Annotated in this window: 202 protein-coding genes, 1 tRNA gene and 2 pseudogenes (2 of these 205 running past the window's edge); 139 read left to right on the top strand and 66 right to left on the bottom strand. The window is 65.5% G+C overall.

The window, feature by feature from the left end; translation table 11 throughout:
• Together FAZ11_RS01290 and FAZ11_RS01285 are read left to right on the top strand one after the other, a co-directional pair.
• A protein-coding gene (locus tag FAZ11_RS01290; RefSeq protein ID WP_058773405.1) for a SulP family inorganic anion transporter crosses the window boundary here: on the top strand, positions 1-1,025 show its 3' portion. 460 nt of this gene lie to the left of the window's left edge; the window shows 1,025 of its 1,485 coding nt (coding positions 461-1,485); its start codon lies beyond the left edge, outside the window; the stop codon is at positions 1,023-1,025.
• Positions 1,026-1,039: 14 nt separating this feature from the next.
• Positions 1,040-1,891, top strand: coding sequence for a universal stress protein (locus FAZ11_RS01285; protein ID WP_058773404.1), 852 nt, complete (start codon positions 1,040-1,042; stop codon positions 1,889-1,891).
• A 325-nt stretch (positions 1,892-2,216) separates the two neighbouring features.
• Here FAZ11_RS01285 and FAZ11_RS01280 read toward each other — a convergent pair whose 3' ends face one another.
• The 3 genes from FAZ11_RS01280 to FAZ11_RS25140 all read right to left on the bottom strand — a co-directional run bounded on the left by FAZ11_RS01280 (position 2,217) and on the right by FAZ11_RS25140 (position 3,365).
• The gene (locus FAZ11_RS01280; RefSeq protein WP_058773403.1) at positions 2,217-2,438 is read right to left on the bottom strand and encodes a hypothetical protein; all 222 of its coding nucleotides are present in this window, start codon (positions 2,436-2,438) and stop codon (positions 2,217-2,219) included.
• 82 nt (positions 2,439-2,520) lie between these two features.
• Positions 2,521-3,231, bottom strand: coding sequence for an LrgB family protein (locus FAZ11_RS01275; protein WP_081320036.1), 711 nt, complete (start codon positions 3,229-3,231; stop codon positions 2,521-2,523).
• A gap of 11 nt (positions 3,232-3,242) precedes the next feature.
• Entirely contained in the window at positions 3,243-3,365 is a 123-nt protein-coding gene (locus FAZ11_RS25140) for a hypothetical protein (RefSeq protein WP_275078143.1), read from the bottom strand.
• A gap of 129 nt (positions 3,366-3,494) precedes the next feature.
• On the opposite strand from FAZ11_RS25140, the gene FAZ11_RS01270 reads away from it, so the two are divergent.
• Both FAZ11_RS01270 and FAZ11_RS01265 read left to right on the top strand, forming a co-directional pair.
• The gene (locus FAZ11_RS01270; protein ID WP_058763903.1) at positions 3,495-3,749 is read left to right on the top strand and encodes a DUF2790 domain-containing protein; all 255 of its coding nucleotides are present in this window, start codon (positions 3,495-3,497) and stop codon (positions 3,747-3,749) included.
• 248 nt (positions 3,750-3,997) lie between these two features.
• The gene (locus tag FAZ11_RS01265) at positions 3,998-6,466 is read left to right on the top strand and encodes a PAS domain S-box protein (RefSeq protein WP_081320035.1); all 2,469 of its coding nucleotides are present in this window, start codon (positions 3,998-4,000) and stop codon (positions 6,464-6,466) included.
• Between the two features lie 47 nt (positions 6,467-6,513).
• On the opposite strand, the gene FAZ11_RS01260 is transcribed toward FAZ11_RS01265, so the two are convergent.
• On the bottom strand, positions 6,514-6,780 hold the full coding sequence (locus tag FAZ11_RS01260) for a hypothetical protein (protein ID WP_237141917.1): 267 nt from the start codon (positions 6,778-6,780) through the stop codon (positions 6,514-6,516).
• Between the two features lie 260 nt (positions 6,781-7,040).
• On the opposite strand from FAZ11_RS01260, the gene cydP reads away from it, so the two are divergent.
• The 6 genes from cydP to FAZ11_RS01235 all read left to right on the top strand — a co-directional run bounded on the left by cydP (position 7,041) and on the right by FAZ11_RS01235 (position 12,598).
• A complete protein-coding gene (gene cydP / locus FAZ11_RS24740) occupies positions 7,041-7,184 on the top strand; it encodes a cytochrome oxidase putative small subunit CydP (RefSeq protein WP_167371441.1) in 144 nt (47 codons plus the stop codon).
• 33 nt (positions 7,185-7,217) lie between these two features.
• Positions 7,218-8,831 (top strand): cytochrome ubiquinol oxidase subunit I, encoded by a 1,614-nt coding sequence (locus tag FAZ11_RS01255; RefSeq protein WP_058773402.1) that lies wholly within the window; start codon positions 7,218-7,220, stop codon positions 8,829-8,831.
• 10 nt (positions 8,832-8,841) lie between these two features.
• Positions 8,842-9,981, top strand: coding sequence for a cytochrome d ubiquinol oxidase subunit II (gene cydB / locus FAZ11_RS01250; protein ID WP_058773401.1), 1,140 nt, complete (start codon positions 8,842-8,844; stop codon positions 9,979-9,981).
• A gap of 26 nt (positions 9,982-10,007) precedes the next feature.
• Positions 10,008-10,124 carry a cytochrome bd-I oxidase subunit CydX gene (gene cydX / locus FAZ11_RS01245; protein ID WP_007158843.1) on the top strand — a complete coding sequence of 39 codons (117 nt, stop codon included), beginning with the start codon at positions 10,008-10,010 and terminating at the stop codon, positions 10,122-10,124.
• Positions 10,105-10,407 carry a cyd operon YbgE family protein gene (locus FAZ11_RS01240; RefSeq protein ID WP_058763912.1) on the top strand — a complete coding sequence of 101 codons (303 nt, stop codon included), beginning with the start codon at positions 10,105-10,107 and terminating at the stop codon, positions 10,405-10,407. Before cydX ends, FAZ11_RS01240 begins: the two co-directional genes overlap by 20 nt.
• A 229-nt stretch (positions 10,408-10,636) precedes the next feature.
• A complete protein-coding gene (locus tag FAZ11_RS01235) occupies positions 10,637-12,598 on the top strand; it encodes a methyl-accepting chemotaxis protein (protein ID WP_058773400.1) in 1,962 nt (653 codons plus the stop codon).
• Positions 12,599-12,887: 289 nt separating this feature from the next.
• On the opposite strand, the gene FAZ11_RS01230 is transcribed toward FAZ11_RS01235, so the two are convergent.
• Positions 12,888-13,535, bottom strand: coding sequence for a TetR/AcrR family transcriptional regulator (locus FAZ11_RS01230; protein WP_058773399.1), 648 nt, complete (start codon positions 13,533-13,535; stop codon positions 12,888-12,890).
• 144 nt (positions 13,536-13,679) lie between these two features.
• On the opposite strand from FAZ11_RS01230, the gene FAZ11_RS01225 reads away from it, so the two are divergent.
• The 8 genes from FAZ11_RS01225 (at position 13,680) to FAZ11_RS01190 (ending at position 22,143) form a co-directional block, all read left to right on the top strand.
• Positions 13,680-14,099: a DUF2147 domain-containing protein gene (locus tag FAZ11_RS01225; RefSeq protein ID WP_058763918.1), complete on the top strand. Its 420-nt coding sequence runs from the start codon at positions 13,680-13,682 to the stop codon at positions 14,097-14,099.
• A 21-nt stretch (positions 14,100-14,120) separates the two neighbouring features.
• Positions 14,121-15,005, top strand: a complete 885-nt coding sequence (locus tag FAZ11_RS01220; RefSeq protein WP_058763920.1) for a TorF family putative porin — start codon at positions 14,121-14,123, stop codon at positions 15,003-15,005.
• Positions 15,006-15,015: 10 nt separating this feature from the next.
• Positions 15,016-16,650, top strand: coding sequence for a xylulokinase (locus FAZ11_RS01215; RefSeq protein WP_058773398.1), 1,635 nt, complete (start codon positions 15,016-15,018; stop codon positions 16,648-16,650).
• On the top strand, positions 16,647-17,303 hold the full coding sequence (locus FAZ11_RS01210; protein ID WP_058763926.1) for a class II aldolase/adducin family protein: 657 nt from the start codon (positions 16,647-16,649) through the stop codon (positions 17,301-17,303). Before FAZ11_RS01215 ends, FAZ11_RS01210 begins: the two co-directional genes overlap by 4 nt.
• 8 nt (positions 17,304-17,311) lie before the next feature.
• Positions 17,312-18,790, top strand: coding sequence for an aspartate aminotransferase family protein (locus FAZ11_RS01205; protein ID WP_058763928.1), 1,479 nt, complete (start codon positions 17,312-17,314; stop codon positions 18,788-18,790).
• Positions 18,791-18,801: 11 nt separating this feature from the next.
• On the top strand, positions 18,802-19,422 hold the full coding sequence (locus tag FAZ11_RS01200) for a class II aldolase/adducin family protein (protein WP_058763930.1): 621 nt from the start codon (positions 18,802-18,804) through the stop codon (positions 19,420-19,422).
• A gap of 22 nt (positions 19,423-19,444) precedes the next feature.
• Positions 19,445-20,632, top strand: coding sequence for a hypothetical protein (locus FAZ11_RS01195; protein WP_058763932.1), 1,188 nt, complete (start codon positions 19,445-19,447; stop codon positions 20,630-20,632).
• 65 nt (positions 20,633-20,697) lie between these two features.
• A complete protein-coding gene (locus FAZ11_RS01190) occupies positions 20,698-22,143 on the top strand; it encodes an aldehyde dehydrogenase family protein (protein WP_058773397.1) in 1,446 nt (481 codons plus the stop codon).
• A gap of 9 nt (positions 22,144-22,152) precedes the next feature.
• On the opposite strand, the gene FAZ11_RS01185 is transcribed toward FAZ11_RS01190, so the two are convergent.
• Positions 22,153-22,794 carry a TetR/AcrR family transcriptional regulator gene (locus FAZ11_RS01185; protein WP_058763934.1) on the bottom strand — a complete coding sequence of 214 codons (642 nt, stop codon included), beginning with the start codon at positions 22,792-22,794 and terminating at the stop codon, positions 22,153-22,155.
• A 126-nt stretch (positions 22,795-22,920) separates the two neighbouring features.
• Here FAZ11_RS01185 and FAZ11_RS01180 point away from each other — a divergent pair, with 126 nt between their 5' ends.
• The 7 genes from FAZ11_RS01180 (at position 22,921) to FAZ11_RS01150 (ending at position 30,394) form a co-directional block, all read left to right on the top strand.
• Positions 22,921-24,957 carry an NADH:flavin oxidoreductase gene (locus FAZ11_RS01180; RefSeq protein ID WP_058767453.1) on the top strand — a complete coding sequence of 679 codons (2,037 nt, stop codon included), beginning with the start codon at positions 22,921-22,923 and terminating at the stop codon, positions 24,955-24,957.
• 104 nt (positions 24,958-25,061) lie between these two features.
• Positions 25,062-26,369 (top strand): M24 family metallopeptidase, encoded by a 1,308-nt coding sequence (locus tag FAZ11_RS01175; RefSeq protein WP_058767454.1) that lies wholly within the window; start codon positions 25,062-25,064, stop codon positions 26,367-26,369.
• Positions 26,370-26,420: 51 nt separating this feature from the next.
• Positions 26,421-27,218, top strand: coding sequence for an amino acid ABC transporter ATP-binding protein (locus tag FAZ11_RS01170; protein WP_420849658.1), 798 nt, complete (start codon positions 26,421-26,423; stop codon positions 27,216-27,218).
• A complete protein-coding gene (locus FAZ11_RS01165) occupies positions 27,218-27,859 on the top strand; it encodes an amino acid ABC transporter permease (protein ID WP_058773396.1) in 642 nt (213 codons plus the stop codon). Before FAZ11_RS01170 ends, FAZ11_RS01165 begins: the two co-directional genes overlap by 1 nt.
• Positions 27,856-28,515 carry an amino acid ABC transporter permease gene (locus FAZ11_RS01160; protein WP_058763944.1) on the top strand — a complete coding sequence of 220 codons (660 nt, stop codon included), beginning with the start codon at positions 27,856-27,858 and terminating at the stop codon, positions 28,513-28,515. The genes FAZ11_RS01165 and FAZ11_RS01160 overlap by 4 nt, the downstream gene beginning before the upstream one ends.
• Before the next feature lie 38 nt (positions 28,516-28,553).
• Complete coding sequence (locus FAZ11_RS01155; RefSeq protein ID WP_058767457.1) at positions 28,554-29,387, top strand: substrate-binding periplasmic protein; 834 nt, start codon at positions 28,554-28,556, stop codon at positions 29,385-29,387.
• Positions 29,384-30,394: an Ldh family oxidoreductase gene (locus FAZ11_RS01150; RefSeq protein ID WP_058767458.1), complete on the top strand. Its 1,011-nt coding sequence runs from the start codon at positions 29,384-29,386 to the stop codon at positions 30,392-30,394. Before FAZ11_RS01155 ends, FAZ11_RS01150 begins: the two co-directional genes overlap by 4 nt.
• Before the next feature lie 43 nt (positions 30,395-30,437).
• Here FAZ11_RS01150 and FAZ11_RS01145 read toward each other — a convergent pair whose 3' ends face one another.
• Positions 30,438-32,972 (bottom strand): bifunctional diguanylate cyclase/phosphodiesterase, encoded by a 2,535-nt coding sequence (locus tag FAZ11_RS01145; RefSeq protein ID WP_058773395.1) that lies wholly within the window; start codon positions 32,970-32,972, stop codon positions 30,438-30,440.
• A 375-nt stretch (positions 32,973-33,347) separates the two neighbouring features.
• Positions 33,348-35,882 carry a bifunctional diguanylate cyclase/phosphodiesterase gene (locus FAZ11_RS01140; protein WP_058767460.1) on the bottom strand — a complete coding sequence of 845 codons (2,535 nt, stop codon included), beginning with the start codon at positions 35,880-35,882 and terminating at the stop codon, positions 33,348-33,350.
• A 314-nt stretch (positions 35,883-36,196) separates the two neighbouring features.
• Here FAZ11_RS01140 and xdhA point away from each other — a divergent pair, with 314 nt between their 5' ends.
• The 6 genes from xdhA to FAZ11_RS01110 all read left to right on the top strand — a co-directional run bounded on the left by xdhA (position 36,197) and on the right by FAZ11_RS01110 (position 44,712).
• Positions 36,197-37,636, top strand: a complete 1,440-nt coding sequence (gene xdhA, locus FAZ11_RS01135; protein ID WP_058767461.1) for a xanthine dehydrogenase small subunit — start codon at positions 36,197-36,199, stop codon at positions 37,634-37,636.
• Positions 37,629-40,028, top strand: a complete 2,400-nt coding sequence (gene xdhB, locus FAZ11_RS01130) for a xanthine dehydrogenase molybdopterin binding subunit (RefSeq protein WP_058773394.1) — start codon at positions 37,629-37,631, stop codon at positions 40,026-40,028. Before xdhA ends, xdhB begins: the two co-directional genes overlap by 8 nt.
• Positions 40,025-40,852, top strand: a complete 828-nt coding sequence (gene xdhC / locus FAZ11_RS01125) for a xanthine dehydrogenase accessory protein XdhC (RefSeq protein WP_058773393.1) — start codon at positions 40,025-40,027, stop codon at positions 40,850-40,852. Before xdhB ends, xdhC begins: the two co-directional genes overlap by 4 nt.
• Before the next feature lie 38 nt (positions 40,853-40,890).
• Positions 40,891-42,195, top strand: a complete 1,305-nt coding sequence (gene guaD, locus FAZ11_RS01120) for a guanine deaminase (RefSeq protein ID WP_420849657.1) — start codon at positions 40,891-40,893, stop codon at positions 42,193-42,195.
• 133 nt (positions 42,196-42,328) lie between these two features.
• A complete protein-coding gene (locus tag FAZ11_RS01115) occupies positions 42,329-43,666 on the top strand; it encodes a YjgN family protein (RefSeq protein WP_058773392.1) in 1,338 nt (445 codons plus the stop codon).
• Positions 43,666-44,712 (top strand): M48 family metallopeptidase, encoded by a 1,047-nt coding sequence (locus FAZ11_RS01110; protein WP_058773391.1) that lies wholly within the window; start codon positions 43,666-43,668, stop codon positions 44,710-44,712. The genes FAZ11_RS01115 and FAZ11_RS01110 overlap by 1 nt, the downstream gene beginning before the upstream one ends.
• A 52-nt stretch (positions 44,713-44,764) precedes the next feature.
• On the opposite strand, the gene FAZ11_RS01105 is transcribed toward FAZ11_RS01110, so the two are convergent.
• Positions 44,765-45,862, bottom strand: a complete 1,098-nt coding sequence (locus FAZ11_RS01105) for an NADH:flavin oxidoreductase/NADH oxidase (protein WP_137279343.1) — start codon at positions 45,860-45,862, stop codon at positions 44,765-44,767.
• 92 nt (positions 45,863-45,954) lie between these two features.
• On the opposite strand from FAZ11_RS01105, the gene FAZ11_RS01100 reads away from it, so the two are divergent.
• Positions 45,955-46,278: an ArsR/SmtB family transcription factor gene (locus FAZ11_RS01100; RefSeq protein WP_058763966.1), complete on the top strand. Its 324-nt coding sequence runs from the start codon at positions 45,955-45,957 to the stop codon at positions 46,276-46,278.
• Between the two features lie 430 nt (positions 46,279-46,708).
• Positions 46,709-47,704, top strand: coding sequence for an SGNH/GDSL hydrolase family protein (locus FAZ11_RS01095; RefSeq protein WP_193557161.1), 996 nt, complete (start codon positions 46,709-46,711; stop codon positions 47,702-47,704).
• Positions 47,705-47,758: 54 nt separating this feature from the next.
• Here the strand turns inward: FAZ11_RS01095 and uraH are convergent, their stop codons facing one another.
• Positions 47,759-48,130 carry a hydroxyisourate hydrolase gene (gene uraH, locus FAZ11_RS01090; RefSeq protein WP_058773388.1) on the bottom strand — a complete coding sequence of 124 codons (372 nt, stop codon included), beginning with the start codon at positions 48,128-48,130 and terminating at the stop codon, positions 47,759-47,761.
• Positions 48,131-48,348: 218 nt separating this feature from the next.
• Here uraH and puuE point away from each other — a divergent pair, with 218 nt between their 5' ends.
• The 4 genes from puuE to FAZ11_RS01070 are packed head-to-tail and all read left to right on the top strand — an operon-like array spanning position 48,349 to position 51,294.
• Positions 48,349-49,257 carry an allantoinase PuuE gene (gene puuE / locus FAZ11_RS01085; RefSeq protein WP_058773387.1) on the top strand — a complete coding sequence of 303 codons (909 nt, stop codon included), beginning with the start codon at positions 48,349-48,351 and terminating at the stop codon, positions 49,255-49,257.
• Entirely contained in the window at positions 49,254-49,766 is a 513-nt protein-coding gene (uraD, locus tag FAZ11_RS01080; RefSeq protein WP_058773386.1) for a 2-oxo-4-hydroxy-4-carboxy-5-ureidoimidazoline decarboxylase, read from the top strand. The genes puuE and uraD overlap by 4 nt, the downstream gene beginning before the upstream one ends.
• Before the next feature lie 23 nt (positions 49,767-49,789).
• Entirely contained in the window at positions 49,790-50,797 is a 1,008-nt protein-coding gene (gene alc, locus FAZ11_RS01075) for an allantoicase (protein ID WP_058773385.1), read from the top strand.
• On the top strand, positions 50,794-51,294 hold the full coding sequence (locus FAZ11_RS01070) for an ureidoglycolate lyase (RefSeq protein WP_058773384.1): 501 nt from the start codon (positions 50,794-50,796) through the stop codon (positions 51,292-51,294). Before alc ends, FAZ11_RS01070 begins: the two co-directional genes overlap by 4 nt.
• On the opposite strand, the gene rarD is transcribed toward FAZ11_RS01070, so the two are convergent.
• From rarD to FAZ11_RS01055, 3 genes are all read right to left on the bottom strand, one after another.
• Positions 51,291-52,199: an EamA family transporter RarD gene (gene rarD / locus FAZ11_RS01065; protein ID WP_058763981.1), complete on the bottom strand. Its 909-nt coding sequence runs from the start codon at positions 52,197-52,199 to the stop codon at positions 51,291-51,293. The two genes, FAZ11_RS01070 and rarD, sit on opposite strands and share 4 nt — an antisense overlap.
• The gene (locus tag FAZ11_RS01060; protein ID WP_058767474.1) at positions 52,196-53,047 is read right to left on the bottom strand and encodes an EamA family transporter; all 852 of its coding nucleotides are present in this window, start codon (positions 53,045-53,047) and stop codon (positions 52,196-52,198) included. Before FAZ11_RS01060 ends, rarD begins: the two co-directional genes overlap by 4 nt.
• A gap of 74 nt (positions 53,048-53,121) precedes the next feature.
• Positions 53,122-53,715 (bottom strand): DUF3060 domain-containing protein, encoded by a 594-nt coding sequence (locus FAZ11_RS01055; RefSeq protein WP_058773383.1) that lies wholly within the window; start codon positions 53,713-53,715, stop codon positions 53,122-53,124.
• Between the two features lie 171 nt (positions 53,716-53,886).
• Between FAZ11_RS01055 and FAZ11_RS01050 the strand changes: the two genes are divergently transcribed.
• From FAZ11_RS01050 to FAZ11_RS01040, 3 genes are all read left to right on the top strand, one after another.
• Positions 53,887-54,777: a LysR family transcriptional regulator gene (locus FAZ11_RS01050; protein ID WP_058763987.1), complete on the top strand. Its 891-nt coding sequence runs from the start codon at positions 53,887-53,889 to the stop codon at positions 54,775-54,777.
• 66 nt (positions 54,778-54,843) lie between these two features.
• On the top strand, positions 54,844-55,395 hold the full coding sequence (locus FAZ11_RS01045; protein WP_058767477.1) for a peptidylprolyl isomerase: 552 nt from the start codon (positions 54,844-54,846) through the stop codon (positions 55,393-55,395).
• A 105-nt stretch (positions 55,396-55,500) separates the two neighbouring features.
• Positions 55,501-57,372 carry an ABC transporter ATP-binding protein gene (locus FAZ11_RS01040; RefSeq protein WP_058763991.1) on the top strand — a complete coding sequence of 624 codons (1,872 nt, stop codon included), beginning with the start codon at positions 55,501-55,503 and terminating at the stop codon, positions 57,370-57,372.
• On the opposite strand, the gene FAZ11_RS01035 is transcribed toward FAZ11_RS01040, so the two are convergent.
• Positions 57,327-57,944, bottom strand: a complete 618-nt coding sequence (locus FAZ11_RS01035) for a hypothetical protein (protein WP_058767479.1) — start codon at positions 57,942-57,944, stop codon at positions 57,327-57,329. The two genes, FAZ11_RS01040 and FAZ11_RS01035, sit on opposite strands and share 46 nt — an antisense overlap.
• A gap of 115 nt (positions 57,945-58,059) precedes the next feature.
• On the opposite strand from FAZ11_RS01035, the gene FAZ11_RS01030 reads away from it, so the two are divergent.
• The 4 genes from FAZ11_RS01030 (at position 58,060) to FAZ11_RS01015 (ending at position 60,796) form a co-directional block, all read left to right on the top strand.
• Complete coding sequence (locus FAZ11_RS01030) at positions 58,060-58,317, top strand: hypothetical protein (RefSeq protein WP_058773382.1); 258 nt, start codon at positions 58,060-58,062, stop codon at positions 58,315-58,317.
• Positions 58,318-58,422: 105 nt separating this feature from the next.
• Positions 58,423-58,779: a 6-carboxytetrahydropterin synthase QueD gene (queD, locus tag FAZ11_RS01025; RefSeq protein ID WP_081320034.1), complete on the top strand. Its 357-nt coding sequence runs from the start codon at positions 58,423-58,425 to the stop codon at positions 58,777-58,779.
• Positions 58,780-59,006: 227 nt separating this feature from the next.
• A complete protein-coding gene (locus FAZ11_RS01020) occupies positions 59,007-60,473 on the top strand; it encodes an inorganic phosphate transporter (protein ID WP_058764000.1) in 1,467 nt (488 codons plus the stop codon).
• 140 nt (positions 60,474-60,613) lie between these two features.
• Positions 60,614-60,796 carry a hypothetical protein gene (locus tag FAZ11_RS01015; protein WP_058764003.1) on the top strand — a complete coding sequence of 61 codons (183 nt, stop codon included), beginning with the start codon at positions 60,614-60,616 and terminating at the stop codon, positions 60,794-60,796.
• Positions 60,797-60,909: 113 nt separating this feature from the next.
• On the opposite strand, the gene FAZ11_RS01010 is transcribed toward FAZ11_RS01015, so the two are convergent.
• Complete coding sequence (locus FAZ11_RS01010; RefSeq protein WP_058764005.1) at positions 60,910-61,119, bottom strand: hypothetical protein; 210 nt, start codon at positions 61,117-61,119, stop codon at positions 60,910-60,912.
• Between the two features lie 432 nt (positions 61,120-61,551).
• Here FAZ11_RS01010 and FAZ11_RS01005 point away from each other — a divergent pair, with 432 nt between their 5' ends.
• From FAZ11_RS01005 to FAZ11_RS00775, 46 genes are all read left to right on the top strand, one after another.
• Entirely contained in the window at positions 61,552-63,783 is a 2,232-nt protein-coding gene (locus FAZ11_RS01005; RefSeq protein WP_058773380.1) for an NADP-dependent isocitrate dehydrogenase, read from the top strand.
• 128 nt (positions 63,784-63,911) lie between these two features.
• Positions 63,912-64,364 carry an NUDIX hydrolase gene (locus FAZ11_RS01000; protein WP_058764008.1) on the top strand — a complete coding sequence of 151 codons (453 nt, stop codon included), beginning with the start codon at positions 63,912-63,914 and terminating at the stop codon, positions 64,362-64,364.
• Between the two features lies 1 nt (position 64,365).
• Complete coding sequence (mnmA, locus tag FAZ11_RS00995) at positions 64,366-65,475, top strand: tRNA 2-thiouridine(34) synthase MnmA (RefSeq protein ID WP_137279342.1); 1,110 nt, start codon at positions 64,366-64,368, stop codon at positions 65,473-65,475.
• Positions 65,472-66,092 (top strand): high frequency lysogenization protein HflD, encoded by a 621-nt coding sequence (hflD, locus tag FAZ11_RS00990; RefSeq protein ID WP_058764011.1) that lies wholly within the window; start codon positions 65,472-65,474, stop codon positions 66,090-66,092. The genes mnmA and hflD overlap by 4 nt, the downstream gene beginning before the upstream one ends.
• A gap of 87 nt (positions 66,093-66,179) precedes the next feature.
• The gene (gene purB, locus FAZ11_RS00985; protein WP_058767482.1) at positions 66,180-67,550 is read left to right on the top strand and encodes an adenylosuccinate lyase; all 1,371 of its coding nucleotides are present in this window, start codon (positions 66,180-66,182) and stop codon (positions 67,548-67,550) included.
• 58 nt (positions 67,551-67,608) lie between these two features.
• Complete coding sequence (locus FAZ11_RS00980; RefSeq protein ID WP_058764016.1) at positions 67,609-68,784, top strand: ribosomal protein uL16 3-hydroxylase; 1,176 nt, start codon at positions 67,609-67,611, stop codon at positions 68,782-68,784.
• Positions 68,785-68,798: 14 nt separating this feature from the next.
• A complete protein-coding gene (locus FAZ11_RS00975) occupies positions 68,799-69,329 on the top strand; it encodes a DUF7931 domain-containing protein (RefSeq protein WP_058764019.1) in 531 nt (176 codons plus the stop codon).
• Positions 69,326-70,087 carry a secretin N-terminal domain-containing protein gene (locus FAZ11_RS00970; protein ID WP_058767483.1) on the top strand — a complete coding sequence of 254 codons (762 nt, stop codon included), beginning with the start codon at positions 69,326-69,328 and terminating at the stop codon, positions 70,085-70,087. The genes FAZ11_RS00975 and FAZ11_RS00970 overlap by 4 nt, the downstream gene beginning before the upstream one ends.
• 258 nt (positions 70,088-70,345) lie before the next feature.
• Positions 70,346-70,759: an NADH-quinone oxidoreductase subunit A gene (locus FAZ11_RS00965; RefSeq protein ID WP_058764023.1), complete on the top strand. Its 414-nt coding sequence runs from the start codon at positions 70,346-70,348 to the stop codon at positions 70,757-70,759.
• A gap of 10 nt (positions 70,760-70,769) precedes the next feature.
• Entirely contained in the window at positions 70,770-71,444 is a 675-nt protein-coding gene (locus FAZ11_RS00960) for a NuoB/complex I 20 kDa subunit family protein (RefSeq protein ID WP_058764025.1), read from the top strand.
• A gap of 51 nt (positions 71,445-71,495) precedes the next feature.
• Positions 71,496-73,280, top strand: coding sequence for an NADH-quinone oxidoreductase subunit C/D (gene nuoC / locus FAZ11_RS00955; RefSeq protein WP_058767484.1), 1,785 nt, complete (start codon positions 71,496-71,498; stop codon positions 73,278-73,280).
• 2 nt (positions 73,281-73,282) lie between these two features.
• Complete coding sequence (nuoE, locus tag FAZ11_RS00950; RefSeq protein WP_137279341.1) at positions 73,283-73,783, top strand: NADH-quinone oxidoreductase subunit NuoE; 501 nt, start codon at positions 73,283-73,285, stop codon at positions 73,781-73,783.
• Positions 73,780-75,129, top strand: coding sequence for an NADH-quinone oxidoreductase subunit NuoF (nuoF, locus tag FAZ11_RS00945; RefSeq protein WP_137279340.1), 1,350 nt, complete (start codon positions 73,780-73,782; stop codon positions 75,127-75,129). Before nuoE ends, nuoF begins: the two co-directional genes overlap by 4 nt.
• A gap of 140 nt (positions 75,130-75,269) precedes the next feature.
• On the top strand, positions 75,270-77,987 hold the full coding sequence (gene nuoG, locus FAZ11_RS00940) for an NADH-quinone oxidoreductase subunit NuoG (RefSeq protein WP_058773374.1): 2,718 nt from the start codon (positions 75,270-75,272) through the stop codon (positions 77,985-77,987).
• Entirely contained in the window at positions 77,984-78,994 is a 1,011-nt protein-coding gene (gene nuoH / locus FAZ11_RS00935) for an NADH-quinone oxidoreductase subunit NuoH (protein ID WP_137279339.1), read from the top strand. The genes nuoG and nuoH overlap by 4 nt, the downstream gene beginning before the upstream one ends.
• A 10-nt stretch (positions 78,995-79,004) precedes the next feature.
• Positions 79,005-79,553, top strand: coding sequence for an NADH-quinone oxidoreductase subunit NuoI (nuoI, locus tag FAZ11_RS00930; RefSeq protein WP_058764039.1), 549 nt, complete (start codon positions 79,005-79,007; stop codon positions 79,551-79,553).
• Between the two features lie 9 nt (positions 79,554-79,562).
• Entirely contained in the window at positions 79,563-80,075 is a 513-nt protein-coding gene (gene nuoJ / locus FAZ11_RS00925; protein WP_058764040.1) for an NADH-quinone oxidoreductase subunit J, read from the top strand.
• 25 nt (positions 80,076-80,100) lie between these two features.
• A complete protein-coding gene (gene nuoK / locus FAZ11_RS00920) occupies positions 80,101-80,409 on the top strand; it encodes an NADH-quinone oxidoreductase subunit NuoK (protein ID WP_007158894.1) in 309 nt (102 codons plus the stop codon).
• Positions 80,406-82,253 carry an NADH-quinone oxidoreductase subunit L gene (gene nuoL, locus FAZ11_RS00915; protein WP_058764042.1) on the top strand — a complete coding sequence of 616 codons (1,848 nt, stop codon included), beginning with the start codon at positions 80,406-80,408 and terminating at the stop codon, positions 82,251-82,253. The genes nuoK and nuoL overlap by 4 nt, the downstream gene beginning before the upstream one ends.
• A gap of 27 nt (positions 82,254-82,280) precedes the next feature.
• Positions 82,281-83,813, top strand: a complete 1,533-nt coding sequence (gene nuoM / locus FAZ11_RS00910) for an NADH-quinone oxidoreductase subunit M (protein WP_058764044.1) — start codon at positions 82,281-82,283, stop codon at positions 83,811-83,813.
• A 7-nt stretch (positions 83,814-83,820) separates the two neighbouring features.
• Complete coding sequence (nuoN, locus tag FAZ11_RS00905; protein WP_058764046.1) at positions 83,821-85,272, top strand: NADH-quinone oxidoreductase subunit NuoN; 1,452 nt, start codon at positions 83,821-83,823, stop codon at positions 85,270-85,272.
• 150 nt (positions 85,273-85,422) lie between these two features.
• On the top strand, positions 85,423-87,456 hold the full coding sequence (locus FAZ11_RS00900; protein WP_240043597.1) for a M13 family metallopeptidase: 2,034 nt from the start codon (positions 85,423-85,425) through the stop codon (positions 87,454-87,456).
• Positions 87,457-87,529: 73 nt separating this feature from the next.
• The gene (locus FAZ11_RS00895) at positions 87,530-89,200 is read left to right on the top strand and encodes a bifunctional protein-serine/threonine kinase/phosphatase (protein ID WP_058773373.1); all 1,671 of its coding nucleotides are present in this window, start codon (positions 87,530-87,532) and stop codon (positions 89,198-89,200) included.
• 280 nt (positions 89,201-89,480) lie between these two features.
• Positions 89,481-90,725, top strand: coding sequence for a nitrate regulatory protein (locus FAZ11_RS00885; RefSeq protein ID WP_058774391.1), 1,245 nt, complete (start codon positions 89,481-89,483; stop codon positions 90,723-90,725).
• Between the two features lie 238 nt (positions 90,726-90,963).
• Positions 90,964-92,289 (top strand): CmpA/NrtA family ABC transporter substrate-binding protein, encoded by a 1,326-nt coding sequence (locus FAZ11_RS00880; protein ID WP_058774390.1) that lies wholly within the window; start codon positions 90,964-90,966, stop codon positions 92,287-92,289.
• A 29-nt stretch (positions 92,290-92,318) separates the two neighbouring features.
• Complete coding sequence (ntrB, locus tag FAZ11_RS00875) at positions 92,319-93,164, top strand: nitrate ABC transporter permease (protein WP_058774389.1); 846 nt, start codon at positions 92,319-92,321, stop codon at positions 93,162-93,164.
• A gap of 11 nt (positions 93,165-93,175) precedes the next feature.
• Positions 93,176-93,976: an ABC transporter ATP-binding protein gene (locus tag FAZ11_RS00870; RefSeq protein ID WP_058764056.1), complete on the top strand. Its 801-nt coding sequence runs from the start codon at positions 93,176-93,178 to the stop codon at positions 93,974-93,976.
• Between the two features lie 239 nt (positions 93,977-94,215).
• The gene (gene cobA, locus FAZ11_RS00865; RefSeq protein ID WP_058774388.1) at positions 94,216-94,968 is read left to right on the top strand and encodes a uroporphyrinogen-III C-methyltransferase; all 753 of its coding nucleotides are present in this window, start codon (positions 94,216-94,218) and stop codon (positions 94,966-94,968) included.
• Between the two features lie 637 nt (positions 94,969-95,605).
• A complete protein-coding gene (locus FAZ11_RS00860; protein WP_058782269.1) occupies positions 95,606-96,658 on the top strand; it encodes an NAD-dependent epimerase in 1,053 nt (350 codons plus the stop codon).
• A gap of 2 nt (positions 96,659-96,660) precedes the next feature.
• Positions 96,661-97,425 carry a sugar transferase gene (locus tag FAZ11_RS00855; protein ID WP_081323388.1) on the top strand — a complete coding sequence of 255 codons (765 nt, stop codon included), beginning with the start codon at positions 96,661-96,663 and terminating at the stop codon, positions 97,423-97,425.
• Between the two features lies 1 nt (position 97,426).
• Entirely contained in the window at positions 97,427-98,056 is a 630-nt protein-coding gene (locus FAZ11_RS00850; protein WP_058782268.1) for a CpsD/CapB family tyrosine-protein kinase, read from the top strand.
• Between the two features lie 17 nt (positions 98,057-98,073).
• Positions 98,074-99,138 carry a polysaccharide biosynthesis/export family protein gene (locus tag FAZ11_RS00845; RefSeq protein ID WP_058782267.1) on the top strand — a complete coding sequence of 355 codons (1,065 nt, stop codon included), beginning with the start codon at positions 98,074-98,076 and terminating at the stop codon, positions 99,136-99,138.
• Between the two features lie 10 nt (positions 99,139-99,148).
• The gene (locus FAZ11_RS00840; protein WP_058782266.1) at positions 99,149-100,741 is read left to right on the top strand and encodes a GumC family protein; all 1,593 of its coding nucleotides are present in this window, start codon (positions 99,149-99,151) and stop codon (positions 100,739-100,741) included.
• The gene (locus tag FAZ11_RS00835; protein ID WP_058774382.1) at positions 100,738-101,808 is read left to right on the top strand and encodes a glycosyltransferase family 4 protein; all 1,071 of its coding nucleotides are present in this window, start codon (positions 100,738-100,740) and stop codon (positions 101,806-101,808) included. The genes FAZ11_RS00840 and FAZ11_RS00835 overlap by 4 nt, the downstream gene beginning before the upstream one ends.
• Positions 101,805-103,175 carry an O-antigen ligase family protein gene (locus tag FAZ11_RS00830; RefSeq protein ID WP_420849655.1) on the top strand — a complete coding sequence of 457 codons (1,371 nt, stop codon included), beginning with the start codon at positions 101,805-101,807 and terminating at the stop codon, positions 103,173-103,175. The genes FAZ11_RS00835 and FAZ11_RS00830 overlap by 4 nt, the downstream gene beginning before the upstream one ends.
• Positions 103,172-104,119 carry a glycosyltransferase family 2 protein gene (locus tag FAZ11_RS00825; RefSeq protein WP_058774381.1) on the top strand — a complete coding sequence of 316 codons (948 nt, stop codon included), beginning with the start codon at positions 103,172-103,174 and terminating at the stop codon, positions 104,117-104,119. The genes FAZ11_RS00830 and FAZ11_RS00825 overlap by 4 nt, the downstream gene beginning before the upstream one ends.
• Complete coding sequence (locus FAZ11_RS00820) at positions 104,112-105,245, top strand: glycosyltransferase (protein WP_058774380.1); 1,134 nt, start codon at positions 104,112-104,114, stop codon at positions 105,243-105,245. Before FAZ11_RS00825 ends, FAZ11_RS00820 begins: the two co-directional genes overlap by 8 nt.
• Position 105,246: 1 nt before the next feature.
• Entirely contained in the window at positions 105,247-106,242 is a 996-nt protein-coding gene (locus tag FAZ11_RS00815; protein WP_058774379.1) for a polysaccharide deacetylase family protein, read from the top strand.
• The gene (locus tag FAZ11_RS00810; RefSeq protein ID WP_058767502.1) at positions 106,239-107,540 is read left to right on the top strand and encodes a lipopolysaccharide biosynthesis protein; all 1,302 of its coding nucleotides are present in this window, start codon (positions 106,239-106,241) and stop codon (positions 107,538-107,540) included. Before FAZ11_RS00815 ends, FAZ11_RS00810 begins: the two co-directional genes overlap by 4 nt.
• The gene (locus tag FAZ11_RS00805; protein WP_058767503.1) at positions 107,537-109,447 is read left to right on the top strand and encodes a hypothetical protein; all 1,911 of its coding nucleotides are present in this window, start codon (positions 107,537-107,539) and stop codon (positions 109,445-109,447) included. The genes FAZ11_RS00810 and FAZ11_RS00805 overlap by 4 nt, the downstream gene beginning before the upstream one ends.
• Positions 109,444-110,124 (top strand): GNAT family N-acetyltransferase, encoded by a 681-nt coding sequence (locus FAZ11_RS00800; protein WP_058767504.1) that lies wholly within the window; start codon positions 109,444-109,446, stop codon positions 110,122-110,124. Before FAZ11_RS00805 ends, FAZ11_RS00800 begins: the two co-directional genes overlap by 4 nt.
• A complete protein-coding gene (locus FAZ11_RS00795; RefSeq protein ID WP_058767505.1) occupies positions 110,121-111,236 on the top strand; it encodes a GNAT family N-acetyltransferase in 1,116 nt (371 codons plus the stop codon). Before FAZ11_RS00800 ends, FAZ11_RS00795 begins: the two co-directional genes overlap by 4 nt.
• Positions 111,237-112,007, top strand: a complete 771-nt coding sequence (locus FAZ11_RS00790; RefSeq protein WP_058774378.1) for a carbohydrate deacetylase — start codon at positions 111,237-111,239, stop codon at positions 112,005-112,007.
• Positions 112,008-112,069: 62 nt separating this feature from the next.
• Positions 112,070-113,089: a ligase-associated DNA damage response exonuclease gene (locus tag FAZ11_RS00785; RefSeq protein ID WP_137279338.1), complete on the top strand. Its 1,020-nt coding sequence runs from the start codon at positions 112,070-112,072 to the stop codon at positions 113,087-113,089.
• Positions 113,086-114,807, top strand: coding sequence for an ATP-dependent DNA ligase (locus FAZ11_RS00780; RefSeq protein WP_058774377.1), 1,722 nt, complete (start codon positions 113,086-113,088; stop codon positions 114,805-114,807). Before FAZ11_RS00785 ends, FAZ11_RS00780 begins: the two co-directional genes overlap by 4 nt.
• 3 nt (positions 114,808-114,810) lie before the next feature.
• On the top strand, positions 114,811-115,911 hold the full coding sequence (locus tag FAZ11_RS00775) for an FUSC family protein (RefSeq protein ID WP_058774376.1): 1,101 nt from the start codon (positions 114,811-114,813) through the stop codon (positions 115,909-115,911).
• On the opposite strand, the gene FAZ11_RS00770 is transcribed toward FAZ11_RS00775, so the two are convergent.
• Together FAZ11_RS00770 and FAZ11_RS00765 are read right to left on the bottom strand one after the other, a co-directional pair.
• Positions 115,854-116,351 (bottom strand): hypothetical protein, encoded by a 498-nt coding sequence (locus FAZ11_RS00770; RefSeq protein WP_058774375.1) that lies wholly within the window; start codon positions 116,349-116,351, stop codon positions 115,854-115,856. The genes FAZ11_RS00775 and FAZ11_RS00770 overlap by 58 nt on opposite strands.
• On the bottom strand, positions 116,348-116,794 hold the full coding sequence (locus FAZ11_RS00765) for a GNAT family N-acetyltransferase (RefSeq protein ID WP_081049568.1): 447 nt from the start codon (positions 116,792-116,794) through the stop codon (positions 116,348-116,350). The genes FAZ11_RS00770 and FAZ11_RS00765 overlap by 4 nt, the downstream gene beginning before the upstream one ends.
• A gap of 351 nt (positions 116,795-117,145) precedes the next feature.
• Between FAZ11_RS00765 and FAZ11_RS00760 the strand changes: the two genes are divergently transcribed.
• The 5 genes from FAZ11_RS00760 (at position 117,146) to FAZ11_RS00740 (ending at position 121,424) form a co-directional block, all read left to right on the top strand.
• Positions 117,146-117,925: a transporter substrate-binding domain-containing protein gene (locus FAZ11_RS00760; RefSeq protein WP_058764090.1), complete on the top strand. Its 780-nt coding sequence runs from the start codon at positions 117,146-117,148 to the stop codon at positions 117,923-117,925.
• Between the two features lie 102 nt (positions 117,926-118,027).
• Complete coding sequence (locus FAZ11_RS00755) at positions 118,028-118,768, top strand: ABC transporter permease (RefSeq protein WP_058764092.1); 741 nt, start codon at positions 118,028-118,030, stop codon at positions 118,766-118,768.
• Positions 118,765-119,475 (top strand): ABC transporter permease, encoded by a 711-nt coding sequence (locus FAZ11_RS00750; protein WP_058774373.1) that lies wholly within the window; start codon positions 118,765-118,767, stop codon positions 119,473-119,475. Before FAZ11_RS00755 ends, FAZ11_RS00750 begins: the two co-directional genes overlap by 4 nt.
• 37 nt (positions 119,476-119,512) lie before the next feature.
• The gene (locus FAZ11_RS00745; protein ID WP_058774372.1) at positions 119,513-120,625 is read left to right on the top strand and encodes a succinylglutamate desuccinylase/aspartoacylase family protein; all 1,113 of its coding nucleotides are present in this window, start codon (positions 119,513-119,515) and stop codon (positions 120,623-120,625) included.
• A 34-nt stretch (positions 120,626-120,659) separates the two neighbouring features.
• Complete coding sequence (locus tag FAZ11_RS00740) at positions 120,660-121,424, top strand: ABC transporter ATP-binding protein (RefSeq protein ID WP_058764099.1); 765 nt, start codon at positions 120,660-120,662, stop codon at positions 121,422-121,424.
• A 76-nt stretch (positions 121,425-121,500) separates the two neighbouring features.
• Here the strand turns inward: FAZ11_RS00740 and FAZ11_RS25135 are convergent, their stop codons facing one another.
• Positions 121,501-121,629, bottom strand: coding sequence for a hypothetical protein (locus FAZ11_RS25135; protein WP_257787172.1), 129 nt, complete (start codon positions 121,627-121,629; stop codon positions 121,501-121,503).
• Positions 121,630-122,087: 458 nt separating this feature from the next.
• Here FAZ11_RS25135 and FAZ11_RS00735 point away from each other — a divergent pair, with 458 nt between their 5' ends.
• Positions 122,088-122,813 carry a TorF family putative porin gene (locus FAZ11_RS00735; protein WP_058764102.1) on the top strand — a complete coding sequence of 242 codons (726 nt, stop codon included), beginning with the start codon at positions 122,088-122,090 and terminating at the stop codon, positions 122,811-122,813.
• 159 nt (positions 122,814-122,972) lie between these two features.
• Here the strand turns inward: FAZ11_RS00735 and FAZ11_RS00730 are convergent, their stop codons facing one another.
• Together FAZ11_RS00730 and FAZ11_RS00725 are read right to left on the bottom strand one after the other, a co-directional pair.
• The gene (locus FAZ11_RS00730) at positions 122,973-127,316 is read right to left on the bottom strand and encodes a DEAD/DEAH box helicase (RefSeq protein WP_137279337.1); all 4,344 of its coding nucleotides are present in this window, start codon (positions 127,314-127,316) and stop codon (positions 122,973-122,975) included.
• Between the two features lie 56 nt (positions 127,317-127,372).
• Positions 127,373-128,317 carry an NAD(P)-dependent oxidoreductase gene (locus FAZ11_RS00725; RefSeq protein ID WP_137279336.1) on the bottom strand — a complete coding sequence of 315 codons (945 nt, stop codon included), beginning with the start codon at positions 128,315-128,317 and terminating at the stop codon, positions 127,373-127,375.
• Between the two features lie 202 nt (positions 128,318-128,519).
• On the opposite strand from FAZ11_RS00725, the gene FAZ11_RS00720 reads away from it, so the two are divergent.
• The 4 genes from FAZ11_RS00720 to FAZ11_RS00705 all read left to right on the top strand — a co-directional run bounded on the left by FAZ11_RS00720 (position 128,520) and on the right by FAZ11_RS00705 (position 134,038).
• The gene (locus tag FAZ11_RS00720) at positions 128,520-129,749 is read left to right on the top strand and encodes a maltoporin (RefSeq protein WP_137279335.1); all 1,230 of its coding nucleotides are present in this window, start codon (positions 128,520-128,522) and stop codon (positions 129,747-129,749) included.
• Between the two features lie 100 nt (positions 129,750-129,849).
• Positions 129,850-131,133, top strand: coding sequence for an ergothioneine biosynthesis protein EgtB (gene egtB, locus FAZ11_RS00715; protein WP_058764109.1), 1,284 nt, complete (start codon positions 129,850-129,852; stop codon positions 131,131-131,133).
• Between the two features lie 3 nt (positions 131,134-131,136).
• Complete coding sequence (egtD, locus tag FAZ11_RS00710; protein ID WP_137279334.1) at positions 131,137-132,099, top strand: L-histidine N(alpha)-methyltransferase; 963 nt, start codon at positions 131,137-131,139, stop codon at positions 132,097-132,099.
• A gap of 106 nt (positions 132,100-132,205) precedes the next feature.
• On the top strand, positions 132,206-134,038 hold the full coding sequence (locus FAZ11_RS00705; protein ID WP_137279333.1) for a putative bifunctional diguanylate cyclase/phosphodiesterase: 1,833 nt from the start codon (positions 132,206-132,208) through the stop codon (positions 134,036-134,038).
• 57 nt (positions 134,039-134,095) lie between these two features.
• Here the strand turns inward: FAZ11_RS00705 and FAZ11_RS00700 are convergent, their stop codons facing one another.
• Entirely contained in the window at positions 134,096-135,409 is a 1,314-nt protein-coding gene (locus tag FAZ11_RS00700; protein WP_058767521.1) for a DEAD/DEAH box helicase, read from the bottom strand.
• 49 nt (positions 135,410-135,458) lie between these two features.
• Positions 135,459-136,373: a 50S ribosomal protein L3 N(5)-glutamine methyltransferase gene (gene prmB, locus FAZ11_RS00695; RefSeq protein WP_058774365.1), complete on the bottom strand. Its 915-nt coding sequence runs from the start codon at positions 136,371-136,373 to the stop codon at positions 135,459-135,461.
• A 255-nt stretch (positions 136,374-136,628) separates the two neighbouring features.
• Between prmB and FAZ11_RS00685 the strand changes: the two genes are divergently transcribed.
• Together FAZ11_RS00685 and FAZ11_RS00680 are read left to right on the top strand one after the other, a co-directional pair.
• A complete protein-coding gene (locus FAZ11_RS00685) occupies positions 136,629-138,395 on the top strand; it encodes a thiamine pyrophosphate-requiring protein (RefSeq protein WP_058782816.1) in 1,767 nt (588 codons plus the stop codon).
• 74 nt (positions 138,396-138,469) lie between these two features.
• Entirely contained in the window at positions 138,470-138,787 is a 318-nt protein-coding gene (locus FAZ11_RS00680; RefSeq protein ID WP_240043596.1) for a hypothetical protein, read from the top strand.
• Here FAZ11_RS00680 and FAZ11_RS00675 read toward each other — a convergent pair whose 3' ends face one another.
• The 3 genes from FAZ11_RS00675 to FAZ11_RS00665 are packed head-to-tail and all read right to left on the bottom strand — an operon-like array spanning position 138,788 to position 141,497.
• Positions 138,788-139,657, bottom strand: a complete 870-nt coding sequence (locus FAZ11_RS00675; protein ID WP_058782817.1) for a rhomboid family intramembrane serine protease — start codon at positions 139,655-139,657, stop codon at positions 138,788-138,790.
• The gene (locus tag FAZ11_RS00670; protein ID WP_074528075.1) at positions 139,654-140,613 is read right to left on the bottom strand and encodes a metallophosphoesterase; all 960 of its coding nucleotides are present in this window, start codon (positions 140,611-140,613) and stop codon (positions 139,654-139,656) included. The genes FAZ11_RS00675 and FAZ11_RS00670 overlap by 4 nt, the downstream gene beginning before the upstream one ends.
• Entirely contained in the window at positions 140,613-141,497 is an 885-nt protein-coding gene (locus tag FAZ11_RS00665) for an NAD(+) kinase (protein ID WP_137279332.1), read from the bottom strand. The genes FAZ11_RS00670 and FAZ11_RS00665 overlap by 1 nt, the downstream gene beginning before the upstream one ends.
• A gap of 118 nt (positions 141,498-141,615) precedes the next feature.
• Between FAZ11_RS00665 and FAZ11_RS00660 the strand changes: the two genes are divergently transcribed.
• On the top strand, positions 141,616-142,518 hold the full coding sequence (locus tag FAZ11_RS00660; protein WP_240043595.1) for a DUF1853 family protein: 903 nt from the start codon (positions 141,616-141,618) through the stop codon (positions 142,516-142,518).
• Here the strand turns inward: FAZ11_RS00660 and FAZ11_RS00655 are convergent.
• From FAZ11_RS00655 to FAZ11_RS00645, 3 genes are all read right to left on the bottom strand, one after another.
• Positions 142,491-143,414, bottom strand: a complete 924-nt coding sequence (locus FAZ11_RS00655) for a 1-aminocyclopropane-1-carboxylate deaminase/D-cysteine desulfhydrase (RefSeq protein ID WP_137279331.1) — start codon at positions 143,412-143,414, stop codon at positions 142,491-142,493. The two genes, FAZ11_RS00660 and FAZ11_RS00655, sit on opposite strands and share 28 nt — an antisense overlap.
• A 21-nt stretch (positions 143,415-143,435) precedes the next feature.
• Positions 143,436-144,740: a chromosome partitioning protein ParA gene (locus FAZ11_RS00650; RefSeq protein WP_193557160.1), complete on the bottom strand. Its 1,305-nt coding sequence runs from the start codon at positions 144,738-144,740 to the stop codon at positions 143,436-143,438.
• A gap of 327 nt (positions 144,741-145,067) precedes the next feature.
• Entirely contained in the window at positions 145,068-147,122 is a 2,055-nt protein-coding gene (locus FAZ11_RS00645; RefSeq protein ID WP_137279330.1) for an NADPH-dependent 2,4-dienoyl-CoA reductase, read from the bottom strand.
• Between the two features lie 196 nt (positions 147,123-147,318).
• Here FAZ11_RS00645 and FAZ11_RS00640 point away from each other — a divergent pair, with 196 nt between their 5' ends.
• The 4 genes from FAZ11_RS00640 to FAZ11_RS00625 are packed head-to-tail and all read left to right on the top strand — an operon-like array spanning position 147,319 to position 152,707.
• A complete protein-coding gene (locus FAZ11_RS00640) occupies positions 147,319-148,341 on the top strand; it encodes a carbon-nitrogen hydrolase family protein (protein ID WP_137279329.1) in 1,023 nt (340 codons plus the stop codon).
• Positions 148,338-149,381 (top strand): AraC family transcriptional regulator, encoded by a 1,044-nt coding sequence (locus FAZ11_RS00635; protein ID WP_058764135.1) that lies wholly within the window; start codon positions 148,338-148,340, stop codon positions 149,379-149,381. Before FAZ11_RS00640 ends, FAZ11_RS00635 begins: the two co-directional genes overlap by 4 nt.
• 48 nt (positions 149,382-149,429) lie before the next feature.
• A complete protein-coding gene (locus FAZ11_RS00630) occupies positions 149,430-151,961 on the top strand; it encodes a mechanosensitive ion channel family protein (protein WP_240043594.1) in 2,532 nt (843 codons plus the stop codon).
• A 5-nt stretch (positions 151,962-151,966) separates the two neighbouring features.
• Entirely contained in the window at positions 151,967-152,707 is a 741-nt protein-coding gene (locus FAZ11_RS00625; protein WP_074528080.1) for an NUDIX domain-containing protein, read from the top strand.
• On the opposite strand, the gene cysE is transcribed toward FAZ11_RS00625, so the two are convergent.
• The 3 genes from cysE to FAZ11_RS00610 all read right to left on the bottom strand — a co-directional run bounded on the left by cysE (position 152,689) and on the right by FAZ11_RS00610 (position 154,715).
• Entirely contained in the window at positions 152,689-153,477 is a 789-nt protein-coding gene (gene cysE / locus FAZ11_RS00620) for a serine O-acetyltransferase (protein WP_137279328.1), read from the bottom strand. The genes FAZ11_RS00625 and cysE overlap by 19 nt on opposite strands.
• 158 nt (positions 153,478-153,635) lie before the next feature.
• Positions 153,636-154,160, bottom strand: coding sequence for a GNAT family N-acetyltransferase (locus tag FAZ11_RS00615; RefSeq protein ID WP_137279327.1), 525 nt, complete (start codon positions 154,158-154,160; stop codon positions 153,636-153,638).
• Positions 154,161-154,172: 12 nt separating this feature from the next.
• The gene (locus tag FAZ11_RS00610) at positions 154,173-154,715 is read right to left on the bottom strand and encodes a helix-turn-helix domain-containing protein (protein ID WP_058785577.1); all 543 of its coding nucleotides are present in this window, start codon (positions 154,713-154,715) and stop codon (positions 154,173-154,175) included.
• A gap of 739 nt (positions 154,716-155,454) precedes the next feature.
• Between FAZ11_RS00610 and FAZ11_RS00605 the strand changes: the two are divergent.
• The 8 genes and pseudogenes from FAZ11_RS00605 to FAZ11_RS00570 form a co-directional block, all read left to right on the top strand.
• A pseudogene (locus FAZ11_RS00605) lies at positions 155,455-155,631 on the top strand (con-10 family general stress protein); the annotation flags it as partial.
• Positions 155,632-155,839: 208 nt separating this feature from the next.
• Positions 155,840-157,645, top strand: coding sequence for a methyl-accepting chemotaxis protein (locus FAZ11_RS00600; RefSeq protein ID WP_058788520.1), 1,806 nt, complete (start codon positions 155,840-155,842; stop codon positions 157,643-157,645).
• Positions 157,646-157,647: 2 nt separating this feature from the next.
• A complete protein-coding gene (locus FAZ11_RS00595; RefSeq protein ID WP_058778472.1) occupies positions 157,648-158,109 on the top strand; it encodes a chemotaxis protein CheW in 462 nt (153 codons plus the stop codon).
• On the top strand, positions 158,106-159,353 hold the full coding sequence (locus tag FAZ11_RS00590) for a CheR family methyltransferase (protein ID WP_137279326.1): 1,248 nt from the start codon (positions 158,106-158,108) through the stop codon (positions 159,351-159,353). The genes FAZ11_RS00595 and FAZ11_RS00590 overlap by 4 nt, the downstream gene beginning before the upstream one ends.
• A complete protein-coding gene (locus FAZ11_RS00585) occupies positions 159,350-159,877 on the top strand; it encodes a chemotaxis protein CheW (protein WP_058789294.1) in 528 nt (175 codons plus the stop codon). Before FAZ11_RS00590 ends, FAZ11_RS00585 begins: the two co-directional genes overlap by 4 nt.
• A complete protein-coding gene (locus FAZ11_RS00580) occupies positions 159,874-162,063 on the top strand; it encodes a hybrid sensor histidine kinase/response regulator (protein WP_137279325.1) in 2,190 nt (729 codons plus the stop codon). The genes FAZ11_RS00585 and FAZ11_RS00580 overlap by 4 nt, the downstream gene beginning before the upstream one ends.
• A complete protein-coding gene (cheB, locus tag FAZ11_RS00575; protein WP_058767543.1) occupies positions 162,060-163,091 on the top strand; it encodes a chemotaxis-specific protein-glutamate methyltransferase CheB in 1,032 nt (343 codons plus the stop codon). Before FAZ11_RS00580 ends, cheB begins: the two co-directional genes overlap by 4 nt.
• 109 nt (positions 163,092-163,200) lie before the next feature.
• Positions 163,201-164,223, top strand: coding sequence for a diguanylate cyclase (locus FAZ11_RS00570; RefSeq protein ID WP_058767544.1), 1,023 nt, complete (start codon positions 163,201-163,203; stop codon positions 164,221-164,223).
• 15 nt (positions 164,224-164,238) lie between these two features.
• Here the strand turns inward: FAZ11_RS00570 and FAZ11_RS00565 are convergent, their stop codons facing one another.
• Positions 164,239-165,153: a diguanylate cyclase domain-containing protein gene (locus FAZ11_RS00565; RefSeq protein WP_058776978.1), complete on the bottom strand. Its 915-nt coding sequence runs from the start codon at positions 165,151-165,153 to the stop codon at positions 164,239-164,241.
• 6 nt (positions 165,154-165,159) lie between these two features.
• The gene (locus tag FAZ11_RS00560; RefSeq protein ID WP_240043593.1) at positions 165,160-171,732 is read right to left on the bottom strand and encodes a response regulator; all 6,573 of its coding nucleotides are present in this window, start codon (positions 171,730-171,732) and stop codon (positions 165,160-165,162) included.
• A 280-nt stretch (positions 171,733-172,012) separates the two neighbouring features.
• Between FAZ11_RS00560 and FAZ11_RS00555 the strand changes: the two genes are divergently transcribed.
• A complete protein-coding gene (locus FAZ11_RS00555; RefSeq protein WP_137279323.1) occupies positions 172,013-174,121 on the top strand; it encodes an NAD(P)/FAD-dependent oxidoreductase in 2,109 nt (702 codons plus the stop codon).
• Here the strand turns inward: FAZ11_RS00555 and FAZ11_RS00550 are convergent.
• The 10 genes from FAZ11_RS00550 to ccmA are packed head-to-tail and all read right to left on the bottom strand — an operon-like array spanning position 174,047 to position 181,751.
• The gene (locus tag FAZ11_RS00550; protein WP_058783179.1) at positions 174,047-174,943 is read right to left on the bottom strand and encodes a hypothetical protein; all 897 of its coding nucleotides are present in this window, start codon (positions 174,941-174,943) and stop codon (positions 174,047-174,049) included. The two genes, FAZ11_RS00555 and FAZ11_RS00550, sit on opposite strands and share 75 nt — an antisense overlap.
• A 30-nt stretch (positions 174,944-174,973) precedes the next feature.
• Complete coding sequence (gene ccmI, locus FAZ11_RS00545; protein WP_058783178.1) at positions 174,974-176,155, bottom strand: c-type cytochrome biogenesis protein CcmI; 1,182 nt, start codon at positions 176,153-176,155, stop codon at positions 174,974-174,976.
• On the bottom strand, positions 176,155-176,607 hold the full coding sequence (locus FAZ11_RS00540; protein WP_058783177.1) for a cytochrome c-type biogenesis protein: 453 nt from the start codon (positions 176,605-176,607) through the stop codon (positions 176,155-176,157). The genes ccmI and FAZ11_RS00540 overlap by 1 nt, the downstream gene beginning before the upstream one ends.
• Positions 176,604-177,137 carry a DsbE family thiol:disulfide interchange protein gene (locus FAZ11_RS00535; protein WP_058783176.1) on the bottom strand — a complete coding sequence of 178 codons (534 nt, stop codon included), beginning with the start codon at positions 177,135-177,137 and terminating at the stop codon, positions 176,604-176,606. Before FAZ11_RS00535 ends, FAZ11_RS00540 begins: the two co-directional genes overlap by 4 nt.
• Positions 177,138-179,099 (bottom strand): heme lyase CcmF/NrfE family subunit, encoded by a 1,962-nt coding sequence (locus tag FAZ11_RS00530; protein ID WP_058783175.1) that lies wholly within the window; start codon positions 179,097-179,099, stop codon positions 177,138-177,140.
• Positions 179,096-179,551, bottom strand: coding sequence for a cytochrome c maturation protein CcmE (gene ccmE, locus FAZ11_RS00525; RefSeq protein WP_058772678.1), 456 nt, complete (start codon positions 179,549-179,551; stop codon positions 179,096-179,098). The genes FAZ11_RS00530 and ccmE overlap by 4 nt, the downstream gene beginning before the upstream one ends.
• Positions 179,548-179,724, bottom strand: coding sequence for a heme exporter protein CcmD (gene ccmD / locus FAZ11_RS00520; protein WP_074528093.1), 177 nt, complete (start codon positions 179,722-179,724; stop codon positions 179,548-179,550). Before ccmD ends, ccmE begins: the two co-directional genes overlap by 4 nt.
• Positions 179,721-180,467 carry a heme ABC transporter permease gene (locus tag FAZ11_RS00515; RefSeq protein ID WP_058776986.1) on the bottom strand — a complete coding sequence of 249 codons (747 nt, stop codon included), beginning with the start codon at positions 180,465-180,467 and terminating at the stop codon, positions 179,721-179,723. Before FAZ11_RS00515 ends, ccmD begins: the two co-directional genes overlap by 4 nt.
• Before the next feature lie 10 nt (positions 180,468-180,477).
• Positions 180,478-181,149 carry a heme exporter protein CcmB gene (ccmB, locus tag FAZ11_RS00510; protein ID WP_058785282.1) on the bottom strand — a complete coding sequence of 224 codons (672 nt, stop codon included), beginning with the start codon at positions 181,147-181,149 and terminating at the stop codon, positions 180,478-180,480.
• Positions 181,146-181,751, bottom strand: coding sequence for a cytochrome c biogenesis heme-transporting ATPase CcmA (gene ccmA, locus FAZ11_RS00505; RefSeq protein WP_058776988.1), 606 nt, complete (start codon positions 181,749-181,751; stop codon positions 181,146-181,148). The genes ccmB and ccmA overlap by 4 nt, the downstream gene beginning before the upstream one ends.
• A gap of 264 nt (positions 181,752-182,015) precedes the next feature.
• Here ccmA and fliK point away from each other — a divergent pair, with 264 nt between their 5' ends.
• Positions 182,016-183,593 carry a flagellar hook-length control protein FliK gene (fliK, locus tag FAZ11_RS00500; RefSeq protein WP_058785281.1) on the top strand — a complete coding sequence of 526 codons (1,578 nt, stop codon included), beginning with the start codon at positions 182,016-182,018 and terminating at the stop codon, positions 183,591-183,593.
• On the top strand, positions 183,590-183,904 hold the full coding sequence (locus FAZ11_RS00495) for an EscU/YscU/HrcU family type III secretion system export apparatus switch protein (protein WP_058785280.1): 315 nt from the start codon (positions 183,590-183,592) through the stop codon (positions 183,902-183,904). Before fliK ends, FAZ11_RS00495 begins: the two co-directional genes overlap by 4 nt.
• A 114-nt stretch (positions 183,905-184,018) precedes the next feature.
• Here the strand turns inward: FAZ11_RS00495 and mazG are convergent, their stop codons facing one another.
• The 5 genes from mazG to FAZ11_RS00470 all read right to left on the bottom strand — a co-directional run bounded on the left by mazG (position 184,019) and on the right by FAZ11_RS00470 (position 190,454).
• Positions 184,019-184,864 (bottom strand): nucleoside triphosphate pyrophosphohydrolase, encoded by an 846-nt coding sequence (mazG, locus tag FAZ11_RS00490; protein WP_058785279.1) that lies wholly within the window; start codon positions 184,862-184,864, stop codon positions 184,019-184,021.
• Positions 184,865-184,932: 68 nt separating this feature from the next.
• Complete coding sequence (relA, locus tag FAZ11_RS00485; protein ID WP_058772672.1) at positions 184,933-187,173, bottom strand: GTP diphosphokinase; 2,241 nt, start codon at positions 187,171-187,173, stop codon at positions 184,933-184,935.
• A gap of 62 nt (positions 187,174-187,235) precedes the next feature.
• Positions 187,236-188,597 carry a 23S rRNA (uracil(1939)-C(5))-methyltransferase RlmD gene (gene rlmD / locus FAZ11_RS00480; RefSeq protein ID WP_137279322.1) on the bottom strand — a complete coding sequence of 454 codons (1,362 nt, stop codon included), beginning with the start codon at positions 188,595-188,597 and terminating at the stop codon, positions 187,236-187,238.
• Positions 188,584-189,483: a cysteine synthase CysM gene (cysM, locus tag FAZ11_RS00475; RefSeq protein ID WP_058761122.1), complete on the bottom strand. Its 900-nt coding sequence runs from the start codon at positions 189,481-189,483 to the stop codon at positions 188,584-188,586. Before cysM ends, rlmD begins: the two co-directional genes overlap by 14 nt.
• 80 nt (positions 189,484-189,563) lie before the next feature.
• Positions 189,564-190,454 carry an alpha/beta hydrolase gene (locus FAZ11_RS00470; protein WP_193557159.1) on the bottom strand — a complete coding sequence of 297 codons (891 nt, stop codon included), beginning with the start codon at positions 190,452-190,454 and terminating at the stop codon, positions 189,564-189,566.
• A gap of 210 nt (positions 190,455-190,664) precedes the next feature.
• Here FAZ11_RS00470 and FAZ11_RS00465 point away from each other — a divergent pair, with 210 nt between their 5' ends.
• A complete protein-coding gene (locus tag FAZ11_RS00465) occupies positions 190,665-193,433 on the top strand; it encodes an ATP-binding protein (protein ID WP_058761123.1) in 2,769 nt (922 codons plus the stop codon).
• A gap of 6 nt (positions 193,434-193,439) precedes the next feature.
• Here FAZ11_RS00465 and dinB read toward each other — a convergent pair whose 3' ends face one another.
• From dinB to FAZ11_RS00450, 3 genes are all read right to left on the bottom strand, one after another.
• Positions 193,440-194,537, bottom strand: a complete 1,098-nt coding sequence (dinB, locus tag FAZ11_RS00460) for a DNA polymerase IV (protein ID WP_058776993.1) — start codon at positions 194,535-194,537, stop codon at positions 193,440-193,442.
• A gap of 93 nt (positions 194,538-194,630) precedes the next feature.
• Entirely contained in the window at positions 194,631-194,864 is a 234-nt protein-coding gene (locus FAZ11_RS00455; RefSeq protein ID WP_058761329.1) for a hypothetical protein, read from the bottom strand.
• A gap of 24 nt (positions 194,865-194,888) precedes the next feature.
• A complete protein-coding gene (locus FAZ11_RS00450) occupies positions 194,889-195,215 on the bottom strand; it encodes a hypothetical protein (protein WP_058761330.1) in 327 nt (108 codons plus the stop codon).
• Between the two features lie 170 nt (positions 195,216-195,385).
• On the opposite strand from FAZ11_RS00450, the gene FAZ11_RS24735 reads away from it, so the two are divergent.
• From FAZ11_RS24735 to FAZ11_RS00430, 5 genes are all read left to right on the top strand, one after another.
• Entirely contained in the window at positions 195,386-195,532 is a 147-nt protein-coding gene (locus FAZ11_RS24735; protein WP_167371442.1) for a hypothetical protein, read from the top strand.
• A 90-nt stretch (positions 195,533-195,622) separates the two neighbouring features.
• A tRNA-Met gene (locus FAZ11_RS00445) sits at positions 195,623-195,699 on the top strand.
• Between the two features lie 193 nt (positions 195,700-195,892).
• Complete coding sequence (mprF, locus tag FAZ11_RS00440; RefSeq protein ID WP_058772668.1) at positions 195,893-198,550, top strand: bifunctional lysylphosphatidylglycerol flippase/synthetase MprF; 2,658 nt, start codon at positions 195,893-195,895, stop codon at positions 198,548-198,550.
• Between the two features lie 7 nt (positions 198,551-198,557).
• The gene (locus FAZ11_RS00435) at positions 198,558-199,832 is read left to right on the top strand and encodes a virulence factor family protein (protein ID WP_058772667.1); all 1,275 of its coding nucleotides are present in this window, start codon (positions 198,558-198,560) and stop codon (positions 199,830-199,832) included.
• 96 nt (positions 199,833-199,928) lie between these two features.
• On the top strand, positions 199,929-200,234 hold the full coding sequence (locus FAZ11_RS00430) for a hypothetical protein (RefSeq protein ID WP_058761127.1): 306 nt from the start codon (positions 199,929-199,931) through the stop codon (positions 200,232-200,234).
• Positions 200,235-200,239: 5 nt separating this feature from the next.
• On the opposite strand, the gene FAZ11_RS00425 is transcribed toward FAZ11_RS00430, so the two are convergent.
• Complete coding sequence (locus FAZ11_RS00425; protein ID WP_058761128.1) at positions 200,240-202,081, bottom strand: potassium transporter Kup; 1,842 nt, start codon at positions 202,079-202,081, stop codon at positions 200,240-200,242.
• A 464-nt stretch (positions 202,082-202,545) separates the two neighbouring features.
• On the opposite strand from FAZ11_RS00425, the gene FAZ11_RS00420 reads away from it, so the two are divergent.
• Together FAZ11_RS00420 and FAZ11_RS00415 are read left to right on the top strand one after the other, a co-directional pair.
• Positions 202,546-203,667, top strand: coding sequence for a helix-turn-helix domain-containing protein (locus FAZ11_RS00420; protein ID WP_137279321.1), 1,122 nt, complete (start codon positions 202,546-202,548; stop codon positions 203,665-203,667).
• Positions 203,667-204,230 (top strand): DNA-binding protein, encoded by a 564-nt coding sequence (locus tag FAZ11_RS00415; protein WP_137279320.1) that lies wholly within the window; start codon positions 203,667-203,669, stop codon positions 204,228-204,230. Before FAZ11_RS00420 ends, FAZ11_RS00415 begins: the two co-directional genes overlap by 1 nt.
• Before the next feature lie 47 nt (positions 204,231-204,277).
• Here FAZ11_RS00415 and FAZ11_RS00410 read toward each other — a convergent pair whose 3' ends face one another.
• Positions 204,278-204,577 (bottom strand): lysis system i-spanin subunit Rz, encoded by a 300-nt coding sequence (locus FAZ11_RS00410; RefSeq protein ID WP_204957098.1) that lies wholly within the window; start codon positions 204,575-204,577, stop codon positions 204,278-204,280.
• Between the two features lie 113 nt (positions 204,578-204,690).
• Between FAZ11_RS00410 and FAZ11_RS24900 the strand changes: the two are divergent.
• Positions 204,691-205,305: pseudogene (locus tag FAZ11_RS24900) on the top strand (3'-5' exonuclease).
• Complete coding sequence (locus FAZ11_RS00395) at positions 205,302-205,616, top strand: hypothetical protein (protein ID WP_193557158.1); 315 nt, start codon at positions 205,302-205,304, stop codon at positions 205,614-205,616. The pseudogene FAZ11_RS24900 and the gene FAZ11_RS00395 overlap by 4 nt, the downstream one beginning before the upstream one ends.
• Positions 205,617-205,619: 3 nt before the next feature.
• On the opposite strand, the gene FAZ11_RS00390 is transcribed toward FAZ11_RS00395, so the two are convergent.
• From FAZ11_RS00390 to FAZ11_RS00375, 4 genes are all read right to left on the bottom strand, one after another.
• The gene (locus FAZ11_RS00390) at positions 205,620-206,477 is read right to left on the bottom strand and encodes a hypothetical protein (RefSeq protein WP_137279317.1); all 858 of its coding nucleotides are present in this window, start codon (positions 206,475-206,477) and stop codon (positions 205,620-205,622) included.
• A 30-nt stretch (positions 206,478-206,507) separates the two neighbouring features.
• Positions 206,508-208,118, bottom strand: coding sequence for a recombinase family protein (locus tag FAZ11_RS00385; RefSeq protein WP_137279316.1), 1,611 nt, complete (start codon positions 208,116-208,118; stop codon positions 206,508-206,510).
• Positions 208,119-208,240: 122 nt separating this feature from the next.
• Entirely contained in the window at positions 208,241-208,774 is a 534-nt protein-coding gene (locus tag FAZ11_RS00380) for a hypothetical protein (RefSeq protein ID WP_137279315.1), read from the bottom strand.
• Positions 208,771-209,322 carry a hypothetical protein gene (locus FAZ11_RS00375; RefSeq protein ID WP_137279314.1) on the bottom strand — a complete coding sequence of 184 codons (552 nt, stop codon included), beginning with the start codon at positions 209,320-209,322 and terminating at the stop codon, positions 208,771-208,773. The genes FAZ11_RS00380 and FAZ11_RS00375 overlap by 4 nt, the downstream gene beginning before the upstream one ends.
• A 260-nt stretch (positions 209,323-209,582) precedes the next feature.
• Here FAZ11_RS00375 and rimO point away from each other — a divergent pair, with 260 nt between their 5' ends.
• Positions 209,583-210,920: a 30S ribosomal protein S12 methylthiotransferase RimO gene (rimO, locus tag FAZ11_RS00370; RefSeq protein WP_137279313.1), complete on the top strand. Its 1,338-nt coding sequence runs from the start codon at positions 209,583-209,585 to the stop codon at positions 210,918-210,920.
• On the opposite strand, the gene cadR is transcribed toward rimO, so the two are convergent.
• The 3 genes from cadR to FAZ11_RS00355 all read right to left on the bottom strand — a co-directional run bounded on the left by cadR (position 210,917) and on the right by FAZ11_RS00355 (position 213,318).
• Complete coding sequence (cadR, locus tag FAZ11_RS00365) at positions 210,917-211,387, bottom strand: Cd(II)/Pb(II)-responsive transcriptional regulator (protein ID WP_058761130.1); 471 nt, start codon at positions 211,385-211,387, stop codon at positions 210,917-210,919. The two genes, rimO and cadR, sit on opposite strands and share 4 nt — an antisense overlap.
• Positions 211,388-211,570: 183 nt before the next feature.
• Complete coding sequence (locus FAZ11_RS00360; protein WP_193557157.1) at positions 211,571-211,735, bottom strand: hypothetical protein; 165 nt, start codon at positions 211,733-211,735, stop codon at positions 211,571-211,573.
• A 176-nt stretch (positions 211,736-211,911) separates the two neighbouring features.
• The gene (locus FAZ11_RS00355; RefSeq protein WP_058786310.1) at positions 211,912-213,318 is read right to left on the bottom strand and encodes a hypothetical protein; all 1,407 of its coding nucleotides are present in this window, start codon (positions 213,316-213,318) and stop codon (positions 211,912-211,914) included.
• Positions 213,319-213,455: 137 nt separating this feature from the next.
• On the opposite strand from FAZ11_RS00355, the gene FAZ11_RS00350 reads away from it, so the two are divergent.
• On the top strand, positions 213,456-213,707 hold the full coding sequence (locus FAZ11_RS00350; protein ID WP_058761133.1) for a CsbD family protein: 252 nt from the start codon (positions 213,456-213,458) through the stop codon (positions 213,705-213,707).
• Positions 213,708-213,793: 86 nt separating this feature from the next.
• On the opposite strand, the gene FAZ11_RS00345 is transcribed toward FAZ11_RS00350, so the two are convergent.
• From FAZ11_RS00345 to tesB, 3 genes are all read right to left on the bottom strand, one after another.
• Positions 213,794-214,153, bottom strand: coding sequence for a response regulator (locus FAZ11_RS00345; RefSeq protein WP_058761134.1), 360 nt, complete (start codon positions 214,151-214,153; stop codon positions 213,794-213,796).
• 25 nt (positions 214,154-214,178) lie between these two features.
• A complete protein-coding gene (locus FAZ11_RS00340) occupies positions 214,179-215,627 on the bottom strand; it encodes an ATPase domain-containing protein (RefSeq protein ID WP_137279311.1) in 1,449 nt (482 codons plus the stop codon).
• A gap of 115 nt (positions 215,628-215,742) precedes the next feature.
• Positions 215,743-216,603 carry an acyl-CoA thioesterase II gene (gene tesB / locus FAZ11_RS00335; protein WP_058761136.1) on the bottom strand — a complete coding sequence of 287 codons (861 nt, stop codon included), beginning with the start codon at positions 216,601-216,603 and terminating at the stop codon, positions 215,743-215,745.
• 169 nt (positions 216,604-216,772) lie between these two features.
• On the opposite strand from tesB, the gene FAZ11_RS00330 reads away from it, so the two are divergent.
• The 6 genes from FAZ11_RS00330 (at position 216,773) to FAZ11_RS00305 (ending at position 223,406) form a co-directional block, all read left to right on the top strand.
• A complete protein-coding gene (locus tag FAZ11_RS00330) occupies positions 216,773-218,392 on the top strand; it encodes a histidine kinase famiy protein (protein WP_058773713.1) in 1,620 nt (539 codons plus the stop codon).
• Positions 218,389-219,021: an exopolysaccharide biosynthesis protein gene (locus tag FAZ11_RS00325; RefSeq protein WP_058761138.1), complete on the top strand. Its 633-nt coding sequence runs from the start codon at positions 218,389-218,391 to the stop codon at positions 219,019-219,021. The genes FAZ11_RS00330 and FAZ11_RS00325 overlap by 4 nt, the downstream gene beginning before the upstream one ends.
• Positions 219,018-219,944: a histone deacetylase family protein gene (locus FAZ11_RS00320; protein ID WP_058779351.1), complete on the top strand. Its 927-nt coding sequence runs from the start codon at positions 219,018-219,020 to the stop codon at positions 219,942-219,944. The genes FAZ11_RS00325 and FAZ11_RS00320 overlap by 4 nt, the downstream gene beginning before the upstream one ends.
• Before the next feature lie 12 nt (positions 219,945-219,956).
• Positions 219,957-220,733, top strand: coding sequence for an NYN domain-containing protein (locus FAZ11_RS00315; RefSeq protein ID WP_058779350.1), 777 nt, complete (start codon positions 219,957-219,959; stop codon positions 220,731-220,733).
• Positions 220,734-220,887: 154 nt separating this feature from the next.
• Entirely contained in the window at positions 220,888-222,129 is a 1,242-nt protein-coding gene (locus FAZ11_RS00310; protein WP_058779349.1) for a zinc-dependent alcohol dehydrogenase, read from the top strand.
• A 47-nt stretch (positions 222,130-222,176) separates the two neighbouring features.
• Entirely contained in the window at positions 222,177-223,406 is a 1,230-nt protein-coding gene (locus tag FAZ11_RS00305; protein WP_058779348.1) for a TIGR03862 family flavoprotein, read from the top strand.
• Here FAZ11_RS00305 and FAZ11_RS00300 read toward each other — a convergent pair.
• Positions 223,403-225,292 carry a metallophosphoesterase family protein gene (locus FAZ11_RS00300; RefSeq protein WP_058779347.1) on the bottom strand — a complete coding sequence of 630 codons (1,890 nt, stop codon included), beginning with the start codon at positions 225,290-225,292 and terminating at the stop codon, positions 223,403-223,405. The two genes, FAZ11_RS00305 and FAZ11_RS00300, sit on opposite strands and share 4 nt — an antisense overlap.
• A 138-nt stretch (positions 225,293-225,430) precedes the next feature.
• Between FAZ11_RS00300 and FAZ11_RS00295 the strand changes: the two genes are divergently transcribed.
• Entirely contained in the window at positions 225,431-226,741 is a 1,311-nt protein-coding gene (locus tag FAZ11_RS00295) for an RNA helicase RhlE1 (protein WP_058779346.1), read from the top strand.
• Positions 226,742-226,929: 188 nt separating this feature from the next.
• Here the strand turns inward: FAZ11_RS00295 and cysS are convergent, their stop codons facing one another.
• Together cysS and FAZ11_RS00285 are read right to left on the bottom strand one after the other, a co-directional pair.
• Positions 226,930-228,315 (bottom strand): cysteine--tRNA ligase, encoded by a 1,386-nt coding sequence (gene cysS / locus FAZ11_RS00290; RefSeq protein WP_058766798.1) that lies wholly within the window; start codon positions 228,313-228,315, stop codon positions 226,930-226,932.
• Positions 228,315-230,003, bottom strand: coding sequence for a glutamine--tRNA ligase/YqeY domain fusion protein (locus FAZ11_RS00285; RefSeq protein WP_137279310.1), 1,689 nt, complete (start codon positions 230,001-230,003; stop codon positions 228,315-228,317). Before FAZ11_RS00285 ends, cysS begins: the two co-directional genes overlap by 1 nt.
• A gap of 147 nt (positions 230,004-230,150) precedes the next feature.
• Between FAZ11_RS00285 and FAZ11_RS00280 the strand changes: the two genes are divergently transcribed.
• Together FAZ11_RS00280 and lpxH are read left to right on the top strand one after the other, a co-directional pair.
• Positions 230,151-230,651, top strand: coding sequence for a peptidylprolyl isomerase (locus FAZ11_RS00280; RefSeq protein ID WP_058766796.1), 501 nt, complete (start codon positions 230,151-230,153; stop codon positions 230,649-230,651).
• A gap of 1 nt (position 230,652) precedes the next feature.
• On the top strand, positions 230,653-230,686 hold the beginning of the coding sequence (lpxH, locus tag FAZ11_RS00275) for a UDP-2,3-diacylglucosamine diphosphatase (protein ID WP_058773719.1). Its footprint extends 698 nt past the window's final position; 34 of the gene's 732 nt are visible here — the first part of the coding sequence; it begins with the start codon at positions 230,653-230,655; the stop codon falls past the right edge of the window.

Raw genomic sequence — 230,686 nt, 5'->3', positions numbered from 1 at the left:
TGGGCATCATCTATCTGTTCCCCTTGTTGCCGGTGGTGGGCCGGATGCTACCGTCGCCGCTGGTCTGCATCCTGGTGCTGACCGCGGTCTCCCTCGGGCTGGGCCTGGACATCCGCACGGTGGGTGACATGGGCCAGCTGCCCGATACCCTGCCGGTACTGCTCTGGCCGCAGGTGCCCCTGACCCTCGACACCCTGCTGATCATCCTGCCCTATTCCCTGGCGCTGGCCGTGGTCGGGCTGTTGGAGTCGCTGATGACAGCCACCATCGTCGATGACATCACCGACACCCCCAGCGACAAGAATCGCGAATGCAAGGGCCAGGGAATCGCCAACATCGCCGCCGGCCTGCTGGGCGGCATGGCGGGCTGCGCCATGATCGGCCAGTCGGTGATCAACATGAAATCCGGTGGCCGCACGCGGCTGTCCACTCTCTGTGCGGGGGTCTTCCTGCTGCTGATGGTGGTCTTTCTTGGCGACTGGCTCGCCCGGATCCCGATGGCGGCGTTGGTCGCGGTGATGATCATGGTGTCCATCGGCACCTTCAGCTGGGATTCGATCCGCAATCTGCGGCGCCACCCGCTCTCCACCAATCTGGTGATGGTGGCCACCGTGGTGGTCGTGGTCGCCACCCACAACCTGGCGCTCGGCGTACTGGTCGGGGTGCTGCTGGCCTCGCTGTTCTTTGCCAACAAGGTCGGGCATCAGCTGACGATTACCTCCCGCCTGGAAGCGCCCGGCGTGCGCCGCTACGAGGTACAGGGTCAGGTGTTCTTCTCGTCCACCGCGGCCTTCCTTGCCGCCTTCGATTTCAAGGAGGTGCTGGATGAGGTTCGCATCGATCTCAAGGCGGCCCAGTTCTGGGATATCACCGCCGTCGCCGCGCTGGACAAGGTCGTGCTCAGGTATCGCCGGGAAGGCGTGACCGTGCAGGTGCTCGACCTGGACCACGCCAGCGCGACCCTGGTCGATCGCTTCGGTATCCACGACAAGCCCGGGGCCAGCAGTGAACTGCTGGGCCACTGAGGAGGAGGACATCCATGAGCAAGATCATCGCCTGCATCGACGGCTCGCCCCTGGCGGGCAGCGTCTGCGACCACAGCGCCTGGCTGGCCCACCGCCTGGCGCTGCCCATCACCCTGCTGCACGTCCTGGAGCGCAGCCTCTACCCGACCTCTCCCGATACCAGCGGCGCCATTGGCCTCGGCTCGCGCGAACACCTGCTCGAAGAACTGGCCCGGCTGGACGAGCAGCGTGCTCGCCTGGCGCGGGCCGACGGCGAGGCCTTGCTCAGCGGGGCCCTGCAGCGATTGCAGGAGCGCGGCGTGGCGACAGCACCGACGACGCTCCAGCGCCATGACTATCTGGCGGATACCCTGCGCGAGCTGGAAGCGGAAATGGGCGTGCTGGTGATCGGCAAGCGCGGCGAGCACTCCGCTAGTCGCGGCATTGGCAGTCAGCTGGAGACGGTGGTGCGGATGCTGCACAAACCCATCCTGGTCTGCGCGGCCGACTTCATCGAGCCCCGGCGCTTTCTGGTCGCCTACGATGGCAGCGAGGCCACCCATCAGGGCCTGTTGCGGGTCGCCAAGAACCTGCTGCTGTCCGGACTCGAGGGCGAGATCCTGCAGGTCGGCGAGGCGACTCCCGCCCGCGTGGCCGGACTGGAGGCCGCCGCGGACCTCTTGAGGTCCTGTGGCAGTGCGGTGACGACGCACCTGGTTGCCGGGCATCCGGAAGAGGTGATTCCCGACCGGGTCCATGCCACCCAGGCCGACCTGCTGGTGATGGGTGCCTACAGTCATTCCGCCGCCAGACGCTTCCTGCTGGGCAGCCAGACCTCGCACATGCTGGGCCACACCGACATCACCACCCTGGTCCTGCGCGGCTGACGCAGCGCCACCCGGCGCGACGACAGCGCTTCACCGCATCCGCTGTTTCGGATCGGCGGAGCGCTACCGTGCTCGACACCACGGCGAAGGGTAGAGCCTTGGCCTTGTCCGAACGACGGGCCTGGTGCTGACGCCGCCCTGGTGGACGTCGACAGGACTGCCGATGGCCAGCCAAGAGCGGCGTGGGCGACGGTACCGCTCACTCCGGACCCAGCAACCGGCTCGAAACGGAGCTCCGCGAATACCCGGCTGGGCAAGGGCGCCAAGGCGTAGCGCAGGACCGGGACAGGCGCTCGCGCTCGAGCCCGACGGCGTCGACGGCCGCCTAGCTGGCGGGGTCGCTAGCCGCCTGCCGCTGGCAGGTTCGCGCCCATTCGAGCAGGGCATTTTCTTCGTCGGTGCGATCGTCCACACCGCATTCTTCGAGCACCGCCACCAGTCGATCCATGAAGCTTCGATCACCGCGTGTCTGGTCTAGGCTGCTGTCCAGCTTCAGCTGACCGAGCTGCTGGAGGGATGTCTGAATGTCGTTGTCTTCGCTGCCCATGATCTCGCCCTATAGGCACGGCTGCCGACCGTCGACTGGCCTAGTGCCATCATCTTCCGCACGGTCTTCTCGCTGGCAACGGTTATCGCATGAAGTGTCGAGAATGATGACTGGGCGGCAGCTGAAGTCGGGTCTGGCCGATTGGCGTGGGGCCAACCCCGGGTTTATCCATGACAGGCAGCTGCTGGCGCGCCTGCCCGGCTCGCCAGGCCATTGCCGCTCGGCCGCCCTGTACCAGGGGGAGAAGGAGCGCGGTGACGATCCCGAGCAGGATCATGCCCAGCGCCGAAAAGGCTGCCGTTTCCGCGCTTTCGTGCAAGGCGCGGGCCGTTCCGATGGCATGGCCATTCATGCCCGGGGTCAGGCCACGGGCCGCCGGATCCTCGACCTTGAACACCTTGAGCAGCGGCAGCGCCAGGGTCGTGCTGATCACTGCGGTCAGCATCACGATCACGGCGGTCAAGGGTGCGATGCCGCCGAAATGATCCGACAGCGGCAAGGCGATGGGCATGGTGACCGACTTGGGTACCAGACTCATCAACGGGATGTCGGACAGGCCAAACAGCCAGCCCAGGGAGAGGGTCAGGGAGACGCCGACGACGCCTCCTACCAGCAGGATTATCAGCAGCGGCGTGCGGAGCGCCGTCACGCGCTGAAAATTCTTGTAGAGCGGTACAGCCAGGCCCACGGTGGTAGGTCCTAGCAGCAGCGAGCGCTTGCCACTGGCGCCGCGATACTGCTCGTAGGGAATTCCTCCGCTCCACAGCACGCTGGCGACGCCAAGATCAGACATGATCCTTGCTTCTACCGATCAGCTACTGCAGCAGCCAGCCGCACTGCGGTGCGCACCTTGGCGGCATGGGCGTCGCGATCCATCCGGTCGGGGGGTGCCAGGCGTAGCTGTCGCACCTCCAGGTCAGAACGCAACGGGCGCTCCGCCTCGGGTCAAACGGCGTCCATGACCGATTTGTCATCGCCCGGTCAGCCTGTGGTCCCCCCTGCCCTCCTAAGGTGGCCGGTAAGCACCCTCCTTACCCAGCACCCAGAGGACTCACCATGAAAGCGCTTATGCTCGCCATCTTCGGACTGCTCGCCACCGGCTCCGCCCTGGCCGCTGACCGCGATCCCGTGCTGATTCACGACCAGCCCGGCTTCTTCGTCCACCTCGACGTCGCCAAGGTCATCAGCCAGACCGATCTGACCAGCCGCTGCGGTATCGTCCCGGCTCGTCTCGATTACCTGGATCACCAGGGCCAGGAGCACGTGATGGACTATCTCGTGTATGGCTATGGTTGCTACGACGACAACTGAAACCGCTATCCATGGCTGCTCCCGTCTGGAGGCTTGCCAACGACGGCGTGATCCGTCCGGGACCGTTCGTCGTATTTGCCGACGGCTCTCCTTACTGCAACAGCATGTTCGACCGCGCCGCTTGGGTGACCGGTATACTGGCCGGGCACGGCCTGTGACGAGCGCCTCTAGCGCGGCAACCTAGAGACGTCACCCTGTCGCTCGCTACCCACCCTACTGCCCGGCCCGGGCAACGTACGAGCGGCCCGATGAGCACCCTGATTCCAACTCCAGTCCCTGCGTACAGCCTCGACGAAGATGTCGACCTGGTCGGGGAAATCGCTGCGGTTCCCAAGATCCTGGAAGTGGTGTGCCGAATGACGGGCATGGGCTTCGCCGCCGTCGCCCGGGTGACCGATGACCGCTGGATCGCCTGCCGCACGCTCGACCATATCGGCTTCGGCCTGGAGCGTGGTGGAGAGCTGGTGGTCGAGTCGACGATTTGCGATGAGATTCGCGGCCATCGACAGCCGGTGGTAATCGATGACGTGGAGCAGGACGCCCTCTACCGCGACCATCACACACCCAGGCAGTACGGCTTACGCAGCTATATTTCCGTGCCCATCGTGCTGGACGATGGCAGCTTCTTCGGCACTCTTTGCGCCATAGATCCCCAGCCGGCCCGCCCCAGCAGCCCCGAGATTCTGCCTGCCTTCGAGCTGTTCGCCGGCATGATCGCGCTGGAGATCGGCGCCCAACGGCGCTTCAACGCCGCCCGCAACGTGCTGCACAGCGAGGCCTTTTCGCGCAGCCTGCTCAAGGCCAGCCTGGATTGCGTGAAAGTCCTCTCCGCCGAGGGGCATATCGAATTCATGAACATCCAGGGCCTGGAGCTGAATCAGTTGCAGTCCGTGGATCAGGTCATGGGAGTCGAATACGCCTCGCTCTGGCCGGAAGAAGAAGGCAAGAAGATCAGGCAGGCCGTAGAGCGAGCAGGCCGGGGCCAGACCACGCGAGTCGAGGGCTTCTGTCCCACGGCTCGAGGCGAGCCACGCTGGTGGGAAGTCTCCTGTTCGCCCTTCGAGGTTGCCGGCACCGACCAGTCGAAGATCGTCTGCATCTCGCGCGATATCAGCGCTCGCGTCCTTGCCCAGCGGGAGCAGCAGGCCAGGGCCGAGGCGATCGCGACGCTCAACGACGACCTGGAACGCCAGGTCTCGGCGCGCACCGCCGAGCGGGATCAGATCTGGAAATGCTCGAACGACCCGCTGTGCGTGGCGAGCCTCGAGGGCTTCTTCCTCAGCCTGAACCCGGCCTGGGTGATGACGCTGGGTTGGACGATCGAGGAACTCAAGGCCCAGCCGTTCATGGCTTTCGTCCACAGCGATGACCTGGTCGCCACCCGCCAGGCGCTGGCCGATCTCCAGCAGGGGGAGCCGGTGATCAGTTTCGAGAACCGCTACCGCCACCGCGATGGTTCCTACCGGTGGTTGTCCTGGAATGCCGTGCGTAACGCCGATCTGATCTACGCCACGGTCCGCGATGTGTCCCAGCAACGGCAGCAGGCACAGGACCTGGCGACGGCCGAGGATGCCTTGCGCCAGGCGCAGAAGATGGAGGCGATCGGTCAGCTTACCGGTGGCGTGGCCCACGATTTCAATAACCTGCTGACGGTCATCAAGTCATCCTGCGACCTGCTCAAGCGCCCGAAGCTGAACGAGGAACGCCGCGAACTCTATATCGGCGCCATTTCCACCACGGTCGATCGGGCGGCGAAGCTGACGGGCCAGTTGCTGGCCTTCGCCCGACGCCAGGCGCTCACACCCGAGGTGTTTTCGGCGAGCGCCAACGTCCGCGCCTTGCACGACATGCTGGGGACGCTGCTGGGATCACGCATCACTATCACCCTCGACCTCTGCGAGCAGCCCTGCCTGGTCTACGCCGATCCGGGCCAATTCGATACCGCGCTGGTCAACATGGTGGTCAATGCAAGAGACGCCATGGAGGGGAGCGGAACCCTGACCATCAGCGTCAAGACCGTGAGCGACCTGCCCACCAGCGCTGTCCCGTGCGCGGTCGCCACCCCCTCGGTGGTGGTTTCCATCGCGGATGATGGCAGCGGTATCGCCCCGGAGCATCTCACGCAGATCTTCGAACCCTTCTTCACCACCAAGCGCGTGGGCAAGGGCACGGGGCTCGGGCTGAGCCAGGTGTTCGGCTTCATCAAGCAATCGGGTGGGGAGATCCGGGTCGCGAGCGAGGTCGGCCGGGGTACGACCTTCCACCTTTATCTACCGCAGGCGAGCGGCGAGGCCGCGCCTCTGCTCGTGAGCGAAACCCTGGCGGTAGCCGATGGCCATGGCGCGCGTGTGCTGGTGGTCGAAGACAACGTCCAAGTCGGCAACTTCGCCGTCGATTCGCTGCGGGATCTGGGCTATCACCCGGTGCTGGCCACGACCGCCGACCAGGCCCTGGCCCTGCTCGTCGAGCAGCCGAACCACTACGACGTGGTCTTTTCGGATGTCGTCATGCCGGGCATGAGCGGCCTCGAACTCGCCATCGAAATCCGCCGGCTGTATCGCAGCCTCCCCATCCTGCTGACCTCCGGCTACAGCCACGTCCTCGCCACCAATGGCACCCAGGGCTTCGAGCTGATCCACAAGCCCTATTCCGTCGACGAGTTGTCACGCCGACTGCAGCAGATTCTGGAGGAAGCCTCCACGCACCTGACGGCCTAGGCTCAGCCGCGATCCGCGGGAGACGCGGACCGCGTGGCAGAAGTTCGTTAGCCGAGCACGGCGCTACGCAAGACGTCCGGACTCACGGCACGGGCCTGGTAACGCACCGAGACCGGGCCGTAGGCTTTGGAATCGAGCACGCGATCCCAGCCGACGGGAGTCACCTGCTGGACCGGTGCGATATCCGCCTCCGCCACCTTCGACTGCGGCATGACCTGGTTACGCCGCTCGTTGAGTTCGCTGGCCATGGCGGCATAGCTGGCGGTGCTGAGCATGGCGAGGGCGGCCATCTTGTTGAAGACGTTCATGGACATGATGATTCCTCCTGTCGAAGACTCGGGCCTGGCGTCGCCACAAGGAAGCGGTCTGGCGTCAGTGACGGCTTCACTGTGCGCCCCGCTGTCTTAACACCGTCTTAACCCCTCTGAACCCCACCTGAACGACTGCGACAACCTGCCCCAGGTGCTGGCCACTGGCCAATTGACCTGGATCAGTTTTGCCCAGGGCCAGCAGGCGCATCCTGCATGCAACCGCCACTCCGTCCTGGAGCGGCGCCACGGCTCGCGAGGTCACCATGAACGGACGCCTGGTCAAGGAATTGCTGGTCATCCTGCTCTTCAAGCTGGCGCTGCTGCTGGTGATCAAGAGCCTCTGGTTCAGCGCCCCCACGGTGCCGCCCGACGCCGCCCGGGCGGTCAGCGCCCACCTGCTGGACTAGCACCCCTTTCTTTTAGTTGAGGAGATTGCCGGGATGATCTCGGAATCCGTCGTGGACCTGTCACGCCTGCAATTCGGCATGACCGCGCTGTATCACTTCATCTTCGTGCCCCTGACCCTGGGGCTGGTGGTGATCCTGGGGATCATGGAGTCGGTCTATGTGATGACCGGCAAACAGGTCTACAAGGACATGACCCAGTTCTGGGGCAAGTTGTTCGGCATCAACTTCGCCCTGGGCGTCACCACCGGCCTGACCATGGAGTTCCAGTTCGGCACCAACTGGGCCTATTACTCCCACTACGTCGGCGACATCTTCGGCGCGCCCCTGGCCATCGAGGGCCTGATGGCCTTCTTCCTGGAATCGACGCTGATCGGCCTGTTCTTCTTCGGCTGGGATCGGCTCTCCAAGGGCCAGCATCTCTTGGTGACCTGGCTGGTGGCCCTGGGCTCGAATCTCTCCGCCCTGTGGATCCTGGTGGCCAATGGCTGGATGCAGAATCCGGTGGGCGCCGAATTCAACTACCTGACCATGCGCATGGAGCTCACGGACTTCGGTGCCCTGCTGCTCAACCCTGTCGCCCAGGTTAAGTTCGTCCACACCGTGGCCTCGGGCTATGTCACCGGCGCCATCTTCGTGCTGGCCATCTCCAGCTACTACCTGCTCAAGGGTCGCGACATCGGCTTCGCCCGGCGTTCCTTCGCCGTGGCCGCCGCCTTCGGCATGGCCGCGGTGCTTTCGGTCATCGTACTGGGCGACGAATCCGGCTATCGCGTGGGCGAGGTGCAGAAGGTCAAGCTGGCCGCCATCGAGGCCGAGTGGAACACCGAGGAAGCCCCCGCCTCCTTCACCCTGTTCGGCATTCCCAACCAGCAGGAGATGCGCACCGACTATGCGGTGAAGATCCCCTACCTGATGGGCCTGATCGCCACCCGCTCCACCACCGAACCGGTCACCGGCATCAAGGATCTGGTCAAGCAATACGAGGCGCGCATCCGCAACGGCGCCCTGGCCTATGCGCTGCTGGAGCAGCTACGCGCCGGTAACGATACGGCCACCACTCGCGCCGCCTTCGACGCCCGCAAGCACGACCTTGGCTATGGCCTGCTGCTGAAGAAGTACGTGAACGATCCCACCACGGCCACGCCCGAACAGGTACGCCAGGCCGCCCTGGACACCATTCCCGGCGTCGCCAGCCTGTTCTGGACCTTCCGCCTCATGGTCGCCTGTGGCGTGCTGATGCTGGCGCTGTTCGTCTGCGCCTTCTGGGCCTCGACCCGCCGCAACGAACTCCAGAAGCCCTGGCTGCTGAAGTGGGCGCTAGTCAGCCTGCCCTTGCCCTGGATCGCTACCCAGACCGGCTGGTGGGTCGCCGAGCACGGTCGCCAGCCCTGGACCATCAGCGAGGTGCTGCCCACGCATCTGTCGGCCTCGACCCTGGCTGCGGGCGACCTGCTGGGCTCCATCGGCGCCCTGGTGGCCTTCTACACCCTGCTGTTGATCGTCGAGCTCTACCTGATGATCCGTTTCGCCCGCCGCGGCCCGAGCAGCCTGCATACCGGCCGCTACTTCCACGAACGCGCCGCCCAGGTGGGCGACGCCCTGCGCCAGGCCGCCGTGGCCAAACCCGCTACCCCGGCCAACGTCTGAGGAGACCGCCATGTTCGACTACGAAGTGCTCAAGCTCAGCTGGTGGGTACTGATCGGGGTGCTGCTGATCGGCTTCGCCCTCACCGACGGCTTCGACATGGGCGCCATGATCCTGATGCCGCTGATCGGCAAGACCGACAAGGAACGCCGCGCCGCCATCAACAGCATCGCGCCGCACTGGGATGGCAACCAGGTGTGGTTCATCACCGCGGGCGGCGCCCTCTTCGCCGCCTGGCCGCTGGTCTATGCCACCGCCTTCTCCGGGCTCTACTGGGCCTTGCTGCTGGTGCTCTTCGCGCTGTTCCTGCGGCCGGTCGGCTTCGACTACCGCAGCAAGCTGGACGACGCCCGCTGGCGCAACGCCTGGGACTGGGGCCTGTTCGCTGGCAGCCTGGTCCCGGCGCTGGTGTTCGGGGTTGCCTTCGGCAACCTGTTCCAGGGGGTGCCCTTCCAACTCGACGACACCCTGAGATCCAGCTATCACGGCAGCTTCTTCGCCCTGCTCAATCCCTTCGCCCTGCTCTGCGGGCTGGTCAGTCTGGCCATGCTCTGCGCCCATGGCGGCGCCTGGCTGATGCTGCGCACTCATGAGGCCCTGGGCGAGCGCGCCCGCCGCGCCACCGGCCTCTGCGCCCTGCTGCACCTGGCCACCTTCGGCCTGGCCGGGGTCTGGCTGGCCTATGGCTTCGAGGGCTACCTGCTGGTCAGCCAGGGCGATCCGGCCAGCGCCCTGAATCCGCTGCACAAGGTGGTGACCGCCGGCAATCCGGGTTGGCTGGCCAACTATCAGGCCCAGCCGTTGACGCTGATCGCCCCGGTCGTGGCCGTATTGGGCAGCGTCCTGGCGCTGCTCGGCAGCAGTTGGCGCCAGGCAGGCCTCGCCTTCTCCGGCACCGCCCTGGGCATCGTCGGTACGCTGGCCACCGCCGGCTGCGCGCTGTTCCCCTTCGTGCTGCCGTCGAGCCTGGACCCGGCGTCGAGCCTTACCGTCTGGGACGCCGTTTCCAGCCAGCGCACCTTAAGCATCATGTTCGTCGCCGCGGCGATCTTCGTGCCCATCATCCTGGCCTACACCCTGTGGAGCTACCGGCGGATGTGGGGCAAGGTCGACGACCGCTACATCGACGCCAACCCCCACGGCCTCTACTGATCGAGCCACCTGCAAGGAGATTCGCCATGTGGTACTTCACCTGGATTCTCGGTGTCCTGCTCGCCGCGAGCTTCGGCATCATCAACGCCCTCTGGCTGGAAAGCACCCGGGAGCTGGACGTCCATGACGACGCCGAATGCTGAAGCCCTACCCCGCGTCCACCCGCTGGGGCGGACGCTGTCCCTGCTGCTGGCGGGCCCCCTGGCGCTGCTGCTCTTGATCCACCCAGGGCTGATGCTCGACGCCAGCGGCCACTACAGCCATCCGCTGCTGATGGCGGTGATGCTCGGTGTCTCCGCCGGGCTGGTCCACGGCGTCGGCTTCGTGCCCCGGCTGTGGCTGTGGCGGCTGCTGTTCGGGCCGGTGGTGGGGTGGCCGTTGCTGGTGCTGGGCTATGCCCTGCTGTTCAAGGCACAACTGGGCTGATTTAGACCGACGCTCAACGTCGGGCACGCCAATGGACTCGCGCCGCCGTACTAGATACGGCGCCGCCTGCGAGCCGCCGTGCCGCCGATCCCGCTAGTCATCCCACAGACTAGCTTGACTATTAAGCTTCTCCGCCACCTGCCGACACCCCGGAAAGGCCAGCGCACTGCCTGGCCGCCCACCGCCTTCATGCCCGCCGCGCGACCGTTCGAAGCCAGAGAATCGACCCATGCTCAGGAATGCCCCGCTCAGCACCAAACTCCTGTTGATCCTGCTCTTGCCGTTGGCGGGTTTCCTGGTGATTTCCAGTTTCTATACCGCCGAGCGCTATCGGACGCTCAAGGAGATGGAACACACCGTGACCGCCAGCGCCGCCGCCCAGCGCATCAGCGCCGTGGTCACCCGTCTGCAGCGCGAACGCGGCGCCAGTGGGGTGTTCCTCGGCAGCGGCGGCAAGACGATGCAGGACAAGCTCAAGAGCTTCCGCCAGGACAGCGACCAGGCCCAAAGCGACCTGCGGGCCATGGCCAGCGGCGATGATGCCGCGCTCCAGAGCGTACTGCGGACCCTGGATGGCCTGCCTGAGCTAAGGACCAAGGTCGATGGCCTGGGACTCACCACCACCCAGTCCGGTACCGCCTATACCGACCTCATCAAGGCGTTGATCGGCTACACCCACGCCCTCGAAGCCGGGGTCGAGGACCCGGCCATCCTCCGTGCGCTGGGTGCCCTGAACCTGTTCGTCGAGATGAAGGAACGAGCGGGCCGCGAGCGGGTACTCCTGGGCCTGGCGTTCAACCAGAATCGCTTCGACGCAGGTTTGCTGTCGCGCTTCGCGCGCAATCTGGGCGAGTTCTCCGCCTATGCCGACGCCTTCCAGCGCAAGGCCACACCGGAATTCATCCAGCAGCTCGACGCCGCCTTCAAGCAACCGAGCGCCTTGGAAGTCAGCCGCCTGCAGCAGCTGGCCTTCGACGTGCCCCTGGGCGAAGCCCTGGGCGTCAAGCCCGAGGAGTGGTTCAACCTGGCCACCCAGCGCATCGATTTGATGGTCAAGGTGGAGGGCGACCTGAGCGCCAGCATCGCCGCCCTGGCCGAACAGGCGCGAGCCGGCGCCAGCCGCGATCTCTGGACCACCCTCGGCCTGGTGCTGGTGGTCCTGGTGGCCGTCTCGGCGCTGGCCTGGGTGATCATCCGCAACATCAAGCAGGCGGTCGAGCAGGTCAACGGCACCCTCACCCGCCTGGCCGCCCGTGACCTCACCGCCCGTTGCGCCTACCAGGGCAAGGACGAATTCGGCACCATCACCGGCAACCTCAACCAGATGAGCCAGGAGCTCGGCCAGGTGATCCAGGAGATCGGCGCGGCCACCGTGCAGGTCGCCACCGCGGCCGAAGAAGCCTCGGCGGTCGCCGTCCAGACCAGTCAGAACGTCGCCCAGCAGCGCCAGGGGACCGACCAGGTGGCCACCGCCATCGCCGAGATGAGCGCGACCGTGAAGGACGTCGCCCGCAGCACCACCGAGGCCGCCGAAGGCTCGCGGCAGGTCGAGGGCAATACCAGCCAGGGTCGCCGCGAATTGCAGGCCACCATCGACCTGGTGCAGGGACTGTCGGTACAGGCCGAGCGCACCTCGGCGATCATCGCCGAGCTCAAGCAGGAGAGCGATTCCATCTCCTCGGTGCTGGACGTGATCCGCGGTATCGCCGAACAGACCAACCTGCTGGCACTCAACGCTGCCATCGAGGCCGCTCGCGCCGGCGAGGCGGGCCGCGGCTTCGCCGTGGTGGCCGACGAGGTGCGCGCCCTGGCGCAAAAGACCCAGCAGTCCACCGGCAACATCCAACAGATGATCAGCCATTTGCAGGCCGGCTCCGACCGCGCCACCCAGGCCATGCAGGAAACCCTGAGCCAGGTGCAGACCGGCGCCAGCAACGTGGTGCGGGCCGGCGAGTTGCTCGGCGAGATCGCCGAGGGCGTGACCCTGATCAACGACCGTACCATCCAGGTGGCCTCCGCTGCCGAGCAGCAGAGCCAGGTCGCCGAAGAGATCAGCCGCAACGTCAACGACATCAACGACCTGGTGATCCAGGTCAGCGCCGGCGCCGAGCAGACCGCCGTCACCAGCCGCGAGCTGGCCCGCCTGGCCGAGCAACAGCAGGCGCTGGTGGGGCGCTTCCGCGTGGCCTGATGACGCCGTCGCCCCTTGGAAGGCCCGCAGCTCAAGTGGGCCTAGCGTCATCCAGTCCCGCGCCAGCCGGGAATTCAGCATGAGACAGGCTGACGGTCTGGGAAGCCTATTGATCCCCCTCTTTCATGTGCTGTTCGCGGGCATTGCCTGCATCGCCCATGCCGTTCGCTGGCTGTTCGAGCTCTGGCTTTGGCTGGAAAAAAGGCGTGGAGACGACGCCTGGAAGGGTCACCCTCTCGGGTAAGCCAGCGAGATCGCAGCGGAAATCAACGCTCGCCCTTGGGTGTATTCATCCACCCCGTAGCCGCTGCAGGTGGCCGGTCAGCATGGCCGACACCGTGCGGCAGGTGCTCTGCGCCGGCAGTTCCTCGTCGAACAGCAGTTCCACGGTGGAGTGGATTAGCTCCACCACGATGCGCGAAACCTGCGCGATTTCCTCCGCCGGCACGGTCGGCAGGATCACCCGGAGCAATTCGGCCTGCTGCGCCGCTACCCGGCGGTGCGAATCGAGCCGCACGTGCTCGAGCGATGGCACGGCCCTTAGCGCCTTGAGAATCCACATCCCGCCCGGCGTTTCCGCGGTGACGCGGTAAGTGTCCAGCAACAGACCCGTCAGGGCCTCCTCCACCGGCTCCAGGGGCCCGGCCAGCAGCGCCGGGTCGATCCAGGGGGCGATCTGCGCGTTCTGCTTCTCCAGCAGGCGGCGACCCAGCTCCTCCAGCAGCGCGTATTTGTTGGGGAAATAGCGATACAGCGCGGGCGGCGTCAGACCAGCGCACTCGCAGACCAGATTGGTCGACAGGCGCTCGATACCGACCTCGCACAGCACCTCGGCAGCCGCGGCGAGGATGCGCTCGTAGGTTTCCGCCGCGCGCTGCTGACTGGGGCGAGCCTTGGGCGTGGCGCGAGACGATGACGCGGAATCTTTGGCAGCCATGAACGCTTCCTGATGAGAAGAAAAACCCCTTGCGAGGCGCAAAAATGATAGTTATAACTATCGTGTAGCGATGACTATCATAACAGCTAAAAAGACCTTGAACTGCCTCCAGCCACAACCACAACAATCAGCGGGAGTCTCACCATGAAACCGTCCTTCGCGCTTGCAGCTTTCCTTCTCGCCGTTCAGCTCCCCCTCGCCCAGGCGGCGAGCCCCGCGCCGGTCCAGGGCCTGTGGCTCACGGCCGATCAGGGCGCGGCGGTGCGCGTGGAGCCCTGCGCGGACAACGCCGCGGCCCTGTGCGGCACCATCGTCTGGGACAAGGACGCCGGCAATGCCCACGATACCTGCGGCACGCGCATCCTGCAGATGACCCGTAACGACGAGGGTACCTGGCGCGACGGCTGGGTGTTCGATCCCCGTGATGGCAAGAAGTACAAAGGCTACGTCCGCCGCAAGGGCGACGACCTCAACATCCGGGCCTACGTCGGCACCGAGGTACTCGGCAAGACCGAACAGTTGACCCCCTTGAGCGCCCTGCCCACCACCCCTCGCTGCAGCTAAGCCACCGCCAGGAGCGACCCCATGAACCGGATTCTTCACCGCACCCAGGCGGCGGCCCTCGCATGCCTGGCATTCGCCAGCGCAGCGGTCCAGGCCGACGATGACCTGGCCAGCTATTCCCTCACCGTGACCCCGCGGCTGCTCTCGGATGTCCGCACCCGCGGCATCTCCGACTCGCTCAATCGGCCGGGCGCCAAGGTCACCCTGGAGCTGGCCCACGAAAGCGGCCTGATCGGGCTGGCCGAATTCGGCACCGTGAGCAAGAAGCAGTTTCTCGACGGCGACGGCGCCAGCGTGCTGCTGGCCGGCGGCTATAGATTCGGCGACCCGGAGGCCTGGCACTTCGGCGTGGGCCTGGCCGGCGAATTCTTTCCCGGTGCCCACTTCAAGGCGCCCAGTCGCATCGATCCGGAGACCGGCGAGCCAGGGGGCGTCCACAGCACCAACTACAACAGCCAGTTCGCCGTGCTGGAAATCGGCTATGGGGCGCTGCAAGGGCGCATCCTCAACGTGCTCTCGGAAAACTACCGCGGCGCCAATACGGCCGGGGTCTGCGGCGCCCAGCTGCAATTCAACGCCGATCCCACCAAGGGCCTGGAGTGCTATGCCAAGGGCGAGCACAACTCTCGCGGCAGCCTGCTCTACGACCTGGACTATCGCTACGAGCTGACGCCGCGCACCAGTCTCAAGCTGCACGCCGGCTACCAGCAGATCCGTAATTTCTCCGAGGCCAACTTCAGCGACTACGGGGTCGGGCTGGTGCATCGCCACTGGGGCTTCGATTTCGGCCTGGACTACCTCAGCCCCCATACCCGGGCGCGCGAACTCTACCTCGCCGAAGACGGTGACCATCAGCGCGCCACGGACGAGGCCCGCTGGGTGCTGTCCGTGGCCCGCCCCTTCTGAGTCGGCACCCATGAAACCTCACGTCTTCGCCACCCCACCCGCGCCGGCCCAGGCCACCGCCCTCGACGGCCTGGTGCTGGTGGTGGACCTGGGTACCTCCGGCTGCAAGAGCGCCCTGGTCACCCTGGGCGGCGAGGTGGTCGCCTGGACCTTCCATGGCGTCGCCCTGCACGTCGAGGGGCACAGCGCCGAACAGGAACCGGAGGACTGGTGGCAGGCCTTCCTGCGTGGCGCCGGCGAATTGCTGGCCGCCGATCCGGCGCGGCGGCGGCGGGTGGTGGCGGTGTGCTGCTCCACCCAGACCGAAGGCACCGTTTGCGTCGATGCGAATGGTCAGGCCCTGGGTCGCGCCCTGCTCTGGCTGGACATGCGCGGCGCCGAGTCGGTGGCGCGCCGCGTCGGTGGGGGTCGGCTAAAGGTGGCCGGCTACTCACCCTTCAAGCTGTGGCGCTGGATTCGCCTGACCGGCGGCGCGCCCTCGCTCTCCGGCAAGGACTCCGCCGGGCACATCGCCTATCTGCAGGACCACCAGCCGGAACGCTACGAGCGCACGGTGAAGTTTCTCAACGTCCTCGACTTCATGAATCTGCGCCTGACCGGTCGCTGCTGTGCCACCGCGGACTCCATCTGCACCGCCTGGATCACCGACAACCGCGATTCGCGCCAGGTGAAGTACGACGCCGGGCTGATCCGCACCCTGGGCTTCGACCGCGACAAGCTGCCCGACCTGGTGGATTCGGCGGAGGTGATCGGCACCCTGACCGGCGCGGTGGCCGACCAGCTCGGCCTGCCGCGCAGCACCCCGGTGGTGGCCGGCTCGGTGGACACCTCGGCGGTGGCGGTGGGCTCGGCGGTGGCAGACTTCGCTCCGCACCTCTACCTGGGCACCTCCTCCTGGCTGGGCGCCCATGTGCCCTTCAAGAAGTCCGATGTGCTGCGCCACATGGCCGCCGTGCCCAGTGCGGTCAAGGGCCGCTACCTGGCCATGGCGCTGCAGACCGCGGCCGGCGCCAACCTGTCGTTCCTGCGCGACAAGGTGCTCTACCACCCGGACGAATTGCTCAGCGACGAACAGCACCCGGATCTCTATGCCCTGCTCGACCGCATCGCCGCCCGGGTGCCGGCTGGCGCCCGTGGGCTGCTCTACACCCCCTGGCTGTATGGCGAGCGCAGCCCGGTGGACGATCCCAGCCTGCGCGCGGCCCTGATCAACCTGTCGCTGGAGCACACCCGCGAAGACATCATCCGCGCCTTCCTCGAAGGGGTGGCGCTCAACACCCGCTGGATGCTGGAGCCCTTCGGCCGCTTTCTCGGCCGCCGCCCGGAGCGCATCACCGCGGTGGGCGGCGGCGCCCAGTCCAATCTCTGGTGCCAGATCATGGCCGACGTCACCGGCCAGGTGATCGCCCAGCCCGACGCGCCCATCCAGGCCAATGCCCGCGGCTCGGCCTATATCGCCGCCGCCGGCATCGGCGCCCTCGCCTTCAGTGACGTGCCCGACCTGCAACGGGCGCCCCGTCTCTACCAGCCCTGTCCCCAGGCACGCGCACGCTACGACGACAGCTACGCCACCTTCCTCGAAGTCCGCCGCCGCCTGGCACCGCTGTACCGCCGCCTCAACCCCAACCAGGGAGCCCGACCATGAGCGATACCCTCGAATTGCGCGAGCAGGTAGTGGACCTCTGCCTGCACCTGGTGCGCCGCGGCTTCTTCGCCGCCACCGGCGGCAACCTGGCGTTGCGGGTGGACGCCCAGCGCATCGCGGTCACCCCGTCCGCCCTCGATTACTACGAGATGCGTCCGCACGACGTCTGCATCCTACGGCTGGCCGACCTGCACCAGCTCGAAGGCGACCGCGCGCCCTCGGTGGAAACCGGGCTGCATGCCCGGGTGCTGCGGCGCTTTCCCGCCGCCGGGTGCAGCCTGCATACCCACCAGCCGCTGGCCAGTGCCTGCACCCTGCTGGGCGAAGCCCTGACCGTCGACGACCCAGAGCGCTGGCCTGCGCTGGGCCGCCGGCTGCCGCTGGTGGGCTATGCCCCCTCCGGCACCGGCTGGCTGGCCAAGCGCCTGGATCACGCCCTCACCGCCAAGAGTCCGGCCTATCTGCTGCGCAACCACGGGGTGCTCTGCTACGGCGCCAACGCCCACCAGACCCTGGCGGTGCTGGAGCAGCTGGAAGCCTTCTGCGCGCACTACCTCGTCCGGCGCATCGCCAATCGCCCCGGTCTCTGTGCCGCCGACAGCCTGGCGCGCCAGCGCCTGCTGACCACCTTCACCGCCTCCTCCCCGTCATGAGGTCCGCCATGAACCAGCCCCTGACCACGCCACCCCTGCTACCCAGCCCGCCCGCGCTCACCGCCTGGCCGGATACCGACACCCTCTATCGCCGCTTCGCCGAACTGGTCAAGCAACCCATGCGCCCACTGCGCCGCGACGCCCTGGCCAAGGTCATGGGCTATTTCGACGAGCGCTGCCAGGGCTCCCGGCGCCTGGCCGAGCGCGCCAAGCAATTCATTCCGGGGGGCGTGCAGCACAACCTGGCCTTCAACCATCCCTTTCCCCTGGCCATCGCCCAGGCCGAGGGTGCCCATCTCACCGACGTGGACGGCAACAGCTACATCGACTTCCTGCAGGCGGGCGGCCCCACCCTGCTCGGCTCCAACCATGCCGGCGTCCGCGAGCAGGTGCAGCGCATCCTCGCCGAATGCGGACCGGTCACCGGGCTGCTGCACGAGTATGAGGTCAAGCTCGCCGAACTGGTCTGCCAGAGCGTGCCCGGCATCGACCAGGTACGGCTGCTGGGCTCGGGTACCGAGGCGGCCATGGCCGCGGTGCGCCTGGCGCGGGCCTACACCGGCCGCCGCTGGCTCATCAAGATCGGGGGTGCCTACCACGGCTGGAGCGACCAGTTGGTGTACGGCATGCGCCTGCCCGGCACCGGGCGGATGGAGGCCCTCGGCATTCCCCGTGGCGCCACCGCCCACACCCAGGAGAGCCCGCCCAACGACCTCGACGCCCTGCGCCGCCGCCTGCAATTCAATCGCCTGCGCGGCGGCACCGCGGCGGTACTGGTGGAGCCCTTCGGGCCGGAAAGCGGCACCCGCCCGGTGCATCCGCACTTCAACCGCGAAGTGCGCAAGCTCTGCGACGAATTCGGCGCCTTGCTGATCTTCGACGAGGTGGTGACCGGTTTTCGCGCTGGCATGGGCGGTGCCCAGGCCTACTTCAAGGTACTGCCCGACCTCACCGTGCTGGGCAAATGCCTCACCGGCGGCTATCCCATGGCCGGTGCCCTGGGTGGCAAGGCAGAGGTCATGCAACTGCTGGTGGGCGGTATCGGCACCTCGTCGAAGCGGGCCTTCGTAGGGGGGACCCTGTCGGCCAACCCGCTCTGCTGCGTGGCTGGCTACTACGCCCTCAAGGAAATCCAGCGCCTCGACGCCGCCGGCCAGGCCGGCCGCGCTGGCGATCGGCTACGCCAGGGGCTGGAAGAGATCATCCAGCGGCGCAACCTGCCCTACGTGGCCTACAACCTGGGCTCCATCGTGCACCTGCAGACCTCCGGGGTGCTGCTGCTCGACACCAGCAATCCGCTCAAGCTGCTGCGGGTGCGCAACGAAGCCAAGGCGCGCAAGCACATGATGGAAGAGATGGGCGCCGCCTACACCGCCCACGGGCTGATCACCCTGGCCGGCAGCCGTATCTACACCAGCCTGGCCGACACCGATGCCGTGATCGATGACGCCCTGGAACGCTTCGACCGCGTCTTCCAGCTGGTATGAGGCCCCTATCCATGCGCCTCGCCCTCCATCAGCAGTGGCTCGACCTGCAGCAGCGCCTGGTACGCCGCGGCGAGCTCCCGGCGGTTGCGCTATCGCTGCGCGTACCGGCTACCGGCACCTTCTGGTACGGCACCCTGGCGGATGCCGAGCCGACGGAGACATCGCTCGGCCAGACTTTTCTGGATGCCGCTGACCATGCGGTCGTCTACCGCGCGCGCCCGGACGTCGGCGCGATCATCCAGGGCGCGGGCAGCTACGGGCCGCTCGTGGCATCGTTCGGCGGCTGCCTGCCCATGCTGTTCGACGAGCAGGCGCGCCATCTGGGCCGCATGGCCGCGGGGGTGAGCGATGCCCGCCGCTTGCCGGAGGCCCTCGGCGGCGGCGGCAACGTCCTGCTACTGGCGGAGCGGCCGCTGTGCCTGGGTACCACCGCCAGTCGCGCGGCGCTCAACGCGGAATTGTTCGAGAAATGCGCCAAGGCCTACACCCTGGCCCAGGCGACCGGTGCCACGCTCACTCGCCTGCCGTGGTGGGTGGTGCTGATCGCCACGCGCCGCCTCGCCCGCGACCAGCGCAATGCCGCCCTGGCCTTCGCCAGCGGCGAGCTGCCGGCCGAAAGCCGCGGCTACTGACCGAGACCCGGAGGGAAGTCCCATGACCGCCACGCCACACTCGCCGCCGCTACAGGTCGCCGCTGCCCTGCTGCTTGGCTCCCTGGCCCTGCTCATCCTGGGCCTGCAACCGCTGCTACTCGGTGAACTCTTCACCAGCGGCCGGGCGAGTCTGGACGGCCTGGGCCTGGTGGCGATGGGCGAGATCGTCGCCCTCGGCCTGGGCGTGATGCTCGGCGAGGTCCTGGGCCTGCGCCTGGATCTGCCGCGACTGCTGCTGCCGGCGATCCTGCTGGCGATCGGCACCGACCTCTTCAGCGCCTATGCCGTCGGTGATCTGCCCTTGCTCGGCCTGCGCGCCCTCGCCGGGCTAGGCGAAGGCCTGCTGCTCTGGGCGGCGGTGGCACTGATGGTGCGCCAACCCCGGGCCGAATGGCTCTCCGGCCTGTTCATGGCCTTGCAGACCGGCTGCCAGGGACTGCTGGCGGCGGTACTGGCGCTCTGGGTACTGCCCAACGCCGGCATCCTTGGCGGCTTCCTGCTCCTGGCAGCGGTCACGGCGCTCGCCCTGCCGCTGCTGGCCGCGCTACCGCGGCGCCTGGCGCCGGTCGCACGCCAGACGGCCAACCCGTCCAGCTCCGGCTGGACACTGCCCCGCAGCCTGCTGCTGGCCTGCGTCGGGGCCCAGCTGGCCGCCATCGGCGCGCTCTGGGCCTATCTGGAGCCCTATGGCGAAGCCCTGGGCCTGCAGCCCGGCCAGGCCCAGTCACTGATCGCCCTGAGCCTGGGCGCCCAACTGCTCGGCGGCCTGGCCGGTGCCGGACTGGTGAACCGGCTACCGGCGCTGGGCACCTTGCTGCTGACGACCCTGCTGCTGGGTACGCTCGCCATCCTCATCCATGGTCTGCCGATGGGCGCGCACCTGGCCTTCGTCGGCCTCTGCCTGCTGTTCACCTTCCTCTGGCAGACCCTGACCCCGTTCCAGATCGGCCTGGCGCTGAGCCTCGATCCCGGGGGGCGCACCGCCACCCTGGTGCCGTCGCTACAACTGCTCGGCTGCGCGGCCGGGCCAGCATTGGCGTCGCTCTGGCTGGATGGCGCCGAGGTAAGGCCCGCCGCCCTCGCCAGCGCCCTGCTGAGCCTGCTCGCCCTGAGCCTGCTGGCCCTGCTCGGCCTCAGCGAAAGAACCGGCCGCCTGCCCAGCCGCGGACGCCTGCGCCGCTCCGGCTGAGAGCGACGCGCACGCCCGGCTCCACTACCCTTACCCAGCCTCTCGACTCCAGTGCGGACCCCACCATGCCTGCCCCCCTGCTCGATCCTGTCCTACCCACCTCGGCGGTCACCACGCCACAACAGCTGTTCCGCGACCAGGCCACACGGGCGCTGGCCCTGCGCAGCTCGACCGCCGAGGAGCGCCGCGCCCTGCTGGACAGCCTGCACCAGGCCCTGGTGGCCCGGCGCGAGGCCCTTTACGTCGCCTTCCGTGCGGACTTCGGCAAGCCCCAGGTAGAGGTGGAGCTGTCCGAGATCATGCCGGTGCTGGAAGAGATCCAGCATGCGCGCCGCCACCTGCGCCGCTGGATGAAGCCACGCCGGGTCGGCGCCACCCTGACCTCGCTGGGTTGTCCGGCCGAGGTCCACTGCCAGCCACGCGGCCGCTGCCTGATCATCGGGCCCTGGAATTACCCGGTGTCGACGCTGCTCGGCCCCCTGGTATCCGCCCTAGCCGCGGGCAATACCGTGGTGCTCAAGCCGTCGGAATTCACCCCGGCGATCAACGCCGTGCTGCGGGAGATGGTCGCCGAAGCCTTCACTCCCGACACCGTGGCCCTCTGCGAGGGCGGCGTGGAGACCGCCCAGGCGCTGCTGGCGCTGCCCTTCGATCACTTCTTCTTCACCGGCTCGACGGCGGTCGGGCGCCTGGTCATGCAGGCCGCCGCCCAGCACATGGCGTCGGTCACCCTGGAACTGGGCGGCAAGTCGCCGGCCATCGTCGAGGCCAGCGCCGACCTGGACGCCGCCGTGGAGCTGCTGCTCTGGGGCAAATTCCTCAATGCCGGGCAATCCTGCATCGCGCCGGATCATGTCTTCGTCCATCGCAGCCTGCTGGACGCCTTCAACGAAGGCTGCCGCAGCCTGCTGGCCCGGCGCTATGGCAGCGATCCCGCCGCCAGCCCGGACCTCGCCCGGCTCATCCACGAGCGGCACGCGGCCGGCCTCGCCGAGCTGCTGCAAAGTGCCCAGGCCGCTGGTGCCCGGCTGATCTGCGGTGGCGACCACGACGTGGCCCGGCGCTACCTGGCGCCGACCCTGCTGGATTGCTCGGCCATCGCCAGCCCCCTCGATCAGGTGGAGATCTTCGGGCCGCTGCTGCCGGTGATCGCCTACGACGAGCTGGACGACGTCCTGCAGCGCATCGATGCCGGTCCCAAGCCCCTGGCGCTCTATCTCTGGAGCCGTGACCGGCAGGTGCAGCGACAGGTGCTGGCGCGCACCCGTTCCGGCAGCCTCGGCCTCAACCTGTGCATGCAGCAGTACACCCAGGTCAACCTGCCGTTCGGCGGCGTGAATCACTCGGGCAGCGGCAGCGCCCATGGTCTGGCAGGCTTTCGCACCTTCTCCCACGAACGCAGCGTGCTGCGCGCCGGTCCCTGGCTGGCGGTCAGGCTGCTGTTCCCGCCCTACTCCAAGGCCAAGCTGCGCCTGGCGCAATGGGTCTCACGCCTGGTCGGGCGCGGCTGAGTTGACTCCTCAAGCCGTGGGAGCGACCAGCCGATGACGGCTGAAGAACCGCTCCAGCTCGCGCGGCTCCGGCTCCAGGCCGGTGAAGATCTTCAGGTACTCGGGGATGAACTTGAGGCGGTACTCCAGCGGCTCGACGGTCTTCATGCTGATGTAGCCGATTTGGGTCAGGTAGATGGAACGGGCGCGGGTCTCGGCGGCGCGGTCCTCGAAGCCGAAGCGGTCGAACATGGCCTTGAGCGCGGCGATGCGCAAGGCATCCGCCTCGGCGATGTCCTGCGCCACCTCGGCCGATTGCAGCGCCCAGCTGCGCATGGCGAATTCGAACTGGGAATCGAACAGCCGGGCATCCAGCCAGCAGTCGAAGACATTGAGGATGGCCTCGGTGATGGACTCGGCATAGGCCTCGGTGCGGGCCACCAGGTTGCCGGTGTTCTTGTTCTTCCACTGGTCGATCAGCGCCTGCAGCAGCGCCTCCCGATCCTCGAAGAACCAGTAGAAGCTGGTGCGCGACAACTTGAGTTTCTTGGCCAGCGGCTGGATGCGCACGGCATCCACGCCCGCGTCCTTGAGGCTCTCGTAGGCCGCATTGAGCCAGCTCTCCAGGGAGCCGCGCGAGGGTTCGATAACAGCGGGGGCAGGTGCGTTCATGGCGTGATGGTACCGCGCCCCTGAACGTCCGCCAAGGGAAAATGTTCACCTGTGTCAGGCCAGTTGACACCTGTGTACAGAGGGTTTTAAGGTCTCTCCACCTGATGAGCGCTGGTGGACCCGGACATGAAGAACGATCCTCTGCTGCAGCCGTATCAACTCAAGCACCTGACGCTGCGCAACCGCGTCATCATCACCTCCCACGAACCCGCCTACCCCGAAGAGGGCATGCCCAAGCAGCTCTACCGCGCCTATCACGTGGAACGGGCCAAGGCCGGCGTGGCCATGACCATGACCGCCGGCTCGGCAGCCATCTCGCGCGACAGTCCTCCAGTGTTCAACAACGTGCTGGCCTACAAGGACGAGGTGGTGGGCTGGCTCAAGGACCTCACCGACGAATGCCACGAACATGGCGCGGCGGTGATGATCCAGCTGACCCACCTGGGCCGCCGCACCCGCTGGGACAAGGGCGACTGGCTGCCGGTGGTGTCCTCCTCCCACAGTCGCGAGCCGGCCCACCGCGCCTTCCCCAAGCGCCTGGAAAGCTGGGACATCGAGCGCATCGTCAAGGACTACGCCGACGCCGCCGAGCGCATGGTAGCCGCCGGCATGGATGGCATCGAGCTGCAAGCCTACGGCCACCTGATGGACCAGTTCTGGTCGCCGCTGACCAATGACCTGGACGAGCCCTACGGCGGTTCGCTGAGCAATCGCCTGCACTTCACCTTCGAGGTGCTCAAGGCCATTCGCACCCGGGTCGGCGAGCGCTTCATCGTCGGCATCCGCTACACCGCCGACGAGGTGGCCAAGGGCGGGCTGACCAAGGAGGAAGGCCTGACCATCACCCAGCTGCTCAAGGACAGCGGGATGATCGACTTCCTCAACGTCATCCGCGGCAACATCGCCACCGACGCCGCCCTCACCGACATCATCCCGGTGCAGGGCATGCGCAACGCCCCGCACCTGGACTTCGCCGGCGAGATCCGCTCGCGCACCGGCTTCCCCACCTTCCATGCGGCGAAGATCCCCGACGTCGCCACCGCCCGCCACGCCATCGCCGCCGGCCTGGTGGACATGGTCGGCATGACCCGCGCGCACATGACCGATCCGCACCTGGTGCGCAAGCTGATCGAGGGCCGCGAAGACGATATCCGTCCCTGCGTCGGTGCCAACTACTGCCTGGACCGCATCTACAACGCCGGCGCGGCCTATTGCATCCACAACGCCGCCACCGGGCGCGAAACCAGCATGCCCCACACCATCCCCAAGGCCGCGACCCGCCGCAAGGTGGTGGTGGTCGGCGCCGGTCCCGGCGGGCTGGAGGCGGCCCGGGTAGCCGGCGAGCGGGGTCACCAGGTGGTGGTGCTGGAGCTGGCCGAGCAGGCCGGCGGCCAGGTGCGGCTCACCGCCCAGTCGGAGCGCCGCAAGGAGATGCAGAGCATCATCGACTGGCGCCTGGCCCAGTGCGATCGCCTCGGCGTGCAGTTCCACTTCAACACCTGGGCGGACACCGAGCGGGTGCTGGCGGAAGACCCCGAGGTGGTGATCGTCGCCACCGGCGGCCTGCCCCACACCGAGGTACTCGAACGCGGCAATGACCTGGTGGTGTCCAGCTGGGACATCATCGCCGGCGACGTCAAGCCGGGGCGCAACGTGCTGGTCTACGACGACGCCGGCGACCACGCCGGGCTACAGGCGGCCGAGTTCATCGCCCGTAGCGGCGCCCGTACCGAGATCATGACGCCCGACCGCAGCTTCGCCCCCGAGGTCATGGGCATGAACCTGGTGCCCTACATGAGATCCCTGCAGGGGCTCGATACCCATTTCACCGTGACCTACCGCCTGAAGGCCGTGGAGCGTGACGGTGATCAGCTCAAGGCCATCGTCGGCACCGACTACAGCGACCTGGAAAGGGTCTGCCACTACGACCAGGTGGTGGTCAACCACGGCACCCTGCCCCTGGACGAGCTCTACTTCGACCTCAAGCCGCTGGCCAGCAACGAAGGCGCGGTGGAATATCAGGACCTGATCGTCGGCCGACCGCAGCAGCTCGCCACCAATCCCGCGGGGCGCTTCCAACTGTTCCGCATCGGCGACGCGGTCTCTTCGCGCAATACCCACGCGGCCATCTACGACGCGCTGCGCCTGGTGAAAGACCTCTGAGAAGGTCGGCTCGTCCTGCGGCGAGCTTGTTGCACCCCTTTGCTTACTGCCTCTTCGACGTCTCACAAGAACATGCCGGCCCAGGCTGGCCAGACGAGGTCCTTATGCAGCATCCGGAATCCCTTGCCGGCTTCGACCCGGTCGCCGACGCGCGCCTCAGCTTTCGCCAGGACAGCCGCGTCAGCGAGCATCACCTCGCCCCGCTCGACGAAGGCCTGCTGCGCGCCCACGCCGCCATCGACCGTCGTGCCCTGCGCCGCTATCGCCTGGAGCGCATCCGCGCGCAGCTGGTGGAGCATGACTACGCCGGCGTGCTGCTGGCCGATCCGATCAACATCCGCTACGCCACCGACACCAACAACCTGGGGCTGTGGGTCATGCATTCCCCCAGTCGCTACGTGCTGGTGACCACCAACGGTCCGGTGATCCTGTTCGACTTCACCAGCAGCAAGCACAACAGCGAACACATCGAGACCATCGACGAGATCCGTCCGGCCACGCCCTGGCTGTATTTCCTGGCCGGCCCGCGGGTCGAGGAAAAGGCGACCTCCTGGGCCCACGAGGTCGCCGAACTGGTGCTGCATCATGGCAGCGGCAACCGGCGCCTGGCGGTGGACCGCTGCGACCCCTGGGGCGCCACCAAGCTGGCGGACCTGGGTGTGAGCCTGCACGATGCCCAGCCGCTGATGGAGCAGGCGCGGCTGATCAAGTCGGCCGAGGAGCTGGCCAGCCATCGCGTCTCCATGGGCGTCTGCGACCTGGCCATCGCGCGGATGCGCGCCAGTCTGCAGCCGGGCATCACCGAAAACCAGCTGTGGAGCATCCTGCACGGCACCAACGTCGCCCACGGCGGCGAATGGGCCGAAAGCCGCCTGCTCAGCTCCGGCCAGCGCACCAATCCCTGGTTCCAGGACGCCACCGACAAGCCCATCCAGGCCGGGGAACTGGTCTGCTTCGATACCGACATGGTCGGTCCCGGCGGCTACCTGTCGGACATCTCCCGCAGCTTCGTCTGCCCCGGCCAGCCGGCCACCACGCGCCAGCGCGACCTCTTGCAGACGGCAGCCGAGCAATTGACGCAGAACATCAATCTGCTGCGCCCGGGCCTGGGCTTCCGCGAATTCGCCGAGCGCTGCTGGCCGGTGCCGGAAAAGTACCGGCATAACCGCTACATGATGATGCTGCACGGCGTCGGCCTGGTGGACGAGTACCCCAGCGTGGCCTACGCCACCGACTTCGCCGACTGGGGTTACGACGGCACCTTCGCCGAGAACATGGTGGTCTCGGTGGAGAGCTTCATCGGCGAACAGGGCGGCCCCGAGGGGGTGAAGCTGGAAGAACAGGTGGTGATCACGGCGGCGGGGGCGGTGAAGCTGTCGCGCACGCCGTTGCTGGATCCCGACCTGCACTGATGGCCCCGCCTCCGCTATGGAGGCGTCTTCGAGGAGAGCGAGATGAGCGCCATGAGTATCGTCAGAACCCCCGTGTCGTCGGCGCCGGAGCAGCCCGAAGAGCGCCCGGCGTTCCTGCGCCTGGAAGGCATCGGCAAGCGTTTCGGGCCCTATGAGGTCTTGCACGACGTGTCCCTGGACATGGCCAAGGGCGAAGTGCTGGCCATCATCGGCCCCAGCGGCTCGGGCAAGAGCACCCTGCTGCGCTGCATCAACCAGCTGGAACCGCCCACCAGCGGCAGCGTGACCCTGGAAGGCCTGAGCCTGCAGGCCGGCCAGGTCTCTCGCCAGCAACTGGTGGCCTTGCGGCGGCGCATCGGCATGGTGTTCCAGTCCTTCAACCTCTTTCCGCACCTGACCGTGCTGCAGAACGTCAGCCTCGCCCAGGTGCGCAGCCTGGGGCGCAGTCGCCAGGAAGCGGATCGCCGTTCAATGCTGTTACTCGAACGCGTCGGCCTGGCCGCCAAGGCCAAGGCCTATCCCAGCCAGTGTTCCGGCGGTCAGCAGCAGCGTGTGGCCATTGCCCGTGCCCTGGCTCTGGACCCGGAGCTGATGCTGTTCGACGAGCCCACCTCGGCGCTGGACCCGGAGCTGGGCATGGAGGTGCTCAAGGTGATGCAGGAGCTGGCCCAGGAAGGCATGTCGATGATCATGGTCACCCACGAGATGCACTTCGCCGAGACCGTCTCCGACCGCGTGGTGGTCATGGCCGACGGGCGCATCATCGAACAGGGGCCGAGCGCCCAGGTCATGCGCCATCCGCAACACGAGCGGGTCCAGCGCTTCCTGGCCGCGGTGAGGAATCGCTGATGGGCGCCATCCTGCTCGCCCTGCTGCAGGGCATTCCCTGGACCCTGGCGGTGACCGCGACCGCCTTCGCCATCGGCCTGGTGCTGGGCTTTCCGCTCTGTGGCCTGCGGGTGTGCCGACTCAAGCCTCTGCGCCTCCTCGCCTTTACGGTAATCCTCACCCTGCGCGCCATTCCGCCCATCGTCTGGTTGTTCTTCATCTTCTTCGGCCTGGGCGGCGGCTGGTTGACCCTGTCGCCCTTCGCCGCGGCCACCCTCGGCCTGGGGCTGATCACCGCCGCGCATATGGCCGAGGTCTACCGGGGTGCCCTCAGCGGCATCCCCGCCGGCCAGTACGAAGCGGCGCTGGTGCTCAACCTCAGCGCCCGGCAGCGCTTCTTCGACGTCATCCTGCCGCAACTGGTGCGCATCGCCATCCCGGCCGCCGCCACCTATGCCATCGGCCTGCTCAAGGACTCGGCCATCGCCTCGACCCTGGGCGTCACCGACATCAGCGCCGCTGCCTACCAGCAGACCCAGCAGACCTTCCAGGGCCTGCCGGTGTACAGCCTGGCCGCCCTGCTCTACATCGCCCTGAGCGTACCGGTGGCCTTGTTCGCCCGGCGCCTGGGCGACCACCTCGGCCGGAGGATCCAGCGATGACCGAACTCCTCGCCAACTGGGTCGAATGGTTTCCGGATCTGTGGCACGGCCTGCTGCTCTCGTTGCAGGTGACCGCCCTGGCCCTGCTGGTCGGCATTCCGCTGGGGCTGCTGTTCGCCCTGGGCGTGTCCAGCCGCAGGCTGCCGCTGCGTTGGCTGACCGTGGTGGTGGTGGAACTGGGACGGGGCGCCCCGGCGCTGATCCTGCTGCAGTACTTCTATTTCGGCCTGCCCTCCGCGCACATCACCCTCAGTGCCTACAGCGCCGCCGCCCTGGCCCTGGCCTACTGCACCGGCGCCTACACCAGCGAGATCCTCAGGGGCGGCCTGGACGCCGTCGCCCAGGGCCAGCGCGAGGCGGCGGACGTGATCGGCCTCACCCCGCTCGACGCCCTACGCTTTGTCATCCTGCCCCAGGCCCTGCGTATCGCCATCCCGGCGCTGCTGGGCTTCTCCATCATGATTTTCCAGGCCTCGTCGCTGTGCTTCACCATCGCCCTGCCGGAATTGGTGAGCCGCGCCTCGATGATCGGCTCCAGCACCTTCCAATACATGCCCGTGCTGGTCCTGGCGGGTGTGATGTACGCGGCCCTGTGCATTCCCGCAGCCCTGCTGGTGGGAAACCTGGAACGCCGCCTGGCCCCGGAACGGGCCTGACCTTCGCCCTGCCGATCAGCATACCGAGGACCACCGCCATGACCGATGCAGCTACCCTCTTCAAGCGTCTCACCCTCGCCACTCTGCTGCTATGCGGCAGCGCCGCCGCCCTGGCCGACTGCAAGCCCGCGCATACCTTCGACACCCTGGAAAAAGGCGTGCTCAAGGTCGCGACCTACGTCTTCCCGCCCTATGCCATCCCCGGCCCCGACGGCCAGATCGGCGGTGTGGAGGGCGATATCCTCAACGGCTTCGCCGCCCAGGAGTGCCTGACCGTGCGCGCCACCACCGTGGACACCGCCGCGGTGGTGCAATCGGTGATCACCCGGCGGGCCGACGTCGGCATCGGCGACTGGTATCGCACCGCCGAGCGGGCCAAGGTGCTGGGTCTTTCCGCCCCCACCTTCCTCGACGTCATGGGGATCATCTCCAAGGACAACCTGAGCCGCATCGATCAGCTCGAAGGCAAGCGCGTCGGCACCGTACAAGGCTATCTCTGGGTCGCCGACTTGAAGAAGGTGCTGGGCGACAACCTGGTGCTCTACCCCAACCCCGTGGCCATGGCCCAGGACCTGGCCTCGGGGCGCCTCGACGTCGCCACCGACAGCTTCGCCGTGGCCAAGACCGCCCAGCAGAAAGGCGCCTATCCGGGTGCCAGCATCAACGTCGCCGCCGGCGATCCCAGGGTCAAGGCCTCGCAACAACCCGGCCAGGCGGCCATTCTCTTCGCCAAGCAGAACGCAGCCCTGGGCCAGGCGCTGTCGGCCTACATCGAGCAACTGCACCAGGACGGTGGCCTGCGCAAGATCGTTGCCCACTACGGCCTCGACGAGCAGATCACCGACGTCGGCGCTCCCCGGTTGATCGAATGAGCCGGGAGGCCGATGGGGCGCCGATCAGGCTGACTCAGCCTGAAGCCGAAACCCTGGCGCGGGCCTGCTGCCTGCGCCAAGGGGCCAGCCAGGCGGTCGCCACCGCCCTGACCGCCGCGACGCTGACCGCCGAATACCGCGGCCTGCCCGCCCTCGGCTTCGCCCACCTGCTGGATTATCTCGACGGCTTCCGCCAGGGGCGTATCGACCCCCGCGCCGAACCGCAGCTCAGTCGGCCGGCGCCGGCGTTGGTCCAGAGCGATGCGCGCCGCGGCATCGCCCAGCTGGGTTTCGAGCGGGCCTTCGAGGATCTCTGTACAACGGCCAACGGCTTCGGCCTGGCCCTGTTCGCCCAGCGAGAGGCCTTCACCTGCGGCGAACTGGGCTACTACCCGCGCCGCCTTGCCGAACGCGGCCTGGTGGCCCTGGCCTTCACCAACGGCCCGCCGCTAATGGCTCCCCAGGGCAGTAGCCGGGCGCTCTACTCGACCAATCCACTGGCGTTCGCCGCCCAGGCCGCCGATGGCCGCCTGCTGGCAATCGACCAGGCCTGCAGCGCCACGGCCTTCGTCAACCTGCTGCGCGCGGCCGAGACCGATGTGCCCATCCCCGAGGGCTGGGCGCTGGATGAGAACGGCCTACCCACCCGCAATGCCCGTGACGCGGTGCGCGGTACCCTGCTGGCCTTTGGCGGCGCGCGCGGCGCCAACGTCGCCCTGATGGTGGAGGTCCTGGCCGCCGGGCTCACCGGGGCGAACTGGTCGCTGGATGCCGGCGACTTTCGCCAGGGATCGCGCAGTCCCGGTGCCGGCCTGCTGGTAGTGGCCATCGCTCCGCGCTTGCTGGACGACCGCTTTCCCGAGCGCCTCGGCGCGCAGCTGACGCGCCTCGCCGCACAGGGCGTCCACCTGCCCGGCATCACCCGGACACGGGCTCGGCCAGGGGACACCGCGGCCCTCATCACCCTACCCGCCAGCCTCTACGACCAGCTAAGGGCGCTGGCCTGAACCGCCAGCCCCTCGCCCGCCCTCAACGTTCAGGCGTTCGCTGCTAGGCCTCGTCGAGCACCAGCGCCTGCTGGCGCAGCGCGGCGAAACGCGCCTGGGACAGCGGGCGCTGCAGGTGGAAACCCTGGGCCTGATCGCACTTGAGATCGGCGATGAGTGCCAGCTGCCCGGCCGTCTCGATGCCCTCGGCGACCACCGTCAGCGACAGGGCCCGGCCCATGCTGACGATGGCCTCGACGATGGCGGCATTGCTTTCGCTCGCCTCGATGTTGGCGACGAAACTACGATCGATCTTCAGGCAATCGAAGGGATAGGTACGCAGATAGCTGAGCGAGGAATAGCCGGTGCCGAAGTCGTCCATCGACAGGCGCACCCCGAGGGCCTTGAGTCGTTGCATCAACTCCAATGCGCCGGACGCATCATCCAGCAGGACGTTTTCGGTCAGCTCCAACTCGACGCGGGCCGGATCTATACCGGTGCGTTCGAGCACGCCGCGGACCCGCGCCACCAGATCGTCACGCTGGAATTCCAGGGGCGACAGGTTGATCGACACGATCAACTCCGGCTCCCAGGTCACCGCCTGGCTGCAGGCCTCCTGCAGGACCCAGTCACTGAGCCCCAGGATCAATCCGGTCTCCTCCGCCAGCGCGATGAACTCGGCGGGTGCCAGGCGACCGCGAACGGGATGATTCCAGCGCACCAGGGCCTCGGCGCCCAGCAGGCGCTGGCTGCCGGCATCGAAGCGCGGCTGGAATTCCAGCACCAGCTCCCCACGCTGCAAGCCCTGGCGCAATTCCGTCTCCAGCTGCCGCCGCTCGAGGATGCGCTGGTTCATGGTCGGTTCGTAGAACCTCAGGGTGTTGCGGCCTGCGGCCTTGGCCTCGTACAGGGCGATATCGGCATAGCGCAGCAGGTCCTCGGCGTTGTGGCCATCCTGCGGTGCCCGGGCGATGCCGAGGCTCGCCCCCAGGGTGATGTCGTGCTCGCCGACGCGGATGGGGCAGCCGATGGCATCCAGAATGCGGCCGCACTGGCTGGTCAGTTGCTCGACGCTCAGGCTGCCGCTCAGCGCGATGACGAATTCGTCTCCGCCGATCCGCGCGACCAGATCACCCTCGCGCAGGCTGGCACGTAACTCCCGCGCGACCTGACACAACACCTGGTCGCCCGCCGCATGCCCCAGGGAATCGTTGACCGGCTTGAAGCGGTCCAGATCGAGGGCCAACAGATGCAGGGGCTGGCTGGCGCTGACCCCCTCGGCGAAGCGCTGCGCCAGATGGCGATGCAACTGATGACGGTTGGCCAGGCCAGTGAGGGCATCGTGCTGGCTGAGGTGTTCGATGCGCGCCTTGGCTTCGATCTCCTCGGTGACGTCGCACACGGTGCCGCGAAAGCCGGCCAGGCGCCCATCGGTCACGATGGGCTGGGCCGAGAGCTGGCAAAATCTCGGTTTGGTCTGGGCATCGCGCATCTCGCAACGCAGCGGTCGTCGCACCCGGCTAGCGGTGGCAGGCGCCCGGGCGACCTCGTCGAGCAGGGACGGCTCGTAGTCGAGCAATTCATACAACGGCTGGCCCAGCCACTCCTCCTGGCCAAAGCCGGTGACATCGACGAAGCGCTCCGACAGATAGATCAGGCGCTGCTCGGCATCGGTCTCCCAGATCCAGTCGGACGAGGCCTCGGACACCATCCGAAAGCGCTGCTCGCTATGCCGCAGGGCATCCTCGACCCTTTCGGTCTGGTGCGCAGCCAGAGCGATGCGCCGCCGCAGGTACCAGACCAACAGCAATGCCAGGACGCACATGCCGGCCAACAACGGCAGAAACTGCATCAGCAGTCGATGTCCCAGGGCCTGGATAGTCCAGTGAAAGGTCACCGCGATACCAGGCGTCGAGCTCACCACCAGCGTCGGCTGCCCGGCTAAGGGGAGCGCCCCTGGCTGGGCCGTCAGGCCGTGCAACTCGAACACCTGCCCGAGCTCGGCGAGCTTGTCCGGCGTCAGCACATCGACGAACACCATGTAGGAGAGCCCCTTGAAATCCTGGTAGCTTGCATCCGGCCGGATGACGGCGGCCATCACGCTGGCCGGCTTGCCATCGACGAGGAAATAGCCCTGGGCATAGCCATCCTCGGGCGAGCGCTCCCGCGCCTGGGCAAGCAGCACCGCCTGGTCGGCTTTGAGCCAGCTGTCCAGCCGTAGCTGGCTGAGTTCGCCGCCCACCACGGCATAGCGCGTCGTGCCATCGGGCGCCAGGATGAAGGCACCATTCACCCCATAGCTCTTGTAGAGCGACGGCCCGACGTTGTTCTGATCGTAGGCCCAGTCCACATCGACCTGCTGCTCGGTCCGCGCATAGGCCTCGATCCAGAACGAATAGTCGGTCAATACCCGACCCAGCTTGTCCTGCCGCGTTTCCAGCGCCCGCTCGGCGTCCGCCTCGCTGTGGCGACGTTGCTGCTCGTCGATGCGCTTGCACAGGTCGAACAGCATCAGTCCCGCGAGGGCAAAGATCAGCGCGACCAGGACGAAGAAGCCAAGGGAGGCCCGACGGGCGACACGATTGAGTTGGGTAGGCACAGCAGTGACCTGTTGGAGCAGGATGAATAGGGGTAGGACCGTACGACGGCGCGGCCCGAATCGTATGCCTTTATATCGACCTAGGCGATAACGACTTGATGCCCTTTGCAGAGATATTCCGCCAGGGCCCGGACTAGACGGCAGCATACGAATCGGGCTCTCGCCCAGCGGCCCGACGCCTGCGGGTCCTGGCCATCCCGACTGATGGCATCCCGCCGAACAGTTCACCCGGCATCACCCGAGCGTGGGAGCGGCCAGGGGGCACCGAGGCCGTCGTCACCCTACCCGCCAGCCTCCACGACCCGCTCAGCGCGCTGGCCTGAATAGGCGGCAAGGACAGCTCTTCGCCGATCCTGAGCTTTCAGTTGCTCGTGGCTAGGCTTCGTCGAGCGCCATCGAGTGCTCTCGCAACGCGGCGAAACGCTCCCGGGACAGGGGTCGCTGCAGATGAAAACCCTGGGCTTGATCGCACTTGAGATCGGCGATGCGCGCCAGCTGGCCGGCGGTCTCGATCCCCTCGGCGACCACCGTCAGCGACAGCGCCTGGCCCAGGCTGACGATGGCCTTGACGATGGCTGCGTTGCTCTCGCTCACCTCGATATCGGCGACGAAGCTGCGGTCGATCTTCAGGCAATCGAAGGGATAGGTGCGCAGATAGCTGAGCGATGAGTAACCGCTGCCGAAGTCGTCCATCGACAGGCGCACCCCCATTGCCTTGAGCCGCTGCATCAACTCCAGCGCGCCCACTGCATCATCCAGCAGCACGTTTTCGGTCAGCTCCAATTCGACGCGGCTCGGCGCTATGCCGGTGCGTTCGAGTACCCCTCGGACTCGCGCCACCAAGTCGTCACGCTGGAACTCCAGCGGTGACAGATTGATGGACACGATCAGCTCCGGCTCCCATAGCACCGCCTGGCTGCAGGCCTCCTGCAGGACCCAGTCGCTGAGCCCCAGGATCAGCCCGGTCTCCTCCGCCATCGCGATGAACTCGGCGGGCGCCAGGCGACCGCGGACGGGATGATTCCAGCGCACCAGGGCCTCGGCGCCCAGCAGGCGCTGACTGCTGGCATCGAAGCGCGGCTGGAAGTCCAGCTCCAGCTCCCCGCGCTGCAAGCCCAGGCGCAATTCGGTCTCCAGCTGACGACGCTCGATAATCCGCTGGTTCATAGTGGGCTCATAGAACCTCAGGGTATTGCGCCCCGCGGCCTTGGCCTCGTACAGGGCGATGTCGGCGTAGCGCAGCAGATCCTCGGCAGTGTCGCCGTCCTGCGGCGCCTGGGCGACGCCGAGACTCGCCCCCAGGGTGATGTCGTGCTCACCGACGCGGATGGTACGGCCGACGGCGTCCAGAATGCGGCTGCACTGGCCGGTCAGCTGCTCGCCGCTCAGGCTGCCACTCAGCGCGATGACGAACTCGTCACCCCCGACTCGCGCGACCAGATCACCGTCGCGCGCGGTGGCACGCAACTCGCGGGCGATCTGGCACAACACCTGATCGCCCGCCGCATGTCCGAGGGAATCATTGACCGGCTTGAAACGATCCAGATCGATGGCCAGCAGATGCAAGGGGTGAGAGGTATCAACGCCTTCGGCGAAGCGCTGCGCCAGGTGGCGATGCAAGTGGTGACGATTGGCCAAACCGGTGAGGGCATCGTGCTGGCTGAGATGTTCGACCCGCGCCTTGGCTTCGACCTCGTCAGTGACGTCACACACGGTGCCGCGGAAGCCAGCCAGTTGCCCACCGCTGACGATCGGCTGGGCCGAGAGCTGAGAAAACCTCGGCCGCGCCTGGGCATCGCGCATCTCACAACGCAGCGATCGTCGCATCCGGAGCGCGGTGGCAGGCGCCTGGGCGACCTCGTCGAGCTGGCATGGCTCGTAGTCGAGCAATTCATACAAGGGTCGACCCAGCCACTCCTCATGCCGAAAGCCGGTGACAGCGACGAAGCGCTCCGAGAGATAGACCAGGCGCTGCTCGGCGTCGGCCTCCCAGATCCAGTCGGACGTGGCCTCGGACACTGTCCGAAAGCGTTGCTCGCTGTGCTTCAACGCATCCTCGGCCAGTTCCGTCTGGCGCGCGGCCAAGGCAATGCGCCGCCGCAGGTACCAGACCAACAGCAATGCCAGGACGCACATGCCGGCCAACAACGGCAGGAAGTGCGTCAGCAGCCGCTTCCCAAAGGCCTGGATGCTCCACCGGAAGGTCACCGCGATACCCGGAGTGGAGCTCACCACCAGCATCGGCCGTTGGTCGGCGGGCAATGCACCCGGATGGGCCGTCAGGCCGTGCAACTCGAACCGCTGCCCGAGCGCGGCCAGCTTGTCCGGCGTCAGCACATCGACGAACACCAGATAGGAGAGCTCCTTGAAATCCTGGTAGCTGGCATCCGGCCGAATGACCGCGGCCGTCACGCTGGCCGGCTTGCCATCGACGAGGAAATAGCCCTGGGCATAGCTATTCTTGGCCGAGCGCGCCCGCGCCTGGGCCAACAGCGCCGCCTGGTCAGCGCCGAGCCAGCTGTCCAGCTGCATCCTGCTGCGTGCGCCATTCACCATGGCATAGCGCGTCGAGCCCTCGGGCCCGAGGATGAAGGCCCCGTTCACGCCGTAGACGCTATAGAGGGATGGCCCCACGTTGTCTTCGTCGTAGGCCCAATGTGCATCTACCTTCTTGAAGGTTCGCTCATAGGCCTCCTGCCAGAACGAATAGTCGCCCAGGACTCGACCCAGCCTATCCTGCCGCGAGTCCAGCGCCCGCTGGGCATCCACCTCACTATGCTGACGTTGCTGCTCATCGATGCGCAGACACAGGTCTACCAACATCCCTCCCGCCAGGGCGAAGATAAGGATGACCAGCGCGAAAAAGCCCAGCGAGGTCTGCTGGGCGACACGATTGAGCGGGGTAGGCACGACGATGACCTGTTGAACCAGAGGTAGGAACTTCCGCCGGCGGGACGGAACCGTATGCTTTTATATCGGCACGGGCAATGACGATTTGATGCCATCCCATCGCCATTCTGCCACGGCACAGGCCGGGGCTTCTTTTTGCACCGTAAGCGGGCACAGGCAGCATCGACGCGCCAGGAAGGCGCAGCCCTACCGTCGTCTGTCCGACACCCATGTCCAAAAACGACAAAGCCCCTCCATTCGCCAGGACAAATGTTGACCTATCGGTCAACTTTACTCACCATCGATTCATCCATGACCCCAAGCGGAGAGCGGCCTTGATCAGGTTTCTACTCGACCAGGAGCTGCGCGTCGAAGAGCAGCTCGACCCTAATCTCACCGTCCTCCAATACCTGCGCGAGCGCTGCGGCAAGACCGGCACCAAGGAAGGCTGCGCCTCCGGCGACTGCGGGGCCTGCACCGTGGTGCTCGCCGAGCCGGATGGCGACCGCTTGCGCTATCGCACCGTCAACAGCTGCCTGACCTTCGTCGCGGCGCTGGACGGCAAACAACTGATCAGCGTGGAAGACCTCAAGCACCAGGGCCGCCTGCATGGCGTGCAGCAGGCCATGGTCGACTGCCATGGCTCCCAGTGCGGCTACTGCACCCCGGGCTTCGTGATGTCGCTGTTCGCCCTGCAGAAGAACGTCGCCGCGCCGGACGGCGCTGCCACCCACGAGGCCTTGGCCGGCAATCTTTGCCGCTGCACCGGCTACCGGCCGATCCTGGCCGCCGCCGAGCAGGCCTGCGCCAGCCGTCAGCCGGACCAGTTCGATGCCCGCGAGCAGCAGACCCTGGAGCGGCTGAGAGCCCTGGCCCCCGCGCCCGCGACCCGTCTCGAAGGCGCGGGCAGCCGCAGTCATAGCCCCACTACCCTCGCCGAACTGGCCACCCTCTACCAGGCCCATCCCGAGGCCCGGCTGTTGGCTGGCGGCACCGACCTGGCCCTGGAAGTCACCCAGAATCATCGCCGCCTGGAGACCCTGATCTACCTGGGCAACCTACCTGAGCTACGCGGCGTGACCGTCACCGACGACAGCATCGAGATCGGTGCCGCCACGCCCCTTTCCGACTGCGCCGCCGCCCTGGCGGCCGACTATCCGGACTTCGGCGCCCTGCTGCAGAGATTCGCCTCCCTGCAGATCCGCAACCAGGGCACCCTGGGCGGCAACATCGGCAATGCCTCGCCTATCGGCGACAGCCCGCCCTTGCTGCTGGCGCTCGGTGCCAGCCTGCTGCTGCGCCAGGGTGAACGCCTGCGCGAGCTGGCCTTGGATGACTTCTTCCTCGACTACCGCAAGACCGCCCTGGAGCCCGGCGAATTCATCCAGGCCGTGCGAGTGCCCCGGACGCGTGAGGGCCTCATCTTCCGCGCCTTCAAGGTGTCCAAGCGCCTCGACGACGACATCTCCGCGGTCTGCGCCGCCTTCGCCCTGGAACTCGACGAGGGCCGGGTCGCGGCCGTGCGCATCGCCTATGGTGGCATGGCGGCCACGCCCAAGCGCGCTGCCCACTGCGAGCAGGCGCTGCTGGGCCAGCCCTGGACGTCCGCCGCCATCGAACGCGCCGCCCAGGCGCTGGCCAACGACTTCGCCCCGCTGTCGGATTTTCGCGCCAGTCGCGAATACCGCCTGCTGACGGCGCAGAACCTGCTGCGCAAATGTCATCTGGAGACCACCCAGCCCACGCTCGCCACGAGGGTCACCGCCCATGTCTAGCAGCCTCCCCGTCCGTACCCCCGAGGAGATGGCCGCCGCCTTCGCCGCGGGCCTGGCCGCCGGTGTCGGCAAGCCGCTCAAGCACGAGAGCGCCGACAAGCATGTGAGCGGCGAAGCCCTCTACATCGACGACCGCCTGGAATTCCCCAACCAGTTGCACGTCTATGCGCGGATGAGCGAGCACGCCCATGCGCGGATAAAGCACATCGATCTATCACCCTGCTATGGGATACCCGGCGTGGCCCTGGCCATCACCGCCGCCGACGTACCCGGTCAGCTGGACATCGGCGCCGTGCTGCCCGGCGATCCGCTGCTGGCCGATGGCGAGGTGCAGTACCTCGGCCAGCCGGTCCTGGCGGTCGCCGCCAGCAGCCTGGACGCCGCCCGCCGTGCGGCCCAGGCGGCCATCGTCGAATACGAGCCGCTGGAAGCCATCATCGACGTCAAGGAAGCGCTCAAACGCGAGCATTTCATCTCGCCGAGCCATAGCCACCACATCGGCGATGCGGCCGCCGCCCTGGCTACCGCGCCTCACCGTCTGCAGGGCGAACTGGCCATCGGCGGCCAGGAGCACTTCTATCTGGAAACCCAGGTGGCTTCGGTCATGCCCACCGAAGACGGCGGCATGCTGGTCTATTCCTCCACCCAGAATCCCACCGAGGTGCAGAAGCAGGTGGCCGAGGTGCTGGGGGTGTCGATGAACAGGGTCACCGTCGACATGAGGCGCATGGGTGGCGGCTTCGGCGGCAAGGAGAGTCAGGCCGGCATGCCGGCGGCGCTCTGCGCGGTGTTCGCGCGCCTCACCGGACGCCCGGTGAAGATGCGCCTGCCGCGCTGCGAAGACATGCACATGACCGGCAAGCGCCATCCCTTCCATGTCGAATACGACGTCGGCTTCGACGATGACGGTCGCCTGCTGGGCATCCGCTTCGAACTGGCGGGCAACTGCGGCTATTCGCCGGACCTGTCCAACGCCATCATCGACCGCGCCATGTTCCATGCCGACAACGCCTACTTCCTCGGCAACGCCCAGGTTACCGGCCATAGATGCAAGACCCACCTGGCCTCCAACACCGCCTATCGCGGTTTCGGCGGGCCTCAGGGCATGCTGGCCATCGAGAACGTCATGGACGCCATCGCCCGCCACCGCGGCCTCGATCCGCTGGAGGTGCGTCGGCGCAACTACTACGGCAAGGAGACGCGCAACGTCACCCACTACCACCAGGTGGTGGAAGACAACCTGCTCGACGAGATGACTGCGGACCTGGCGGCCAGCAGCGACTACCAGGCGCGCCGCGCGGCCATCCGTGCCTTCAACCAGAGCAGCCCGGTGCTGAAGAAGGGCCTGGCGCTGACCCCGGTGAAATTCGGCATCTCCTTCACCTCCTCCTTCCTCAACCAGGGCGGCGCCCTGGTCAACGTCTACACCGACGGCAGCATCCACCTGAACCACGGCGGCACCGAGATGGGCCAGGGGCTGAACACCAAGGTCGCCCAGGTGGTGGCCGAGGTCTTCCAGGTCGACATCGGCCGCATCCAGATCACCGCCACCAACACCGACAAGGTGCCCAACACCTCGCCCACCGCCGCCTCCAGCGGCACCGATCTCAACGGCAAGGCCGCGCAGAACGCCGCCCAGACCATCAAGGATCGCCTGATCGACTTCGCCAGCCGGCACTTCCACGTCGGGGCCGAGGAGGTCGACTTCCGCAATGGCCACGTCAAGGTGCGTGACCGCTTGCTCACCTTCGAGGAGCTGATCCAGCTGGCCTACGTCGGCCAGGTGTCGCTCTCCAGCACCGGCTACTACCGCACGCCCAAGATCCACTACGACCGCGACCAGGCGCGCGGCCGGCCCTTCTACTATTACGCCTTCGGCGCCGCCTGCTCCGAGGTGCTGATCGACACCCTCACCGGCGAGTACCGGCTGCTGCGCACCGACATCCTCCACGACGTCGGCGCCTCCCTGAATCCGGCCATCGACATCGGCCAGGTCGAGGGTGGCTTCGTCCAGGGCCTGGGCTGGTTGACCATGGAAGAACTGGTGTGGAACGACGCCGGCAAGCTGCTCACCGCCGGCCCCTCCACCTACAAGATCCCGGCGGTGAGCGATGTGCCGCCGGACCTGCGGGTGCGGCTGGTGGAAAATCGCAAGAATCCCGAAGCCACGGTGTTCCATTCCAAGGCCGTGGGCGAGCCGCCCTTCATGCTCGGCATCTCGGTGTGGTGCGCCCTGCAGGACGCCGTGGCCAGCGTGGCGGACTACCGCTTCCACCCGGCTCTGGACGCCCCGGCCACCCCCGAGCGGGTGCTCTGGGGCGTGGAGCGGATGCGCCGCCTGGCCGCCGAGACTCAGGCCGTACCTTTGACCGCCACGGAGGAACCGGCATGACCCCGAAACGCGGCTGGCTGGCGTTGTTGGCGGACTTCGAGGCGCGCGGCGAACCCTGCGTGCTGGTTACCGTGGCCAATGAACAGGGCTCCACGCCCCGCGATGCCGGCACCAAGATGCTGGTGGGTCGAACCGAGCAGCACCTGACCATCGGCGGCGGCCACCTGGAATACCGCGCCGTGGAGATCGCCCGGGAACTGCTCGCGGCCGGCAGCCGCCAGCCGCGCCTGGAGCGTTTTTCCCTGGCCGCCAGCCTCGGCCAGTGCTGCGGCGGCGTCACCACCCTGCTGTTCGAGCCGCTGCTGGCCCAGGAGGTACCGGTGGTGGTGTTCGGCGCCGGCCATGTCGCCCGCGCCCTGGTGCCGCTGCTGGCCGGTCTGCCCTGCGCGGTGCGCTGGGTCGATTCACGGCCCCAGGAGTTTCCCGATCCGCTGCCCGCGGGCGTCGAAAAGATCGTCACCGACGAGCCGGTCGACGAGATCGCCCGGATGCCGGCCGGTGCCTACTACATCGTCATGACCCATAACCACCCCCTGGACCTGGAGCTGACCGATGCCATCCTCGCCCGCGGCGACCATGGCTACTTCGGGCTGATCGGCTCCAAGACCAAGTGGGCCAAGTTCCGCCACCGCCTCACGGCCCGTGGCCACGGCGCCGAGCGCCTCGCCGCGGTACGCTGCCCGCTGGGCCTGCCCGAGGTGCAGGGCAAGCTGCCGCTGGAAATCGCCATCGCCGTGGCCGGCGAAGTCATTGCCCACTACGGCCGCCAGGCCCAACAGGCGGACACCCCGCTGCGCCTGGTCAATGCCGTCGCGCCCAACTGATTCCCCCTGTTTCCCCGCTTCGCCTATCCGAGATCGTTATGACCGCCATCGCCCATCGCGCCGCCCTGCTCCACAGCCTCGCCGACCCGGCCGAGTTGGGGCTGGACGCCTCCTACGAATACCACGCCGACGGCCTGCTGCTGGTCGAGGACGGCCGCATCCAGGCCATGGGCCCGGCCGCCGAGCTGCTGCCCACCCTGCCCGCTGGCACCCAGGTGATCGAGCATCGCGATGCCCTGATCACCCCCGGCTTCATCGACACCCATATCCACTACCCGCAGACCGGCATGATCGCCAGCTACGCCGAGCAACTGCTGGACTGGCTGGACACCTACACCTTCCCCACCGAGCGCGCCTTCGCCGATCCGGCCAAGGCCGCCGAGGTGGCCGAGGTCTTCGTCGGCGAACTACTGCGTAACGGCACCACCACCGCCTTGGTGTTCGGCAGCGTCCATCCGCAATCGGTGGATGCCTTCTTCGAGGTGGCCGAGCGCCTCGACCTGCGCATGATCGCCGGCAAGGTGCTGATGGACCGCAACGCCCCGGATTATCTGCAGGACACGGCCGAATCCGCCTATGCCGACAGCAAGGCGCTGATCCAGCGCTGGCACGGCAAGGGCCGACTGCACTACGCCGTCACCCCGCGTTTCGCCCCCACCAGCACGCCGGAACAACTCGAAGCCGCCGGGCGCCTGCTGGCCGAGTTCCCGGACGTCTACCTGCACACCCACCTCTCCGAGAACCTCAAGGAGATCGACTGGGTGAAGGCGCTATTCCCGGAGCGGAGCCATTACCTGGACGTCTACGACCACTTCCAGTTGCTCGGCCCGCGCTCGGTGTTCGCTCACGGCATCCACCTCTGCGACGCCGAGTGCCAGCGCCTGCACGACACCGGCTCGGCGGTGGCCCACTGCCCCACCTCCAACCTCTTCCTCGGCAGCGGCCTGTTCGACCTCCAGCGAATGGAAGCCTTCAAGGTCAACGTCGGCCTGGGCACCGATGTCGGCGCCGGCACCAGCTTCTCGCTGCTGCAAACCCTCGGCGAGGCCTACAAGGTGCAGCAACTGCGCGGCAACCGCCTGCATCCCTTCAAGTCGCTCTATCTCGCCACCCTCGGCGGCGCTCGCGCCCTGCGCCTGGACGACCGCATCGGCAGCCTGGCCCCCGGCCACGATGCCGACTTCGTGGTGCTCGACCTCAAGGCCACCCCGCTGCTGGACTACCGCCTGCAGCAATCCAAGAGCCTGGAGGAAACCCTGTTCGTCCTCACCACCCTCGCCGACGACCGCGTGGTGCGCGAAACCCATGCAGCGGGGCGCCGGGTGCATAGCCGCGATACCTGATCATCCTGGCGCGGACGGCCAGGGGATGGCCGTCCGGTAATTCTCTACGACCGCATATCCTCCACGAATACCGCTTCGCTTGGGCACCTTAGCTATAGTCTCGGCACTGAATCCCCTACGAAAGGATGCGTAGATGCCCAGTCCAACCTATAGCGTGGTTTTTTCCGGTCAGATCGTCGAAGGCTTCGAGCTGGAGCAGGTCAAGCGGCGATTCATCGACGTCTACGGCGTCAGCAGCGAACGTCTGGAGCAGTTGTTCAGCACCAAGCGTGTCATCATCAAGCGCGGCATCGCACGCGAGGAAGCCGAAGGCTACATCCAGCGTTTGGGCAAGATAGGCGCCCTGGCTCGCCTGGAAAGCTCCGCGGACGAAGCCAAGGAGGCTCTCGCGAGTCATCTATCGGTGGCCAATCCGGCGGCACCTCTGACATTCGCCCCCCAGCAACCGCCTGCAGTGCCGATCCAGGCCAGCCCCCAGGCACGAGACGACGAGCCCCGCCGCCTCCCCCTTGAATTCCACGGCCAGGGTGGCGAGTTCTTCCGCATCTGGATCGTAAACCTGGTCCTCAGCGTCCTGACCCTGGGCATCTACTCTGCCTGGGCCAAGGTCCGCACCCTGAGATACTTTTACGGCAACACCCGCCTCGACGGTAACGCCTTCGAATACCTGGCGGACCCGCGCGCCATCCTCAAGGGCCGTCTGCTGATGGTCGCCGTATTGGCCGGCTACTACATCACCAGCCTTTACCTCCCCATGATCAAGCTGTTCGCGGGCCTGCTCTTGCTGGTCGCCACCCCCTGGATCGTAGTTCGCGCCCTCAGCTTCCATCATCACAATTCTGCCTGGCGGGGCGTCCGCTTCGGCTTCGAGGCGCGCCTGGGCGAAGCCATCAAGGTCTTCGCCGGTTGGCCACTGCTCGCCGTCCTGACCCTTGGCATCCTCTACCCGGTCGCACTCCAGCGGCAGCAGGCATTCGTCGCCAGTCACAGCCGCTTCGGCACCCAGGGCTTCAGCTTCCAAGCCGGCGTCCGTCGCTACTACAAAATCGCTCTGGTCATCATCGCCCTGGCGGTAGGCGGCCTGGCCGCCAATATCGCCTTCACACTGGCCGGCTCGCACATTGCGTCGGTCCTGGTGATGCTGCTGACTTACCAGTTGATCTTCGTCTATATGAAGGTCGCCATGACCAATCTGTACTATCGCAGCGCCCGGCTCGGCGTGGTCCGGCTGAGCGCCCACTATGGCCTGGCCTCCTACAGCCTGCTGGTGCTGACCAACCTGATCGGCCTGCTGCTGACCCTGGGCCTGTTCTACCCCTGGGCTAGGGTGCGCACCGCCCGCTATGCCGCCGAGCACATCACCCTGGATGCCAAGGGCGATGTCGAGGCCTTCATTGCCGATCAAAGTGGCAGCGCCTCGGCGACCGGTGGCGAAGCCGCTGAGCTCTTCGGTGTGGATCTGGGTCTGTGATGTCCGAGCTGACGGGCTGGTTCTTCGATGGCGGTACCTCCCGGCGCGTCCCAGCACACCTGGAGGTGGACGCAGACCAGTGGTCGGTGAACGCAGAAGACGGGCAAGTTCTAGCGGGTCCCTGTCCAGTGGCGGTGATCAAGCTGTCATCCCGCCTGGGCAACACGCCACGCTTCCTCGACTTTCCCGGCGCCGGCCGCTTCGAGACCGCACATAACGATGCGATCGATACCCTGTTGCGCGGCACCGAAGGGCATCGAGGGCTGGTCCATCGTCTGGAGTCGAGCTGGCGCTTCGTCATCCTGGCGCTCGTCCTGGCGGTCATCTTCACCGGGGGCGGTATCCGCTACGGCATCCCGGCGCTAGCCAAAACGCTCGCCTTCAGGCTGCCCGCCAGCGTGGGCACCCATCTGGGCGACGGTACCCTAGCCCTGCTCGACCAAGGCGCACTCAAGCCTTCTACCCTGTCCCCGGCCCGCCAACAGGCCCTGCGCTCGCGCTTCCTGGCCTTCGCCCAGGCGACGGATCCCAACCTGCACGTGGACATCCATTTTCGCGACGCCGCCCGCAGCCTGGGCGCCAACGCCCTGGCCTTGCCGTCGGGGACGCTGATCTTCACGGATCAACTAGTGAAGCTCGCCGAACACGACGACGAACTGCTCGCCGTACTGGCCCACGAACTTGGCCACTTGGCGCGTCGCCATGCCTTGCGCCATGTCCTGCAGAGTTCCAGCCTTGGGCTAGTCATCATGGTAGTCACCGGCGATGTGTCCTCGGTCAGCGCCAGCGTCTCGGCCATTCCCATCGTACTCACCGAGCTGGGCTATTCCCGCGCCTTCGAATACGAAGCGGATCGCTACGCGGCCCAGGCGCTGGCCGCCCAGGGCATCCCGGCCAGTAGGCTGACCACCCTGCTCGAGCGTCTGGAACGTGCCAACGGTTGTAAGTCTAGCGAGGAATGCCCCGACGCCTCGCCAGATGGTCGCTGGGCCAGCTATCTCTCCACCCACCCCAGCACCGCCGAACGCCAGCAAGCCTTGCAATGACCCAAGCAAAAGCCGCCCCGAAGGGCGGCTTTCATTCCAGGCAAAGACTGACTCAGCTGCTGCGATAGCGCTCCAGCCAGTGGGCATAGGGCGCCGGCAGCACCCAGGACGGCTTGTCCACGCCCAGGGCCTTGGCCGCGTAATAGGGCCAGTGCGGATCGGCCAGGTGAGCACGGCCCACCATCACCAGATCGAGTTGCTCGTCGGCCACCACCTGGTTGGCCAGGGCCGGGGTGTCGATGTTCCAGGCCGAGGCAACCTTCAGGCCGGTGGCCTTGCGCACCTGCTCGGTGATGGGCGCCAGCAGGCCCGAGCCCCAGGGGATGTTGGCGGTCGGGGTGGAGAAGCCGATGCTGACGCTGAGCAGGTCGAGGCCTTCGCGCTTGAAGCCCTGGGCCAGCTCGATGGATTCGGACAGGGTCTCCTCATCACGACCATCGTACTCGATGACGCCGAAACGGGCGGTCAGCGGCAGGTGCTCCGGCCAGACCTTGCGGACCTCGGCCAGGGTTTCCAGCAGGAAGCGACTGCGGCCGGCCAGATCGCCACCGTACTGGTCGTCACGCTGGTTGGAGTGCACCGAGAAGAAGCTCTGCGCCAGGTAGCCGTGGGCGAAGTGCAGCTCCAGCCACTCGAAACCGGCCTCGTAGGCGCGCTTGGCGGCGTCGACGAAGTCCTGGCGGACCCGGGCGATGTCCTCGAGGGTCATGGCCTTGGGTACCTTGGGGAGGTTGGCGCCAAAGGCCACGGCGGACGGGGCGATGGTGTCCCAACCGCGGCTGTCGTCGGCGGCGATATGGTCGTCACCTTCCCAGGGACGATTGGCGCTGGCCTTGCGGCCGGCATGGGCGATCTGGATACCCGGCACCGAACCGGCGGCCTTGATCGCCTGCACCACCGGCACGAAAGCCTGGGCATGGGCATCGGACCAGATACAGGCGCAGCCGGGGGTGATCCGACCTTCCGGCGACACGGCCGTGGCCTCGACGATGACCACGCCGGCACCGCCGCGCGCCAGACCCGCGTAATGCACCTGATGCCAGTCGTTGATCACGCCGTCGACGGCGCTGTATTGACACATGGGCGGAATGGCGATGCGGTTGCGCAGCGTCACGTCCTTGAGGGTAAAGGGTTGGAACAATGCGGACATCTGAGCGGTCTCCCTTGAGGCGACTGTTGTTTCGTTATTTCGATATTAATCGAACATAGCATGATCGCCAACCCCCGGTGTATGATTGGCTCATGCGCCCTTTCAAACATCCCAGTCCTGACGAATTCTCCCTCGAGCGCCTGTTCCACGCGCTCAGCGATCCGGTGCGCCTGGATATCGTCCGCTACCTGGCGCGGGTCGCCGAGGCTACCTGCGGCGAGCTGGACGGCGGCCGGCCCAAGTCCAGCATGTCGCACCACTTCCGCGTCCTGCGTGACGCCGGTCTGGTGCACACCCGTAACGCCGGCACCACACATATGAACCAGCTGCGTCGCGAAGACCTGGATCTGCGCTTTCCCGGGCTGATGGCGGCGATCCTGGCGCAGTCGCCCGTTACGACCACCGAATCGGCCTGACCCGGCGCACGCAAGTGCTCTGCGGCTTTCCACGTCAGCGCCTACGAGGTGACAGGGGAAGCCGTCCGTCGTGACCTGCGAATCGGCGCTTCCGTGCTTGCAACCTCCTTACATCCCGGTACTCCGCCAGGGCGCCGTCGCGTTTCCCCGGCATCACCCCACCAAGCTCCTCCGGATCGGGCGGTAGATCTCAGGCTCCGCTTTACGACGGCTGCTGCCTATCCCGCGACAACCTCCCAGGAGGCGCTTGTCATCACTTGGAAACTGCTCTATTAGAACGCTAGGGGAACTCTTGGCGGCTTTTCCCCCTCTCCCGGTATGAAGGTTGCAAAAGATGGTGGCGGCACGCAAAAGAAGTGCTGTCGGGAGGTCGACCATGGGCAAGAATTGGGCATTGGCCAGCGCTCTCGCAGGGGTCGCGACGCTGCTCGTGCTAGTTCCCAGTCCGGAACCGGTAGCGGAGTCCAGGGGCATCCAGCGGGTGATCGCCTTCGGTGACAGCCTCATGGACTGCGGCACCTTCGGCCATATCTACGCCACCAACCCCGGCCGCACCTACCCCCAGGAAATCGCCGAAGCCTACGGCATAGAACTCGGTCCCAATCGGCAGGTTGAAGGCTATGGCCACGATGGCCCGGCGGATCCCGATGGGCTCTGCTACGCCGAAGGCGGCGCCGTGACCGGCAGCTTCACCGAGCCCGGTTTCGACCACAACGAAGCGCCACTGGCCTTCTCTCAGCAAATCCGTAACTTCGAGATGCAGCATGGTCGTTTCCACCAGCAGGATCTGGTGCTGGTGCAGATCGGTGGCAATGACATCATCGGCCCCTTCTACGACAAGAAGCTCAAGGCCGCGTTGATGGCCGACGTCCCTCTCCCCCCGGATGTCCGCGAGCAGATCGACGCGCGGATTCGCCATGCAGCCATGAACGAGGTCAAGCTGCTGCGCTATCTCCTGAGCCTGGGCGCCCAGCGACTGGTGGTTCTCAACAACACGGACTACGGCAAGGCCCCCTACCTCGAACCCTGGACACCCGAACTCGCGGAGCGCAACCACGAGCTGGTACGCCTCTATAACGACACCCTACAGGCCAATCTTCCGGCCGGTGATCGCCTGCTGCTGGTGGACGCCTATCGGGTGATGGAAGAGATCTATGCGCACTACGGCAACTATGGCTTCACCCATGCCGACGGCGATGCCTGCCTACCCGGCCGCGAATTCTGCGAACCGGACAGCTACGTAGAACCCGGCGCCGATCAAGCCTACATCTTCGGCGCTCGTGGACACTTCGCCAGTCGCACCCACAGCATGCTGGCGCAGGTGGTACTGGAACGTATCGCCCAGACTTGGCCGGGCAGCGCCGTCCACTCCAAGCCCCAGCTCATGACTGCGGCGAGAGCCACGGCAGAGCCGATCTATCACTAACGCCCTACCCTAGTGCCGACCCTGGCAGAACGCACCGCATCGGGGCAGGAATGACTAGCTGCCACGATAGGTCGAGTAGCCGTAAGGCGATACCAACAGGGGGACGTGATAGTGGGCCGCCTCATCGGCGATACCGAAACGCAAGATCACCGTATCGAGAAAGGCAGGCTCGTCCAACGTCACGCCTAGTTGCCGATAGTAGTCCCCCACCTCGAATTCCAGCTCATAGACGCCCTGCTGGAAGGCCTCGCCTTGCAGCAGCGGCGTATCGCCCCGGCCATCGGCGTTGGTCCGCCACTCGCCGAGGGCTTGCCGCGCCCCGTCCGCCAGGCGGTACAGGCGCACGGCGATCGCTGCGCCAGGACGGCCTCCCGCGGTGTCTAGGACGTGAGTGGTCAGGTATCCAGCAGAAGTCGAAGCGGACATGGCGTATTTCCTGAAAGAGGTCGGGCCAGGCTAACAGTTTTTGACCTTTGGATTGTATACAACACTGCCTTCAGCCCGCACGCTCTGGCATAAGTGCCTACAGAAGCGCTTTTTGCGCTCAGACCGGTCTGACCAGTTAGGCAAGATTCTTGCTGGGACTCGGCAAAGGTCTTCAAACATTGTATACAAAACCTTTCGACTGCCAGGATGCCCCCTCCATGACCTATCCCCGCGATCTTATCGGCTACGGCGCCCAGCCACCCCATCCCCGCTGGCCGGGCGATGCCCGTATCGCCCTGTCCTTCGTGCTCAACTACGAAGAAGGCGGTGAGCGCAACATCCTGCACGGCGACAAGGAGTCCGAAGCCTTCCTTTCCGAGATGGTCGCCGCCCAGCCGCTGCAGGGCGTGCGCAACATGTCCATGGAGTCACTGTACGAATACGGCAGCCGCGCCGGCGTCTGGCGCATCCTCGAGCTGTTCGCCAAGCACCAGGTCCCGCTCACCATCTTTGCCGTGGCCATGGCCGCCGAGCGCCATCCCGAGGTCATCCGCGCCATGGTCCAGGCTGGCCATGAAATCTGCAGCCACGGCTATCGCTGGATCGACTACCAGTACCTGGACGAAGCCGAGGAGCGCGCCCATCTGCAGCGCGCCATCGAAATCCTCACCGAACTAACCGGAGAGCGTCCCCTGGGCTGGTACACCGGCCGCACCGGCCCCAATACCCGGCGCCTGGTGATGGAGGAAGGCGGCTTCCTCTACGACAGCGACACCTACGACGACGACCTGCCCTACTGGGAGCCCAACACCCCCACCGGCAAGCCGCACCTGGTGATCCCCTACACCCTGGACACCAACGACATGAGATTCACCCAGGTACAGGGCTTCCATACCGCCGAGCAATTCTTCCAGTACCTCAAGGACGCCTTCGACACCCTGTACGAAGAAGGTGCCACCGCGCCGAAGATGCTCTCCATCGGCCTGCACTGCCGGCTGATCGGCCGCCCCGGCCGCCTGGTAGGCCTCAAGCGCTTCCTGGAATACGCCCAGAGCCACGAGCGCGTCTGGTTCGCCCGCCGGGTGGACATCGCCCGCCACTGGCACAAGGAGCATCCGCCGGCATGAGCACCTTCCAGACCCTGACCCCGAGCCAACTGGACCGCGCCGCCTTCGTCACGACCTTCGGCGGCATCTACGAGCACTCCGCCTGGGTCGCCGAGCGCGCCTTCGATGAAGGCCAGCCCCTGCCGGATACCGTAGACGCCCTGCACCAGCGGCTGTCCGCCCAGGTCGCCCGGGCCAGCCACGCGGAGCAACTGGCGCTGATCCAGGCCCACCCGGATCTCGCCGGCCGCGCCGCCCTGGCCGGCGAGCTGACCGCTGCCAGCACCAGCGAACAGGCCGGCGCCGGCCTGGACCAGTGCACACCGGACGAGCTGGCCCGCTTCACCGGCTACAACGACGCCTACCGCGAGAAATTCGGCTTCCCCTTCATCATGGCGGTGAAGGGCAGCAACCGACACCTGATCCTCGCGGCCTTCGAGGAGCGCCTGCCCAACACCCCGGAGCAGGAATTCCAGCGCGCCCTCGCCGAGATCGACCGCATCGCCCTCTTCCGTCTGCAGACCCTCTGACCTCATCCCCACAAGAGCACCCCATGAAACGCACCTACGCCGCGCCCTTCGAGAAGTATCTCAACCTCGCCGACGCCCGCCTCGGCACCCGCGTCATCAGCGTTACCGACGACTGGTTCGCCGCCGCCGACCGCATGCTCCAGCCCCATGAGCCGGAGTGGAAGGAAGGCGTCTACGACGACAACGGCAAGTGGATGGATGGCTGGGAGTCGCGCCGCAAGCGCTTCGAGGGCTATGACCATGCGGTGATCCGCCTGGGCGTACCCGGCTCGATCAAGGGCGTCGACATCGATACCCGCTGGTTCACTGGTAACTACCCGCCCTCCGCCTCCCTGGAAGCCTGCTTCTGCGCCGAGGGTGATCCGGCCGCCGACGCCGCCTGGACCGAGGTACTGCCAGCCATCGAGATGCAGGGCAACAGCCATCACTACCACGCCATCAGCGATGATCGCCCCTGGACCCACCTGCGCCTGAACATCTATCCCGACGGTGGCGTGGCCCGCCTGCGCGTCTATGGCATTCCCCACCGTGACTGGTCGGCCCAGGCCGAAGACGAGGTGCTGGATCTCGCCGCCGCCCTCAATGGCGGTCGCGCCCTGGCCTGCAACGACGAGCACTACGGACGCATGAGCAACATCCTCAATCCGGGCCGCGCCAGCAGCATGGCCGATGGCTGGGAAACCGCCCGCCGTCGTACCCCCGGCAACGACTGGGTGATCATCGCCCTGGGCCACGCCGGTATCGTCGAGGAAATCCTGGTCGACACCCTGCACTTCAAGGGCAACTACCCGGATAGCTGCCAGATCCAGGGCGCCTATGTGCGTGGCGGCACCGACGGCCAGATCGAGACCCAGAGCCTGTATTGGAAGGAATTGCTGCCCTCGCAGAAGCTGCAGATGCACCAGGAACACAGCTTCCGCGAGCAGGTGCGCGATCTCGGCCCCATCACCCACGTCCGCCTGAACATCTTCCCCGACGGCGGCGTCAGCCGCTTGCGGCTGTTCGGCAAGGTGGCGCGAGGCCAGGCATGAGCCGCCAACTCGTCATCGAACCCCTGACCGCCGAGGGCTTCGCGCCCTTCGGCGACGTCATCGAGACCGAGGGGCGCGACTGGTTTCCCATCAACAACGGCTCGACCCAGAGATTCCACGCCCTGGCCCGGGTCGAGACCGGGCCGGCCGATGGCGCGGCCATCATCAGCATCTTCCGCGCCCGGCGCCTGGAATACCCACTGACCATCACCATGCTCGAACGCCATCCCCATGGCAGCCAAGCCTTCGTGCCCCTGTGCGGCGAGCCCTTCCTGGTGGTGGTGGCGCCCCCGGCGCCGCAGCCGGATGCCCAGGCCATCCGCGTCTTCCGCACCGATGGCCGCCAAGGCATCAACTACCATGCGGGGGTCTGGCACCACCCGGTCCTAGCCCTGCACGACGAGGATGACTTCCTCATCGTCGACCGCAGTGGCGAGCTCCCCAACTGCGACGAGCACTTTTTCGCCGCGGACGAGACCCCGACTCTGGCGCTTTAAGGGTTGGCCGGTGCGCGCCTCAACTGCTTGCGCAGCAGGCGCGCACTGTCCAGGCAGACCCAGGCCACCGCCAGCCAGATCGGGCCGTAGGTCCAGATCGCTCCGGCAGGCAGTTGCTCACCGAGGATATAGAGCGCCACGAACACCAGCAGCGCCGGTTCCACATAGCTGAGGATGCCGAACAGACTCAGCGGCAGCAGTCGGCTGGACGCCAACATGGCGGCGAAGGCGATGGCGCTGAGCAGCCCCAGGCCCGGCAACAGCACCCACAACCAGGGCGCCTGCTGCAAGGCCAAGCTCGGCGAGAACCAGTGCAGGGCTAGCAGGGCGAACGGCAGCAGGCAGCATATCTCCAACACGAAGCCGGAGAGCGCATCCACCGCCATCCAGCGGCGCAGCACGAAGTATGGCGGATAGCCCACCACCGGCAGCAGGCTGACCCAGGACAGTGCCCCAGTCACCCAGACCTCGTTGATCACGCCCAGCAGCGCACAGGCCACCGCCAGGCGTTGCAAGGGCCTTAGGCGTTCGCCATAGACCAGCCGTCCAGTCAGCACGATCGCCAGGGGCAGCAGGAAATAGCCCAGCGACATGGCCATGGCTTCGCCGTTCATGGTCGCCCAGACGAAACCCCACCATTGAATGCCCATCAGTAGCGCCGCTACTGGTATGGCTAGGCACAGTCGGGGCTCGCGGACCAGCCGCTTGAGCGTTGCCCGCAGCGCCGCCCCTTCCCGGAGCAACACCACCAGCAGCAGCACCATCGGCAGTGACCAGATCACCCGCAGCACCACCACCTGCAGACCATCCAAGGGTGCCAGCCAGGTGAAATACACTGGCATCAGCGCGAACAGCACCGACGACAGCACGGAAAGGCCCAGCCCTTTGCCCGACAGCACGCTCATGCCTTGCGCCCCTGGCGATTGATGAACAGCGACAGCAGGATGATTCCGCCGCCCAGCAATAGCCTAGGCAGGTCGGCCGGGTGCTGCCAGATCAGCAGGCTGACCAGCAGCCCCGCCGGCACATGGGCCTCGTTCATGATCGCCAGAGTGCCGCCGTTGACCCGCAGCGAGCCGAGAGTCCACCAGTAGAGACCGAGCGCCGTGGCGAACACGCCCATCCAGACCAGCACGCCCCACTGCAGCAGGGTACTGGGCAGGCGTGCCGGATTGCCGAACAGCAGGAACGACACCCCCGCCACCAGCAGGGCACCGAGGAAGAACAAGCCGAAATAACGATGCAAGGGCCCCTGTCCGGCATAGGCATGGCCCAGGTGCTTGCATAGGACCTGGCCGGCAGCGAAGGTCAGGTTGGCCACCTGCAGCAGCAGGAAGCCCAGTAGGTAGTCACCCGTCAGCGCCTGGAAACGGATCAGCGCCGCGCCACCCACCGCCACGACCGCAGCCAGCAGCGACCAGAAACGGAAACGACGCTGCCAGGCGTCGTCCAGCAGCGTCACATAAATGGGCGTGAGCACCGTGAACAGCAGCACCTCGGGCACCGTCAACACGGCGAAGCTGCGATACAGGCAAAGATAGGTGATGCCGAATTGCAAGGCGCCCGCCGCCATCAGGCCCAGCGCGAAGCGCCCCGGCACCCCACGCCAGCGGGTGAAGGGCAGGAACAGCACGAAGGCAATGGCCACGCGGGCCAGCACGGCGAAATCGCTGTCGACCCGACCGGCGAGATACTCACCGATCAGGCTGAAGGAAAACGCCCAGATAAGGGTGACGAGCAAGAGATAAGGCATGGCGACGGCGCACGAAAAAGGTGCGCGACCTTAACGCGCCCGTCGCTGGAGGAAAAGCCCCGTGGCGGACTGGCTCAGCGCGTGGCATTCATCCCGGACGCATCACCACCGGTGATCGACGCCACCGACTGATTGGCCTGCAGGACATTATCGGCACCTGAAACCAGCGTCTTGGGTTCGGCCACGCCGGCCGCTCGCGACCAGTACACCTGCTGATTGGAACCACCTACGGCGATATCGGCCTGGCTCAGCAGCGTCAGCCGCGCCCTGGCGCCGTAGCCATAGGCGTCGACCTTGGCCAGGCCCTCGCTGCCGCCCCGGACATTGGCCTGTACCTGCTGGTAACCGCCGCCGATGCTCAGCTGGGCCACCGCGCCCTTGACCGTGGTGACGCTGCCCAGGCCATGGATGCTCAGAGATCGAACGCTGTCGACGATAAGCCGATGATGACTGCCATAGACGGTGACTTCGCCACACTGGCCTTTCAGCGTCAGGGTATTGCCCTCACCGGAAAGCGACACGTCCCGGCCCTGGCAGTCGAGAGTACGGGTCAGATTCAGCCCTTCGATCTCGATGGGCTCACCGGCCGCGGCCACCGACTCTTCGGCCTGGACCAGCAGCGGAGCGACGAGCAGCCAGCAACCCAGCAATGCCTTGGATGACGACATGGTGACTCCTTGTCCTGCCTAAAGGGGAAACTCATCGGCTAGCTTGGAAAGCAACCTCGGCAGCGCGTTTGGCCCGGCACCCCACTTTTTTTCATCCCGTGAAATACGCCGCGTTTTCCCATTGGCTCGCCAGGCTCTAACATGCGCCCTTTCGCGTTCACGAAGCGTTCAATGAAGACTCCTCGCGTTTCCCTCGATCAATGGCGAACACTGCAGGCGGTGGTGGACCATGGCGGCTATGCCCAGGCAGCCGAAGTGCTGCATCGCTCCCAGTCATCGGTCAGCTATACCGTGGCGCGCATGCAGGAGCAGCTCGGCGTGCCCCTGCTCCGCCTGGAAGGACGGCGCGCCGTACTGACCGATGCTGGCGCCGTGCTGCTGCGGCGCTCCCGCCGGCTGGTGCAACAGGCCAGCCAACTGGAGGAGCTGGCCTATCACATGGAGCAGGGCTGGGAGTCCGAGGTACGGCTGGTGGTGGACGCCGCCTACCCTACCCGCCCCTTGCTGCTCTGCCTGCGTGAATTCATGCCCCAGAGTCGCGGCTGCCGGGTGCGGTTGCGTGAAGAGGTGCTCTCCGGCGTGGAGGAGGCTCTGCTGGACGGCTCGGCGGACCTGGCGATCACCGGCCTGGTGATCGCCGAACACCTGGGCGCCGCCCTGGGTACGGTGGAATTCGTCGCCGTCGCCCACCCTGAGCACCCCCTGCATCTGTTGCGGCGGCCCTTGGTGACTACCGATCTGGAAGAACAGCTGCAGATCGTCATCCGCGACAGTGGCCGCGCCCAACCCCGGGATGCCGGCTGGCTGGCCGCGGAACAGCGCTGGACGGTGGGCAGCATCAGCACCGCCGCCACCTTCCTGCGCGACGGCCTGGGCTTCGCCTGGCTACCGCGGGACGCCATCCAGACCGATCTCGACCAGGGCCTGCTCAAGCTGCTGCCGCTGGAACAGGGGGCGCAGCGTTTCCACCCCTTCCAGCTGTACAAGACCCGCCAACACGAACTCGGACCGGCTTCGCAGATTCTGATGAATCTCCTGCGCAACCACGCCCTGCCCCGCTGACCATGGCGGGGTGCCGGCCGGATTGCTATCGTTCGCCAGTCGTATCTGCCTATTCAAGGATCCAACATGTTCAAAGCCCTGCTTGCCGCCTGTGCCCTGCTCCTCGCCTCCACCGCCTGGGCCGCGGACAATCCACATGTGCTCATCAGCACCAACAAGGGTGACATCGAGGTCGAGCTGAATGCGGACAAGGCGCCCGTCAGCACGGCGAACTTCCTGGCCTACGTCGACAGCGGCTTCTACAAGGGCACCCTGTTCCACCGCGTGATCCCCGGTTTCATGATCCAAGGCGGCGGCTACACCCGTGACATGCAGGAAAAACGCACCAAGGCGCCGATCAAGAACGAAGCCGACAACGGCCTGAAGAACCTCCGCGGCACCCTGGCCATGGCCCGTACTTCGGACGTCAACTCTGCCACCAGCCAATTCTTCATCAATGTCGAGAACAACGCCTTCCTCGACCACGGCTCGCGGGATTTCGGCTACGCCGTGTTCGGCAAGGTCGTACGCGGCATGGAGGTCGTCGACCAGATCGCCGGCGTCCAGACTATCCGCCAGGGCATGCTGCGCGACATTCCCCGTGAACCGGTCATAATTCTCGCTGCCAAAAGGCTGTGAGCTGACCCGTCCGGCTGGGCGCGCCTGCTGGAGGCCGCCTAGCTCGAGTGGCGAGGTCCCTTCTCAGCGACGCCAGACGCTGTCTCCCTTCTACAAGGACCCCGCATGATCTTTCGCCGCTTCGAGCGCATCATCGATGCGTTTCGGGAAGCCCCCGATGAAATGCCGCCCACGCGTGTGGGTGCCTTCTATCTCCACTTCCTCAAGCAAGCCTGGCCAGCCTTCGCCCTGCTGCTGGTCGTGGGCCTCATCGGTGCCCTGATCGAGGTCGCGCTATTCAATTTCATTGGCCAGCTCGTCGACCTGGCCGGCAGCTCGCCCAACAGCACGGTGTTCTTCCAGCAACACGGCGGCACCCTGATCTGGATGGCCGTGGTCACCCTGGTTATCCGGCCGCTGTTCATCAGCCTGCACGACCTGCTGGTGCACCAGACCATCACCCCCAGCCTGACCACCCTGATCCGCTGGCAGAACCATCGCTACGTGCTCAAGCAGAGTCTGGGTTTCTTCCACAGCGACTTCGCCGGGCGTATCTCCAACCGCATCATGCAGACCGGCGTTTCCTTGCGAGACTCGGCCGTACAGGCGGTGGACGCCATCTGGCACGTGCTGATCTTCGCCGTCACCTCACTGATCCTGTTCGCCCAGGCCGACGTCTGGCTGATGGTGCCCCTGATCCTCTGGATCATCGGCTACGTCATCGCCCTCTGGTACTTCGTGCCCCAGACCAAGGAGCGTTCGGCCATCGCCTCGGAATCCCGCTCGCAACTGTCGGGGCGGATCGTCGACGGCTATACCAACATCTCCACGCTCAAGCTCTTTTCCCATTCGGCCCAGGAAGAGCAGTACGCCCGCCAGGCCATGGAAGAGCAGACGGAAAAGGCCGAGAGTGCCGCCCGCCTGATCACCGGCATGGGCGTGACCATCGCCATCCTCAGCGGCTTCCTCATCGCCGGCACCACCGGTCTTGCCCTCTGGCTCTGGCACCAGGGCGTCATCAGCGTGGGCGCCATCGCCCTGGCGACCGGCCTGGTGATCCGTATCAACAGCATGTCCGGCTGGATCATGTGGGTGGTCAACGGCATCTTCGAGAACATCGGCATGGTGCAGGACGGCATGAGCACCATCGCCAAACCGCGCCAGGTCGGCGATGCGCCGGACGCCAAGCCGCTGGTGGTGACCCGCGGTGCGGTGCTGTTCGACGACATCCGCTTCCACTACGGCAAGGGCGCCGGCATCATCGAGGGCTTGACCCTGGACGTCGCCCCGGGCGAGAAGATCGGCCTGGTCGGCCCCTCGGGCGCGGGCAAGTCGACACTGATCAACGTGCTGCTGCGTCTCTATGACCTGGAAGGCGGCCGTATCCTAGTCGACGGTCAGGACATCGCCCATGTCACCCAGGAAAGCCTGAGGTGCCAGATCGGCGTGGTCACCCAGGACACCTCGCTGCTACACCGCTCGATCCGCGAGAACCTGCTCTACGGCCGTCCCGAAGCCACTGACGAAGAGCTGCACGCCGCCCTGCGCAAGGCCAAGGCTGACGACTTCATCGCCCGCATCACCGATGCCCATGGCCGCACCGGCCTGGATGCCCAGGTCGGTGAGCGTGGCGTCAAGTTGTCGGGCGGTCAGCGCCAACGCATCGCCATCGCCCGTACCCTGCTCAAGGATGCGCCCATCTTGCTGCTGGACGAGGCCACCTCGGCGCTCGATTCGGAAGTGGAAGCGGCCATCCAGGAAAGCCTGGAGACCCTGATGGAGGGCAAGACGGTGATCGCCATCGCCCACCGGCTGTCGACCATCTCGCGCATGGACCGCTTGGTGGTCATGGAGCGCGGCCAGATCGTCGAGATGGGCTCCCATGACGAACTGATCGCCCACAACGGCCTCTACGCCCGGCTATGGCGCCACCAGACCGGCGGCTTCGTCGGTCACGGCGTACCGGGCAGGCAGCGGGTGCGCAGCAGCTCCAACTGATGCTGCTGGTCCAGGCCCGGATAGAAACCTTCGATCTTCTGGAAACCACCCAGCCAGCTGCGCCGCTCCACCACGCAGTCGAACACCGGGCAGGCGGCCTGCCCGGCCTGGCCGCAGTCGCGGTAATAGGTCAGCTGCTGGCTCTTCTGCAACGTGCCCTGGAAGGGGCCAGCCCGCTCCTGCAGCATATAGAAGTCGATATCGGCGGCGCTGCGGTGGTTTTCCCACTGGAACGCCAGGGTGCTCGGATAGAAGAGCACCAACAGCGTCGCCAGCATTACCCAGATGATGGCGGCGGTAATCGGCAGCGGCAGCCGCGCGCGGAAGCGCTGGCCACCACGGATGATCAGCGCGGTGACCACCGTGACCAGGGCCAGGGCGATGCACAAGGACGGCAGGCCGGTGATCACCTGGCCAGCCACGCCGATGTCCAACCCACTGGGCGACGGCACCGTCCGATAGCCGATTTCCAACCGGTCCCACCCCACTCGGTTACCGATCAGGCCGGCCAGACCGAAGAGGCCGGAAAGGCCGAGAAGGACCCAGAAGGTGCGGGGGTTGGCGCTGCGCATAGGGAGTTCGTCCAGGCAAAGACCGGGAGACTGCCTAAGCCTGGCGGCGAAGGCAAATCCGAATTTTCCCCGCCGACCGGGCTCTATCGAAGGCCAACTTTCATGGAGCCCCCCCATGACCCTCGACCTTTCCCGTGCCGTCCAGATCGTCGAAAAAGCCTTCCTGCCCTTCCACGGCGAAGTCCGCCAGGACGCCAGCGATGCGAGTTTTTCCCTCAGCGTGACCGACGGCGGCCAGGTGCTGGCCTCGGTCGCCCATGTCGCTCGCAGCCAATACAGCCACGCCGGTCACCTCGCCGCCCTGATCGAACAGACCCGCTTGGACCTGGCGCGCGACGGCCATTCGCTGGAGCCCTGGTCCATGCCCGGCTAGCCCCCGACGGCAGCTCGACATCGCGAGGTTCGGCAAGGCGGTTTCGAGCTGATAGACTGCCGGTCCGCAGCCGCCACACTCCGTGGCCCAACGCGAGTGGTTATTTTGGAAATCTTTAAAGAATTCATTTTCGAAGCCGCGCACTTCCTGCCCAATGTTCCGGCGGGCCACAAGTGCGGCCGTCTCCATGGGCATTCCTTCAAGGTCGCCCTGCACATCGAGGGCGCCATCGATCCCCACACCGGCTGGGTACGTGACTTCGCCGACATCAAAGCCGTGTTCAAGCCGCTCTACGAGCGGCTCGACCATCACTATCTCAACGATATTCCGGGGCTGGAAAACCCCACCAGCGAAGTCCTCGCGCGCTGGATCTGGCAACAGCTCAAGCCCCTGCTGCCGGAGCTGAGCCAGGTGCGCATCCATGAGACCTGCACTAGCGGCTGCATCTACCGCGGCGACTAGGCTTTGTCTGATAAGCGCCTGCGCTCGGCCATGCGGCGTTAAAAATCCATCTCGGAATGCTCATTTACCACTCGTAAACTCCGCTTCCTCGCTGGATTTTTGCCTTGCCTGACCTTCGCTCGGCTGCTTTTCAAACAAGCCTTAATTTCTTCTTCTCATTCAAGGCGGCGATGGCGGCAGTCATTTTTCTGCCATAATTCGCGCCTGCCAACTGTCGACGTATCCCCATGTTCGAACTTTTCAGCGGACTCCACGCCTGGGTCGCCATCAGCCTCGTCCTGGCGCTGGCCTTCGTGCTGGCCTTTGAATTCATCAACGGCTTCCACGACACCGCCAACGCCGTCGCCACGGTGATCTACACCAAGGCGATGCCCCCGCACCTCGCGGTGCTCTTCTCCGGCATCTTCAACTTCCTCGGAGTCCTGCTCGGCGGCGTCGGCGTGGCCTATGCCATCGTCCACCTGCTGCCGGTGGAGCTGCTGATCAACGTCAACACCGGTCATGGCCTGGCCATGGTGTTCTCCTTGCTCGCCGCAGCCATCACCTGGAACCTGGGCACCTGGTACTTCGGCATTCCCGCCTCCAGTTCCCATACCCTGATCGGCTCCATCCTCGGCGTCGGCGTGACCAACGCCCTGCTGACCGGCATTCCGATGAGCGAAGGCGTCAACTGGCAGAAGGCGATCGACATCGGCCTGTCGCTGATCTTCTCGCCGCTGGCCGGCTTCGCGGTCGCCGGCCTGCTACTCATCGCCCTCAAGCGCTGGCGGCCGCTGTCGAAGATGCACAAGACCCCCGAACAGCGTCGCGAGCTGGACGCCAAGAAGCATCCGCCCTTCTGGAATCGGCTGATGCTGGTCCTCTCGGCCATGGGCATGAGCTTCGTGCATGGCTCCAACGATGGCCAGAAAGGCATCGGCCTGATCATGCTGGTGCTGATCGGCATCGTCCCGGCCAAGTTCGTGCTGGACCTGGACAGCACCACCTATCAGATCGAGCGCACCCGCGACGCCGCCATCCACCTGGGTCAGTTCTACGAGCGCCAGGGCGACAACCTCAAGGACTTCCTCGCCGAAGTGCCCGGCAATCGCGACCTGCCCCAGGAATTCCGTTGCGCTCCGCACATGACCCTGCCGACGCTGAAGGCGCTGCTGGTCGATCTGGAAGGCATCACCGACTACCGCGCCATGAGCGATGACCATCGCCAACAGGTGCGCCGCTACCTGCTGTGCCTGGATGACACTGCCAAGAAAGTCAGCAAGCTACCCGTGCTGACCGCCCGGGATCGTGACGACCTGAGCCGCCTGCGCAAGGACCTCACCAGCACCACCGAATACGCGCCCTTCTGGGTCATCATCGCCGTGGCCCTGGCCCTGGGCATCGGCACCATGGTCGGCTGGCGCCGCGTGGTGCTGACGGTGGGCGAGAAGATCGGTCGCCAAGGCATGACCTACGCCCAGGGCGTCAGCGCCCAGGTGACCGCGGTGGCCGCCATCGGCATGGCCAACGTCTTCGCCCTGCCCGTCTCCACCACCCACGTGTTGTCGTCGGGCGTGGCCGGCACCATGGTCGCCAACCGTAGCGGCTTGCAGGGCAGCACGGTGCGCAACATCCTCATGGCCTGGGTGCTGACCCTGCCCGCCTCCATGGCGCTGTCCGCCGGCCTGTTCTGGCTGGCCCACCTGTTCCTCTGATCCGCGCTGGCCGGGCGATGCGCGAGTGTCGCCTGGTCGCACCCCTCGTCGGGAAAGCCCGAACAGGATAGCTATTGACGAGTCTAGTGAAATGTGTCCGCAGCGACACCTTTTCCGAGACAGCCGTACGGTGAACGTCAATGACTCCTGCGACCTACATCCTTCTTCTCATCCTCGGCTGGCTGGCCCTGGCGCTGGCCATCCTCTGGGCAATGCTTCGCCTGGCACGTCGCGCGCGCCCGGTGACACAGCTGCCAGCCAAGTCGACGACGCCATCCCCAGCTTCCGCGCCTGTGACCACCCGCAAGCATCTGGCCTGCTAACCGACCAGACCCGGGCCAAACGCAAGGCGTGACGAAGCGACCACGACGATCCAGGCGATGCGCGGAGAAAAAGGTGGATTCTTGTCGTTATTAGGAGAGGTGATTCGAGCGAATCAGGTGAGCAGGGTATTTTCCTGAGCGCTGCGGCTCATCTGCTCGAGGATCTGGTCTTGCTGCTGCGGGGTCAGGGTGTCCCAGCAATGATGCTTGATGAACAGACCGATACCGAAGGCGATGTACAGCGATAGGGCGACGATGACGAGCGTTTCCAGCCCTACGACAGCCCAGGAACGACTTTTGGACGCACTGTCCTTGGTTTTCATAACGACCTCGTGATGACCTCTTGAAATCTGAAGGGGCAATAGTTTAGTCCCTTAAGCAACTCCCGTGCAGGGCCAGTCGTCGATTGGTCAATACCATTGACCTGACCTTGCGCACCTCCGCGACCTTCCGGCCGCTCGCCCAGGCCGGCAACCCTCCCCCACCGTCATCTAGCAGCGGTACGAATGCACGCCAGGCGCCGCGCTGATATACTCCCGCGACTGACGGGTCGCTGCAGGCCCTGCCGGTTCCGCTGGCTGTATCGGCCGACCCCGCAACTTCCGCAGCGACGCTTTGTCGCATCGCACGTCCATCGGGTTGCGCTTAGTCCGTGATCCGGTAACGCCTTCTTGGGGCGTCTATCGACTCCAGGGTCGATCCTCGCTCGCCCGGCTTCGCGCCACAGCTGTGATAAAGAGGAGTTAAAGCAAGACATGTCCACCACGTCGAAGATCATCTACACCCTGACCGACGAAGCGCCCGCCCTGGCGACCTACTCGCTGCTCCCCATCGTCGAGGCCATCACCGCCTCCTCCGGCGTCGCCCTCGAAACCCGTGACATCTCCCTTGCCGGCCGCATCATCGCCCTCTTCCCCGAGTACCTGAAGGAAGAGCAGCGCATCTCCGACCACCTTGCCGAACTCGGCGAACTGGCCACCACTCCCGAAGCCAACATCATCAAGCTGCCCAACATCAGCGCCTCGGTCCCGCAGCTCAAGGCCGCGATCAAGGAGCTGCAGGGCCAGGGCTATGCCCTGCCGGACTACCCGGACGAGCCCAAGGACGACAAGGAAAAGGACGTCAAGGCCCGCTACGACAAGGTCAAGGGCAGTGCCGTGAACCCGGTCCTGCGCGAAGGCAACTCCGACCGCCGCGCGCCGCTGTCGGTCAAGAACTATGCCCGTAAGCATCCCCATCGCATGGGTGCCTGGAGCGCCGACTCCAAGTCCCACGTCGCCCACATGGATGCCCATGACTTCTACGGTAGCGAGCGCTCGGCCACCATCGAGAACGCCGGCAGCCTGAAGATCGAATTGATCGGCAAGGACGGCAGCAGCAAGGTCCTGAAAGAGAAGACCGCGGTAAAGGCCGGCGAGATCGTCGATGCCTCGACCATGAGCCGCAAGGCCCTGGCGAGCTTCATCGCCGCCCAGATCGAAGACGCCAAGGCCCAGGGCGTGCTGTTCTCCGTGCACCTGAAGGCCACCATGATGAAGGTCTCCGACCCCATCATGTTCGGCGTCATCGTCGGCGAGTTCTACAAGGACGTGCTGGCCAAGCATGAGGCTGCCCTGAAGGAAGCCGGCTTCGACCGCAACAATGGCATCGGCGACCTCTACGCCCGCCTGTCCAGCCTGCCGGAAGCCACCCAGGCCGCCATCAAGGCCGATTTCGACGCCCAGTACGCCCAGCGTCCGGCGCTGGCCATGGTCAACTCCGACAAGGGCATCACCAACCTGCACGTGCCGAGCGACGTCATCGTCGACGCCTCCATGCCGGCCATGATCCGTGACTCCGGCAAGATGTGGAACGCCGAAGGCAACCTGCAGGACACCAAGGCCATCATCCCCGACCGCTGCTACGCCGGCGTCTACCAGGTGGTGATCGAGGACTGCAAGAAGAACGGCGCCTTCAATCCCAGCACCATGGGCAGCGTGCCCAACGTCGGCCTGATGGCGCAGAAGGCCGAGGAATACGGCTCCCACGACAAGACCTTCCAGATCCCGGTCGACGGCACCGTGCGCGTGACCGATGACCAGGGCAAGGTGATCTTCGAGCATCCGGTGGAAGCCGGTGACATCTGGCGCATGTGCCAGACCAAGGACGCGCCGATCCAGGACTGGGTCAAGCTCGCCGTCAACCGCGCTCGCGCCAGCGGCACCCCGGCCATCTTCTGGCTGGACCAGAACCGCGCCCACGACGCCCAGGTCATTGCCAAGGTCGAGCGCTACCTCAAGGAGCACGACACCAACGGCCTGGACATCCGCGTCCTGTCGCCCGAGGAAGCCACCCGCGTGTCCCTGGAGCGCATCCGCAAGGGCGAGGACACCATCTCGGTGACCGGTAACGTCCTGCGTGACTACCTGACCGACCTCTTCCCCATCATGGAACTGGGCACCAGCGCCAAGATGCTGTCCATCGTCCCGCTGATGAACGGCGGCGGCCTGTTCGAGACCGGTGCCGGCGGCTCCGCGCCCAAGCACGTCCAGCAGTTCGTGCAGGAAAACCACCTGCGCTGGGATTCCCTGGGCGAGTTCCTGGCCCTGGCCGAATCCCTGAACCACCTGGGCGAGACCACCGGTAACGCCAAGGCCAAGGTCCTGGCCAAGACCCTGGACCAGGCCAACGGCAAGTTCCTCGACAGCAACAAGTCGCCGTCGCGCAAAGCCGGTGAACTGGACAACCGCGGCAGCCACTTCTACCTGGCGCTGTACTGGATCCAGGCGCTGGCCGAGCAGAACGATGACGCCGAGCTGAAAGCCCAGTTCGAGCCGGTGGCCAAGTCGCTGACCGCCGACGAAGCCAAGGTGGTCGCCGAGCTGAACGGCGTCCAGGGCCAGGCCGTGGACATCGGTGGTTACTACCACCCCGACCAGGCCAAGACCAGCCAGGCCATGCGTCCGAGCGCCACGCTCAACGCCGCCCTGGCCCAGCTCAAGGGCTGAGCCTGAGGGCTGCGTCTGCAGCCTGACGGGTTGATCCAGCGAACCCCGGCTTTGGCCGGGGTTCGCTGCATTTGGGACCCACAAAGCTTAAGGCGTATACTGCGCGATTACCGATAGCGGAGTCCGAGATGGATTGGCACGCCCACGTCACCGTGGCCACCGTGGTGGAAGACGCCGGCCGCTTCTTGCTGGTCGAGGAAGAGAAACAGGGTCGCCTGGTGCTTAACCAGCCGGCCGGGCACCTCGAACCCGGCGAAAGCCTGGTCGAAGCCGCTTACCGCGAAACCCTGGAAGAAACCGCCTGGCAGGTGGAAATCCAGGGCGTGATTGGCATTGGCCTCTATACCGCGCCAAGCAACGGCGTCACCTACTATCGCACCGCCTTTCACGCTCGCCCGCTGCGGCTTGAAGAGGGCCGTGCCCTGGACGCCGACATCACCCGTGCGGTCTGGCTGACCCTCGACGAGATCCGCGCCGAGCAGGCCCGGCTGCGCAGCCCGCTGGTGCTGGACGCCATCGAGAAATACCTGGATGGGCACCGCTATCCCCTGTCGATGATCGTAGATATGAGAGGTTTTTGAAGTGAACGGCACCCGCGTCATCGTCGGCATGTCCGGCGGAGTGGATTCCTCGGTCTCGGCCCTGTTACTCAAGGAGCAGGGCTATCAGGTCGAGGGCCTGTTCATGAAGAACTGGGACGAGGACGACGGCACCGAGTACTGCACCGCCAAGGAAGACCTAGCCGACGCCCAGGCGGTCTGCGACCGCATCGGCATCAAGCTGCACACGGCCAACTTCGCCGCCGAGTACTGGGATCACGTCTTCGAGCACTTCCTCGCCGAATACAAGGCCGGCCGGACCCCGAATCCGGACATCCTCTGCAACCGCGAAATCAAGTTCAAGGCCTTCCTCGACTATGCCCTGGCCCTGGGCGCCGACCTGATCGCCACCGGCCACTACGTGCGCCGTCGCGACGTCGACGGCCAGACCCTGCTACTCAAGGGCCTGGATGCCAACAAGGACCAGAGCTATTTCCTCCACGCCGTGGGCGGCGAGCAACTGGCGCGCACCCTCTTCCCGGTGGGCGAACTGGAAAAGCCCGAGGTCCGCGCCATCGCCGAACTGCACGGCCTGGCCACCGCGCGCAAGAAGGATTCCACCGGTATCTGCTTCATCGGCGAGCGGCGCTTCAGCGACTTCCTCAAGCAATACCTGCCGGCCCAGCCGGGTGACATCGAGACCACCGAGGGCGATATCATCGGCCGCCACCATGGCCTGATGTATCACACCATCGGCCAGCGCCAGGGCCTGGGTATCGGTGGCATGAAGGACGCCGGTGACGAGCCCTGGTACGTATTGAGCAAGGACCTGACCCGCAACGTGCTGATCGTCGGCCAGGGCAATGCTCATCCCTGGCTATTCGCCGAAGCCCTGACCGTCGGCGAGATGTTCTGGGTCAACGATCTGGACCTCACCCAGCCGCGTCGCCTCACCGCCAAGGTCCGCTATCGCCAGCAGGACCAGGCTTGCCAGCTCGAACGCCAGGGTGACGGCTACCGGGTGGTCTTCGACGAACCCCAACGGGCGGTGACCCCCGGCCAGTCGGTGGTCTTCTATGACGGCGATGTCTGCCTGGGCGGCGGCGTGATCGAACATTACCAACCCGCCTGCGCCGAGGCGCCTGCCGCATGAATCGCACCCAGGAACAACTCATCGCCCTGGGCGGCGTTTTCCAGGCCGCCGTGCTGGTCGACCAACTGGCGCGCACTGGCCAGGTACCGGAAGAACCCCTGGCCTGCCTGCTCGGCAGCCTGCTGGTGCGCGACCCCGGCAGTACCCTGGAGGTCTATGGCGGCAGCGTCACGCCCCTGCGCGAGGGCCTCGGCGCCCTCTCCAGCACTCTGGAGCGCAATCCCAACAGCCTGCAGCGCGAGCCCCTGCGCTACGCCCTGGCGATGACCGCTCTGGAACGCAAGCTGGAAAAGCGCGGCGACCTGCTCGACCTCATCGGTCGCCGCCTCACCCAGATCCAGTCGCAGGTCGAGCATTTCGGCGTGGCCCACGAAAACGTGATCGCCGCTTGCGGGGGTCTCTACGAGGACACCCTGAGCACCTTCAAGCAGCGCATCCAGGTGCACGGCGAGATGCGCTACCTGCAGCAATCCGCCACCGCCTCGCGGGTGCGTGCCCTGCTATTGGCCGGCATCCGCTCCGCGCGCCTGTGGCGCCAGCTAGGTGGCCATCGCTGGCAACTGGTGCTCAATCGCCGCAAGTTGCTCGACAACCTCTATCCCCTGCGCAACGCCTGACCCCGGACCGGCCGGCGGCGGTACTAAAGCCCCGGCCTTTGCGTGTAGAATTCCGCCCCTTTCTCCCCCGCTACCAAGAGAATGCCCATGCAGCTCTCCTCGCTCACCGCCGTATCGCCCATCGACGGCCGTTACGCCGGCAAGACCGCCGCCCTGCGCCCCATCTTCAGCGAATTCGGCCTGATCCGTTTCCGCGCCCAGGTCGAGGTCCGCTGGCTGCAGCGCCTGGCCGCCCACGCGGGCATTCCCGAGGTCGCGCCCTTCTCCGCCGAGGCCAATGCCCTGCTGGACAAGCTGGCCACCGAGTTCAGCGTCGAGCAGGCGCAGCGGGTCAAGGACATCGAGCGCACCACCAACCACGACGTCAAGGCCATCGAGTACCTGCTCAAGGAAGAAGTCGCCGGCCTGCCCGAGCTGGCCGCGGTCAGCGAATTCATCCACTTCGCCTGCACCTCCGAAGACATCAACAACCTGTCCCATGCGCTGATGCTGCGCGAAGGCCGCGACCAGGTGCTGCTGCCGCTGATGCGCCAGATCGCCGGCGAGATCCGCGTGCTGGCCCATCGCTTCGCCGACGTGCCCATGCTCTCCCGCACCCATGGCCAGCCCGCCTCCCCCACCAGCCTGGGCAAGGAACTGGCCAACGTGGTCTATCGCCTGGAGCGCCAGATCGAGCAGATCGCCGCCATCCGCCCGCTGGGCAAGATCAACGGCGCCGTGGGCAACTACAACGCCCACCTGTCCGCCTACCCGGATGTCGACTGGGAAGCCAATGCCCGTACCTTCATCGAAGACGACCTCGGCCTGACCTGGAATCCCTACACCACCCAGATCGAGCCGCACGACTACATCGCCGAGCTGTTCGACGCCATCGCCCGCTTCAACACCATCCTGATCGACTTCGACCGGGACATCTGGGGCTACATCTCCCTCGGCTACTTCAAGCAGAAGACCGTGGCCGGCGAGATCGGCTCCTCGACCATGCCGCACAAGGTCAATCCCATCGACTTCGAGAACTCCGAAGGCAACCTGGGCATCGCCAACGCCATCCTCCAGCACCTGGCCAGCAAGCTGCCGATCTCCCGCTGGCAGCGTGACCTGACCGACTCCACCGTGCTGCGTAACTTGGGCACCGGCCTGGCCCACGGCGTGATCGCCTACGAAGCCACCCTCAAGGGCATCGGCAAGCTGGAACTCAACGCCGCGCGCATCGCCGAAGACCTGGATGCCTGCTGGGAAGTCCTGGCCGAGCCGGTGCAGACCGTGATGCGTCGCTACGGCGTCGCCAATCCCTACGAGAAGCTCAAGGAGCTGACCCGCGGCAAAGGCATCAGCGCCAGCGCTCTACAGGACTTCATCGATGGCCTGGAAATCCCCGAGGCGGCCAAGGCCGAACTGCGCCAACTGACCCCGGCTGGCTATATCGGCAACGCCGCCGAGCAGGCCCGTCGGGTCTAAGCGCCATTTCTTTCTCACGCCCGGCACCGCCGGGCGTTTTTCATTGCGCGAGGTGTGCATGAACCCGGATCAACCCCTGCAACTGCTCGGCGGCCTGACCGCCCGTGAATTCCTGCGCGACTACTGGCAGCAGAAACCCCTGCTGATCCGCCAGGCCATCCCGGACTTCCAGAGCCCCCTGGAACCCGACGAGCTGGCCGGCCTGTCGCTGGAAGACGAAATCGAATCGCGCCTGATCATCGGCCAGGACCGCACCTGGGAGCTGCGTCGCGGCCCGCTGCCCGAAGACACCTTCGCCAGCCTGCCCGAGCGTGACTGGACCCTGCTGGTGCAATCGGTGGACCAGTTCGTTCCCGAGGTGGCCGAGGTGCTGGAGTCCTTCCGCTTCCTGCCCAGCTGGCGCGTCGACGACGTCATGATCAGCTATGCCGCGCCCGGCGGTGGCGTCGGCCCGCACTACGATCACTACGACGTCTTCCTGCTGCAAGGTCATGGTCGCCGCCGCTGGCGGATTGGCCAACACTGCGATGCCGACAGCCCCCTGATCGACGGCCTGGAACTCAAGATCCTCGCCGACTTCCAGCAGACCGACGAGTGGGTCCTGGAGCCGGGCGACATGCTCTATCTGCCGCCGGGCCTGGCCCACGACGGCATCGCCGAAGACGAGTGCATGACCTACTCCATCGGCTTCCGCGCCCCCAGTGCCGGCGAGGTCCTCACCCACTACACCGACTTCCTCGCCCAGTTCATTCCCGAGGACGAGCGCTACAGCGACGCCGGCAGCAACCCGGCCAGCCCCAGTCACGCCGAGATCACCCCGGACGCCATCAAGCGCCTGCGTACCCTGATGGCGCGCCACCTGGGCGACGATCGCCTGCTGCTGGCCTGGTTCGGCCAATACATGACCGAGCCGCGCTATCCGGAGCGGGTCGCCGGGGAAACCCTCAGCAGCGAGCAACTGCGCCAGGCCCTCGATCAGGGCGCCCTGCTCATGCGCAACCCGAGTGGGCGCCTGGCCTGGAGTCGCCTGGACGACGAGGTGATGGTCTTCGCCAGCGGCCAGAGCCGTCTGCTGCCGTTGGACCTGCAACCGCTGCTCGACCTGCTATGCTCGGCGGAAGTGCTGCACCAGGCCAATCTCGCGCCCTGGCTGCAGGACGACGACGCCATGCGTCTGATCCGTGAACTGCTCCAGCAGGGCAGCCTGATTTTCGCGGAGGACGACGAGGACTGAATAAGGGGGCCGCCGTGGACGAATCCTTCGATCTAACCCTGGACGGCCTGCCCGAACCCCAGCTCGGCGAGGATCTCGCCCTGCGACTCGAAGGTGTGGACGCCTTGCGCGAGCACAGCGTCCGCCTCATTGGCCAGAGTCGCCGCCAGTTGTCCATCCAGACGCCCGACCTGGAAGGCGCCCTCTACGACCACGCCGAGATCGAAGCGGCCATCAAGCGCCTGTTGCTCGGCCATCCCCGCCATCAGGTACGGATCCTGGTCAACGACAGTGCCGTCGCCGTACGCCAGGGGCATCGCCTCGTCGCCCTGGCGCAACGCCTGACCAGCAATCTGCTGATCCGGCGACCACCCATGGATCAGCAACCGGAAGGTGCCTGTCTCATCGTCGATGACCTGGCCCTGTTGCGGCGCACCAACACCGCCGTGCCCCAGGGTTTCGTGCGCTACGGTGATCGCGCAGCGGTCAAGGTCCAGCAACAGGTATTCGACCGTCTCTGGGCCATCAGCCAGCCGGATCTGGAATTGCGGAGGATGGTGCTATGAAACACCTGCTGGCCCTACTGCTGCTTCTGACCACCTGCGCCTGGGCTGCACCGCGAACCGAGGTCATACCGCTGCACTACCGTACGGCCGATGATCTACTGCCCACCCTGCAGTCCGTGCTCGGCGCCGAAGGCAAGATCAACGTCTACGGCAACCAACTGATCGTCAACGCCGAGCCGGCGAAGATCGCCGAGATCAAGAATCTGCTGGCGCAACTGGATACCCAGCCGCGGCGCCTGCTCATCACCCTTGCCACCCGCGCCGGCAGTAGCGGTGCCAGCCAGGGTTATGACGTGGCGGGCGACGTACGCTCGCCACGGGTACGCATCATCGAGAACAGCACCGACCAAGCGGAGGATGGCGCCCAGCGCGTCCAGGTCACCGAGGGCTACCCGGCCTTCATCCGCTTCGGCGAAGACGTCCCCGTGACCACCTACCAGACCTCCCCCTACGGCCAAAGCTACGCCCAGACCGACTACCGGCGTCTCGAACGGGGCTTCCAGGTCATCGCCCACCTGAGTGGCAACCTGGTACACCTGGACATCACCAGCGTCGACGACCGCGCCGCCGCGATGCGTCCAGGCACCATCAAGACCCAGAGTGCCGCGACCCGCATCAGTGGCCCTCTCGGCCAGTGGCTGGATCTCGGCGGCTTTCGCCAGCAGGTGGAAGAGGACCGCTCCGGTCTCACTCAGTATTACTCCACCGAAGGCCGCAACGACCGACAGTTGAGCATCAAAGCCGACCTGATCGACTGACAAAATTGGCGAACGGGAGAACTCTCGCTACGCTCTGCAATCTAGGACTCATAAGCAACACTCAATCAATCGAGAATAATTCTTATATTCATTCTCATATAAAAGCTAAGTTTGGTTTAATTTGATTCAAAGCAGTCAAATAGAATCTTTTTAGGCCAATAAATTTACAGAATGAATCGATAGAGCATAAAATCTGTCCGCCTTGCGACACCGTGTCGCACTGATTGCGTCTGATACCCATAATTAAGGATTCAAAGCATGTCTGAGTCGATCAGCCTACTGACCCACAACTGGAGCTTCGCGGTATTCCTCCTGGGCGTGGTCGGTCTGATCGCCTTCATGCTCGGAGTCTCCAGCCTCCTCGGCAGCAAGGCCGTAGGTCGTAGCAAGAACGATCCCTTCGAGTCCGGCATCGTCCCTACCGGGGGTGCCCGTCTTCGCCTTTCTGCCAAGTTCTATCTGGTCGCGATGCTGTTCGTGATCTTCGACGTCGAAGCCCTCTTTCTCTTCGCCTGGTCGGTATCCATCCGTGAATCGGGATGGGCCGGCTTCGTGGAAGCAGCCATTTTCATAGCAATTCTGTTGGCGGGTCTTGTCTACCTGTGGCGAATCGGAGCGCTCGATTGGGCGCCTGCGAGTCGTCGCCAGCGGCAGGCGAAGTCGAAACAATGAGGCTTTGGCAATGCAATACAAACTCACCCGGATCGATCCCGATGCGGCGGTAGACCGTTATCCGGCCGGCCAACGGGAAACCGTGGCCGACCCGGTCGAAAGTCAGGTCAACCGCAGCATCTTCATGGGCAAGCTCGAAGATGTCCTGCGGGGCGCGGTCAATTGGGGGCGCAAGAACTCCCTGTGGCCCTACAACTTCGGCCTGTCCTGCTGCTACGTGGAAATGACCACCGCCTTCACGGCACCCCATGACATCGCCCGCTTCGGCGCCGAGGTCATCCGGGCATCGCCGCGTCAGGCCGACTTCATGGTCATCGCCGGCACGCCCTTCATGAAGATGGCTCCGGTCATACAGCGCCTGTACGAGCAGATGCTGGAGCCCAAGTGGGTGATCTCCATGGGTGCCTGCGCCAACTCTGGCGGTATGTACGACATCTACTCGGTCGTTCAGGGCGTGGACAAGTTCCTGCCCGTCGACGTCTATGTGCCTGGCTGCCCGCCGCGCCCCGAAGCCTTCCTGCAGGGCCTGATGCTCTTGCAGGACTCCATCGGCGAAGAGCGCCGCCCGCTGTCCTGGGTGGTGGGTGACCAGGGGATCTACCGCGCCGAAATGCCTTCGCAGCGCGAGCAGAACCGCGAGCGCCGCATCCAGGTCACCAACCTGCGCAGCCCAGACGAAGTGTAAGTCCCCTTTCGGGACTTACACGCTGACGACGATCGATAGCGACGGAACATCATGACCGCAGACACCGCTCTGTCCGCCTCTGCGCTCGCCCCTGCCGGCGAAGCGTCGGTGGTTGGCGAACTCCAGGGCCAATTCGGCGCCGACGCCCTGACCCTGCAAGACACCCGTACCGGCATGCCGGTGATCTGGGTGGCGCGCGAAAAAATCATCGAAGTGCTGCGCTTCCTGCGCAACCTGCCCCGCCCCTACGTCATGCTCTATGACCTGCATGGCGTCGACGAGCGGCTGCGGACCCATCGCCGCGGCCTGCCCAACGCGGACTTCACCGTTTTCTACCACCTGATGTCCATCGAACGTAACAGCGATGTGATGCTCAAGGTGGCGCTCTCCGCCAATGACCTGCGCCTGCCCACGGCCACCGGCATCTTCCCCAATGCCAACTGGTACGAGCGGGAAGTGCTGGACATGTACGGCATTCACTTCGACGGTCACCCGCTGCCCAAGCGCATGCTGATGGCCGACAACTGGCAGGGTCACCCGCTGCGCAAGGACTATCCGGCGCGGGCCACCGAGTTCGATCCCTATGCGCTGAACGCCGCCAAGCAGGATCTCGAACAGGAAACCCTGAGATTCAAGCCCGAGGAATGGGGCATGAAGGAGCATGCGGAGAATTCCGACTTCATGTTCCTCAACCTGGGCCCGAACCACCCCTCCGCCCACGGTGCCTTCCGCATCATCCTGCAGCTGGACGGCGAAGAGATCGTCGACTGCGTGCCGGAGATCGGCTACCACCACCGCGGCGCCGAGAAGATGGCCGAGCGCCAGTCCTGGCACAGCTACATCCCCTACACCGACCGCATCGACTACCTCGGCGGGGTGATGAACAACCTGCCTTACGTGCTCTCGGTGGAAAAGCTCGCCGGCATCAAGGTGCCATCACGGGTGGACTTCATCCGCGTGATGATGGCCGAGTTCTTCCGCATCAACAGCCACCTGCTGTACCTGGGCACCTATATCCAGGACGTCGGCGCCATGACGCCGGTGTTCTTCACCTTCACCGATCGTCAGCGCGCCTACAAGGTGATCGAGGCCATCACCGGCTTCCGTATGCACCCGGCCTGGTTCCGCATCGGCGGCGTCGCCCACGACCTGCCGCGCGGCTGGGACAAGCTGGTCCGCGAATTCCTCGACTGGATGCCCAAGCGCCTGGACGAGTATGAAAAGGCGGCGATGAAGAACAGCATCCTGGTCGGCCGGACCAAGGGTGTCGCGGCGTACAACACCAAGGAAGCCCTGGAGTGGGGCGTCACCGGTGCCAACCTGCGCGCCACCGGCCTGGACTTCGACCTGCGCAAGGCCCGCCCCTACTCCGGCTACGAGAACTTCGAATTCGAAGTGCCCATCGCTCATAACGGCGACTGCTACGACCGCGGCATGCTGCGCGTCGAGGAGATGCGCCAGAGCCTGCGCATCATCGAGCAGTGCCTGCAGCACATGCCCGAAGGCCCGTACAAGGCGGATCACCCGCTGACCACGCCGCCGCCCAAGGAACGCACCCTGCAGCACATCGAGACCCTGATCACCCACTTCCTGCAAGTGTCCTGGGGTCCGGTAATGCCGGCCGGCGAAGCCTTCCAGATGATCGAGGCGACCAAGGGCGCCAACAGCTACTACCTGACGAGCGATGGCAGCACCATGAGCTACCGCACCCGCATCCGGACGCCGAGCTTCCCGCATCTGCAGCAGATCCCGGCCGTCATCCGCGGCAGCATGGTGTCCGACCTGATTGCCTACCTGGGCAGTATCGACTTCGTCATGGCCGACGTGGACCGCTGAGCATGAGCACCGAAACCCTGATCCAAACCGACCGTTTCGTCCTGAGCGACACCGAGCGCTCGGCCATCGAACACGAGATGCACCACTACGAGGACCCGCGCGCGGCGTCCATCGAGGCCCTGAAGATCGTCCAGAAGGAACGCGGCTGGGTGCCGGACGGCGCCATCTACGCCATCGGCGAAGTGCTGGGCATCCCCGCCAGCGACGTCGAGGGCGTGGCCACCTTCTACAGCCAGATCTTCCGCGTGCCGGTCGGTCGCCACATCATCCGCGTGTGCGACAGCATGACCTGCTACATCGGCGGCCACGAATCCGTGGTCGGCGAGATCCAGCGCCAACTGGGCATCGGCCTGGGCCAGACCACCGCCGACAGCCGCTTCACCCTGCTGCCGGTGTGCTGCCTGGGCAACTGCGACAAGGCCCCGGTGCTGATGATCGACGACGACACCCATGGCGATGTCCAACCCGCGGGCGTGGCCAAACTGCTGGAGGGATACGCATGAGACTGACCTCCTTCGGGCCTGCCAACGGCATCGCCCGTACTCCCGAGACCCATCCGCTGACCTGGCGCCTGCGTGACGACGGCGCCCCGGTCTGGCTGGAGGAATACCAGGCGAAAAACGGCTACGCCGCGGCGCGCAAGGCGCTGACCGAGCTGGCGCCCGACGCCATCGTCCAGGAAGTCAAGGACTCCGGTCTCAAGGGCCGCGGCGGTGCGGGCTTCCCCACCGGCGTGAAGTGGGGCCTGATGCCCAAGGACGAATCCCTCAACATCCGCTACCTGCTGTGCAACGCGGACGAGATGGAACCCAACACCTGGAAGGACCGCCTGCTCATGGAGCAGCTGCCGCACCTGTTGGTGGAAGGCATGCTGATCAGCGCCCGGGCGCTCAAGGCCTACCGCGGCTACATCTTCCTGCGCGGCGAATACGTCGATGCCGCCGCCAACCTGCGGCGCGCCGTGGAAGAAGCCAAGGCCGCCGGTCTCCTGGGCAAGAACATCCTCGGCAGCGGCTTCGACTTCGAGCTGTTCGTCCACACCGGCGCCGGGCGCTACATCTGCGGGGAAGAAACCGCGCTGATCAACTCCCTGGAAGGCCGCCGCGCCAACCCGCGCTCCAAGCCGCCCTTCCCCGCCGCGGTCGGCGTCTGGGGCAAGCCCACCTGCGTCAACAACGTCGAGACCCTGTGCAACGTGCCAGGCATCGTCGCTGGTGGCGTCGACTGGTACAAGGGCCTGGCCCGTGCCGGTAGCGAAGACATGGGCACCAAGCTCATGGGCTTCTCCGGCAAGGTGAAGAGTCCCGGCGTCTGGGAACTGCCCTTCGGCATCACCGCCCAGGAGCTGTTCGAAGACTACGCCGGCGGCATGCGCGATGGCTTCAAGCTGAAATGCTGGCAGCCCGGCGGCGCCGGTACCGGCTTCCTGCTGCCCGAGCACCTCTCGGCACAGATGTACGCCGGCGGCATCGGCAAGGTCGGCACCCGGATGGGCACCGGCCTGGCCCTGGCGGTCGACGACAGCATCAACATGGTCTCGCTGCTGCGCAACATGGAAGAGTTCTTCGCCCGCGAATCCTGCGGCTGGTGCACCCCCTGCCGAGACGGTCTGCCGTGGAGCGTCAAGCTCCTGCGCGCCCTGGAGAAGGGCGAAGGCCAGCAGGGCGATCTGGACACCCTGCTGCAGCTGGTCAACTTCCTCGGCCCAGGCAAGACCTTCTGTGCCCACGCACCGGGCGCCGTCGAGCCCCTGGGTAGTGCCATCAAGTATTTCCGCGAGGAGTTCGAGGCCGGCGTGCGCAAGGCGCCCAGCGAGCCGCGTCCGACCGCTTCCGCGACCGTGACCTGAAGACCGGCCCCGCATGGGGCCGCCTTCGTAGCTTTCAGGCCGGGCGCGACCCGGCCGGCGTTGTCTCTGGCGCTCGCCACGACGGCGCGAACGTTTTCCCATTAGCCAGACCCGCCCTGCGCGGGTGAGAAGAAAACCCTATGGCCACTATCCATGTAGACGGCAAGACGTACGAGGTCGACGGGGCGGACAACCTCCTCGAAGCCTGCCTGTCCCTGGGGCTCGACATCCCCTATTTCTGCTGGCACCCGGCGCTGGGCAGCGTCGGCGCCTGCCGCCAGTGCGCGGTCAAGCAGTTCGCCGACGAGAACGACACCCGCGGACGCCTGGTCATGTCCTGCATGACGCCGTCCAGCGACAAGACCTACATCTCCATCGAAGACGCCGAAGCCAAGGAATTCCGCAGCTCGGTCATCGAATGGCTGATGACCAACCATCCCCACGACTGTCCGGTCTGCGAAGAAGGCGGCCACTGCCACCTGCAGGACATGACGGTGATGACCGGCCACAACAAGCGCCGCTATCGCTTCACCAAGCGTACCCACCAGAACCAGGACCTCGGCCCGTTCGTCGCCCACGAGATGAATCGCTGCATCGCCTGCTATCGCTGCGTGCGCTACTACAAGGACTACGCCGGCGGTACCGACCTGGGCGTCTACGGTGCCCATGACAACGTCTATTTCGGCCGCGTCGAGGACGGTGCCCTGGAGAGCGAATTCTCCGGCAACCTGACCGAGGTCTGCCCCACCGGGGTATTCACCGACAAGACCCACTCCGAGCGCTACAACCGCAAGTGGGACATGCAGTTCGCCCCGAGCATCTGCCATGGCTGCTCCTCGGGCTGCAACATCAGCCCCGGCGAACGCTATGGCGAACTGCGCCGCATCGAAAACCGCTTCAACGGCTCGGTGAACCAGTACTTCCTCTGCGACCGTGGCCGCTTCGGCTATGGCTACGTCAACCGCAAGGATCGTCCGCGCCAGGCGCTGCTGAAAGACGGCAGCCTGGAGACCGGTATCGACGCCGCCCTGGATCGCGCCGCCCTGCTGCTACGCGGCAAGAAGGTGATCGGCATCGGCTCGCCGCGTGCCAGCCTGGAAAGCAACCACGCCCTGCGCGAACTGGTCGGCGCCGAGAATTTCTACAGCGGCATGAGCGCCCGTGACCTGGCCAATGTGCGCCTGGTCCTGCAGGTGCTCAAGGACAGCCCCCTGCCCGTGCCGACCCTGCGCGCCATGGAAAAGCACGATGCCGTCTTCGTGCTCGGCGAGGACCTGACCCAGACCGCCGCGCGCCTGGCCCTGTCCCTGCGCCAGGCCGTCAAGGGCAAGCCCGAGGCCATGGCCGCGGCCCAGAAGATCCAGCCCTGGCTGAACGCCGCCGTGCAGAACATCGGCCAGAGCGAGCGCAATCCGCTGTTCATCGCCAGCGTCGCCGCCACCCGCCTGGACGACGTCGCCGACGCCCGCCTGCACGGTTCGCCGCTGGAACTGGCCCGTTTCGGTCATGCCGTGGCCCATGCCATCGATGCCAGCGCTCCGGCGGTCGAAGGCCTGAGCGATGAAGTCGCCGAGCAGGCCCGCCTGCTGGCCGAGACCCTGCTGGCAGCCGAGCGCCCGCTGGTGGTGTCCGGTACCTCTTTGGGTGAGCCGGCGCTGATCGAAGCCGCCGCCAACCTGGCCAAGGCCCTGGCCGCCAAGGGCAAGGCCGGCTCCCTGAGCCTGGTGGTACCCGAGGCCAACAGCCTGGGTCTGGCGCTCTACGGCGGCGAGTCCGTCGAGGACGCCTTCGCCGCCCTGGAAAATGGCCAGGCCGATGCCCTGGTGGTGCTGGAGAACGATCTCTATCGCCGTGCTCCGGCCCAGCAGGTCGAACAGGCCCTGAGCCGCGCCCAGGTACTGGTGGTGCTGGATCACCAGCGCACCGCCACCGCCCAGCGCGCCGACCTGGTGCTGCCGGCGGCGAGCTTCGCCGAAGGCGACGGGACCCTGGTCAGCCAGGAAGGTCGCGCCCAGCGCTTCTTCCAGGTCTATGAGCCGAGCTACTACGATCCCTCCAGCCTGGTCCGTGAGGGCTGGCGCTGGCTGCACGCCCTGCGCAACACCCTGGACAACCGTCCGGTGGATTGGACCCAGCTGGACCACGTCACCGATGCCGTGGCCACCGCTGCGCCGCAACTGACCGCCATCCGCGACGCCGCGCCCAACGCCAGCTTCCGCGTCAAGGGCCTCAAGCTCGCCCGCGAACCGCACCGCTACAGCGGTCGGACCTCCATGCGCGCCAACCTTAGCGTGCACGAACCGCGCGCGCCGCAGGACGCCGACACCGCCTTCGCCTTCTCCATGGAAGGCTATGCCGGCAGCGCCGAGCCGCGCCAGCAGATCCCCTTCGCCTGGTCGCCGGGCTGGAACTCGCCCCAGGCCTGGAACAAGTTCCAGGACGAGGTCGGTGGTCACCTGCGCGCCGGCGATCCGGGCGTGCGCCTGATCGAGACCCAGGGCGATCACCTGAGCTGGTTCGCCGTCCCGGCCGCCACTACTCGCAGCGCCGCGTCCGGCTTCCAGGCCGTGCCGCTGTACCACCTGTTCGGCAGCGAAGAGACCTCTTCCCGCGCTGAGCCGGTGCGTGAGCGCATTCCGGCAGCCTACGTGGCCCTGGCCAAGGCCGATGCCGACCGCCTGGGCGTTAATGAAGGTGCCCTGCTGCGTCTGCAGGTGGCTGGTCAGGAACTGCGCCTGCCGCTGCAGATCAAGCCCGAGCTGTCGGCGGGCCTGGTCGGCTTGCCCGCTGGCTTCGAAGGGATTCCGGTGGACTTCGCCGGCCTCACCGTGGAAGGACTGCAGGAGGCCGCGGCATGACCTGGCTCACCCCCACCCTCATCGCCGTGGTCATCGGCATGCTCAAGGCCATCGTCATCCTCTTGGCGGTGGTCATCTGCGGAGCCTTCCTGAGCTTCGTCGAGCGCCGCCTGCTGGGTCTCTGGCAGGATCGCTACGGTCCCAACCGGGTCGGCCCCTTCGGCGCCTTCCAGCTCGGTGCCGACATGCTGAAGATGTTCTTCAAGGAGGACTGGACGCCCCCGTTCGCCGACAAGATGATCTTCGCCCTGGCACCGGTGATCGCCATGGGTTCGCTGCTGGTGGCCTTCTCGGTCATCCCGGTCACCCCCACCTGGGGTGTGGCGGACCTGAACATCGGCCTGCTGTTCTTTTTCGCCATGGCTGGCGTCAACGTCTACGCCGTGCTCTTCGCCGGCTGGGCGAGCAACAACAAGTTCTCCCTGCTGGGCGCCATGCGCGCCTCGGCCCAGACCCTCTCCTACGAGGTGTTCATGGGTCTGTCGGTGATGGGCATCGTCGCGGTGACCGGTTCCTTCAACATGAGGGACATCGTCGAGGCGCAGCATCAGGGCTGGTGGTTCATCGTTCCCCAGTTCTTCGGCTTCTGCACCTTCTTCATCGCCGGCATCGCCGTCACCCACCGTCATCCCTTCGATCAGCCGGAAGCCGAGCAGGAGCTCGCCGACGGTTACCACATCGAATACGCGGGCATGAAGTGGGGCATGTTCTTCGTCGGCGAGTACATCGGCATCGTGCTGATCTCGGCGCTGCTGGTGACCCTGTTCTTCGGTGGCTGGCACGGTCCCTTCCTGGACACCCTGCCCTGGCTGTCGTTCGTCTGGTTCGCCCTGAAGACCGCCTTCTTCATCATGATCTTCATCCTGCTGCGCGCCTCGGTTCCCCGGCCGCGCTACGACCAGGTAATGGCCTTCAGCTGGAAGTTCTGCCTGCCCCTGACCCTGATCAACCTGCTGGTGACCGGCGCTGTGGTGCTTTATATCGCCCAGCCGGCCATCGGCCAGTGAGGTATCCGTCATGATCAAGGAAATCCTGCACGTCCTGCATGGCACCTACACCCAGTTGCGCAGCGTGGTGATGATCTTCGGTCACGCCTTCCGCAAGCGCGACACCCTGCAATACCCCGAGGAACCCGTGTACCTGCCGCCACGCTACCGTGGCCGCATCGTCCTCACCCGTGACCCCGACGGCCAGGAGCGCTGCGTGGCGTGCAACCTGTGCGCCGTGGCCTGCCCGGTTGGCTGCATCTCGCTGCAGAAGACCGAAGCCGAGGACGGTCGCTGGTACCCGGAGTTCTTCCGCATCAACTTCTCGCGCTGCATCTTCTGCGGCATGTGCGAGGAGGCCTGCCCCACCACCGCCATCCAGCTGACCCCGGACTTCGAGATGTCCGAGTTCAACCGCCAGGAGCTGGTGTACGAGAAGCAGGACCTGCTGATCTCGGGCCCGGGCAAGTATCCGGAGTACAACTTCTACCGGGTGGCCGGCATGGCCATCGCGGGCAAGCCCAAGGGTGCCGCGCAGAGCGAGGCAGAGCCGATCAACGTGAAGAGCCTGCTGCCCTAAGGAGCTGTCGTGGAATTCGCCTTCTATTTCTCCGCTGGGGTGGCCGTACTGGCCACTTTCCGGGTGATCACCAACACCAATCCGGTGCATGCCCTGCTGTACCTGATCATCTCCCTGCTGGCCGTGTCCATGGTGTTCTTCGCCCTGGGCGCACCCTTCGCCGGAGCCCTGGAGATCATCGTCTACGCCGGCGCCATCATGGTGCTGTTCGTCTTCGTGGTGATGATGCTCAACCTGGGGCCGGTCATCTCCGACCAGGAACGCAAGTGGCTGACGCCCAAGGTCTGGATCGCTCCGTCGATCCTTGCCGGTGCGCTGCTGGTGGAACTGCTGGTGGTGCTGTCGCGCACGCCGGGCGGCGCCGCCATCGGTCACACCAGCGTGGAAGCCAAGGCCGTGGGCATCAGCCTGTTCGGGCCCTATCTGCTGGCGGTCGAGCTGGCGTCCATGCTGCTGCTGGGGGCCCTGGTCGCGGCCTACCACCTGGGCCGCAGCGACGTCAAAGACGGGATCGGCGAGTAAGTCGCCAAGGACTGGAGAACAGCCAATGAACGCCATACCTCTGGAACACGGACTGGCCCTCGCCGGTGCCCTGTTCGCCCTTGGCCTGGTGGGCCTGATGGTCCGCCGCAACATCCTCTTCGTGCTCATGAGTCTGGAAATCATGATGAACGCCGCCGCCCTGGCCTTCGTGGTCGCGGGTAGCCGTTGGGGCGCTCCCGACGGCCAGGTGATGTTCATCCTGGTGCTGAGCCTGGCCGCCGCCGAGGCCAGTATCGGCCTGGCGATCCTGCTGCAGCTCTATCGCCGCTTCCATACCCTCGACGTCGATGCCGCCAGCGAGATGCACGGATGAACCTGCTACCCCTCACCTTCGCCTTTCCCCTGGTCGGCTACTTCCTGCTGGCCTTTTCCCGCGGTCGGCTGTCGGAGAATCTTTCCGCGCTGATCGGTGTGGGTTCGGTAGGCCTGGCGGCGCTGGTCACCGCCTGGGTCGGCTGGAACTTCCACGTCGCGCCGCCGGCCGACGGTCACCTGACCATCGTCCTCTGGCAGTGGATGAACGTGGAGGGCTTCACGCCCAACATGGCGCTCTATCTGGATGGCCTGTCGCTGACCATGCTCGGCGTGGTCACCGGCGTCGGCTTCCTGATCCACCTGTTCGCCTCCTGGTACATGCGCGGTGAAGAAGGCTATTCGCGCTTCTTCGCCTACACCAACCTGTTCGTCTTCAGCATGTTGCTGCTGGTGCTCGGCGACAACCTGCTGCTGCTGTACTTCGGTTGGGAAGGCGTGGGGCTGTGCAGCTATCTGCTGATCGGCTTCTACTACAGCGAGCGCGCCAACGGTAACGCGGCGCTGAAGGCCTTCATCGTCACCCGCGTCGGCGACGTCTTCATGGCCTTCGGTCTGTTCATCCTGTTCATGACCCTGGGCACCCTGGACATCCAGGAGCTGCTGCAGAAGGCGCCCGCCGTCTTCGCCAGCGGCGATCCGCTGATCGTGCTGGCCACCCTGGCCCTGCTCGGTGGTGCGGTCGGCAAGTCGGCCCAGCTGCCGTTGCAGACCTGGCTGGCGGACGCCATGGCCGGCCCCACGCCAGTCTCGGCATTGATCCACGCGGCAACCATGGTGACCGCGGGCGTCTACCTGATCGCCCGGACCCACGGCCTGTTCGCGCTGGCGCCCGACATCCTCCACCTGGTGGGCATCGTCGGTGCCGTGACCCTGGTGCTGGCTGGCTTCGCCGCCCTGGTGCAGACCGACATCAAGCGTATCCTGGCCTACTCCACCATGAGCCAGATCGGCTACATGTTCCTGGCCCTGGGTGTCGGCGCCTGGCAGGCGGCGATCTTCCACCTGATGATCCACGCATTCTTCAAGGCGCTGCTGTTCCTGGCGTCGGGCTCGGTGATCCTGGCCTGCCACCACGAGCAGAACATCTTCAAGATGGGCGGCCTGTGGAAGAAGATTCCCCTGGCCTATGCCAGCTTCCTGGTGGGCGGCGCGGCCCTGGCGGCGCTGCCGCTGGTCACCGCCGGCTTCTACTCCAAGGACGAGATCCTCTGGGAGGCCTTCGCCAGCGGGCACAGCTACCTGCTCTACGCAGGCCTGGCCGGTGCCTTCCTGACCTCGATCTACACCTTCCGCCTGATCTTCATCACCTTCCATGGCGAGGCGCACACCGAGGCCCACGCCGGTCACGGCATCGCCCACAACCTGCCGCTGGCGGTGTTGCTGGTGCTCTCGACCTTCGTCGGCGCGATGATCGTGCCGCCGTTGGCCGGGGTGCTGCCGGAGTCGATCGGTCACGCCGGCGGCGAAGGCAAGCATGCGCTGGAGATCACTTCGGGAGCCATCGCCATCGCCGGTGTGCTGCTGGCTGCCCTGCTGTTCCTGGGCAAGCGCACCTTCGTCAGCGCCCTGGCCAAGAGCGCTCCGGGGCGGTTCTTCGGCACCTGGTGGTATCACGCCTGGGGCTTCGACTGGCTGTACGACCTGCTCTTCGTCAAGCCTTACCTGCTGCTGGCCCGCCTGCTGCGCCACGACCCCATCGACCAGGCCATCGGTCTGATCCCGTTGCTGGCACGCGGTGGCAACCTGGCACTGAGCACTACCGAGAACGGCCGTCTGCGTTGGTACGCGGCGTCCATCGTGGGGGGCGCCGTGCTGTTGCTCGGCGCGCTGCTGCTGGCCTGACCCTCTGACTAAGGATAAGTACACGTCATGCTTCTGCCCTGGCTAATCCTGATCCCCTTCATCGGCGGCCTGCTCTGCTTCCTCACGGAAAAGACCGGCCCGCTGGTGCCCCGCTGGATCGCCCTGTTCACCATGCTGCTGGAGCTGGTACTCGGCCTGTGGCTGTGGGCCCACGGCGACTACAGCCTGGCGCCGGCCCCCGGTGCCGAAACCGCCTGGACCGCGGAATTCCAGATGAACTGGATTCCGCGCTTCGGCATCAGCCTGCACTTCGGCCTCGATGGCCTGTCGCTGCTGATGATCCTGCTCACCGGCCTGCTCGGTGTGCTGGCGGTGACCTGTTCCTGGCGCGAGGTGCAGCGCCACGTCGGTTTCTTCCACCTCAACCTGCTGTGGATCATCGGCGGCGTGGTGGGGGTGTTCCTGGCGCTGGACCTGTTCCTGTTCTTCTTCTTCTGGGAAATGATGCTGGTGCCGATGTACTTCCTGATCGCGCTGTGGGGCCATAGCTCCGCGGACGGCAAGAAGAGCCGCATCACCGCTGCCACCAAGTTCTTCATCTTCACCCAGGCCAGCGGCCTGATCATGCTGGTGGCCATCATCGCCCTGGTGCTGGTGAACTACGGTGCCACCGGCGTCCTGACCTTCGACTACGAAGACCTGCTGCAACTGCAACTGGACCCCCGCCTGGAATACCTGCTGATGCTGGGCTTCTTCATCGCCTTCGCGGTGAAGCTGCCGGTGGTGCCGGTGCATTCCTGGCTACCGGACGCCCACGCCCAGGCGCCGACCGCCGGTTCCGTCGACCTCGCCGGCATCCTGCTCAAGACCGCCGCCTACGGCCTCTTGCGCTTCGCCATCCCGCTGTTCCCCAACGCCTCGGCGGAGTTCGCCCCGATCGCCATGTGGCTGGGCATCATCGGCATCTTCTACGGCGCCATCCTGTCGTTCGCCCAGACCGACATCAAGCGCCTGGTGGCCTACTCCAGCGTCTCGCACATGGGCTTCGTGCTGATCGGCATCTACTCCGGCAGCCCCCAGGCGCTGCAGGGCGTGGTGGTACAGATGATCGCCCACGGTCTCTCCGCCGCCGGCCTGTTCATCCTCTGTGGTCAGCTCTACGAACGCCTGCACACCCGTGACATGCGCGAGATGGGCGGTCTCTGGGCGCGGATGCCCTATCTGCCGGCGCTGAGCCTGTTCTTCGCCTCGGCCTCCCTGGGCCTGCCGGGTACCGGCAACTTCGTCGGCGAATTCCTGATCCTGCTGGGTGCCTTCCCGGTGGTGCCGATGATCGTGGTCATCGCCACTTTCGGCCTGGTGTTCGCTTCGGTCTACTCGCTGATCATGATCCACCGCGCCTACTTCGGCCCGGCCAAGGCCGAAGGCGCGCTGAGGGGCCTGAACGCCCGGGAGATGTCGATGCTGCTGTTGCTCGGCGTGCTACTGGTGCTGCTGGGTGTCTATCCGCAGCCGGTGCTGGATACCTCGGCCGCGAGCATGGCCGGTGTGCAGCAGTGGCTCGGCGAAGCCTTCTCCTCCCTCGTTTCCGCCCGGTAAGAGCGCCATGACCTTTACCTACGAACACCTCATCGCCCTCCTGCCGATCCTCATCACCGGCCTCACCGCCGTAGTGGTGATGCTGGGCATCGCCTGGCGGCGGGATCACACCATCATCCCGACCCTGGGCGTGATCGGTCTCAACCTGGCCCTGCTGTCCTGCATTCCAGCCCTGGGCGTCGGCGCCATCGACGTCACCCCGCTGCTGCGCATCGACGGCTTCACCTGCTTCTACATGGCGCTGATCCTGATCGCCACCCTGGCCTGCATGACCCTGTCGCACGCCTACATGGAAGGCTATCCGGGCAACCGTGAAGAGCTGTACCTGCTGCTGCTGATCTCCGCCACCGGCGGCATGGTGCTGGTGGCGGCGCAAAGCGTCGCCGGCCTGTTCATCGGTCTGGAACTGCTCTCGGTGCCGGTCTACGGCCTGGTGGCCTACAGCTACTTCAACCGCCGCTCCCTGGAAGCCGGCATGAAGTACCTGGTGCTGTCCGCCGCCGGTTCGGCCATCCTGCTGTTCGGCATGGCGCTGCTCTACGCCCAATCCGGCAGCCTGAGCTTCGCCGACATCGGCATGCAGATGGATGCCCCGGCCAGCGCCGGCCTGCTGATGGAAGTCGGCCTCGGCATGCTGATCGTCGGTCTCGGCTTCAAGCTTTCGCTGGTGCCCTTCCATCTCTGGACGCCGGACGTCTACGAAGGCTCCCCGGCGCCAGTCGGTGCCTTCCTGGCCACCGCCAGCAAGGTCGCCGTGTTCGCCGTGCTGATGCGGGTATTCCAGACCATGCCCCTGGCCACCCAGGACGGCTGGCTGCACGACACCATCGCCTTCATCGCCATCGCCTCCATGCTGGTGGGTAACCTGCTGGCCCTGATGCAGAACAACCTCAAGCGTCTGCTGGGTTATTCCTCCATCTCCCACTTCGGCTACCTGCTGGTGGCGGTGGCCTCGGGCGAAGGGCTGTCGATGGAAGCCACGGCGGTCTACCTGGTGACCTATGTCTTCACTAGCCTGGGTGCCTTCGGCGTGATCACCCTGATGTCCAGCCCGAGCAACGGCCAGCGCGATGCCGATGCCCTGTTCGAGTACCGCGGCCTGTTCTGGCACCGTCCGTACCTGACCGCGGCGCTGACGGTGATGATGCTGTCGCTGGCCGGTATTCCGCTCACCGCGGGCTTCATCGGCAAGTTCTATGTCATCACCGTGGGCGTGGAAGCGGGCATGTGGTGGCAGACCGCAGCCATCGTGCTGGGTAGTGCCATCGGCCTGTTCTACTACCTGCGCGTCATGGTCACCCTGTATCTGACCCGGCAGGGCCTGCAGCGCCACGATGCGCCGATGAACTGGGGCCAGCGCGCCGGTGGCGTGATGCTGATCGCCATTTCCATCGCCACCTTCATCCTCGGCGTCTATCCGCAGCCCCTGCTGCAACTGGCGCAGCTGACGGTGTTCTGATCCCTGGCGTCGCTCGCGATCCCCGCTTCGGCGGGGATCGTCGTTTCTGGGGTCCACGCAAGACCCGCCTTGGCAGGGTCGCACCCTGACCGCTACCCTCGACGCCCTACCCCGCTTCTCTCTGTACCTTTCTGGAGACCCTTTTCTCCCATGCCTGCGTTGAAACCCCTTGCTCTCGCCATCGGCCTGCTATTCGGCGGCCAGGCACTCGCTGCCCCAGTGTTCGACGTCAACGAACTGGGTGATCCCGCCACTGCCTGTACCGACCTCGATACCTTCGTCAATGCCAAGTGGGTGGCCGCCAATCCCATCCCGCCGGACAAGTCGCGCTGGGGTTCCTTCATGGCCCTGGGCGAGAAGTCACTCAACGACCAGCACGCCCTCCTGCAGCGGGCCGCCCGCGAAGCGGATCGCGCGCCGGCCGGCTCGGTCGAGCAGAAGATCGGCTGGCTGTATCGCTCGGGGATGGACGAGGCCGCCATCGAGCGCGCCGGCTATCGACCGATCCAGCCGCAACTGGCCGCCATCGCCGGGTTGCGCACCACCGCCGACGTGGTGAAGTACCTGCAACAGAGCTTCGCCCGCGGCGACATGCAGGTGTTTTCCTTCGGTTCCGGCGCCGACTACCAGAATGCCAAGCAGCAGATCGCCTATGCCTATCAGGGCGGCCTGGGTCTGCCGATGCCCGATTACTACACCGAGGCCGACTACGCCACGCTGCGCCAGGCCTATCTCAAGCATGTCGCCCGGCTGCTGACCCTCACCGGAGTACCCAAGGCCCAGGCCGCCGTCCAGGCCGAACTGGTGCTGGCCTTCGAAAGTCGCCTCGCCCGTGCCTCGGTCAAGCCGGTGGACCTGCGCAACCCGGAGAACCAGTACCACTACCTGAGCTTCGCCGAGGCGAACAAGGTGACGCCGCATTTCGACTGGCAAGCCTTCTTCGCCAGTCAGGGCGTCCACGGCCAGCCCGGTTTTTCGCTGTCCCAGCCCGGCTTCTTCGCCGAATTTGACCGGATGCTGGCCGATACGCCCATCGAGCAGTGGCAGGCCTATCTGCGCGCCCATGTGATCGACGATGCCGCGCCCTGGCTATCTAAGCCCTTCCAACAGGAAAGCTTCGACTTCAACCAGAAGACCCTAAGTGGCCAGCAGCAACAAAGCGAACGCTGGAAGCGGGTACTGCGGGCGGTCAATGGCGCCATGGGCGAAGGCCTCGGCCAGCTCTATGTGCAGGAGCATTTCTCGCCCCAGGCCAAGGCCCGCGCCCAGCAGTTGGTAGACAACGTGATGCTGGCGCTCAGGACACGCATCGAGCAGCTCGACTGGATGAGCCCCGAGACCAAGCAGAAGGCGCTGGCCAAGTGGGACAGCTTCCTGCCCAAGATCGGCTATCCGGAGCGCTGGCGTGACTGGAGCGGCCTGACCCTCCAGCCCCAGGGGTTCTACGCCAACCTGGAAGCCGCCTCGCGCTTCAACTATCGCCATGACCTGGACAAGATCGGCAAGCCCACCGACCGCCAGGAATGGGGCATGCTGCCGCAGACGGTGAATGCCTACTACAGCTCCACCGACAACACCATCAACTTCCCGGCCGCCATCCTGCAGCCACCGTTCTTCTACCCGGACGGCGACGACGCCATCAACTACGGCGGCATCGGCGCGGTGATCGGACACGAGGCCAGCCATGGCTTCGACGACCAGGGCAGTAAGTTCGACGGTGCCGGCAACCAGGTGGACTGGTGGACACCCGCCGATCGGCAGGCCTTCGAGGCCCGGACCGGCAAGCTGGTGGAGCAATTCGATAACTACCATCCGCTGCCGGATCACCCGGAGCTGCACGTCAACGGCAAGCTGACCCTGGGCGAGAACATCGGCGACCTCGGTGGCATCAACGCCGCCTACGACGCCCTGCAACTGGCGCTGGCCAAGCAGCCGGAAGAGGCCCGCAGCGAAATCGATGGCTATACCCAGGAGCAGCGCTTCTTCCTCAACTGGGCGCGGGTCTGGCGTGGCTCAATCCGCGAAGCGCAGGCACGCCTGTTCCTCAACACCGATCCCCATGCGCCCATGAGATTCCGCGCCATCGGCGCACCGTCCAACATGCCGTCCTTCGCCCAGGCGTTCAGTTGCAAGCCCGGCGATGCCATGGTCCGGCCGGACGCCAAGCGCGTGGAGATCTGGTGATGGAGGCGGGGCGCAATGACGATGGGTATCGCTTTTGCATCGCCTTGCGTCCCCTCTCTCCGGCGCCTCGCCCATGCCCCTAGAACTCGCCACTGCCGAAGCCACCGTGACCGGTCCGCGCAAGGAAAACCAGGATGCCTTGCGCAGCGTCCAGCCCAGCGCGGCGTTGGCGGCGACCAAGGGGCACCTGTTCGCCCTGGCCGATGGCGTCAGCGGCTGCCCGGATGGCGGATTGGCCGCCCGTGCCACCCTCCAGGCCCTGGCGCTGGATTACTACGCCACGCCGGAGACCTGGCCGGTGGCCCAGGCGCTGGAACGGCTGCTGCTGGCGCAGAATCGCTGGTTACAGGCCGCCGGCAACGGCCAACCCCTACTGACCACCCTGACCGCCCTGGTGATCCGCGGGCGCCGCTACACCCTGGCCCATGTCGGCGATTGCCGCGCCTATCGCTGGCACGGCGGGCGACTGACCTGCCTCACCGTCGACCACGTCTGGCAGCAGGCCGGCATGCAGCATGTGCTGACCCGTGCGCTGGGTCTGGAAAGCCATCTGGTGGTGGATTTTCGCGAAGGCGAACTGGACGCCGGCGAGACCCTGCTGCTGGTGAGCGATGGCGTCTGGGCGGCGTTGGGCGAAGACAGCATGAGGCGCATCCTCGCCGATGCCGGAGCGGACCTGGCGGCGACCGCCCAGGCACTGGTGGCCGGCGCCCTGCATGCCGGTGGCCAGGACAACGCCAGTGCCCTGCTGGTGCGGGTCGACCAGCTCCCCGATGTCTCCCTGGCCGATACCCTCGCCAGCGCCGATACCTGGCCCGCCCTGCCGGCCCTGCGGCCCGGACAGCAATTCGAAGGCTGGACGGTGCTCGAACGCCTGGCCGAATCGCGCCAATCGCTGCTCTACCGGGTAGAGGACGAGAGTAGTCGCCATTGGCTGCTCAAGACCCTGCCAGCGGCCTTGCAACACGACACCCTCGCCGGCCATGCGCTGCTGATGGAGGAATGGTTCCTGCGCCGCGTGGCCGGGCGCGCCTTCGTCGAGGTGCATCCGCTACCACGCCGCGCGCATCTTTATTTCGTCCAACGGGAATATCCCGGGCGCACCCTGGCGCAACAGCTGCACAGCGATGGGCCGCTGGCGCTGGCGGAGTGGCTGGACGTCGCTTCCCGCCTCTTGCGCGCCCTGGGCCAGTTGCATCGCCGCAACATCCTGCACCGCGACATCAAGCCGGATAACCTGCACCGCGGCACGGATGGCGAATTGCGCCTGCTCGACTTCGGCCTGGCCTATTGCCCGCAACTGTCCCAGGACCTGCAGGATGCACCCGGCACCCCCAGCTATCGGGCTCCCGAGTCCTTCGATGGCGCTGCTCCGAGTCCGGCCCAGGATCTCTATGCCGCTGGCGTGACGCTCTACGAATTGCTCACCGGCAGCTATCCCTACGGCGAGGTCGAACCCTTCCAGCGACCGCGCTTCGGCCCCCCTGCCAGTGTGCTGCGCCGGCGCCCCGATGTGCCGACCTGGCTGGAGGACTGGTTGCAGCGCGCCGTGGCAGTCAATCCGGAAGAGCGCTTCGAGACCGCCGAGGAGGCGCTGCTGCTGCTCGAACAGGGCGAACGCCAACCCGCCGCGCGCGCCCTGCCGCTGTTGCAACGCAATCCCCTGCGCACCTGGCAGACCGTGGCGGCCCTATCCCTCGCCGGCAACCTGGCGATCATCCTGTTCTGGCTCTATCGGCACTAGGTTCTGTACGAAAAATCGCCGAGCGACGGTCAGGCGAGGCGAAAAGCGCTGAGGAAGCGGAGTTTACGAGTGGTAAATGAGCATTCCGAAGCGTTTTTCAACGAAGCATCACCGAGCGCAGGCATTTTTCGTACAGAACCTAATACTGATCCCGCGCCAGAGACCAATGAGGCCAGGAGGCTTGGCCGACGCTCAGGAGAGTGTGAGCAGACGTTGGGGCGCAAAAGGTCTGGAGCAGCTTTTGCAGGCCACTGGCCAGCGCCCCGTTCGAGTCCCCGCCATGTCCGATCGCCAGATGCCCCCTGCCCTGCGCTTCATGCTGGCGGCCCGTCGCTGCGAATTGCAGCAGCTGGAAGGCCTCGCCCTCACCTGCGAGCTGGTGGAAGGCGCCAGTGCCCTGGTGCATGACCTGCAGCGTGAGCGCGGCTTCAGCAATATCCTGCTGGGCACCGGCAACGATCGTTACCGCACCGCCCTGGAGCAGCACTCCACCACCGCCCGCGGCAGCGAGGCCCGGCTGCGCGACTGGCTGGAGGCGCTCGACGCCAGCGTCGCCCAGGATCGGCCCCGGCTGCTCAACCGTATCGCCTGCGTCCTGCACCTGCTCGATGGCCTACCGAGTCTGAGACGCGCCATCGTCGAACGGCGGGTGGCGATGCAGGCGGCCACCACTGCCTTCTCGCACCTGATCGCGGGCCTGCTGACGGTCATCTTCGAGGCCGCCGACACGGCCAGTGACCCCGGCCTGACCCGCGCCCTGGTAGCACTGTTCAACTTCATGCAGGGCAAGGAGTTGGCCGGACAAGCGCGGGCGACCGGAGTGGTCGGCTTCACCCAAGGCCACTTCGACGCCAGCCTGCTCGCCCGGCTCGATGACCTGGACAGCGGCCAGTCCCGCTGTTTCGAAGGCTTCCTCGACCACGCCGATGCCGAGGCGCTGCAGCGCTGGGACGAGGTGCAGCGCTGCCCGTCCCGCCTGCAGATCGAGCGACTGCGCGAGGTCGCCCGGCGGACCTCGGCCAACGCCCATGTGGAGCCGGCGCTCGCCGAGCTCTGGTTCGAACTCAACACCCGCCGCCTGGATGCCATGCAGACGGTGGCCCAGCATCTGGTGGCGGAATTGCGGACGCGTTGCGCGGCGAGCATAGGCACCGCCCAGGCCGATCTGGACAGTCACCGCAAGTTGTCGCGACGACTCGCCGAGCTGGAACGCGATCCGGGCCAGCCGCTGCTGTTCAGTCTGGCGGCCCAGCCGGTCGGCGAGACCCGACCAGGCGAACCTGCCCCCGGAATTCTCGACCTGCTCCATGCCCAGACGCGGCGGCTGCATGAGGTCGAGGCGGAATTGCAGGAGACCCGCCAATCCCTGGCCGAGCGCAAGTTACTGGAGCGCGCCAAGCAACGCCTCATGCAGCAACTGGCGCTGCCCGAGGCCGAAGCCCACCAGCATCTGCAGCAGCTGGCGATGCACAGTGGCGTACCGCTGCCAGAGGTGGTACGGCAGGTATTGGCACAACCGCGCTAGTACACCCGCCGTGCGCCCGGACGGCGCACACCGAGCGGAATTCGCCCCGCGGCTGTGCGCCAACTAGCCTCGTAACGGCGACAAAGAGGCTATTTCAGGCTTGGCACGGTCCCTGCAAAAGTCCTAACGAGCGATTTTTCGCTCCCACAGAACACCCCGGACGACGGCGTCCACCCTCGCAGCCACGGCTGCCGAGTGTGGACGCCGTTTTTTTATGCCCGAGAAAAAGGATAGGACGATGGACGACAGCTCCCGTAACGATGACCAGGCCGGTCGTGGACTCCCCCGCCGCAGTTTCCTCAAGCAGTCGCTTGGCGTGCTCGGTGCCGGTGCCGCCCTCGGTCTGCTGCCGCCCGGACTCAGGTCCGCCGCCTGGGCGGCCGGCAGCGACGCCGTGGAAACCACCAAGGCCAAGCTCGGTTTCATCGCCCTCACCGATGCCGCGCCGCTGTTCGTCGCCGACGAGCTGGGGCTGTTCGCCAAGTACGGCATGACCGAGGTGGAGGTGCTCAAGCAGTCCTCCTGGGGCACCACCCGCGACAACCTGGTCCTGGGCTCGGCCGCCAACGGCATCGATGGCGCCCATATCCTCACGCCCATGGTCTATCACCTGGCCTCCGGCAAGATCACCCCCAACGGCCAGCCGCTGCCCATGGCGCTGCTGGCCCGGCTGAACGTCGACGGCCAGGGCATCTCCCTGTCCAACGAGTACAAGGACCAGAAGATCGGCCTCGATGCCAGCGGCTTCAAGAGCGCCCTGGCCGCCCGCCAGGCCGCCGGCAAGAAGACCTCGGCCGCCATGACCTTCCCCGGCGGCACCCACGATCTGTGGATTCGCTACTGGCTGGCGGCCAACGGCATCAACCCGAACCAGGACACCACCACCCTGGTGGTGCCGCCGGCGCAGATGGTGGCCAACATGAAGGTGGGCAACATGGACGCCTTCTGCGTGGGCGAGCCCTGGAACGCCCAACTGGTCAAGCAGAACATCGGCTACAGCGCCCTGACCACCGGCGAGCTCTGGGCCAATCATCCGGAGAAGGCCCTGGCCCTGCGCGGCGACTATGTCCAGGCCAACCCCAAGGCCACCGTGGCGTTGCTCAAGGCGGTGCTGGAAGCCCAGCAATACTGCGACGCGGCGGCCAACAAGGCCAAGGTGGCCGAGATCTGCGCCAAGCGCCGCTGGATCGGCGCACCCGCCGAAGACGTGGTCGGCCGCCTGCAGGGCACCTTCGACTATGGCAATGGCCGGGTGGTGCAGAACAGTCCGCACCTGATGAAGTTCTGGAGCGAGCACGCCTCCTTCCCCTACCAGAGCCATGACCTCTGGTTCATCACCGAGAACCAGCGCTGGGGCTACCTGCCCGGCGACCTCGATGCCCAGGGCCTGATCGCCCAGGTGAACCGCGCCGACCTCTGGCGCGAAGCGGCGGCGGCCATCGGCGTACCGGCTGGCGACATCCCCACCGGCAACTCGCGCGGCCGGGAAACCTTTTTCGACGGCAAGGTGTTCGACCCCGCCGATCCCAAGGCCTATCTCGCCAGCCTGACGCTCAAGGCCTGACGCCCACCATCCTGACAGGAGTGCCGCCCATGAATGCCCACACCCAGCCGCCCAAGGCCCTCGCGACCTTTCGCCCGCAGACTCGGCTGCGTCGTCTCACCCAGCAGGTGCTGCGCAACGGCCTGCCGCCACTGGTAGTGGGCGCCCTGCTGCTGATCGTCTGGCAGTTGCTGTGCAGCCGCCCCGGCGCGGCCCTGCCGCCGCCGAGCCAGGTGGTCAGCGACACCTGGGAGCTGATCACCCAACCCTTCTATGACAATGGCGGCAACGACGTGGGCATGGCCTGGCAGCTGCTCGCCAGCCTCGAACGGGTCGCCTACGGCTATCTGCTGGCCGCGGTGGTGGGCATCGCCCTGGGGGTACTGGTCGGCCAATCGGCCTGGGCCATGCGCGGTCTCGATCCGCTGTTCCAGATCCTGCGTACCGTACCGCCGCTGGCCTGGCTGCCGCTGTCCCTGGCCGGCTTCAAGGACAGCCACCCCTCGGCGCTGTTCGTCATCTTCATCACGGCGATCTGGCCGATCATCATCAATACCTCGGTAGGCATCCGCAACATCCCCGAGGACTACCGCAACGTGGCGCGGGTGCTGCGCCTGAACGGCTGGGAATACTTCCATAAGATCATGCTGCCGGCGGCGGCGCCCTACATCTTCTCCGGCCTGCGCATCGGCGTCGGCCTGTCGTGGCTGGCCATCATCGCCGCCGAGATGCTGATCGGCGGCGTCGGCATCGGCTTCTTCATCTGGGATGCCTGGAACGCCTCGCGCATCAGCGACATCATCCTGGCGCTGGTCTACGTCGGCGTCATCGGCTTCCTGCTCGACCGGTTAGTGGCCCTCATCGGCCGGCTGGTCACCCGCGGCACCGCGAACTAGAGGACTCCCCCATGGCCAAGCCCTACCTGAGCATCGAGCACGTCGACAAGAGTTTCACCCGCAATGGCATGACCTCCACGGTGCTGCGCGACGTCAATCTCAAGATCGAACGCGGCGAATACATCTCCATCATCGGCCACTCCGGCTGCGGCAAGTCGACGGTGCTCAACATTGTCGCTGGCTTGATCGAGCCCACCTCCGGTTCGATCCTGCTGGAGAATCGCGAGGTCCGCGGTCCCGGCCCGGAGCGCAGCCTGGTGTTCCAGAACCACTCGCTGCTGCCCTGGCTGACCGTCTACGAGAACGTCGCCCTGGCCGTGGACAAGGTGTTCAAGCACACCAAGAACAAGGCCGAACGCCACGCCTGGACGCTGCACAACCTGGACATGGTCAACATGAGCCATGCCCTGCACAAAAGGCCCAGCGAGATCTCCGGCGGCATGAAGCAGCGCGTCGGCATCGCCCGTGCCCTGGCCATGGAGCCCAAGGTGCTGCTCCTGGACGAGCCTTTCGGCGCCCTGGACGCCCTCACCCGGGCGCACCTGCAGGATGAGGTGATGCGTATCCAGAGCGAATTGCACAACACGGTGATGATGATCACCCACGATGTGGACGAGGCGGTGCTGCTCTCGGATCGGATCGTCATGATGACCAACGGCCCGGCCGCCACCATCGGCGAGATCCTCACCATCGACCTGCCGCGCCCGCGCGATCGCATCACCCTGGTGGACGACCCCCGCTACAACTTCTACCGCCATGCGGTGCTGAGCTTCCTCTACGAAAAGCACGGCCATCCAGGCGCCGTGGCCTGAGTCGCCGCCCTCTTTTGAGGCATCCCGCTTTGAAAGAGGGCAGTCTTTCCCCGCTACCGGCCTGCAAACCCCAGCAAATCGGGGCTTGAACACCTGGCATGAAGACTGCAAATCCTCAAACAACATAGGTCTTTCTTCAACGGCGAGGAAAGACGCTTCAGGACAAAGGCGTCCCAGCTGCTTGCAGCGGGACGCCTTTTTTTGCGTTAGCGTTTCTTCCAACACGAGAGGTAGCTCGGATGAGCGGAAAAGTCTGGTTGATCGGTGCCGGCCCTGGCGATCCCGAGCTGCTCACCCTCAAGGCGGTGCGCGCCCTGGGCGAGGCCGAGGTGGTGATGATCGACGATCTGGTCAACCCGGCCGTGCTCGAGCACTGCCCGGGCGCCCGGGTGATCCGCGTCGGCAAGAGAGGCGGCTGTCGCTCCACGCCCCAGGCCTTCATCCATCGGCTGATGCTGCGCTATGCCCGCCAGGGTCGCTGCGTGGCCCGGCTCAAGGGCGGCGATCCCTGCATCTTCGGCCGGGCCGGCGAAGAAGCCGAGTGGCTGGCCGCCCGTGGCGTGCAGAGCGAGATCGTCAACGGCATCACCGCCGGCCTGGCCGGTGCCACCGCCTGCGGCATCTCCCTCACCCTGAGAGGCGTCGCCCGCGGCGTGACCCTGGTCACCGCCCACACCCAGGACGACAGCGCCCCCAACTGGTCCGCCCTGGCAGCCACCGGGACCACTCTGGTGGTGTACATGGGCGTGGCCCGTCTGAGCGAGATCCAGCAAGGCCTGCTGGACGGCGGCCTGCCGACGAGCACCCCGGTAGCCATGATCGAGAACGCCTCTCTGCCGACCCAACGCGAAGGGCGCTCGACCCTGCTGGACCTGCAGGTGGACGCCGCCCTCTTCCAGCTGAAAAGCCCGGCGATCCTGGTGATCGGCGAGGTGGTCGGCCAGGCGGCCCTGCAACAGGCGCTGAGTTTCGCCGATCAGGCCAGCGCCTGAGTGATGACCTAGGACCAAAAGAATCACCTCCCTGGCTCAGCGCTCCGACGCGGACAACTCGGCACCCCGCTCGTCCAGTCGCTAAAGGCGGTGCTCAACGAACCGCCTCTCCAGCTTGCTTAGCCTGACTCTGGCGCAGCATGCCTCATAGCCCTCGTGCTGCCCCCGCACCTCTCCAAGCTTTTTAGCGGTAATCACCGTCTGGATCAGCCAGACGGTCGTTACGCCTTGCCTTTATCCGTATACGGCCGAAGACCGATCAAATTCTGACGCCATAGGGTCGACTTTTTTTACCAGCTTATTTGTAAAAAGTTATTTCTAAAGGCCTTAAAAAAGTGATGGAATTCACAAATCATAAAGTGGCCTTTTGATATCAATCTGGTCAGGCCTTCGTACTCCATCTGGTCAGGAAGATCATGAACACCAGTGCTTCGAACTTGGATTGTGCAGGCTTGAAGCCAGACACCGCTTTCTTGTCCGAGCTTCCCATGTGGCTTGGACAGGCTGTCGTGCACCGTGTCTACCCGCTGCCTGTAAACCACCGCAACGTTGTGACCTCGCAACTGGGTGATACTCCTCCGAGCCCATCTCCCCATACTGGCGAACGCCGATTCGTCGCCTATCCAGAGGCCCGGACTTGAAGGTTCTAGTCACTGGCGCGGCCGGCTTCATCGGTGCTCATCTGACCCGCCGCCTCCTGCGGGATGGTCATGATGTCGTGGGCCTGGACAACTTCAACGACTACTACTCGCCACAGCTGAAGGAACAGCGCCTCGCCTGGATCAAGGCCGACGTGGGCGGTTTCGCGATGTACCGGCAGGACATCAGCGATCTGGACGCGCTGCTGCGGCTATTCGCCCAGGAAAGACCCGAGGCGGTCGTTCACCTGGCGGCCCAGGCCGGTGTCCGTTATTCGCTGGTCAATCCAACTGCCTATCTCGACAGCAACCTCAAGGGCTTCCTCAATGTGCTGGAAGCCTGTCGGCACCAGCCGGTAGGCCATCTGCTGTTCGCCTCTTCCAGTTCGGTGTACGGCGCCAACGGCGCCACCCCCTATGCCGTGGCGGATCGCACGGATCATCCGCTGTCGCTCTATGCCGCCAGCAAGAAAGCCAACGAGCTGATGGCGCACAGCTACAGCCATCTCTATCAACTACCCGCGACCGGGCTGCGCTTCTTCACCGTCTATGGGCCCTGGGGGCGTCCCGACATGTCGCCGATGCTATTCGCCAAGTCGATCGTCGAAGGCCGGCCGATCCGCCTGTTCAACTTCGGTGAACACCAACGCGACTTCACCTACATCGACGACATCGTCGAAGCCCTGGTGCGTCTGCTACCCGCCGCACCGCAGCACGACCCGACCTGGAATGACCAGGCACCGGACCCAGCCGGCAGCCGGGCGCCCTGGCGACTCTACAACATCGGAGGCAATCGCCCGGTGTATCTCCGGCGCTATGTCGCGCTGCTGGAAGAATGCCTGGGACACAAGGCGGAACTGCAGTTGCTGCCCAGGCAGCCCGGCGACGTGCTGCACACCTTCGCCGATTGCGGCCCTCTGGAGACCGCCATTGGCTTTGTCCCCCAGGTCACTCTCGAAGAGGGGCTGCGCCTCTTCGTGGATTGGTTCCGCGCCTATCACCGGCTGGCGGTCAACCCGAGCGTGACCAATCTCGCGCTGGGAGATCGCTGAGCATGCAACTGGATCCGCTGTCGGGAAAGCTTGCCGACTTCGCCAAGACCCACGCCGAATCCCGACGGGAAAGGCGCAACCCCGAGTTGCGAGCCCGCATCGATCAGGCGCTGGCCAAGCAGGATATATCCTGGGTGACGGGGCGTCCGGGTGGCCGCTCCTGGGCGCTGTCGCGCAGCAAAAGATTCACTTCTGCGGCTCTCGCAGCCCTGCTGCTGTTGCTGCTATCCCCCTTGCTCCTGTTGGTCGCGATTCTGGTAAAGGCCAGCGGACCGGGGCCGGTACTGTTCGTACAGCAACGTACCGGCTTTCGCGGGCGCCGCTTCGGCATGTACAAGTTCCGCACCATGGTGGCCAACGCCGAAGCGCTCAAGAGTTCGCTGCAGCACCTGAACAAGCACGGAGCGAACGCCATCGACTTCAAGGTGGACCGGGACCCAAGGGTCACCCCCATCGGTCGCTGGCTGCGGCGCACCAGCATCGATGAATTACCCAACCTGCTCAATGTGATACGTGGCGACATGCGCCTGGTCGGGCCGCGTCCTACCTCCTTCAAGGCGGACACCTATCTACCCAATCATCTTGCCCGGCTGAGCATCTACCCGGGCATCACGGGGCTGTGGCAGGTATCCGGTCGCAGCAACCTGGGCTTCGACGAGCGCGTGCAGCTGGACATGCTGTACATCGAGCGGCAGAGCCCCTGGTTCGATCTGCGCATCCTGTGCAAGACACCGCTGAAAGTTCTCGACGGCCAAGGAGCCAGTTGACATGCCGTTATCGCCACCCGTCTCGCCTAGCGAGGTCAACCTGGCCAGTACCGTGATGGACAAGGAGCAACGCGTGGTTCTGCTCACGGCGGCGAATGCCGGCAGTGGCGTCACCACCAGTGCCTTGGCGCTGGCCAATGAACTGGCTCGCTCCAGCCGCGGCCGGGTCCTGCTGGTGGATGCCAGCTTCTCGGCGACCGCCCTGAGCCAACAGCTGAATCTGACCAATCATCCCGGCTTTCTCGATCTGCTGCTGGAAACCCCGCCGCCGACGCTGGACGACTGCATCCACACCCAGCCCGAGTGGACCTTCGACGTCCTGGGTAGCGGTCACGTGAAACGCTACAACGATCGCCTGCCGCCGGAAGTCTTGGAGGACCTGCTGGATGAATTGCGCCTGCGCTATCGCTTCGTGGTGATCGACGCTGCCGCCATCTATTCACCGGCCGACACCCTGGCCATCAGCGCCCTGGTCGACGGCGTGATCCTGGTGATCAAGGCCGAGGACACCCGTTGGGAAGTCGCCCAGGCCGCCGTTCAACGGCTCACCCAAGCCGCGGCCAAGGTGATCGGCTGCGTCTTCAACGAGCGTAAGTACTACATGCCCAAGTGGATCTACGACCACCTGTAGCCGATGCGGTCCCCGTCATGAAAATCCGCCTTACCGCCTTAGCGCTCCTGACCCAGTTGCTGTTCGGCTGCGCCAACGTTCCCGATGCCCAGAACCTGCCGGTGGACATTCTCACCGCGCCGTCCGACAAGAATCAGCTCACCACCGTGATGCCGGTGCAGCAGGCCCTGCGCCCGCAGGACGTCCTCGATGTCATCTTCCACATGAGTCTCAGCAGCGACACGGCCTATCGCATCCAGCCGATGGACAAGGTCGAGTTGCTGTTCGCCAATTTCCCCGAGCTCAACGGTACGCGCCTGGTGATGCCCGATGGTGTCGTCCAGTTGCCCTACGTGAATGGCGTGAAGATCGGCGGCCTGACGGTGGACGAGGCCCGGGCGCAGCTCACTCGCAGCTATCTACGCGTGCTCAGGCACCCTGACATCACGCTGTCGGTTCCCCAGCTGATGTCCAAGGAAGAAAACCTGAGGCTGACGCTGAATCACCCCGGCTATGGCCAGAGTCGCGAGATCCTGGTTGGCGACGATGGCACGGCCAGCTTCCCGCTGCTGGGCAACCTCTCGGTACGCGGCATGACGATCAGCGAGCTGGAAGCCGAACTGGACCGCCGCTACGCCAACCAGACCGGCCATATGAAGGTGGACGTGCTGCTCAAGAGCACGGCCCCCAACGAGGTCTACATCCTCGGCGAAGTGGCGCAACCGGGCGCCTATCCGATTCGCCGCCCCATCTCGGTGCTGGAGGCGCTCACGCTGGCCCGTGGCGCCACCAGCGGCGCCAAGCTGGACTCGGCCGTGATCATGCAACGCCAGGGCGACCATGTGGTGGCACGAGTCTACAACCTGGCCAAACTGCTCGACGGCAAGGCCGCCGCCTTCGCCTATCTGCGCCCGGATGACCTGCTCTACATTCCCAAGACCCGCCTGAGCCGCGCCGGCCAGTTCAGCAAGCAACTCGCGGACGTACTGCTGTTCCAGGGGGTTGGCGTAGGCCTCTCCTATCGTCTGGACAACAAGGGCGACACCGTCTACCGCGAACAGGGTGGCACGACGACTACCACCACTACCACCACGGCGCCCTAGCAGGTCCACGATGAACAAGATGGAAAATTATCTCCACGAATTCCTGCGGGTGTTCTTCGCCAACAGTCGCCTGATCAAGCGGGTATTCCTGGTCTTCACCCTGATGACCCTGGCCCTGGCGCTGCTGCTGCCCAAGCATTACGACATTTCCGGCCAGGTCATCGTACAGTCGAAGAAGCTTTCCCAGAGCGATCCCAATGGCGTTCTCACCCCGGATGCGGATAAGTATCTGCCGCTGACCCTGGCCGACATGGAAACCGAGAGCGACATCCTGCGCTCGCCCACGTTGATTCGCAGCACCTTGGCGCAGCTCGTCGCCGAGGGGCACTACCAACTGCGTCCGACCTTGGTGCAACGCCTGTTCGTATTACCGCTCAAGACCCTGGTGATCGCCCCCCTGCGCTCGATCGTGATCGATCCGCTGCACCGTCTGCTCGGCGGAGAGCCTGCGCCGCCCAAGGAAACCTTGCTGGACGAATACACCGCTGATGCCATCAAGAATCTGAAGATCGCCACCCTGCCGGGTTCGAACGTCATCTCGGTGGACCTCAAGTCGCGCGATCCCGCCCAAGGCACGCTGTTCGTCGATCGCCTGCTGCATAACTACCTGGAGCGGCGCCGCGCCCTGCAGTCGAACGACCTGCCGGAGGCCTTCTATGAAAAGAAGAAAGCCCAGTACGGCGAGCGGCTGGACGCCCTGGAGAACCAGCGCATCCAGTTGTTGCAGAGCGTCAACTCCGTCGATCCCAATCAGGATACCACCTTCCGCCTGAATGCGATCAGCACCGAGGAGTCGTCGCTCAACACTTATCGTGACCGTTACCTGGAAGGCCAGCACTGGCTGGAATACCTGGAAAAGAATCTGCTCGAAGCCAAGAAGCGTCGCCCCAGCGACTATGCCTTTCCCTTCAGTTTCACCAATACGGTCAATGGCGTCGCCTACGAAGACAGCGAGATCAAGCAGCTGGGCGATCAGTTGATCCAGCAGATCAGTCGCTACGGCAATGCCGCCTATGTCTTTCAGCCCGATAGCGTGCCCATGCAACAACAGCGCGCCCAGATCGACCGCACTCATCAGGAATTCCTCAAGATCGTGGCGAACCGCATTCGCGAACGCCAAGCCAATCAGCAGACGCTGCAAGCGGTGATCGACCAGAAAACGGCGCGCATCGACGAATACAAGACCCGGGTACGCCAGTTGCAGGACATCGAGGGGCGTCTGCGGCAGTTGGATACCGAAATCGATGCCCTGCACAAGGCCTTCTTCACCTACACGCAGCGCTACGAGGAAAGCCGCGATCTCAACCTTATCGAGAATCTGCCCTCCAATGCGCGCATTCTCAGCAATCCGCAAGAACCCACCCAGGCAGCCTTCCCGCGCCCATTGCAGGTCGTGCTGCTGGGTCTGCTGACCGGGTTGCTGCTGGCGATTGCCCTGGGGTACATCCGTGAATTCTTCGACCATCGTTTCAAGCATCCCAACCAGATTCAGCAGCATCTGAATCTGCCGGTGCTGATGGTGCTCAACAGCCAGCGCCGGGTGACGGGCAACCCCTATCGTCGCGGCTCCTTGCGCTGGCTGTGGCATTGCCTGTGGCGATGAACCTGCCAGCCGTGGTGCACCTGATCCACAGCGGCGGCTTCTATGGCGCCGAGCGCATGCTGCTCGATCACTGCCTGCACGTGCCGGGACGCCACGAAGTGCTGTTCATCAAGGCGCCGGCCGCGTTGCTGGCCCGTTTTCGCGCCGCCGGTATCTGCTGCACGAGCTGCTCGGGGCTCTCCGCGGTGATGCGCCACCTACGCGGGCGCGCCGTGGTGCTCAACGCCCACAACTTCAAGGCCCAGGTCTTCGCGTGGGTGGCCGCGCGCCGCCTGGACCTGCCCTTGCTGCTCACCCAACACGGCTTCACGCCGCGCAGTCTCAAGCAACGCCTCTACACTCGCCTGGCCCTGGCCATCGCCGGCAGCCCAGGTATCAGCCGGGTGGTCTGTGTCTCCCGCGCCCTGGAACGTCTGCACCTGAAGCATGGCATCCCCGCCGAGCGCCTCTGCGTGATTCCCAACGGCCTCCCCGCGCTGTCCGGAACATCCGATCCTGGCGAGGTAGAAGCGCAGGCTGCGCCGCGGATCGGCTTCATCGGCCGCCTGAGCAGCGAGAAGGGACCGGATCTGTTCCTCGATGCCGTGATCCCCCTGTGTCAGGCCCGCCCCGAGGTGCGCGCTATCCTGCTGGGCGATGGCCCGGAGGCGCCCGCTCTAGGCAAGCGATTGGCAACGGAGCACCTGACCCAGCGCATCGAATTGCCCGGCTACCAAGACGACAGCCAGGCCTGGCTGCGCCGCCTCTCGGTACTGGTGCTCAGCTCGCGGACCGAGGGTACGCCCCTGGTGGTCCTCGAAGCCATGCGCGCCGGGGTGCCTATCGTCGCCTTCGCCGTCGGTGGCGTGCCCGATATGCTCGAGCATGAACGCAGTGCCCTGCTGGTCCCTGCCGGTGATACCAAACAGCTCCAGGCGAGCATCGCTCGCCTGCTCGATGATCCGGCCCTGGCCCAGGCGCTGGCCCGGCAGGCCCAACTTCGCCAGGTGCAGGACTATCATCTGCCGTGCCTGGCGGCCTTCTGGCTTAGGCTCTACAGCCAGGTTAGCCGAGGACAGGCGACATGACCGTCATGCTCTTCGGCACCCTGCTGGGCCTGCTCAGCCTTGGCTTGCTGGCGAGCCCCTGGCCATACCTCGCGCCCCTGGCCATGCTCGGCCTGGCCGGCTTGGCCGTGCTGCTGCGACGGCCAGCCTGGGGCGCCGTGGGCCTGCTCGCCCTGGTGCCCTTCGAGGATCTGGTCAGCGAAGGCGCGTACAGCGCTCCCAAGCTGGTCGGCGGCGCCATGCTGGCGATCCTGCTGCTCCGCCTGGTGCTGCGCCAGAGTCCGCTTCGCGACCTGCGCAGCAATATCTGGCGCCTGCTGGTCCTGTTTCTGCTGTGCACCGCCTTGAGTCTCGTCTACAGCGAGCGGCCGGACGCCTCCTTGAGCAACCTGCGCGAATTGTTCATCGGCATGGTGCTATTTCCCATCGTCCTGCTGACGCTCAGGGAGTTCGACCTCTTCTGGCTGTGTCGGCTGGTGGCGCTCGGCGTGGCCCTGACCTGCCTGCTGAGTCTGTTGAGCAAAGGCCACGAAGTGGGTGGACGAGCCATTGGCTTACTCAGCGATGCCAACTATTTCGCCTTGCTGATCGCGGTCGCGATACCGCTGGCGGCCTTGCTACTCCTGTATGAACGCCAGACCAGCGCCAAACTGGTGTGGCTTCTCAGCCTGGCCCTGCTCTGCACAGGCCTGGTCAAGACCGACTCGCGCTCGGGCCTCTTGGTGGCGATGCTGGCCGCTCTGATCGGCCTGTGGCATCACCGCCATCGCCTACGCTGGCTGCGCCCGAAGCACTTCGGCTTCGTCGTGCTGGGTGGCGCGATACTGCTGCCGACACTGGTGGCCGTGCTGCCCTCTTCTTACCTGGAACGCATCGCCACCCTGAGCAGCCTCGGCGAGGGCATCAATCCCCAGGAAGATCCCTCCCTTGGCCGGCGCGCCTCCTATATCACGGTGGGCGAGGCGATGATCGCCGCCAAGCCCTGGTTCGGCTCCGGTCCGGGCACCTTTCCCTATCACTACGCGACGACCGGATATGCCAGCGCCTATTCCGCCGGTCTCGAAGTGCCGGATCTCTTTCGACGCGCCCACAATACCTACCTCGAAATGTTCAGCGAGTTCGGCGTCCCTGCCGGCCTCCTGTTCGTCGGCATGATCGTCTTGGCCTTGAACAACTTCCGCTGTGCCAGTCGTGTCTGGTCTGCCCAAGGCCAACAGCGGCTGGGCGATCTCGCCATGCATCTGGGGCTGAGCCTGCTGGTGGTGAGCCTGTTCATGGCGTTCCTGAGCATTCCCAACCACAAGTATTTCTGGGCGCTGCTGGCGCTCTCCAGCGTCGTCCGCGATCAGGCCGAACGTCAGGCGTCACAGGCGGGGCAGCCGACATGAGCCTGAGCATCGTGATACCCCTGTACAACGAGGCGCGCCACATCGAGCGAACCCTCATGGCCGTGGCCCAGGCGGCCAGCCGGGCCGAGCTGCAGCCGGAAATCCTCGTGGTCGACAACGGCTCCAGCGATAGCGGGCCCGCCCTGGCCCGGGCGCTGGGCGCCCAGGTGCTCGACGGACGCGGCCTGACGATCGCCGGGGTACGCAACCTGGGTGCTCGCCAGGCCCGCCATGCCGAATTGGCCTTTCTGGATGCCGACATCGAGGTGCCGCCTGACTGGCTGCTGATCTGGCAGCGGGAACGCGCTGCCGGCGCTGATGCCTTCACCCTGGATTGCCTGGCGCCGAGCGTAGCGCCCTGGTACGCCCGGGCCTGGCAACGACGCAGCCTGGGCAGCGCAAGACGACGCTGGCGCACCTGGTTACCCACCCCCGCCCTCTGCCTGTCGCGGGCCTGGTTCGAGCGGGTCGGCGGTTTCGACGAACAGTTGAACACCGGTGAGGACAAGGATCTCGGCTTGCGCCTGCATACCCTTGGTGCAAAGCAGTTGGCCATCCCCGAGCCCGTTGTCTGGCATTGGGGCTACGAGGCGTCCTGGCGCGAATGGCTAGGTAAGGAACTGTGGCGCCAGAGCGGTCACCTGGCCGGGCAGCGGGCCAGCCTTGGCCTATGGCGCTTTTCCCTGCTGTGCCTGTTCGCTGCGGGTTGCTCGTTACTGGCGCTGATCGGGTTGCTGCTGGGCTCACCCTTAGCCCTGGCCGGTGGCCTGAGCGGCGTGCTGCTCCTGCCTCTGGCCCTGGCCTTGCGCCAGACCCTGCGCCAGGGGCAGCTCCTGCTGGTGCTGCAGCTCTGGCTGCTGCATGGCATACGCCTCCATCTGGGGGCTGCGGCAGCGCTATTACAGCTATTCAACCTAAGGATTGGGAGGCCGCGTCGTGGCTGAATGGATCTTCTGGTCGAGCGTGGCCATCCCCCTCTATGCCTACCTCGGCTTTCCCCTGGCGATCACCCTGTGCGGCTGGCTGACCCCGCGGCGGCCCAGGTCTATCGCTCCGCCGCTCAGGGTCAGCGTGGTGATCGCCGCGCACAACGAGGCACGCCACATCGAGGCCAAGCTCGCCAGCCTGCTGACCCAGACCTATCGTCCCGCAGCGCTCGAAATCCTGGTCGCCAGCGATGGTTCCACGGACGCCACCGTGGCCTTGGCGCGAGCCGTGGCGGACGACCGGGTGCGGGTACTGGACCTGCCCCGGGTCGGCAAGGCGGCGGCGCTCAATGCCGCCGTGACCGCGAGTAGTGGTGAGATCCTGGTGTTCACCGATGCCGACAATCGCTGGGCACCGACCACCCTGGCCGAGTTGCTCGGACCGCTGGCGGATCCGCAGGTAGGTGCCTGCGGCGGCAATCTCCGCATCCTCCAGACCGGTACCGGCCTCAGCCTGGGCGACAGCCTGTATCGGCGCTACGAAGGCTGGTTGCGCGAGGCCGAGGATCGCCTCGGCTGCACGGTGGCCGTCGACGGTGCCCTGCTGGCCTTGCGCCGCGAGTTGTTCAGCCCTGTCCCGGCCGACGTCAACGACGATTTCTTCCTCAGCACCTGCGCACCGGCGGCTCACCGGCGCATCGCCTACGTGGACGCTGCCCGGGTCCTCGACCAGGGCGTCGACGCCCCGGAACGCCAGTTCCGCCGGCGCCTGCGCGTCACCGTCGGTGGCCTGCAGAGCCTGGCGCAACGCAAGGCCCTGCTCAATCCCTGGCGACATGGGCGCTATGCCCTGGCGCTGATCAGCCACAAGCTGCTGCGCCGCCTGGCGCCCCTCGCCCTGCTGCCGTTGCTGCTCAGCAACCTGATGCTGCTCGCCTCGCCCTTCTATCAACTGACCCTAGCGGGCCAGCTGCTGGCCTATGGCGGTGCCCTGTTGGGCCTGCTGGATCGAGGCGGTCGCCTGCCGCGCCCCTTTCGCCTCGCCGCCTTCCTGCTGGTCACCCTGGCCGGTATGACGGTAGGCCTCCTGCAATTCCTCGCCGGACGGCGCTATACCCTGTGGAATCCGGAGCAGAACCGCTGACATGATTCCCCAGGCATTGCTCAAGCAAATGATCGGCAGGCTCTATCTGGCGACCCTGGCCCGTCGACAGCTCCGCGCGTCCGGCACCATTCTCATGCTGCACCGGGTGGTGGCTGACGACCCGCTGGCCAGTCCGCCGCATCGCGCGGCGCTGTGCCTGGGCCTACCCACCTTCGCCCGCCTGCTGGACTGGATCGGCACGCATTTCGACTGCGTGCCCCTGGAAGAGCTGCTGCAACCGGGCGTTGGCCGACGCCCCCGCCTCGCCCTCACCTTCGACGATGGCTGGCGCGACAACGCCGAGCTCGCCTTTCCGCTGCTGCGCCAGCACTCGCTGCCTGCCAGCATCTTCCTGTCGACCGATCACATCGGCAGCGGCAAGCCGTTCTGGTGGGAGGCCATCGGCGAATTGCTCTGGCAAGCGCCCGCTAGCCATGCCGCCAGCCCCTTGCTCGCACGGCTCGCCGAACTCGACCTCAGGACTCCCACGCGACTCCTGCAAACCGATCCCAGCCAGACCCGTAGCCTGCTGCTGGGCCACTACCTGGCGCAGCTCAAGCAGCTGCCCCCCGCGCGGCTGGATGAATTGGCGGCCCTGTGTCCGCCCTCCGCCCAGCCCCATGGCCTGGACTGGGAACAGGTGCGCCTGCTGGAGCGGTCAGGACTGGTGCGCTTCGGGCCCCATGGCGCGGCGCACGCCATCCTCACCCAACTGACGCCCGCCGCCGCCCAGCTCGATCTGCGCCGCTCCCAGCAAACCCTGGCCGCGGAATGCGCCCAGCCCTTGCCGATCTACTGCTATCCCAACGGCGACCACGACGCCAGGGTACGGGAGGCGATTTCCCAGTTGGGCTATCGCTTCGCCCTGGGCACGGCGCCCGGCCTGGTGAGACCGCACAGCCCACCCCTGGCATTGCCGCGGATCGACGTCGGCCAGGTTACGGCCCAGCGTCCGGGGCGCCTTGGCTGGCGCCTGTTCAAGGCGGCCCGGCAATGAAGGGCTATCGCGCTGACCTGCTGTTCAGCCTGGCGACCCGGCTGGCCAGCATCGTCTTGCGCCTGGCCCGTAACGTCCTGTTGGCCCGGCTGCTGGGCCCGGCGGATCGGGGCCTGTTCGCCCTGCTCAATTCCCTGCCGGACCTGATCGCCGCGGCCACCAGTGGCGGCCTGAACACTGCCATCGGGGTCCAGGCCGCCCAGCAACGCTGTCTCGGCTTGCTGCTCAGCCAACTGCTGGTCTTCGGCTGCCTGCTCGCCACCGGGGCGACCCTGGTCGGCATCGTCCTCCTGCGTCACTTCGGCCTGGAACTCGATGTGGTCAGGCAACTCGGCCTCACGATCTGGCTACTGCTCCTGGCGACTCCCCTGACGGTGCTCAAGGGCGGCCTGCTGACCCTGCACAACGCCAGCGGTGGCGTAACGGCCTTCAACAGCCTGCGCCTGCTCGAATCCAGCCTGCCGCTGATCTTGCTGCTGGCGCTGTGGCTGGTATGGCGCGATCAGCCGCTCCTGGCGGCGTTGGCCAGTTGGCTGCTCGGTCTGTCGGTGGTGGCGCTGGTGGGCTGGGCCTGGCTGACCCGGAGCGGCGCAGCGCGACCACGCTGGCAGCCGGGCAGCGCCCGGGAGCTGCTCAGCTTCAGCGGTCGTAGCCATCCCGACGTGCTGTTCCGGCAGCTCCTGCTGCGCGCCGACTACCTGCTTATCGCCAGCCTGCTGGGCAGCAGCGCGGTCGGTCAATACGCCATGGCCACGGCCGCCGTGGAATTGCTGCTGATCGTGCCGGAAGCCGTGACCACGCCATTGATGAAGCGCCTGCTGCAACAGGAGCAGGGAATCGAGACCCTTACCCCGCTGGCCTTGCGCCTGACCGCCACGGTGATGCTGCTGGCCTGCCTGGTCCTGGCCGCGCTAGGCGAGATCCTGATCCGGTTGCTGTTCGGGGCGGCCTATCTACCGGCCTATCCCGCCTTGCTGGCCTTGCTGCCCGGGGTGTTCGCCCTGTGCTACGCCAGCATCCTGCGGCTCGACCTGTTGGGCAAAGGGCACCCCGGACGCCTGTCCCTGCTGCTGGGGCTGGCGACGCTGCTCAATCTGGCCGTCAATCTGGTCCTCATTCCGCGCCTGGGCATCGTTGGCGCAGGCCTGGCCTCCTCGCTCGCCTATCTGCTCGCCACGCTGGGCATGCTGGTGCTGTTCTGCCGCCTGAGCCATACCCCGTGGCAGCGGACGTTGTTGCTATTACCGAGCGATCTGCACCTGCTGCGTCGGCTATGGCGCGAACGGAGAACCGGATGAAAGCCTTGTTGCTGAGTAGCCTGGCCCTGTGGCTGGGCGGCGCCCAGGCGGCGTCGATGTCCTGGCAGGAGCTGCGCTCCGGGAACCTCTATCTGCAGACCGCCACGGGCGATGCCTTGACGGTCGACTGGCGCCCGGCCTGGCAGGCAGCGGCCAATCGCGAGCAGCTCTATCTGCTGGATGGGTCTGGCCACCTGCAGCAGCAACTGGATATCGCCGCCGACCAGACCCGTGGCTCGGCTCGGCTGGCCCTCCCCGCCAGTCCGCTGGATTATCGCTTCGATGTGCCGGGCTATAGCTTTCGCAATTACCGCCTTACCCACGACGCCGCCACCAAGGCGCAGTTCGAGCCGGCGAAGTTGCATCTGACCGCCGATGTCGCACCCGGTGTCGAACTGTACTTCAAGGTCGGCGCGGGCGAGCACGCCGTGCTGAATGGCAAATACCAGGGCGGCGTCGAGGCATTGGTGGTCCAGCCACAGAACGGTGTGACCGGCGCGCGCCTGCCACTGCAGCGCCATGCGCGCTACCGCGACTTCGACTGGCTCGAACTCCCGGTTGCCGCCCAGGATCGAGTCTTCAAGTTGCGATTGATCGGCTCCGGCAAGGTCTCCTTCTGGCTGGATGGCACCGCCAATCTCTTCGCTCAGGACCCGGCCCAGTTGCACCCCTTGCAGCAGGCACCTGGTCAGGTCGATTTACGCCTGCGTCAGGACTCTCCCGGCCCCACGCCTCGCCTGGGCGTTGGCTTGCCCTATGCTCAGATACCACCCCCTTTGCGTAAGGACTTCGCCGATCTCGGGGTTCAGGGCGCGGGCCTGTACAGCTTCGCCGATGTCCTCAACCGCGCACCTCAGCGAGAGCTAGAGGTACGCCAGGACTATCGCCAGCGCTTCGATCTGGATTTCGACGTCACCCTGCTCGCCTCTTCAGGCCGGCAAGCCGTGTTGGAGGCCGATCCGCAGACCGGGCTTGCCCTGACGAGATGGTTGGAAGACACGCGCGCCCTGAAGGGTGGCCTGCACTATCTCAGTTTCGCTGACGAACCCAATCTCAACTATCCCAGCTATGCGGCCTTTTCCCGCTACTTCGGCACCATGCTGAGCCAGGTCAAGGCGGTATCCTGGGCGCACGCGGTCGGAGTACGCATCGCCATGCCGGCCAGCGCGCAATTCATCAACGGTCCCTTTTGCGACGATGCCGCCAGCCGCCGTGGCCTGGATTGGGCCCGGTCGCTGCTCAAAGAGCATGGCCCCGACATCGATGCCATCGCCTGGCACCGGTGGATGCTCCGTGACCTCCTCGCCACCCGCCGCTATCGGGACGAGATTCAGGCTGCGGCGGAGCTCGTCGGCCGGGACGACCAGGGTCGCCCACGCAAGGCCCTGCTGCTCGACCAGACCAATATCTCCAGCGGCGACAGCCTGAGCCCCTACGAGCAGGACACCTGGTACGCCGCCCAGTGGTGGGCAGCGGTCGCCATCGCCAGCGGCCAGGATGGCTTGCTGAGCCTGGTCAGCTGGTTCCAGCTCGCCGACGAGGATGACTATCCCAAGGGCCTCTGGCACAACACCGGCACCAGTTTCGCGGCCAAACCGATCGGTCGGGCCTGGACCTTCGTCCGGCAACACTGGCTGGAGCGGGTGGTGGGCCTGGACAACGACGCCTTCGAGGTGGATGCCTTGGCCATGAGTGCCCCACATCGGCAGGGCATCGTCGGGGTGAACAAGGCGCAGCGTCTACAACAGGTGACCCTGGCCCCTGCCCCTCCCCATTGCACCAGCGCTACGTTGGAACTGTTGCTGCCAGAAGGTCCGCAGCGGTCCGCCGTTTCCTGCACGGCGGAGCGTTTGACCTTCGAGCTACCGCCGAACGCCCTCTTCTCGCTCGACTGGAGTACCCCGTGACTAGGCTACTGGAGTTCTTCTCTCGCCTGCGCCGTAAAGGCCTACTCGGCAGTCTGCGCGTGCTGGGTGAACGCCTCGGCTGCTATTGCTGGACGGTCGTGCTGCTCGAGCGTGACCTGGTACCACCCAAGGAGCACCGCCGCCGTCAGGACCTTCGGGTAGTGGAGATAACCCCCGACCTGTTGCCCGCCGTAAGCGAGGAATTCAACCATTACGGCGACAATCTCACGGCGCTGATGAACGGGGGCTATATCGGCTACGCGATCCTGACCCCCCAGGACCAGGTCGCCGGCATGACGTGGGTCACCGACAAGGACTACTACGACGATCAACTCTATCGCTGCCTCGTGCCTGTACCACCCGCCTGTGCCTACCAGTTCGCCGGAGAAATCGCGCCCGCCTATCGTCGAACCGGAGCCGTAGTGGTCTTGCTGGACGGCGTCTGGCGAGCACAACGCCAAAGGGGCATGACGCGGACGCGAGCCTTGGTCAACCGGCGCAACCTGCCAGCACTAAAGCTACATGTCGGCCTGGATTTCCAGGAGCTGGGCCAGGAAGTCCAGGTCTTTTGCCTGTTCGGCTGCCTCCACTATCATCGCTGGCGGCGCTACCAGGTTCCTTCCCTCGCACACGTGCGACGTGCAGGGCGCCTATCCGCCGAGCGCTCGGAAACATGACCATCCGCTGCCATTGGAGCCGCACCCTCGCTCCTGCTGACCTATCACCTGCGGCCTATGAGGAGCTGTTAGGGCGCCTACCCCATGCCACCCCCTTCAACCGTCTCTCCTGGTTGCAGGGTGCGGCGGTGGCCTTACCGCCCGGAGCCGAGCTGCAGATCCTGCAAATATGGCAAGGGGAGCGGCTGGTGGGATACCTGCCGCTGGTAAGGCAGCGGGAAAAGCGCCTGGGTATCCGGTGGACCATCCTGCGCCATCTGGGCTATCCGCTCAGTGATCGCCTGGCCCTGGCGCTGGATCCAGCAGTCCCCGACGCGACACAGGCCGCCTATGCCGAAATCCGGAGACACCTGCCCCACGACCTGCTCGAACTCGATGAGCTGACAGTGGTGGACGAGCCGATCTTCAAGCTCTGGCAGGCGTCGGCGGCCCAGGCCCGGATACGCCTCAACTGCCGGGTGCCCGTTCACCGCATCCAGCCGCAAGATGCCGCAGAACCCTCAGGCCCCGTGCGCTACAAACTGCGCCGGGCCAGACGCCGCTGCGAAGAACTGGGCGCCAGGGTCCACCGCGTCGCGCCGACCGCTGACACCTGGCCAGCACTAGCCGAACGCCTGCAAGAGGTCGAGGCGCTGAGCTGGAAAGGTACGGATGGCGTCGGCATCTTTTCCGGCCACCTACGGCAACGCTGGATGACAGCAGCCCTCTCCGGACTCGCCGACGAGGACCGCTTGCGCGTGCTACTACTGGAGCATCAGGGCAACTGCCTCAGCTATCGACTCGGCTTCCTGCAAGACGGTCGCCTGTACGACTACAACCTCGCCTTCCATCCGGACTACGCGGCCCTGGGCAGCGGTCGACTGCTACTGGACGAATGGCTGCGCTGGGGGCTGGAGGCCGACTGGGAGTGGGTCGACGCTTCACGGGTGAGCCTGCACAACTCCAGTCACCAACTGCACGAGCGCCAGACCGACAGCTGCGAGCACTGGCGTTGGAGTCTCTACAGCCGAAGCGCCAAGGGCCTTCTCCTGGCCATGCTCACCAGCGGCTGGCAACTGTTCAAGCGCGTACGGCACCGCCTCCGCACGCGCGCCAAGACGCCGGAGGCCTGAATGCGCTACGCCATCGTCAATGCCGATGACTTCGGGCTGTCGCCGGAAGAAAATCGGATCATCCTGGCCGCCTTCGACCGGGGTGTCATCAGCTCCGCAACCCTGATGGCCAACATGCCTGCCTTCGTCGAAGCCTGCCAGGCGATCGCGGCGCATCACCTGCAGGGGCGCATAGGCCTGCATCTGAACCTGACCTACGGCAGCCCCCTGACCCAGGCATTGCGTGACTGCCCACGCTTCTGCAACCACGAAGGTCAATTCCAGCTACGCCTGCCGTTCTGGTTGCCCGTGCTGAGGGCGCGCGAACGCCAGGCGGTGCGGGAGGAACTGGCGGCCCAATGGGACCGCTGCCTGGCACACGGCGTGACACCCAGCCATCTGGATTCCCACCAGCACGTACACAATCGCTGGGCCCTGGCCGGCCTGGTTGCCGACTTCGCCGCGAGCCATGGCGTGCCGGTACGCCAGGCCCGCAATCTGGGGCGCAACCTGGGGCCATTGAAACGGCTGTACAAGCGCCTGATCAACCGCCGCCTGGCAGCACGCGCGCCGAGCAGCATCGCCTTCACCTGCACGCCCCGGGATCTCCAGGACGATTTGCTGGGCACCCGGGGACCGGTCGAGGTGATCGCCCACCCGACCTTGCTGGCCGATGGCGACTTCGGTGACGTCTACATCGACGACGACCTCTCCCTGACGGCGCTACTCGATCAGAGGTTGGCAGGTTATCAGCGGCTCGGCTACGCCGAGCTCGGCGCGCTGTCTCCCTAGCCAAGGGCGAACTCCGACGCCTCGCTACCGCTCCTATGGGAGAAGCCCTGCAGAGTCTCCCCATGGACCTCGTCATCGCCCGCCCCGACGGTCTCTATTGCCCGCCCGGTGATTTCTACGTCGACCCCTGGCATCCGGTGGAGCGTTCGGTCATCACCCATGGCCATGGCGATCATGCCCGGGTGGGCAATGGCCACTACCTGGCGACCTCGGCCAGCGCCGGTATCCTGCGCGCGCGCCTGGGCGCCGACATCAACCTGCAGACCCTGGAATACGGCGAGGTCATCGACCATCACGGGGTGAAGCTGAGCTTCCATCCGGCCGGCCATGTGCTGGGCTCGGCCCAGGTGCGCCTGGAATACCGCGGCGAGGTCTGGGTGGCCTCGGGCGACTACAAGGTCGAGCCCGACGGTACCTGCACCCCCTTCGAGCCGGTGCGCTGCCATACCTTCATCACCGAATCCACCTTCGGCCTGCCGATCTATCGCTGGCGACCACAAAGCGAGATCTTCGCCGAGGTCAATGCCTGGTGGCGGGCCAACCAGGCCCAGGGTCTGGCCAGCGTGCTCTACAGCTATGCCTTCGGTAAGGCGCAACGGCTACTGCACGGCCTCGATCCGGAGATAGGCCCCATCCTCGCCCATGGCGCGGTGGAACCGCTCAACCGGGTCTATCGCGACGCCGGTATCCGCATACCCGAGACCCACTACGCCGGCGACTTCAAGAAGAGCGATCCGCTGCTGCGCCAGGCGCTGATCATCGCCCCGCCCTCGGCCGGCGGCAGCACCTGGATCCGCCGCTTCGGCGACCATAGCGACGCCTTCGCCAGTGGCTGGATGATGCTGCGCGGCACCCGCCGCCGACGCGGCGTGGACCGCGGCTTCGTGCTCTCAGACCATGCCGACTGGCCGGGCCTGCTGTGGGCCATCGAGCAGACCGGCGCCGAGCGGGTGATGGTCACCCATGGCTCGGTCGCCACCCTGGTGCGCTACCTGCGTGACCAGGGCCTGGATGCCCAGGGCTTCACCACCGAATACGGTGAGGAAGACGACACCCCCGTTGCCGCGGAGGCCCAGGCATGAAGGCTTTCGCCGAACTCTATGCTCGCCTTGACGCCACCACCTCCAGCAACGCCAAGCTGGCCGCGCTGGTGGACTACTTCGGCAACGCGCCGGCTGCGGACGCCGCCTGGGCGGTGTACTTCCTCGCGGGCGGTCGCCCACGACGCCTGGTACCGACGCGCCAGCTGCGCGAATTGACCATGGCCCTTTCCGGGCTGCCCGAATGGCTGTTCGAGGAGAGCTACCAGGCGGTGGGCGACCTGGCCGAGACCATGGCGCTGCTGATTCCCACCGCCGATACCGCCAATGCCGAAGGGCTGGCCTTCTGGCTGGAAGAATATCTGCTGCCGCTGCGGGGCCTGCCGCCAGAAGAGCTGGCCGAACGCCTGCCGCCGCTATGGGCGCAACTGGATCGGCAGAGCCTGATGGTCTGCATCAAGCTGATCACCGGCGAATTCCGCGTTGGTGTCTCCAAGCTGCTGGTGACCCGCGCCCTGGCCACCCTGGCCGACCTCGATCCCAAGCGGGTCGCCCAGCGCCTGGTGGGCTACACCGATCTCTCCCATCGCCCCACCGCCGAGGGTTATACGCGCCTGATCGCCGCGGAAAGCCCGGACGAACATGCCCAGCGCGGCGGCCAGCCCTATCCCTTCTTTCTCGCCCATGCCCTGCAACTGCCGGTGGAGCAATTCGAGGCGCAATTGGGGCCGGCCGAGGACTGGCAGGTGGAGTGGAAGTGGGACGGCATCCGCGCCCAGTTGGTCAAGCGCGATGGCCGCCTGTGGATCTGGTCGCGGGGCGAGGATCTGGTCACTGACCGCTTTCCCGAATTGCATCCCCTGGCGGCCCTGCTGCCCGATGGCACGGTGATCGACGGCGAGATCGTGGTCTGGAAGGAAGACGCCACGCCCGACACCCTGCTCAGCAGCGAGGAAGTGAGCGAACACCAGGACACCCGCGACCCGGCCGCGCCCATACCCTTCGGCGTCCAGCCCTTCGCCCTGCTGCAGCAGCGCATCGGCCGCAAGACCCTGGGCAAGAAGATCCTCGAAGACGTGCCGGTCATCCTGCTCGCCTATGACCTGCTGGAATGGCAGGGCCATGATCTGCGCAGCCAGCCGCAACGACAGCGCCGCGCCCAACTGGAAACCCTGGTGGCCCGCTGCGCCAGTCCGCTGCTGAGACCCTCGCCGCTGCTGCACGGCAAAGACTGGCAGGACCTCGCCCGCCAGCGCGAAGCCTCCCGCACCCTGGGCGTGGAAGGCATGATGCTCAAGGCGCGCGACTCCCTCTATGGCGTCGGCCGCACCAAGGACATGGGCACCTGGTGGAAGTGGAAGGTCGATCCCTTCTCAGTGGATGCGGTGCTCATCTATGCCCAACGCGGCCATGGGCGACGCGCCAGCCTCTATTCCGACTACACCTTCGCCGTCTGGGACGGCCCGCCGGACAGCTCCGAGCGCACCCTGGTGCCCTTCGCCAAAGCCTACTCGGGCCTTACCGACGAAGAGATGCGCAAGGTGGACGCCATCGTCCGCCGTACCACGGTGGAGAAGTTCGGACCGGTACGCAGTGTCGAGCCGACCCTGGTATTCGAGCTGGGCTTCGAGGGCATCGCCCTGTCCAAGCGCCACAAGAGCGGCGTTGCCGTGCGCTTTCCGCGCATGCTGCGCTGGCGCCATGACAAGCCGGTGGCCGAAGCGGACACCCTGGACATCCTGCAGAACCTGCTGGCCTAGCCCATGGCAGACGACAGGCCACCGCCCGTTACCGATGGCGCCCTGAGCGCGCCCCGGGAACCGCGCTGGGCACTGGCACTGGTCTGCTTGCCGGCACTGGCGACCATCCTGCTCACCGGCTTGCTGACGGGCGCCTGGCTACCCTGTGTGGTAGCCCTGGGTGGCGCCTACACGGTCGGCTTCGGTGCCTACAAGAGTTTTGCCGCCGAACCCCTGGCACCCATGCTGGTGGCGGTCCTGGGCATGGCCTTTTCTGCGGCGGTCGGCTCCCTGCTCGGCCACTATCCACCAGCCCTGGTCCTGGCCGGGGCACTCTGGGCGGCCTGCTGCGCCTGGCTATTCGCGGTCGGTAACGGTCCCTGGTGGATCACCCAGCAGTGGACCGTGGCCCTGCTGGTGGCCGGCGGCTTTCCCGGCGATCTGCACCAGGCCCTGCAGCGCAGCGGGCTGGTGCTCGCGGGTGGCCTCTGGCAAGTGCTGCTCTTCGCCCTGCTGCAGAAGGCCCTCTACCGCTCCCAGTGGCGCCTACGCACCGGCTCGCTCAAAGCCCACCTGCACGAGGTGGTGCTGCTGTTCGAAGACAAATTCCGCCTCGGGCGCTACGGTTTCTACGCCGCCGCCGTGGTCGCCCTCTGCCAGGCACTGACCGATCTACTCGACTACGGTCATGGCTACTGGGCGCCGATGACCGCGCTGCTGGTGCTGAAACCCCGGTTCAGCGACACCTGGCGGCGCGCCCTGGGCCGACTCGGCGGTACCCTGGCGGGTTGCCTGCTGGCCAGCGCCTTGGTCTGGCTCGACAACACCGCCAGTGTCTTGGCCAGCGGTTGCCTGCTCAGCGCGCTCGGTGCCTATCTGCTGCAGGACGGTCGCTACTCGCTGCAAACGGTCTTCATCACCGCCACCACGGTCCTCATGGTCGCGCTGGCAGGGGCACCCGAAACCAGCATCGCCCTCGAACGCCTCGGCAGCACCCTGCTCGGTGGCAGCGTGGCCCTGGCGTTCCTCGCCCTCGAAGCCGCCATCGATCAGCGCCTACCCGGCCATCACCGGCGGCGGCTGCGCCAGCAGAACGCCAACAACCCCACCAACGCGCCCAAGTAGCTGCCATCGTGCATCCAGGCCGCCAGCAGAAAACCCCGGGCGTCCTGAACGCAGGTGGGCACGCGCTGAGCGTGGCCGAATTCCAGTGCAAGCCAGCCGACCATCAGTCCAACGACCGCCAGGGTCATAGCGCTCAGCAATACGGCTGCCGCCCCTCGCCAGAGCAGATTGTCCGGGCCGCCTCGATGACGAACCCACCCCAGCAGCGCCAGTCCCAAGGGCACGCCCGCCGCAGCCCCAGCCAGCAACCCCACCTGGGCCACGCGCCAGCGCGGCGCGATCCCCTCGTCGAGCAAGCCGAATTGCGCAAACTTCAGGCAGGTGAAGTACTCAGGGCCAAGGGCATAGCTCAGTTGGTCATGCAGGGCGCCATAGAGCGCGGCCAAGGCCACCAGGACAGCCAGGCGCAGGGCCTGGCCGCCCCACGCTGGCCCGGTCAATCGACCAACTCCTTGTAGAAACTGTGCAGACCGGTACCCAGCGGTCGCGGCAGGTAGCCGCAATGTCGATAGCCGCAGCGCTCGTAGAAATCAGCCGCCTGGGCCGTGCGCAGGTAGGCCACCGTGGCGCCCAAGGCGCGGGCCTCGGCTTCGGCCCGCTGCAACAGCCGCTGGCCCAGCCCAGCGCGACGATGGGCCTCGGCCACCCAAAGCACCTCGATTTCCAACCCCTGCCAGAACACCTTGCCCAGCAACCCGGCGATGACCCCGGTCGTATCGCTGATCACCAGGTGCACGGGTATGTCGGCCGACTCGTCCGCCAGCCCTGGATGCTGGGCGCTCACGAAGGCCGTGAAGCCCTGCTCCACCGCCTCTGCCTGGGCCGGCGTCGCCACGAGGATGTCGTACGCCCTAGCTGGTCCGCCGCCTGCTTTCACTGTCATCTGGACCTGCTCCCGTTTCCTTTGCACACAGTGCCGCTCACGAATGCTACCGCTTGGTCCACCCTGCACGGTCAGCGGAGTCCTCTGCTACCTTTTTGCCCATTGATGATTCGTCCGCGCCTTTTTCGACCCAAAGCGGTGCATTCGTCTGCACCATGCAGGAAAGCCGCGCCCTTCCAGTGCATAATGCGCGCCGCTTCGTGACGGCGGCTGCTACCGGATGTAACTGACGCGGCAAACGCGTACAGATTTGGGACGATCTTCGCCGACTGGTAAGCTTATTGCTCCCGCGAGGGCACGGGTGTCGTACTGGCGCCATGATTTCATCCACATTCGCAATTAGGATCCGACATGAAAAAAAGCTGGCTGACTCTCTCTGCGCTCGCTCTGTGCCTGGCCGCCGGTTCGGCGATGGCCAAGGAATGGAAAGAGATCCGCTTCGGTGTGGACACCACCTACCCACCCTTCGAATCCCAAGCCGCCGACGGCAGCTTCGTTGGCTTCGACATCGAGCTGGGCAATGCCATCTGCGAAAAGCTCAAGGTCCAGTGCAAGTGGATAGTGAGTGACTTCGACGGCCTGATCCCCGGCCTGCGCGCGCGCAAATTCGACGGCATCCTGTCCTCCCTGACCAAGACCCCGGCCCGGGCCGAGCAGATCGATTTCTCCGACCTGATGTGGTCGGGCCCCTCCTCCATGGTCACCAAGGAAGGCGCCAACCTGCAGGCCACCGCGGAAAGCCTGAAGGGCAAGACCGTTGGCGTCCAGCAGGGCACCATCCAGGAAACCTTCGCCAAGCAGAAGCTGGCGCCCAACGGCGTCAACGTGAAGAGCTATCAGAACCAGGATCAGGTCTACGCCGACCTGGTATCGGGTCGTATCGACGTCGCCATGCAGGACATGCTGCAGGCGCAGGACGGCTTCATGAAGTCGCCCGAAGCCAAGGGCTTCGTCAACACCCCGATCCACGACGACCTGCTGCCGGCTGATACCGCCATTGGCATCCGCAAGGGCAATGACGAGTTCAAGGCCTTCGTCAACAAGGGCATCGCGGCCATCCACGCCGACGGCACCTACGACAAGATCCAGAAGAAGTACTTCGGCGACCTGAACCTCTACGATCCCAAGTAAGGCTCGCTCGGCCAACGCCCCCGGTGCCGCCGGGGGCGTTTTACATAGGACCGCCGATACCTCCGGCGGCCAAGGTCCAATCAGGCGATTCCCTCTAGACGCATGCAGCAGAATTCCTTCGACTCCTTCTTGCAGTCCATCGGACTGGGCACGCTCAGCCTGCATGGCTACGGCCCGCTGATCCTGGAAGGCACCCTGACGACCCTTCAGCTCGCCGGCTTCGCCCTGGTGGTAGCGGTCATCCTCGGTTTGCTCGGTGCCTCCGCCAAGCTGTCGCGCCTGGCGCCGCTGCGTTTCATCGCGCAGAGCTACACCACCCTCATTCGCGGCGTACCGGACCTGGTCCTGATGCTGCTGATCTTCTACAGCCTGCAGAACTGGCTGGGCGCCCTGACCGACTACCTGGGCTGGGACTACATCGACATCGATCCCATGGCCGCCGGTATCGCCACCCTCGGCTTCATCTACGGCGCCTACTTCACCGAGACCTTCCGCGGCGCCATCCTCGCCGTGCCGCGTGGCCAGGGCGAGGCCGCGCTGGCCTACGGCCTGACCCGCTGGCAGACCTTCACCCTGATCACCTTCCCGCAGATGATGAGATTCGCCCTGCCCGGCATCGGCAACAACTGGCAGGTGCTGCTCAAAGCCACCGCGCTGGTGTCCATCATCGGCCTGGCCGATCTGGTGCGCGCCGCCCAGGAAGCCGGCAAGGGCACCTTCAAACTGTTCTATTTCCTGATCGTCGCCGGCGTCATCTATCTGCTCATCACCGCTGTCACCAACGCCATCCTCGGCGCCCTGGAACGGCGCTATCACGTCGGCGTGCGGGAGGCCAAGCGATGATCGAACTCCTGCAGCAATACTGGAAACCCCTGCTGTGGACCGATGGCTACCACATCACCGGCCTGGCCATGACCCTCTGGCTGCTGGTGGCCTCGGTGGTGATCGGTTTCATCGTCTCGGTCCCGCTGTCGGTAGCCCGGGTCTCCGAGCGGCGCTGGTTGCGCTGGCCCATCGGCTTCTATACCTACGTCTTTCGCGGTACGCCGCTCTATCTGCAGTTGCTGATCTGCTACACCGGCATCTACAGCCTGAGTGTCGTGCGCGACCAGCCGCTGCTGGGCAGCTTCTTCCGTGACGGCCTGAACTGCACCATCCTGGCCTTCGCCTTGAATACCTGTGCCTACACCACCGAGATCTTCGCCGGAGCCATCCGCAACACGCCCCACGGCGAGGTGGAAGCGGCCAAGGCCTATGGGTTGGACGGCTGGCGCCTGTACGTGCATGTCATCCTGCCGTCGGCGCTGCGTCGTTCGCTGCCCTTCTACAGCAACGAAGTGATCATGATGCTGCACTCCACCACCCTGGCGTTCACCGCCACGGTACCGGACCTGCTCAAGATCGCCCGCGACGCCAATACCGCGACCTTCCTGACCTTCCAGTCGTTCGGCCTGGCCGCCTTGCTGTACCTGACGGTGTCCTTCATCCTCATCGGCCTGTTCCGCCTCGCGGAGCGCCGCTGGCTGGCCTTCCTCGGCCCGACCCACTGACCCAAGCGGCCGCGCCCCGCGCGGCTCCGGAGTAGTCATGCGCCATCTCACCCATGCGCTGGTCGCCCCCGTCCCGGGCACCGAGCGCTGCATCCACAGCTTCCACTTCGGCCCCGCCGACAGTGGTCGCAAGGTCTACATCCAGGCCTCGCTGCACGCCGACGAATTGCCCGGCATGCTCACCGCCTGGCACCTCAAGCAACGCCTCAAGGCCCTGGAAGCCGCTGGCGAGCTGCTGGCGGAGGTGGTCCTGGTGCCGGTGGCCAACCCCATCGGCCAGGACCAGCAGGTGGCCGACGTGCACCTGGGTCGCTACGAGCTGGAGACCGGACAGAACTTCAACCGCCGCTTCCGCGACATGACCACCCAGGTGGAAGCGGCCATCGCCGAGCGCCTGGGCGACGACGTGGCCGCCAATCAGGCGCTGGTGCGCGCGGCCTTCCGCGATGCCCTGGCCGCGGAAACCGCCAGCAGCCAACTCGACAGCCAGCGCCTGACCTTGCAGCGCCTGGCCTGCGATGCCGAGGTGGTGCTCGACCTGCACTGCGATTTCGATGCCGTGGCGCACCTCTACACCACCCCGGAAGCCTGGCCCCAGGTAGAGCCCCTGGCGCGCTACTTCGGCTCGGAAGCCAGCCTGCTCGCCACCGACTCGGGTGGCCAGTCCTTCGACGAATGCTTCACCCTGCTCTGGTGGAATCTCAACCAGCGCTTCGGCGAACGCCTGCCGATGGGCAGCCTGTCGGTCACCCTGGAGCTCCGCGGCCAGTTGGACGTGCGTGACGATCTCGCCGCGGCGGATGCCGAGGCCATCGTCAACTACCTGCGCCATCAGGGCTTCCTGAGCGGCGCCGCCGCCCCGCTGCCGCCCCTACTGCAACCCGCCACGCCCCTGGCGGCCGTGGAACCGGTGGCGACCCGCCAGGGCGGCGTGCTGGTGCTCAAGGCCCAGGTGGGCGAGCGGATCGAGGTCGGTCAGGTGCTGGCGCTCGTCATCGATCCCATCAGCGATCAGGTGGAAGAGGTCCGCAGTGCGGTCGCCGGTATCCTCTATGCACGCTCCAATCGCCGCATGGCCACGGCCGGCATGGTGATCGCCCACGTGGCGGGCACCGAGGCCTACCGTAGCGGCTACCTGCTCTCGCCGTGATCCTTACCTCTTTTCAGCTGTGGAATCCCTATCCATGTACAAACTGACCGTCGAAGGCCTGCACAAGCGTTACGGCGACCACGAAGTGCTCAAGGGCGTCTCGCTCAAGGCCAAGACCGGCGATGTGGTCAGCCTGATCGGCGCCAGCGGCTCGGGCAAGAGCACCTTCCTGCGCTGCATCAACTTCCTCGAACAGCCCAACGAAGTGACCATGACCCTGGATGGCGAGACCATCCGCATGGCTGACGACCGCGGCGCGGTGAAGGTCGCCGACGCGGCCCAGCTGCAGAACCTGCGGACCCGCCTGGCCATGGTGTTCCAGCACTTCAACCTCTGGAGCCATCTGAGCGTGCTGGACAACATCACCCTGGCACCGCGCAAGGCCCTGGGCGTGAGCAAGGCCGAAGCCGAGGACCGCGCGCGCAAGTATCTGGACAAGGTGGGCCTGCCGGCGCGCGTCGCCGACCAATACCCGGCGTTTCTTTCCGGCGGTCAGCAGCAACGGGTCGCCATCGCCCGCGCGCTGGCGATGGAGCCGGAGATCATGTTGTTCGATGAACCCACCTCGGCGCTCGACCCGGAACTGGTCGGCGAGGTGCTCAAGGTGATCCGCGCGCTGGCCGAAGAAGGCCGTACCATGCTGATGGTGACCCACGAAATGGCGTTCGCCCGGGAGGTATCGACCCAGGTGCTGTTCCTGCACCAGGGCGTGGTGGAAGAGGAAGGTCCGCCCAGCCAGGTACTGCAAAGTCCGCGCAGCGAGCGGCTGCGCCAATTCCTCAGTGGCAATCTGAAATAGTTAGCGGCCTTTCAGCGAAGCCAAAAAAAAACCGCAGAGTGCGAGGCTCTGCGGTTCGCCATGCCAGGGTAGCCGCTTAGCGACGTTGCTCGCGACGACGCTGGGCCGCCAGTCGCTCGCGCTCGCGGCTGGGAACCGGGATAGCCTTCACCAGACCGAATCGGGCGAGCAGGTCCAACACCAGGGCTTGTATACGGTCGTTCATGAAACCTCCTCGAGCCAGCGCTCAATCCGGGACAGCTGCGACAGGGCGTACCAGACGCCCCTCTCACTACAATATTGAGTCTTTTCGGTCCGATTCAATCCACCACCCTGCGGTTGTTCGTCGCGACAGCCCTGCCCTTTGTCAATAAATATGTCTCTGCACTCGCATACCCATACCGATATGGGCAGAGGTACACGAATTTTTGTTGTCTGAACCCATATCAAAATTTGCCCTGGCTCTTCGCACTCTGAGTTCATTCCCTGGTCAAGAACCTGACGAATGGTGACAAAAAGGCGCCGTCGTTGGTTATCATCCAAGAGCAATAACGGGTTAGCCGCTGTTTCTCATCCAATAACAACGATGTCATCTGGATGTTCGCATTCGGATGTATTCCCTGCTTGTTGTTATCCCCATATCTCTTTTTCTCATCGCTCTATCGGCACGGCAGGAGTGCTTTCATGAACAGATCGTTACCTTTTCTCGTCGTGCTCGGGGTGCTGAGCAGCCCCGTGATGGCTGCCAACTGGGGCATGCAGCGCGAGGTAGGGGATTTCGATCTGAAGATGGGGACCGCCCCCTCACGCAGCATGGCCCAGGGATTGGTTGCACCCACCTCGGCCGGCATGGGCGGTGGATTCGATCTGAGCCACGACAGCGGCCTGTATTTCGGCCAATGGACGACTAATAACGCCTCGTCCGCCGATACCCCGGTGCTGGAGATGGATACCTACGCCGGCTACAAGCAAAGAATCGCGCCCGGTTATGGTTACGAATTCGGGGTGATCAACTACAGCAACCTGATCCAGAACGTCGACTCCAGCCGCGAGCTGTATTCCGGTATGACGGTATTCGGCAAACGCCTGGGCGCCGCCTTCGCCAATGACCCGGGTCGGCACAACGCCTCGCTCTATGCCGATCTGGGGACTCTGCCCCTGGTGAAGACGGGCGTTTCCCTGAAGTACACCAACTATGTGCTCGATACCCCCGAGACCCTCGATCACGGTGGCCTGGTGCGCAGCTTCAACGACTGGTCGGTGAACCTGAGCCGCAAGTGGGTGAACACCCTGTTCAACCTCACGTATAGCAGCACCAGCCTGAAAGGCGCCGACTGCTCGGTGTATTCGGGGCACAACACCTATTGCGACAATGCCGTGATGCTCAAGGCTTCGCATCCCTTCTTCTAGTGTGGTGTTTCAGAAGTTCGCGCAAGAATTGGCGAGTGATTTTTGTTCCTGGGCCAGGCGCCGGGACGAGTCATAGCAGGGCTATGGCGAGGAGTGGCAACGCTGCCCAGGGACGAAAAGCGCCGCCAAAATTGTGTAGATAACTTCTGAAACACCACACTAGGGTAGAAGACTACCCAGAGCGCCGATCCTGGGCCGCTCTCGCCCCAGTTGCAGCAGCGCCTGCCGCGCCCGTGCCTGATCCTCGGGCGACAGCTCCACCAGCCATTTGCATGTCGTGCCGATCCGCGCGGCGATGGGTACGCCATCGCGATAGAGCAGTCGATTGCCCAAGACGGCCGGCACCTTGGCACCCGGTAGCAGGGTGCCGACGAGATTGAGCGGGTCCAGCGCCGAGACGCTGACCCAGGTGTCGTCCGCCGGGCGCTGGCGCCATTCCCGCAGCGGGGCGATGGCTGCAGGATCGGCGAATTGCTCACCGGAGAGGCCGGCAATGAAGCGACCGCCACGGATCTCGCCGCGGGCCTCTAGGCGGTGGCAGGCACGCAGCAGATCGCGCCAGGGCGGCAGCACCTCGCTCTCGCGTTGCAGCAGTTGCCAGCAGAGCACGCCATAACGGCGCAGCAATACCCAGACCAGTCGCTCCAGCAGGGCATCAGGCAAGCGAGCGTCGGCCAGTGGCTCGGCCGGCCGCAGGGCAGCCCAGCGCCCGGCATCGTCCATACCGCCATAGAGCGGCATCCGGCCGCGGCGCAGGCCGGTCCGGTTACCGCGCTTGGCTGCCGGCAGCAACAGGGCGCGCAGCCCGGCGAAACTGTCGGCATTGACCGCGCCGGCACCGACCAGCTCGCCCAGGGCGGTCTCCAGTTCACTGCGCAACAGGCGCGCTTCGCCGAGGAGTTCGTCGAAGAAGGAGGCGCCCCGACGGGTCAGTACCTCCAGCACCCGTTGCGCCTTGGGTGACAGTGTCTCGCCCGCGGGCGGTGTGGTCAGGCTGTTCCAGTCGGCCAGGTGCCGCCGGGGTAGCAGGACGATAGGTGAGCTCTTGACCGGTCCGCCGCCTGTGCGCCCCGCCTGGGGCAGACGCAGCCAGACCACGCGCCCCGCCCGGCAGAGATCGTCGAGCCCGGTGAACAGGTAACCCGGCAAGCGACTGGGCAGGATCTCGCCTTCCCAACCGGCGGCGGCGATCTCGAAGCCTTCCAGCAGGCCGACGACCTGCTCCAGGCCCTCGCCTCCCCTCAGGGTTGCCGGGCCAACCAGATGGTGGTGCTCCAGCAGGAACCTCAGGTAGTCGGCCAGCGCCACCGGCTCGATGGCCTTGCGCAGGCGGCCCAGGGTGTAGCGATGGATCCGTGCCAGCAGATGGCGCTCGCACCATTCGACCGCCTGGGTCTCGGCGGTGAAATGCCCCTGCAATACATAGCCCTCGCCTTGCAGCGCCAGCAACGCCGGAGTGAGACGCTCCGGCGACAGGCCGAGGCTCGCCGCCAGCTCTGCCTGGGCTACCGGACCCAAGGCGGTCAGGCGCGCGCGCAACAACTCGACCAGTGTCGCCTCGGCATCCTCGGGCGCGACGAAACCGGACGGCGCAGCTAGAGCGGGCTCGATGGGGGCTTCGGGAAACAGGCGCTGGAACAGCGGCAGGCGCTCCGCGGCGATCCACAGGGTCGTCTCCGGCAGCCGCAGGCGCCCGGCTCGCCCGGCCTTGGTCAACTGCCTGGCCTGGGCCAGGTGGGACGCCATTTCCGCCTCGGTGAGAAAGCCCACGCCCAGCAGGGCTTCGTGCAGCTCATCGGCCGTTTCCAGCCGCGGCCAGGCTTCCTCCCGGACCAGAGCGATGGCCGCCGGATCCAGGGCACCGAGGTCGCCGGGATCGGCACCGCCGAAGCGCCGATTCTGCACCGCCAGGGTACGGCGCTCCTCGACCGGGGCATCGTCCAGGTAGGCGTAGGGCTTGGCCGTCAGCACCTCGGCGGCCAGTGGCGACGGCCCGGGCAGATCGCGCGTGAGCAGGGTCAGTTGGCCTGTGCTAATGCGCTCCAGCAGCGCCAGCCAACCCCTGCTGTCGAGGGATTCGTGCAGGCAGTCGTCCAGGGTCTGGCGTACCAGGGGATGCTCCGGCACCTGGCGCTCGCCGGCGAGGTTTTCCAGGCAGGCGACCTGGTCGGGAAAGACCGTGGCCAGCAGGTCTTCGCTGCGCATGCGCTGCACCTGGGTGGCCACCTTGCGCCCGCCGCTGAAGCGCGGCAGGGCTAGCGCCGTGGTGGCATTCCAGCGCCAGCGCACGGCGAACAGCGGCGCATCGAGCAGGGCCTGGATGAGCACCTGCTCCGCGGTGGCCGGATGCAGATAGCGCCAGACCTCATCGAGCACGAAGCTATGGCTGGTGGCTAACGACAGGATCAGGGCGTTCTCGGTGGCCGCGGCCTGTAGCTCGACATTGAAGTTGCGACAGAATCTCTTGCGCAGCGCCAGGCCCCAAGCGCGGTTGATGCGGCTGCCAAAGGGCGCGTGGATGATCAGCTGCATGCCGCCGGCCTGGTCGAAGAAGCGCTCCATGACCAGCGTCTGCTGGGTCGGCAGCGCACCCAAGACCTGGCGCGTGCGGCCGAGATAATTCACCAGTTGGCGGGCGGCGCCCTCATCCAAGTCATAGGCGGCGCCGATCCGCGCGATAGCGGGTTCAGGGGCCTCGCCCGCCGCGGGCAACAGGGGTTCCAGTTCCGCTCGCAGGCGGGCGAGACCGGCCGATAACTCGTCGCTACGCCCCGGCGCCTCCCCATGCCAGAAGGGAATGTTGGGCGGCTGCCCCTTGGCATCCTCGACCCGCACCTTGCTGCCTTCGATCTTGACGATGCGGTAGGCGGTATTGCCGAGCTGGAAGACATCGCCGACCAGGCTTTCGAAGGCGAAATCCTCGTTGACGCTGCCCACGGTATGGCCCTGGGGTTCGAGCAGCACGCTGAAGTCACCGCTTTCCGGGATGGTGCCACCACTCATCAACGCCGTGGCCTTGCCGCCACGCCGACCGCGCAGCAGGCCGTTGACCGCATCGCGGTGCACGTAGGCCGCCCGCGGGCCACGGCGATCGGTGTAGCCCTGGCTGAGCATCGCCACCACGGAACTGTAGTCCGCCTCGCTCAGTTCGGCATAGGGTTCGGCCTGGCGCAGCACCGCCAGCAGGGCCGCCTCCGACCATTCCTGGCAGGCCACCTCGGCCACCAGTTGCTGGGCCAGTACGTCCAGGGGCGCCCGGGGGATGTGCAGGGTGTCCAGCTCACCGCGACGCACGCAATCGAGCAGCGCCACGCATTCCACCAGGTCGTCCCGCGAGGTGGGGAACAGCCGCCCCTTGGGCAGACCGCCCACCTGGTGATTGGCACGTCCGACGCGCTGCAGGAAGGCGGCGATGGAGCCCGGCGAGCCGATCTGGCAGACCAGGTCGACATCGCCAATGTCGATACCCAGCTCGAGGGAGGCGGTCGCCAGCAGCAGGCGCAACTCGCCGCGCTTGAGGCGCTGTTCGGCGTCCAGCCGCTGTTCCTTGGCCAAACTGCCGTGGTGGGCGGCGACCAGCTCGCTGCCGAGGCGATCCGACAGCTGCCGCGCCATGCGCTCGGCCAGGCGGCGGGTGTTGACGAACACCAGGGTGGTGCGATGCCCTTCGGCCAATTCAGCGAGGCGGTCGTAGACCAGCTCCCAGGCCTGGGTGGAGAGCATCGCCTCCAGGGGAATGGGCGGGACCTCCAGGGCCAGGTCCCGGGCGCGCTGGTGGCCGATGTCGATCACCGTACAGGGCCGGGGCTGCCCCTGGGCGTCGCGCCCGACCAGGAAGGCGGCGACCGCCGCCAGCGGCTTCTGGGTGGCGGAGAGGCCGATGCGTTGCAGGGGTCGCCCGGTCAGGGCCTCCAGCCGCGCCAGACTGAGGGTCAGATGGCTGCCGCGCTTGCCGTCGGCGATGGCATGGATCTCGTCGACGATGACGCCGCGCACGCTGGCCAGCATCCGCCGTCCGGAATCCGAGCCGAGCAGCACATAGAGGGATTCGGGCGTGGTGACCAGCAGATGCGGCGGTCGCCGGCGCATGGCGGCGCGTTCCTTTTGCGGGGTGTCGCCGGTACGCACCGCGGTACGCAACTCCAGCGGCGGCAACTGACGCGCCTCCAGGGCGGCACCGATCCCGGCCAAAGGCTCTTCGAGATTGAGGCGGATGTCGTTGGACAGCGCCTTGAGCGGCGACACATAGAGCCAGAGGCAGGCCTCGGGCAGGCCGCCGTCGCGCAACGCCTCCTGCACCAGGCCGTCGAGCACGGCGAAAAAGGCGGTCAGCGTCTTGCCCGACCCGGTGGGCGCGGCCACCAACACCGATTCACCGGCACGGATGGCCGGCCAGGCCTGGCGCTGCGCCTCGGTCGGCGCGGGAAAACGCCCCCTGAACCAGCTAAGGGGCGCATCGTGAAACTCCGCCAGAACGGCGGCAGCAGGCGAGATCGAGGTCATGCGGCCAATATGGGAGCGGACCGCAGCGGCCACAACCCAGACCGACCGGTGGCGCCTCAGGCGATGCGGTTGCGCAATTCACCACCGTTCAACATGGCGGCGATATTGGCCAGCATCACCTGCTGCTGGGCGGTCTGGGCCGAGGCGGCGTTGGCGGCCACATGGGGGCTGAGCACCAGGTTGGCCTGGCTGCGCAGCCGCTCGGGTACCTCGGGCTCGCGGGCGAAGACGTCCAGCGCGGCGCCAGCGATCACGCCCTGCTCCAGGGCGTCGGCCAAGGCCTCTTCGTCGACCACGCTGCCGCGGGAGATATTGATGAGGTGTCCCTCCTCGCCCAGCGCGGCCAGGACCTCGGCATTCACCGCGCCCACGGTCTCGGCGCTGGCGCGCACCGCCACTACCAGCACGTCGCTCCAGCGCGCCAGCTCCAGCAGGCTGCCGTGATAGGCATAGTCGCTGTCGCTTCGCGGTGAGCGGTTGAAGTAGCCGATCTCCATGTCGAAGGCCTCGCCGCGACGAGCGATACGTCGGCCGATCTCGCCCAGGCCATAGATACCCAGCCGGCGGCCAGCCAGGCCCGGCACCTGGGGCATGCGCTCGACGGCGTTACCCTGCCATTGACCGCTGCGGACGAAGGCGTCGCCCTGCAACAGGCGGCGGGCACTCGCCAGGATCAGGCCGAAGGTGAATTCCGCGACCGCCGTGGCATTGGCGTCACCGGCGGTGGTCACGGCGATGCCGCGCGCGCGACAGGCCGCCAATTCCACTCCCTCATAGCCGGTGCCGTAGCAGGCCACCAGGCGCAGGGCGGGCAAGGCATCCAGCAGGGCCGCACGCGTCGGCAGGCCACCAATGGTGAGGAGCGCGACCGCCGCTTCGGCGCCCGGCGGGAGGGCAGCGGGATCGGCGGAGGGAAAAGGCCCCAGTACCTGGTAGTGGGCTTCGAGCTGGGTAACCAGTCCCTGCGGCAATTGCGGGGCCATCAGCAACGTCTGTTTCATTTTGAAATATTTTCCCAAGCCGAAAATTCAAGCGTCGCCAGTGGTAGCCCGATCGTCAACCGTTCTCTTTAGGCCGCCCCTTTCGCCCGCCATCGTCACCCCGAAGAACTACGCCAAGCCCTTGATAGGATAGGCTTTTCCTGCAACTTGCCGCCCCCTGTCCAGTCCGATCGACAGCCATCAACGACACCGGGATCTTCGGATGAGCAGAGTTCTCCGCCGCGCAGGTAATGCCGCCTGTCTTGCCCTCTTCGCCAGCAGCCTGCCGCTGACGGCAAAGGCCCTGGAATTCGATGGCTATGGTCGCGTGGGCGTCGGCGGTTCCGCCGACGGTGGCAAGCAAAGCTGCTTCCAACTGCCTGGCGCGCCGGCCAAGTACCGGCTCGGTAACGAATGCGAGACCTACTGGGAACTGGAACTGCACCAGACGCTGTACAAGGGCGCCGATGGTACCGAGCTCAAGGTGCATGGCATGGCCAGCCTCTACAACGTCTATGACCAGACGCCCACCTTCAGCGGCGACAACGGCAACGTGCGCCTGCCGCAGCTCTGGACCAGCCTCACGTTGCCCGCCCTGAACGGCGGCGGTCTCTGGGCCGGACGGCGCTACTACAAGCGTCATGACATCCACATCAACGATTTCTACTACTGGAACCCGAGCGGCACCGGCTTCGGCGTGGAGGACTACGGCCTGGGCGACAGCGGCCTGCGCCTGAGCTACGCCTTCAGCCGCGAAGACAATATCGATCAGCCGGACAAGGCCAATCGCCACGACGTCAACCTGGGCGGCATCAAGACCAATCCCGGTGGCGAGATCGAACTGGGCCTGTCCTACATCCAGCGCGCCGGACAGGTACAGGGTGCCCACGGTGGCTGGTCGGCCACCGCCGAGCACAAGCAGAGCGCCTTCTTCGGTGGGGTCAACGTCTTCACCGTGCAATACGGCCGTGGGCCGGGCACCGGGCTGGGTGCGACCGGCAGCCTCACCGCCGATCAGGATTACCAGAGCCTGCGCATCCTCGAATCGCCGCGCTGGCAGCTCACGCCGCGCTTCGGTGGCCAGCTGCTGGCGCTCTATCAGCGCGACCGGGCGCCCGGCGATGCCGGCCAGACCTGGTATTCCTTCGGCGTGCGGCCCAGCTATGCCTTCACCCGCCTCTTCAAGCTGCAGGTGGAATTCGGCCATGACCAGATCCATCCCGACAGCGGCGCCACCCGTACCCTGAACAAGGTCACCGTGGCCCCGACCCTGGCCCTGGGCGGCATGGGCCTGATGGACCGACCGGAGATCCGCCTTTACTGGACCTACGCCAGCTGGAACCGCGGCGCCCAGGAAGCAGCGTTGGCAGGCACCGCCCTCTCCGATACCGGCGCCTTCGGCGATGCCCGCCATGGCAACAATTTCGGGGTACAGCTGGAAACCTGGTGGTAGACGACGGGCACCAGCGAGACCGCCCGTCATAACTTCCCGAACTAAACTTATGCCGCCCGGTCGGTTTCCTGACCACAGGAAGACCGACCCGGAGCCCGCCATGAATCTTTTCGCCCGCGAACTGCCCGCCGCGAGCGTTACCGCCGCTACTCCGCTGGAACGCTATCGGCAGGTGCGCCGGGCCAGCGAAGCGCTCTGCGCGCCGCTCACCGTCGAGGATTACGTCGTCCAGAGCATGGCCGACGTCAGCCCGCCGAAATGGCACCTGGCCCACGTGACCTGGTTCTTCGAGGCCTTCATCCTCAAGCCCTTCCTCAAGGGCTACCAGACGCCCAATCCGGCCTACGACTACCTGTTCAACTCCTATTACGAGACCCACGGCAAGCCCTTTCCCCGGGCGGCCCGCGGGCACCTGTCACGCCCGGGCGTCGAGGACGTCTATCGCTTCCGCGCCGCGGTCGACGAGGCCATGGCCGAGCTGCTGACCTCGCCGCCCGCCGAACACGCCGCCGAGATCGAGCGGCGCCTGGAGCTGGGGCTGCACCACGAGCAGCAGCACCAGGAACTGCTGCTGATGGACATCAAGCACATCCTGGCGCAGAACCCGCTGTATCCGGTCTATCGCGCCGACTTGGCCAAGGCCAGCGCGAACCAGGTGGCGCCCCTGGGCTGGGAAAGCCATCCCGGCGGCGTACGCCATGTCGGTCACACGGGCGAGGGCTTCGCCTTCGATTGCGAGACGCCCGTGCATCGCCAGTTCGTCGACGACTTCCAACTGGCCGACCGCCTCGTCACCAACGCCGAATACCTCGCCTTCATCGAGGACGATGGCTATGGCCGCAGCGATCTCTGGCTCTCCGATGGCGCCGCGGCCATCCGCAACCTGGGCTGGCAGGCACCGCTGTACTGGCAGAAGCTGGACGGCGTCTGGCACCACTTCACCCTCGGCGGGATGACACCCATCGACCTGGGCGCACCGGTCTGCCACCTGAGTTTCTACGAGGCCGATGCCTATGCCAGCTGGGCCGGTGCTCGCCTGCCCACCGAGGCGGAGTGGGAAACCGTGGCAGCGCGCCAGCCGATCACGGGCAACTTCGTCGACCAGGATCACCTGCAACCCGTCGCCGCCGAGGGCAGTGGTATGCGCCAGCTGTTCGGCGATGTCTGGGAATGGACCGGCAGTGCCTTCCGTCCCTACCCCGGCTTCAAGCCGCTGCCGGGCAGCCTCGGCGAATACAACGGCAAGTTCATGTCCGGCCAGATGGTCCTGCGCGGTGGCTGTTGCGCCACCCCGCAGAACCATGTGCGCGCCACCTATCGCAACTTCTTCTACCCCACCATGCGCTGGCAGTTCGCCGGTCTGCGCCTGGCTCGCGAGGTCTGACCCATGGCCCTAGCCGTACGCTTCTTCGATCAGCAACCGGCGAAAATCGCCGACAGCTCACTGCGCGACGACGTGCTGCGGGGCTTCGCCCAGACGCCCAAGGCACTGTCACCCAAGTATTTCTACGATCAGCGCGGCTCCGAGTTGTTCGAAGCCATCACCCGGCAGCCGGAGTACTATCCCACCCGTACCGAAGAAGCCATCCTCGCCGCGGCGGCGGGTGAAATCGCCCAGCTGGCGGGGCGCGATGCCGCGCTGGTCGAGCTGGGCAGCGGCGCCAGCCGCAAGGTCAGGCTGCTGCTAGAAGCCATGCGGCCGGTGGGCTACCTGGGGATCGACATCTCCCGGGAATTCCTGCTCAGCAGCACCCAGCGCCTGGCCGCCGACTATCCTTGGTTGGACGTAAGCGCCGCCTGCGCCGACTTCAGTCGCCCCATGGCCCTACCGGACAGTCTCGACGGCCTGCGTCCGGTCGCCTTCTTCCCTGGGTCGAGTATCGGCAACTTCACCCCTGAGGAGGCGAGTGTCTTCCTGCGTAACCTCCATGGCATGCTCCCGACCACCGGTGGCCTGCTGATCGGCGTCGACCTGATCAAGGATCAGGCGCGCCTGGATGCGGCCTACAATGACGCCGCGGGGGTCACCGCGGACTTCAATCTCAACCTGCTGCAGCGCATCCGGCGCGAGCTGGATACCGATCTGGACCCCTCCCGCTTCCGCCACCTGGCCTTCTTCGATCCAATCGCCTCGCGTATCGAGATGCATCTGGTCAGCGTGCGTGACCACACCGTGCGTCTGGAAGGGCAGCGCTTCACCTTCCGCGAGGGTGAGCGGCTGCATACCGAAAATTCCTACAAATACAGCCTGGAAAGCTTCCGCGCCCTGGCCGAAGACGCTGGTTTCAGACAGGTACGCGTCTGGACCGACAGCGCCAAGCTATTCGCCGTCTTCTACTTCGCCGCCTGATGACTTCCAGGGATCCAAGCCGTTGTGATGGGTTGGGCGAGGGAACTCTCGACCCGATCACGCTCTAAGTAGCAATCTGCTATTACAGCGTATCGGGACGATGCCTATGGAGCCTGCGCCACTCACTGCAGCCAATGAACGCCAGCGTCTTGCCCTGCTGCGTGATCTCGCCCTGATCGATCGTCCCTCGGACCGCGTCTTCCAGGATCTCACCGCGCTCTGCGCCCAACTGTTCGATGTGCCCTGCGCAATGGTCTGCTTTCTCGATGACCAGCAGGTGCATTGCCGCGCCACCGTGGGCTGCAGCCCCACGGCTGTGCCTCGTAGCGAATCCTTCTGCCAGTACCTGCAGGAACGCGACCTGCCGCTGCAGGTGGAAGATGCCCGTAACGACCCGCGCCTCGCCGGACTGGCGATGGTGGCCGGCGCGCCCGGCGTCCGTTTCTACGTCGGCGCGCCGTTGCGCACCGCCGAAGGCCTGATGCTCGGCAGTCTGACCCTGTTCGATACCGCGCCACGTACCGCGTTGCCCCCCGAGCGGGTGCTCGCCCTTCAGCAACTGGCCAATCTGGCCATGCAACATATCGAACAACTGCGCAGCGGCGCCTATTGGGACCCGGTCACCCAATCGCCCAACGCCGAGCGTTTCCGCCAGGATGCCGAAGCCCTGACCCGCGCAGGCAGCCGGGTCGTCGCCGTAGCGGCCGATCTATTCGCCCAGAACTACCTCAACGACTTCATCAAGGCCATGGGCCAGGCGCATTTCGATGGCCTGCAACGCGCCATCAAGCAGCATCTGCGCCGCCTGTTGCCCTCCGGGCAACCGCTGTATCGCCTGGGCCCGGCCCGTTTCGGCTTCCTGCTCAACGACCTCGACGAGGGGCGTCAACGCGATCTGCTCGAACGGGTCCAGCAGGAGTTGACTGGCGTACTCGACTATAACGGCATTCCCATCCAGACCCGCCTGGGTCTGGGCGTGATGTCGCTCACCGACGACCGCCCGACCGACTGGCTGCGTGCCCTGATCGCCACCGCCGACGATGCCCGCGCCGAGATGCGTGGCTGTCGCCACTTCGATCCGCAGCACGACGCGGCCTACCGGCGCGCCTTCGCCCTGCTCAGTGCCCTGCCCCAGGCACTGCGGGCAACCGACCAGTTGAGCCTGGTCTATCAGCCGCGCATCGACCTGGCCACCGGACGCTGCCACAGCGTCGAGGCGCTGCTGCGCTGGCAGCATCCGCACCTGGGCCCCATCAGCCCGGCGGAATTCATTCCCCTGGCAGAGAAGACCGCGCTGATCACCGCCTTGAGCAGTTGGGTGATGCACAGCGCCATCGCCCAGGCCTACGCCTGGCAGCGCGAGGGCCGCATCCTGAGCATGGCCATCAACATCTCGGCCCATGATCTCAACGATCCAGACTTCGCCGAGCAGACCACCGAGCTGTTGCAGCGCTATCCGGTCAGCGCCCGGCGCCTGGAGCTGGAGGTCACGGAAAACGCCCTGCTCGGTGACGACACCCTGATCCATCGCCAGCTGACCACGCTGCGCGAACTGGGCGTGGGCATCGCCATCGACGATTTCGGCACCGGTTACAACAACCTGTCGCACCTGCGGGAGTTGCCCGCCGACACCATCAAGATCGACCGCAGCTTCGTCCGCGACCTGCCCCATCGTGACAAGGATCGGTTGATCGTCAGCTCGCTGATCGAACTCTCCCATCACCTGGGTTTTCGCATCACCGCCGAGGGCATCGAGACGGCCGAAGCCATGGCGAGTCTGCTGGCCATGGGCTGCGACGAAGGCCAGGGCTTCTGGATCGGCAAGCCCATGGCCGAGCCCGAGCTACAAGCCTGGCTGCTGGTGCAGCAACCGGATCTGCAACGTCCGAACCGGCGTGCACCGGTGTTCCAGCTGTTCGACGGCGTGGCCAAGCGCTAATCCTGGCCGGCGCCCCGTGCCCCGCTTGTCTACCGCGGGGACGATCTCACCTTAGGCTCACTCCGCCGTGCGCTTGCGCGGCGGCGCGAAGCCGTCGGCCGAGGTGGGCACCAGGGCGCCGGGGCGACGCTCGGACTTGGGTTTGGCCTTGGCCTTGCCGTCCTTCTTGCCGTCGGTCTTTTTCTTCTTGGTGCCGGCGGCCTTGCCCGAGGCCTTGAGCTTCTTCGGGCCACTGTAGCTGGCCTTGAGCCCCGGCAACTGGCGGCGTTCGAATCTCAGCTTGAGATAGCGCTCGATGCTGGACATCAGATTCCAGTCGCCGTGGGTGACGAAGGAAATCGCCAGGCCCGCCTCCCCCGCCCGCCCGGTACGGCCGATACGGTGGACGTATTCGTCACCGCTGCGCGGCAGGTCGTAGTTGATCACCAGGTCCAGGCCCTCGACGTCCAGGCCGCGGGCGGCCACGTCGGTGGCGATGAGCACCTTGACCGCACCACTCTGCAGCCGCTCCACGGCCAGCTTGCGATCCTTGGTGTCCTTGTCGCCGTGCAGCACGAAGACCTTGAGGCCCTCGGCCACCAGGCGCCCGGTCAGGCGATCGGCCTGCACCTTGGTGTTGGTGAAGACGATGGCCTTGCGATAGGTCTCGTTGGCCAAGAGCCACTGCAGCAGGCGCTCCTTGTGCGGCGGCTCGTCGGCCAGGATCACCTGCTGTACCACGGCTTCGTTGAGTTCGCCGGTACGGTCGAGCAGCAGATTCTGGGGCTCGCGCAGCACCTGCTCGACCACCTGGCGGAGGGCGTTGCCGCCACCGGTGGCGGAGAACAACAGGGTCTGGCGGCCTTCGCGTTCGCAACTGGCGGCGATCTGCAGCACGTCCTCGGAGAAGCCCATGTCGAGCATGCGGTCGGCTTCATCCAGCACCAGCATCTCGATGTCCTTCAGATCGACGTTACCGGCATTGCGCTGCTCCAGCAGACGCCCAGGGGTCGCCACCAGGATCTCGGGATTCTTGCGCAGGCCGGCGGCCTGGACGCGGAAGTCCTCGCCACCGATCACCAGGCCGGCCTTGAGGAAGGTGAACTGGCCGAAGCGCTCGATTTCCTTGGCGGTCTGCTGGGCCAGCTCGCGGGTCGGCAGCAGGATCAGGGCGCGGGCGCCGGACTTGGGCTTGGGATCCTTGAGCAGGCGATCCAGCAGCGGCAGCAGGAAGGCCGCGGTCTTGCCACTGCCGGTGCGGGCGGTGACGCGCAGGTCGTGGCCTTCCAGGGCCGGGCCCACGGCAGCGGCCTGGACCGGAGTGGGCGTCTTGAAGCCCAGGGTATCGAGGGCCTTGAGCAGGCGCTCGTGCAGAGCGAGTTCGGTAAACACGGATAGACCTCGGAAAAGAAAGGCGGCCGCCGCGGGCGACCACGGGTGATCAGGGAAGCAGACGGCTGCGGAACAGTGCCTGGTGCTCGCGGCACTGGGCGGCGGCCAGCAGGAAGACGCCATGGCCACCGCGCTCGAAGTCGAGCCAGGTGAAATCGACTTCCGGATAGAGCGCCTCGACGTGGACCTGGCTGTTGCCCACCTCCACGATCAGGATGCCCTGTTCGGTGAGGTGATCGGCCGCCTCGGCCAGCATCCGTCGCACCAGATCCAGGCCATCGTCGCCGCAGGCCAGCCCCAGCGCGGGTTCGTGCTGGTACTCGGCCGGCATGTCGGCAAAGTCTTCGGCGTCCACATAGGGCGGATTGCTGACGATCAGGTCGAAGCGCTGCCCCGGCAGGCCGGCGAAGCCGTCGCCCTGCACGGTGTAGACGCGATCTTCCAGGCCGTGGCGCTCGATGTTCTGCCAGGCCACTTCCAGCGCCTCGTAGGAGAGATCGCCCAGGGCCACCTCGGCTTCGGGAAAGGCATAGGCGCAGGCGATACCGATGCAGCCGGAACCAGTGCAGAGATCGAGGATGCGTGCCGGCGTGGCCGGTAGCCAGGGTTCGAAGCGGGCATCGATCAGTTCGCCGATGGGCGAACGTGGCACCAGCACTCGCTCGTCGACCACGAAGGGCAAGCCGCAGAACCAGGCTTCGCCGAGCAGATAGGCGGTGGGCACGCGCTCCTGGATACGCTTGTGCAGGAGCACGCCGAGTTCATAGCGCTCGTCGTCTTCCAGGGCGCAATCCAGGTAGCGGTCGGCGGTATCCCAGGGTAGGTGCACCGCGCCCAGCACCAGGGCGCGGGCCTCGTCCCAGGCGTTGTCATGGCCATGGCCGAAGAACAGGTTTTCGGCGTGGAAGCGGCTGACGGCCCAGCGGATGTGGTCGCGCAAGGTGCGCAGGCGGGATTCGCTCATGAAAGGCTCCGGATGATCAGCCGCGCATTCTAACCCGCGCCCGGTCCGACTGCAGGAACTTAACGGCGGCGCCCTTCTTCCTAACCCTAAGGTTCTGTACGAAAAGTGCCTGCGCTCGGTGATGCTTCGTTGAAAAACGCTTCGGAATGCTCATTTACCGCTCGTAAACTCCGCTTCCTCAGCCTTTTTCGCCTCGCCTGACCTTCGCTCGGCGACTTTTCGTACAGAACCTAAGCGGACAACGAGGAGAACGTCATGAGCAAGACCGTAGCCGACCATCTCTGGGAGCGTCTCGGCCAGTGGAACGTCGAACGCGTCTTCGGTTATCCGGGCGATGGAATCAACGGCATCATGGGCGCCCTGGGCCGGGTGGCCGGCCAGTTCGACTACGTGCGGGTGCGCCAAGAAGAGATGGCGGCCTTCATGGCCTGCGCCCACGCCAAGTTCACCGGCGAGGTGGGCGTCTGCCTGGCAACCTCCGGGCCGGGCGCCATCCACCTGCTCAACGGCCTGTACGACGCCAAGATGGACCATATGCCGGTGGTGGCCATCGTGGGCCAACAGGCCGCCTCATCGCTGGGCAGCGACTACCAGCAGGAAGTCGACCTGCACACCCTGTTCAAGGACGTCTCCGCCTACGTGGAGACGGTGGTGCATCCGGCGCAGTTGCGCCATGTCCTCGACCGCGCCTTCCGCGTGGCCATCGCCGAGCGCCAGGTGGCGACGGTGATCATCCCCAACGACATCCAGCAACTGCCAGCGGTAGAAAGCCCGCCGCATCAGCACGCCAATGTCCTTTCCGGGGCCGGTGCGATCCCGCCGCGACCCTATGCCCAGGAAGACGATCTGCAGGCTGCCGCCGACATCCTCAACGCGGGCAAGAAGGTGGCCATGCTGGTGGGCGCCGGTGCCCTGCAGGCGCGCAGCGAGGTGATGGCGGTGGCCGAAAAACTCAGCGCCGGGGTGGCCAAGGCGCTATTGGGCAAGGGTGTGCTCTCCGACGAACTGCCCTATGTCACCGGCTCCATCGGCCTGCTCGGCACCGAGGCCAGCGATCTGCTGATGAAGGAATGCGACACCCTGCTGATCGTCGGCTCGACCTTTCCCTATACCGAATTCCTGCCCAAGGAAGGCCAGGCGCGGGCGGTGCAGATCGACCTGCACGCGCGCAACATCAGCATGAGGTATCCCATCGAGCAGCCGCTGCTGGGCGATGCCGCCGAAACGCTCAGACGCCTGCTGCCGCTACTGGAGAGCAAACCCCACGACAAATGGCGCACGCGCATCGAAAAGAGCGTGGCCGACTCCTGGCAATCGATCAAGGCGCGCGCCCTGGCACCGGCCGACCCGATCAATCCCCAGCGGGTGTTCCATGAGCTGTCCAACCAACTGCCGCGCGACGCCATCCTCTGCGGTGACAGCGGCTCCCACACCAACTGGTACGCCCGCGACATCCGCATGAGCGGGCAGATGCTGGGGTCGCTGTCGGGCAAGCTGGCGACCATGGGCTGCGGTATTCCCTATGCCATCGCCGCCAAGTTCGCCCATCCGGATCGCCCGGTGATCGCCTTGGTGGGTGACGGCGCCATGCAGATGAACGGCAACGCCGAACTGGTCACCCTGCAGCAGTATTGGAAGAGATTCAGCAATCCGACCTTCATCGTCATGGTGCTCAACAACGGCGACCTCAACCAGGTGACCTGGGAGCAGCGTGCCCTGGCCGGCGATCCCAAGTTCGCCCCGGCCCAGGATGTGCTCGACTTCCCCTATGCTCGCTACGGCGAACTGCTCGGCTTCAAGGGCTTGCGTATCCATCGCCCGGACGAGATCGCCGATGCCTGGCAGCAGGCTTTCGAAGCGGATCGGCCAGTGGTGCTAGAGTTCGTCACCGACCCCAGCGTGCCGCCCTTGCCGCCGCACATCAGCTTCGAACAGGCCCGGGCCTTCCTCGGCTCCATCGCCAGTGGCGATGCGGATCGCTGGGACATGCTCAAGCAGGGAGTGCGCCAACTGCTACGCTAGAGCGTCTTGCGGGCTCGCTAAGACTCGCCGAGGCGTATAACCTCGGCAGCCTTGGATGAACCTGGGGTATGAAAATGAAGTTGCCCGAACAAGATCGTTTCGATCCACCACCGCTGCGCCTGCGGCGGCCCTTCATGACCCGGGTGACCACAGGCCTGGGGCTACTCTCCTCGGTGGCCGGCTTGGCCGCCCTGCTGGCCGGCGGTGGCGCCTTGCTACAATTGCCGGAATTGGCGCCCTATCTGACGTTGCAGCATGAAACCGCCCAAGGCTTGCTGGGCGGCGGTGCCGCGTTGTTGCTACTGGGACTGTGGCTGCGGCACCGCAGCCAGCGGCGCTGGCGCTATCGCAATACCCTGAGCCTGGCCCCGGAACTCAAGCGGCGGCGCTGATCAGCGTTGCCGTAGGCGTGCCAGTCCGCCACCCAGCAGCCCGGTCAAGCAGCCCAGCACCAGCCCGCCGACATGGGCACCATTGGCGATGGCGCCGAAGCCGAGCACACTGAAGACACCGGTGAGGCAGATCACCAGCCAGATCAGCATCATGGCCACCACCCCGCGTGGCATGCGATAGGCGGGATTGGGCGCCAGCCACTGGAACAGCCAGCAATGGCCCAGCAGGCCATAGAGCACCCCGGACAGGCCGCCGAACAACGCCGGCCCGCTCCAGGCGTACTGGGCCAGGTTGGAGCCCACGGCGAAGACCAGGGTCAGCAGCAATAGCAGCAGCCCACCCTGGCGAAACTCCACGCGCCGGCCCAGTTCCCAGTACCAGAGGGCGTTCATCGCCAGGTGCAGGATGCCGAAGTGCAGGAAGATCGGCGTGACCAGCCGCCACCATTCGCCTTGGGCGAGGGTGACGCCCAGATCGAGGAAGGCGAGATGATCGGCATCGACCAGGCGGAACGGCTGTAGCGTCAGGTACTGGATCACCGCCAGGTTGTCGCCCAACTCGGTCGCCAGGCCCACCAGCAGGGTAACGAGCAGGACCGCCGCACTGACCGGGCTGGCCTTGAGTTGTGCCAGGAGACCCAACCCACGGCGTCGCTGGGTGAATTGGACCTGCCCCTGGGGATCGCCATCGGGGTAACGCTCGTAGAGGCTGCGGGCCTCTTCCGCCCGCGCCGAGTCCAGTACCCAGAGCACCTGGCTGTCGCCCTCTTCCACCACCCGATGGCGGATCTCCAGCCGGCGCAGCAGGCGGGTGAAACCCAGCAAGTCACGCCCCAGGGGCACCCGAAGTACGGGTTGTGGCTGGTTCATCGGCCCTCCTCGCGCTGTACATCGATCCAGACGAACTTGTCCGGGTCTATCACCCGCTCGTCATCGAGTCGATAGGCGACCAACTTGCCGTACTTGACCGCGCTGTAGTCCAGGCAGGCCAGGTTGGGTCGCAGCGGCTCGGGATGGCCGTCGCGCCAGTAGTGGCCGACGAACAGCATCGGCTGGTCTTCCCCGTAGCAGAGGAGCCCGGCCTTTTCCTCGTCGCTCAGGCGCTCGCAGGCGATTTCCGCCGGCAGGGCATCGGGTTGGAAGACCACGTCGCCATAGGTCTGGGGATCGCTCTCCCAGAACTTGGTGCGAAAGCGCGCGCGGACGTAGCCATCACTGCCGGTCAGGCGTACGCCATGGGGCAGCGGCAGCGACACCCCGTTGAGCAGCCGGGAGGCGACCCGGCTGGCCAGGCTGCCGCCGACGATGGATTGGCGGACGAAATCCTCGTCGATGCAGGCGTCGGGGTAGTGATGCAGGAATTCGTCGATCAGCCCCTGATCCCAGCAGGCATGGACGATGCGGAAATGGCCGAAGTCCTTGCACAGCGGCAAGGTATAGAGCCAGCGCAGATGGTCCTGCCATTCCTGTGGATGGTCGGCGAAGGCGCTCAGGGTTTCCTGGATCAGTTGGCGGTGCCGTGGCGTGTGTTCGCGCACCCAAGTCTGGCCGGTGCCGGGCGCGGCCGGGGTGTGCCAGGCCAGGGCATTGAGTTCGTGGTTGCCGAGGATGCAGTGGGCGTGGCCACCCTCGACCATGGCGCGCACCCGGCGCAGGGCGCCACGGATGCGTGGCCCGCGGTCGACCAGGTCGCCGAGAAAGATCGCCTGGCGCTCGGGATGCTGCCAGACGCCGTCCACCAGGCGGTAGTCCAGGCGTTCCAGCAGCAGGTCCAGGGTATGGGCGCAGCCGTGGAGATCGCCGATGAGATCGTAGCCGAGCGGCATCAATCGTCTCCCAGCCGACTGCCCCAGCCGAGCTTGGTCCGGCAGATCTCGTAGTAGTTGTGATCCAGCGGATGGATCAGCCTGAGCTTGTGGGGCTTTTTCTGAATGGTCACGGTATCGCCGGGTGCGCAGGTGAAATGATTCTGGCCATCACATGAGACCTGCGGATAGATCGTCATGTTCGGCGACACCAGGATCGACAGGGTGCTGTCGCCGGATACCACGATGGGACGACTGGACAGGGTGTGGGGATACATGGGCACCACCACGATGGCATCCAGCTTGGGATGCATGATCGGTCCGCCGGCCGACAGCGAATAAGCGGTGGAGCCGGTGGGAGTGGCGACGATCAGGCCATCGGCACGCTGGCTGCAAACGAACTGGCCGTCGATGTACAGCTCGAATTCGATCATCCGGGTGGACTTGCCGGGATGCAGCACCACGTCGTTGAGCGCATCGCCCTGGCCGATCATCTCGCCGCCGCGCTCGACGAAGGCGTCGAGCAAAAAGCGCGTCTCCATCAGGTACTGGCCGTCGAGCACCTCGGCGACCTTGCTCTCCAGCTCGTCCGGACGGATGTCGGTGAGAAAGCCCAGCTTGCCACGGTTGATGCCCAGCACCGGTACGCGCGGGCGGACCAGGGCGCGGGCGGCGCCGAGCAGGCTGCCGTCGCCGCCGACCACGATCACCAGGTCGCAGATCTCGCCCATGAGCTTGCGCGACACCGTCTGCAGGCCATGCCCCGGCAACACCTCGGCAATGGTGTTTTCCAGGATCACATTGCGATTGCGCTGCAGCAGAAAGGTCTTCAGCCGGCGAATGGTGTCCAGCACCTGGGTGCTGCCGAGTCGGCCGATGATGCCAATGTTACGAAAGGAGTCCATGACGCGCCGGCGGCCCCGTTGGCTGGAATGGGCAGAAAGTATGGGCGAAAGCCCGTAGCAGCGGCAAACCGCCTCTATCCGACCACGGGTCGCCTGGGTTGATCCGCAGGGCCTCCGCTTGGCCTATGCTGGCGCCATGACGCCCTTCGCCGAGCTGTATGAGCTACCGCGACGCCTGAGCCAGCCCCAGGTGCGGGATCTCGCCTGGACCCTGGTCGCCCTGCCCCTGCTGGTCGCCGCCGACACCCGCCATCCGCTGTGCGCCAGCGACTGGGCCAGTCACCCCGGGCAATTGGCCGACTGGCTGCGGCAACAGGACGCGGCGCCAGAGGAATTGGCCGCCTGGCTGGCCCAGGGCAGCGATCGCCGCCTGGGTCGCCAATACGAACGGCTCTGGCAATTCGCCCTGGCCCGGGCGCCCGGGGTTCGGCTGCTGGCGGCCAACCTGCCCTTGCGCGAGGGCGAGCGCACCCTGGGCGAGCTGGACCTGCTGGTGGCGGACGCCGAGGGCGTCCATCACCTGGAATTGGCAGTGAAGTTCTACTTGGGCGAAGGCTCGCACGGCGCGCCGCGCTGGCTGGGCCCGGGCGGCGAAGACCAACTGGCACGCAAACTGACCCATCTACGCGAGCGCCAGCTGCCGCTGTCGGCCACACCCCTGGCCCAGGCCAGCCTGGCAGCCCTGGACATCGCCCCGCCCCGACCCGCCTTCTGGCTTGGGGGCTATCTGTTCCAGCCGCTCGACGCTCCCCTGCCCTGGCCCGCGGGCGCCCTGCCCCCGCGGCAGCCGCAGCTCTGGTGCGAGCGGCAGCGGTTGCCGCAAGGCTCCTGGGAGGTGCTGCCCAAGGGCCACTGGCTCGCCCCGGCGGTAGCGAATACGCCCTGCCTGCCGCTGCCCGCCGGGGAACCGGTCTGGCCGCAGCTGCTGGTGCGCCGCGATGGCACGGGCGCTGAGGTCGCGCGCCTCTTCCTGGTCCCTGCCGGTTGGCCGACTCAGCCCGAGGCCAGCGCGCTCAGCTGAGCCGCCAACGCCCGGCGGCCCTGGAGGCCACCGCTGTGGATCAGTACCAGGCGACTGCCCGCTGCCACGGCGCCCCGCTCGATCTCGTCGCGCAGGGCGAGCCAGAGCTTGCCGGTATAGAGCGGATCGAGGGTGATGCCGGTCTGGTCGGCGAAATCCGCCATGGCCCGCGCCAGGTCGGCATCGATGCGGCCGAAGCCGCCGCGACTGGCATCGACCAGGCGCCAGCTCCGGGGCAGGTCGCGCGGGAGCAAGGTCTGCAAGGTGGTCTCGACGCCATGTCCCGGCGGCACCGCCAGACCGCCCATCACCTGCCAAGCCGGGTCGGCGGCCTGGATCACTCCCGCCAGGGTGGTGCCGGTGCCGGCGGCGAGCCAGAGTTGCTGGCAATCGGGCCAGTCCAAGGCGGCGAGCCCCTGCTGCAGCTCAGCGACGATCCCGCCGCAGGCCTGGGCTGCCAGTCCATCGCAGCCGCCTTCGGGAATGGGCAACAGATCGGGGTAGCGTGCCTGCCAGGGCTGCCAGAAGTCCGCGTCATGGCGCCGGCGATAACCGCCATAACCCAGCCAGTGCAGGGTCATACCGCAGTCCTGCAAATCCTGGACGGTGGGCGTGGCGCAAGGCTCGCCGCGCAACAGGCCGACGGTGGCGAAGCCCGCTTCGCGTCCGGCGGCGGCCAGGGCATGCAGATGATTGGAATGGGCGCCGCCGAGGCTGATCAGGCCCCGGCCTTCGCCACGGCGCAAGCGCTCGCGCCAGGGCTGCAGCTTGTAGCCCTTGTTGCCGTTCAGGCCCGGCGGGCGCTGGTCCAGGCGCAGCACGGCCAGCCGCAGGCCACGCGCGCCCAGCAGCGGCAGCTGCACCTCCTGGAGCGCGGCGGGCGGGAAGGTCGTCATGGAAGTGGCAACGGTACGCGATCAGAGATTGGCGACATCGCCATCGGTATCATCGCCCCGGTGTTCGGCGCAGAGGGTCGAGCGCTGCGGATCGAACTGGGCGGGATGCTCTACGCGTACCACCGGCCGACCGCAGCGCTTGCCTTCCACCTCGGCCTGGCACACCGGCTGCTGGTGATGCTTCAGCCAACGCTGGTACTGCTCGCGGCTGACCTTGCAATGGGCGGCGACGAAGCCCAGGGGATCGGCGCTGAAGCGCGGCACGTCCTGGCGGCCGAGGATCAGATGACCGGCGCCGGGCTGGAAGGTAACGAAGAGGATGCCCTGGCGCGCCAGGCGCTCCAGCTGGCCTTCGTTGCTGTCGGCGACCAGCTGGGCGCAGCGCTCGCGCAACTGGCGGATGTCTTCCTGGAGTTGGCCGTCCAGTTCGTCGCGGTACTTGAGTTCCACCTCGCGGATCGACAGCTGGTTCTTCAGCTCATTCACCGCGGCGGCCACGCGGGCCTCGCTTTCGGCCTCGGCCTGGATGCGCAGGGCCTCGATCTTGTACAGGGCGTTCCTTTCCAGGGTACGCATCTGTTCGTTGAGTTCTTCACGCTGCTGCCGGGCCAGGTCGTTCTGCTGTTCCAGATGCTGGGCGAGCGCCGCGTAGCGCACTTCCAAATCGGCCTTGGCGGTGCGCAGCTCGTCCGCGTCGCGCTGCAGGCGTGCCAGGTCTTCCTGGTGCTGGCGGGTCAGGGTGAGCAGGCGGGTACGCTGGCCGGCGATCAGTTTGTCCAGTGCCTCCTGGTGCTCCTGGGCGAGGATGCGCCGCACCCGTTCGAGACGCGCCTCGACGTCGATGCCGTCCGCCGCGCTGGGGTGGTACTCCCCGGCCAGCTCCACCTCGCCATCGCGCGGGGCGACCAGGCCCAGGCAGTCGCGAATCGCCTGCCAGTCGTCATGTTCGCCATCGCTGCGCGGGTCCCAGAGATCCCCCTGATGCCAAGAGATAGGGCATTGGCCAAGGCTGGCCAGGCGGATGGGCCCGGCGCCCAGGTCGGGGCCGGCGCCCCCGCGCTCGGCCAGCTCCACCAGCGGCAGGTTCCATTCCGGCAAGGGCCGCCCCTGGGCGTCGAAGGCCAGCAGGAAGAACACCGCGGCCTTGACCCGGCGGTGATCGTCCAACAGCAGGTAGACGAAGCGATGGCGACGCCCTGCGCAGTCGAGCAACGCCTGCTCACCCTGCCAGAGCGCCTCGAAATCGGGAAACAGCAAGGCGCGATTCACGCCCTGGTCGCCAAACCCCAGCACCACCGGGGTCAGTACTGCTTCTTCGTTCAACATCTCTGCCATCTGTGCCGCGTGCCCTGTCGATCCCACATGAATATCGAGGCCAGCGATCCGCCCCCTGACGCGCCTTTGGCGCTGACAAGCTCGGGGCGGGGCGACTGGACGTGCATCCTACCCCTAGCGCAGGGCCGGGAGGCAATCCCCCGTTTCCCTGCCCATCGTCTGGAATGGACCTGGACGCCACCCGGTGCGTCAGGACGGCAGCTTAGCCAATCCTGACCGGCAGGATGGAAGAGAGACCGGACATTGGGATGGCGGTCGGTCCGGATAGGATGTTATGTGCAACAGGTCACGTAAATCTTCTCGTCTTGCAACGAAGAGTTACAGCTGCGCGGCAAGTCGCGTGGCTTGGTCGATGGCGCGCTTGGCATCCAATTCGGCGGCGACGTCCGCCCCACCGACCCGGTGCACCGCGATGCCCAGGTCGATCAGGCCGTCTTCCAGCTCGCGCAGGGATTCCTGACCGGCGCAGAGCACCACGTTGTCCACCTCCAGCACCTGCTCGGCGCCATCGGGCAGCCGCAAATGCAGGCCGGCGTCGTCGATGCGCAGGTATTCGACCCCGCCGAAAGCCTGCACGCCCCGTTGCTGGAGGCGGGCGCGATGGATCCAGCCGGTGGTCTTGCCCAGCCCCTTGCCGGGTTTGCCCGGCTTGCGCTGCAACAGCCAGACCTGGCGTTCCACCGGCTGCGGCGCAGCCGGCGCCAGGCCGCCGCGGGTGCTGAAGGTCGGGTCGATGCCCCACTCCGCATAGAAGGCCGCGATGGGTTCCTCCTCGCGATGGGCATGGGTGAGAAAATCCGCCACGTCGAAGCCGATACCCCCGGCGCCGATCAGGGCCACCCGCCGCCCCACCGGCCGGCGCTCCAGCAGCACGTCCAGATAGCCCAGCACCTTGGGGTGGTCGACACCGGGAATGGCGGGAATCCGTGGCGTGACCCCGGTCGCCAGGATCACCGTCGCGAAGCCCTCGGCCTGCAATTCGGCGGCACTGACCCGCCGGTTGAGGCGCACCTCGACATCCAGGCGCTCCAGGCGGCGCTGGAAGTACCTCAGGGTCTCGCCGAATTCTTCCTTGCCGGGAATGCGCTTGGCGACGTTGAACTGACCGCCGATGCGCGCGCTGGCCTCGAACAGCACCACGCGATGGCCGCGCTCCGCCAGGGTGCAGGCGGCGGCCAAGCCGGCCGGGCCCGCGCCGACCACGGCGAAGGTGCGCGGCGCCGTGGTCGGCAGGATCTGCAACTCGGTCTCGTGACAGGCGCGCGGATTGACCAGGCAACTGGTCAGCTTGCCGGCGAAGGTATGGTCGAGACAGGCCTGGTTGCAGGCGATGCAGGTGTTGATCTCATCGGCCCGCCCGGCGGCGGCCTTGGCGACGAAGGCCGGATCGGCCAGCAGCGGCCGCGCCATGGACACCAGGTCGGCCTGGCCGGCGGCGAGGATGGCCTCGGCCACCTCAGGGGTATTGATGCGGTTGGTGGCGATCAGCGGCACCCGGACTCGCCCCTTCAACTGAGCGGTGACGGCGGCGAAGGCGCCGCGCGGCACCAGGGTGGCGATGGTGGGGATACGCGCCTCGTGCCAGCCGATCCCGGTGTTGATCAGGCTCACCCCGGCGTTCTCCAGCCAGAGCGCCAGTTGCAGACACTCCTCGGGAGTGCTGCCCTGCTCCACCAGATCCAGCAGCGAGAGCCGGAAGATGATGAGGAAATCCGGCCCGGTCGCCGCGCGGATGCGTTCGACGATGGCCAGCGGCAAGCGGCAGCGACTGGCGAAGTCGCCGCCCCAGCGATCCGTGCGGTGGTTGGTCCGCGCGGCGATGAATTGATTGATGAAGTAGCCTTCCGAGCCCATCACCTCCACACCGTCGTAACCGGCCTGCTGCGCCAGTTGCGCGCAGTGAACGAAGGTCTCGATCTGCGCCTCCACCTCGGCGTCGTCGAGTTCGCGGGGGGTGAAGGGATTGATCGGCGCCTGCAACGCCGAGGGCGCCACCAGCTTCGGATTGTAGGCATAGCGACCGGCATGGAGGATCTGCAGGCAGATGTGCCCGCCCTCGGCATGTACCGCGGCGGTGATGGCGCGGTGCTGTTCGGCTTCTTCGGGCGTGGTCAGCTTGGCGGCGCCCTGGTAGACGGCGCCCTCTTCGTTGGGCGCGATACCGCCGGTGACGATCAGGCCCACGCCGCCGCGGGCCCGTTCGGCGAAGAACACCGCCATGCGCGCGAAGCCCCCCGGACGCTCTTCCAACCCGGTGTGCATGGAACCCATCACCACGCGGCTGCGCAAGGTGATCGCCCCCACGCGCAGGGGTTCGAGCAGATGCGGATAAGAATCTATAGGGGTGGTATTACGGGGGGCAAGCTCGATCATGGCGGTCTCCGGTCGTTGGCCTTTCTGGGAAGGCCTGCCGCCACGATAAGAGCCGCACGCCCCGGTCTCAATCACCAGAAATGACAACCTCTTTACCCAAATGCACAGCCGATGCTTGGCAGTGGCGTCCTGGTCTCCTACCCTGGGTACCTTTATCCCGCCCGGCCAGAGCGTCCGGGCCCGCTTTGGAGTCTGGATGCGCAAGCTCGTGTTCCTGGTGCTGATCGCCCTGTTCGCCGTACTGGCGGGCTGGGTGGCCCAGCGGCCAGCCTTTCATTACCTGTCGGATCTGCGCAGCAGCCTGGCGGTGGATCTCACCACCACACCGGCCGCCGCCACCACCGGCAATCTGCTGGGGATCGAGCCCGAGCTGTTCGCCCTGGACTACGGCAATCCCGAGCGGCTGCGGCTCAAGCTCGACGCCTACCTGGACAATGCCCGGCGCCTCGGGCTGATCGGCCCGCGGACGGTGGTGGTGCTGCCCGAGCATGTGGGCACGCCGCTGGTGCTGATGGGTGAAAAGCCCGAGGTCTATGCCGCTACCCAGACCGACGACGCCCTTCAGTGGCTGGTCCTGGGCAATCCGCTGCGCTTCGCCCGCGCCTGGTTCCAGGCCGAAGGCCAGCCGCGCCTCGCCGAAAGCCTGCTGCGCATGAAGGCCTGGGACATGGCCAGTACCTATCAGCAACTCTTCGCCGGCCTGGCGCGGCGCTACGGCGTCACACTGGTGGCCGGCTCCATCGTGCTGCCGGGGGCGACCCTGGTGGATGGGCAACTCGAGGTGGGCGGCGGGCCACTGCGCAACGTCACCCTGGTATTCGGCCCCGATGGGCGACCGCTCGGCAAGTTGCTGGTCCGGCCGCTGGCGGGCCAGGCGCAAGGCAAGGATCTGACCTCGCCGCTGTTGCGCCTGGACACCCCGCTCGGCCGCCTGGGCGTGATCCAGGGCAGCGATACCGGCCGGCCCGGTGTGCTGGACGATCCCCAGGTGGAGCTGCTGGCCATCCCGGCACTGGCGGCCGGTGCCACGCCCGCCCCGGCCCCCTTCGACGCCCAGCGCCTGCGCGCAGCCGGCATCCGCGCGGCGCTGGAGGTCCAGTTGCACGGTCGCCTGTGGGAATGGCAGGCCAAGGGTGCCAGCCAAGCCTTCACCCCGGATGCGACCGCCGCCACCAATCCCGCCCGGACAGGGGCCAAGCTGATCAATCTGCGGCTATGAAGCGGCCGGCGCTGCGCCTGGGCGACCTGTCCACCGGCTTCGTGCTGGCCCTGGCGGCGGCGGTGAGCAGCCGGGGTGGCGACGCCGACGGCCTGCTGACCCGCTTCGGCCTGACCGCCGCGCGGCTGGCCGAACCCGGCGGGCGGCTGTCCATCCCGCACTTCATGCGGCTCGGCCATGCCGCCCTGGAGCTGACCGGCGATCCCGCCCTCGGCTTGGCCATGGGCCGGGCGATGCGCCCGGCCTTCCTCGGTCTCGCCGGGGTGACCGTGGCCCAGGCACCGGATGTCCGCCATGCGGCCGAGACGCTGCTGCACCTGGAGCCGCTCTATGGCCGCAATTACCGCGGCCAGTCGCGCTGGGCCGCCCAGGGACGCGACGCCTGGCTGCACTTCTATAGCATCAGCCCCTACAACGACTACAACAGATTCGTGGTCGACGCGGTGCTTGGCGCCTGGCTGGCCGTGCTGGGCGCGGTGGCCGGCCAGGCGCTGCAACCCCGCCGCGTGCTGATCGAATACGCCGCTCCGGCGAATCCCGCCCCCTATGAAGCCGCCTTCGGCTGCGCGGTGGAATTCGGCGCGGCGGAAAACGCCCTGCTGCTCGACACCGCCACCCTCGCCCTGCCCGGTACCGACCATTGCCCCGCCACCTGGCGCCAGTTGCTGGCGCTGAGCGAGGCCGAACACGGCCGCCTGACCCGCACGCGCGGGCTCACCGAGCGGGTGGTCGAGGTCATGGGCCCCCTGCTGCGCCATGGCGAGCCGACCCTGGAACAGATCGCTACCCGTCTACGGCTACCCTCTTGGACGCTGAGGCGTAAACTGGCGGAGGAAGGTACCCAGTATCGCGCCCTGCTCAATCTGACCCGCCGGGACCTGGCGCTGGCCTACATTCGCGACACCGAGGCCAGTTTCGGCGAGATCGCCTATCTGCTGGGCTTCGCCTCGCCCGCCGCCTTCCAGCGCGCCTTCAAGCGTTGGACCGAGCAGACCCCAGGCGATTGGCGGCGCCTGCAGCGGCAGAGCGTTGCCGTCTAAAGGGAGCGTTGGCGTCGATCCTGGGTCCTAAGTGCCGGATTCCTCGTCATGACAGAACCTCCCATGCCGACTCTGCTGCTCTCCCTCCTGCTACTGTGCTTCACCCTCCCCCTCCAGGCCGCCGAGGCGCCCGCCTCCTCGACCCACCTCGATCCGCAACAGGCGCGTCAGGTGGCGGCGCTGCTGCAAGACCCGCAGCGGCGCCAGGAATTGATCCTGACGCTGGAGGCCATCGCCAATCAGACCTCGACCACCCAGGGTGCGGCGCCCGCTACGGCCACCGCGACCACGCCAGCCAAGGCGACCAGCGCTCCGGCGGCGACCGAGGAGAAGACCCTGGTGCCGCTGGAAGCCAACGGCCTGATCGCCCAGACGCTCAATCGCGTCGGCCGCTGGGGCGACAACCTTGGCAAGGAGCTGGTCCAGGTGCAACGCGCGGTACGGGACCTGCCGGACTGGTCGCGCGCCAGCTTCACCTCCGAAGCCGGCCGGCGAGCCCTGCTGCAGGCCGTGTTGACCCTGGCGGTGCTGTTCACCGTCGGCCTGCTTTGCGAATGGCTGGTAAGACGCCTGCTCGCTCGCCCACGGCGAGCCTTGCAGCTGCACGCCGATCACGCTGACAGCCGCGCGCGACGCCAGGCGCAGCGCGATGCCGCGCAGCAACCCCCGGCACCTCCCGCGCCGGTCGACGAGGATGCCGCCGCCACCCGCCCGGCGGAACCTGCGGTCGCGCTGGTCCAGACCCAGCGCGATGGGATCGACCAGCTCGAGGCGGTGCCCATCGCCCCCGCCGACAGCGCCGCGCCGCCACCCAGCGAAGCCGAACCCAAGCCAGCCACGTCCGAATCCACGCGCAGCGACCGCGCTCGGCCCAGCGCCGAAGAGCACTGGACCACCCTGCGCCACCTGCCCTATGCCCTGGGCCTGCTATGCCTGGAACTGCTGCCGCTGCTGGCCTTCTGGGCCAGTGCGGCCTTGCTGATCCATTACCTGGTGGCGTCGGATGCCGCGCAACGCGAGCTGGTCGGCGGCTTCCTCGGCGCCTACCTCACCACCCGTCTCGCCCTGATCGTGGTCCGCCTGCTGATCGATCCCGCCGCCCACGGCATCCGCCTGCTCAAGGTCAAGGCGGCCCTCGCCTGCACCCTGCTACGCTGGCTGCACGCCTTCGTCGCCCTGCTCACCTTCGGCCTGGCCCTGGCCCAGGCAGCGGACATCCTCGGCGCCACCGAGGCTGGGCGCGAGGCCATCGTCAAGCTGGTGTCGCTGCTGGCGCACCTCTTGGTGGTCGGCCTGATCTTCCAGGTGCGGCGGCCCGTCGCGGCGCTCATCGCCGGTCGCCAGGACGGCAGCGGCCTGCTGGCCGGATTGCGTGCCTGGCTCGGCCAGGTCTGGGCGGTGTTCGCCGCGGTGTTCGTCATGGGCGGTTGGACCATCTGGGCACTGGACGTCGAAAACGGCCTGCCGCGGCTGATGAGCTTCATCGCCGCCACGACCGGTATCGTCATCCTCGGCCGCTTGACCGCGGTATTCCTGCTCGGGCTGCTGGGCCGACTGTTCCATCCGGAGCCGCGGGAAGACGGCACCACACCCGGCATGCACCTGCAGCGCTACTATCCGCTGGTACGTTGGCTGGTGGGCGTGATCGTCACCCTGGTCACCGTGCTGGCACTGTTCCAGTCCTGGGGCTGGAACGCCCTGGACTGGTTCGAGGACGGCAGCATCGGGCGCAGTCTGCTGTCCGCCTTCCTCACCATCCTCATCGCCGCGATCATCGCCGTGGCCATCTGGGAAGGCGCCAACGTGGTGGTGAATCGGCGCCTGAATCGCTGGAGCGAACGCGGCGATACCGTGCGCGCAGCGCGCCTGCGCACCCTGCTGCCAATGTTGCGCACCGGTCTGTTCATCCTCGTCGCCCTCATCGTCGGCCTCACCGCCTTGAGCGAACTGGGGGTCAACACCACTCCGCTGCTGGCCAGCGCCAGCATCATCGGCGTCGCCCTGGGCTTCGGCTCGCAAAAGCTGGTACAGGACTTCATCACCGGCATCTTCCTGCTGCTGGAGAATGCCATGCAGGTCGGTGACTGGGTCACGGTGGCCGGGGTCTCCGGAACCGTGGAATACCTGTCGATCCGCACCGTACGACTGCGCGCCGGTGACGGCTCCCTGCACATCGTGCCCTTCAGCTCGGTGTCGGCGGTCAACAACATCAACCGTGGCCTCGGCAACGCCGCCATGCGCATCAGCGTGGGCTACGGGGAAGACATCGACCGCGTGATCGCCGAGCTCAAGGACATCGGCGCCGGGCTGCGCGCCGACGACGCCTTCAAGGACCTGATCCTCGCCGACCTGGAGATCTGGGGCGTGGATGCCGTCGACGGCGCCATGGTCACCCTCGCCGGCCAGATGAGGTGCATCGACAAAGGTCGTTGGGGCGTGCAGCGCGAACTCAATAGACGCATCCTCGAACGCTTCCGCGAGCGCGGCATCGAGATCGCCAACCCGCGGGCCAGCCTGTTGCTGCCCAGCGAAGCCGTTAGGGTACCATCCGCGCCTACCCAGCCACGCCCCGCGGAGTAGTCGCCGTGCAGTATCGCCAAGACGCCTTCAATGGCCTGATCATCGACGCCGCCTCGCTACCGTCCAGCCGCGAGGCCTTCGCTCCGCTGCTGGCGGAGCTGCTCGACCAGGCCCGCCGCGAGGGTCGCAACCTGATCTGGCTGACCCTGCCGCTGGCCCTCGGCGAGCTGGTAGGCGTCGCCACCGCGGCGGGCTTCGTCTTCCACAACTGTCTCGAACAGGAGCTGACCCTGGTCTGGCGTGGCACGCCCAGCGCCTTCGCGCCCTTCGTCCCTACCCACAGCCTGGGCGTGGGCGGCCTGGTGCTCAACGAGCGGGGCGAGCTGTTGGCGATCCGCGAGCGCGGCAGCCAGGGCTACAAGCTGCCGGGTGGCCATGTCGAACTGGGTGAGGACCTGGCGCCCGCGGTGATTCGCGAGGTCTGGGAGGAAACCGGCATCCACAGCGCCTTTCGCGCCATCGTCGGGATGGTGACCACCCACCCCTATCGCTTCGGCAAGTCCAACCTCTATCTGGTCTGCCGGCTCGATCCGCTGAGTGCGGACATCGCCATTCAAGATCCCGAGGAAATCGAGGACGCCCGTTGGCTGGCGCTGCCCGACTACCTGGCGGACGCCGGCAACAGCGCCTTCAATCGTGAGCTGGTGCGCAGCCTGGCGCAGAGCGAAGGCTTGGTGCCCAGCGCCCTGAACAGCGAGCGATATCCCAAGGCCGAAGTCTTTCTCGCTCAGTCGTCGAAGGACTGATCCATGCTTTCGGCCGGATGAGCATCCCGCGGCCGGCCCACCGGGCGCGCCGGGATGCCGACCACCGTGGTGTGCGGCGCCACCGGGTGCAATACCACGCTACCCGCGCCGATCTTCGCGCCTTCGCCGATTTCCAGATTGCCGAGGATCTTCGCGCCGGCGCCGATCATCACGCCCTTGCGCACCTTGGGATGGCGGTCGCCCTGCTCCTTGCCGGTACCGCCGAGGGTCACCTGCTGCAGGATGGATACGTCGTCCTCCACTACCGCGGTCTCGCCGATGACGATGCCGGTACCGTGGTCGAGCATGATGCCGCGGCCCAGTCGCGCGGCCGGATGGATGTCGATGGCCAGCAGCCGGTTGCAACGTGCCTGCAGATGCAGCGCCAGCAGGCGTTCGCCGCAGGTCCAGAGGGCATGGCCGAGGCGATGCGCCTGCACGGTCAGGAAGCCCTTGGAGAACAGGAAGATCTCCAGCAGGCTGGCGTAGGCCGGGTCCCGCGCCAGCACCGCTTCCAGGTCGGCACAGGCGGCCGCCAGCAGCTCCGGCCGCTCGGCATGCAGCTCCACGAAGCGCTGGGCGAGTTGCTCGGCCTGCCGTGGATCCTCCGCCAGCGCATCGGCGCAGCGCCGAGCCAGCGCACTGGCCAGATCCTCGGGCTGCAGCAGCGCCCGCGCCAGTCCATCGGCCAGGGCCGGCGCCTCACGGCGCCCCGCCTCGGCCTGGGCGCGCAGGAGTTGCCAGAGTTCGGTAGCGGAGCGAGGGGGCATGACTAGCGGCTTTCCTAGGTTCTGTACGAAAAATCGCCGAGCGAAGGTCAGGCGAGGCGAAAAAGGCTGAGGAAGCGGAGTTTACGAGCGGTAAATGAGCATTCCGAATGCCTTTTTCAACGAAGCATCACCGAGCGTAGGCATTTTTCGTACAGAACCTAGAGATGAAAGGCGCCAAGCTTAGCGGGCTGTGCGGGCAACGTCTTGTACATCAGGGTGGTGCTGTCGCGCCGCGCCGGCTGCAAGGCGTCCAGGGCATAGCCGGGAATCCTGCCGGCCGCCGTGTAGCCCAGGGACAGATAGAGCGGTTCGGCGTGATCGTCGCTGCGGTTATCGAGGGTCAGGAGTTCGCGCCCCTGCGCCCGGGCGGCGTCCTCCAGCGCGAGCATCAAGGCGCGTGCTATGCCCCGGTGCGGCTGATTGGCCGGGGTATCGAGCAACAGTTGCACGCTGCCCACCACCCGCCCCTGGTGCTTGGCGGCAAACAGCAGCCGGGCGCCCCTGGCTACTGCCGGGATCACGGTATCCGTCCAGAAGCCGCGGCTGGCGGCCTCCGCCAACGGCAGGATGAAACCGATGCTGGCGCCCTGGGCCACGCAGGCACTGAGCAGGCCTTGCAGATCGTCGAGGTGCGCGGTGCAGCCTGGCGCCTCGAGTCGTTCGATGAGCAGCGAAGAAGACATGGGGCAGATCCTTCAGATGAGAAACAGGAGGTAGCGCGCACCCGCGCTCCCGCTCAGGAAACGACTGCGGCCCCAGAGTCGATAACGCAGGCAATCACCCGCCACCAGCCGGTACGACTGGTCCTCGACCCACAGTTCGAGTTCGCCCTCGAGCAACACCAGATGATGTTCGAGCCCCGGCCGTGGCGAGCTCTCGTAGCGGATGTCGACGCCGGGACCCAGTTCGCTCTCGATCACCTCCCCGGTCAGCGCGCGGGACGGCGGCGACACGGAGCGGCGCGAGAATGCCTGGTCGGGATCGCGCCATACCTGCTGGCTAGCGCGCCCGAGGTGGGCGGGAAAGCCGCTTTCCACGCTGTGCAGCAGGCGCGTCAAGGTCAGTCCGTAGGCCGCGCAGAGCTGACCCAGTACCACGGTGGTTGGACTGACCTCGGCGTTTTCCAACCGGGAAAGCGTCGCCCGGCTCACGCCACTGCGGGTCGCCAGCTGTTCCAGCGACCAGCCCTGCTCCAGACGCAGGGCCTTGAGCCTTAGTGCTAATTCACTCTCTAGCATGGTCTTCTCCCAAAAATGATATTTTCTCTCACATTAGAGAAATTGAGGTAAGGCTATCGCCCTGGTCACCGTCGGTCCGGGCGCGTTGTCGAGGTATCGAACTGCCACCGATAGCGGTCCAAAAGAATCTTCAGCGCCCATCGACCCAAGGTGGACTTTGCACATCATGACTAGCGCCTTAAACTTTATCGGAACAGCTATTCGGGCTTTTTCCGACCCTTTTCTGATACTGAAAACCCAATAGACGGGAAGGGCTCTGGAAACGCCCTCACGGACGACTCGATAGTGCTGAATCCTCATTATCTGAGCTGATATTGCTCACGAGACAGGACTGTTCATCCAATTAATTCGCTGTTTTCGGAGAACGGTATCCTGCAGATGACGTCTGATTCGATAGATCGAAAAGCCCAGAATCGACGCGCCCCGCGACGAAATATTTCAAAAAATTTCCAAACCGACGACTTTTCCAGCACCCTTATCTGATAACTATTGGACGAATTCTTTTACAGCTCCTGTACAATATTTTCCCTGAACGCTCTAATTCGCAACTCCCATCCCCACGAACTTGTATTTAAGTTTAATGCCGTCCAATTAAACACCCCTCCATCGCTCATCGAGAACTCACTTTATTCAGGGCGACTCTTAATTTTGAATCGCTTAGCCTTTGGGGGCACAGCGCGTTCAAACCTTAATAGTCGAAAGTGGGAGAAGTTTGATGGCTAACAAAAGCAGCAATCCAGGCAACTTCGCCAACAACCGGGAGCGTGCCGCCGAAGCCGGGCGCAAGGGTGGTCGCGCGAGCGGCGGAAATTTCGCCAACAACCCCGCCCGGGCTTCCGAAGCGGGTCGCAAGGGTGGCCAGAACAGCCACGGTACGCGTAGAACCGAGGCGGCGAACGAAGCCGCACCGACCTGAAGCGGACTGACTCCCCCAGGCAGCCTCCCGGCACCAGGTACCGTTGGCAGGCTGCCCCCCTGATCGTCCCCCGCACCACTCACCGCCTTGCGCAAGCCGCCAGTGCCTTGCAACTCCCATAAATGCATGACCGTGCTACTTTTATCGGACAGCCTGAGTGGCCCTTGGGGCTCACTCGTTCCGCCCTCGTCCGCTCGTGCCGGTGCCCATGCTCGATAACGTCCGCATCCAGAACAAACTTTTCGCCGGCTTCGCCGCCATCCTCGCCCTGGTCGTGCTGCTGCTCTGGCAGACCTATGCCGCCCTGCAAAGCCTGGTCGACGCCAACCATTGGGACAGACATACCGCCGAGGTGCTGCTGGCCGTCAGCGAGCTGGACAACAACGTCCTCGAAACCCGCGCCAAGTTGCGCAATTACTGGCTATTCAACACGGCGGCCAATGACGAGGCGGCGCGCCAGGCGTGGCCGGACCTGGAAGCGACACTCAAGATCCCGCAACAGCTGACCGCGGACAATGCCAGCCAGCAGCAGCGCTTCGCCCGCCTCGTAGCCGGTCTTGCGGACTGGCGCCAGAACACCTTCGAGCCCCTGCTCAAGCTGCGCGAGACGGCCAAGCTGACTCCTGAGCAACTGGCCAATGAACCCCTGATGAACACCATGTCCAGTCAGGTCGAGGCACTGCGCCAGCAGATCCGGGCGATTGGCGACGAAGAGCGCCAGTTGGCCGCGCAACGGGCTGGGCATACCGACATCGTCCGCCAGCAGCTAACCTGGACCCTGATAGCCGGCGGCACCTTCTGCGTGCTGCTCGCCGCCCTCATCGCCTGGCTGCTCTCCCACAACCTGCTGCGCTCGATTCGTGGCCTCACCGATACCGTCGCCCGCATTTCCGCGGGCGAGAGCGGCGCCCGTGTCCAGGTCCGGGGTCGTGACGAACTGGGTCAGGTGGGCGTGGCCTTCAACGAGATGGCCCAACAGATCCAGGACGACCATGCCCGCGAGCAGGCGCTGATGCAGCGCCTGCGCGATGATGTCGACGATTTGCTCGGGGTGGTCAACAAGGCCGCGGCCGGCGATCTCACCGGGCGCACGGCGGTCAGTGGCGATGACGCCATCGGCCAATTGGCGCGGGGCCTGGGCAAGATGATCGACGACCTGCGCGGGATGCTCACCAAGGTCCAGCGCGCCGGTATCCAAGTGACCTCCTCCACCACCGAGATCGCCGCCTCCTCCCGCCAGCAGGAAGCCACCAGCATCGAACAGGCGCAGACCAGCGTGGAAGTGTTGAGCACCACGCGGGAAATCGCCGCCAATGCCAACGCCCTGCTCAAGACCATGGAAGAAGCCGTACAGGTGGCGGACGAGACCACCCACGGCGCGGTGCAGGCACGCAGCAACCTGGCGAGCATGGACGCCACCATGCAGCGCATGGTGGCGGCGACCGACTCCATCAATGCCAAGCTGGCCGCGCTGTCGGAGAAGTCCAGCCACATCAACAAGGTGTTGACCACCATCACCAAGGTGGCCGACCAGACCAACCTGCTGTCGCTCAACGCGGCAATAGAAGCGGAAAAGGCCGGCGAAGCGGGTCGCGGCTTCTCGGTGGTCGCCACCGAGATCCGCCGCCTGTCGGACCAGACCACCGCCGCCACCGACGACATCGAACAGATGCTCAAGGACATGAATTCCGCGGTCTCCGCCAGCGTCATGGGCATGGACAAGTTCTCCGAAGAGATCCGCCGCAGCGTGCAGGAGGTGGAGAGCGTCAGCGACCAGTTGGCCGGGGTCATCGAAGACGTGCAGAAACTGCCGGCGCGCTTCGACATCGTGCTGGAGGGCATGCAATCCCAGGCGGTGGGCGCCGGCCAGATCGCCGAGACCATCACTCAGCTCAACGATAGCACCCAGCAGACCACCGAGGCGCTCAAGGCCACCAGCGAGGCGGTCCAGTATCTGCAACAGGCGGCCCAGGACCTGCAGAGCAGCGTCGCCACCTTCTCGGTCACCCGCTGACGATGCAGATCCTGATCTTCCACCTGGCCGATGAGCCCGCGGCCCTGCCGACGACCGCCATCCGCCAGGTGTTGCCCTTGCTCGAACTCACCCGTTTTCCCGCGGCGCCGCCTGGCGTGGCGGGCCTGATGAACCTGCACGGCGTGGCGATCCCGGTGGTAGACGTCACCGCCATGAGCGGCGGACGGGGTGCCCGGACGCAGCAGGACACCCGCATCCTCTTGGTGGACTATCCCCTTCCCGGTACGGCCGGCGGCAGCCGTCCACTCGGCCTGGTGGTGGAAGGCGTGGTCGGCGTGCGCCGGGTCGCCGCCAGCGCGCCGCGGCCGGCCGGTATCCCGCTGCCCAGCTATCCCTGGTTGGGTGAGGTGCTGGAAACGCCAGACGGCCTCTGGCTCTGGCTGGAGCCGCAGCGGCTGCTGTCGCCCGCCCTGGCCGACCTGCTGTTCCGGGAGGTCGCGTGAAGCTCGATCCGCGCCTGGCCCCCCTGGTGCGCTCGCGCACCGGCCTGGCCATTGCCGACGACATGCTGGCGCGCGCCATCCGCCAGCGCTTGCGCGAGCGCCAGGAGAGCGAGGCGGACCTCTATATGGCGCGCATCCTCGACGACGAAGCCGAATTCGCCGACCTGCTGGACCTGCTGGTCATCCCCGAGACCTGGTTCTTTCGCGATCCCCAGGCCATCACCCATGCGGCGCGCTTCGCCCAGCAGCGCCACGAAGGCACCGGCCGCCCCGTCAGGTTACTCAGCCTGCCCTGCTCCACGGGCGAGGAACCCTATACCCTGGCCATGGCCCTGTTCGATGCGGGCCTGCCGGCCAAGGCGTTCCAGGTGACCGCGGTGGACATCAACGAGCCGTCCCTGGAGCGGGCCAGACGCGGACTCTATGGCCGCAATTCCTTTCGCGCCCGCGAGCTGGACTTTCGCGAGCGTTACTTCACCGCCGAAGGCGACCGCCATCGTCTGCACGAACGGGTGCGCGCCCAGGTCCGCTTTCGCCAGGGCAATATCCTCCAGCTCGGCAGCCTGCGCGATGGCGCGCTCTTCGATGTGGTGCTCTGCCGCAACCTACTGATCTATTTCGACGACCAGACCCAGGGCCGCGCCCTGAGCCATCTGGCCGCCCTGCTCCACGACGACGGTCTGCTCTGCGTGGGCAGCTCGGAAATGGTGAGCGCCATGCGCCATGGCTTCGCCAGCCTGGGCGTGGCCCAGGCCTCGGCCCTGATCAAGCGCCAGGCCGTCACGCCGGACCGCGCGCCACCCCAGCCGGTCGCCAAGCCGACGAGACGCAAGGCCCCGGCACGCCCCTCGGTGATCCACTCGCCGCTGGCCACGCCCGCGCGGCCAAGGACAGCACCGGCCCCGGCAGCGCCGCCACCCGAGCGATCAGCGGCGCCGCTGGAACAGGCCCAGCGGCTGGCCGACGCTGGCCGCGCCGCCGAAGCCGAAGCCCTGCTGCGCACTCTGCTCGACCAGGATCGCAGCCAGGCCGGTGCACATTTCCTGCTGGCGCTGATCCTGCCCGATGAGCGTGCCGCCGAGGCCGAGCGGGCGCTGCGCCAGGCACTCTACCTGGAACCCGGACACTATCCGGCGCTCTGTCGGCTGGCGCTGATCTGCGAAAGAGCCGGTCGCCTCGACGAGGCCGGCCGGCTGCGCGAACGGGCGGCCCGCATCCAGGCGCGTGGAGGTGACGACGCATGAGCCCGATCCGCGAACTCGACGCCACCCAACGCGCCGACTGGGCCGAGCGCTATGCCGAGCCGCTGGACGACCACCAGACCCGCTCGGCCAGCGCCCTGGTGTTTCGGCTGGGCGCGGAATGGCTGGGGCTACCGGGCAGTTGCCTGGTCACGGCCACCGAACCCACGGCGGTCCACCGCGTCCCCCACCGCCGCTCTCCCTTGTTACGTGGCATCGTCCCGGTGCGTGGGCAACTCTATCCCTGCGTCGCCCTGGACCTCCTGCTCGGAGTGGCGCCGGCCAGCCAGACCCGCGGCTTTCCCCGTCTGCTGCTGCTGCGCAGCGGGCGCCGCGAGTGGGCGGTGGCGGCGGATGAGGTCCTGGGTCTGCAACGCTATGTCCCGAGCGAAGTACAGCCACCGCCGGCAACCCTGGGGGGCGAGTTGCTCAGCCAACTGAGTGGCGTCTATCGGGAAGGCGCCTATCAGGTTGGCCTGATCGACCTGGCACGGCTGGAACGGGCCCTGGAAGAGGCCCTGCGATGAGCCAGCCACCGCGCGATGTGCGCGAGATGTCCCTCTATGATCTCTTCGCCAGCGAGGTGCAGAGCCATCTGCAGGCACTGGATGCCGGCCTGCTGCGACTGGAACGTGATCCCGGCAACACCGGGGTGATCGAGCCGATGATGCGCGCGGCCCACTCCATCAAGGGCGCGGCGCGGATCGTCGACCTGGACGGCCTGGTGGAGCTGGCCCACGCCATGGAGGATTGCCTGGTCGCCGTCCAGGCGGGTCAGCGCCAGCTCAGTGCCCAGGATCTCGACCGGTTGTTCCGCTGCGTCGACTTCCTCGGCGAAGTCAGCCGCCTGGACGAGGCCGCCAGCCAGCGCTGGCAAGCCGAGCAGCGCGACGCTCAGCACGCGCTGGCCCAGGCGCTGAGTGCCGTCGAGAGCGCGCCGCTCGCGCCACTGCCCAGCGTCCCGCTCCCCCTCGCGCCGGAGGCGCCTCCGGTTACCGAGGAGCCCGCGCCAGACAACGAACGCGGGCGCGATCCCCTGCGGGTGGACAGCGGCCGCTTCAACCAGATTCTCGCCCTCACCAGCGAGGCCCGGGTGATGGGTCTCGGCCTGCACGGACTGGTACAGGGCTTTCAGGGCTATCGCAGCGAGTTGCAGGCGCTGTTCGGCCAGACCCAGGGTGCCAGCAGCGAGCTGCGCCAGCGCCAGGAGGGCCTGCTCGACCGCTATCAGCAGCAGTTGCAGGCGCTGGAAGCCTATGAGCGGCGACTGCTGGGGGTCTGCCAGGGCCTGCTGGACGAGGTGCTCGGGGTGCGGATGCGCCCCTTGCGCGATGCCGTGCAGGGCTTTCCGCGACTGGTCCGCGACCTGGCGCGGGGGTTGGACAAGGACGCCACCCTGCACATCGACGGCGCCGACACCCTGATCGACCGCGAGGTGCTGGCGCGCCTGGAAAGCCCGCTCAACCACCTGCTGCGCAACGCCGTGGACCATGGCCTGGAGCACCCGGCCGAACGCCGCGCCCTGGGCAAGCCAGAGAGCGGCCAGATCCGCCTCGAGGCCCGGCACGTGGCCGGTCGACTGCAGGTCAGCCTGCACGACGACGGTCGCGGCCTGGATCTGGAACGCGTACGCGCCGCGGTGATCGCGCGGCGCCTGAGCCCGGCCCCCATCGCTGCCGAACTCAGCCCCGCCGAGTTACTGGAATTTTTGCTGCTGCCCGGTTTCAGCCTCAAGGAGACGGTGACCGAGCTATCCGGCCGTGGCGTGGGCCTGGACGTGGTGGCCGATGCCATCCGCGCCCTGGATGGCGAGGTGCACCTGGAAACGCGGCCGGGTGCGGGTTTCACCACCCACCTGCTGGTTCCGGTCAGCCGCTCCATCGTGCGCGCGCTGGTCGTCGATATCGCCGGTGAAGCCTATGCCCTGCCGGTCAACCGCATCGAGCGGGTCCTCCGTCTCGCGCCGAGCGAGGTCCACTCCCTCGAAGGCAAGGCGTTCTTCCTGCTCGGCGAGGATCGCCTGGGCCTGGTCGCCGCTCACCAGCTCCTCGAACTCGAGGGCGCCCCGCCCAGTGGCGATCTCGCCGTGCTGGTGATCGGTGGCGGCGAGCGCCGCTATGGCCTGGTGGTCGACCGGCTGCGCGGCGAGCAGGGACTGGCGCTCAAGCCGCTGGACGAGATCTTCGGCAAGCTGCGCTCGATCACCGCCGGCGCCCTGCTCGACGATGGCAGTGCGGTGCTGCTGCTGGACGTCGCCGACTTGCTGACCGGCATCGAACGCCTGCTCGGCGAGGGTCGCCTGCGCCAGGTGCAGAGCGGCAAGACCGCCGATACCCGGCGGATCAAGCGCATCCTGGTGGTGGACGACTCCCTCACCGTCCGCGAAATGGAACGCAAGCTGCTGGAAGGCCAGGGCTACCAGGTGGAGGTCGCGGTGGACGGCATGGACGGCTGGAACGCCGTACGCGCCGGGGAGTTCGACATGCTGCTGTCGGACATCGACATGCCGCGCATGAATGGCATCGAGCTGGTGGAGCTGGTACGCCGCGATCCCCGCCTGCATGCCCTGCCGATCATGATCGTCTCCTACAAGGACCGGCCCGAAGATCGGCTCAAGGGAATGCAGGCCGGTGCCGATTACTATCTGACCAAGGGCAGCTTTCACGACGACGCCCTCATCACCGCCGTGCAGGACCTCATCGGAGCGCCATGAGAATCGCCATCGCCAACGATCTGCTGCTGGCTACCGAGGCCTTGCGCCGCCTGCTGGTCAGCGATGGTCGCCACACGGTTGCCTGGATCGCCCACGATGGCGAAGAGGCCGTCGCCCGGTGCGCCGAAGATCGGCCGGACCTGATCCTCATGGACCTGCAGATGCCGCGCCTGGACGGCATCGAGGCGACCCGGCGGATCATGGCCCAGTCGCCCTGCGCCATCCTCATGGTGACCGCCACCCCCGATGACTGCGAAGGGGTGTTCCGCGCCATGGGCGCTGGCGCCCTGGACGTGACCGCCACCCCGGCGCTGTCCGGCGGGGCCGACGGCGGCGCCCTGCTGCGCAAGATCGCCCGTATCGAACCCCTGGTGCGCCTGCCGGAGCGTCCTGCCCAGCCGCCGTTGCTCGCGACGGCAGCGACGGCTAGCCCGGCGCCAGCCCTGCCGGGCGCACTGGTGGCCATTGGGGCGTCCACCGGTGGGCCGGCCGCGCTGGTGAGCCTGTTCGAAGGCTGGACCCCGACCGCCCAAGCCAGTGTGGTCCTGGTCCAGCACATCGATCGGCGCTTCGCTCCCAGCTTCATTGGTTGGCTCGGTACCCAGATCGCCTGGCCGGTGCAGGCCGCCATGCCGGGCGCCATGCCACAGCCCGGCCAGGTCAGCGTCGCCCTGGGTGACGACCACCTGCTGCTGGATAGCCGGGGACGTTTCCTCTATACCGCCGAACCGGCCGATTACCCCTATCGGCCGTCGGTGGATGTGTTTTTCTCCAGCCTCGCCGGCCACCCGCAATTCGCCCGCGACGCCCTCGGCATCCTGCTGACCGGCATGGGCCGCGATGGCGCGAATGGGCTGTTCGCCCTGCGCCAGAGCGGTTGCCCTACCCTGGCCCAGGATGAGGCCAGTTGTGCCGTATACGGCATGCCCGCAGCTGCGGTTAGAATGGGGGCGGCAGAACGGGTGCTGAGTCCTGCGCAGATCGGCGCCTGGCTCCAACGGCGCTTCGCTGACAGGTCACGCAGTTGAGCACGACACACGACAGGTCGCCGACAGGAACGTCGGACGGCGCAGCGGCACGGATTGGCCAGATTGAGACGCGGGGCGCCAGACCCTGCCCGCACAAGGATTCGCAGTAATGGCCACGCAAGAGGGTAGCGCCCCGGACAGTCTGATCGCCCCCAAGGTGCGACTGCTGCTGGTGGACGATCAATTGATCATCATCGAAGCCTTGCGCCGGATGATCGCGGATCAGCCCGATATCGAACTGCACTACTGCCTGGATGCCAACCAGGCGGTGAACATGGCCATGCAACTCAAGCCCACCGTGGTGCTGCAAGATCTGATCATGCCCGAGATCGACGGCCTGGAAACCGTCCGCCGCTTCCGTGCGGAGCCGGCCCTGCGCGACGTGCCCATCGTGGTGCTCTCCTCCAAGGAAGATCCCCAGGTCAAGGCGCAGAGCTTCGCCACCGGCGCCAACGATTATCTGGTCAAGCTGCCCGACAAGCTCGAACTGCTGGCGCGAGTGCGTTACCACTCCGAGGCCCATGTCCTGCGCGCCCAGCGTGACGAGGCCTTCCGCTTCCTGCGCGAGAGCCAGCGACAGCTGGCCGAGGCCAACATCCAGCTGCAGAAGCTGGTGGCCATCGACAGCCTCACCGGCATCAACAATCGCCGCCACTTCGACCAGACCTACGAAGGCGAATGGCTCCGCGCCCGGCGCAGTCGCCAGCCGCTCGCCCTGCTGCTGTGCGACGTCGACCATTTCAAACGCTACAACGACACCTACGGCCATCTCAGCGGGGATCTCTGCCTGAAGAAGGTGGCGGCGGTGCTCACCGAACAGCTCAAGCGGCCAGCGGACCTGGTGGCGCGCTATGGGGGCGAGGAATTCGCCATGGTGCTGCCGGATACCAACGTCGAGGGTGCACTCAAGGTGGCCGAGGCCTGTCGTGCCGGCGTCGAACGGCTGCACGTCGCCCACACTGGCAGCGAGCTGGGTATCGTCACCATTTCCATCGGAATCGGCAGCATCCAACCGCAGAGCGGTGACGACCACGCAGCCTTCATCGAACGCACCGACCAGGCGCTTTACCAGGCCAAGGCCGAGGGGCGCAATCGGGTGCAGTTGGTAGTCGGCGGGGCCAAGGATGCTTGACCCGCGGCAAGATGCTTAGAAGCCGCGGCTGACCAGACGATTGCGCCCTTCCGCCTTGGCCTGGTAGAGCAAGGTATCGGCGGCCTTGAGTAGCCAATCCGGCGTCTGTTCGTGGGTCGGATAACAGCAGGCCAGGCCCATGCTCATCGTCAGCCAGAGACGATCGTCGGCCAGGGGATGGGCGATACGCAACTCGGCGATGCCCTGACGGCAGCGCTCCAGGACCGCTTCGGCGGCCTCCCGGGACGCCCCCGGCAGCAGCAGCACGAACTCCTCACCGCCATAGCGCGCCAGGCAATCGCGCTCACGCACACGCTGCTCCAGCACCTGAGCGACGCGAGACAGCGCCTGGTCACCGGCGGCATGGCCATAGGTATCGTTGTACTGCTTGAAATAGTCGATATCGAGCATGGCGATGGCCATGGGCCGGTGGCGGCTGACCGCCAGTTGCCACTCGGCCGCCAGTTGCTCATCGAACCGCCGTCGATTGCCCACCGAGGTCAGCGGGTCGAGATGGGCCAGCTCCTCAAGCAGGCGCCGCTGGCGGGCCAGTTGCAGGTGCAAGCGCACGCGCGCCAGCACCGCCCGCGGATTGAACGGCTTCTGGATGAAGTCGCTTGCCCCCAGCTCGAAGCACTCGACCTCGCGATTGAGGTCGTTGGCCGCCGTGATGAAGATGACCGGAATGGCGCTGGTCTCGGCGCGCCGCTTGAACAGCTGAATCAGTTGCAGGCCATCGATGCCGGGCATCACCACGTCCAGCAGGATCAGATCGGGGTGCTCGCGCGCCGCCTTGGTCAAGGCCTGGACGCCGCTCCTGGCCAACATCACCCGCGCCTCATCGCGCAATAGGTCGGCCAGAACGCGCAGGTTGCTCTTCTGATCGTCGACGATCAGCACCAATGGCAGCTCGATACGGCGGCCTTCCATCCGCACTCAGCTCGATCGCTGACCGGCCTGCCGCACGCGGCGCAGCAGATCCAGGGTGGCATCGGCGGCATGCTCGAACTCCACGTCGTCCACCCATTCCCTGATCCGCACCAGCTCGGCGCGGTGAGGGATACTCCCGCCGGCGTCCATCAATCGGTCCAGCAGCGCCTCGGCGGTGAAGTCGGAGGTTTGCAGCAAGCCGACCAGTTGCTCCAGCTGGGTCTCCAGTCTTTCCGGCGTGGTTTCCGGCGCCGGCCGCGGCGCACTCGCCAATACCTCGTCGAGGATCACCAGACAACGTTCGACTTCGAATTGCAAGGTACTCACATCCTCGCGGATCGGCTGCGCCAGGCGAATCCTGTGGGTCAGTCGCTGGGCCGCCTCGCGCAGGGCAACGGCCCCGATATAGGCTGCAGTGGACTGCATGGCGTGGGCACACTCGAACAACGCCGCGGTATCGTCCGCCGCCCGCCACGCCGCGATCCGGCTCGGCAGATCCCCATGCTGGCGCCGGAAGTCGCGCACCAGTTGCTCGTACAACTCGGTATTGCCGCGCAGCAAACCGAGCGCCGCCGCCGGTTCGAACACCCCGGCCGTATGCGTAAGGCCCAACAGGCCAGCCTCGTCGGGGTCTTCGACTGCCTTGCGCTCGGCGCGCTGCAATTGTTCCAGCGTGGTCCAGGCGGCAATGATGCGGAACAGGTCGGCGGGATCCAGCGGCTTCACCAGATGATCGTTCATGCCGGCGTCCAGGCAGCGCTCGCGATCGCCGGGCAGGCCGTTGGCGGTCATGGCGATGATCGGCAACCGCGCCAGCGCCGGTCGGGTGCGCAACAGGCGCGTCGCCGACAGGCCATCCAACCGCGGCATGTGCACGTCCATCAGCACCAGATCGTAGCGCTCGGTGGCCAACCGCTCGACCGCGGCCTGGCCATCCTCGGCCACCTCGATCAGGATGCCGGTTCCCTGCAGGAAGCCGATCACCACCTGCCGATTGATGGGGTTGTCGTCGACCAGCAGCAGGCGGATGCCCTGCAGGTCGACCGGGCTCTGCACCAGGGCAGGCGGTAGCGCGGGTGCCAGGCCCAGGCCGGCCAGCAGACGCTGCAGCGCCGGACTGGTGACGGGTTTATCCAGCAGTTCCAGAGCGCGCAGGTCCTCACCCAGACTGCGCACCTCTTCCGCTTCGTAGGGCGAGGCCAGGATGGCGAGAGCCAGTTCCGGCTGACGGTCACGCAGGCTCCGCGCCAGGACCAGGCCATCCTCGCTCCCCAACCGCCAATCGACGCAGGCCAGCTCGAAAGCCTGGGTAGCGCTCGCCACCAGGGCCAGGGCCTGCTCGCTGGATTCCGCCTCCACCACCTGCATGCCCAGCTCGCGCAGACGCTGGCCGAGGATACGCCGGGCCAGGCCATGGTCATCCACCAACAGCACCCGACGGGGCGTCTGGCTGGGCAACCGCTCTGGTGCGCCCACCACCGGCAGGGTCAACCTCAGGGTGAAGCAGGAACCCCGTCCCGGCTCGCTATGGACGTCCAGGCTGCCGCCCATGAGGTCGGTGAGCTGGCGGGAGATCGCCAGGCCCAGACCGGTGCCACCATAGCGCCGGCTGATGGAGCCATCCGCCTGGGTGAAGGGCTGGAAGAGTTGCGCCTGCTGGGCCTCGGTGAGACCGATGCCGGTATCCTCGACCGCCAGGCTGAAATGGGCACGGCCCCCTTCGCAGGTCGCGCCGACGCGGATCAGCACATGCCCATGCTCGGTGAACTTGACCGCATTGCTCAGCAGATTGACCAGCACCTGCTGCAAGCGCAACGGATCGCCTTCCAGGGCCAGGGGGATGTCCGGTCCGCAGTCCAGCACCAGTTCGACCCCCTTCTCGTGCGCCTTGAGGGCGCACAGGTTCAGGGTCCGCTCGAGCACCTTGCCGAGGTTGAACGCCAGCTGTTCGAGCTGAGTGCCACCGGCCTCGTTGCGCGAATAGTCGAGCACGTCGTTGATGACCCCCAGCAGGGTCTCGCCGGAATCGAGAATCTTGCCGACGTGGCCGCGCTGCTCGCCGGTCAAGCGGGTCCCCAGCGTCAGGCGGCTCAGGCCGATCACCGCATTGAGCGGGGTACGGATCTCGTGGCTCATGGTGGCCAGGAACAGCGACTTGGCCGCCGCGGCTTCCTCGGCACGGATACGGGCCTGGTCCACTTCGCGGGTGCGCTCGGCGACACGGTGCTCCAGGGTCTCGTAGATCTGCGCATGTTCCAGGGAGATGGCCGCCTGGGTAGCCAGGATGCTGAGCACCTGCAACCGGCCCGGGGTGAACGCCTGGGCCAGCAGATTGTTTTCCAGATAGAGGATGCCGATCAGGCGACTCTGCCGCAGCACCGGCAGGCAGCAGATGGAGCGCGGGCGTCGCGCGCGGATGTAGGCATCCCGGACGAACCCGCCGGCCTGGGCCGCATCATCGAGGATCATCGGCTCGCGGTTGCGGATGACATGGGCGACCAGGGTGAGAGGCACCTGGCTCTCGCTGGCATCCTGCTCGCCAAGCGCCACGGGCAGTGCCTGCAGGACCCGCGGCTCGCCACCACTGCACACCGAGGCCTGTACCAGCCAGCGGCCGCCCTCGGGCAGCAACAGCAGGCCCTGTTGCGCGCCACCCTCTTCCAGGATGATGCGCATCATCCGCGCCAGCAACTGATCCAGCGCCAGCTCGTTGGAAATGGTCTGCAGCGACTTGAGCACCGATAGCCAATCCAGGCGCATCATCTCGCCGGTGGAGTGCCCCTGGGTCCGCTGCACCGTGAGCGTGCCGCTGTCCGGTGCGCGCAGCCAGTGCGGGAATTCGTTTTCCAAGGCCTGGGCCTTGGCCGCCGCGCCCCAGTGCAGATAGCTGCGCTGGGCATCCTGCAAATAGGTACGGGCGATGCGCGGGCGATTCTGCTCCAGCCAGAAACGCCCATAGAGCTCCTCGGCAAGCGCTGCGCCCTGGCGGAAACCATGCAGGCGCGCGGAAGCCAGTGCCTGCTCGTAGAGATCCATGGCGGCGTTGGGGCGCCCCTGGCAGCGGGCCAGTTCGGCATCCACCAGGTCGCGCTTGTGGGCGAAGTTTTCCGGGCAGTGTTCAGCCCAGCCCGCCAGACGTTCACGCGCCGCCTGGACCTGGCTCAGGCGTTCGTCCGCCAATTCGCCCTCGGCGAGCAGGATCAGCGCCTGATAGAAGGAGTGCTCGGCAATGCTGAACCAGCCGAAGGTCGCCGCCAGGGAGGCCTCCATGGCTTCGGCATGCTGCCGCGCCTGGGGTAGCCGGCGGAACAGCAGCGCCGCCTGCATCTTGTTGAAGTCATAGTAGTTCAGGCAGAGGACATGGCCGCTGTCCTGCATCTGCCGCACCAGCGCCGCTTCGTCCTGCCCCTCTTCGTCCCAGGTCTCCTGCCCTGGCGTCAGCCCCTGCAACAGGCGCAGCGATTGGCAGAGGATGGTGTAGATTTCGAGGGTGTTGGGATCACCGATGCCGCGCAGGATCTCCTCGATCTTGCCCGCTTCGGCGAGGATGTCGTCCAACGGCGCCCCGGCGTGCTGCAGGTGCTTGAGGATGTGAAAGGCGCTGTAGGCGGTGAAGATGATCTCGCCACTGCGCTGACCGGCCGCCAGCGCCTCGCGCAGCAGGGTGACGTTGTCCGCGATCGGACTCGACCAGGGGCTGTTGGTCACCGCGAACATGGTGTAGACCTTGCACTTCAGCGGCAGATTGCCGGTGCGATCCACCAGGTCCACGGCCAGCCGCCCGACCTGGTAGCCGAGCGCGTAGCGCCCGTGGAAGGCCGACAGCAGCGAGCCGTAGTTGGCATAGCCAAAGGGCGAGAGATCGCCGTTGCCGTACTGGATCGACAGCTTGACGATGCGCATGACCGCCAGCAGGCTCATGGGCAGGTCGACGTTGATCGCCGGCCCCCAGAGCAGGCCCAGTAGCCGGATCAGCAACTGCGCGCGGGGATCTTCCATGCGCGGCAGGTCGAGCAGCGCGGCCGGCGAATGTTGAGCCAGCCAGGCCTCGACCTCGGCACTGTCGGTGCCGATGGCCTGCTGGATGTCGGCCGGCGCCTCGGGCCAGGGCTCGCCGAGCACCTGGATACCCGCCACCGCCACCGACAACGCCTCGCCGAAACGGCCCAGACCGCTGAACAGATCGATCTGCAGCGCGCGCACCCCGGCTTCCTCGAAAGAGGTGCGCGCCCGCGGCAGCAAGAGTTCGCAAATCCGCAAGGCTTCGCCGGCATCGCCACAGAGGTGCGTGACCTCGGCCCATTCGCGATGCAGCTGGAACAGCAGGACGTGCCGACTGCCCCAGGCGGCTTCGTCGATCAGCGTGACCGCCGTACGCAGGAAGTCCAGCGCGGCCGGATAGGCATTGGCCTGGCGCGCCTTCCGCGCGGCTTCCAGGTTGAGCTCCAGCAGTTGCAGGCGTTCCGCAGGCGTCTGTATCAGCGCCCTGGCCAGATTGAGGTGGGTGACGGCGTCCAGCCGCGCGGCATCGCCCTCGTCCAGGTACAGCTGCCCAGCGCGCAAATGGACCCGCTCGCGGTCGGCCGGTGCCAGCAGCGAATGGGCGGCATGCCGGACCTGGTCATGCGGAAAGCTATAGGTGGTGGGCGCCTGCTCCGCTGCCGCCTCGGCCTCGGCCTCGGCTTCTATCAGCAGGCCCTCCTGGACCAGCGCCTGGCAGAGCCGGCGGATATCCGCGGGCGCCTTGGCCATCAGCAGCGCTAGACGCTCGCTGGAAAAACTCGTTCCCAGGCAGGCGGCCCATTGCAGCAACTCAGCGGTGGAATCCGGTAGCTCCTGCAGCTTGCCCACCATGAAATCGACGACATTGTCGTAGACGTCCAGCGCTTGCAGGCGCGGCAGTTCCCAATGCCACTGGCCACTCTCGCCATCGAACTCCAGCAAGCCTTCCTGCTGCAGGCTGCGCAGCAACTGCTCGATGAAGAAGGGGTTGCCCAGGGTCTTGTCCAGGCACAACCCGGCCAGCGCGGCCTGGGCTTCGGCCGGAGCGGGAAGGACCTCGGCGATCAACCGCTCGATGTCCGTCCGTGACAGCGGACCGAGGGATAGCGTCCGCACCTGCGTAGCGGCGCGCAGTTGCTCCAGGTCGCTACCCGCCAGTTGTTCCTCGCGATGGGTGGCGACCAGCAGCACCGCCCCCTGGTCGCCCCGGGACAGCAGGCGCTCGATCAGACGCAACGAGGCGCTATCGGCCCATTGGAGGTCGTCCAGCCAGAGCAACAGGGGCCGCTTGCCGGAGGCGAAGGCCAGCAGCAGGGTGATCATGGCATTATCAAAGCGCTGCTCGGCCTGCTGCGGCGGCAACTCGACCACCGGCGGCTGCGGTCCCAGCCAGGCGCTCAGCTCGGGCGAGACATCGGTGAGCACGACCGCATTACCGTCCAGGGCATCGATCAGCCGCTGGGCGAAGCCGGCGCCCAGGGTCTGCCCGATCTCGACCAGCTCCTTGAGCGCCTGGCGCAACGCGCCATAGGGAACGCCGCCACCCAGGCTTTCGAACTTGCCGTGCGCCATGACCACGCGGTCGCCCAGGCGGCGGACGAAGGCCTGCACCAACGCCGACTTGCCCATGCCGGAACTGCCGCTAACGAAGATGGCCTCGATCCGCTCGAGCGCCGCTCGCGCTAGTGTCTCTTCAAGCAGGCGCAAGGCGACGCTACGCCCCTGCAGCATGCGGGGCGGTACCAACCGGGCCGGAGGGTCGAGCTCGGCCAGGCTGAAGTTCGGATGGTTACCAGCCGGCAGACCGGCCTGGCAGCGTTGCAGGTCGCGCAGGATGCCGAAGCAGCCCTGGTAGCGCTCCTCCGCGGCTTTCGCCATCAGCTTATCCACCAGCAGCGCCAACATCGGCGGTATTCCCGGCACGCGCTCGACGAGGGACAGCGGACGCATCGCCAGGTGCGCATGCACCAGCTCGAGCGGATCCTGGGCGCGGAACGGCGGCTCGCCGCAGAGCATCTCGTAAAAGGTCACGCCGAGGGCGTAGAAGTCGCTGCGGTAGTCCTGATGGCGGCCGGTCCGGCCGCTCTGCTCGGGAGCCAGGTAGGTGAGCGATCCCTCCAGGCGGGTATCGCCGCCGCTGACGGTACCGAAGACGGTGGCGATCCCCAGGTCGGTGAGACGCAAGGTACCCGTGGCGGTATTGCAGACGATGTTGCGCGGATTGAGATCATTGTGGGCGATGCGCAAGCGGTGCAACCGCGCCAGGGCACGGACGATGGCCAGCGCCCAATCGAAGAAGTCGCCCAGGGCCAGCGGCCCCTTGGCGAGCAAGGCAGCGAGATCGGTGCCGCCGATGTCTTCGAGCACCAGCACCTGCCGGCCGCCGTGCTCCAGCAGTTCGAGGGCTGCACTGACCGCGCCACTGGGCGTGGCGCGACGGGTCAGCTCGAACTCCTGGCGCAATGCGGCCTGCGCCTGGGGCGTGGGATAGTCCGCAGCCAACAGTTTGAGGATTACCGGCTGACCATCGGCCAGGCGCGTCCCGCGGTAGATCAGGGCATGGCGGGTTTCACTCACCCGCGCCGTGCAGCTATAGCCTGGAATCCTTACCACCGCGCTTGCCTCGATCCTGGGACGACCATGCCGGGCCATCACCTCAACTGTTGCCGTTGCCTTGTTGGGTTGTGTACGCAAAGTAGTCGAGTGATGCGTTCTGCAACGAAGCCTCACCGAGCGCAGCGACTTTTCGTACCGACCTCAAGTATCAAGGGAACTTTTCGATACAGTGATATTACCTTAGCCATCACTTGGCTTTCGTCCACTCACGCAAGAAATTGCACACTTCGGAGCATACGGCATGGATGCAATACCTTCTGTCCGCAAGATCGCCATTCTAGGCGGTGGCGTTTCCGCCATTACCGCCGCATTTCGTCTTACTAATGAACCGAAATGGCAAGAGCGTTACCAGATCACCCTGTATCAGCAGGGCTGGCGTCTGGGTGGCAAGGGGGCCAGCGGGCGCAACGCCGATGACCACCAGCGCATCGAAGAACACGGGATTCACGTCTGGTTCGGCTTCTACTACAACGCCTTCCATAGTCTGAGACAGTGCTACGAAGAACTCGGCCGTCCCGCCAGCGCGCCCCTGGCCACCCTCGACGACGCCTTCTTCGCCCATTCCCACACCGCCTTCGCCGATGACTTCCAGAATCTCTGGACTACCTGGCCCATCGATACCCTGGCGCTGCCGGGCAAACCTGGCGAAGGCTGGAATCCCAAGCCCTTCATGACCGCCCTGGGCGATCTGCTGGAATGGCTGCTGCGGTTGGGCGAAGCCGAAGAGTCCACCCCCCAGGCGGCTCCCGCCGGACTGTTCGCCCGCCTGCGTGCGCACTGCCGCGAAGAGGCCCAGGAGCTGGCCCTGAGCGAAGCGGAGCGCCAACTGCACAAGGCGCGTGCCGCCCTGCCCGAGAGCAACGATCATCCCCTGCTGCTCTGGCTGCTGCGCGAAGCGCGCGAACTGTTGGCCCGGGTATTGGAAGAACGTGGCCAGACCAGCATCAGCGCCCATCGACTCTGGCTGCTGATGGACTTTGGCCTCACGGTGCTCATCGGCATGCTCGCCGACGAGGTCTATGACAAGGGTTTCGAAGTTCTCAACGAGGAAACCTTTCTGGCCTGGCTGACCCGCCATGGCGCCAGCGCCGCGACCCAGGACGGTGCCATCGTCAAGTCACTGCACGGGGGCATCTTCGCCTATCGGGATGGCGACCTGGAGCAGCCCAACGTCGAGGCCGGTACCGTCCTGCGTGCCGCCCTGCTGGCCCTGACCACCTCCAAGGGTTCCTTCATCTGGCGCATGCAAGCCGGGATGGGCGACGTGGTGTTCGCGCCCTACTACGAGGTGCTGTTCAAGCGTGGGGTGAACTTCCAGTTCTTCCACCAGGTGACCGGCATCGAGGCCGCCGACGACGGCCAGGGCCCGCGGGTGACCCGTCTGCAAATGCAGCGCCAGGTGCCGCTCAAGCAGGAACCCTACCAGCCATTGGTGGACGTCAAGGGCCTGCCCTGCTGGCCCTCGGCGCCGCTCTACGACCAGATCCGCGACGACATCGCCGAGCGCCTGCAAGCCGAGCACATCAACCTGGAGTCCAGCTGGAGTGGCTGGAAAGGCGTCGAACAGCTGGAATTGCAGGTCGATCATGACTTCGATGAGGTGATCCTGGGCATTTCCGTGGCGGGCCTCGCCGATCTCTCGCCCAGCCTCTGCGCCCTGGATCCGGCCTTCGCCCAGATGACCCAGGCGGTCGCCACCGTGGCCACCCAGGCGGTGCAGCTCTGGCAGGACCGCGATGTCTGGCAACTGGGCTGGACCGGCTCGCCCAAGGGTGGCCAGGCCCCGGAACTGCTCGGCTTCGCCGCCCAGGCGATGGACTCCTGGGCCGACGTCACCTATCTAGTGGAGCGCGAGGATTGGTCGAGCGGCACCCCGCCGCAGGACATCAGCTACTTCTGTGGTGTCTTCGCTGCAGACGTTGCCCCGCCCATCGGTGAGAAGAACGATTATCCCGAGCGCCAAGCCGCCCAGGTGCACAAGGATTTCATCGACTTCATGAACGGCAATCTACGCGACTACTGGCCAGACGCCGGGACCGACCAGGACGGCTATCACTGGGAATACCTTCTGGCTCCCGCCACGGTCAGTGGCCCGGCCCGCTTCGACTACCAGTACTGGCGCGCCAACGTCGATCCCAGCGAGCGTTACGTGCAGAGCGTGGCCGGCAGCAGTCGTAAGCGACTGGCTACCGACGGCACGGTCTGCCGCAACCTCTATCTGACCGGCGACTGGATCCTCAATGGCTTCAACATGGGCTGCGTGGAGTCGGCTACGCTATCCGGCCTGCAGACCGCTCGCGCCATCCTCGGCCACGGAGAGGTCCTGCCCGGGGAAGACGCCTTCCAGTGACGCCACCACCTGGGCTGCCGCGAGGGCTTCGCGGTGGCCCGCGGCGGGCGGATAGGCCGGCTGGTTGCCGTCCAGATAATTCAGCAGCTCGGGGGCCTGGTTCCAGGCGGCCGCCGCCTGGTACAGCTTGCGTAGAAAGTGCCGAATCAAGCCATCCATCAGGCGCACGGCGGTTTCTTCGAGGCCCTTGCCCTTCCCTTCGATGATGGGGCGATCCGCCTCGGTGAGCGGATAGTGCGGCGGATAGAAGTCCGCCAGATGCACCAGCAGCGTCACCGAAAATCCGCGCGGGTCGGCCAGCCAAGCGCCAATTTCACCGAAGATCGTCGCATCCTCCACCAGCGCCTGGGCGAACATCAGCCGGTAGAGGGTGATGTTGAGGAATTCCTGGCCGACCTCGTTTTCCAGGCGGGCGTCGTCTTCGTAGAGGTGGAAGCCGTCGAGGATGGAAGAATTGTGGGCGCGATACCAGTGGCTCGGTGTGGGCTCGGCGATGAAATCCAGCCAGCAGCGCGTGGGAAAGGGCGCCTGGTCACCGGGAATATCGTGCTGCGCCAGGCAACCGGCCAGCTCCGACAGATAGATGAAGTTCAGGTTGACGTTGCGCCACCAGGGACTGCCGGTTTCCGGGTCCAGCACCCCGGCACGGATTTCCCAATCGAGAAAGGCCAGCTCCGAATCGCCGTAGCTCAGGCCGTCGTTGTCGGCGTCACCGAAACGCTCGTAGAAGGACTCGCGTACCCTTCGTCTTTTGCCTGGATCGTTGCGAATGGCTTCGCAGAGGGCTGTGGTCGCGGCGACCGCTTCTTCGTAGGTATTCATGGCATCCCTGTCCTAGGTGGTGGTGCTGGATCATTGCGTGAGGGCATCCCCCTCTACCACGCGTAGTCGACCGACTGTGGCGGTCGGCAGGTCCAGCGGCTCGCCTTCGTGCCGCCAGTCGCCCTTCAGCGGATCGCCATTGCGCGCGATGACCACCACCGGGCGCACCCGGCGCTGATCCGAGAGCCGACGCTGGGGCAGCATGGCGTCGCTATCGTCGAGCCGTACACGCGTCGGCAGGTCGGCTACCCGCAGGCGCCGCACCGCCAACGGCGGACCGGACGCCCCCTCGGCCAAGGCCAGTACGAAGACGCTATCCCCAGGCCGTAGCCGCTGCGCCACTGCTGGTGCCAGGCTGACTTCCACCTCGATCCCCGGAGCCTTGCCCTGCCCCGCCGCCTGCGCCGCGCGCTCGGCCCGGCCTATGCCTTCCGCCAAGGCCTGGCGCAGTGGATCTCCGGGGGCGAGCGCGGCGCTCAGCCGCTGCCAGTGGCGAGCGGCCTGGGCGTAGTCACCGCGTTCATAGGCCGCGATGCCCAGTAGGCCCAAGGTGGTGGGCTCGGCCGGGTTGGCCTGCAGGGCTTCGTCGGCCAGCGCCTGGGTCTGGTCATCCAGTTTCCGGCCGGCGGCGAAGAAGCGTGCCTGGGCCAATTGCCCCAGCACCTCCGGTCGCCGACCGTCGCGCTGGATCACCTGTTCGAAGGCCGTCACCGCCTCGCTATAACGACCCAGGCCGGCATAGGCGCGGGCCAGCAGGTACCAGTTGTCGGCCGCCTGGGGTTGCCGCCGCGTCGCCTCTTCCAGGGTGGCGAGCAGCGCCTGGGGCGAACGTGGCGGTGCGGCGAGCCGCTGGCTGAGCTGCAACTCCGGCAAGGCTCCCAGCAGCAGATAGAGCCCCAGCGCCAGAGCGGGCACCGCACAGGCGACCGCGATCCCCAGGCGCCGTCCGCGTCGCGCCGGGGCTCGCTCGACCACCGCGCTATCGGCGAGCAGGCTGCGCGCGGCCTCTGCCTCGGCCAGCTCCACAGCCTGGGCATCCAGTTCACCGCGTTCAACACGCGCTTGGACCTCCGCCAGCCGCTCCCGGTAGAGCGCCCGATTGAGCGCCGCGCGATTCGCCGCCTCCGTGCGACCGCCGCGCAGCAGCGGGATCAGCAGGATCAGCAGCGCCAGGATCGACAGCAGGCCTGCCAGCCCCCAGAACGCCAGCATCAGCCCTCCTCCTCCGCCTGCAGGGCGGCCAGACGCTCGCGTTCGGCCGCGCTCAGCCCCTGTTCCGGGCGGCGGCGACGCGTGAGGACCACCAGCACCCCGGCACCGCCCAGCAGTCCCAGTACCGGCAGGGTCCAGAGCAACAGGGTGCGCCCCTCGAAGGGCGGTCGATAGCGGATGAATTCGCCATAGCGCTGCTCCAGGTAGGCGATGATCTGCTCATCGCTCTGCCCGGCCGCCATCAGCCGCTGGATTTCCCGGCGCAGGTCGCCGGCGATGGGCGCATTGGAATCGGCCAGGTCCTGGTTCTGGCATTTGGGGCAGCGCAGTTCACGGGTCAGCGCCTGGAATCGCGCCCGCTCGGTGTCGTCGCGAAAGCCATAGGTCTCGATGGCCGCACCGGCCAGGGCCGACCACATCAACAAGGCGAAGGTGAGCCACCTGGCCTTCATGGCGCCGCCACCAGGGCCCGGTAGCGCGGCCCGAGTTCTTCATCCCAGACGCGCTGGTCGACCACCCCCACGTGGCGATAGCGCACGATGCCCTGGGCGTCGATCAGAAAGGTCTCCGGCGCGCCATAGACGCCCAGGTCCAGCCCCAGTCGGCCCTCGTCATCGCGGATATCGAGTTGGTAGGGATCGTGGAATTCCGCCAGCCAGCGCCGGGCACTGGCGTTGTCGTCCTTGTAGTTCACCCCATGGATGACCACGCCCTGGGCCTTGAGTCGATTCAACAGGGGATGCTCCTCGCGGCAGGCCACGCACCAGGTGCCCCAGACATTGACCAGCGCCGGCCGGCCGAGCAGGTCCTGGCGGCTGAATAGTCGCTCATCCAGCACACCCGGCAGCGAAAAGGCCGGGAACGGCTGGCCGACCAGCGCCGAGGGCAGGACCTGGGGATCGCGATAGAGCCCCCGATAGAGAAAGCCGGCCAATACCAGGAAGGCCAGCAGCGGCAGGCAGAGCAACAGGCGACGGCGCATCTAGAGCGACTCCACAGAGGAAGAGCGGGAGGCTCGGCGACGCTGGCGATAACGCGGATCGGCCAGCGCCAGCAGCCCACCCAGGGCGGTGAGTAGGCCGCCGAGCCAGATCAGCCGGACGAAGGGCTTGATCTGGATACGGACCGCCCAGGCCCCCTCGCCCAGGGGTTCGCCGAGGGCGACATAGAGATCGCGGGTCAGGCCGGCGTCGATGGCAGCCTCGGTCATCACCGCGCCGCTCGCCAGGTAGCGGCGCTTCTCCGGCGCGAGCAGCGCCACCACCCGACCGTCGCGCTCCACCTGCAGCAGGGCCCGCTCGGCGGTGAAATTCGGCCCCTCGTAGTGCTGGGTACCGGCGAAACCGAAGCGATAACCGCCGAGTTCGAGATGATCGCCCGGCGCCAGGCGCAGGTCGCGCTGCACGTCCAACTGGCTGGCCAACACCACGCCCAGGGCGAGCACCGCCAGGCCCAGATGCGCCACCTGCATACCCCAGTAGCTGCGCGGCTGGCTGCCTAGGCCACGACGCCAACCCAGCGCCTGCACCTTGCCCAGCACATCGCGCAAGGCGGTCAGCACCACCCAGGCCGCCAGCGCCAGCACCGCCAGGATGGCTGCCTTGGGCTGCGCCAGCCACCAGGCGGCCAGTCCCGCCAGCACTGCGCAGGTCAGCAGGATGGGCGCCAACAGCCGGACCAGCCAGCGGCCCGGGCTGTGCTTCCAGCGCACCAGCACCCCGATGCCCAGGGCCAACATCAGCAACGCCATCAGCGGCACGAACAGCGCATCGAAATACGGCGGACCGACCGACAGCTTGGCGCCGGTGAGGCTGTCGATGATCAGGGGATAAAGGGTGCCCAGCAGCACCGTGGCGGCGGCCGTCACCAGGATCAGGTTGTTGATCAGCAGCAGCGCCTCGCGCGAGGCCAGGCCGAAGGCTGCCGAGCCGCCGAGCGCCGGCGCGCGCCAGGCGAACAGCGCCAGGGAGCCGCCGACCACCAGCAGCAGGAAGGCCAGGATGAACACCCCGCGGGTCGGATCGCTGGCGAAGGCGTGTACCGAGGTCAGCACCCCGGAGCGCACCAGGAAGGTCCCCAGTAGGCTGAGGGAAAAGGCGGCGATGGCCAGCAGCACCGTCCAGCCCTTGAACAGGCCGCGCTTCTCGGTCACCGCCAGGGAATGCAGCAGCGCCGTACCCACCAGCCAGGGCATGAAGGAAGCGTTCTCCACCGGGTCCCAGAACCACCAGCCGCCCCAGCCCAGCTCGTAATAGGCCCACCAGGAACCCAGCACGATGCCGCAGCCGAGAAAGGCCCAGGCGAGCAGCGTCCAGGGCCGCGCCCAGCGCGCCCAGGCCGCGTCGAGGCGCCCTTCCAGCAGCGCCGCCAAGGCGAAGGCGAAGGCCACCGAAAAGCCGACGTAGCCCATGTAGAGCATGGGCGGATGCAGGATCAGGCCGGGGTCCTGCAGCAGCGGATTGAGATCGTTACCCTCCCGCGGGAACTGCGGCAGCAACCGGGCGAAGGGATTGGAGGTGGCCACCAGGAAGGTCAGGAAGCCCAGGGCCACCAAGCCGAGGATGCCCAGCACCCGCGCCAGTAGCGCCTGGGGCAGTTGGCGCGAACGGACCGCCACCGCCAGGCTCCAGGCCGACAGGGTCAACGCCCAGAGCAGCAGCGAGCCCTCATGGGCGCCCCAGGTGGCGCTGACCTTGTAGTACCAGGGCAGGCGGCTGTTGGAATTGGCGGCCACATAGGCCACCGAGAAGTCATCCTGCAAGAAGGCCCAGGTCAGGGCGGCGAAGGCCAGCGCCAGGAACAGGCACTGGCCGAAGGCGGCCGGCCGCGCCAGGCGCATCCAGTCCGCCTGGCCCCGCCAGGCACCCAGCAATGGCACCGTACCCTGCACCAGGGCCATGGCGAGCGCCAGCAACAGGCAGAGCTGACCGAGTTCGGGAATCATGGCGCCGGCCTCGTGCCATCCAGCGGGCGACCGGCCTGGCGCAGGGCCTGGCTCACCTCGGGCGGCATGTATTTCTCGTCGTGCTTGGCGAGGATCTGGTCGGCGACCAGCCGGCCCTGGTCATCGAGTCGGCCCAGGGCGACCACGCCCTGCCCCTCGCGGAACAGGTCCGGCAGGATGCCGGCATAGCTGACCCGCACCTCGCGCTGGAAGTCGGTGATGACGAAGCTCACGGCGAGCGAATCCGCCGCCCGTACCAGGCTGCCCTTTTCCACCATGCCCCCGGCGCGGATGCGCCGGTCACGGGGCGCCTCGCCCTGAGCGATCTGGCTCGGGGTATAGAAGAGGTTGATGTTCTGCTGCAAGGCGCTGAGCGCCAGCGCCGCTGCGCCGCCCACGCCGAGCAGCAACAACAGCACCCACAGCAGCCGGCGCCGCCGGACCGGATTCATGACTGCCGCTCCCGGCGCCAGCGCTGGCGCAGTTCACGCTGCAGGCGGCGACGGGCCAGCCGGCCGTGCCACAGCAGGCCAGCCAGGATCGCCAGGGTCAGCCCGAAGGCCGGCCAGACATAGAGGCCGTATCGGCCCATGCCCAGCGCCTGGGCCCAGTCGAAGCCGCTCATGGCCGCTCCTCGCCCAGTTCGGCCTGCACCCAGCGACTGCGCCACTCACGGCGAAGCACTTCCAGGCGCATCCGCTGCAGCAGCAGGCCAGCGAAGAACAGATAGAAGCCCAGCACCATCACCAGCAGTGGCAACCACATCGCCGGCGGCATCGGCGGGCGCTCCACCAGGCTGAAGGTGGCCGGCTGATGCAGGGTGCTCCACCAGTCCACCGAATATTTGATGATCGGCAGATTCACCGAGCCGACTAGGGCCAGGATGGCGCAGGCCCGGGCAGCGCTGTCCCGCTGGGTGATCGCCTGCCCCAAAGCGATGATGCCCAGGTAGAGGAACAGCAGGACCAGCATCGAGGTGAGCCGGGCATCCCAGATCCACCAGGTGCCCCAGGTGGGTATGCCCCATAGCGAGCCGGTCACCAGGGCGATCACCGTCATCCAGGCGCCGAGGGGCGCGGCGGCGCGCAGGGCCACGTCGGCCAGCTTGAGCCGCCAGACCAGCCCGACGGCGCCAGCGATGGCCAGCAGCAGATAGCAGGACTGCGCCAGGAAGGCGGCCGGCACATGGACATAGAGGATGCGGAAACTGTCGCCCTGCTGATAGTCCGGCGGCGCCAGGAACAGTCCCCACACCAGGCCAACGGCGAGCAACAGCCCGGCCAGCGCGAGGCAAGGTCCCTGCAGGCGACCGGCCAGGCGATAGAAGATGGCGGGCGAGCCCAGGCGATGCAGCCAGGTCCAGTTCATGAGGTTCTCGTCATTGGGCGGCCCCGATGCGCAGGCCAGCGGCCACCGCCAGGGGCGCCAGGGTCAGGGCCAGCAGCGTCAGGCAGCCCAGCCAGAGCAGCAGCCCCGTCACCGGCAGGCCCAGGCGCGCCGCGTCCAGAATGCTGGTGCCGAGGATGAGGATGGGAATCTGCAAGGGCAGATTGAGCAGCGCCAGCAGCAGACCGCCACGGGCCAGGCCCAGGGTAAGGGCCGCGCCGATGGCACCGATGAGCGTCAGGGCCAGGCTGCCCAGCACCAGCGCCGCCAGGGTTGCCGGCAGGGCCGTCACCGGCAGCCCGAGCATCAGCGCCAGTAGGGGCGTCAGCGCCACCAACGCGAGGCCGGCGGAGCACCAGTGCACCAACAGCTTGAACAGCACCAGCAGCGCCAGGGGCTGGGGCGCCAGCAGCCAGTGTTCGAGGGAACCGTCCTGCCATTCGTTGCGGAACAGTGCCTCCTGGCCGAGCAACAGGGCCAGGAGCAGCGCGATCCACAAGAGGCCGGGGGCCAGCGCGGCCAATTGGCGGCTGTCCGGGCCCAGGGCCAGCGGAAATAGCGTCACCACCAAGGCGTAGAAGGTCAGCGGCGTGAGCCACTGCGCCGGTCGGCGGCAGGCCAGGCGCCACTCGCGGCGCAGGATGGCCAGGCCGGCACCGGTCACCGGCCACCGTCCAGCGCCAGACGGCGGTAACAGGCGGGTACGCTGTCCAATTCGCGGTGACTGCTCAGCACCACGGCGCCGCCGCCCAGGCAATGCGCTTGCAGTCGCTGCTCCAGACGCTGGCAGGTCGCCGCATCCAGGGCGGTGAAGGGTTCGTCCAGCAACCATAGGGCTGGCGGCTCGGGCAAATGGAGCCGCGCCAGGGCAACCCGGCGGCGCTGACCGGCCGACAACCGCGCGCAGAGTTCATCCGCCAGCTCGGCCAGGCCAACGGCCGCGAGTGCCGCCGCGCAGGCTTCGGCACTGGCGGGCCGCCACAGGCTCGCCAGGGTGTGCAGATTTTCCCGGGCGGTCAGCCCCTCGGCGATACCCGGAGCATGGCCCAGCCAGAGCAGCTCAGCCGCCGGGGGTCTGCGTACCGTACCGCTGTCGGCCGGCAACAGCCCGGCCAGGATCCGCAGCAGACTAGTCTTGCCGCTGCCGTTGACGCCATCGATCTGCCACAACTCCCCCGGACGCACGCTCAGGTCCAGGCCGTCGAACAACAGGCGATCGCCCCGTTCGCAACGGAGCGCGACGGCGTCGAGCAGGGGCGGATTCACGGCATGGGGTTCCAGGAATTAAAGTCGATCAAACAGCGGCCGTTAACCCGGCACACGCCTCAAGGTTCTGTACGAAAACGGCCTGCGCCTCGGTGATGCTTCGTTGAAAAACGCCTGGGCCGCCAGCCCGGTCAGAATGCTCATTTACCCTTCGGAAATGCGCTTCCTCAACGTTCTTCGCCTCGCCTGACCGTCGCTCGGCTGCTTTCGTACAGAATCTGAAAGCGCGTCATTATACACAGGCGACTTTTCCGGACCTGCCCGATGCCTTCCATTCCTGCGATCTCGCTCAGCCCTGGCGTCACACCCACCCTGCCCGTCCGGGCCGCGGCGGCGCAGGCCTCGGATGCCGGCGCGCAGATCCTGCAGGCACTGCAGTCCCTCGACGACCTCATTCCCGCTGGCACCACGGCCACCGCCGAGGTGCTCGCCACCCGTCCGGCCGGGCAGAATTTCCAGTTCCTGCTACAGCTCCAGCTCGCCCAGGGTGGCAGCGTGCTGCTCACCACCCAGAGCCCGACCAACAACCTGCCGGTCGGTAGCCAGTTGCTGGTGAGCACCCTGAATTCCACCCAGTTGGCCGTGCTGCTGCAGAGCCTGGACGGGGTCGAGGCACCGCCACCACCGCTGCAGCAACTGGACCTGCGCCAGTTGCCGGTGGGCACCACCCTGCAGTTGCGGGTGCTGAGCAGCCTGCTGCAACAGACCAATGGCACCCCCAGCTACGAGGTGATCGCCAAGGCGCTGACCTCCAGCCTCGAAGGCAAGCAGCTCAAGCTGGAATCACCCCGCCCGGTACCGGTAGGTAGCCTGCTGACCGTGGTGATCAAGGACAGCCAGGAAGTCACGGTGCTGCCCCTGGCGCAGCGGCTCGACCAGCTCGACATCGACCACCAGCTCCAGAGCCAGGGCCAACGCCAGCTGTCGATGAACGGCCTGCTGCAGTGGCTGCAGGACGCCCTTCCCGAGCAGGAGCTGCCGCCGTCGGTAGGCAGTGCGCTCAAAGCACTGCTGGCCAACCTGGAAGACACCGAGGCCCTCACCACGCCCCAGGGCTGGACCCGCGCCCTAGCCCGCAGCGGCCTGCAATTGGAGCAGCAGTTGCTGGACCGCAGCGGCTCCGATATTCAGGAAGACTTCAAGGCCAATCTGCTGCGCCTGGTCGACCGCCTACTGGCCAACGTGCCGGGCGATCCGCTGCGCAATCCCCAGGTGCTGGCCCAGACCGCCCAGCAGAATCTACCGGACGCCCTGCGCCGCGCCCTGGGCGGCGTCGCCAGCGCCAACCGCCAACCCACGGCCCTGGACTTTCCCCTGGGCGAACGTGACGGTCGCGGCCTCAGCACCACCAACGCCGAACTCGACGAATTGCTGCAATTGGCCACCGGCGTCATCGCGCGCTTGCAGACCCACCAGCTCGCCAGCCTGGCGCAGACCCAGGTCCTGCCGGACGGCTACTACCTGTCCACCTGGCAGACCGAAATCCCCTGGCGCGACGGCGAGCGACTCGGCGCGGTGCAGGTCCGCTTCCAGGAAGAACGCCCACCACCGGACACCCGCGGGGAAACCCGCGATAGCCTGTGGAAAGTGGAACTGGCCTTCGACCTGGCGCCACTCGGCCCCCTGCAGGTCCGCGCCCAACTCGCCAGCGGTCGGCTGTCGAGCGAATTCTGGGCGGAAAAAGGCGCCACCGCGGTGCTGATCGATACCGAATTGCCCCACCTGCGCGAGCGCCTGCTGGCGGCCGGCTTCGTGGTCGGCGATCTCAGCAGCCGCCAAGGCCGACCCGCGCGCAATCCGCGCACCTCCCTCGAACAACGCTGGATCGACGACACCGTATGAGCACGCCCGCCCCCCGCCAGGCCATCGCCCTCTCCTACGACGGCAGCAGCGCCCCGATCCTGTCCGCCAAGGGCGATGCCGAACTGGCCGAACTCATCCTGGCCACCGCCCGCGAGCACGAGGTGCCCATCTACGAGAACGCCGACCTGGTGCGCATCCTGGCCCGCCTGGAGCTGGGCTCGGAGATTCCCGAGGCGCTCTATCGCACCCTGGCCGAGATCATCGCCTTCGCCTGGCACCTCAAGGGCAAATGCCCCGCGCACCTGGCCGACCAACCGGATCATTCGCCGGGTTGGGAGCGGATGCCGTAGGTTGCGGTTGAGCGCAGCTAAGCCCAACGGACGGGCCTCGGCGGCACATCGAACACGGTCCAGACCTCGCTAACGTTGGGCTTCGCTACGCTCAGCGCCTACCTACGCCTGGGTTCAGCGACCCTGCAGCGAATGCCCAACGCTGCCCTTCTCTGCCACCTTGGCGGCATCCCACAGGGCATCCATCTCTTCCAGGCTCGCCTCCTTGGGCGTGCGCCCCTGGGCTTTCAGGGCTTCCTCGATATAGCGGAAGCGCCGCTCGAACTTGGCATTGGCCTGGCGCAGGGCGTCCTCGGCATCGACGCGCAGGTGGCGCGCCAGGTTGACCATCACGAACAGCAGGTCACCTACCTCCTCCACCACCTGTGCCGCCTGGCCGTTGGCCATGGCCTCGCGGACCTCATCCAGCTCTTCCTGGATCTTGGCCACCACCGGCGTGGCATCGGCCCAGTCGAAGCCGACATTGGCCGCGCGCTTCTGTAGCTTGGCCGCGCGACTCAGCGCCGGCAGCGCGGCCGGCACATCGTCCAACAAGGACAGCTGCTCAGGCGCCGTGGCTTTCTCCGCACGCTCCTCGGCCTTGATCTCCTCCCAGCGGCGCTTGATGGTCGCCTCGTCCAGCCGGGGCAGGTCCAGCGGCCCATGCAGGTCGCCGTCGGGGAAGACATGGGGATGGCGGCGCACCAGCTTGCGGGTGATGCCGTCCACCACCTGAGGGAAGTCGAAGTGACCGTCTTCACGACCCAATTGGCTGTAGTAGACGACCTGGAACAACAGGTCGCCCAGTTCATCGCGCACCTGGGGGAAATCGCGCTTGGCAATGGCATCGGCGACCTCGTAGGCCTCTTCGAGGGTATGGGGCACGATGCTGGCGTAGTCCTGCTGTAGATCCCAGGGGCAGCCATGCTGCGGATCGCGCAGCCGGGCCATGAGGTGCAGCAGGTCGTCGAGTTGGTACATGGTGAATCCTGTCGCCGGAAAAATAGCGAGGCGCCCAGGGCGCCTCGTGGGGGTCGCGATCACGCCGCTCAAGCGGCGCGATTACGCCGGGCTTCGATGATGTTGGGCAGCTGCGAGATACGCCCGAGCAGGCGCCCGAGGGCATCCAGACCGGGAATCTCGATGGTCAGCAGCATGTTGGCGGTGTTGTCCTCACGATTGCTGCGGGTGTTCACCGCCAGCACGTTGATCCGCTCGTTGAGCAGGATCTGCGAGACATCGCGCAACAAGCCCGAACGGTCGAAGGCCTTGATGAGGATATCGACCGGATAGGTCTGTACCGGCACCGGCCCCCAACTCACCTGGATGGTCCGCTCCGGCTCGCGACTGGCCAGCTGCAGGGCGTTGGCGCAATCCTGCCGATGGATGGTCACGCCACGCCCCAGGGTGATGTAGCCGACGATGGGGTCGCCCGGCAGTGGCTGGCAGCAGCCGGCGATCTGGGTCAGCAGATTGCCCACCCCCTGGATCTGCACATCGCCGCGTTTGCCCGGCTTGTTGGTCGGCTTGCGCGGAATGAGATCGAGGGTGTCCTGGCCCTTGTCCGGCTCCACCAGTTGCTGGGCCGCGTGCATCACGTGGGCCAGCCGCAGATCGCCAGCCCCCAGGGCCGCGAGCATGTCCTCGGAACCCTTGTAGTTGACCTTCTCGGCCAGGGTATCGAAATCCACCGGCGGCAGCGCCAGACGCGACAATTCCCGCTCGATCATGGCCTTGCCAGCGGCGACGTTCTGGTCGCGCGCCTGGAACTTGAACCAGTGGACGATCTTGGCCCGCGCCCGCGAGGTGTTCACATAACCGAGGTTGGGGTTGAGCCAGTCACGGCTGGGCGAGCCCTGCTTGCCGGTGATGATCTCCACCTGCTCGCCGGTCTGTAGTTGGTAGTTCAGCGGCACGATGCGGCCGTTGATCTTGGCCCCGCGGCAGTTGTGGCCGATCTCGGTATGCACTCGATAGGCGAAGTCCAGCGGCGTCGCCCCCTTGGGCAGGTCGATGGCGTGGCCATCGGGGGTGAAGACATAGACCCGGTCCGGCTCTATGTCGACGCGCAACTGATCGGCCAGGCCGCCGATGTCACCTAGCTCCTCGTGCCACTCGAGCACCTGGCGCAGCCAGGAAATCTTCTCTTCGTAGTGATTGGACGCCGATTTGACATCGGTGCCCTTGTAGCGCCAGTGGGCGCAGACGCCCAGCTCGGCCTCTTCATGCATGGCATGGGTGCGGATCTGCACCTCCAGCACCTTGCCTTCCGGGCCGATCACCGCCGTGTGCAGGGACCGGTAGCCGTTCTCCTTGGGATTGGCGATATAGTCGTCGAACTCGCGGGGAATGTGCCGCCACAGGGTATGCACGATGCCCAGCGCGGTGTAGCAGTCGCGCACCTCGGGCACCAGCACCCGTACGGCCCGCACGTCATAGATCTGGCTGAATTCCAGACCCTTGCGCTGCATCTTCCGCCAGATGGAATAGATGTGCTTGGCCCGGCCGCTGATGTCGGACTTGATACCGGTGGCGGTGAGCTCGTCACGCAACTGCTGCATGACGTCGGCAATGTACTGCTCGCGATCCAGCCGCCGCTCGTGGAGCAAGGTGGCGATCTGCTTGTACTGCTGGGGCTCCAGGTAGCGGAAGGACAGGTCTTCCAGCTCCCACTTGATATGGCCGATGCCCAGGCGATGAGCCAGGGGCGCATAGATGTCGGCGACCTCGCGGGCCACCCGGTTGCGACGCTCTTCGGTGGCGTTCTTCACCGCGCGGATGGCGCAGGTCCGCTCGGCCAGCTTGATCAGGGCCACGCGCACGTCATCGACCATGGCCACCAGCATCCGCCGCAGGTTGTCCACCTGGGTCTGGCTGCCCAGCACCATGGACTTGCGCGGATTGAGACTTTCGCTGATCGCCGCCATGCGCAGCACGCCTTCGATCAGCTTGGCCACCACCGGCCCGAAATGCTCGGTGGCCGATTCGAGACTGGCCTTGCCTTCACGGACCGCGCGATAGACGATGGCGGCGATCAGGCTGTCCTGGTCCAGCTTGAGGTCGGCGAGGATCTCCGCCATCTCCAGGCCAGTATGGAAACTGGAGGTCCCCTCCGCCCAGGAGTGCTCGATCTGTCCGGAATTCTCTTCCGCCGTGCGGGCGAAGCCGCAGGCGTCCAGCAAGGCCTCGCGATCGAGATTAGGATCCACGCTCTGGATGTGATCCAGCCAGGCATGGAGGTTGATGCTGCCATCGACGTTGACTGGCTGATGCGCTCTGACCTGTACCATCTACCCCTTCCTCACGGCGCAGCGTTCTCGCCGGATTGGCTCGCAGCGTTGGCGAGCCGTCGTTAGCCGGGCATCCCGCCCGCTTCGAACAACACCATGGCTTCCACATGGGCAGTCTGGGGGAACATGTCGATAATCCCCGCCCGCGTCATGCGATAGCCCTGCCGCACCAGTTCACCCGCATCCCGTGCCAGGGTGGCCGGATTGCAGGACACATAGACCAGGCGCCCCACTCCCAGTCCCTTGAGCTGCCGGACGACCTCCAGCGCACCATCGCGCGGCGGATCCAGCAAGGCCAGCGAATGGGCGCCCAACTCGGTGGGCAGCGGGTTCGACAGGTCCACCTGTAGAAAGTGCGCGTTGCCGATGCCGTTGTCACGTGCATTTTGTATTGCCCGTGATGTCATCGCCGCCACCCCTTCGATCCCGGTCACCGCAGCGGCTCGGCGCGCCAGCGGCAGGGAGAAGTTGCCCAGACCGCAGAACAGATCGAGCACCCGATCATCGGCTCCCGCCGCCAACCAGTCCAGGGCCTGGGCGACCATGGCCGCGTTGATGGGCGCATTGACCTGGACGAAATCGCCCGGCTGATAGGCGAGCGTCACCGCCCAGTCCGCCAGTTGATACCCCAGCTTGACACCCGCCTGGTCGGGCATTGGCTCGCCCTTACCTTGCCACCAAAGCTGTACCTGTCCAGCCGCGCAGAAGTCGCGCAGGCGCGCCTGATCGCCGGGCAACAAGGCCTGGGTATGACGGACCAGCAATGCGGTCGCGGTGCCCTGGAACAACTCCACATGGCCGATGGCCTGGGGGCGCTCCAGGCCAGCCAGCAGCTCCGGCAAGGCGCGCAGCAGCGGCTGCAACTCCGGGACCAGCACCAGGCAGTCGTCCGGCGTGACGATGTCCTGACTGGCCTCGGCGCGAAAGCCCACGTCCAGCCGGCCCTGGCGCTCATCCCAACGCACGGCGACCCGGGCCCGCCGGCGATAGCCGAATTCGGGACCGACCAAAGGCTCAGCCCAAGCCAGGGGCTGGGTACCGGCCAGGCGCTGGAATTGTTCCGCCAGAGCCTGCTGCTTGAGCGTCAACTGGTCGGCATGGGGCAGGTGCTGCAGCGTACAGCCGCCGCAGCGGTCAGCCACGCTGCAAGGCGGTGTGCGCCGCAACGGGCTGGCCTCCAGTACCTTGAGAGTACGGGCCTCCACCACCTGGCTGCGGGCACCGAGCACCCGCGCCTCGATCCGTTCGCCCGGCAGGGCGCCGGTGACGAACCAGGTCCGCCCGCCTTCGTGACCAATGCCACGGCCATCGTTGGACAGCCGCTCGATATTCAGCACCTGGCGCTTGCCGGTCGGTACCGCGGCCGGACGCGTGCCTCCTGCGGGCTGGAAGCGCAGGCCCCCGCCTCGCTTAGCGCGGGTCATAGACGCCAGTCGACAGATAACGATCGCCGCGGTCACAGATGATCGCCACGATCACCGCATTCTCGACTTCCCGGGCGATGCGCAGCGCACCGGCCACCGAGCCGCCGGACGATACGCCGCAGAAGATGCCCTCTTCGCGCGCCAGGCGGCGCATGGTGTCCTCGGCCTCCTGCTGGGACATGTCGATGATGCGATCCACGCGGCTGGCCTCGTAGATCTTCGGCAGATAGGCCTCGGGCCAGCGCCGGATGCCGGGAATGGCGGCGCCCTCTGCCGGCTGCAGACCAACGATCTGCACCTGGGGATTTTGCTCCTTGAGGTAGCGCGAGGTCCCCATGATGGTCCCGGTGGTCCCCATGGAGCTGACGAAATGGGTGATGCTGCCGTGGGTCTGGCGCCAGATTTCCGGGCCGGTCCCCAGGTAATGGGCGACCGGATTGTCGCCATTGCCGAACTGATCGAGCACCTTACCGCGGCCTTCGGCCTGCATGCGGGTGGCCAGGTCGCGCGCGCCTTCCATGCCCTCTTCCTTGCTGACCAGGATGAGTTCGGCGCCATAGGCGGTCATGGCCGCCTTGCGCTCGGCGCTGGAGTTGTCGGGCATGATCAGGATCATGCGATAGCCCATGATGGCGGCGGCCATGGCCAGGGCGATCCCGGTGTTGCCGGAGGTAGCCTCGATGAGGGTGTCACCGGGCTGGATGTCGCCACGGGCTTCGGCCTGGCGGATCATCGACAGCGCCGGCCGGTCCTTCACCGAACCCGCCGGATTGTTGCCTTCCAGCTTGAGCAGCACGGTACTGCCGGTGTCGCCGGCCAGGCGCTGCAGGCGCACCAGCGGCGTGTTACCGATGCAATCGGCGATGGTGGGATAGTGCAGACTCATGGATCAGCTCGTTCCGCCAGGGGTGAAAGCCTTCCATGATACCCCCAAACCCGTGCCGACCCCACCCGTCCGGCGCACCGCTACAACCGGGGCGCGGCGACCCCGTCGCTGGCCACCTCCAGCGCCACGGGCAGACTGATCGAGAGGATCGCCTCCGGGCCCAGGTTGGGCCTTACCTGGGGCGTCACCTGCAAGCCCGGCAGCCGCGCCAGGCGTTCGGCCAAGCGCCTGGGTGCATCGGGTGCGACCTTGCGCGTCAGGTCCTCGCTGCCGGAGAACAGCCAGAGCTGCACCGGCCGGGCACCACCCACCCCCTGGAATTGCTCAGCGCGCTTGAGGATATGGCCCTGCTGCCAGCCATAGGCCACGTCGCTCGCCACGTAGCGCTGGAAGGCCTGGGGTTGGCGGTAGAGGGTATCGAGCACGAACAGGCCGCCGTAGCCATGCCCCCAGAGCGTCTGGCGATTGGGGTCCACCGGCACGCTCTGGGTCAGCAATGGCTTGATACGCTGCTCGATCAGGTCGAGAAAGGCGCTGGAGCCGCCCGCCGGCCAGTCCTTGCGGACATCGTCGCGATTGCGTCCGCCACCGATCGCCGGGGTGAAGTCATAGGTGCGTTCCTGCATGGCATCGGCCGCGTCGGCGTAGCCGATCGCCACCAGCGCGGGAGGATTCTTCAGTTTATGCGGCGACAGCCAGACGTCCTGCAGTTGCGCCAGGGCAGCATCGCCATCGAGCAGGAAGAGCGCGGGATAGCCCATCATCGGCGCCGGCTGCTTGGGGATACCGATGTAGACCCGATAGCGCCGCTTGCCATCCGCTGAGCTAAGCAGATGGGTCTCGAAGCTGTAGTACATCGACCCTCGCTCCACCAGGGTGCCCTTCTTGGACTCCTGGGCCAGGGCCGGCGCCACCCAACCGGCGCCGAGCATCAGCGCACCCACCAGGACCAGACTGCAACGCTTCTTCAAAAGGCTTTCCTCGACAGACCACACCGGAGCGACCGGCAATCCCTACCAGACCGCCGTCGGGAGCGATGGTTGTACGCCCCGGAGCGGGTCCGTGGCATCGTTCGCGAATTTTCCCGGATCACCGCTCTGGGAGGTGCGACCCCTTTCGCAAAGAATCTCTTTACATTCGGCAATGGGGTTAGACTTGCCAATTTGCTCGGGAGATGAGCCGTGCTGGACGAACTCGGACTCAAGGGGCGCATTCTGCTGCTGAGTGTCCTGCCGACCTGCTGCATGGCAGCCTTGCTGGGGGTCTATTTCAGCTGGGTCCAATTGGCGGACATGCGTAGCCAGCTCATCGAGCACGGCCAACTCGTGGCCCAGCAGATGGCGCCTCTCATCGCCCCGGCCATCCGTGCCGACGATCTCGAGCAGCTCAATCGCATCGCCCAGCGCGCGCTCGACCAGGCCGATGTCCGGGCCATCAGTTTTCTCGACGCCGACGGCAACGTCCTCGCCCATGCCGGCCCCTCGATGACCATCGAACTGAGTGGCCGTGACTTCCAGACCATCAGCATGAGATCCGGGCTGGACATCACCCACTTCAACCTGCCGGTGCAGACCCATGACCTGCGCCTGACCCGCAGCGATGGCAGCGCCACCAGCCCTCAGACCCTGGGCTGGATCCAGCTCGAACTCTCCCACCACGCCACCCTGCTGCGCGGTTATCGCAACCTGGTCGCCGGGCTGCTACTGATCCTGCTGGGCCTGGCCTTCACCGCCTTCGTCGCGGTGCGCATGGGACGCCGGATCAACCGCCCGCTGCAGGTCATTGCCCAGGGCGTCGGTCAGTTGCAGGAGGGCCGCCTGGAAACGCGCCTGCCCGTGCAGCTCGGCAGCCCCGAATTCGACGAACTGGCGACCGGCATCAATCGCATGGCCGAGTCCATGGAAAACGCCCAGTTCGAGATGCAGAACAACATCGACCAGGCCACCGAAGACGTGCGCCAGAATCTGGAAACCATCGAAATCCAGAACATCGAACTGGACCTGGCGCGCAAGGCCGCCCTGGAAGCCAGCCGCATCAAATCGGAATTCCTGGCCAACATGAGCCACGAGATCCGCACCCCGCTCAACGGCATCATAGGTTTCACCAACCTGATGCAGAAGAGCGAGCTGACCCCGCGCCAGCAAGACTACCTGAGCACCATCCAGAATTCGGCGGAAAGCCTGCTGGGCATCATCAACGAGATCCTCGACTTCTCGAAGATCGAAGCCGGCAAGCTGGTGCTGGAGAATCTGCCGTTCAATCTGCGCGACATGATCCAGGACACCCTGACCATCCTGGCGCCCTCCGCCCACGAGAAGCACCTGGAACTGGTCTGCCTGGTCTATCGCGATACCCCGACCCATCTGGTCGGCGATCCCCAGCGCCTGCGCCAGGTGCTCACCAACCTGGTGAGCAACGCCATCAAGTTCACCCATTCCGGCACCATCGCCGTGCGCGCCATGGTCGAGGAAGAGACCGACGATCATGCCCAACTGCGCATCAGCGTGCAGGACACCGGCGTCGGCCTGACCGAAGAAGATCGGCAGATGCTGTTCCAAGCCTTCTCCCAGGCCGACAACTCCCTGACTCGCCAGGCGGGCGGTACCGGCCTCGGGTTGGTGATCTCCAAGCGGCTGATCGAGCAGATGGGCGGCGAGATCGGCCTGGAAAGCATTCCCGGCGAGGGCTCGGAGTTCTGGATCACCCTCAATCTGCCCAAGGCCCATGGTAGCGTCGAGAGCCACAAACGCATCGCCCTGGCTGGCCGCCGCGTCGGCTTGATGGAGCCGCACCCCCTTACCCGTCAGGCGTTGCAGCACCAGCTCGAGGAATGCGGCCTGAGCGTCGAACTGTTCGACACCCTCGAGCAACTGAGCGAGGCGGTCGCCCACCCGGCCACCGGCAAGCTGCCGATCAGCCTGGCGGTGCTTGGCGTCAATGCCCGCAGCATTCCGCCGGACCTGCTCACCGAGCGTATCTGGGAGCTGGGCCGGCAAGACTGCAACACCCTGGTCTACTGCCCGACCACCGACCAGGCGGTGTTCCACGCCTCGCTTCCCGATGTGCACTGCCAGCTGCACTCCAAGCCGGCCTGCAGCCGCAAGCTGGAGCAGGCCGTGGCGGAATTGCTCAATCAGCGTCCGCAACGCAACGAGAGTGGCGGCCTGGGCATCACCGATCGCCCGCCCCGCCTGCTCTGCGTGGACGACAATCCGGCCAACCTGCTGCTGGTGGAAACCCTGCTGACCGATCTCGGCGCCCAGGTCATGGCCGTGGAAAGCGGCTATGCCGCGGTCGAGGCCGTTCAACAGGAACGCTTCGACCTGGTGTTCATGGATGTGCAGATGCCCGGCATGGACGGTCGCCAGGCCACCGAGGCCATCCGTGACTGGGAGGCCAGCGAAGGCGGTACCCCGGTGCCCATCGTCGCCCTCACCGCCCACGCCATGGCCAATGAAAAGCGCGCCCTGCTGCAGAGCGGCATGGACGACTATCTCACCAAGCCCATCAGTGACCGGCAGTTGGCCCAGGTCATCCTCAAATGGACCGGCCTGCGTCTACTGCACAGTTCGGCGCCCGAGGTCACCAGCCTCAACAGTGGCGGTCAGGACATCTCCCTGCTGCCAGTGATGGACATGGACGAGGGGCTGCGCCTGGCGGCCAACAAGCCGGACCTGGCCAAGGATCTCCTGAGCATGCTGCTCGCCTCCCTGGCGGCGGATCGCCAGGCCATTCGCCAGGCCCGCGAGGACGGCGACCGCATCGCCCTGATCGAGCGCGTCCACCGCCTGCATGGCGCCACCCGCTATTGCGGCGTGCCGCAGTTGCGCGCGGCCTGCCAGCACAGCGAGACCCTGCTCAAACAGGGTGCCCCTACCTCCAGCCCGGCACTGGACGAACTGGATGCGGCCATCGTCAACCTCTCCTCTCAGGCGAAGAGCCCACTGTGAACGGCGTCAGTCTTCGAACAGCCTGAGCTGGAGAGCGGCCTCGCGCAGATCGATGAGCCGCACGCCCACACCGAGCAGCCGTACCGGCCGATTACCTCGACGGTACGCCTGCTCCAACAGCCGCCGATAGCTGTCGAGATCACGCCCGGCGCCCTGCTGTTCCAGGGTCGTCTGGGTGAAGTCGTGGAACTTGACCTTGATGAAAGGGCGCTCCGGACGATAACGGTCGGCCAGCCGCGTCAGCCGCTCTTCGAGCTTCGCCAATAGCTCGGGCAATTCCTGCACACAGGCCGCCGCATCGGGCAGGTCGCGGTCATAGGTGCGCTCCACGCTGGCCGACTGTCGTTGGCTATCCACCTTTACCTGGCGTTCGTCGATGCCATGCGCCAGGGACCAGAGACGCTCGCCGAAGCTGCCGAATTCGCGCAGCAGGTCGAAGCGCGACCAGCTCTGCAGATCGCTGCACAGAACGATCCCGCGGCGCTTGAGCTTATCCGCCGTGACCTTGCCCACTCCGTGCAGCTTGGCCACCGGCAGCACCGCGACGAAGTCGGCCACTTCCTGGGGCGCGATGACGAACAGCCCATTGGGCTTTTTCCAGTCGCTGGCGATCTTGGCGAGAAACTTGTTGGGCGCCACCCCGGCGGACACCGTGATGTTCAGCTCTTCCCAGACCCGCCGCCGGATGTCGCGGGCGATGAGGGTGGCGCTGCCGTTGAACAGGTCGCAATTGGTGACATCCAGGTAGGCCTCGTCCAGCGACAGCGGCTCGATCAGGTCGGTGTAGTCCTGGAAGATCCCATGGATCTGCCGCGAGACCTCCTTGTAGACGTCGAAGCGTGGCTTGACGAACACCAGGTCCGGACAGAGCTTCTGCGCCTGGTGGGACGACATCGCCGAGCGCACGCCAAAGGCGCGGGCCTCGTAATTACAGGTCGCCACCACGCCGCGCCGATCGGGCGTACCGCCTACGGCCAGCGGTTTGCCGCCCAGGCGCGGATCGTCGCGCATCTCGATGGACGCATAGAAACAGTCGCAATCGACATGGATGATCTTGCGCTGGCGCTTGGGAGAAACAGACTCGAGAGAATCGTCCGGGGCCATGGGAAAGGATGCCGAGCCGGGCACTGCAGCTGAATATCCGTACAGTAAGCCAAGACACGAGGACTTTGTCCATGATGGACGACGAACTGGCGATCAGCCGATGTCCTGTAGCTGGCGCTGCCGGTGGACGACTTCTTCGCGTAACTCATCCACCAAGGCCTTGAGGTCATGGGCATGGTGCAACTGATCGTAATAGAGGTCACGTTCGGCGATGACGCCATCCGGAGTCGTGACCATCAGACGCGCGAAATGCTCACTGCGCTCGAAGAATTCGATACGGCCGAGACTGCGCAGATGATCGAGTAAGGTTTCCAGCAAGAGATTCATGGTGGCCACTCCGGACTTTCCTGGTCAAACGGCTCGGTCACGCTGCCCGTCGTCGAACGGTACCTCTTCGTCATTGACCGCGACGATCCGCTCTTCGAAATGGCCGGGGCGGACATGGCGGGACGGGGCGTCCAGCAGCTCCTGTGCACAGGCACGGAGCGTTTGCATGTCATCGACCAGTCTTTCGACTTTCTCTACGACCTGAAGTGCCATTTCGCCAGCGCCAGTGGCGCTGCTGCCGGCCAGTGCCAATGACAGGTTGCACAGCTGCACGACGAGTGCAGGTACGTCCTGCTCCATTACGCGCATGATGCGCTGATCCAGACAGTTCGGGTCCTGGGAAGGGTTCATGGTGTCCTCCATAACAGGCGCCGAGGATAGCATATGGCCATTACCCTCCCCACTGACCTCGTGGCGTTTTGCAATCACGTTCTCATTGCATTTGCCGGGCACTCATCGAATTTCCGGACTCTTTCCAGGACAGGCAGGTCGACTGAGGACGTACAACTGGGAGACCTCTCATGAAACGCCCTCTACTCCTTTCCTGTGCCCTGCTCGCCACCCTGGCCCTCGGCGGCTGCTTCGATCGTGATCAGTCGGATCAGCAGAACCGTTCCAGTGGTGAAAAAGCCTCGGTCCAGATGCAAAAAAGCGATGCCGACAAGTGACACCTACCCGGCGCGTCCAAATAACTCATTGATGAATATTAAATTTTTCTTGACGAATTTTTTCTTGGCCCTATACTGAGCCCCATCGGACGCGGGATGGAGCAGTCTGGTAGCTCGTCGGGCTCATAACCCGAAGGTCGTTGGTTCAAATCCAGCTCCCGCAACCAAATTCGAAAAAACCACTCTCTTGAGTGGTTTTTTTTTGCTCGAAATTTGGCCTGATGGCGAGCTTCGAGCGGTGCGAACTCTGTAGCGCGAACTGCTACAAAGATTGGTATAGAGCTTTTTTATCTGTACAAGGCTTGGCAAACCGCGCGCGACCAGTAATCTGACGCGCGTTTCCTGTTAAGAGGAGTTTGCATGACTGCACCTGATCCAGCCGAAGAGGTCTCCTCGAAGCCGGTAGCCCATTCCGAGCACCACGTTTCGCCGCCTCCCGCGCTGCCCTGGCGTCTTCTGGAAAAGCTGACGGCCTACCGGCAGCCCATCGAACTGGGCGTTACGCTGGTGCTGTTCGCAGCCGCCCTGCTGGTATGCTGGCATTTGCTGAGCAGCATCGACGGCGAGGCCCTGCATGATGCCCTGCGCGACATCCCGCACTCCTCCCTGCTCGGCGCCCTGCTAGCGGCGGCAGCCGGCTTTACCATCCTGCTGGGCTACGAGTGGTCGGCGATGCGCTTCGCCGATATCAAACTCCCGGCCAAGACCTGGACCTTTGGTGGTTTCACCGCCTTCGCCATCGGCAATGCGGTCGGCCTATCGATGCTCTCCGGCGGGTCGGTGCGTTATCGCCTCTATGCCCGGCAGGGTCTCAGCGCGCTGGAAGTGGCGCAGATGACGGTCTTTTCCAGCCTGGCGCTGGGAACCGCGCTGCCCCCCCTGGCGGCCATCGCAGCCCTGACCAACCTGGAAGCCGCGACCCAGGCGTTGCGCGTCCCGGAAAGTGTGATCGTCACCGTGGCCGGCTTGATCCTGGTCGGCTACGCCATCGGCATCCTGGCGCTACGCCGCTGGCGGGTGGCCGAACAACCCTGTGCCCATGCCCTGCACTTCCGCATCGGCAAGCGGGTCCTGCGGCTACCGACGCTACGCCTGTCCGCCCTGCAGCTGGTGATTACCATCCTCGACGTCATCGCGGCCTCGATGGTGCTCTATCTGCTGCTGCCCACGGCCCCACCCTTCGGCGCCTTCCTGCTGGTTTACCTGCTGGCCCTGGCCGCCGGTGTGCTCAGCCATGTTCCAGGTGGCGTGGGCGTCTTCGAGGCGGTCTTGCTGGCGGCCTTCGCCAACGAACTGGGCGCTGCCCAGCTCGCCGCGGCGCTGGTGGTCTATCGGCTGTTCTATGTGCTGCTGCCCTTCGTGCTCGCCTGTCTGGTACTGCTGTTCAGCGAAGGCCGCCGCCTGCTGTCGAACAGCCCGGCCGTGCGCGTGGCTTCGGGTCTGGCGGCGCCCATCCTGGCCATCCTGGTTTTTTTTTCTGGGGTGGTTTTGCTTTTTTCTGGGGTCACTCCTGAAATAGACACCCGCCTGGAGGGCATGGACTTCCTGCTTCCCCAGCGCTTGATCGACGCCTCCCACCTGGGCGCGAGCCTGATCGGCGTCGTCTGTCTATTGCTGGCGCAAGGACTGCGTCGGCGCCTGTCCGCGGCTTGGGCGGTGACCTTGGTCTTGCTGCTGCTGGGCTGCCTGCTTTCCCTGTTGAAAGGTTTCGACTGGGAGGAAGCCTCCATCCTGGCACTGACGGCCGCGCTGCTTGCCATCTTCCGCAAGTCCTTCTATCGCCGCAGCCGGCTGATGGAGCAGCCATTCTCGCCGCTGTACGTGACCGCCAGCATCTGCGTGGTCGCCGCCTCGGTCTGGTTGCTGCTGTTCGCCTACCAGGACGTTCCCTACGAGACCCGCCTCTGGTGGCAATTCGCACTCGACGCCGATGCCCCGCGCGGTCTGCGCGCGGCCCTGGGCAGTTCGGTACTGCTCTTGATCATCGCCCTGGGTTGGCTGCTGCGCGCTGCGCCGCCCGCCATCGAGGCACCGAATAGCGAAGATCTGGAGCGTGCCTTCAGCATCGTGCGCAAATCCAGTCAGCCGGATGGCGGCCTGGTCATGACCGGTGACAAGGCCCTGCTCTTCCATGACACCGATGCCGCCTTCCTGATGTATGGACGCCGGGGACGCAGCCTGATCGCCCTGTTCGATCCCATCGGCCGCTCGCAGCCACGCGCCGAGCTCATCTGGAAGTTTCGCGACCTCTGCGATCTGCACCACGCTCGCCCGGTGTTCTATCAGGTACGCGCCGAAAACCTGCCGTTCTACATGGACATCGGTCTCACGGCGCTCAAGCTCGGTGAAGAGGCGCGGGTCGACCTCCACACCTTCGATCTCGACAGCAAAGGCAAGAAGGATCTGCGCTACACCTGGAACCGCGGTCAGCGTGATGGCCTCGCCATCGAGTTCCATGCGCCCGGCGAGGCGCCGCTGGACGAACTCAAGGCCATCTCCGACGTCTGGCTGGAAAGCAAGCAGGTACGCGAGAAGGGCTTTTCCCTGGGCCGCTTCGATCGGGCCTATCTCAGTCACTTCCGGATCGCCGTGGTCCGCTTCCAGGGCAAGGCAGTAGCCTTCGCCAATCTGCTGGAAACCGAGCGCACCGATCTGGCCAGCATCGATTTGATGCGGGTTACCGCCGATGCGCCCAAGCAGACCATGGAATTCCTCATGCTTGGCCTGATCCTGCACTTCAAGGCGGCCGGCTTCGCGCGTTTCTCCCTGGGCATGGTGCCGCTGGCGGGATTGCATCCCCGTCGGGGCGCGCCCATCACCCAGCGCCTGGGCGCCATGGTGTTCCGCCGCGGCGAACAGTTCTATAACTTCCAGGGCCTGCGCCGCTTCAAGGACAAGTTCGATCCCGAGTGGGAGCCGCGCTACATGGCGGTTCCCGCGGGGCTAGACCCTCTCGTCGCTTTCGCTGACACTGCTGCCCTCATCGCCGGTGGCTATACCGGCCTGGTCAAACGTTGAGATCCTTATGCTGAAACGCGTACTCGCGGTACTGCTCCTCATCATCCTGATCGCCGGTGGTGCTACCTGGTGGTGGTTTCACCGCTGGCCCTCGGCACCGGTGATCAAGGTCATCAGCCAGGCCGATGGCCGCCTGCTGACCATGGCGGCACCCAAGGGTGAACCCCACGCTCGAGTGCTGTTGGCCACCCCGCCCGACCTGCAGCTGTCGGATGCCGATCTGCTGAATTTGGCAACCAATACCGGTGCCGAGGTGGTCCAGTACGAAATCGTCCCGCAGCATGACTGCAAGACCCAGACTGCCGATTTCGACGACGCCGCCAAGCACCTCAGCGCGCCGCCCACCTTCGTCGGCGGTATCGGCGCGGGTGCCGTGCGCGCCTGGCGCTGGCTGGCCAGCCAGGATAACGACAAGGCCGCAGCCCTCAGCGTCGGCCTCGATATCGCCAACCTCGACTGCCCCGATCCGCTGCCCGAGAAGGCCGAGCACGGCAAGTGGCACATCGCCTGGAACGATCATCCCACCGATGACTCGGCGATCTTCGTGCGCAAGCAGCCCAACGCCGACCTGACCATCGCCGATTATGGCACCGCCTTGCCGGTGGTCCTGCGCGACCAGCTCAAGACGCGCCTGCTGGGCGAGCACAATGACGTACCGGTGATCGAGATGCCGGCCGATCCAGACGTCAAGCCCGGCCATCCGGACACCGTGACCATCTTCTACTCCGGCGACGGCGGCTGGCGCGACATCGACCGCCTCTCGGCGCAGTCGATGAACGAAGACGGCTATCCGGTGGTGGGCGTCGACTCGCTGCGCTACTTCTGGCAGCACAAGAGCCCCGAACAGGTAGCGGCTGACCTGGCCAACCTGATGCAGGAGTATCGTGAGAAGTGGCACGCCAAGCACTTCGTGCTGGCCGGCTACTCCTTCGGCGCCGACATCCTGCCGGCGGTCTACAACCGCCTGCCCAAGGCCGATCAGGACCAGATCACCACCCTGCTGCTACTGGCCTACAGTCGCAAGAGCAACTTCGAGATCGCCGTAGAAGGCTGGTTGGGCAAGCCCGGCGACGAGGCCGACACCCTGCCCGAAGCCAAGCTCATTCCCGCCGCGAAGCTATTCTGCGTCTATGGCGCCGAAGAGAAAGACGACAGCGGCTGCACCGAGCCCGGCATGTCGGGTGAGAAGCTGGAGCGTCCGGGTGGCCACCACTTCGACGAGAACTACGACAAGCTGGCCGACTTCATGGTCAAGGCCATCCAGGACCGCACGCCGCAATAGCGTCCACCGTCCGGGCCTACGGGCCCGGACGGACGGGCGGAACAACGTAGCGGTGCCTGGCGGTCTATGGCTGCATCAGCCTCGGAGACTTTCGCCATGAGTACACCGCTTTCCGCCGACGCCGCCAGCAAGATCCTGGTGGATGCCTTTCAACCCCTTGGCTGCGTGGTGTCATCCGGTGCCGATGGCCACGACCTGGCCCTGGGCATCGCCGATGCGCAAGGCAAGACCCTCTATACCGAGGAACAACTGAGCGAAGCGGACTACGGTGACCCGCTCCGACTGGCGGGGTACATCGGCACGGTTCGTGCCGAGCTGGAGGGTCGCGGTCTGCGCCTGGACGGCTGGCAGATGCCCTTCATCACCGATCCCGACGCCCTCCCCCCACCCGCAGTGAACTAGCCAAATCAGATCTCGACCTGGGTACCCAGCTCGATCACTCGGTTCACCGGCAGCTTGAAGAATCTCAGGTTGCCGTTGGCGTTCTTCATCAGGAACACGAAGAGATTTTCCCGCCAAGGCGCCATGCCCAGCCGCTTGGAGGCGATCACCGTTTCCCGGCTGAGGAAATAGGTGGTGCGCATCGGGGTGAAATCCAGGCCGGGATAGGGGCAATGGCTGAGCGCCAGGGGAATGTCCGGCTCATCCATGAAGCCATAGTGCAGCACCACCCGGAAGAAGCCGTCGCCGAAGTCCTCGACCTCCATGCGCTCCCCCCGCGATACCCGCGGCCGATCCTCGTAGCGCACCGTCAACAGCACCACCTGCTCATGCAGCACCTGGTTGTGCAGCAGGTTATGCAGCATGGCGTGGGGTACCACGTCGGTCCGGGCGGTGAGGAATACCGCGGTGCCCTTGGCCCGGAACGGCGGCTGAGCGCGGATGCTGCTGATGAAGATGGGCAGCGGCAGCGCGCCGTCGTCCAGGCGGTCGACCACCAGTTGGCGACCGCGCTTCCAGGTGGTCAGCAGGATGAAGATGATGATACCGGCGATCACCGGGAAGGAGCCGCCGGAGAAGATCTTGGGTGCGTTGGCGGAAAAATACAGGATGTCCACCAGCAGGAAGCCGATCAGCAGCGGGACCATGGCCCAACGCGGCCACTTCCACAGCAGCAGGATCACCGCCGACACCAGGCAACTGGTGATCAACATGGTACCGGTCACGGCGACGCCGTAGGCTTCGGCCAGGTTGGCGGAGGATTGGAAGGTGAGGATCAGGAAGATCACGCCCAGCATCAGCGTCCAGTTCATCAGCGGAATATAGATCTGCCCCTGCTCCTGGCTGGAGGTGTGCTGGATCTGCATGCGCGGGATATAGCCCAGCTGGATGGCCTGGCGAGTCATGGAGAAGGCGCCGGTGATCACCGCCTGGGAGGCGATGACGGTCGCCAGGGTCGCCAGACCGATCATCGGCAGCAGCAACCATTCCGGCGCCAGCAGGTAGAAGGGATTGCGCACCGCGGCGGGATCGGCGAGCAGCAGCGCGCCCTGACCGTAGTAGTTGAGTACCAGCCCCGGCAGCACCAGCAGCAACCAGGCGCGGGCGATGGGCTTGCGCCCGAAGTGACCCATGTCGGCATAGAGCGCTTCGGCACCGGTCAGCGCCAGCACGGCCGCGCCCAGGACGATGAAGCCCTTCACCGGATTGGCGACAAAGAACTCTACCGCCCAGTAGGGATTGAAGGCCTTCAACACTTCGGGCTGCTGGACGATGCCATAGACGCCTAGGGCACCGAGCGAGGTGAACCAGAGCACCATCACCGGGCCGAAGAACTTACCGATGGTCGCGGTACCGCGCTTCTGGATGGCGAAGATGCCGACCAGGATGATCAGGGCGATGGGCACGACCCAGGCGTCCAGGCCATCGAATGCCAGTTCGAGGCCTTCCACCGCCGAGAGCACCGACACCGCCGGGGTGATCATGCTGTCGCCATAGAAGAGTGCGGCGCCGAACAGGCCGAGCAGCACCAGGGTGGTGGCCAAGCGCGGCGAGCCTTGAGCCGCGCGGCGGGCCAAGGCGGTGAGGGCCATGATCCCGCCCTCACCCTGGTTGTCGGCGCGCATGACGAAGGTGATGTACTTGAGGGTCACCACCCAGATCAGCGACCAGAAGATCAGCGAAAGAATGCCTAGCACGCTGTCGTGGTTCAGCGGCAGACCATAGTGCGGTGAAAAGACCTCCTTGAGCGTATAGAGAGGACTGGTTCCGATATCGCCATACACCACACCGGTGGCGAGAACGATCATCCCCAGTGCCGACGGGGCTTTACCCCCCTGCTCCCTATCGTGTTCCGGACGGCTCATGCAACGCTCCTAGAGTCGAAAAATCGGCGCATCCTGCGCCGAAGCGGCGCTGGGATCAAGTCGAAAGACCGGCACAGCAGGGGAAACAACCCCTCAGCGCAGCGCCTTCCGCAACATAGACTCTTCTGTCGGCAAAAAGCTCTGCGCTATCGATGCGCTGTCCTTTCCTCTTCCAAGCAGGGGATAGATGGCTAGAATCGCGCGTTTTTTGATCAAGGCACCTATTGAGCGCACGCCGAGGTTAGCCCATGTCCATCCAAGCGTCCGCCCCCAAGGTCGGTTTCGTCAGCCTCGGCGCCCCTAAAAACTACTGATGTATACCGACTTAAGACCACCTAGCCTGGCTTTCACATGTTGTTCCACCTTAGGCCGGTTGACAAAAGTTGACAGACGGAGCATCATGCGGTATGCAAAAAATTCTTCGTAAAGACAAAATCCATGAAGCGATGGATCGGTTAGGTCTTAACCAGTCCACCCTTTCCACTCGTCTTGACGTATCTAGAGAAGCAGTTTCGAAATGGTTTAAAGACGAATCATTTCCAAAGCCAGATAAATTGCTGCGGCTGGCGACGATATTAGATCTTGGATTTGGGGAGCTCGTTGAAAAAAGCGAAGTTCATGCTCCTGTAGTGGCATTCCGAAAGGCTCGTGCTTCGAAAACTACGGACGCACATTATGCACGTGCCCAGACAATGGGTCGAATGCTAAGAAATCTTGTTGATTATCTTCCATTTGATAAGATCGTATCTCCCCCGGTTTTGAAAAATCCTAATAGCGACTACTCGTACCTTCAAGAAGTATCACTGAAGGTACGCAGCGATATTGGTATAGGAAAAAACGATCGAATTGAATATTACCATTTGATCGAGTATTTTAAGACTCTCCAAGCGGTTTTAATTCCGGTACTCTGGGGATCAAAAAACAGGCATGAGAATGCTACCCACATTTTCCTGCCGGACTCCCGCACTACTTGGGTTTATTTGAATTTAGATACGAACGCGCTAGATTTTAACTTTTGGATGTCTCATGAACTGGGACACTGTCTTGCACCTGATCTTAGAGGTGAAGAAGCAGAGGACTTTGCGGATGCCTTTGCTGGAGCGCTCTTATTTCCACATGAACTTTCAGAATCTACGTATGAGCGAGTCATCCAAAAAAGCAGCATCGGCGCCCAGATAAATGAAATTAGAAGAACGGCACTCGAGTTCGCTATTGCACCTTATTCGGTTCACTGCCAGCTCAACGCTTATGCACTGCATGTAGGCAGAACAAAATTAGACCTCTCTATTCATGCAGCCGCAGCAAACGTAAATAAAGAACTCCCGCTGATTAGCAAGATGCTGCTCGGAGATGAAGACCACCCAGAGGCCGATTCGTACATATCTGCGGTGAATGATAATTTCAAAACACCTTTTTTTAATACCTTAAAAGACTATCTAAAGGTATCTGAAAAAGGCCCTGGCTTTATTCAAACTCTTATGGATGTCCCAACGCTGGATGCCCGAAGTATTCATTCAGAGCTTGTTTAATGCCTCAGTCAAAGATTCTGATAGACACAAACAGCTACCTGCGTTTAGCTCGCGAAATACGCCCCTTTTTATGCGTTGAATTTGGTTCCGCCTGCTACTGTCTTTATGCTCTAGCCCAGCTTGGCGAAGAGATCCTTGCAAGTCATAGGCTGCGAAACAAATTTGCCTGGTCACTTGAAAATGAGCATATAATCGAGCGACAGCGAACTGTTTCTCTATCTCGAAAAGAAAGAAAAGATATTCAACAAGCATTTGACTTTATTTGGGATTATGTCGAAACAGATTTACCAGGCCCATCAAAGGTTGATGCCAATTATCTTGCCCATAGTTACGTACTGAAAATCCCAGTAGTAACCGATGATAGAGATATGCTCGAGCTGGCCGCTTCATTTGGCATCGAAGCACATAAAAGCCTTGATCTGCTAGCTCTCATGCACAGCTGCGAGCATATCTCACTAGGTAAAATATATTCCATTATTCACCTTTGGATATACAATAAAGACACACCTGCAGACATGCATTCCGACTTCCCTCGCATATTCCCAGGACAAAAATTATCCTGATAATTTCGCTTCAGCATCAACGTCACTTCTAAATTAATATCTGCATTTCAAGGGCTATTGCATACCTCCCGCACGTATTGCTGCAGCGCCCTCAAAGCAGCTTGGTCGGCGATGATACCGGCTCGGATATCGAGAACGTTGCGTCCAGCTTCTGCAGAGAGTTCGACGGCTCCTGCATCACCCACGCTGGCGGCTGGACAGGAGTCCGTGACCCGCACCCGGCCACCAGCAGCAAGGCGAGCCCTCAGGCGTTCATTTTCAGCGTTCGCATTCTTCAGTTCCTCGGTCGATTTCTTGTCCAGGGCGACTAGCGCCTGCTGGGCGGCCTGCTGCTGCGTCAGCGCCACGGAGACCTGGCGCCACGGCGTTCGAGATGGCGGCCAAGTCGGCCTGATGGGCTGTACGCTCTCGCTCTGTCTGCGCATGAGCGACCGACACCTGGGCACCCAGGCGCCAGCCATTGAGCGTCCAGCCAATACCTAGGCCAGGCGAGCAGCAGGGTGACAGCGACCACAAGCACCGCGGCGCGGTACTGCGCCAGCCAAGGATTCACGCTACCGCCATCGTCACCCTGGGCGCCGTGGCGCTGGTCGACTGCGAGGTCAATAGCGAGTTCTATGCCCGCATCAGCCTCGCCAGCAGCATCTCCGCCGGCGGCGCTATGGATGCCAGCACCGTCGAATGGTGGATGAACCAAGACGCCTTCGCCCGCAAGGAGGTGAACGGTAGCCACGAGCAGCAGCCGCTGGCCGATGTCCTCAACGACTTTTCCACCTGGTTCACCATGCTGCCCTAGGAACTACTGCCTCCCTTGGCATGGGGCAACGACCCCAGCTTCGATTGCATGATCTTGCGCAACGCCTATGCCGCCCTCGGCATCAGCGCCCCCTGGCTCTACTACAAAGAGCGCGACATCCGCACCATCCTCGACGTCTACCCAGAGGCGAGGGATGTCGTGTTCCATGGCATCAAACACCATGCCCTCGACGACGTCCGCCACGAGGCTCGGATGCTGGCCAAGGCCCTGGGTATTCATCGGGCTCGTACTTGCTCGTCTCAGGAGATAGCTCGATGAAAGAGTCGCTCCCCAACCCCACACTGGAAGCCGGCTATATCCAGGCCACCGTGAGCACCGGCTTCATCGTGAAAACCCGCGACGGCGCCCCGGCGCGGCTTGCGATCATTGATGAGAGCGGCAAGGTGATCGAGGCAGGAAAGGCAGTAGAGCAGGCAGCTTGGTGTGTGTGCGTTGAGGTGCAGGAGAATTTCTGGGAGGGGCAAGGGCACCTAGTCGTGCACACTTATCCTCCCGGCGCTTTCATTGGCTCCTATGCGTCTCCAGCACCTGACAAACGCCTCCCTAAGAAGGCATTACGACAATACTAGATGTCAGAATGGCGCTTCCCAATATTCGTATAACCGCCGCTTCAAAGCATGCACTTTAAACTCTATCTTATTAACTAAGGTTTCTGCGTCATTCATTAGACCATTAATCACTTCATGTGAAACGTCTACTCTATCACCAGCCTTCCTATAACCGGCGCGATGCACGCAATCATGCCGAACCCTAACCGCCCTAAAAAGCCAAGCCACGTCTCCAAAATCAATTTCCAAGACAGACAAATACATCGGCTTTATTTTATCTATTTTATGGAATATTAAATCCTGCAAATAGCTAGCTACGTCGACTTTTATCGAGTCAGCAGCTTTGAAAACATCGGAAAGTGAGATAGACCTATTAGAAAACTCAGGATCAGTCTCAACTAACTTCCTCATAAGCTCTTTGCTATTAGTGACAGTCTGAATAAAAGTAGAAGACAGATATCCTTCGATAGCTGCAACTATATGAGCATAAACCATGACATGCAGGCTAAATCGAGCATCGTTTCTTAATCTAGATGCCAAAATTGCGTCGACACTTGCAAGCTGACTTCGAAAGACCTCTAAAGGAGAATCAGCGGAGGAAGTTATAATCCAAGCCAGCTCTTCATCCGTGTAGTCCCTATCATAATAGGGAACATCAAAGATAACCTCCACTGCCTCATCGTCGATTTCGCAATACACACCTTGCTGAAAGTTAGTTATAGAAACGCGATACTCTCGACGGCAAGAGACGCAAGAAACAAAATCTTCAGTACTTACGCCACTGTCGATATTTCTTTCAACATCAAAATCCGGCTCAGGACAATTAACAGTGGACGCACATTGTTTTCCACATCTACACACAAACGATATATCCAATAACATAATGCTTCCTGCACTTCAGCAAAATAAAAGCTATTCCCTACCCAAACTAACCTGCCAGACTCCCGACCTTCGATTTACCGTTAAATGACGACGCTGGTTTGTTTTGGAAATCAATAGAATATCTATAATGCTCGCCCGACGCCCGAGCGGCATCACACCTCGTATAAAAATCACGATCTTCTGAAAGGTGTCCAGAACCAGCTGTCGCACCTGCTCTCTTGCCTCGACATCCATAGCAAGCGCCCGCCCCGCCAACTCTTGCCATAGCTCGGCGCTAGCTGGCGGCTGATACAAAGCCTGGCCAGCCTGCTCGCGCTCCAACCGTACTACCTTCACCTGCTGATCGCTCAGGAGGGCTTCCAGCTCGCGAGCCTTGCGCAGGAAGGCTATCGGCGCTGCGCCTTCGTCTGAGAGTAGAGCTTCGGTGATGCGCTGGAGTTGGCGCTCCGTCTCCGCCAATTGTTGCCGGGCTGCGGCAAGCTGCTGGCGAATAGCCTGGGTGTCGTCAGCCGGCTCGAATAGCCGCTGGAGGTTCATCTGGTCAGAGCAGTATTCCAAAATGGCGCGCTCCACCGGAACCACGCTGCAGCTCCCCCCCGCGCCGCAGCCGGCGTTCTTGCTGTAAGAGGTGCAGTGGAGACGCCGGTGGCCATCGGCGAGCCGGCCATCCGGCCCAGCGCGGCTAATCAGGTTCTGCGCGACCAGGGCGGTACCACAGTAGCCGCAAGTGGTGATGCCGATACCGGTGATGATCCCCACGATATCGCCCTTGCCGCGCCGCCGGTAGCGCTGGCCGGTGAGGTCCTGCAGCTCGGCGAACTTTTCATCGGTCAGCACCCGGGGATAGTACTCCTCGAGGAGATAGTCTTCCCCATCCACCGATACGCGCTTGGCACCGCGGAGCGCTGGCAGCCGTACCAGGCGATACAGCTGCTGCCCGGCAATTCCCCAGTCGGTAAGCATGTGCCCCTGCTCGCGCAGGATCTTGACCGCCCGCGTGGCGCCCACGCCCTGACGATACATCTGCAAGGCGGCGTTCACCGCTGCAAGCCGTTCCGGGATGAACTCCCAGGCCTGGCCATTCCAGTGCAGCCACTGAGGGTCTTTGCCGTTCCGAACCAGACCGCGATAGGAGCCCGAGATCCAGCCCTCGCACTGGCGTCGGATCGCGGCCTTGACGCGCTTGCTCTTGGTGTCCGACTCTTCGTGAGCACGAATCATCACCAGCAGGCTGTACACAAGGTCCATGGGCTGGGCCTTGAGGCTGGCCCGGTTGTACTCGCAGCCATCCGAGGCAGTGACCACGGTCAGCCCGGCGTTGATGATCTGGGCGAGCTGAGCCTGGATGGGCTCGGCACGGCTCAATCGGTCTAGGCCCTCTACTATAAGAACCGACCCTTCCGGGATGCGCCCTTCGTCGACAGCCCGGAGAAACGCGCCTAGCGCGCCCTGCTTGATATGCCGCTGGTGATAGGCAGATAGCCCCTCGTCCTTCAGGGAAAGGGACTGATCCAGCTCCAGCTCATGTGCCGCAGCCCAAGTCTGCGCGTATTGCAGCTGACGGTCGGCACTACTACCCAACGCCTGCCGTGGGTCCGAGAACCGCAAATAGCTGTATACTTTCGCGCCTTTTTTATCCATACCGTGATCGTCGGGACACACTCAAGAAACTCAGACTAAGTGCCAATATCGAGCATACGACCTGTATAGCTAGGCAGTATCGGCCTTAAAATATCTATTACAATAAAAAAACCTCCTCAAGATCACAGCGCTTCAAAAGAAACATCATCCTCAATACTTGAAGCGAGATCATATATATCCAAGTATCCATGTCTTCGACCAAGTCGCGGCGACCAGTAGCGGCCATGTGCAAGCCAGTGACGAAAGTGTAATGCCACAGTTAGCCGTTCAAAGTACACTCTGAAAGTCGGCCGTCTACGCTTCCAAACCTTGATTAAATCGTCAAACCTAACATCCAACTTGTGGCGATTATAAATTCGACGAAAATCCTGACTCATCGGGTCCTTCAGCTTTTTCTCGACCCTTGCAATATAATCAAGCCTGAATAAAGCCTCAATTGCAGCCAATAGCCCCAAACAGGTCATCATTTCAAGCTCCCGCATAGAGCAGCGATACCCTTCCGACAGCTCTTCCTCTGTTCTTAAAGGATGATTTAGAGCCTTACTTTCCACACTAGTATAGTAGTAGGATAGCGAATCACTAATGGTTTCAAAATTCTCAGCAATATCCTTGATGCTCTGATGCTGTCCAGAGGGCAAAAAGGAGATACGCTTCATGCAAGATCAATCAAAAAGTCAGTGATATTAGATTCACTGAGTTCTTTATATTCCAACCTAGAACCAATACGTTTTACAATTTTCCACTTCCAATCATCACTACGCTGATCAGCTGGAACGGAGCCCCCTATCGAAGTAGTACTTTCTTCAACAGCGTCTCCTATTTTTATCTTTATAGTCACTGTGGGCCCCGCCCCTTTTACCAGCGCCAACATTCCAACCTTATTAGGCCCACGCACATCAACCCGCCCCTTACTCCCTATCAGCATCGTACCAACAGGATCAAAAACATAACGCAAAGCCCCCATCTCAAGGACCGCACTTTTCACAGTGTAAGAACCAAGTGACTCTTCAGACCTACTGACATCCTTAAATATCCACTTTATCGAAGCCGCCCCATCGTAAGCAGAAAGACACACCTGAAACTGCCTATACAGGTCGTCTAAAAAAGTCTGCCATTCAGCAATCTCAACCGCGGGATCAAATTCTTTATTACTTTGTGCTGCATTATTCTCCAGGAACTTAACAAATTTATCATTAGTTGCCATCTCAAAGTCCTCTTTAAAGAGTTCGGAACCCAAATATCCCCTGCTATCTGACTATATATTATTTATGAAACCATCAGGAAGCTTATCTGCCGTCACATGCAGAAGTGATGTCCGCCTCACGCCCAACCCCATCAAAAGCAGCCCGCCGCCTCCGCAGACAGACAACCGGCAAATGCGACCGACGAAAAACGTCAAATGTCGCCCAAAATACTGTATAGTCCCGCGCCAATTTTCGCTGTAAAACCGCCGAGTTAAGCCTTATGACAATCCAGACTGAGCGCAAAGCACCGAGTGTAGGATTTATATCATTAGGGTGCCCCAAGGCCACCGTCGACTCCGAGCGCATCCTCACCCAACTGCGCATGGAAGGCTACGAGATCGTGCCGACCTATGAAAACGCCGATGTGGTGGTGGTCAACACCTGCGGTTTCATCGACAGCGCCAAGGCCGAGTCTCTGGACGCCATCGGCGAGGCCATCGCCGAGAACGGCAAGGTGATCGTCACCGGCTGCATGGGCGTGGACGAAGGCAATATCCGCGGCGTGCATCCCAGCGTACTGGCGGTGACCGGGCCGCAGCAGTACGAGCAGGTGGTCAGCGCCGTGCACGAGGTGGTGCCGCCGCAGCTCGAGCACAATCCGCTGATCGACCTGGTACCGCCGCAGGGTATCAAGCTGACCCCGCGTCATTACGCCTACCTGAAGATTTCCGAAGGCTGCAACCACAGCTGCAGCTTTTGCATCATCCCCTCCATGCGCGGCAAGCTGGTCAGCCGGCCGGTGGGCGATGTGCTGTCCGAGGCGGAGCGCCTGGTCAAGGCCGGAGTCAAGGAGTTGCTGGTGATCTCTCAGGACACCAGTGCCTATGGCGTGGACCTCAAGTACAAGCTGGACTTCTGGAATGGCCAGCCGGTCAAGACGCGCATGCTGGAGCTGTGCGAGGCGCTGTCGGGCATGGGTGTCTGGGTGCGTCTGCACTATGTCTATCCCTACCCCAACGTCGATGATGTCATCCCGCTGATGGCCGCCGGCAAGCTGCTGCCCTATCTGGACATCCCCTTCCAGCACGCCAGCCCCAAGGTGCTCAAGTCCATGAAGCGCCCGGCCTTCGAAGACAAGACCCTGGCCCGCATCAAGCGCTGGCGGGAAATCTGCCCGGAGCTGACCATCCGCTCCACCTTCATCGTCGGCTTCCCCGGCGAGACCGAGGAAGACTTCCAGTATCTGCTGGATTGGCTCACCGAAGCCCAGCTGGATCGTGTCGGCTGCTTCCAGTACTCGCCGGTCGAAGGGGCACCGGCCAACGACCTGGGTCTCGAGCCGGTCCCGGATGACGTCAAGCAGGGCCGCTGGGAGCGCTTCATGGCCCACCAGCAGACCATCTCCGCCGCTCGCCTGCAGCTCAAGATCGGGCGCGAGATCGAAGTCCTGATCGACGAAGTCGACGACCAGGGCGCCATCGGCCGCTCCTATGCCGATGCCCCAGAGATCGACGGTAACGTCTACGTCGACAGCGAAACGCCGCTCAAGCCTGGTGACAAGATCTGGGTGCGGGTCACCGACGCCGACGAATACGATCTCTGGGCGGAAACGCTCTAATCGTGCAGCCGGTGGGTGCCGGGTACATGGGCGTGCCCGGCAGCACTGCACTGCGCCGTGGTCGGTGAGGGCGCAGCCGGCTGACTGAGTTCGCGAAGGATGCCGCAGCGGTCTCCTTCGCCCTCACCCTGGCACTGGCGGCGCAATGTCACCAGTTGTTCACGCAGCTGGTTCAATTCGCGGATACGGACCTCCACATGGTGGAGGTGGGCACCGATCAAGGCATCTACCTGGTCGCAGCCGGGCTCGGCCGTATCGCGCAGCGTCAACAGTGCGCGGATTTCTTCCAGCGTCATGTCCAGTGATCGGCAATGGCGCACGAAAACCAGACGCTCCACATGACTTTCGTCATAGCGACGGTAATTGCTGCTGCTACGAGCCGCCGGGTTCAGTAGCCCCTCACGCTCGTAATAACGAATGGTCTCGACCGCGCAGTCGGTACGCTTGGCCAGCTCACCGATTCTCATCGTCTTGCCTCGGACACCTTGGAGTCATACAGACTGCCGAGCCGAGTGCTCTGGAGCAAGGGTTATCGGATGCTGTAAAGACCAGCAGAACGCATCTACTGAAGACAGACGGGGCTGCGGGCACGACAAGAACGACACCCCGGCGATGAGTGGATCGCCAAGGCGTCGTGACGGGTACCAACCTCAGTTGGTGTTGTTCTGGTAAAGCGCGGAGACCCTAGCCTGATGCTCGGATTGGAACTGTGCCTGGGCATTGGCACGAATGGGTTTGCTGGACAGATCACGATTGGCCGCAGATGCCGTGCCGGACAGCAGGCCCATGAAGACGACGGCAACGAGCGCTTGCATACCTATAACTTTCATAGCGAATACCTCTTGGTGATGCTGTTTCGATAGACACAGCGTACTCCTGGTACTAATCCGCTAAAAAGACGCTTTTTGGATAGGTATATTTACTTAAAAGGTAATTATAAGTGAGGAACCGGACTCGCCTGAGAAGTACGAATCCGGGTCGTGCGCCTGTCTTACTGCACCAGGCTGAGATGCTTCTCCAACCCCATGGCGCCGCCTGCCCCCATGCGGATCAGGTGGAAGAAGCCGTAATCCTCCAGATAGACCCAGCGGCTCGCCGGTGCATTCGCGGCTTCGCCGTGTCGACATTCCAAGGTCTTGGCGCGACCGTTCAGGGACGCCAGGATGCGGCGCGCTTCGCTTTCGCCCACCACCTTGCAGGTCACCTTGATGTCACGCTGCTCGGTGTCCTTCAAGGTGCCCGTCAGAGTCTGGCGCGCCTGGTAGCCCACTTGGCTGCCCACGGTGAGCGCGCGCCAGTTGCCGCTGAAGGTCAATTGATCGAGGGTGGCCAGTTCTTCGACCGGCAGGCTGCCATTGTCCACCCGGGTACGCCGTACCAGATCGAACAGGCCACGCCAGCTGAGCGCATCCACCCGTGCCATCTTGCCCTGCGCAGTCAGCCGCAAGAGCCCCGGTGCGCTGCCGGGGCTTACCTGCACCTCTTGGCGATAGGGATGGCTCTGCCCCTCGTAGCGACTCTCTCCTTCCTCCACGAAGCGCTGCAGCGGAACACGGGCAGCCGGCAAGCCAAGTGACTGGATGGCCTGCAGCGGCTGAGGTCGCGCCGCCGGCAGCTCGGCCAGGGGAGCTGGTACCTTTGCCGGCGGCGCCTCGGCCGTCAACGCCTGCATCCGCGGCGCTGCCAACAAGGCATCACGCCGATCACAGGCGGCTTCCAGCAATGTCCGCCGCTCGAGGGGCGCGCTGGCGAAGGCTTCCTGGGTTGGCGTAGCGAGCTGGCCATCGACGATACGGCCGCTGGCATCGAGGCCATAGCGGGCCGCAAGCGTGTAGCGCCGCGCCGTACAGTCCGCCGCCAAGGACTCGCGCCATTGCCGTACCGGTGCGCCATAACGCGGGGTCTGCACCGCCGCGCCCAGTTGCTGGCCACCCCAGAACCGCCGTACACCGTCGACGTCGATCAGGCTGTTGCGGTCCAGGACCAGGGTGTCACCGCCCGGCGCACTGGCCAGGGCACGCCAATCAGAGCTGAATGGCTGCGCGCAGAGCGCCTGTACCTGGGGATTGTGCTTGAGGGCGGCCACCTTGGGCGGACTGAGGGACAGCGGTGCGGCATAGCCATTCACCCGCCCCGGATAGACTCGCTGCGCACCATCCAGATAGAGCAGTTCGCCCTCGTCCTTCGTACAGTCCACCGCCACCAGTGCCGTGCCGCCCTCCGGCAGGGCCAGCGCCAGTTGTAGACGGGAAGCGTCGCGCAGAACGCTATCGGCAACCACTGGACGGGCGAAGAGATCCTCGGCGTCGGTAGCGGGCTGCGCGGGCGGCGGCTGCGAGGTGGTACAGCCGGTCAGGATCAGGAACAGGCAGAGGGCGTAATGACGACTGGAGATCATGGATCCTCTCGGTAGAAACCGCGATGAATATCGCGAACAACGAATTGAACCTGAACGAAATGCGTCTGGCGCGGATCAATAGAGGAAGCATGCCGCTTGGCATGACCCTCCCCGTTTCCACAACACGAGGTGCATTCATGAATACCGATCAAATCATAGGCAGTGCCAAGGACGCCACCGGCAAGGTCCAGGATAGCTTCGGCGCCGCGACCGGCAATGCCGACTGGCAGGCCGAGGGTAAGGCCCGCCAACTGGAGGGCAAGGTACAGCAGCAGTATGGCCAGGCCATCGACTGCGCTCGCAACATGACCGCCGACAAGCCCTTCACCGCCCTGGCCGTCGCCGGTGGCATTGGCTTCGTCCTCGGCGTACTGCTTTCGCGCTCCTGATCCAGGACGCGGGGCTGGCGAATGCGCCAGCCCCAAAACAAAAGGGCCTGTCTGACAGGCCCTTTTGTTTTGGGGCTGCAACGACCTTAGAGAATGAGGTACTTGCGCACGGTATCCACGATGTCGCCGATGTTGAAAGGTTTCTGGAAGACGGCATCGAACAATTCCGCGCTCTCCTGCCCCAGATGAGCCTGGGCCCCACTCATGAGGATGATGGGCAGGTGCTGCAGACCCTGACGTTCCCGCAGCGCTTCGGCCAGTTCACGGCCATTCATCACGGGCATCATGAAATCGGTAATGACCAGTGAGGGTAGCTCGCGATCGAACACATCCAGCGCACGGCGACCATTGCTCGCCTTGACCACCATGTAGCCTTCGTCTTCGAGGGCGAAGGCCAGGATGTCCGCTATCAGAAATTCGTCGTCGACTACCAGTATCGTCGTCATTTGGAAACTCTCCCATCCGACGCGATCATGGCTGCGCTGAGGGCATGGCTGAACCTGAAAGCACTTTCACCATGTCTTTGAACGCCTTTTTCAATTCGATTCCCGAGTGGCCCATTACCAATTCACGGAGCGAGGGGTCATAGAGACTGTCGCGCATCTTGAGAATGGACAGGACTCGTTTGATCTCCGCCTCCGCCTCGACGAAACGCAGCAGGATGAGATTGTCCACCATGCTGGAAAGTTCGGGCGCCGGGGCTGCTATGTCCGCGCCAAACACGTCACGCAACTCCCAGGTGGCTAGAACTGTGACGCCTTGGGTACGGAGCTCGTTCAGTAGCGCGCTGAAGTATTCGATGAGCCGTCCTTGCGGGATGGCGAAACGGGCGATGGCGCCTAGGCTATCGATCACCAGTCGCTTGATGCCATGCTGCTGGATCAATGCCAGCAGCTTGAGCCCGACCTCGTCGATACGCAGTTCGGTGGTGGGCTGCCAATGTACGTGAACGGCGCCCTCCTTCACCCGGCCGGCCAGATCGAGCCCCAGCGAGTCCGCCTTGAGATGCAGTCGCTCCAGGGGCTCGTAGAAGCCGAACATCAGGCCTGGCTCTTCCGGCGTACAGGCAGTCAGGAAATTCAGGCTGATCGAGGTCTTGCCGGATCCCGAGGGCCCGATGATCAGGGTCGTCGAACTCTCCGGCAGGCCCTGATCGACCATGCTGTCCAGCGACGTGATACCGCTGGTCACCCGCTGGTTGCTGACCCTGTAGCTCGAACCCGCCGAGGGATTGCGATAGAGCGTTTCCAGACGCGGAAACACCGTGATGCCGACGTTGGAGATGGTGAATTCATGAAAGCCCGGTAGCGCGCCGCTACCGCGGGTCTTGCGCAGGGCCAGGCGCCGGATGGTGCGGCTGCCGATTTCTTCTTCGTGCAGATCCAACACGCCATCGACCATGGTGTGTTCGGGGCTGCCGTCTTCGAGCCGCGCGCTGGTGAGGAAGATCACCGTACAGCCGGCGAAGGCCGCGTGGCCCTGGAGTTCGGCGATGAATTTCTTGGTGTCGATGGGCGTTTCCGCACGCGAGCGGGCATTGAGCAGGCCATCCACCACCAACAGGCTGGCCTTCTGTCGACTGATCTCTCGGCGCAACAGACGCACCACCTCATCCAGCCCCTCGCCTTCCATGGTGTCGAAGGCGCTGAGATACTGGACTTGGTCGCCGATGCAGGATCGGTCGAAGAAATCCAGCGTGGAGAAGAACTGGAACATCCGCTCGTGGGTTTCCGACAACATGGTGGCGAAGAGCACCCGACCGCCGTTACGCACGTGGTTGAAGGCGATCTGGTTGGCCATGATCGATTTACCGGAGCCCGGGCGCCCCTGGATGACATAGGAGGCACCGGCAACCAGGCCTCCTTTCAAGATCTCATCCAGCCCCTGGATACCGGTTACGACGCGCTCAAGTTGATTCAAGAACGATGCCTCAAACTGATGTTGTGTCTGGGACGACCACGACCGTGCTCGTTCAGCCCTTCGAAGGCATGAGCCTATAAGTGTACTGCGCAAATAGCCGCTAGAGGGCTTTCGCTCAGCTGCGTTTGCGGATCAGTCCCTCTTGAGCGACCGAGGCGACCAGTTGGCCATCGCGCGTGTAGATGCTGCCTCGGCACAGGCCGCGGGCGCCGCCGGCCCAAGGGCTGTCGATGGCGTACAGCAACCAGTCGTCCAGGCGGAAATCCCGGTGGAACCATACCGCATGGTCGAGGCTGGCGATCTGCAACGAGCGGTCCCAGAAGCTGGTGCCGTGGGGTAGCAAGGAGCTCGGGAGCAGGTTGAAGTCCGAGGCATAGGCCAGCAGATAGCGATGCAGCGCGGGCTGGTCGGGTAGATCGCCGGTGGCACGGAACCAGACGTGCCTGACCGGTTCGCTGATCTCCGGCTTGAAGGGATCGGTGAAGACCACCGGACGCATCTCGATCGGCCGCGGCCCCAGTAGCTTGTCACGCAGCGGCGCCGGAATCTGCTCGGCGTAGCGCTGGGCATGGGCGATCTCCGATTGCAGGGCTTCAGGGGCAGGCACCTGGGGCATGCTGGTCTGATGCTCGAAGCCCGGTTCCTCGATATGGAAGGACGCGCTGCAGAAGAAGATCGGCTGCTCGCCCTGGAAGGCGGTGACCCGACGGGTGGAAAAACTGCCACCGTCGCGGATCCGGTCCACTTGATAGGTCACGGCCTCCACCGCCGAGCCGGCGCGCAGGAAGTAGCCATGCAGAGAGTGAACGCGCCGCTCCACCGGTACCGTTTGACTGGCAGCCGACAACGCCTGTCCCAATACCTGTCCGCCGAAGAGCTGCGGAAAGCCCAGATCCTGACTGCCGCCCCGATACAGATCGGGCGCCAGGGATTCGAGTGTCAGCAGGTCGACCAGGTTTTCCAGTACCTTGCTCATGGGAGGGTTCCTTGACAGAGAGCGGCCATCATACGCAAAACCAGCGATAAGCTGCGTGATCTGCCTGCATCTACGAGCCGTACTCATCGTATGACGATGATTGGTGGAGCTAGTCGGCGGAATAATGGTCACAATGAGGTTACCGCTGTCCGATCTCAGGCGTCCTTCCATGACCGAAACCTCACCCGCATCCTCTCCCGTACCGTCCGCGTCGTCGCAGATCGCGGAGCTGGGCAAGGGTCTCGGACACAACGACATCTTCTTCGCTGCGGTAAAGAAGACCCGTATGCCGATGATCGTGACGGACCCGCACCAGCCGGACAACCCCATCATCTTCGCCAACGAGGCCTTCCTGCGGACCACCGGCTACGAGCTCGCCGAGGTGCTGGGCCGCAACTGTCGCTTCCTGCAGGGCCCCGATACCCAGCAGGAGCATATCGCCGAGATCCGCAATGCCCTGCGTGAGCAGCGCGATTGCAACGTCGAGCTGCTCAATTACCGCAAGGACGGTACGACCTTCTGGAACGCGCTGTTCATCTCGCCGGTGCTCGATCCCCAGGGCGAGCTGATCTATTACTTCGCCTCGCAACTGGACGTCTCCCGGCGGCGCGATGCCGAGGACGCCCTGCGCCAGGCGCAGAAGATGGAAGCCCTGGGGCAGCTCACCGGGGGCATCGCCCACGACTTCAATAATCTGCTGCAGGTCATGGTCGGCTATCTGGATATCCTGAGGATCAATCTGGATCGACCCGAATTGGACCGCGATAAAGCCAAGCGCCATGTCGACAATACCCGTGACGCGGTGAATCGGGCGGCAACCCTGACACAGCAACTGCTGGCCTTCGCCCGCAAGCAGCGCCTGACCGGAAGGGCGGTGGATCTGAACAAGCTGATCACGATGCGTCAGGCGCGCCTGGCCAAGGCGCTCGGCGATCCCTTCCGCTTCATTTTCAGACCGGCCCCGGGGTTGTGGAGTTGCCGTCTCGATCCGATCCAACTGGAAACCGCCCTGCTCAACATCGTCGACAACGCGCGCCTGGCGATGCTGGAGCGCGGGACCGGCACCCTGACGCTGGAAACCCTGAACATCGAGGTCACCGGCCAGGACCTGGCGCACGGTGGGTTGTCGCAAGGGCATTACGTCTGCATCGCGCTGACCGACACTGGTGGCGGGATGTCCACCGACATCCTGGGCCGGGCGCTGGATCCCTTCTTCACCACCCGCGACGAGGGCCAGGGCAGCGGTCTGGGGCTGTCGATGGTCTATGGCTTTCTCAAGCAGTCGGGCGGTCTGGTCCGGCTGTATTCCGAGGTCGGCGTGGGCACCTGCGTGCGACTCTATTTCCCCGTCTCCGAAGAGCAGGTCAGGGAGCATCCCGCCCCGCTGCCGGTCGCCCATGAAGACAAGGGCGGTTCGGAAACCATCCTGGTGGTGGATGACCGACCGGATGTGGCCGCCCTGGCGCAAGCCATTCTGGAGGAAGGCGGCTATCGGGTACTGGTGGCCTATAACGGCCAGCAGGCCCTCGATCTGCTCGCCCGTGAGAGCTCCATCGATCTGCTGTTCAGCGACCTGATCATGCCGGGTGGGATGAATGGGGTCATGCTGGCCAAGGAGGCGCAGCGGCGCCAGCCGAGTCTGCGCATCCTGCTCACCACGGGCTATGCCAACAACGCCCTCGAACTCGAGGAAGGCGGCGGTGAGCGCTTTCAGATCCTCAACAAGCCCTATGGCCGCCAGGATCTGACCCGCGCCATCCGCCACATGCTGGACAGCGCCCAGCCATGAGGGACGAGGCCCTGGAGCGCGACGCCGCCAGCTGCGACACCGGGCCTGCGGGTCCGGTCGATCTCCAGAGTTTCCTTGCCTGCCTGGAACGGGTGGGCAACAGCCCCGAACAGGTGTCGGTGCAGCATTTGATCGATGCCATCGGCAGCCGCTCCTTCGGCCCCATGATCCTGCTGCCGGGGGTGTTGGCCATTTCGCCGCTCACCGGTATCCCGGGTATCGCCACGGCCATCGCCGTCTTCGTGATGCTGGTGAGTGGCCAGTTGCTGCTCGGCCGCGACCATTTCTGGCTGCCCCGCTGGGTGCTGGAGCGTAACGTCTCGCGCCGCAAGCTGCGCAAATCGCTCAGGCTGATGCAGAAGCCCGCGCGGTGGGTGGACAAGGTGGTCAGGCCGCGCCTGCGAGTACTCACCTCGCGGCCGGCTCATTTCGTCACCGCCCTACTTTGCATCCTCATCGCGGCGACCATGCCGGTGCTGGACCTGGTGCCCTTCGCCAACACCACGGCGGGTCTGGCGCTGACCTCCTTCGCCCTGTCGCTCATCGCCCGCGACGGCCTGTTGTTCCTCCTGGCGCTGGGCTTCTGCACCGGCATCGTCTGGTTCATTCTGGAGCTGTTGGTGATTTGAGCACCCGCCTGCCGCTGGTCTACCACGAGGACTACAGCCCGCCCTTCCCCGCCGGCCATCGCTTTCCGATGGAGAAGTTTCGGCTGCTACAGGAGCACCTGAGCACCAGCGGCATCCTGGGATCGGATAACTGGCATCGGCCCGAACCCTGTCCGGACGAGCTGCTCGCCCTGGCTCATGCGCCTTCCTACATCCAGGCCTTCAAGGCGGGCGAGCTGGCGCCGCCGTTGCAGCGCCAACTGGGGCTGCCCTGGAGCGAACCCCTGGTACGCCGCACCATCCGCGCCGTGGGCGGTTCCTTGCTCACCCTCGACCTGGCGCTACGCCATGGTCTGGCCTGTCATCTCGCCGGGGGCACCCATCACGCCCACCACGACTACCCGGCCGGCTTCTGCATCTTCAACGACCTGGCCATCCTGGCCCTGTCGCTGCTGGAAAGCGGTCGCGCCGGACGGGTGTTGATCCTGGATTGCGACGTGCACCAAGGCGATGGCACGGCGCGCATCCTCGCCGAGGTGCCGGACGCCATCACCGTGTCCTTGCACTGTGCGACCAACTATCCGGCGCGCAAGGCCCAGAGCGACTGGGACATTCCCCTGCCGCGCGGCCTGGACGACGCGGGCTATCTGCGGGTGCTCGATGAGGCCCTGAGCTATCTGCTGCCCCTCTATCAACCGGACGTGGTGCTCTATGACGCCGGCGTGGACGTGCACCGTGACGACGCCCTGGGTTATCTGGACCTGAGCGACGCGGGGCTCGCCGCCCGTGACGGCTTCGTCTTGCGACGCTGCCTGGCGGCGGATATACCGGTGGTAGGCGTGATCGGCGGCGGTTACTGCGCCGATCGCGTGGCCCTGGCCCGGCGCCACGGCATTCTGCATCACACGGCTACCCAGGTCTGGCACGAGCTGGGCCTGAACTGAACGGGAGTTCCCATGAGCAAGACCACCAAACCCGCCGAATCGAGCCAGGCGCGCCTGGCCGTGCTGATCGACGCCGACAACGCCCCGGCGTCCATCGTCGACGGCCTCATGGCCGAGATCGCCCGTTTCGGCGTGGCCAGCGTCAAGCGCATCTATGGCGACTGGACCCAGCCGCAACTGAACAGCTGGAAGAAGGTGCTGCTCGACCATTCCATCCAACCGGTGCAGCAATTCGGCTACACCAAGGGCAAGAACGCCACCGACAGCGCCCTGATCATCGACGCCATGGACCTGCTCTACACCCGCCGCTTCGACGGCTTCTGCCTGGTCTCCAGCGACAGCGACTTCACCCGCCTGGCCGCGCGACTGCGCGAGGAAGGGCTGACGGTCTATGGCTTCGGCGAAGAGAAGACGCCGGACCCCTTCGTCTCGGCCTGCGACAGATTCATCTATACCGAGATCCTCAGGTCGAAGCCGCGCGAAGAGTCGCGCGAAGCCACCAGCGCCACCGACAAGCCGGCTACCACCAATCGCGGCAAGCCAAAGCTGAGCACCATCCTCAAGCTGATCGAACAGGCGGTGGAAGATGCTTCGGACGAGGGCGGCTGGGCCAACCTGGGCATGGTCGGCGCCAACCTGGGCAAGGTCCGCCCGGATTTCGATGCCCGTCTCTATGGTCACCGCAAGTTCAGCGGCTTGGTGAAGGCCCATGGCGATCGCTTCGAGGTGCAGGAGCGCGATCCGGCCGATGGCAGTGCCGGCAAGGCGGTGTACATCCGCAACCGTTGAGGCCGTCTCGCCTGCCGGGCTCTGGCATGCGAAACAGCGCCGAAAAACTGCGAAAAAGGGGCATCCTGACGGCATACCACCGGTCAGAGGCACAGGAACCGCGCCTACCGAGGCGGGCTCCACCCTAGGTGAATTCAGCCTAACGGAGACCGCCATGCGAGCCTTGACCTATCACGGTGCCCACGATGTCCGCGTCGATACCGTACCCGACCCCGCCATTCAGGACGCCGACGATATCGTCCTGCGGGTGACCGCCACGGCCATCTGCGGCTCGGACCTGCACCTGTATCGCGGCAAGATTCCCACCGTTGAGCACGGCGACATCTTCGGCCACGAATTCATGGGCATCGTCGAGGAAACCGGGCCGGCGGTCACCGCGGTACAGAAAGGCGACCGCGTGGTGATCCCCTTCGTCATCGCCTGTGGCAGTTGCTTCTTCTGCAACCAGGATCTCTACGCCGCCTGCGAGACCACCAACACTGGGCGTGGCGCCATCCTCAACAAGAAACAGATTCCCCCGGGCGCAGCGCTGTTCGGCTTCAGCCATCTCTATGGCGGCGTGCCGGGCGGCCAGGCCGAATACGTGCGGGTGCCCAAGGCCAACACCGGGCCCTTCAAGGTGCCGGGCACCCTGGCCGACGAGAAGGTGCTGTTCCTCTCCGACATCCTGCCCACCGCCTGGCAGGCCGTGCTCAATGCCGGCATCGGCCAGGGCTCGAGCATCGCCATCTATGGCGCCGGACCGGTGGGCCTGCTGTCGGCAGCCTGCGCCAAGATGCTCGGCGCCGAGCGCATCTTCATGGTCGATCACCACCCCTATCGCCTGGCCTATGCCCAGCAGACCTATGGCGTCATCCCGATCAATTTCGACGAAGACGACGATCCGGCCGCCACCATCATCGAACAAACGCCGGGCAAGCGCGGGGTGGACGGCGTGGTGGATGCCGTGGGCTTCGAGGCCAAGGGCAGCACCACCGAGACCATCCTCGCCAACCTGAAGCTGGAAGGCAGCAGCGGCAAGGCCCTGCGCCAGTGCATCGCCGCGGTCCGCCGCGGGGGGAGCGTCAGCGTGCCGGGCGTCTATGCCGGCTTCATCCATGGTTTCCTGTTCGGCGATGCCTTCGACAAGGGCCTGACCTTCAAGATGGGCCAGACCCACGTGCAGCGCTACCTGCCGGAGCTACTCGAACACATCGAGCGCGGCGACCTGGCGCCGGAGGCGATCATTACCCATAGGCTGTCCCTGGAGCAGGCGGTCGACGGCTACAAGATCTTCGACAAGAAGCAGGAGGACTGCCGCAAGGTGATCCTCACGCCCGGGCGGACCGAGCCGATCATTCCGGAGCGCCTGGAAGAGCCGCTGGCGGCGCCCCTCGGTCAGGCCGGCGTGGTCTAACAGCCTCGCGTACAATGGCGGCTTTTCCGTAGTCCCTGGATGCCGCCATGTCACCTTCCTCCTCCGCCCCTGTCGTCGTCATCGGGGGTGGCCCCGCCGGCCTGATGGCGGCCGAGACCCTGGCCGCCGCGGGCCTGGCGGTGGAGCTCTTTGACGCCATGCCCTCGGTGGGCCGCAAGTTCCTGCTGGCGGGCGTCGGTGGCATGAATATCACCCATGCCGAAGACCAGCCCGCCTTCCGCCAACGCTATCGCGAGCGCGAGATCGCCGTCAGCCAGTGGCTCGACGGCTTCGACAGCCATGCCCTGCGCCGCTGGATTCATGAGCTGGGTATAGACACCTTCGTCGGCACCTCGGGACGGGTCTTCCCCACCGACATGAAGGCCGCACCGCTGTTGCGTGCCTGGCTGCATCGGCTGCGCGACCAGGGCGTGCGCATCCATACCCGCAGTCGCTGGCTCGGCTGGGACGCCGAGGGCAGGCTGCGCCTGGCCACGCCCGACGGCGAGCGTAGCGTCCAGGCCCAGGCCTGCGTGCTGGCGCTCGGCGGCGGCAGTTGGCCGCGCCTAGGATCGGACGGCGCCTGGCAGGCACTGCTGGCTGAGCGGGGCATCGCACTGCGAGCCCTGGAGCCGGCCAATTGCGGTTTCGAGGTGGCGGGCTGGAGCGACTTGCTCAAGACCCGCCATGCCGGCGCCCCCATCAAGCCCGCCACTCTCGCCTTGCCCGGCCAGCCGCCGCGCCAAGGGGAATTCGTGCTGACCGAGAGCGGGATCGAAGGCAGCCTCGTCTATGCCTTGTCGGCAGAGATCCGTGCGGCCATCGCCCGCGACGGTCAGGCCACCCTGACACTGGACCTCGCCCCGCAACGGGAGCTCGCCGATCTCAGCCGCGCCCTCGCCAAGCCCAGGGGCAGTCAATCGCTCGCCAACCACCTGCGCCGCCAGGCCGGGATCGAGGGCGCCCGGGCTGCCCTGCTCCGCGAACTGGCGCCGGCCGAGGCCTTCCAGGACATGAGCCGGCTGGCCCAGGCCTGCAAAGCCCTGCCCCTTACGGTGGTAAGGCCGCGCCCGCTGGCCGAGGCCATCAGCAGCGCTGGCGGTGTCCCCCTGGAAGCGCTGGATGAGGGCCTGATGCTCAGGCAACTGCCCGGCATCTTCTGCGCGGGCGAGATGCTCGATTGGGAGGCGCCCACCGGCGGCTATCTGCTTACGGCCTGCTTCGCCAGCGGGCGGGTGGCGGGACAAGGCGTGCTGCGCTGGTTGCAGCAGCGCTAGGTCCGCTCGACGAACTCCGTCGCCGGCGAACCATCGGCATTGTGCTGGCGAATCACCGCCGGCCGGCCTTCCGCGTCCAGCAGCACCTGGCCGATGCCAGCGCCGTTCCACAGCCGCTCACCGGCATCACGCCGATTCGGTAGCCGTGGCTGCAGTTCCCAGCGACGTCTCTTGGTGAAGCCATTGAGCGGCGACCAGGGTGCGTAGAGCCAGCGATTGAGCCGGTCCAGCGTCGCCAGCAGGCGCGGCGGGAATTCGTTCTTGATGCCACTGCTGGTGATCTGCCAGAGCCGCGGCTCGCCGCGTCTATCGCGGATGCGGATGTCGTAAACGAAGGAATAGTGGACGTCACCGGAGAGCACCACGTAGTTACCCGGGGTGCGGCGGTGGCGGAAGATATTGAGCATGGTCTTGGCCGCACCGGGATGGGCCATCCAGTTCTCGGCGTCCACCATCAGCGGCTGGCCGAACCAGGTGAAGATGCGCTGCACCGCCTCGATCAACTTGACGCCGAACATGGGCGCGGCCGAGACGATCACCGCCGAGGGATGGTCCAGCAAATCCTGTTGCAGCTCGCACAGGGCCTCCCAGTCCATCAGCCCTGAGGGATGTTCGAGCCGGCGCTCGCTGCGCCAGCGTCGGGTGCGGGTGTCCAGCACGATCAGCGGCGGCTCGGTCTTGAGCACGTAGTGCCAACCCTGGAAATCCAGGAGGTCATCGATACAGGCGTTCTGCACCGGGCAATCCAGCTGGCCATCGTCCACCGCCGTGGCCAGCAGTCGCTCCGTGGCTGCCAGGGGCTCGGCCACCGACTCGGGCGCATTGCCCCAGGCCTGGCACAGCAGATAGGCCAGCAGCGCATTGCCGATGATCCGCCGCGAGAAGGGATGGCCGTAGGCGGTTTCTTCCCAGCGCGCGGACAGGTTCCAGTCGTCGGTGACATCGTGGTCGTCGAAGATCATCAGCGTCGGTACGCTGGCCAGGGCGCGCGCCGCCTGGGGCAGCGTCGCGACGAAGGCCTCGATGCAGCGCGACTCCCGGGCATAGCGCTCGCGGTCCTGTTCGTCCAGCGCCGGCGGTTCGACGTCGATCAGGGTCCAGGGCGCGGGCGACCAGCAGAGCAGGTACAGGGCCAGGACCTCGCTCAGGGTCACCAGGTGATTGTGCGCATTGGTGGAGGTGAAGATCGGCTTCTCCACTCCCCCGAAGAAACGTTCGCGCAGCGCCCGGTTGGACTTGAAGGCCGGCAGCAGGTCCTCGCGATGGTAGAGGTTGGCCGCATGGGCCATCAGGGCCTCGCTGTCCGCCACCACAGCGCCTTCGAGCAACTCGCCATATAGCCCGAGGCGGCGGATCAGCGCCTGCACGGCCAGCAGCATGGGCCCGGCCACGTCGTCGGCGTAGACCTGGTCGCCGGTGAGCAGCAAAGCCGCCGGCCGTTCCTGGGCGGTGTTGCAGCCCTGCAGCAGACGATCGACCGCGACCAGGCCGTCGGGCGAGGCGTGATGGGGCTTGCGGCAGGAGCCGTGGAGCAGATGATCGAAGCGCCGTCGCAGGACGAAACGTGGCAGCTCGCCCTGGGTGTCGAGCAGATGCGGCGCCCAGTCGCGCATCCCGCCAGCAGGCAGTTGCACGTCGTAGTCGATGAAGACATCCGTCGGCAACGCCGCCTCCGGCCAGACCTCGATCAACTGTAGATAGGCCTGTTCGCCCAGCCGCAGGCAACGCACCTCGCTACGCACTGCCAGTTCTACCTCGTCCTGCCAAAACCGCGGACCAGGCGCCTCGGCGCCGGTGGTCACCAGCCAGAGCAGCAGCCGCGATGACTCGACCCGCCGCAGCAGCGGACCAGCCAATACCGGGGGTAAGGCACTCGCGTCGATCATAGGGTCTCCTGTGGCCGCAGAACTGACCACTATGCCGCGCCGGGATTCAGCGCGCAGCCGCCGCCTGGCTACAAAGTTTGAGCGCGCATCACAGTCGGCCTAGAATTCGCTCCCTTTTCGTCGCCATCCAGGCCTGTCATGACCTTTGCCGACCTCGGCCTCATCGATCCCCTGCTGCAGGCGCTCACCGCCCTGGAGCACAGCTCCCCTACTCCCATTCAGCGCCAGGCGATCCCGGCCGTGCTGGCCGGTCGCGATCTGCTGGCCGCGGCCCAGACGGGTACCGGCAAGACCGGCGCCTTCGGCCTGCCGCTCTTGCAGCGGCTGGTGCAGGAAGGTCCGGCGGTGGCGCCCAACCACATCCGCGCCCTGATCCTCACCCCTACCCGCGAACTGGCCGAACAGGTCCACGCCAGCCTGCGTGACTATGCCCAGCACCTGCCGCTGCGTACCGCCGTGGCCTATGGTGGCGTCAGCATCAATCCGCAGATGATGAAGCTGCGCAAGGGCGTGGACGTGCTGGTAGCGACCCCGGGGCGCCTGCTCGACCTGTTCAACCAGAACGCCGTGCGCTTCGATCAGGTGCAGGTGCTGGTACTGGACGAAGCCGATCGCATGCTCGACCTGGGCTTTTCCCGGCAGTTGGGCGAGTTGTTCGTCATGCTGCCGCGCAAGCGCCAGACCCTGCTGTTCTCGGCGACCTTCTCCGATGCCGTGCGCCAGCTGGCCGCGCCGGTACTGCGCGATCCGCAGACCCTCGACGTCAGTCCGCGCAACACCGCCGCCGTCACCGTCAAACAGTGGGTGATACCGGTCGACAAGAAGCGCAAGACCGAGCTCTTCCTGCACCTCTATCGCAGCGGACGCCGCCAGCAGGTGCTGGTATTCGCCAAGACGCGCAAGGGCGTGGAGCAACTGGTGGAAGCCCTGCAGGCCGAAGGCCTGGCGGCGGAGTCCATCCACGGCGACAAGCCCCAGCCCGCCCGGCTGCGCGCCCTCGCCCGCTTCAAGGCCGGCGAGGCGGACATCCTGGTGGCCACCGACGTCGCCGCTCGTGGCCTGGACATCCAGGACCTCCCGCTGGTGGTCAACCTGGATTTGCCCATCGTCGCCGAGGACTACGTCCACCGCATCGGTCGGACCGGCCGTGCCGGCAACCAGGGCCAGGCGGTGTCGCTGGTCTGCGCCGATGAGGTCGAGCAGTTGGCGGCCATCGAGACCCTGATCGGCCAGATCCTCATGCGCCGCGACGAGCCGGACTTCATCCCCGACCACCGCGTTCCCCAGACCGGCCCGGGCGGACTGGTGATGAAGAAGCCCAAGAAGCCGAAGAAACCCAAGGTCGGCGCGCCGGTGTCCGACAAGCCGCTGGGTCGCTGGGTGGAAGACGGCAAGCCCAAGGTCAAGTCGGTGCGCAAAGCGCCCGGCTTCGGCAAGCCGCGCAAGTAACACGGAGGATGGGGGTGGTGGACAAGGCTGCGCCGTTGTCCACCCTACGACGCACTCCGTAGCCCTGTAGCCTGGAAAACCGCGCAGCGTTTTCCGGGGACGGACACCTACCAAGTTGCGTAGCGCGTGGATGAGGCTGCGCCGTCATCCACCCTACGGGCAGTGCTTCGATTCACCCCTGGCGTCGCTTACTCCGCCAACCGCCAGGTGGTGCCGCCCTTGCCGTCTTCCAGCACCACGCCCAGGGCGGTGAGCTGATCACGGATACGGTCGGACTCCGCCCAGTTCTTTTCGGCACGCGCGGTCAGCCGGGCCTGGATCAGCGCCTCGACCTCGGCCGCATCCACCCGGCCCGCCGCATCGGCGCGCAGGAAGGCTTCCGGCTCCAGCTGTAGCACGCCGAGCACCTCGCCCAGCTCGCGCAGACGACCGGCCAGGCCAGCCGCCGCGGCCGGATCGCTCTCACGCAGGCGGTTGATCTCACGGGCCAGCTCGAACAGCACGCCACAGGCACCGGCGGTGTTGAAGTCGTCGTCCATGCACTGGGCGAAGCGCTCGGCGTAGCTTTCACCACCCTGGGCCGGCGCCTGGGGCAAGCCCTTGAGCGAATGGTAGAAACGCTCCAGGGCGCCCTTGGCTTCGCGCAGGTTGTCTTCCGAGTAGTTGATCGGACTGCGGTAGTGGCTGGCGATCAGCAGGTAGCGCACCACCTCGGGGTGGTACTTCTCCAGCACCTCACGCAGGGTGAAGAAGTTGCCCAGCGACTTGGACATCTTCTCGCCATTGATGGTGATCATCCCGCAATGCAGCCAGGCGTTGGCGTAGGGCTTGCCGGTGGCCGCCTCGCTCTGGGCGATCTCGTTCTCGTGGTGCGGGAATTCCAGGTCGTTGCCGCCGCCGTGGATGTCGAAGGTCTCGCCCAGGCAGCAGGTGGACATCACCGAGCACTCGATGTGCCAGCCCGGCCGTCCTTCGCCCCAGGGCGACTGCCAGCTCGGCTCGCCCGGTTTGGCGCCCTTCCACAGCACGAAGTCCAGCGGATCTTCCTTGGCCTCGCCCGGCTCGATGCGGGCACCGATGCGCAGGTCCTCGATCCGCCGCCGCGACAGCTTGCCGTAGCCGGCGAAACGGTTGACCCGGTAGTAGACGTCGCCATTGCCCGGGGCATAGGCGTAGCCCTTGTCGATCAAGGTCTGGATCATGGCGTGCATGCCGCCGATATGGTCGGTGGCGCGCGGCTCCTGATCGGGCTTGCGGATATTCAGCCGCGCCTCGTCCTCGTGCATGGCGTCGATCATCCGGCCCACCAGGTCGGTGAAGGGCTCACCGTTGGCATTGGCGCGGTTGATGATCTTGTCGTCGATGTCGGTGATGTTGCGCACGTAGGTGAGGTCGTAGCCGCTATGGCGCAGCCAGCGGGTGATGACGTCGAAGGCCACCATGCTGCGGCCGTGGCCCAGGTGGCAGTAGTCGTAGACGGTCATGCCGCAGACGTACATCCGTACTTGGCCCGGCACCAGCGGCGTAAAGGCTTCCTTAGTCTTGGTCAGGGTGTTGTAGAGATGCAGCGCCATCATTGCCCCCAGGAGTCGCGCAGGGTCACGGTGCGGTTGAACACCGGCTTGCCGGGCGCCGAATCCTTGAGATCGACGCAGAAGTAGCCTTCGCGCTCGAACTGGAAGCGGTCTTCCGGCTGGGCCTGAGCCAGCGACGGCTCGGCGCGGCAGCCCTGGAGCACCACCAGGGACTCGGGGTTGATGTTGTCGAGGAAGCTGCCGCCCTCTTCGCTCTTCTCCGGCTGCGCGGAGCGGAACAGGCGATCATAGAGGCGCACCTCGCACTCCACGCTGCCTTCGGCCGGCACCCAGTGGATCACGCCCTTGACCTTGCGACCCTCGGGGTTCTTGCCCAGGGTGTCCGGGTCGTAGCTGCAGCGCAGTTCGACGACGTTGCCATCGGCATCCTTGATCGCCTCGTCGGCGCGGATCACGTAGCTGCCGCGCAGGCGCACCTCGCCACCCGGCTCCAGGCGCTTGTAGCCCTTGGGCGGATTCTCTTCGTAGTCACCCTGATCGATGTACAGCTCGCGGGTGAAGGGCAGCTGCCGCACGCCCAGGTCCTGCTTGGGATGCCGCGCCAGTTCCAGGTTTTCCACCTGGCCTTCGGGGTAGTTGGTGATCACCACCTTGAGCGGCTTGAGCACGCACATGGCGCGCGGAGCATTCTGATCCAGGTCCTCGCGGATGGCGAATTCCAGCATGGCCACGTCGACCACGCCATTGGAGCGGGTCACGCCGATCATCTCGCAGAAGTTGCGGATGGACGCCGGGGTGTAGCCGCGACGGCGATAGCCCGACAGGGTCGACATGCGCGGATCGTCCCAGCCGTTCACATGGTTTTCATCCACCAGTTGCTTGAGCTTGCGCTTGCTGGTGACGGTGTAGTTCAGGTTGAGGCGGGCGAATTCGTACTGGCGCGGCTGGGCCGGCACCGGCAGGTGGGCCAGGAACCATTCGTACAGCGGGCGATGATCCTCGAACTCCAGGGTGCAGATGGAGTGGGTCACGCCCTCGATGGCATCGGATTGGCCATGGGTGAAGTCATAGCTCGGGTAGATGCACCAGGCATCACCGGTCTGGTGGTGATGGGCATGGCGGATGCGGTAGAGGATGGGATCGCGCAGATTCATGTTGGGCGAAGCCATGTCGATCTTGGCGCGCAGCACCTTTTCGCCATCCTTGAATTCGCCGGCCTTCATGCGGGCGAAGAGGTCGAGGTTCTCAGCCACGGAGCGGTCGCGGAAGGGGCTGTTGCGACCCGGCTCGGTGAGGCTGCCGCGGTATTCGCGGGCCTGCTCGGGGGTGAGGTCGCAGACGTAGGCCAAGCCCTGCTCGATCAGGTTCACCGCCCAGGCGTAGAGCTGGTCGAAATAGCCGGAGGCGTAGCGCACCTCACCGGCCCAGTCGAAGCCCAGCCAGTGCACGTCGCTCTTGATGGCGTCGATGTATTCCTGGTCTTCCTTGGCCGGGTTGGTGTCGTCGAAACGCAGATGACAGTCGCCGCCGAATTCCTTGGCCAGGCCGAAGTTCACGCAGATCGACTTGGCGTGGCCGATGTGCAGATAGCCGTTGGGCTCCGGGGGGAAACGGGTGACGATCTTGGCCTGCTTGCCGGCGTCCAGGTCGGCCTGGACGATCTGCCGCAGGAAATGCGCGGGGGCGGCTTTGGCGGCGGTGGACGAGTCGGAAGTCGGCTTGCTCATGGGATCCTTAACTGGGCAGACGCGCGGCCAGGGTAGGCCGGGCAAAGGTAAACCCGTATCATAGCCCAACCCGTCAAGTCCCGGCGAAACCCTTGAGGCCCTCGTCGGGTCTGGATGCTGTCCCCCTTAGCTTACGGATTCGCTGCCATGATCAAGCTGCACACCAACCACGGCGTCATCACCCTGGAACTGTTCGAGGACAAGGCGCCCGACACCGCGGCCAACTTCAAGGAATACGTCAAGAGCGGTCACTACGACGGCACCATCTTCCACCGCGTGATCGGCAACTTCATGATCCAGGGCGGTGGTTTCGAGCCGGGCATGAAGCAGAAGCCAACCCGCGCCCCGATCAAGAACGAAGCCAACAACGGCGTTTCCAACGACATCGGCACCGTCGCCATGGCCCGCACCATGGACCCGCACTCCGCCTCGGCGCAGTTCTTCATCAACGTGTCCAACAACACCTTCCTCAACCATACCGCGCCCACCAGCCAGGGTTGGGGCTATGCCGTGTTCGGCAAGGTGGTCGAGGGCATGGACGTGGTCAACGCCATCAAGGGCGTCGCCACCACCAGCAAGGCCGGTCACCAGGACGTGCCGAGCGAAGACGTCATCATCGAGAAGGCCGAGATCGTCCCCGCTGAGTAAGATGAGCATTCTACTGGTCTCCGACCTGCATCTCG

It is taken from the genome of Pseudomonas rhizoryzae, assembly GCF_005250615.1.
GTDB classification, from domain to species: domain Bacteria; phylum Pseudomonadota; class Gammaproteobacteria; order Pseudomonadales; family Pseudomonadaceae; genus Chryseomonas; species Chryseomonas rhizoryzae.
The sequence above is the reverse complement of the archived record's forward strand: the minus strand, read 5'-3'. Positions and strand labels throughout refer to the sequence as shown.

Coding starts and splice junctions, on each gene's coding strand:
- FAZ11_RS01285 (WP_058773404.1), top strand. CDS start 1,040: ATGAGCAAGATCATCGCCTGCATCGACGGCTCGCCCCTGGCGGGCAGC.
- FAZ11_RS01280 (WP_058773403.1), bottom strand. CDS start 2,438: ATGGGCAGCGAAGACAACGACATTCAGACATCCCTCCAGCAGCTCGGT.
- FAZ11_RS01275 (WP_081320036.1), bottom strand. CDS start 3,231: ATGTCTGATCTTGGCGTCGCCAGCGTGCTGTGGAGCGGAGGAATTCCC.
- FAZ11_RS01270 (WP_058763903.1), top strand. CDS start 3,495: ATGAAAGCGCTTATGCTCGCCATCTTCGGACTGCTCGCCACCGGCTCC.
- FAZ11_RS01265 (WP_081320035.1), top strand. CDS start 3,998: ATGAGCACCCTGATTCCAACTCCAGTCCCTGCGTACAGCCTCGACGAA.
- FAZ11_RS01260 (WP_237141917.1), bottom strand. CDS start 6,780: ATGTCCATGAACGTCTTCAACAAGATGGCCGCCCTCGCCATGCTCAGC.
- cydP (WP_167371441.1), top strand. CDS start 7,041: ATGAACGGACGCCTGGTCAAGGAATTGCTGGTCATCCTGCTCTTCAAG.
- FAZ11_RS01255 (WP_058773402.1), top strand. CDS start 7,218: ATGATCTCGGAATCCGTCGTGGACCTGTCACGCCTGCAATTCGGCATG.
- cydB (WP_058773401.1), top strand. CDS start 8,842: ATGTTCGACTACGAAGTGCTCAAGCTCAGCTGGTGGGTACTGATCGGG.
- cydX (WP_007158843.1), top strand. CDS start 10,008: ATGTGGTACTTCACCTGGATTCTCGGTGTCCTGCTCGCCGCGAGCTTC.
- FAZ11_RS01240 (WP_058763912.1), top strand. CDS start 10,105: ATGACGACGCCGAATGCTGAAGCCCTACCCCGCGTCCACCCGCTGGGG.
- FAZ11_RS01235 (WP_058773400.1), top strand. CDS start 10,637: ATGCTCAGGAATGCCCCGCTCAGCACCAAACTCCTGTTGATCCTGCTC.
- FAZ11_RS01230 (WP_058773399.1), bottom strand. CDS start 13,535: ATGGCTGCCAAAGATTCCGCGTCATCGTCTCGCGCCACGCCCAAGGCT.
- FAZ11_RS01225 (WP_058763918.1), top strand. CDS start 13,680: ATGAAACCGTCCTTCGCGCTTGCAGCTTTCCTTCTCGCCGTTCAGCTC.
- FAZ11_RS01220 (WP_058763920.1), top strand. CDS start 14,121: ATGAACCGGATTCTTCACCGCACCCAGGCGGCGGCCCTCGCATGCCTG.
- FAZ11_RS01215 (WP_058773398.1), top strand. CDS start 15,016: ATGAAACCTCACGTCTTCGCCACCCCACCCGCGCCGGCCCAGGCCACC.
- FAZ11_RS01210 (WP_058763926.1), top strand. CDS start 16,647: ATGAGCGATACCCTCGAATTGCGCGAGCAGGTAGTGGACCTCTGCCTG.
- FAZ11_RS01205 (WP_058763928.1), top strand. CDS start 17,312: ATGAACCAGCCCCTGACCACGCCACCCCTGCTACCCAGCCCGCCCGCG.
- FAZ11_RS01200 (WP_058763930.1), top strand. CDS start 18,802: ATGCGCCTCGCCCTCCATCAGCAGTGGCTCGACCTGCAGCAGCGCCTG.
- FAZ11_RS01195 (WP_058763932.1), top strand. CDS start 19,445: ATGACCGCCACGCCACACTCGCCGCCGCTACAGGTCGCCGCTGCCCTG.
- FAZ11_RS01190 (WP_058773397.1), top strand. CDS start 20,698: ATGCCTGCCCCCCTGCTCGATCCTGTCCTACCCACCTCGGCGGTCACC.
- FAZ11_RS01185 (WP_058763934.1), bottom strand. CDS start 22,794: ATGAACGCACCTGCCCCCGCTGTTATCGAACCCTCGCGCGGCTCCCTG.
- FAZ11_RS01180 (WP_058767453.1), top strand. CDS start 22,921: ATGAAGAACGATCCTCTGCTGCAGCCGTATCAACTCAAGCACCTGACG.
- FAZ11_RS01175 (WP_058767454.1), top strand. CDS start 25,062: ATGCAGCATCCGGAATCCCTTGCCGGCTTCGACCCGGTCGCCGACGCG.
- FAZ11_RS01170 (WP_420849658.1), top strand. CDS start 26,421: ATGAGTATCGTCAGAACCCCCGTGTCGTCGGCGCCGGAGCAGCCCGAA.
- FAZ11_RS01165 (WP_058773396.1), top strand. CDS start 27,218: ATGGGCGCCATCCTGCTCGCCCTGCTGCAGGGCATTCCCTGGACCCTG.
- FAZ11_RS01160 (WP_058763944.1), top strand. CDS start 27,856: ATGACCGAACTCCTCGCCAACTGGGTCGAATGGTTTCCGGATCTGTGG.
- FAZ11_RS01155 (WP_058767457.1), top strand. CDS start 28,554: ATGACCGATGCAGCTACCCTCTTCAAGCGTCTCACCCTCGCCACTCTG.
- FAZ11_RS01150 (WP_058767458.1), top strand. CDS start 29,384: ATGAGCCGGGAGGCCGATGGGGCGCCGATCAGGCTGACTCAGCCTGAA.
- xdhB (WP_058773394.1), top strand. CDS start 37,629: ATGTCTAGCAGCCTCCCCGTCCGTACCCCCGAGGAGATGGCCGCCGCC.
- xdhC (WP_058773393.1), top strand. CDS start 40,025: ATGACCCCGAAACGCGGCTGGCTGGCGTTGTTGGCGGACTTCGAGGCG.
- guaD (WP_420849657.1), top strand. CDS start 40,891: ATGACCGCCATCGCCCATCGCGCCGCCCTGCTCCACAGCCTCGCCGAC.
- FAZ11_RS01115 (WP_058773392.1), top strand. CDS start 42,329: ATGCCCAGTCCAACCTATAGCGTGGTTTTTTCCGGTCAGATCGTCGAA.
- FAZ11_RS01110 (WP_058773391.1), top strand. CDS start 43,666: ATGTCCGAGCTGACGGGCTGGTTCTTCGATGGCGGTACCTCCCGGCGC.
- FAZ11_RS01105 (WP_137279343.1), bottom strand. CDS start 45,862: ATGTCCGCATTGTTCCAACCCTTTACCCTCAAGGACGTGACGCTGCGC.
- FAZ11_RS01100 (WP_058763966.1), top strand. CDS start 45,955: ATGCGCCCTTTCAAACATCCCAGTCCTGACGAATTCTCCCTCGAGCGC.
- uraH (WP_058773388.1), bottom strand. CDS start 48,130: ATGTCCGCTTCGACTTCTGCTGGATACCTGACCACTCACGTCCTAGAC.
- puuE (WP_058773387.1), top strand. CDS start 48,349: ATGACCTATCCCCGCGATCTTATCGGCTACGGCGCCCAGCCACCCCAT.
- uraD (WP_058773386.1), top strand. CDS start 49,254: ATGAGCACCTTCCAGACCCTGACCCCGAGCCAACTGGACCGCGCCGCC.
- alc (WP_058773385.1), top strand. CDS start 49,790: ATGAAACGCACCTACGCCGCGCCCTTCGAGAAGTATCTCAACCTCGCC.
- FAZ11_RS01070 (WP_058773384.1), top strand. CDS start 50,794: ATGAGCCGCCAACTCGTCATCGAACCCCTGACCGCCGAGGGCTTCGCG.
- rarD (WP_058763981.1), bottom strand. CDS start 52,199: ATGAGCGTGCTGTCGGGCAAAGGGCTGGGCCTTTCCGTGCTGTCGTCG.
- FAZ11_RS01060 (WP_058767474.1), bottom strand. CDS start 53,047: ATGCCTTATCTCTTGCTCGTCACCCTTATCTGGGCGTTTTCCTTCAGC.
- FAZ11_RS01055 (WP_058773383.1), bottom strand. CDS start 53,715: ATGTCGTCATCCAAGGCATTGCTGGGTTGCTGGCTGCTCGTCGCTCCG.
- FAZ11_RS01050 (WP_058763987.1), top strand. CDS start 53,887: ATGAAGACTCCTCGCGTTTCCCTCGATCAATGGCGAACACTGCAGGCG.
- FAZ11_RS01045 (WP_058767477.1), top strand. CDS start 54,844: ATGTTCAAAGCCCTGCTTGCCGCCTGTGCCCTGCTCCTCGCCTCCACC.
- FAZ11_RS01040 (WP_058763991.1), top strand. CDS start 55,501: ATGATCTTTCGCCGCTTCGAGCGCATCATCGATGCGTTTCGGGAAGCC.
- FAZ11_RS01035 (WP_058767479.1), bottom strand. CDS start 57,944: ATGCGCAGCGCCAACCCCCGCACCTTCTGGGTCCTTCTCGGCCTTTCC.
- FAZ11_RS01030 (WP_058773382.1), top strand. CDS start 58,060: ATGACCCTCGACCTTTCCCGTGCCGTCCAGATCGTCGAAAAAGCCTTC.
- FAZ11_RS01020 (WP_058764000.1), top strand. CDS start 59,007: ATGTTCGAACTTTTCAGCGGACTCCACGCCTGGGTCGCCATCAGCCTC.
- FAZ11_RS01015 (WP_058764003.1), top strand. CDS start 60,614: ATGACTCCTGCGACCTACATCCTTCTTCTCATCCTCGGCTGGCTGGCC.
- FAZ11_RS01010 (WP_058764005.1), bottom strand. CDS start 61,119: ATGAAAACCAAGGACAGTGCGTCCAAAAGTCGTTCCTGGGCTGTCGTA.
- FAZ11_RS01005 (WP_058773380.1), top strand. CDS start 61,552: ATGTCCACCACGTCGAAGATCATCTACACCCTGACCGACGAAGCGCCC.
- FAZ11_RS01000 (WP_058764008.1), top strand. CDS start 63,912: ATGGATTGGCACGCCCACGTCACCGTGGCCACCGTGGTGGAAGACGCC.
- hflD (WP_058764011.1), top strand. CDS start 65,472: ATGAATCGCACCCAGGAACAACTCATCGCCCTGGGCGGCGTTTTCCAG.
- purB (WP_058767482.1), top strand. CDS start 66,180: ATGCAGCTCTCCTCGCTCACCGCCGTATCGCCCATCGACGGCCGTTAC.
- FAZ11_RS00980 (WP_058764016.1), top strand. CDS start 67,609: ATGAACCCGGATCAACCCCTGCAACTGCTCGGCGGCCTGACCGCCCGT.
- FAZ11_RS00970 (WP_058767483.1), top strand. CDS start 69,326: ATGAAACACCTGCTGGCCCTACTGCTGCTTCTGACCACCTGCGCCTGG.
- FAZ11_RS00965 (WP_058764023.1), top strand. CDS start 70,346: ATGTCTGAGTCGATCAGCCTACTGACCCACAACTGGAGCTTCGCGGTA.
- FAZ11_RS00960 (WP_058764025.1), top strand. CDS start 70,770: ATGCAATACAAACTCACCCGGATCGATCCCGATGCGGCGGTAGACCGT.
- nuoC (WP_058767484.1), top strand. CDS start 71,496: ATGACCGCAGACACCGCTCTGTCCGCCTCTGCGCTCGCCCCTGCCGGC.
- nuoE (WP_137279341.1), top strand. CDS start 73,283: ATGAGCACCGAAACCCTGATCCAAACCGACCGTTTCGTCCTGAGCGAC.
- nuoF (WP_137279340.1), top strand. CDS start 73,780: ATGAGACTGACCTCCTTCGGGCCTGCCAACGGCATCGCCCGTACTCCC.
- nuoG (WP_058773374.1), top strand. CDS start 75,270: ATGGCCACTATCCATGTAGACGGCAAGACGTACGAGGTCGACGGGGCG.
- nuoH (WP_137279339.1), top strand. CDS start 77,984: ATGACCTGGCTCACCCCCACCCTCATCGCCGTGGTCATCGGCATGCTC.
- nuoI (WP_058764039.1), top strand. CDS start 79,005: ATGATCAAGGAAATCCTGCACGTCCTGCATGGCACCTACACCCAGTTG.
- nuoK (WP_007158894.1), top strand. CDS start 80,101: ATGAACGCCATACCTCTGGAACACGGACTGGCCCTCGCCGGTGCCCTG.
- nuoL (WP_058764042.1), top strand. CDS start 80,406: ATGAACCTGCTACCCCTCACCTTCGCCTTTCCCCTGGTCGGCTACTTC.
- nuoM (WP_058764044.1), top strand. CDS start 82,281: ATGCTTCTGCCCTGGCTAATCCTGATCCCCTTCATCGGCGGCCTGCTC.
- nuoN (WP_058764046.1), top strand. CDS start 83,821: ATGACCTTTACCTACGAACACCTCATCGCCCTCCTGCCGATCCTCATC.
- FAZ11_RS00900 (WP_240043597.1), top strand. CDS start 85,423: ATGCCTGCGTTGAAACCCCTTGCTCTCGCCATCGGCCTGCTATTCGGC.
- FAZ11_RS00895 (WP_058773373.1), top strand. CDS start 87,530: ATGCCCCTAGAACTCGCCACTGCCGAAGCCACCGTGACCGGTCCGCGC.
- FAZ11_RS00885 (WP_058774391.1), top strand. CDS start 89,481: ATGTCCGATCGCCAGATGCCCCCTGCCCTGCGCTTCATGCTGGCGGCC.
- FAZ11_RS00880 (WP_058774390.1), top strand. CDS start 90,964: ATGGACGACAGCTCCCGTAACGATGACCAGGCCGGTCGTGGACTCCCC.
- ntrB (WP_058774389.1), top strand. CDS start 92,319: ATGAATGCCCACACCCAGCCGCCCAAGGCCCTCGCGACCTTTCGCCCG.
- FAZ11_RS00870 (WP_058764056.1), top strand. CDS start 93,176: ATGGCCAAGCCCTACCTGAGCATCGAGCACGTCGACAAGAGTTTCACC.
- cobA (WP_058774388.1), top strand. CDS start 94,216: ATGAGCGGAAAAGTCTGGTTGATCGGTGCCGGCCCTGGCGATCCCGAG.
- FAZ11_RS00855 (WP_081323388.1), top strand. CDS start 96,661: ATGCAACTGGATCCGCTGTCGGGAAAGCTTGCCGACTTCGCCAAGACC.
- FAZ11_RS00850 (WP_058782268.1), top strand. CDS start 97,427: ATGCCGTTATCGCCACCCGTCTCGCCTAGCGAGGTCAACCTGGCCAGT.
- FAZ11_RS00845 (WP_058782267.1), top strand. CDS start 98,074: ATGAAAATCCGCCTTACCGCCTTAGCGCTCCTGACCCAGTTGCTGTTC.
- FAZ11_RS00840 (WP_058782266.1), top strand. CDS start 99,149: ATGAACAAGATGGAAAATTATCTCCACGAATTCCTGCGGGTGTTCTTC.
- FAZ11_RS00835 (WP_058774382.1), top strand. CDS start 100,738: ATGAACCTGCCAGCCGTGGTGCACCTGATCCACAGCGGCGGCTTCTAT.
- FAZ11_RS00830 (WP_420849655.1), top strand. CDS start 101,805: ATGACCGTCATGCTCTTCGGCACCCTGCTGGGCCTGCTCAGCCTTGGC.
- FAZ11_RS00825 (WP_058774381.1), top strand. CDS start 103,172: ATGAGCCTGAGCATCGTGATACCCCTGTACAACGAGGCGCGCCACATC.
- FAZ11_RS00815 (WP_058774379.1), top strand. CDS start 105,247: ATGATTCCCCAGGCATTGCTCAAGCAAATGATCGGCAGGCTCTATCTG.
- FAZ11_RS00810 (WP_058767502.1), top strand. CDS start 106,239: ATGAAGGGCTATCGCGCTGACCTGCTGTTCAGCCTGGCGACCCGGCTG.
- FAZ11_RS00805 (WP_058767503.1), top strand. CDS start 107,537: ATGAAAGCCTTGTTGCTGAGTAGCCTGGCCCTGTGGCTGGGCGGCGCC.
- FAZ11_RS00795 (WP_058767505.1), top strand. CDS start 110,121: ATGACCATCCGCTGCCATTGGAGCCGCACCCTCGCTCCTGCTGACCTA.
- FAZ11_RS00790 (WP_058774378.1), top strand. CDS start 111,237: ATGCGCTACGCCATCGTCAATGCCGATGACTTCGGGCTGTCGCCGGAA.
- FAZ11_RS00785 (WP_137279338.1), top strand. CDS start 112,070: ATGGACCTCGTCATCGCCCGCCCCGACGGTCTCTATTGCCCGCCCGGT.
- FAZ11_RS00780 (WP_058774377.1), top strand. CDS start 113,086: ATGAAGGCTTTCGCCGAACTCTATGCTCGCCTTGACGCCACCACCTCC.
- FAZ11_RS00775 (WP_058774376.1), top strand. CDS start 114,811: ATGGCAGACGACAGGCCACCGCCCGTTACCGATGGCGCCCTGAGCGCG.
- FAZ11_RS00765 (WP_081049568.1), bottom strand. CDS start 116,794: ATGACAGTGAAAGCAGGCGGCGGACCAGCTAGGGCGTACGACATCCTC.
- FAZ11_RS00760 (WP_058764090.1), top strand. CDS start 117,146: ATGAAAAAAAGCTGGCTGACTCTCTCTGCGCTCGCTCTGTGCCTGGCC.
- FAZ11_RS00755 (WP_058764092.1), top strand. CDS start 118,028: ATGCAGCAGAATTCCTTCGACTCCTTCTTGCAGTCCATCGGACTGGGC.
- FAZ11_RS00750 (WP_058774373.1), top strand. CDS start 118,765: ATGATCGAACTCCTGCAGCAATACTGGAAACCCCTGCTGTGGACCGAT.
- FAZ11_RS00745 (WP_058774372.1), top strand. CDS start 119,513: ATGCGCCATCTCACCCATGCGCTGGTCGCCCCCGTCCCGGGCACCGAG.
- FAZ11_RS00740 (WP_058764099.1), top strand. CDS start 120,660: ATGTACAAACTGACCGTCGAAGGCCTGCACAAGCGTTACGGCGACCAC.
- FAZ11_RS25135 (WP_257787172.1), bottom strand. CDS start 121,629: ATGAACGACCGTATACAAGCCCTGGTGTTGGACCTGCTCGCCCGATTC.
- FAZ11_RS00735 (WP_058764102.1), top strand. CDS start 122,088: ATGAACAGATCGTTACCTTTTCTCGTCGTGCTCGGGGTGCTGAGCAGC.
- FAZ11_RS00730 (WP_137279337.1), bottom strand. CDS start 127,316: ATGACCTCGATCTCGCCTGCTGCCGCCGTTCTGGCGGAGTTTCACGAT.
- FAZ11_RS00725 (WP_137279336.1), bottom strand. CDS start 128,317: ATGAAACAGACGTTGCTGATGGCCCCGCAATTGCCGCAGGGACTGGTT.
- FAZ11_RS00720 (WP_137279335.1), top strand. CDS start 128,520: ATGAGCAGAGTTCTCCGCCGCGCAGGTAATGCCGCCTGTCTTGCCCTC.
- egtB (WP_058764109.1), top strand. CDS start 129,850: ATGAATCTTTTCGCCCGCGAACTGCCCGCCGCGAGCGTTACCGCCGCT.
- egtD (WP_137279334.1), top strand. CDS start 131,137: ATGGCCCTAGCCGTACGCTTCTTCGATCAGCAACCGGCGAAAATCGCC.
- FAZ11_RS00705 (WP_137279333.1), top strand. CDS start 132,206: ATGGAGCCTGCGCCACTCACTGCAGCCAATGAACGCCAGCGTCTTGCC.
- prmB (WP_058774365.1), bottom strand. CDS start 136,373: ATGAGCGAATCCCGCCTGCGCACCTTGCGCGACCACATCCGCTGGGCC.
- FAZ11_RS00685 (WP_058782816.1), top strand. CDS start 136,629: ATGAGCAAGACCGTAGCCGACCATCTCTGGGAGCGTCTCGGCCAGTGG.
- FAZ11_RS00680 (WP_240043596.1), top strand. CDS start 138,470: ATGAAGTTGCCCGAACAAGATCGTTTCGATCCACCACCGCTGCGCCTG.
- FAZ11_RS00675 (WP_058782817.1), bottom strand. CDS start 139,657: ATGAACCAGCCACAACCCGTACTTCGGGTGCCCCTGGGGCGTGACTTG.
- FAZ11_RS00670 (WP_074528075.1), bottom strand. CDS start 140,613: ATGCCGCTCGGCTACGATCTCATCGGCGATCTCCACGGCTGCGCCCAT.
- FAZ11_RS00665 (WP_137279332.1), bottom strand. CDS start 141,497: ATGGACTCCTTTCGTAACATTGGCATCATCGGCCGACTCGGCAGCACC.
- FAZ11_RS00655 (WP_137279331.1), bottom strand. CDS start 143,414: ATGACGACCTTCCCGCCCGCCGCGCTCCAGGAGGTGCAGCTGCCGCTG.
- FAZ11_RS00650 (WP_193557160.1), bottom strand. CDS start 144,740: ATGTTGAACGAAGAAGCAGTACTGACCCCGGTGGTGCTGGGGTTTGGC.
- FAZ11_RS00645 (WP_137279330.1), bottom strand. CDS start 147,122: ATGATCGAGCTTGCCCCCCGTAATACCACCCCTATAGATTCTTATCCG.
- FAZ11_RS00640 (WP_137279329.1), top strand. CDS start 147,319: ATGCGCAAGCTCGTGTTCCTGGTGCTGATCGCCCTGTTCGCCGTACTG.
- FAZ11_RS00635 (WP_058764135.1), top strand. CDS start 148,338: ATGAAGCGGCCGGCGCTGCGCCTGGGCGACCTGTCCACCGGCTTCGTG.
- FAZ11_RS00630 (WP_240043594.1), top strand. CDS start 149,430: ATGACAGAACCTCCCATGCCGACTCTGCTGCTCTCCCTCCTGCTACTG.
- cysE (WP_137279328.1), bottom strand. CDS start 153,477: ATGCCCCCTCGCTCCGCTACCGAACTCTGGCAACTCCTGCGCGCCCAG.
- FAZ11_RS00615 (WP_137279327.1), bottom strand. CDS start 154,160: ATGTCTTCTTCGCTGCTCATCGAACGACTCGAGGCGCCAGGCTGCACC.
- FAZ11_RS00610 (WP_058785577.1), bottom strand. CDS start 154,715: ATGCTAGAGAGTGAATTAGCACTAAGGCTCAAGGCCCTGCGTCTGGAG.
- FAZ11_RS00600 (WP_058788520.1), top strand. CDS start 155,840: ATGCTCGATAACGTCCGCATCCAGAACAAACTTTTCGCCGGCTTCGCC.
- FAZ11_RS00595 (WP_058778472.1), top strand. CDS start 157,648: ATGCAGATCCTGATCTTCCACCTGGCCGATGAGCCCGCGGCCCTGCCG.
- FAZ11_RS00585 (WP_058789294.1), top strand. CDS start 159,350: ATGAGCCCGATCCGCGAACTCGACGCCACCCAACGCGCCGACTGGGCC.
- FAZ11_RS00580 (WP_137279325.1), top strand. CDS start 159,874: ATGAGCCAGCCACCGCGCGATGTGCGCGAGATGTCCCTCTATGATCTC.
- cheB (WP_058767543.1), top strand. CDS start 162,060: ATGAGAATCGCCATCGCCAACGATCTGCTGCTGGCTACCGAGGCCTTG.
- FAZ11_RS00570 (WP_058767544.1), top strand. CDS start 163,201: ATGGCCACGCAAGAGGGTAGCGCCCCGGACAGTCTGATCGCCCCCAAG.
- FAZ11_RS00565 (WP_058776978.1), bottom strand. CDS start 165,153: ATGGAAGGCCGCCGTATCGAGCTGCCATTGGTGCTGATCGTCGACGAT.
- FAZ11_RS00555 (WP_137279323.1), top strand. CDS start 172,013: ATGGATGCAATACCTTCTGTCCGCAAGATCGCCATTCTAGGCGGTGGC.
- FAZ11_RS00550 (WP_058783179.1), bottom strand. CDS start 174,943: ATGAATACCTACGAAGAAGCGGTCGCCGCGACCACAGCCCTCTGCGAA.
- ccmI (WP_058783178.1), bottom strand. CDS start 176,155: ATGCTGGCGTTCTGGGGGCTGGCAGGCCTGCTGTCGATCCTGGCGCTG.
- FAZ11_RS00540 (WP_058783177.1), bottom strand. CDS start 176,607: ATGAAGGCCAGGTGGCTCACCTTCGCCTTGTTGATGTGGTCGGCCCTG.
- FAZ11_RS00535 (WP_058783176.1), bottom strand. CDS start 177,137: ATGCGCCGTCGCCTGTTGCTCTGCCTGCCGCTGCTGGCCTTCCTGGTA.
- FAZ11_RS00530 (WP_058783175.1), bottom strand. CDS start 179,099: ATGATTCCCGAACTCGGTCAGCTCTGCCTGTTGCTGGCGCTCGCCATG.
- ccmE (WP_058772678.1), bottom strand. CDS start 179,551: ATGAATCCGGTCCGGCGGCGCCGGCTGCTGTGGGTGCTGTTGTTGCTG.
- ccmD (WP_074528093.1), bottom strand. CDS start 179,724: ATGAGCGGCTTCGACTGGGCCCAGGCGCTGGGCATGGGCCGATACGGC.
- FAZ11_RS00515 (WP_058776986.1), bottom strand. CDS start 180,467: ATGAACTGGACCTGGCTGCATCGCCTGGGCTCGCCCGCCATCTTCTAT.
- fliK (WP_058785281.1), top strand. CDS start 182,016: ATGCCTTCCATTCCTGCGATCTCGCTCAGCCCTGGCGTCACACCCACC.
- FAZ11_RS00495 (WP_058785280.1), top strand. CDS start 183,590: ATGAGCACGCCCGCCCCCCGCCAGGCCATCGCCCTCTCCTACGACGGC.
- mazG (WP_058785279.1), bottom strand. CDS start 184,864: ATGTACCAACTCGACGACCTGCTGCACCTCATGGCCCGGCTGCGCGAT.
- relA (WP_058772672.1), bottom strand. CDS start 187,173: ATGGTACAGGTCAGAGCGCATCAGCCAGTCAACGTCGATGGCAGCATC.
- rlmD (WP_137279322.1), bottom strand. CDS start 188,597: ATGACCCGCGCTAAGCGAGGCGGGGGCCTGCGCTTCCAGCCCGCAGGA.
- cysM (WP_058761122.1), bottom strand. CDS start 189,483: ATGAGTCTGCACTATCCCACCATCGCCGATTGCATCGGTAACACGCCG.
- dinB (WP_058776993.1), bottom strand. CDS start 194,537: ATGGCCCCGGACGATTCTCTCGAGTCTGTTTCTCCCAAGCGCCAGCGC.
- FAZ11_RS00455 (WP_058761329.1), bottom strand. CDS start 194,864: ATGAATCTCTTGCTGGAAACCTTACTCGATCATCTGCGCAGTCTCGGC.
- FAZ11_RS00450 (WP_058761330.1), bottom strand. CDS start 195,215: ATGAACCCTTCCCAGGACCCGAACTGTCTGGATCAGCGCATCATGCGC.
- FAZ11_RS24735 (WP_167371442.1), top strand. CDS start 195,386: ATGAAACGCCCTCTACTCCTTTCCTGTGCCCTGCTCGCCACCCTGGCC.
- mprF (WP_058772668.1), top strand. CDS start 195,893: ATGACTGCACCTGATCCAGCCGAAGAGGTCTCCTCGAAGCCGGTAGCC.
- FAZ11_RS00435 (WP_058772667.1), top strand. CDS start 198,558: ATGCTGAAACGCGTACTCGCGGTACTGCTCCTCATCATCCTGATCGCC.
- FAZ11_RS00430 (WP_058761127.1), top strand. CDS start 199,929: ATGAGTACACCGCTTTCCGCCGACGCCGCCAGCAAGATCCTGGTGGAT.
- FAZ11_RS00425 (WP_058761128.1), bottom strand. CDS start 202,081: ATGATCGTTCTCGCCACCGGTGTGGTGTATGGCGATATCGGAACCAGT.
- FAZ11_RS00420 (WP_137279321.1), top strand. CDS start 202,546: ATGCAAAAAATTCTTCGTAAAGACAAAATCCATGAAGCGATGGATCGG.
- FAZ11_RS00415 (WP_137279320.1), top strand. CDS start 203,667: ATGCCTCAGTCAAAGATTCTGATAGACACAAACAGCTACCTGCGTTTA.
- FAZ11_RS00395 (WP_193557158.1), top strand. CDS start 205,302: ATGAAAGAGTCGCTCCCCAACCCCACACTGGAAGCCGGCTATATCCAG.
- FAZ11_RS00390 (WP_137279317.1), bottom strand. CDS start 206,477: ATGTTATTGGATATATCGTTTGTGTGTAGATGTGGAAAACAATGTGCG.
- FAZ11_RS00385 (WP_137279316.1), bottom strand. CDS start 208,118: ATGGATAAAAAAGGCGCGAAAGTATACAGCTATTTGCGGTTCTCGGAC.
- FAZ11_RS00380 (WP_137279315.1), bottom strand. CDS start 208,774: ATGAAGCGTATCTCCTTTTTGCCCTCTGGACAGCATCAGAGCATCAAG.
- FAZ11_RS00375 (WP_137279314.1), bottom strand. CDS start 209,322: ATGGCAACTAATGATAAATTTGTTAAGTTCCTGGAGAATAATGCAGCA.
- rimO (WP_137279313.1), top strand. CDS start 209,583: ATGACAATCCAGACTGAGCGCAAAGCACCGAGTGTAGGATTTATATCA.
- cadR (WP_058761130.1), bottom strand. CDS start 211,387: ATGAGAATCGGTGAGCTGGCCAAGCGTACCGACTGCGCGGTCGAGACC.
- FAZ11_RS00360 (WP_193557157.1), bottom strand. CDS start 211,735: ATGCAAGCGCTCGTTGCCGTCGTCTTCATGGGCCTGCTGTCCGGCACG.
- FAZ11_RS00355 (WP_058786310.1), bottom strand. CDS start 213,318: ATGATCTCCAGTCGTCATTACGCCCTCTGCCTGTTCCTGATCCTGACC.
- FAZ11_RS00350 (WP_058761133.1), top strand. CDS start 213,456: ATGAATACCGATCAAATCATAGGCAGTGCCAAGGACGCCACCGGCAAG.
- FAZ11_RS00345 (WP_058761134.1), bottom strand. CDS start 214,153: ATGACGACGATACTGGTAGTCGACGACGAATTTCTGATAGCGGACATC.
- tesB (WP_058761136.1), bottom strand. CDS start 216,603: ATGAGCAAGGTACTGGAAAACCTGGTCGACCTGCTGACACTCGAATCC.
- FAZ11_RS00330 (WP_058773713.1), top strand. CDS start 216,773: ATGACCGAAACCTCACCCGCATCCTCTCCCGTACCGTCCGCGTCGTCG.
- FAZ11_RS00325 (WP_058761138.1), top strand. CDS start 218,389: ATGAGGGACGAGGCCCTGGAGCGCGACGCCGCCAGCTGCGACACCGGG.
- FAZ11_RS00315 (WP_058779350.1), top strand. CDS start 219,957: ATGAGCAAGACCACCAAACCCGCCGAATCGAGCCAGGCGCGCCTGGCC.
- FAZ11_RS00310 (WP_058779349.1), top strand. CDS start 220,888: ATGCGAGCCTTGACCTATCACGGTGCCCACGATGTCCGCGTCGATACC.
- FAZ11_RS00305 (WP_058779348.1), top strand. CDS start 222,177: ATGTCACCTTCCTCCTCCGCCCCTGTCGTCGTCATCGGGGGTGGCCCC.
- FAZ11_RS00300 (WP_058779347.1), bottom strand. CDS start 225,292: ATGATCGACGCGAGTGCCTTACCCCCGGTATTGGCTGGTCCGCTGCTG.
- FAZ11_RS00295 (WP_058779346.1), top strand. CDS start 225,431: ATGACCTTTGCCGACCTCGGCCTCATCGATCCCCTGCTGCAGGCGCTC.
- cysS (WP_058766798.1), bottom strand. CDS start 228,315: ATGGCGCTGCATCTCTACAACACCCTGACCAAGACTAAGGAAGCCTTT.
- FAZ11_RS00285 (WP_137279310.1), bottom strand. CDS start 230,003: ATGAGCAAGCCGACTTCCGACTCGTCCACCGCCGCCAAAGCCGCCCCC.
- FAZ11_RS00280 (WP_058766796.1), top strand. CDS start 230,151: ATGATCAAGCTGCACACCAACCACGGCGTCATCACCCTGGAACTGTTC.